The organism is Mumia zhuanghuii (assembly GCF_042681565.1).
In the GTDB taxonomy this organism is placed as follows: Bacteria; Actinomycetota; Actinomycetes; order Propionibacteriales; family Nocardioidaceae; genus Mumia.
In genome coordinates this window covers 1563416-1789469 of the sequence record NZ_JBHUFT010000008.1, presented here as the reverse complement: position 1 = coordinate 1789469, position 226054 = coordinate 1563416, and the positions used below count along the sequence as shown (strand labels likewise).

The 226054-nt window shown below is 70.5% G+C and carries 205 protein-coding genes, 2 tRNA genes, 2 pseudogenes and 1 riboswitch (2 of these 210 cut by a window edge); of the genes and pseudogenes, 82 read left to right on the top strand and 127 right to left on the bottom strand.

The features are described 5' to 3' along the window. Positions 1-199, top strand: the 3' end of a protein-coding gene (locus ACFSDF_RS17055) for a helix-turn-helix transcriptional regulator (protein ID WP_208322357.1). It extends 638 nt beyond the left edge of the window; the window shows 199 of its 837 coding nt (coding positions 639-837); its start codon lies off the left edge, out of view; it ends in the stop codon at positions 197-199. Between the two features lie 7 nt (positions 200-206). Here ACFSDF_RS17055 and trmD read toward each other — a convergent pair whose 3' ends face one another. Genes trmD through rpsP form a run of 4 tightly spaced genes read right to left on the bottom strand, consistent with a single transcriptional unit; the run spans position 207 to position 2164 of the window. Then, on the bottom strand, positions 207-929 hold the full coding sequence (gene trmD, locus ACFSDF_RS17050) for a tRNA (guanosine(37)-N1)-methyltransferase TrmD (RefSeq protein ID WP_243842969.1): 723 nt from the start codon (positions 927-929) through the stop codon (positions 207-209). Then, positions 929-1465 (bottom strand): ribosome maturation factor RimM, encoded by a 537-nt coding sequence (gene rimM, locus ACFSDF_RS17045; RefSeq protein WP_167003585.1) that lies wholly within the window; start codon positions 1463-1465, stop codon positions 929-931. Before rimM ends, trmD begins: the two co-directional genes overlap by 1 nt. A 4-nt stretch (positions 1466-1469) precedes the next feature. Next, entirely contained in the window at positions 1470-1712 is a 243-nt protein-coding gene (locus ACFSDF_RS17040) for an RNA-binding protein (protein WP_167003587.1), read from the bottom strand. Between the two features lie 8 nt (positions 1713-1720). Continuing rightward, positions 1721-2164, bottom strand: coding sequence for a 30S ribosomal protein S16 (rpsP, locus tag ACFSDF_RS17035; protein WP_167003589.1), 444 nt, complete (start codon positions 2162-2164; stop codon positions 1721-1723). A 183-nt stretch (positions 2165-2347) separates the two neighbouring features. Between rpsP and ACFSDF_RS17030 the strand changes: the two genes are divergently transcribed. After that, complete coding sequence (locus tag ACFSDF_RS17030) at positions 2348-2791, top strand: HIT family protein (RefSeq protein WP_167003591.1); 444 nt, start codon at positions 2348-2350, stop codon at positions 2789-2791. A gap of 17 nt (positions 2792-2808) precedes the next feature. On the opposite strand, the gene ACFSDF_RS17025 is transcribed toward ACFSDF_RS17030, so the two are convergent. The 8 genes from ACFSDF_RS17025 to ACFSDF_RS16990 all read right to left on the bottom strand — a co-directional run bounded on the left by ACFSDF_RS17025 (position 2809) and on the right by ACFSDF_RS16990 (position 11446). Then, complete coding sequence (locus ACFSDF_RS17025; RefSeq protein ID WP_167003593.1) at positions 2809-4725, bottom strand: ABC transporter ATP-binding protein; 1917 nt, start codon at positions 4723-4725, stop codon at positions 2809-2811. Beyond that, positions 4722-6455 carry an ABC transporter ATP-binding protein gene (locus ACFSDF_RS17020; protein ID WP_377158423.1) on the bottom strand — a complete coding sequence of 578 codons (1734 nt, stop codon included), beginning with the start codon at positions 6453-6455 and terminating at the stop codon, positions 4722-4724. The genes ACFSDF_RS17025 and ACFSDF_RS17020 overlap by 4 nt, the downstream gene beginning before the upstream one ends. An 88-nt stretch (positions 6456-6543) precedes the next feature. Beyond that, the gene (locus ACFSDF_RS17015; RefSeq protein ID WP_167003597.1) at positions 6544-7938 is read right to left on the bottom strand and encodes a GntT/GntP/DsdX family permease; all 1395 of its coding nucleotides are present in this window, start codon (positions 7936-7938) and stop codon (positions 6544-6546) included. Continuing rightward, complete coding sequence (locus ACFSDF_RS17010) at positions 7935-8465, bottom strand: gluconokinase (protein WP_167003599.1); 531 nt, start codon at positions 8463-8465, stop codon at positions 7935-7937. Before ACFSDF_RS17010 ends, ACFSDF_RS17015 begins: the two co-directional genes overlap by 4 nt. A gap of 72 nt (positions 8466-8537) precedes the next feature. Continuing rightward, on the bottom strand, positions 8538-9395 hold the full coding sequence (locus ACFSDF_RS17005; protein WP_167003601.1) for an HpcH/HpaI aldolase/citrate lyase family protein: 858 nt from the start codon (positions 9393-9395) through the stop codon (positions 8538-8540). Between the two features lie 87 nt (positions 9396-9482). After that, a complete protein-coding gene (locus ACFSDF_RS17000) occupies positions 9483-10292 on the bottom strand; it encodes an IclR family transcriptional regulator (protein ID WP_377158420.1) in 810 nt (269 codons plus the stop codon). 141 nt (positions 10293-10433) lie between these two features. Beyond that, positions 10434-11132 (bottom strand): alpha/beta fold hydrolase, encoded by a 699-nt coding sequence (locus ACFSDF_RS16995; RefSeq protein ID WP_167250413.1) that lies wholly within the window; start codon positions 11130-11132, stop codon positions 10434-10436. Next, the gene (locus ACFSDF_RS16990) at positions 11129-11446 is read right to left on the bottom strand and encodes an antibiotic biosynthesis monooxygenase family protein (protein ID WP_167003607.1); all 318 of its coding nucleotides are present in this window, start codon (positions 11444-11446) and stop codon (positions 11129-11131) included. The genes ACFSDF_RS16995 and ACFSDF_RS16990 overlap by 4 nt, the downstream gene beginning before the upstream one ends. Before the next feature lie 53 nt (positions 11447-11499). Here ACFSDF_RS16990 and ACFSDF_RS16985 point away from each other — a divergent pair, with 53 nt between their 5' ends. Continuing rightward, positions 11500-12330 (top strand): hypothetical protein, encoded by an 831-nt coding sequence (locus tag ACFSDF_RS16985; protein ID WP_167003609.1) that lies wholly within the window; start codon positions 11500-11502, stop codon positions 12328-12330. After that, on the top strand, positions 12327-13190 hold the full coding sequence (locus tag ACFSDF_RS16980) for an NAD-dependent epimerase/dehydratase family protein (RefSeq protein ID WP_167003610.1): 864 nt from the start codon (positions 12327-12329) through the stop codon (positions 13188-13190). Before ACFSDF_RS16985 ends, ACFSDF_RS16980 begins: the two co-directional genes overlap by 4 nt. A gap of 135 nt (positions 13191-13325) precedes the next feature. On the opposite strand, the gene ACFSDF_RS16975 is transcribed toward ACFSDF_RS16980, so the two are convergent. From ACFSDF_RS16975 to ACFSDF_RS16940, 10 genes and pseudogenes are all read right to left on the bottom strand, one after another. Beyond that, the gene (locus ACFSDF_RS16975; protein WP_377158416.1) at positions 13326-14513 is read right to left on the bottom strand and encodes an LPXTG cell wall anchor domain-containing protein; all 1188 of its coding nucleotides are present in this window, start codon (positions 14511-14513) and stop codon (positions 13326-13328) included. A 32-nt stretch (positions 14514-14545) separates the two neighbouring features. Continuing rightward, the gene (locus ACFSDF_RS16970; RefSeq protein WP_377158414.1) at positions 14546-15190 is read right to left on the bottom strand and encodes a neocarzinostatin apoprotein domain-containing protein; all 645 of its coding nucleotides are present in this window, start codon (positions 15188-15190) and stop codon (positions 14546-14548) included. Positions 15191-15243: 53 nt separating this feature from the next. Next, positions 15244-15399, bottom strand: coding sequence for an ABC transporter ATP-binding protein C-terminal domain-containing protein (locus ACFSDF_RS20370; protein WP_417568542.1), 156 nt, complete (start codon positions 15397-15399; stop codon positions 15244-15246). Positions 15400-15546: 147 nt separating this feature from the next. Continuing rightward, positions 15547-16083 (bottom strand): annotated as a pseudogene (locus ACFSDF_RS20365) (ABC transporter ATP-binding protein); the annotation flags it as partial. Positions 16084-16341: 258 nt separating this feature from the next. Beyond that, positions 16342-18069: pseudogene (locus ACFSDF_RS20360) on the bottom strand (ABC transporter permease); the annotation flags it as partial. 32 nt (positions 18070-18101) lie between these two features. Further along, on the bottom strand, positions 18102-18779 hold the full coding sequence (locus tag ACFSDF_RS16960) for an ABC transporter ATP-binding protein (protein WP_167250409.1): 678 nt from the start codon (positions 18777-18779) through the stop codon (positions 18102-18104). A gap of 79 nt (positions 18780-18858) precedes the next feature. Beyond that, a complete protein-coding gene (locus ACFSDF_RS16955) occupies positions 18859-20178 on the bottom strand; it encodes an ABC transporter substrate-binding protein (protein WP_167250407.1) in 1320 nt (439 codons plus the stop codon). A gap of 89 nt (positions 20179-20267) precedes the next feature. After that, positions 20268-21560, bottom strand: coding sequence for a hypothetical protein (locus ACFSDF_RS16950; protein ID WP_377158409.1), 1293 nt, complete (start codon positions 21558-21560; stop codon positions 20268-20270). Continuing rightward, complete coding sequence (locus ACFSDF_RS16945; protein WP_377158407.1) at positions 21557-22579, bottom strand: WxL protein peptidoglycan domain-containing protein; 1023 nt, start codon at positions 22577-22579, stop codon at positions 21557-21559. The genes ACFSDF_RS16950 and ACFSDF_RS16945 overlap by 4 nt, the downstream gene beginning before the upstream one ends. Positions 22580-22698: 119 nt before the next feature. After that, complete coding sequence (locus ACFSDF_RS16940; protein ID WP_167003625.1) at positions 22699-24426, bottom strand: autotransporter outer membrane beta-barrel domain-containing protein; 1728 nt, start codon at positions 24424-24426, stop codon at positions 22699-22701. A gap of 150 nt (positions 24427-24576) precedes the next feature. Here ACFSDF_RS16940 and ACFSDF_RS16935 point away from each other — a divergent pair, with 150 nt between their 5' ends. After that, positions 24577-25242 carry a class E sortase gene (locus ACFSDF_RS16935; protein ID WP_377158405.1) on the top strand — a complete coding sequence of 222 codons (666 nt, stop codon included), beginning with the start codon at positions 24577-24579 and terminating at the stop codon, positions 25240-25242. A 1-nt stretch (position 25243) separates the two neighbouring features. Next, a complete protein-coding gene (locus ACFSDF_RS16930) occupies positions 25244-25426 on the top strand; it encodes a hypothetical protein (protein WP_167003629.1) in 183 nt (60 codons plus the stop codon). Positions 25427-25601: 175 nt separating this feature from the next. Here the strand turns inward: ACFSDF_RS16930 and ACFSDF_RS16925 are convergent, their stop codons facing one another. The 14 genes from ACFSDF_RS16925 to ACFSDF_RS16860 form a co-directional block, all read right to left on the bottom strand. Then, the gene (locus ACFSDF_RS16925) at positions 25602-26348 is read right to left on the bottom strand and encodes a maleate cis-trans isomerase family protein (protein WP_377158403.1); all 747 of its coding nucleotides are present in this window, start codon (positions 26346-26348) and stop codon (positions 25602-25604) included. Continuing rightward, the gene (locus ACFSDF_RS16920) at positions 26345-27022 is read right to left on the bottom strand and encodes a hypothetical protein (RefSeq protein WP_167003633.1); all 678 of its coding nucleotides are present in this window, start codon (positions 27020-27022) and stop codon (positions 26345-26347) included. The genes ACFSDF_RS16925 and ACFSDF_RS16920 overlap by 4 nt, the downstream gene beginning before the upstream one ends. Then, positions 27022-27840, bottom strand: coding sequence for an SDR family NAD(P)-dependent oxidoreductase (locus tag ACFSDF_RS16915; RefSeq protein WP_167003635.1), 819 nt, complete (start codon positions 27838-27840; stop codon positions 27022-27024). Before ACFSDF_RS16915 ends, ACFSDF_RS16920 begins: the two co-directional genes overlap by 1 nt. After that, on the bottom strand, positions 27837-28814 hold the full coding sequence (locus tag ACFSDF_RS16910; protein ID WP_167003637.1) for a calponin homology domain-containing protein: 978 nt from the start codon (positions 28812-28814) through the stop codon (positions 27837-27839). The genes ACFSDF_RS16915 and ACFSDF_RS16910 overlap by 4 nt, the downstream gene beginning before the upstream one ends. After that, on the bottom strand, positions 28811-29590 hold the full coding sequence (locus ACFSDF_RS16905; RefSeq protein WP_208322358.1) for a hypothetical protein: 780 nt from the start codon (positions 29588-29590) through the stop codon (positions 28811-28813). The genes ACFSDF_RS16910 and ACFSDF_RS16905 overlap by 4 nt, the downstream gene beginning before the upstream one ends. Then, positions 29587-30813 carry an aromatic ring-hydroxylating dioxygenase subunit alpha gene (locus tag ACFSDF_RS16900; RefSeq protein ID WP_167003639.1) on the bottom strand — a complete coding sequence of 409 codons (1227 nt, stop codon included), beginning with the start codon at positions 30811-30813 and terminating at the stop codon, positions 29587-29589. Before ACFSDF_RS16900 ends, ACFSDF_RS16905 begins: the two co-directional genes overlap by 4 nt. 13 nt (positions 30814-30826) lie before the next feature. Beyond that, a complete protein-coding gene (locus ACFSDF_RS16895) occupies positions 30827-31840 on the bottom strand; it encodes an alpha/beta hydrolase (protein ID WP_167250397.1) in 1014 nt (337 codons plus the stop codon). Further along, positions 31837-32661 (bottom strand): oxidoreductase, encoded by an 825-nt coding sequence (locus ACFSDF_RS16890; RefSeq protein WP_167003643.1) that lies wholly within the window; start codon positions 32659-32661, stop codon positions 31837-31839. The genes ACFSDF_RS16895 and ACFSDF_RS16890 overlap by 4 nt, the downstream gene beginning before the upstream one ends. 160 nt (positions 32662-32821) lie before the next feature. Continuing rightward, complete coding sequence (locus ACFSDF_RS16885) at positions 32822-34276, bottom strand: aldehyde dehydrogenase family protein (protein WP_208322359.1); 1455 nt, start codon at positions 34274-34276, stop codon at positions 32822-32824. After that, positions 34273-35466: an FAD-dependent oxidoreductase gene (locus ACFSDF_RS16880; protein ID WP_377158398.1), complete on the bottom strand. Its 1194-nt coding sequence runs from the start codon at positions 35464-35466 to the stop codon at positions 34273-34275. Before ACFSDF_RS16880 ends, ACFSDF_RS16885 begins: the two co-directional genes overlap by 4 nt. After that, on the bottom strand, positions 35463-36362 hold the full coding sequence (locus ACFSDF_RS16875; protein WP_167003647.1) for an isocitrate lyase/PEP mutase family protein: 900 nt from the start codon (positions 36360-36362) through the stop codon (positions 35463-35465). The genes ACFSDF_RS16880 and ACFSDF_RS16875 overlap by 4 nt, the downstream gene beginning before the upstream one ends. Continuing rightward, entirely contained in the window at positions 36359-37864 is a 1506-nt protein-coding gene (locus ACFSDF_RS16870; RefSeq protein ID WP_167003649.1) for an aldehyde dehydrogenase family protein, read from the bottom strand. The genes ACFSDF_RS16875 and ACFSDF_RS16870 overlap by 4 nt, the downstream gene beginning before the upstream one ends. Then, positions 37861-39168: an acyl-CoA dehydrogenase family protein gene (locus ACFSDF_RS16865; RefSeq protein WP_167003651.1), complete on the bottom strand. Its 1308-nt coding sequence runs from the start codon at positions 39166-39168 to the stop codon at positions 37861-37863. The genes ACFSDF_RS16870 and ACFSDF_RS16865 overlap by 4 nt, the downstream gene beginning before the upstream one ends. A 6-nt stretch (positions 39169-39174) precedes the next feature. Next, on the bottom strand, positions 39175-40497 hold the full coding sequence (locus tag ACFSDF_RS16860) for a flavin reductase (protein ID WP_208322360.1): 1323 nt from the start codon (positions 40495-40497) through the stop codon (positions 39175-39177). Between the two features lie 143 nt (positions 40498-40640). Between ACFSDF_RS16860 and ACFSDF_RS16855 the strand changes: the two genes are divergently transcribed. Then, a complete protein-coding gene (locus tag ACFSDF_RS16855) occupies positions 40641-41348 on the top strand; it encodes a GntR family transcriptional regulator (protein WP_377158395.1) in 708 nt (235 codons plus the stop codon). Positions 41349-41358: 10 nt separating this feature from the next. On the opposite strand, the gene ACFSDF_RS16850 is transcribed toward ACFSDF_RS16855, so the two are convergent. Continuing rightward, a complete protein-coding gene (locus ACFSDF_RS16850; protein WP_167003657.1) occupies positions 41359-43017 on the bottom strand; it encodes a carbon-nitrogen hydrolase family protein in 1659 nt (552 codons plus the stop codon). Between the two features lie 90 nt (positions 43018-43107). Here ACFSDF_RS16850 and ACFSDF_RS16845 point away from each other — a divergent pair, with 90 nt between their 5' ends. Then, positions 43108-44514, top strand: coding sequence for an MFS transporter (locus tag ACFSDF_RS16845; RefSeq protein WP_377158393.1), 1407 nt, complete (start codon positions 43108-43110; stop codon positions 44512-44514). A gap of 74 nt (positions 44515-44588) precedes the next feature. Here the strand turns inward: ACFSDF_RS16845 and ACFSDF_RS16840 are convergent, their stop codons facing one another. The 3 genes from ACFSDF_RS16840 to ACFSDF_RS16830 are packed head-to-tail and all read right to left on the bottom strand — an operon-like array spanning position 44589 to position 47052. After that, a complete protein-coding gene (locus ACFSDF_RS16840) occupies positions 44589-45182 on the bottom strand; it encodes a cupin domain-containing protein (protein WP_377158391.1) in 594 nt (197 codons plus the stop codon). Further along, on the bottom strand, positions 45179-45844 hold the full coding sequence (locus ACFSDF_RS16835; RefSeq protein WP_377158389.1) for an isochorismatase family protein: 666 nt from the start codon (positions 45842-45844) through the stop codon (positions 45179-45181). The genes ACFSDF_RS16840 and ACFSDF_RS16835 overlap by 4 nt, the downstream gene beginning before the upstream one ends. Continuing rightward, the gene (locus tag ACFSDF_RS16830; protein ID WP_377158387.1) at positions 45844-47052 is read right to left on the bottom strand and encodes a CaiB/BaiF CoA transferase family protein; all 1209 of its coding nucleotides are present in this window, start codon (positions 47050-47052) and stop codon (positions 45844-45846) included. The genes ACFSDF_RS16835 and ACFSDF_RS16830 overlap by 1 nt, the downstream gene beginning before the upstream one ends. A gap of 59 nt (positions 47053-47111) precedes the next feature. Here ACFSDF_RS16830 and ACFSDF_RS16825 point away from each other — a divergent pair, with 59 nt between their 5' ends. Beyond that, on the top strand, positions 47112-48026 hold the full coding sequence (locus ACFSDF_RS16825; RefSeq protein WP_377158385.1) for a hydroxymethylglutaryl-CoA lyase: 915 nt from the start codon (positions 47112-47114) through the stop codon (positions 48024-48026). Between the two features lie 113 nt (positions 48027-48139). Here the strand turns inward: ACFSDF_RS16825 and ffh are convergent, their stop codons facing one another. The 4 genes from ffh to ACFSDF_RS16805 all read right to left on the bottom strand — a co-directional run bounded on the left by ffh (position 48140) and on the right by ACFSDF_RS16805 (position 53780). Further along, positions 48140-49699, bottom strand: a complete 1560-nt coding sequence (gene ffh / locus ACFSDF_RS16820) for a signal recognition particle protein (protein WP_377158383.1) — start codon at positions 49697-49699, stop codon at positions 48140-48142. 111 nt (positions 49700-49810) lie between these two features. Then, on the bottom strand, positions 49811-52063 hold the full coding sequence (locus tag ACFSDF_RS16815; protein WP_279587741.1) for a [protein-PII] uridylyltransferase: 2253 nt from the start codon (positions 52061-52063) through the stop codon (positions 49811-49813). After that, positions 52060-52398, bottom strand: a complete 339-nt coding sequence (locus ACFSDF_RS16810; RefSeq protein ID WP_149770640.1) for a P-II family nitrogen regulator — start codon at positions 52396-52398, stop codon at positions 52060-52062. The genes ACFSDF_RS16815 and ACFSDF_RS16810 overlap by 4 nt, the downstream gene beginning before the upstream one ends. Continuing rightward, on the bottom strand, positions 52395-53780 hold the full coding sequence (locus tag ACFSDF_RS16805) for an ammonium transporter (protein WP_167003670.1): 1386 nt from the start codon (positions 53778-53780) through the stop codon (positions 52395-52397). The genes ACFSDF_RS16810 and ACFSDF_RS16805 overlap by 4 nt, the downstream gene beginning before the upstream one ends. Positions 53781-54006: 226 nt before the next feature. Here ACFSDF_RS16805 and ACFSDF_RS16800 point away from each other — a divergent pair, with 226 nt between their 5' ends. After that, on the top strand, positions 54007-55890 hold the full coding sequence (locus ACFSDF_RS16800; RefSeq protein ID WP_167003672.1) for a penicillin-binding transpeptidase domain-containing protein: 1884 nt from the start codon (positions 54007-54009) through the stop codon (positions 55888-55890). Positions 55891-55991: 101 nt separating this feature from the next. Here the strand turns inward: ACFSDF_RS16800 and ftsY are convergent, their stop codons facing one another. The 5 genes from ftsY to ACFSDF_RS16775 are packed head-to-tail and all read right to left on the bottom strand — an operon-like array spanning position 55992 to position 62971. Continuing rightward, positions 55992-57206 (bottom strand): signal recognition particle-docking protein FtsY, encoded by a 1215-nt coding sequence (ftsY, locus tag ACFSDF_RS16795; RefSeq protein WP_243842971.1) that lies wholly within the window; start codon positions 57204-57206, stop codon positions 55992-55994. After that, positions 57199-58827 (bottom strand): thiol reductant ABC exporter subunit CydC, encoded by a 1629-nt coding sequence (gene cydC / locus ACFSDF_RS16790; protein WP_167003676.1) that lies wholly within the window; start codon positions 58825-58827, stop codon positions 57199-57201. The genes ftsY and cydC overlap by 8 nt, the downstream gene beginning before the upstream one ends. Beyond that, the gene (gene cydD / locus ACFSDF_RS16785; protein ID WP_377158380.1) at positions 58824-60470 is read right to left on the bottom strand and encodes a thiol reductant ABC exporter subunit CydD; all 1647 of its coding nucleotides are present in this window, start codon (positions 60468-60470) and stop codon (positions 58824-58826) included. Before cydD ends, cydC begins: the two co-directional genes overlap by 4 nt. 50 nt (positions 60471-60520) lie before the next feature. Next, positions 60521-61543 carry a cytochrome d ubiquinol oxidase subunit II gene (gene cydB / locus ACFSDF_RS16780; protein WP_167003679.1) on the bottom strand — a complete coding sequence of 341 codons (1023 nt, stop codon included), beginning with the start codon at positions 61541-61543 and terminating at the stop codon, positions 60521-60523. 15 nt (positions 61544-61558) lie between these two features. Continuing rightward, positions 61559-62971, bottom strand: a complete 1413-nt coding sequence (locus ACFSDF_RS16775) for a cytochrome ubiquinol oxidase subunit I (RefSeq protein WP_167003681.1) — start codon at positions 62969-62971, stop codon at positions 61559-61561. Between the two features lie 178 nt (positions 62972-63149). Between ACFSDF_RS16775 and ACFSDF_RS16770 the strand changes: the two genes are divergently transcribed. Further along, a complete protein-coding gene (locus ACFSDF_RS16770) occupies positions 63150-63575 on the top strand; it encodes a BlaI/MecI/CopY family transcriptional regulator (RefSeq protein ID WP_167003684.1) in 426 nt (141 codons plus the stop codon). Beyond that, complete coding sequence (locus tag ACFSDF_RS16765; protein ID WP_167003686.1) at positions 63572-64468, top strand: M56 family metallopeptidase; 897 nt, start codon at positions 63572-63574, stop codon at positions 64466-64468. Before ACFSDF_RS16770 ends, ACFSDF_RS16765 begins: the two co-directional genes overlap by 4 nt. Here ACFSDF_RS16765 and ACFSDF_RS16760 read toward each other — a convergent pair. Together ACFSDF_RS16760 and ACFSDF_RS16755 are read right to left on the bottom strand one after the other, a co-directional pair. Beyond that, entirely contained in the window at positions 64419-64703 is a 285-nt protein-coding gene (locus ACFSDF_RS16760) for a hypothetical protein (protein ID WP_167003688.1), read from the bottom strand. The two genes, ACFSDF_RS16765 and ACFSDF_RS16760, sit on opposite strands and share 50 nt — an antisense overlap. Before the next feature lie 62 nt (positions 64704-64765). Beyond that, a complete protein-coding gene (locus ACFSDF_RS16755) occupies positions 64766-65212 on the bottom strand; it encodes an aromatic ring-opening dioxygenase LigA (protein WP_167003690.1) in 447 nt (148 codons plus the stop codon). Between the two features lie 132 nt (positions 65213-65344). On the opposite strand from ACFSDF_RS16755, the gene ACFSDF_RS16750 reads away from it, so the two are divergent. The 3 genes from ACFSDF_RS16750 to ACFSDF_RS16740 are packed head-to-tail and all read left to right on the top strand — an operon-like array spanning position 65345 to position 68486. Then, positions 65345-65917, top strand: coding sequence for an RNA polymerase sigma factor (locus tag ACFSDF_RS16750; protein WP_208322361.1), 573 nt, complete (start codon positions 65345-65347; stop codon positions 65915-65917). After that, entirely contained in the window at positions 65910-67934 is a 2025-nt protein-coding gene (locus ACFSDF_RS16745; protein ID WP_167003691.1) for a beta-propeller domain-containing protein, read from the top strand. Before ACFSDF_RS16750 ends, ACFSDF_RS16745 begins: the two co-directional genes overlap by 8 nt. Before the next feature lie 27 nt (positions 67935-67961). After that, the gene (locus ACFSDF_RS16740; protein ID WP_167003693.1) at positions 67962-68486 is read left to right on the top strand and encodes a GNAT family N-acetyltransferase; all 525 of its coding nucleotides are present in this window, start codon (positions 67962-67964) and stop codon (positions 68484-68486) included. 68 nt (positions 68487-68554) lie between these two features. Here the strand turns inward: ACFSDF_RS16740 and ACFSDF_RS16735 are convergent, their stop codons facing one another. The 3 genes from ACFSDF_RS16735 to ACFSDF_RS16725 form a co-directional block, all read right to left on the bottom strand. Continuing rightward, the gene (locus ACFSDF_RS16735; protein WP_208322362.1) at positions 68555-68986 is read right to left on the bottom strand and encodes an acyl-CoA thioesterase; all 432 of its coding nucleotides are present in this window, start codon (positions 68984-68986) and stop codon (positions 68555-68557) included. 152 nt (positions 68987-69138) lie between these two features. Next, positions 69139-72696, bottom strand: a complete 3558-nt coding sequence (gene smc / locus ACFSDF_RS16730; protein ID WP_167003695.1) for a chromosome segregation protein SMC — start codon at positions 72694-72696, stop codon at positions 69139-69141. A gap of 163 nt (positions 72697-72859) precedes the next feature. Continuing rightward, entirely contained in the window at positions 72860-73057 is a 198-nt protein-coding gene (locus ACFSDF_RS16725; protein ID WP_167003697.1) for a hypothetical protein, read from the bottom strand. 266 nt (positions 73058-73323) lie between these two features. Here ACFSDF_RS16725 and ACFSDF_RS16720 point away from each other — a divergent pair, with 266 nt between their 5' ends. From ACFSDF_RS16720 to nagB, 7 genes are all read left to right on the top strand, one after another. Then, entirely contained in the window at positions 73324-74496 is a 1173-nt protein-coding gene (locus ACFSDF_RS16720) for an ROK family transcriptional regulator (RefSeq protein WP_243842972.1), read from the top strand. 98 nt (positions 74497-74594) lie between these two features. Beyond that, the gene (locus ACFSDF_RS16715; RefSeq protein WP_167003699.1) at positions 74595-75842 is read left to right on the top strand and encodes an extracellular solute-binding protein; all 1248 of its coding nucleotides are present in this window, start codon (positions 74595-74597) and stop codon (positions 75840-75842) included. Between the two features lie 111 nt (positions 75843-75953). Then, positions 75954-76904 (top strand): carbohydrate ABC transporter permease, encoded by a 951-nt coding sequence (locus ACFSDF_RS16710; protein WP_167004927.1) that lies wholly within the window; start codon positions 75954-75956, stop codon positions 76902-76904. Then, on the top strand, positions 76901-77767 hold the full coding sequence (locus tag ACFSDF_RS16705; RefSeq protein WP_167003701.1) for a carbohydrate ABC transporter permease: 867 nt from the start codon (positions 76901-76903) through the stop codon (positions 77765-77767). Before ACFSDF_RS16710 ends, ACFSDF_RS16705 begins: the two co-directional genes overlap by 4 nt. Then, complete coding sequence (locus ACFSDF_RS16700; RefSeq protein WP_377158373.1) at positions 77764-79251, top strand: glycoside hydrolase family 3 N-terminal domain-containing protein; 1488 nt, start codon at positions 77764-77766, stop codon at positions 79249-79251. The genes ACFSDF_RS16705 and ACFSDF_RS16700 overlap by 4 nt, the downstream gene beginning before the upstream one ends. Then, positions 79248-80210: an ROK family protein gene (locus ACFSDF_RS16695; protein WP_167003705.1), complete on the top strand. Its 963-nt coding sequence runs from the start codon at positions 79248-79250 to the stop codon at positions 80208-80210. The genes ACFSDF_RS16700 and ACFSDF_RS16695 overlap by 4 nt, the downstream gene beginning before the upstream one ends. Next, a complete protein-coding gene (nagB, locus tag ACFSDF_RS16690; RefSeq protein ID WP_167250359.1) occupies positions 80198-80977 on the top strand; it encodes a glucosamine-6-phosphate deaminase in 780 nt (259 codons plus the stop codon). Before ACFSDF_RS16695 ends, nagB begins: the two co-directional genes overlap by 13 nt. A 94-nt stretch (positions 80978-81071) precedes the next feature. Here nagB and ACFSDF_RS16685 read toward each other — a convergent pair whose 3' ends face one another. Next, complete coding sequence (locus ACFSDF_RS16685) at positions 81072-82145, bottom strand: ABC transporter ATP-binding protein (protein WP_167003709.1); 1074 nt, start codon at positions 82143-82145, stop codon at positions 81072-81074. 174 nt (positions 82146-82319) lie between these two features. Here ACFSDF_RS16685 and ACFSDF_RS16680 point away from each other — a divergent pair, with 174 nt between their 5' ends. From ACFSDF_RS16680 to ACFSDF_RS16670, 3 genes are read left to right on the top strand one after another with little or no spacing between them, the layout of a single operon-like run. After that, complete coding sequence (locus ACFSDF_RS16680; protein WP_377158370.1) at positions 82320-82811, top strand: PH domain-containing protein; 492 nt, start codon at positions 82320-82322, stop codon at positions 82809-82811. Continuing rightward, the gene (locus tag ACFSDF_RS16675; RefSeq protein WP_167003714.1) at positions 82795-84210 is read left to right on the top strand and encodes a PH domain-containing protein; all 1416 of its coding nucleotides are present in this window, start codon (positions 82795-82797) and stop codon (positions 84208-84210) included. Before ACFSDF_RS16680 ends, ACFSDF_RS16675 begins: the two co-directional genes overlap by 17 nt. A gap of 27 nt (positions 84211-84237) precedes the next feature. Next, positions 84238-85443, top strand: a complete 1206-nt coding sequence (locus ACFSDF_RS16670; protein ID WP_167003716.1) for a metal-dependent hydrolase family protein — start codon at positions 84238-84240, stop codon at positions 85441-85443. 1 nt (position 85444) lies between these two features. Here the strand turns inward: ACFSDF_RS16670 and dusB are convergent, their stop codons facing one another. From dusB to ACFSDF_RS16640, 6 genes are all read right to left on the bottom strand, one after another. Continuing rightward, positions 85445-86587: a tRNA dihydrouridine synthase DusB gene (gene dusB, locus ACFSDF_RS16665; RefSeq protein WP_377158367.1), complete on the bottom strand. Its 1143-nt coding sequence runs from the start codon at positions 86585-86587 to the stop codon at positions 85445-85447. 78 nt (positions 86588-86665) lie between these two features. Then, positions 86666-87877 carry a pyridoxal phosphate-dependent aminotransferase gene (locus tag ACFSDF_RS16660; protein WP_167003720.1) on the bottom strand — a complete coding sequence of 404 codons (1212 nt, stop codon included), beginning with the start codon at positions 87875-87877 and terminating at the stop codon, positions 86666-86668. Between the two features lie 22 nt (positions 87878-87899). Continuing rightward, positions 87900-88502 carry a hypothetical protein gene (locus ACFSDF_RS16655; protein ID WP_167003722.1) on the bottom strand — a complete coding sequence of 201 codons (603 nt, stop codon included), beginning with the start codon at positions 88500-88502 and terminating at the stop codon, positions 87900-87902. Beyond that, entirely contained in the window at positions 88499-89887 is a 1389-nt protein-coding gene (locus ACFSDF_RS16650; RefSeq protein ID WP_243842973.1) for a glycine--tRNA ligase, read from the bottom strand. Before ACFSDF_RS16650 ends, ACFSDF_RS16655 begins: the two co-directional genes overlap by 4 nt. Positions 89888-90083: 196 nt before the next feature. Then, entirely contained in the window at positions 90084-91076 is a 993-nt protein-coding gene (locus ACFSDF_RS16645) for an aldo/keto reductase (RefSeq protein ID WP_167003724.1), read from the bottom strand. Between the two features lie 39 nt (positions 91077-91115). Beyond that, a complete protein-coding gene (locus ACFSDF_RS16640) occupies positions 91116-91430 on the bottom strand; it encodes an antibiotic biosynthesis monooxygenase family protein (RefSeq protein WP_167003726.1) in 315 nt (104 codons plus the stop codon). 47 nt (positions 91431-91477) lie between these two features. On the opposite strand from ACFSDF_RS16640, the gene ACFSDF_RS16635 reads away from it, so the two are divergent. The 8 genes from ACFSDF_RS16635 to ACFSDF_RS16600 all read left to right on the top strand — a co-directional run bounded on the left by ACFSDF_RS16635 (position 91478) and on the right by ACFSDF_RS16600 (position 98663). Then, on the top strand, positions 91478-91741 hold the full coding sequence (locus ACFSDF_RS16635; protein WP_167003727.1) for a hypothetical protein: 264 nt from the start codon (positions 91478-91480) through the stop codon (positions 91739-91741). Positions 91742-91841: 100 nt separating this feature from the next. Continuing rightward, positions 91842-92819, top strand: a complete 978-nt coding sequence (locus ACFSDF_RS16630) for a metal ABC transporter substrate-binding protein (protein ID WP_167003729.1) — start codon at positions 91842-91844, stop codon at positions 92817-92819. Further along, entirely contained in the window at positions 92816-93601 is a 786-nt protein-coding gene (locus ACFSDF_RS16625) for a metal ABC transporter ATP-binding protein (RefSeq protein WP_167003731.1), read from the top strand. Before ACFSDF_RS16630 ends, ACFSDF_RS16625 begins: the two co-directional genes overlap by 4 nt. Next, positions 93589-94452, top strand: coding sequence for a metal ABC transporter permease (locus tag ACFSDF_RS16620; protein ID WP_243842974.1), 864 nt, complete (start codon positions 93589-93591; stop codon positions 94450-94452). The genes ACFSDF_RS16625 and ACFSDF_RS16620 overlap by 13 nt, the downstream gene beginning before the upstream one ends. Continuing rightward, positions 94449-94841, top strand: a complete 393-nt coding sequence (locus ACFSDF_RS16615; protein ID WP_167003733.1) for a Fur family transcriptional regulator — start codon at positions 94449-94451, stop codon at positions 94839-94841. Before ACFSDF_RS16620 ends, ACFSDF_RS16615 begins: the two co-directional genes overlap by 4 nt. Next, entirely contained in the window at positions 94838-95713 is an 876-nt protein-coding gene (locus tag ACFSDF_RS16610; protein ID WP_167003735.1) for a 3-methyladenine DNA glycosylase, read from the top strand. Before ACFSDF_RS16615 ends, ACFSDF_RS16610 begins: the two co-directional genes overlap by 4 nt. Before the next feature lie 337 nt (positions 95714-96050). Further along, a complete protein-coding gene (locus ACFSDF_RS16605; RefSeq protein WP_243843009.1) occupies positions 96051-97226 on the top strand; it encodes an ROK family transcriptional regulator in 1176 nt (391 codons plus the stop codon). Positions 97227-97364: 138 nt separating this feature from the next. Continuing rightward, complete coding sequence (locus ACFSDF_RS16600) at positions 97365-98663, top strand: C39 family peptidase (protein WP_167003739.1); 1299 nt, start codon at positions 97365-97367, stop codon at positions 98661-98663. Positions 98664-98750: 87 nt separating this feature from the next. On the opposite strand, the gene cimA is transcribed toward ACFSDF_RS16600, so the two are convergent. Next, entirely contained in the window at positions 98751-100355 is a 1605-nt protein-coding gene (gene cimA / locus ACFSDF_RS16595; RefSeq protein WP_167003741.1) for a citramalate synthase, read from the bottom strand. A 183-nt stretch (positions 100356-100538) separates the two neighbouring features. On the opposite strand from cimA, the gene ACFSDF_RS16590 reads away from it, so the two are divergent. The 3 genes from ACFSDF_RS16590 (at position 100539) to ACFSDF_RS16580 (ending at position 105082) form a co-directional block, all read left to right on the top strand. Then, on the top strand, positions 100539-101621 hold the full coding sequence (locus ACFSDF_RS16590; RefSeq protein WP_167003743.1) for an NADP-dependent oxidoreductase: 1083 nt from the start codon (positions 100539-100541) through the stop codon (positions 101619-101621). Then, entirely contained in the window at positions 101618-102307 is a 690-nt protein-coding gene (locus ACFSDF_RS16585) for a hypothetical protein (protein ID WP_167003745.1), read from the top strand. Before ACFSDF_RS16590 ends, ACFSDF_RS16585 begins: the two co-directional genes overlap by 4 nt. 129 nt (positions 102308-102436) lie before the next feature. Next, positions 102437-105082 carry a beta-glucosidase gene (locus ACFSDF_RS16580; protein WP_167003747.1) on the top strand — a complete coding sequence of 882 codons (2646 nt, stop codon included), beginning with the start codon at positions 102437-102439 and terminating at the stop codon, positions 105080-105082. A 50-nt stretch (positions 105083-105132) separates the two neighbouring features. Here ACFSDF_RS16580 and ACFSDF_RS16575 read toward each other — a convergent pair whose 3' ends face one another. The 3 genes from ACFSDF_RS16575 to ACFSDF_RS16565 form a co-directional block, all read right to left on the bottom strand. Continuing rightward, positions 105133-106233, bottom strand: coding sequence for a branched-chain amino acid aminotransferase (locus ACFSDF_RS16575; RefSeq protein WP_167003748.1), 1101 nt, complete (start codon positions 106231-106233; stop codon positions 105133-105135). A 50-nt stretch (positions 106234-106283) separates the two neighbouring features. Further along, a complete protein-coding gene (locus ACFSDF_RS16570) occupies positions 106284-107348 on the bottom strand; it encodes a 3-isopropylmalate dehydrogenase (protein ID WP_167003750.1) in 1065 nt (354 codons plus the stop codon). A gap of 70 nt (positions 107349-107418) precedes the next feature. After that, complete coding sequence (locus ACFSDF_RS16565) at positions 107419-107571, bottom strand: hypothetical protein (protein WP_167003752.1); 153 nt, start codon at positions 107569-107571, stop codon at positions 107419-107421. 316 nt (positions 107572-107887) lie between these two features. Between ACFSDF_RS16565 and ACFSDF_RS16560 the strand changes: the two genes are divergently transcribed. Further along, a complete protein-coding gene (locus ACFSDF_RS16560; protein ID WP_167003754.1) occupies positions 107888-108451 on the top strand; it encodes an O-methyltransferase in 564 nt (187 codons plus the stop codon). Between the two features lie 10 nt (positions 108452-108461). Here ACFSDF_RS16560 and yczE read toward each other — a convergent pair whose 3' ends face one another. After that, positions 108462-109130 carry a membrane protein YczE gene (gene yczE, locus ACFSDF_RS16555; RefSeq protein WP_167003756.1) on the bottom strand — a complete coding sequence of 223 codons (669 nt, stop codon included), beginning with the start codon at positions 109128-109130 and terminating at the stop codon, positions 108462-108464. A gap of 62 nt (positions 109131-109192) precedes the next feature. Between yczE and yczR the strand changes: the two genes are divergently transcribed. Genes yczR through ACFSDF_RS16540 form a run of 3 tightly spaced genes read left to right on the top strand, consistent with a single transcriptional unit; the run spans position 109193 to position 112323 of the window. Next, a complete protein-coding gene (gene yczR, locus ACFSDF_RS16550) occupies positions 109193-110632 on the top strand; it encodes a MocR-like transcription factor YczR (RefSeq protein ID WP_167003758.1) in 1440 nt (479 codons plus the stop codon). 42 nt (positions 110633-110674) lie between these two features. Beyond that, positions 110675-111241: an RNA polymerase sigma factor gene (locus ACFSDF_RS16545; RefSeq protein WP_167003760.1), complete on the top strand. Its 567-nt coding sequence runs from the start codon at positions 110675-110677 to the stop codon at positions 111239-111241. Beyond that, entirely contained in the window at positions 111238-112323 is a 1086-nt protein-coding gene (locus tag ACFSDF_RS16540; protein ID WP_167003762.1) for a hypothetical protein, read from the top strand. Before ACFSDF_RS16545 ends, ACFSDF_RS16540 begins: the two co-directional genes overlap by 4 nt. A gap of 21 nt (positions 112324-112344) precedes the next feature. Here ACFSDF_RS16540 and ACFSDF_RS16535 read toward each other — a convergent pair whose 3' ends face one another. The 8 genes from ACFSDF_RS16535 to ilvD form a co-directional block, all read right to left on the bottom strand. Further along, positions 112345-113013: a TenA family protein gene (locus ACFSDF_RS16535; protein ID WP_167003764.1), complete on the bottom strand. Its 669-nt coding sequence runs from the start codon at positions 113011-113013 to the stop codon at positions 112345-112347. Continuing rightward, on the bottom strand, positions 113010-113813 hold the full coding sequence (thiD, locus tag ACFSDF_RS16530; RefSeq protein ID WP_243842975.1) for a bifunctional hydroxymethylpyrimidine kinase/phosphomethylpyrimidine kinase: 804 nt from the start codon (positions 113811-113813) through the stop codon (positions 113010-113012). Before thiD ends, ACFSDF_RS16535 begins: the two co-directional genes overlap by 4 nt. Further along, entirely contained in the window at positions 113810-114475 is a 666-nt protein-coding gene (thiE, locus tag ACFSDF_RS16525; protein ID WP_167003766.1) for a thiamine phosphate synthase, read from the bottom strand. The genes thiD and thiE overlap by 4 nt, the downstream gene beginning before the upstream one ends. Further along, positions 114475-115266 (bottom strand): hydroxyethylthiazole kinase, encoded by a 792-nt coding sequence (gene thiM / locus ACFSDF_RS16520; RefSeq protein WP_167003768.1) that lies wholly within the window; start codon positions 115264-115266, stop codon positions 114475-114477. The genes thiE and thiM overlap by 1 nt, the downstream gene beginning before the upstream one ends. Beyond that, positions 115255-115346: riboswitch (TPP riboswitch) on the bottom strand. (Overlaps the previous gene by 12 nt.) 303 nt (positions 115347-115649) lie before the next feature. Beyond that, complete coding sequence (gene ilvC, locus ACFSDF_RS16515) at positions 115650-116678, bottom strand: ketol-acid reductoisomerase (RefSeq protein WP_167003770.1); 1029 nt, start codon at positions 116676-116678, stop codon at positions 115650-115652. Between the two features lie 85 nt (positions 116679-116763). Beyond that, the gene (ilvN, locus tag ACFSDF_RS16510) at positions 116764-117300 is read right to left on the bottom strand and encodes an acetolactate synthase small subunit (RefSeq protein WP_167003773.1); all 537 of its coding nucleotides are present in this window, start codon (positions 117298-117300) and stop codon (positions 116764-116766) included. A gap of 4 nt (positions 117301-117304) precedes the next feature. Continuing rightward, positions 117305-119059 (bottom strand): acetolactate synthase large subunit, encoded by a 1755-nt coding sequence (locus ACFSDF_RS16505; protein WP_243842976.1) that lies wholly within the window; start codon positions 119057-119059, stop codon positions 117305-117307. Positions 119060-119451: 392 nt separating this feature from the next. After that, positions 119452-121140 carry a dihydroxy-acid dehydratase gene (ilvD, locus tag ACFSDF_RS16500; protein WP_167003776.1) on the bottom strand — a complete coding sequence of 563 codons (1689 nt, stop codon included), beginning with the start codon at positions 121138-121140 and terminating at the stop codon, positions 119452-119454. A gap of 138 nt (positions 121141-121278) precedes the next feature. On the opposite strand from ilvD, the gene ACFSDF_RS16495 reads away from it, so the two are divergent. Beyond that, positions 121279-121695 carry a DUF4234 domain-containing protein gene (locus ACFSDF_RS16495; protein WP_208322363.1) on the top strand — a complete coding sequence of 139 codons (417 nt, stop codon included), beginning with the start codon at positions 121279-121281 and terminating at the stop codon, positions 121693-121695. Positions 121696-121759: 64 nt separating this feature from the next. Here the strand turns inward: ACFSDF_RS16495 and ACFSDF_RS16490 are convergent, their stop codons facing one another. The 3 genes from ACFSDF_RS16490 to ACFSDF_RS16480 form a co-directional block, all read right to left on the bottom strand. Continuing rightward, complete coding sequence (locus ACFSDF_RS16490; protein ID WP_208322364.1) at positions 121760-122323, bottom strand: hypothetical protein; 564 nt, start codon at positions 122321-122323, stop codon at positions 121760-121762. 13 nt (positions 122324-122336) lie between these two features. Continuing rightward, on the bottom strand, positions 122337-122942 hold the full coding sequence (locus ACFSDF_RS16485) for a hypothetical protein (RefSeq protein WP_167003778.1): 606 nt from the start codon (positions 122940-122942) through the stop codon (positions 122337-122339). A 101-nt stretch (positions 122943-123043) separates the two neighbouring features. Beyond that, positions 123044-124129, bottom strand: a complete 1086-nt coding sequence (locus ACFSDF_RS16480; protein ID WP_167003779.1) for a sialidase family protein — start codon at positions 124127-124129, stop codon at positions 123044-123046. A gap of 52 nt (positions 124130-124181) precedes the next feature. Between ACFSDF_RS16480 and ACFSDF_RS16475 the strand changes: the two genes are divergently transcribed. Genes ACFSDF_RS16475 through ACFSDF_RS16465 form a run of 3 tightly spaced genes read left to right on the top strand, consistent with a single transcriptional unit; the run spans position 124182 to position 126579 of the window. Further along, positions 124182-124757, top strand: coding sequence for a PadR family transcriptional regulator (locus ACFSDF_RS16475; protein ID WP_167003781.1), 576 nt, complete (start codon positions 124182-124184; stop codon positions 124755-124757). Between the two features lie 39 nt (positions 124758-124796). Beyond that, positions 124797-125696, top strand: coding sequence for an ATP-grasp domain-containing protein (locus ACFSDF_RS16470; protein WP_182397095.1), 900 nt, complete (start codon positions 124797-124799; stop codon positions 125694-125696). A 25-nt stretch (positions 125697-125721) separates the two neighbouring features. Continuing rightward, complete coding sequence (locus ACFSDF_RS16465; protein ID WP_167003783.1) at positions 125722-126579, top strand: oxygenase MpaB family protein; 858 nt, start codon at positions 125722-125724, stop codon at positions 126577-126579. A gap of 37 nt (positions 126580-126616) precedes the next feature. Here ACFSDF_RS16465 and ACFSDF_RS16460 read toward each other — a convergent pair whose 3' ends face one another. After that, entirely contained in the window at positions 126617-127534 is a 918-nt protein-coding gene (locus ACFSDF_RS16460) for a 2-hydroxyacid dehydrogenase (RefSeq protein ID WP_167003786.1), read from the bottom strand. Positions 127535-127648: 114 nt separating this feature from the next. Between ACFSDF_RS16460 and ACFSDF_RS16455 the strand changes: the two genes are divergently transcribed. Then, entirely contained in the window at positions 127649-128512 is an 864-nt protein-coding gene (locus ACFSDF_RS16455; RefSeq protein ID WP_167003788.1) for an alpha/beta fold hydrolase, read from the top strand. A gap of 136 nt (positions 128513-128648) precedes the next feature. On the opposite strand, the gene gatB is transcribed toward ACFSDF_RS16455, so the two are convergent. From gatB to ACFSDF_RS16435, 4 genes are all read right to left on the bottom strand, one after another. Further along, positions 128649-130163 (bottom strand): Asp-tRNA(Asn)/Glu-tRNA(Gln) amidotransferase subunit GatB, encoded by a 1515-nt coding sequence (gatB, locus tag ACFSDF_RS16450; protein WP_377158351.1) that lies wholly within the window; start codon positions 130161-130163, stop codon positions 128649-128651. Beyond that, positions 130160-131698, bottom strand: coding sequence for an Asp-tRNA(Asn)/Glu-tRNA(Gln) amidotransferase subunit GatA (gene gatA / locus ACFSDF_RS16445; protein WP_377158349.1), 1539 nt, complete (start codon positions 131696-131698; stop codon positions 130160-130162). The genes gatB and gatA overlap by 4 nt, the downstream gene beginning before the upstream one ends. Beyond that, a complete protein-coding gene (gatC, locus tag ACFSDF_RS16440; RefSeq protein WP_167003794.1) occupies positions 131695-131997 on the bottom strand; it encodes an Asp-tRNA(Asn)/Glu-tRNA(Gln) amidotransferase subunit GatC in 303 nt (100 codons plus the stop codon). The genes gatA and gatC overlap by 4 nt, the downstream gene beginning before the upstream one ends. A gap of 77 nt (positions 131998-132074) precedes the next feature. Beyond that, positions 132075-133244: a hypothetical protein gene (locus ACFSDF_RS16435; RefSeq protein ID WP_167250307.1), complete on the bottom strand. Its 1170-nt coding sequence runs from the start codon at positions 133242-133244 to the stop codon at positions 132075-132077. Between the two features lie 195 nt (positions 133245-133439). Here ACFSDF_RS16435 and ACFSDF_RS16430 point away from each other — a divergent pair, with 195 nt between their 5' ends. Then, positions 133440-134429 (top strand): Ig-like domain repeat protein, encoded by a 990-nt coding sequence (locus ACFSDF_RS16430; protein ID WP_167250305.1) that lies wholly within the window; start codon positions 133440-133442, stop codon positions 134427-134429. A gap of 27 nt (positions 134430-134456) precedes the next feature. On the opposite strand, the gene ligA is transcribed toward ACFSDF_RS16430, so the two are convergent. Next, a complete protein-coding gene (gene ligA, locus ACFSDF_RS16425) occupies positions 134457-136622 on the bottom strand; it encodes an NAD-dependent DNA ligase LigA (RefSeq protein WP_182397096.1) in 2166 nt (721 codons plus the stop codon). Positions 136623-136687: 65 nt separating this feature from the next. Between ligA and ACFSDF_RS16420 the strand changes: the two genes are divergently transcribed. After that, on the top strand, positions 136688-137323 hold the full coding sequence (locus ACFSDF_RS16420) for a class I SAM-dependent methyltransferase (RefSeq protein WP_167250303.1): 636 nt from the start codon (positions 136688-136690) through the stop codon (positions 137321-137323). Here the strand turns inward: ACFSDF_RS16420 and ACFSDF_RS16415 are convergent. From ACFSDF_RS16415 to ACFSDF_RS16400, 4 genes are all read right to left on the bottom strand, one after another. Then, complete coding sequence (locus ACFSDF_RS16415) at positions 137310-139667, bottom strand: Ig-like domain repeat protein (RefSeq protein ID WP_377158345.1); 2358 nt, start codon at positions 139665-139667, stop codon at positions 137310-137312. The genes ACFSDF_RS16420 and ACFSDF_RS16415 overlap by 14 nt on opposite strands. 73 nt (positions 139668-139740) lie before the next feature. Next, the gene (locus ACFSDF_RS16410) at positions 139741-140697 is read right to left on the bottom strand and encodes a uroporphyrinogen decarboxylase/cobalamine-independent methonine synthase family protein (RefSeq protein ID WP_377158343.1); all 957 of its coding nucleotides are present in this window, start codon (positions 140695-140697) and stop codon (positions 139741-139743) included. Between the two features lie 38 nt (positions 140698-140735). Beyond that, positions 140736-141854 carry a tRNA 2-thiouridine(34) synthase MnmA gene (gene mnmA / locus ACFSDF_RS16405; RefSeq protein WP_377158341.1) on the bottom strand — a complete coding sequence of 373 codons (1119 nt, stop codon included), beginning with the start codon at positions 141852-141854 and terminating at the stop codon, positions 140736-140738. Then, positions 141854-143062: a cysteine desulfurase family protein gene (locus ACFSDF_RS16400; protein ID WP_377158339.1), complete on the bottom strand. Its 1209-nt coding sequence runs from the start codon at positions 143060-143062 to the stop codon at positions 141854-141856. The genes mnmA and ACFSDF_RS16400 overlap by 1 nt, the downstream gene beginning before the upstream one ends. Before the next feature lie 64 nt (positions 143063-143126). Here ACFSDF_RS16400 and ACFSDF_RS16395 point away from each other — a divergent pair, with 64 nt between their 5' ends. The 3 genes from ACFSDF_RS16395 to ACFSDF_RS16385 are packed head-to-tail and all read left to right on the top strand — an operon-like array spanning position 143127 to position 145265. Then, a complete protein-coding gene (locus ACFSDF_RS16395; RefSeq protein ID WP_377158337.1) occupies positions 143127-143549 on the top strand; it encodes a hypothetical protein in 423 nt (140 codons plus the stop codon). A 1-nt stretch (position 143550) separates the two neighbouring features. Further along, a complete protein-coding gene (locus tag ACFSDF_RS16390; RefSeq protein ID WP_167003813.1) occupies positions 143551-144390 on the top strand; it encodes an aldo/keto reductase in 840 nt (279 codons plus the stop codon). 2 nt (positions 144391-144392) lie between these two features. Beyond that, the gene (locus ACFSDF_RS16385) at positions 144393-145265 is read left to right on the top strand and encodes an LLM class F420-dependent oxidoreductase (RefSeq protein WP_377158335.1); all 873 of its coding nucleotides are present in this window, start codon (positions 144393-144395) and stop codon (positions 145263-145265) included. Positions 145266-145285: 20 nt separating this feature from the next. On the opposite strand, the gene ACFSDF_RS16380 is transcribed toward ACFSDF_RS16385, so the two are convergent. From ACFSDF_RS16380 to ACFSDF_RS16340, 9 genes are all read right to left on the bottom strand, one after another. Next, on the bottom strand, positions 145286-146236 hold the full coding sequence (locus ACFSDF_RS16380) for an SDR family oxidoreductase (RefSeq protein ID WP_167003817.1): 951 nt from the start codon (positions 146234-146236) through the stop codon (positions 145286-145288). Then, the gene (locus ACFSDF_RS16375; protein WP_167003819.1) at positions 146233-147180 is read right to left on the bottom strand and encodes a bile acid:sodium symporter family protein; all 948 of its coding nucleotides are present in this window, start codon (positions 147178-147180) and stop codon (positions 146233-146235) included. The genes ACFSDF_RS16380 and ACFSDF_RS16375 overlap by 4 nt, the downstream gene beginning before the upstream one ends. Further along, the gene (locus ACFSDF_RS16370; protein WP_377158333.1) at positions 147177-148544 is read right to left on the bottom strand and encodes a flavin-containing monooxygenase; all 1368 of its coding nucleotides are present in this window, start codon (positions 148542-148544) and stop codon (positions 147177-147179) included. Before ACFSDF_RS16370 ends, ACFSDF_RS16375 begins: the two co-directional genes overlap by 4 nt. Before the next feature lie 122 nt (positions 148545-148666). Next, positions 148667-152104 carry an error-prone DNA polymerase gene (locus ACFSDF_RS16365; RefSeq protein WP_377158331.1) on the bottom strand — a complete coding sequence of 1146 codons (3438 nt, stop codon included), beginning with the start codon at positions 152102-152104 and terminating at the stop codon, positions 148667-148669. A gap of 83 nt (positions 152105-152187) precedes the next feature. Then, positions 152188-153735 (bottom strand): Y-family DNA polymerase, encoded by a 1548-nt coding sequence (locus ACFSDF_RS16360; RefSeq protein ID WP_167003825.1) that lies wholly within the window; start codon positions 153733-153735, stop codon positions 152188-152190. After that, on the bottom strand, positions 153735-154427 hold the full coding sequence (locus ACFSDF_RS16355) for a hypothetical protein (protein ID WP_167003827.1): 693 nt from the start codon (positions 154425-154427) through the stop codon (positions 153735-153737). Before ACFSDF_RS16355 ends, ACFSDF_RS16360 begins: the two co-directional genes overlap by 1 nt. Positions 154428-154482: 55 nt before the next feature. Continuing rightward, on the bottom strand, positions 154483-155730 hold the full coding sequence (locus ACFSDF_RS16350) for a sugar ABC transporter permease (RefSeq protein ID WP_167003828.1): 1248 nt from the start codon (positions 155728-155730) through the stop codon (positions 154483-154485). A 5-nt stretch (positions 155731-155735) separates the two neighbouring features. Continuing rightward, complete coding sequence (locus tag ACFSDF_RS16345; RefSeq protein WP_167003830.1) at positions 155736-156533, bottom strand: ATP-binding cassette domain-containing protein; 798 nt, start codon at positions 156531-156533, stop codon at positions 155736-155738. Between the two features lie 91 nt (positions 156534-156624). Beyond that, complete coding sequence (locus ACFSDF_RS16340; RefSeq protein ID WP_167003832.1) at positions 156625-157695, bottom strand: substrate-binding domain-containing protein; 1071 nt, start codon at positions 157693-157695, stop codon at positions 156625-156627. A gap of 161 nt (positions 157696-157856) precedes the next feature. Here ACFSDF_RS16340 and ACFSDF_RS16335 point away from each other — a divergent pair, with 161 nt between their 5' ends. From ACFSDF_RS16335 to ACFSDF_RS16315, 5 genes are all read left to right on the top strand, one after another. Next, entirely contained in the window at positions 157857-158645 is a 789-nt protein-coding gene (locus ACFSDF_RS16335) for a DeoR/GlpR family DNA-binding transcription regulator (protein WP_167003834.1), read from the top strand. A gap of 119 nt (positions 158646-158764) precedes the next feature. Then, the gene (locus tag ACFSDF_RS16330; protein ID WP_377158327.1) at positions 158765-159814 is read left to right on the top strand and encodes a 2-hydroxyacid dehydrogenase; all 1050 of its coding nucleotides are present in this window, start codon (positions 158765-158767) and stop codon (positions 159812-159814) included. Beyond that, on the top strand, positions 159811-161277 hold the full coding sequence (locus ACFSDF_RS16325; protein WP_377158325.1) for an FGGY family carbohydrate kinase: 1467 nt from the start codon (positions 159811-159813) through the stop codon (positions 161275-161277). Before ACFSDF_RS16330 ends, ACFSDF_RS16325 begins: the two co-directional genes overlap by 4 nt. Next, on the top strand, positions 161274-162755 hold the full coding sequence (locus tag ACFSDF_RS16320) for an FGGY-family carbohydrate kinase (RefSeq protein WP_208322367.1): 1482 nt from the start codon (positions 161274-161276) through the stop codon (positions 162753-162755). Before ACFSDF_RS16325 ends, ACFSDF_RS16320 begins: the two co-directional genes overlap by 4 nt. Next, on the top strand, positions 162752-163354 hold the full coding sequence (locus tag ACFSDF_RS16315; protein WP_377158323.1) for a histidine phosphatase family protein: 603 nt from the start codon (positions 162752-162754) through the stop codon (positions 163352-163354). Before ACFSDF_RS16320 ends, ACFSDF_RS16315 begins: the two co-directional genes overlap by 4 nt. A 70-nt stretch (positions 163355-163424) precedes the next feature. On the opposite strand, the gene ACFSDF_RS16310 is transcribed toward ACFSDF_RS16315, so the two are convergent. From ACFSDF_RS16310 to ACFSDF_RS16285, 6 genes are all read right to left on the bottom strand, one after another. Beyond that, entirely contained in the window at positions 163425-165131 is a 1707-nt protein-coding gene (locus ACFSDF_RS16310; protein WP_167003843.1) for a dipeptide ABC transporter ATP-binding protein, read from the bottom strand. Then, positions 165128-166102, bottom strand: a complete 975-nt coding sequence (locus tag ACFSDF_RS16305) for an ABC transporter permease (RefSeq protein WP_167003846.1) — start codon at positions 166100-166102, stop codon at positions 165128-165130. The genes ACFSDF_RS16310 and ACFSDF_RS16305 overlap by 4 nt, the downstream gene beginning before the upstream one ends. Beyond that, positions 166095-167021, bottom strand: coding sequence for an ABC transporter permease (locus tag ACFSDF_RS16300; RefSeq protein WP_167003849.1), 927 nt, complete (start codon positions 167019-167021; stop codon positions 166095-166097). Before ACFSDF_RS16300 ends, ACFSDF_RS16305 begins: the two co-directional genes overlap by 8 nt. A gap of 155 nt (positions 167022-167176) precedes the next feature. After that, positions 167177-168769 carry a peptide ABC transporter substrate-binding protein gene (locus ACFSDF_RS16295; protein WP_377158320.1) on the bottom strand — a complete coding sequence of 531 codons (1593 nt, stop codon included), beginning with the start codon at positions 168767-168769 and terminating at the stop codon, positions 167177-167179. Between the two features lie 291 nt (positions 168770-169060). Beyond that, positions 169061-170017 carry an electron transfer flavoprotein subunit alpha/FixB family protein gene (locus ACFSDF_RS16290; RefSeq protein ID WP_167003854.1) on the bottom strand — a complete coding sequence of 319 codons (957 nt, stop codon included), beginning with the start codon at positions 170015-170017 and terminating at the stop codon, positions 169061-169063. Between the two features lie 13 nt (positions 170018-170030). Further along, positions 170031-170735, bottom strand: a complete 705-nt coding sequence (locus ACFSDF_RS16285; protein ID WP_243842977.1) for an electron transfer flavoprotein subunit beta/FixA family protein — start codon at positions 170733-170735, stop codon at positions 170031-170033. A gap of 345 nt (positions 170736-171080) precedes the next feature. Here ACFSDF_RS16285 and ACFSDF_RS16280 point away from each other — a divergent pair, with 345 nt between their 5' ends. The 5 genes from ACFSDF_RS16280 to ACFSDF_RS16260 all read left to right on the top strand — a co-directional run bounded on the left by ACFSDF_RS16280 (position 171081) and on the right by ACFSDF_RS16260 (position 174737). After that, positions 171081-172124, top strand: coding sequence for an AI-2E family transporter (locus tag ACFSDF_RS16280; RefSeq protein WP_167003859.1), 1044 nt, complete (start codon positions 171081-171083; stop codon positions 172122-172124). A 25-nt stretch (positions 172125-172149) separates the two neighbouring features. Further along, positions 172150-172629: a DUF6069 family protein gene (locus tag ACFSDF_RS16275; protein ID WP_167003862.1), complete on the top strand. Its 480-nt coding sequence runs from the start codon at positions 172150-172152 to the stop codon at positions 172627-172629. Positions 172630-172657: 28 nt separating this feature from the next. Beyond that, on the top strand, positions 172658-173410 hold the full coding sequence (locus ACFSDF_RS16270) for a class I SAM-dependent methyltransferase (protein WP_243845081.1): 753 nt from the start codon (positions 172658-172660) through the stop codon (positions 173408-173410). An 89-nt stretch (positions 173411-173499) separates the two neighbouring features. Then, the gene (locus tag ACFSDF_RS16265; protein ID WP_167003864.1) at positions 173500-174129 is read left to right on the top strand and encodes a ClpP family protease; all 630 of its coding nucleotides are present in this window, start codon (positions 173500-173502) and stop codon (positions 174127-174129) included. Beyond that, positions 174126-174737 carry a ClpP family protease gene (locus ACFSDF_RS16260; protein ID WP_167250279.1) on the top strand — a complete coding sequence of 204 codons (612 nt, stop codon included), beginning with the start codon at positions 174126-174128 and terminating at the stop codon, positions 174735-174737. The genes ACFSDF_RS16265 and ACFSDF_RS16260 overlap by 4 nt, the downstream gene beginning before the upstream one ends. A gap of 10 nt (positions 174738-174747) precedes the next feature. Here ACFSDF_RS16260 and ACFSDF_RS16255 read toward each other — a convergent pair whose 3' ends face one another. The 4 genes from ACFSDF_RS16255 to ACFSDF_RS16240 all read right to left on the bottom strand — a co-directional run bounded on the left by ACFSDF_RS16255 (position 174748) and on the right by ACFSDF_RS16240 (position 177652). Beyond that, positions 174748-175083, bottom strand: coding sequence for a helix-turn-helix domain-containing protein (locus ACFSDF_RS16255; RefSeq protein WP_377158316.1), 336 nt, complete (start codon positions 175081-175083; stop codon positions 174748-174750). 128 nt (positions 175084-175211) lie between these two features. After that, the gene (locus ACFSDF_RS16250) at positions 175212-175895 is read right to left on the bottom strand and encodes an acyltransferase (RefSeq protein ID WP_377158314.1); all 684 of its coding nucleotides are present in this window, start codon (positions 175893-175895) and stop codon (positions 175212-175214) included. Beyond that, entirely contained in the window at positions 175896-176867 is a 972-nt protein-coding gene (locus tag ACFSDF_RS16245; protein ID WP_377158312.1) for a class I SAM-dependent methyltransferase, read from the bottom strand. Between the two features lie 5 nt (positions 176868-176872). After that, entirely contained in the window at positions 176873-177652 is a 780-nt protein-coding gene (locus tag ACFSDF_RS16240) for an enoyl-CoA hydratase/isomerase family protein (RefSeq protein ID WP_377158310.1), read from the bottom strand. A 131-nt stretch (positions 177653-177783) separates the two neighbouring features. Between ACFSDF_RS16240 and glgX the strand changes: the two genes are divergently transcribed. After that, complete coding sequence (gene glgX, locus ACFSDF_RS16235) at positions 177784-179754, top strand: glycogen debranching protein GlgX (protein ID WP_377158308.1); 1971 nt, start codon at positions 177784-177786, stop codon at positions 179752-179754. An 18-nt stretch (positions 179755-179772) separates the two neighbouring features. Here the strand turns inward: glgX and ACFSDF_RS16230 are convergent, their stop codons facing one another. Next, positions 179773-180756 carry a hypothetical protein gene (locus ACFSDF_RS16230; RefSeq protein ID WP_377158306.1) on the bottom strand — a complete coding sequence of 328 codons (984 nt, stop codon included), beginning with the start codon at positions 180754-180756 and terminating at the stop codon, positions 179773-179775. A 156-nt stretch (positions 180757-180912) separates the two neighbouring features. On the opposite strand from ACFSDF_RS16230, the gene ACFSDF_RS16225 reads away from it, so the two are divergent. Further along, positions 180913-182832: an alpha-1,4-glucan--maltose-1-phosphate maltosyltransferase gene (locus tag ACFSDF_RS16225; RefSeq protein ID WP_377158304.1), complete on the top strand. Its 1920-nt coding sequence runs from the start codon at positions 180913-180915 to the stop codon at positions 182830-182832. Between the two features lie 126 nt (positions 182833-182958). Here ACFSDF_RS16225 and ACFSDF_RS16220 read toward each other — a convergent pair whose 3' ends face one another. Continuing rightward, positions 182959-183480 (bottom strand): hypothetical protein, encoded by a 522-nt coding sequence (locus tag ACFSDF_RS16220; RefSeq protein ID WP_167003884.1) that lies wholly within the window; start codon positions 183478-183480, stop codon positions 182959-182961. Between ACFSDF_RS16220 and treS the strand changes: the two genes are divergently transcribed. The 4 genes from treS (at position 183479) to ACFSDF_RS16200 (ending at position 189664) form a co-directional block, all read left to right on the top strand. Then, on the top strand, positions 183479-185263 hold the full coding sequence (gene treS, locus ACFSDF_RS16215) for a maltose alpha-D-glucosyltransferase (RefSeq protein WP_208322369.1): 1785 nt from the start codon (positions 183479-183481) through the stop codon (positions 185261-185263). The genes ACFSDF_RS16220 and treS overlap by 2 nt on opposite strands. Continuing rightward, on the top strand, positions 185260-186726 hold the full coding sequence (locus ACFSDF_RS16210; protein WP_377158301.1) for a maltokinase N-terminal cap-like domain-containing protein: 1467 nt from the start codon (positions 185260-185262) through the stop codon (positions 186724-186726). The genes treS and ACFSDF_RS16210 overlap by 4 nt, the downstream gene beginning before the upstream one ends. A 297-nt stretch (positions 186727-187023) precedes the next feature. Then, positions 187024-188844 carry a 1,4-alpha-glucan branching protein GlgB gene (gene glgB / locus ACFSDF_RS16205; RefSeq protein WP_377158299.1) on the top strand — a complete coding sequence of 607 codons (1821 nt, stop codon included), beginning with the start codon at positions 187024-187026 and terminating at the stop codon, positions 188842-188844. After that, positions 188837-189664 (top strand): NUDIX hydrolase, encoded by an 828-nt coding sequence (locus ACFSDF_RS16200; RefSeq protein ID WP_279587732.1) that lies wholly within the window; start codon positions 188837-188839, stop codon positions 189662-189664. Before glgB ends, ACFSDF_RS16200 begins: the two co-directional genes overlap by 8 nt. A gap of 3 nt (positions 189665-189667) precedes the next feature. Here ACFSDF_RS16200 and ACFSDF_RS16195 read toward each other — a convergent pair whose 3' ends face one another. From ACFSDF_RS16195 to ACFSDF_RS16180, 4 genes are all read right to left on the bottom strand, one after another. Then, complete coding sequence (locus tag ACFSDF_RS16195; RefSeq protein ID WP_167003894.1) at positions 189668-190684, bottom strand: DUF8094 domain-containing protein; 1017 nt, start codon at positions 190682-190684, stop codon at positions 189668-189670. After that, complete coding sequence (locus tag ACFSDF_RS16190; protein WP_167003896.1) at positions 190681-191535, bottom strand: hypothetical protein; 855 nt, start codon at positions 191533-191535, stop codon at positions 190681-190683. Before ACFSDF_RS16190 ends, ACFSDF_RS16195 begins: the two co-directional genes overlap by 4 nt. Before the next feature lie 76 nt (positions 191536-191611). Beyond that, positions 191612-192526 carry a tetratricopeptide repeat protein gene (locus tag ACFSDF_RS16185; RefSeq protein ID WP_377158296.1) on the bottom strand — a complete coding sequence of 305 codons (915 nt, stop codon included), beginning with the start codon at positions 192524-192526 and terminating at the stop codon, positions 191612-191614. Between the two features lie 37 nt (positions 192527-192563). Then, positions 192564-192878: a hypothetical protein gene (locus tag ACFSDF_RS16180; RefSeq protein WP_167003902.1), complete on the bottom strand. Its 315-nt coding sequence runs from the start codon at positions 192876-192878 to the stop codon at positions 192564-192566. 45 nt (positions 192879-192923) lie between these two features. Here ACFSDF_RS16180 and ACFSDF_RS16175 point away from each other — a divergent pair, with 45 nt between their 5' ends. Both ACFSDF_RS16175 and ACFSDF_RS16170 read left to right on the top strand, forming a co-directional pair. Next, positions 192924-194339 (top strand): amidase, encoded by a 1416-nt coding sequence (locus ACFSDF_RS16175; RefSeq protein WP_377158294.1) that lies wholly within the window; start codon positions 192924-192926, stop codon positions 194337-194339. Positions 194340-194349: 10 nt separating this feature from the next. Then, the gene (locus tag ACFSDF_RS16170) at positions 194350-195456 is read left to right on the top strand and encodes a mechanosensitive ion channel family protein (protein WP_377158292.1); all 1107 of its coding nucleotides are present in this window, start codon (positions 194350-194352) and stop codon (positions 195454-195456) included. Positions 195457-195459: 3 nt separating this feature from the next. On the opposite strand, the gene ACFSDF_RS16165 is transcribed toward ACFSDF_RS16170, so the two are convergent. Beyond that, positions 195460-195867, bottom strand: coding sequence for a globin (locus ACFSDF_RS16165; protein WP_167250261.1), 408 nt, complete (start codon positions 195865-195867; stop codon positions 195460-195462). A 21-nt stretch (positions 195868-195888) separates the two neighbouring features. Continuing rightward, positions 195889-196638, bottom strand: coding sequence for an acyl-CoA thioesterase (locus ACFSDF_RS16160; protein WP_377158290.1), 750 nt, complete (start codon positions 196636-196638; stop codon positions 195889-195891). 139 nt (positions 196639-196777) lie between these two features. Between ACFSDF_RS16160 and fabG the strand changes: the two genes are divergently transcribed. Genes fabG through ACFSDF_RS16145 form a run of 3 tightly spaced genes read left to right on the top strand, consistent with a single transcriptional unit; the run spans position 196778 to position 199803 of the window. Beyond that, complete coding sequence (fabG, locus tag ACFSDF_RS16155) at positions 196778-197533, top strand: 3-oxoacyl-ACP reductase FabG (protein ID WP_167003917.1); 756 nt, start codon at positions 196778-196780, stop codon at positions 197531-197533. 2 nt (positions 197534-197535) lie between these two features. Then, on the top strand, positions 197536-198564 hold the full coding sequence (locus ACFSDF_RS16150) for a phosphotransferase family protein (RefSeq protein WP_208322372.1): 1029 nt from the start codon (positions 197536-197538) through the stop codon (positions 198562-198564). Between the two features lie 30 nt (positions 198565-198594). Further along, complete coding sequence (locus ACFSDF_RS16145; RefSeq protein ID WP_377158287.1) at positions 198595-199803, top strand: acyl-CoA dehydrogenase family protein; 1209 nt, start codon at positions 198595-198597, stop codon at positions 199801-199803. A 105-nt stretch (positions 199804-199908) separates the two neighbouring features. Here ACFSDF_RS16145 and ACFSDF_RS16140 read toward each other — a convergent pair whose 3' ends face one another. The 4 genes from ACFSDF_RS16140 to ACFSDF_RS16125 form a co-directional block, all read right to left on the bottom strand. Further along, positions 199909-200691, bottom strand: a complete 783-nt coding sequence (locus ACFSDF_RS16140; RefSeq protein WP_167003923.1) for an SDR family oxidoreductase — start codon at positions 200689-200691, stop codon at positions 199909-199911. Between the two features lies 1 nt (position 200692). After that, complete coding sequence (locus tag ACFSDF_RS16135) at positions 200693-201460, bottom strand: SDR family oxidoreductase (RefSeq protein ID WP_167003926.1); 768 nt, start codon at positions 201458-201460, stop codon at positions 200693-200695. After that, positions 201457-202680, bottom strand: a complete 1224-nt coding sequence (locus tag ACFSDF_RS16130; RefSeq protein WP_167250255.1) for an acetyl-CoA C-acetyltransferase — start codon at positions 202678-202680, stop codon at positions 201457-201459. The genes ACFSDF_RS16135 and ACFSDF_RS16130 overlap by 4 nt, the downstream gene beginning before the upstream one ends. Positions 202681-202762: 82 nt before the next feature. After that, positions 202763-203908 (bottom strand): acyl-CoA dehydrogenase family protein, encoded by a 1146-nt coding sequence (locus ACFSDF_RS16125; RefSeq protein WP_167250253.1) that lies wholly within the window; start codon positions 203906-203908, stop codon positions 202763-202765. Positions 203909-204016: 108 nt separating this feature from the next. On the opposite strand from ACFSDF_RS16125, the gene ACFSDF_RS16120 reads away from it, so the two are divergent. Then, on the top strand, positions 204017-204598 hold the full coding sequence (locus ACFSDF_RS16120; protein WP_167003935.1) for a TetR/AcrR family transcriptional regulator: 582 nt from the start codon (positions 204017-204019) through the stop codon (positions 204596-204598). 105 nt (positions 204599-204703) lie between these two features. Here ACFSDF_RS16120 and ACFSDF_RS16115 read toward each other — a convergent pair whose 3' ends face one another. Further along, positions 204704-205240, bottom strand: a complete 537-nt coding sequence (locus ACFSDF_RS16115) for a YceI family protein (protein ID WP_182397098.1) — start codon at positions 205238-205240, stop codon at positions 204704-204706. 146 nt (positions 205241-205386) lie between these two features. Here ACFSDF_RS16115 and ACFSDF_RS16110 point away from each other — a divergent pair, with 146 nt between their 5' ends. The 3 genes from ACFSDF_RS16110 (at position 205387) to ACFSDF_RS16100 (ending at position 213018) form a co-directional block, all read left to right on the top strand. Then, positions 205387-205872 carry a MarR family winged helix-turn-helix transcriptional regulator gene (locus tag ACFSDF_RS16110; RefSeq protein WP_167003938.1) on the top strand — a complete coding sequence of 162 codons (486 nt, stop codon included), beginning with the start codon at positions 205387-205389 and terminating at the stop codon, positions 205870-205872. 226 nt (positions 205873-206098) lie between these two features. Continuing rightward, complete coding sequence (locus tag ACFSDF_RS16105) at positions 206099-209233, top strand: family 78 glycoside hydrolase catalytic domain (protein ID WP_377158282.1); 3135 nt, start codon at positions 206099-206101, stop codon at positions 209231-209233. Then, positions 209230-213018, top strand: a complete 3789-nt coding sequence (locus tag ACFSDF_RS16100; RefSeq protein WP_377158280.1) for a glycosylhydrolase-like jelly roll fold domain-containing protein — start codon at positions 209230-209232, stop codon at positions 213016-213018. The genes ACFSDF_RS16105 and ACFSDF_RS16100 overlap by 4 nt, the downstream gene beginning before the upstream one ends. A 76-nt stretch (positions 213019-213094) precedes the next feature. Here the strand turns inward: ACFSDF_RS16100 and ettA are convergent, their stop codons facing one another. From ettA to ACFSDF_RS16075, 5 genes are all read right to left on the bottom strand, one after another. After that, positions 213095-214777, bottom strand: a complete 1683-nt coding sequence (gene ettA, locus ACFSDF_RS16095) for an energy-dependent translational throttle protein EttA (protein WP_167250247.1) — start codon at positions 214775-214777, stop codon at positions 213095-213097. Positions 214778-214860: 83 nt separating this feature from the next. Continuing rightward, complete coding sequence (locus ACFSDF_RS16090) at positions 214861-215331, bottom strand: single-stranded DNA-binding protein (RefSeq protein ID WP_167003949.1); 471 nt, start codon at positions 215329-215331, stop codon at positions 214861-214863. 112 nt (positions 215332-215443) lie between these two features. Continuing rightward, positions 215444-217069, bottom strand: coding sequence for a GTPase (locus ACFSDF_RS16085; protein WP_167003952.1), 1626 nt, complete (start codon positions 217067-217069; stop codon positions 215444-215446). Between the two features lies 1 nt (position 217070). Beyond that, positions 217071-218789 (bottom strand): dynamin family protein, encoded by a 1719-nt coding sequence (locus ACFSDF_RS16080; protein ID WP_255490659.1) that lies wholly within the window; start codon positions 218787-218789, stop codon positions 217071-217073. Positions 218790-218894: 105 nt separating this feature from the next. After that, complete coding sequence (locus ACFSDF_RS16075) at positions 218895-220286, bottom strand: PrsW family intramembrane metalloprotease (protein WP_167250245.1); 1392 nt, start codon at positions 220284-220286, stop codon at positions 218895-218897. A 56-nt stretch (positions 220287-220342) separates the two neighbouring features. Between ACFSDF_RS16075 and ACFSDF_RS16070 the strand changes: the two genes are divergently transcribed. Beyond that, positions 220343-220416, top strand: a tRNA-Arg gene (locus tag ACFSDF_RS16070). Position 220417: 1 nt separating this feature from the next. Here the strand turns inward: ACFSDF_RS16070 and ACFSDF_RS16065 are convergent. Next, positions 220418-220864, bottom strand: a complete 447-nt coding sequence (locus ACFSDF_RS16065; protein WP_167003957.1) for an OsmC family peroxiredoxin — start codon at positions 220862-220864, stop codon at positions 220418-220420. A 106-nt stretch (positions 220865-220970) separates the two neighbouring features. Then, complete coding sequence (locus ACFSDF_RS16060) at positions 220971-221774, bottom strand: DsbA family protein (protein ID WP_377158276.1); 804 nt, start codon at positions 221772-221774, stop codon at positions 220971-220973. Between the two features lie 116 nt (positions 221775-221890). On the opposite strand from ACFSDF_RS16060, the gene orn reads away from it, so the two are divergent. Next, positions 221891-222517, top strand: a complete 627-nt coding sequence (orn, locus tag ACFSDF_RS16055; protein ID WP_220471274.1) for an oligoribonuclease — start codon at positions 221891-221893, stop codon at positions 222515-222517. A gap of 76 nt (positions 222518-222593) precedes the next feature. Further along, positions 222594-222671 (top strand) — tRNA-His (locus ACFSDF_RS16050). Positions 222672-222682: 11 nt separating this feature from the next. Here ACFSDF_RS16050 and ACFSDF_RS16045 read toward each other — a convergent pair. Continuing rightward, complete coding sequence (locus tag ACFSDF_RS16045) at positions 222683-223033, bottom strand: winged helix-turn-helix transcriptional regulator (protein ID WP_279587864.1); 351 nt, start codon at positions 223031-223033, stop codon at positions 222683-222685. A gap of 159 nt (positions 223034-223192) precedes the next feature. On the opposite strand from ACFSDF_RS16045, the gene ACFSDF_RS16040 reads away from it, so the two are divergent. From ACFSDF_RS16040 to ACFSDF_RS16025, 4 genes are all read left to right on the top strand, one after another. After that, on the top strand, positions 223193-224086 hold the full coding sequence (locus tag ACFSDF_RS16040; protein WP_167003965.1) for an SDR family NAD(P)-dependent oxidoreductase: 894 nt from the start codon (positions 223193-223195) through the stop codon (positions 224084-224086). Between the two features lie 85 nt (positions 224087-224171). Further along, positions 224172-225305 (top strand): ABC transporter permease, encoded by a 1134-nt coding sequence (locus ACFSDF_RS16035; RefSeq protein WP_167003967.1) that lies wholly within the window; start codon positions 224172-224174, stop codon positions 225303-225305. After that, positions 225302-225985 (top strand): ABC transporter ATP-binding protein, encoded by a 684-nt coding sequence (locus ACFSDF_RS16030; protein WP_167003969.1) that lies wholly within the window; start codon positions 225302-225304, stop codon positions 225983-225985. The genes ACFSDF_RS16035 and ACFSDF_RS16030 overlap by 4 nt, the downstream gene beginning before the upstream one ends. Before the next feature lie 13 nt (positions 225986-225998). Further along, on the top strand, positions 225999-226054 hold the start of the coding sequence (locus ACFSDF_RS16025; RefSeq protein ID WP_377158272.1) for a TetR/AcrR family transcriptional regulator. 580 nt of this gene lie beyond the right edge of the window; 56 of the gene's 636 nt are visible here — the first part of the coding sequence; it begins with the start codon at positions 225999-226001; its stop codon lies beyond the right edge, outside the window.

Genomic DNA, 226054 nt, shown 5'->3' with positions numbered 1-226054 from the left:
GTCGATCGGGCGCAGCCTCGGCATCTCCGCACGGACGGTGCACAAGCACCTCGAGAACGTCTACCGCAAGCTCGGGGTCAGCGACCGTGTCGCTGCCGTGACCTCCGCGCACCGCCGCGGCCTGGTGCTGCCGCACGGCGAGGCCTCGAGCGACAGGAGCCGGCTCGATCCGGCGGACGATCTCCCCGCGCCACGCTGAGGTGCGCTCAGGCGTCGGTGTCGGGCGCGAGCAGGTCGGGGCGACGCACGGCAGTGCGCAAGAGCGCCTGCTCCTTGCGCCACGCGGCGATCCGCCCGTGGTCTCCGGACAGGAGGATCTCGGGCACCTCGTGGTCACGCCAGCGCGCCGGCTTCGTGTAGACCGGGTACTCGAGGAGCCCGTCCGAGCCGTGCGACTCCTCGGTGAGCGACTCGGGGTTGCCCATGAACCCCGGCAGCAGGCGGATGACGGCCTCGATCATCGCGAGCGCGGCCACCTCTCCCCCGTTGAGCACGAAGTCGCCGAGCGAGACCTCCTCGACGCGCATCCGCTCAGAAGCCCAGTCGATGACCCGTTGGTCGATCCCCTCGTAGCGCCCGCACGCGAAGGCGAGCCACGGCTCCTGAGCCAGGCGCCCCGCGTCGGCCTGCTTGAACGGAGCGCCGGACGGGCTGGGCACGAGCAGCACGGGACCGTCGACACCGACGGAGTCGCGCCCGGCGGCGAGCACCGCGTCGAGCGCCTCGCCCCAAGGCTCGGGGCGCATCACCATACCGGCGCCACCGCCGTACGGGGTGTCGTCGACGGTGCGGTGCCGGTCGTGGGTGTGGTCACGCAAGTCGCGGACGTGCAGGTCGAGGAGCCCGCGCTGTCGCGCCTTGCCCGGGAGCGACAGGTCGAGCGGCGCGAGGTAGTCGGGGAAGATCGTGAGGACGTCGATGCGCATCATCAAGGTCCGGCGTCCTCGGACAGCTCGGGATCGAGCAGTCCCTCGACCGGCGCGACGTGGATCACGCCGGCCGCGAGGTCGACGCTCGTGACGAGTGCCGCGACGAACGGGACGAGCACCTCGACACCGTCGGAGCGCTCAACGGCGAGCATGTCCTGAGCCGGGAGGTGCAGGACGTCGCGGACGACGCCGCGGTCGGCTCCCCCGCTCTGCACGCGGAGGTCGACCAGCTGGTGGTCGTAGAACTCCTCCGGGTCCTCCGGGCGCTCGGTCACGTCGACGTCGACGACGACCTGCGCGCCGCGGAGCTTCTCTGCGGCCGTACGGTCGAGGAGCTCGTCGAAGGTGACGAGGAGACGACCCTGGTGCGGGCGGATGGCGCGAATGCGCATCGTACGGGCGGCGTCCGCCTTCGGACGCACCACGACCGACGAGCCCGGGGCGAATCGCCTCTCGGGCTCGTCGGTCGTCAGGTCGATGCTGACCTCACCGCGGATGCCGTGCGCACGGCCGATGCGGCCGACGACGATCTCCACGACGTCAGCGACGCCGGTCGACGTCGACGAAGTCGATCCGGGCGCCGCCCTTGCCGGCGATGGCGCCGGCGATGGTCCGGATCGCGGTGGCCGTACGGCCGTGGCGTCCGATCACCTTGCCGAGGTCCTCGGGGTGCACCCGGACCTCGAACAGCAGACCGCGTCGCAGCTGCTTGGGTGTGACGTCCACGTCGTCCGGGTGGTCGACGATGCCGCCGACCAGGTGCTCGATGACTTCGGCGACCATCACAGGACTCAGGCCTCCGAGGGCGCTGCCTCGGCAGGCTCGGCCGCATCGTCGGCCTTGGCGGCCTTCTTGGCCGGAGCCTTCTTGGTGACGGCCTCGGTGGCGGGCGCGTTGTGCACGGCCTTGAGCGCCTCGTTGAAGAGCTCGGCCTTGTCACGCTTGGGCTCGGCGACCTTGACGGTCGACTCGGCCTGCTCGCCCTTCGACCGCTGGAGGTCGCCGGTCAGCTTGAGGAGCGCGGCGACCGCCTCGCTCGGCTGCGCGCCGACCGAGAGCCAGTGCTGAGCACGCTCGGAGTCGATCTTGATGATCGACGGGTCGGCCTTGGGGTTGTACGTACCGATCTCCTCGATCACACGACCGTCGCGCTTGGTGCGCGAGTCGGCGACGACGACACGGTAGAACGGGGTGCGGATCTTGCCCATCCGCTTCAGGCGAATCTTGACGGCCACGGGTGTGGTGTCTCCTCAATGAACGTGGTGTGGTGATCCAGCGGGCACCGTGTGGGGAACGGGCCGCCTGACCGCGGATCCGGACGCGACCGAATGAGAGGGTTCGTTCGCGAGACGGAATCGACTCACTATTGTGCCAGAACGCTGGTCGACGCTCCAACTCCGTACGGCAGACTGCTCTTTATGAGCACGCTCTTCTCGAAGATTATCGCCGGTGAGATCCCGGGCAGGTTCGTGTGGGCCGACGACGAGGTGGTCGCATTCTTGAGCATCGGGCCGATCCGGCCCGGCCACACGCTCGTCGTCCCGCGCGACGAGGTCGACCACTGGATCGACGCCGACGACGCGCTGCTCTCGCGCCTGACGGCCGTTGCGAAGCGGATCGGCGCCGCCCAGCAGGCCGAGTGGGAGAGCCCGCGGGTCGGCACGATGATCGCCGGGTTCGAGGTCCCGCACCTGCACGTGCACGTGTGGCCCGTGTGGGGGCTGGACGACTTCAGCTTCGCCGCCGTAGACCCGGACCCGTCGCCCGAGTCGCTGGAGGAGGCGGCCGAGCGGCTCCGCAACCGGCTCGTCGCCCTCGGCCACGGTGACCACGTGCCGGACGACGTCTCCTCCGCCGGCTGACGCAGCGCCTCGCCCACCTAGATCTCCGCGCCGGCGAACTGCGCCTGGTAGAGCCGCGCGTAGGCACCGTCGGCCGCGATCAGCTCGTCGTGGGTGCCTTGCTCGACGATCCGCCCTTGCTCCATGACGACGATGCGGCTCGCGTCGCGGATCGTCGACAGACGGTGCGCGATGACGAAGCTCGTACGCCCGGAGCGCAGCTGCTCCATGGCCTGCTGCACCAGCGCCTCGGTGCGGGTGTCGACCGAGCTCGTGGCCTCGTCCAGCACGAGGATCGACGGGTCCGCGAGGAACGCGCGCGCGATCGTGAGCAGCTGGCGCTGCCCGGCGCTGAGGTTGCCGCCATCGTCGTCGATCACGGTGTCGTAGCCGTCGGGCAGCGTACGGACGAAGTGGTCGACGTACGCCGCCTGCGCCGCCGCCACGATCCTCTCCTCCGACGCGCCGTCGGCTCCGTACGCGATGTTCTCGCGGATCGTGCCATGGAACACCCACGCGTCCTGCAGCACGACGCCGAAGTTGTCGCGCAGCACGTCGCGGTCCATCGCCCGGACGTCGACGCCGTCGAGGGTGATGCGCCCGCCGTCGACGTCGTAGAAGCGCAGCGCGAGGTTCGTCAGCGTCGTCTTGCCCGCACCCGTCGGACCGACGATCGCCACGGTCTGCCCAGGCTCGGCGACGAGGTCCAGGTGCTCGATCAGGGGCGTCTCGGGGTCGTACGAGAACGACACGTCCTCGAACGCGACCCGCCCGCGGACGATCGTGGGCGCGAGGGCGTCCGGCGGGTCGGGGACCTCCTCGGCCTCGTCGAGCAGGTCGAAGACCCGCTCCGCGGAGGCGACCCCGGACTGGAGGAGGTTGATCATCGACGCGACCTGGGTCAGCGGCTGGGTGAACTGGCGGGAGTACTGGATGAAGGCCTGCACGTCACCGACGCTGATCGAGCCCGATCCGACCCGTACGGCACCGATGACGGCGACCGCCACGTAGTTGATGTTCGAGACGAACATCATCACCGGCTGGATGATCCCGGAGACGAACTGCGCCCGGAAGCCCGCGTCGTACACCCGCTCGTTGGCGGCCGCGAACTCCGCACGTGCCTGCTCCTGGCGCCCGAAGACCTTGACGACCTCGTGCCCGGTGAAGTTCTCTTCGATGTGGCCGTTGAGCTGGCCGGTCGCCGCCCACTGGGCGACGAACTGCGGTTGCGAGCGCTTCGCGACCGCTCCTGTCACGACGACCGCGATCGGGATCGTCACCAGCGCGATCAAGGTGAGCAGCGGTGAGATCGTCACCATCATCACCAGGACGCCGATCACGGTCAGGAGCGAGACGAGGAGCTGGCTGATCGTCTGCTGGAGCGACTGCGCGATGTTGTCCAGGTCGTTGGTGACCCTCGAGAGGATCTCGCCTCGGGAGCGCGAGTCGAAGTAGGACAGCGGGAGCCGGCCGATCTTGTCCTCGACCTCGCCCCGCATGCCGGCGACGGTCCGCTGGACGAGCCGGGTCGTCATCACGCCCTGGACGTACATGAACAGCGACGAGAGGACATAGATCACGAGCACCGCGACGAGCACCGACCCGAGCGCGTCGAAGTCGATGCCCTGACCGGGCTGCAGGTCCATCGCCTGGACCATGTCGGCGACCCGGTCGTCCCCCTGGGCACGGAGCCCGGCGACGACCTCCTCCTTGGACGCGCCCTCAGGCAGACCGCTGGCGATGTAGCCGTCGAAGACGATGTCGGTGGCGTGTCCGAGGATCCGCGGACCGATCACGCTCAGCGCGACGCCGATGACACCGAGGACGAGGATCGCCGCCGTGCTCACCCGGTCGCGCAGCAGCGTCCGCATCAGCCGCTTCGCGGAGGTGCCGAAGGACTTCGCCCGCTGCGGGGCCTGCATGCCGAGGGCCGGGCCCGGGCCACGCGCGCTCATGCCGCCTCCTGCTCGGTCAGCTGGGACAGGACGATCTCGCGGTACGTCTCGCACGAGTCCATCAGCGCGGAGTGGGTGCCGGTTCCGACGACCCGCCCCTCGTCCAGGACCACGATCCGGTCGGCGTCGCGGATGGTGCTCACGCGCTGCGCGACGACGATCACGGCCGCGTCGGCGGTGACCGTACGGAGCGCGCGTCTCAGCGCCGCGTCCGTCGCGAAGTCGAGGGCCGAGAACGAGTCGTCGAAGAGATAGACGAGCGGGCGGCTCACGATCGCTCGCGCGATGGCCAGACGCTGGCGTTGTCCGCCGGACACGTTGGTGCCTCCCTGGGCGATCGGTGCGTCGAGCCCCTCCGGCATCGCCTCGACGAAGTCGCGGGCCTGCGCGATCTCGAGGGCCTCCCAGAGCTGCTCGTCGGTGGCGTGAGGGTCACCCATGCGAAGGTTGGTCGCGACGGTGCCGGTGAAGAGGAACGCCTTCTGCGGGATCAGGCCCATCGCGCCCCACACCTGCGGGAGGCTGCGGTCACGGACGTCGACCCCGTCGAGGAGCACCTGACCCCCCGTGGCATCGAAGAGCCGGGGTATGAGGTTGAGCAGCGTCGTCTTGCCGCTGCCCGTCGACCCGATGATCGCCGTCGTCTCCCCCGGCTGAGCCGTCAGGTCGACCTCGCAGAGCACCGGCTCCTCGGCCTCGGGATAGCTGAAGCTCACACCGACGAGGTCAACGCGTCCCCGGCTCACAGGTGCGGTGTCGGCCCCGGGCGCGCTGAGCACGCTCGGCTCGGTGTCCAGCACCTCGTGGATACGGTCGGCCGAGACCTCCGCGCGCGGCAGCATCACGAACATGAAGGTCGCCATCATCACCGACATCAGGATCTGGATGAGGTAGGTCAGGTACGCCGTCAACGTGCCGACCTCGAGCGTGCCGTCGGCCACCCGGTGCCCGCCGAACCACAGGACGGCCACGCTGGAGGCGTTCATGACGAGCATGACGGTCGGGAACATCAGCGACATCCACTGCCCGGCCTTGATCGCGACGTCGCGGTACTCGTGGTTGGCGGCCTCGAAGCGGTTGCGCTCGTACTGGCCCTTCACGAACGCCCGGATCACCTGGATGCCCATGATCTGCTCGCGCAGCACTCGGTTGATGACGTCGATCTTGTCCTGCATCTGGCGGAAGTACGGGCGCATCCGGGAGATGATGAAGCCGACGGACAGGACCAGCACCGGGATCACGACGGCGATCAGCCACGACAGCCCGACGTCCTGGCGCAGGGCCATCACGATGCCTCCGACACACATGATCGGCGCCGCCACCAGCAGCACGAACACCATGAAGGCGACCATCTGGATCTGCTGGACGTCGTTGGTGCTGCGCGTGATCAGCGTCGGCGCGCCGAACCGCGCGACCTCCTGCGAGGCGAACGTCTCGACCTTGGTGAAGACCGCCGCGCGCAGGTCGCGCCCGAAGGCCATCGCCGTACGGGCGCCGTAGTAGACGGCGATGATCGTGCACACCATCTGCACGACCGTGACCAGCAGCATCACGCCGCCGATCCGGAGGATGTAGCCGGTGTCACCGTTGACGATGCCCTCGTCGATGATGTCGGCGTTGAGTCCGGGGAGGTAGAGGTTGGCGAGCGTCGCGACGAGCTGGAAGACCATCACCAGCGCGATCGGGAGGCGGTACGGACGCAGATAGGTCCGTGCGAGGGTCCACAGCACGCGATGACGTTACCCCCGGCGTGGTTGCCCTTCACACCGAATTGATGGACTGTCCGCTCCCGGCGAACACGGGGCCGCTGCGGCGGTGTCAGATCACCAGGTGCATGAGCAGCACGAAGATCAGCCCGGAGACCGACAGCACCGTCTCCATCAACGACCACGACTTGATGGTCTGGCCGACCGACATGCCGAAGTACTCCTTGATGAGCCAGAATCCCGCGTCGTTGACGTGGGAGAAGAACACCGATCCCGCTCCGATCGCGAGCACCAGCAGTGACACCTCACCCTGCGGCATCCCCTCGGCCAGGGGCACCATGATCCCCGCCGCGGTGATCGTCGCGACCGTCGCGGATCCGGTTGCCAGGCGGATCAGGACCGCGACGAGCCACGCCACCAGGACCACCGAGACGCCGGAGTCGGTCACGAAGTCGGCGATGACCTCGCCGATGCCGGTGTCGATCAGCACCTGCTTGAACCCGCCGCCCGCACCGACGATGAGGATGATCCCGGCGATCGGTGGGAGCGACGTGCCGATGCTCGTGCTGAGGTCCTCCCGGTCCATGCCCGACCCGACCCCGAGGGTGAAGATCGCGACGATCACCGCGATCAGCAGCGCGATGAGCGGCTCACCGACGAAGTCCATGAAGGCGTACGGCACCCCCTCCTCGTCGAGCACGAGGTCGGCCACGGCCTTGGCCATCATGAGGACGACGGGCAGGAGCACTGTCGCGAGCGTGATCCCGAACGACGGCCGCCGTCCCTCGGTGTCGCGTGTCGCCTCGAACGCCGCCGAGTCGGCGTGGACGTCCACCCACTGCGAGGCGAACCGGGTGAAAAGCGGGCCCGCGACGATGATCGTCGGGATCGCGACGAGGATTCCGAGTCCGAGGGTGATGCCGACGTCGGCGTTCAGGACGTCGATCGCCGCGAGCGGCCCCGGGTGCGGAGGGACGAAGCCGTGCATCGCCGAGAGGCCGGCGAGGGTGGGTAGGCCGACCGCGATCAGGGAGAGCCCGGAGCGCTTCGCCACCAGGTAGATCACCGGCATCAGCAGCACGAGGCCGATCTCGAAGAACATGGGGAGACCGATGAGCGCGCCGATCGCCGCCATCGCCCACGGGAGCATCCGGGTGCTGGAGCGCCCGACGATGGTGTCGACGATCTGGTCGGCTCCTCCGGAGTCGGCGAGGAGCTTGCCAAACATCGCACCGAGCGCGATGAGCACGCCGACACCGGCCACCGTCGCGCCGACACCGGCGGTGAAGCTCTCGAGCGTGTCCTTCATCGGCATGGTGGCGACGGCGCCGACGGTGAGGGAGCCAAGCGTCAGGGCGAGGAACGGGTGGACCTTCAGCCAGACGATGAGGACGACGATGAGCGCGATGCCGATCAGCGCCGCCGTCACGAGCTGGGCGGTTCCGGCGGCAGGCGTGATCGCCTCCTGCGTACCGAGGAGCCCGAAGAGCCCGCCCGGGCCGCTCATCGCGACCCCTCCTGCTCGTCCACGAGCTCGGTCCGCGCGAGGAACTCGTCGACGATCTCGGCAGGGGTGGGTGTGATGTCGAGGAGCTCGCCGTTCTCGTCCGGCTCGAGCTGCTCGAGGGTGTCTTCCTGGGACTGCAGCAGCGACACCGGCATGAAGTGGTCACGGTGCTCCATGCGCTGCCGGATGAGGTCGTGGTCACCGGCGAGATGGAGGAAGACGATCCGCGGCGCGGCGGCGACGAGTACGTCACGATAGACGCGCCGCAGCGCCGAGCAGCTCACCACTCCCCCGGACTCGTCGTGGGCTGCGAGCCACTCGCCGATCGCCGCCAGCCACGGCCAGCGGTCTTCGTCGGTCAGGGGCGTCCCCGCGGACATCTTCGCGATGTTCGCCTCGGAGTGGAAGGCGTCCCCGTCCTCGTACGGAACGTCGAACCGTTCGGCCAGCTCGTGCCCGATCTCCGACTTGCCGACACCGGAGATCCCCATCACCACCGCGAGCGGCGGCAAGGTCGTTCGACTCATCGGCCCACCTCCTGCGGCGAGCCTGGCACGGCCTGGGCGCACGCGCTGCCCGAACGTGCGGGTGTCGGAAGGTCAGCGCGCCAGAGCGATGACGCTCCGCGCGCGGCGTACGACGGCTTCGTCGACCATCCGCCCGTCCGGCCCGACGACGACGCCGCGGCCCTCGGCGACGGCCTGGTCGAAGAGCGCGACGAGCGCGCGCGCCTGGCCGAGCGACTCCTCGGACGGGGTGAAGACGTCGTTGGCCACGCCGACCTGCGCAGGGTGGATGCAGGCACGCCCGACGTAGCCGCGGCGAGCGAGAGCGCGCGTCGTCTCGGCGAATCGCTCGAGGTCGCGGAAGTCGGTGGAGACCGGCGCGACCGGCGCACTGATGCCTGCGGCAGCGCTGACGAGGACGACCTGGCTGCGGATGGCCGCCCAGTCAGCGTCGTCGGTCCCTTCGCCGAATCCCAGGTCGGCGGCGAGATCAGCCTCTCCGACCTGCAGGCGTACGACCCGAGGAGCCGCGGCGATGGTGCGTGCCTCCAGGACCGCCGACGCCGACTCCAGCAGCGGGACGACACCGATCGATCCCGCATCGAGCCCTTCGCGAGCCTCCGCCTTGCCGAGCACGTCGTCGATCGCGTCCAGATCGGAGCGCGCCTCGGTCTTGGCGACCATGACGCCGCGCAGTCCAGCGGCGACGACCGCGGAGACATCGTCGAGCCCGACCGGTCCGGGGTTGACACGGACCCACACCTCGACGCCGCCGGCGTCACCGTCCAGGGCCTTCAACCACTCGGCGACCGCCGCTCGTGCCGTGTCCTTGGCCGACCACGGGACCGCATCCTCGAGATCGACGATCACCGCGTCCGCCCCCCTGCCCAGCACCTTCGCGAGCTTGTCGGGGGCGTTGCCGGGGACGTACAGGTACGAACGAGCGATCACGAGCGTGCTCCCAATCTGGAACGGCGTTTCACTGAACGCTAGCGGGACCCTCGCGACTCCGTCAACGCGAGGAGCACCGCCCTCACGTCAGCCCGTCCAGCCGAATCGGCGCGAGAGCGTCGTCGTCGTCTCGAGGAGCGCCTCGCGGCACTCGTCGAGCGTGCGGGCGAACCGTTCGGCCGGCCCACAGACGCTGACGACGGCGACCGGGAGACCGTCGTGGCCGAGCACGGGAGCGGCGACGGAAGCGGCGCCGTCCATACGCTCCCCGGACGACTGCGCCCAACCCTGGGCGCGGACGACGGCGAGATCCTCGCGCAGCGCGTCGGCGCCGACGACAGTGCTCCGGGTCAAGGCGTCGAGCGTCCCGCGTTCGAGGTAGGCGTTGACGTCCTCCTCAGGGAGGAACGCGAGGAAGGCGCGCGAGGAGGCCCCTGCATGCAGCGGGTACGGCTCACCGAGCGTCACCGCCATGATGACCTCCCGGTCGGGCGTCACCTGGTCGACGTAGATACGGGTGTGCTCCCCGAGGAGCACCGACAAGGTCGCGGTCTCGTCGGTGCGTGCCGAGAGCTCTTCGAGGTGCGGGCGAGCGGCCGCCCGTACGTCGCTCCGGTCGAGGTAGGCGAGCCCCAGCCGCATCACGGCCACGCCCAACGAGTAGCGCCGGGAGTGCTCGTCGAAGGCGACGAGGTCACGGCCGCGCAACGATGCCAGGACACGGTGCACCGCGGCCTTGGAGAGCCCCAGCGCGTCGGCGATCTCGGTGACACCGAGATCGGGGCCGGGAGCCTCTGCGAACAGAAGGAGCACGTCGGCCGCGCGCTCGACGGTGGCGATGGTGGCGCTGCCGCCGTCGGCGGACTCGTCGGCCACCGGTCTGGTCCTCGGGGACACGGATTCTCCTCTACGTCAACGACGCCGGGTGGAGTGCGCATCCGCCCGCGCGGCCACCTCCGACCCAGCCCAACGAGCCCATTGTCTCGGACGAGGAGGATCGCGATCACCCGTGCTGCACCCGAAGGCCCCGAATCTCGGTCAGACGGGACGCGCCGCCGCGTTCAGGAGCAGGTCGGCGACGAGAGCCGGCACGGTGAGCGGGGCGTCGTGGCCGGCGTCGAGCACGTCGTACGGGACGCCACGCGCGTCGAGGCGATCGCGCGTGGTCTGCGACGGATATCCCGACGGCGTGCTGGCACAGAACGCGTACGTCACGGGAACCTTGTGGGTCTCGGCCACCGCGAGGACGTCCAAGGACGGCGCGAAGGGCGTCGGCGTCAGGCGCTGCGCCAGCCACGCGGCGGTGACGGCGTCGAGGTCCCCGGACACCTGCGGGGCCCGCGCGGGGACGAGCGTCTCGCGCGGCGGCAGCGCGACGCCGGGCGGCGGGGGCGTGAGGTCGACGGCACGCTCGCCCGGATCGGGCACACCCGCGTCGAGGTAGACGACATGGCGCAGGCGGTGAGGGATGCGGTCGGCGAGCGCCCTGACGACGACACCGCCCTGGCTGTGACCCACGAGGACGACGTCGTCCATGTCCTCCAGGTCGACGAGCGCGGCAAGCTCGTCGACCCAGTCGTCGAGACCGGTTACGCCCGCCGCGCCCGAGACCCGCTCCCCCGCTCCGGTCAGGCTCGGGGCGTACACGTCGTGTCCGGCGGCGATCAGGTGCGGACGGACCCGCCGCCACGACCAGCCGCCACGGAACGCGCCATGGACGAGCAGGAAGGTGGTCACCGCGGGTCCGGCTCGTCGAGCACGACCTCGAGGTACTCGCGGGGGTAGGACTCGTACGGCCGGAGGTGCTCGTACATCGCCTCGGTGTGCGCGACGTAGTCCGGGTGGCGGGTGCACTCCTCGTACGCCTCGACCGTGTCGAAGAAGCGCAGGTGGGTGAAGTGGGTGGGGTCCTCGACCCCGCGGGCCAGGCGGCGACCCCGGAAGCCGGGGTGGTCGCAGAAGAACCGTCCGAACTCCCCCGAGAGTGAGATGTAGGCCTGGGCGTGCTCCTCGCCGGGCTTGGTCCACGCCTGGCTGACGACGACGATCATGCGCGCTCCCAAGGGGTCTCGACTCGTAGATCATATATCATTATGCTTCCGTCATGACAAGCAGTGCTCAGACCAAGACCATCCCGGAGTTCCTCGCCGAGGCACCCGACGTCGACAGCCGCGAGCTGTGGCAGGCGTTCTGGGACATCCTCACCGCGGCCAAGGACAAGATCACCGCGGAGCTGCCGGTGCAGCCCCACGCCAACAGCGAGGGGCTCGCCGCCTGGAGCACCCCCGACGACTCGTACGAGGGGTCGCTCAACACCTACGCCGGGGACGCCGACAACGGCGCGGAGTGGCTCGTGCACTCGTGGATCGGCAACCGCAAGGCGTCGATCCTCGACATGAACCTCCAGGTGTGGCTCGGCCCCCACATCGACGTCCCGCACCTCATCATCGTGTTCGGGACAATCCCCAACATCTTCCACTTCAGCGACCTCGTGCCCCGCCGCGACCTCGCCACGGACGTCGACTACCTCGGGCGCTACTACGAGCCCGAGAACGCCTCCTGGCTCGCGCTGCGCGGCGACAACCGCTTCACGTGGTCGGTGAGCCACGGGACCTACATGCGGGCGTTCCTCTCCCCCGTCGGCAACTCCTACGTCGCCGACCGCACCGACGACGTGGTCGAGACCCTCCGCGAGGCCGTCGAGCAGCGCGTCGACACCTGGCTCGAGTCGGTCCGCAACGCCCAGCCCGTGCCGGTCGAGGAGCGCGCCGCGCTGCGCGAGCGCGACCACCTGCTGCGGACGTACGGCTACACCCTCGACCCGATGAACGAGCTCTCCAAGAAGTTCCTCGGGGCCGAACGCGTCGACGAGCTCGTCTCCGTACGGGCGGGCCTCGACCAGATCCGTGCGAGCCGGACGGAGGGCGACAAGTGAGGATCCTCGTCATCGGCGCCGGCCTCGTCGGCGCATCAGCGGCCACCACCCTCCGCGAGCGCGGCCATCACGTCACGGTGACCACGACCACGCCCGGACGGGTCGACGACCTGAAGGCGCGCTTCGACGACGTGGCCGTGCTGCGCGGCGCTGACCGCGACGCCGTCCACGCACGCGTAGCCGACGCGGACGCGGTCGTCGTGACTGCGGGCCCCGTCGCCGCGCACTCGATGACGCCCGAGGACCGCGCCAAGAGCTATCACGAGGTCCTCGTCGCGACTGCGGAGAGCGTCACGAGCGCCCCCGGCTCGGCCCACCTCGTCGCACTGTCAGCACTGTCGGTGTATGGCGACGCCAGCAACCACCTCGCCGCGGTCGACGAGGACTCGCCTGTGACCGACTCGGACGATCCCAGCCCGAACCGCTTCCTGGCCATGGAGGACGTCTACCGTACGGCCGCAGGTGAGCGTTCGACGATCTACCGATGCGGTGACGTCTTCGGAGCGGACGATCCGCCGATCGACGAGAAGATCGCGATGGCACACAAGTTCCTCGGCGGGTCGGTGCCGTTCTGCGGCGATGCGCTCCTCTACCGGCTCGCCGTCGAAGACGCCGCCGACGCGATCGTCCACGCGGTCGAGACGCAGATCGTCGGGACGTACAACCTCACGCACCCCGATCTGCCTCCCACCAACGCCGAGCTCTTCGACACGATCAGCGCGGCACAGGACCTCCCGCCGCTGGTCTACCGTGCCGAGATCGCTGCACCGGCCGTCCCGATCTCGGTCGACCGCCTGCGCGACGCCGGATTCGTCGCCTCCCGCTCGTACGTCGCGCACCCGTTGCTCGCGACGCGGTGACAAAGACGAAGGTCCCGACGTTCTCACCCTCTGCTGGCGAGATTGTCGGGACCTTCGTCGTACAGAGCGAGCTCCCTGACGGTGACAGGTACGCAGGGAGCCCGCCGTCCATGGGGGCCGGGCGGCGTTGCCGGTTCAGCCGCTCGTCGGGGTGCTCCGGCGCGAGGGGAACCAGACGATGCCTGCGGCCCCGAGCAGGATCAGCGCGCTGGCGGCGAGGCCGATCACCGGGAGCGAGTTCGTGCCGCCGGTCTTGGGCAGGGTGTCGCCCGACGGCGTGTCGTCCCCGCCACCTCCGCCATCGTCCTCCGGCGGCTCGCTGCTGACGCCGAGCTTGGACAGCGCTCCGTTGCCGGTGCACTCCGCGCCGATCCCCGCAGACGGGAAGTTGAACATGAACGCTTTGGCCGTGACGTCGAGCTCGTCGCCGGACGCCTTGACCGAACCCTTGAGCGTCGGGACCGCGACCTCTGCCTTCGGTGCGGCATTGACCGTGCTGGTCGCCTTGAGGGTTGTCGCCGTACCCCCGACAGACAGGTCAACCGTGAAGTCCATCGAACCGTCGATCGGCACGGGCGCGATGCCGGGCAGCTTGCTCATGGTCGCCTGGAGCGTGACCGGATCGCCCGCAGCCGCGCGGTAGCCGGAGACGGACATCTTGGCGTTGTAGTCGAACTTCGAGCCGAGCGAGAGGGTGCACGCGAACTTCACGGTGCCCTCGGCGGGCTTGCCAGGGTTGCCTGCGGGCGGCGTGGTCTCTGCCGTTGTCGGCGGCGCCGTCGCCGGCGGCGCCGTCGCCGGCGGCGTCGTCGGCGGCGGCGTCGTCGGCGCACTTCCGTCACCGACAGTCAGTGTCGACAGCTTCTGCTCACCGGCACAGGGACCCGCCATCTGCAGGACCGGGAAGTCGAACTTGAACGCCTTCACGGTGACGGCGAGCTCCGCCTTGTCCGACGTCGTCACACCCTCGAGGTCAGGCAACGGGATGGGCGCCCGTGCCGCTGCTGTCACCTTGGCGCCGCCCTTGAGGACGACCTCCTTGCCGTCGACGTCGAGCGTGAGCGTGGTATCCATCTGATAGTTGTTCAGCGGCGCCGGAGACACTCCGGGCAAGTCACTCATGGTCGCGCGAAGCGTCACCGGGCCGCCCACCGAGGCTCGGTAGCCAGCGACCGAGATGTCACTGACGTACTGGAACTCGGGGAACGTCGACAGCTTGCACGTGAACGTCGTCTTGCCGGTCGCCGGCACGCCCTCGGCCGCTGCGGCCGGGCTCGACACCAGGGCGAGCGAACCGACCGTGAGCCCAAGGGCCGCGGCCACGCGCCCGACGATGCCAAGTCGACCCGGGGCCCTCATGCGCTGATCCCGTGACGCCGACGCGGGAGCACGAGCAGCACGCCCAGACCACCCATGAGCAGCACGCCCGCGCCCATCAGAAGCACGGGAAGGCTGTCGGTGCCGCCAGTCTTGGGCAGCGCGTTCGCGTCATCGCTCTCGGGAACGGTCGGAGCGGGGGTGGTCGCGGGGGTGTCGTCCGACGTCTGCGTGTTCTCCGATGCGGCGGCGCCGAACGTCAGCTTGACCGACACGGTGTTGGCGGCAACCACGTCGGCAGGACTAGACGTCGGAAGCGGGGCGGCGGCGACGACGCACGTCTCCTTGGCGCAGTCGATGGATCCGAACTTCTCGGCCAGCGTGATCGTCACGTCCGCGATGGCACCGTTGGCGTCGGCGTTGCGGAAGGTCGCACCACCCTTGAGGTTGCAGTCGGAGGGCCCCTTCTGGACCTCCTTGCACTGTCCGACGGCAATGTTCTTGAGGTTGGGCGCGAAGCCGGACGCCTTGACGGTGACCTTCTGCCCGTCCTTCAGGCCCGAGCTGGAACCCATGTCGAGCGACGGCGCTGCCGTCGCAGCGGGTGCGCCGACGAGCATCACGAGGCCGAGCGCGGCTGCAGCAGCCACCGCCCGGAAGAGAGTCGAGATCCTGGGGGTCATGGCATTCGTTCTCCGAGTCGTGGGATCGGGCGGACGGGTCGTGGGTCGGTGGGTCATGGCGTCCCCGCAGGGAACGGCGCCACGCTGGCGAGCTGAGGGCCTGACCGCGCGATTGCGGCATGGTCGGAGCCGAGATAGGAGCTGACGACGTCCGGATGTGTCCGGACCTCGTCGGGCGTGCCTTCGGCGATGAGCCGGCCGAGGTTCATGGCGACCATCCGGTCGCACAGGCGTGCAAGCAGCGGCAGGTCGTGCTCGATGATGACCATCGCCGTGCCCAGCTCGCGGCGGATGTCGAGCAAGAGGTCACCCAAGGCGTCGCACTCGTTCTGAGCGATGCCCGCCGACGGCTCGTCGAGGAGCAGGACGCGTGGCTCGAGCGCGAGCAGACACGTCAGCTCCACGACCCGCCGCGTGCCGGTGGACAGCTCAGAGATCGTGCGACCAGCGAACGGACCGAGGCCCATCCGGTCGATCAGCTCGTCGGCACGGCGCGCCTTCATCCGATCGGGAAGCGGCGTCCCGAGCGTCGCGGCGAGCAGGCTGCTCGGTGCGGTCCGCTCCCCCGCCACCATCACGGTCTCTCGAACGGTCATGGTCGGGAACAGCGCGGCGTCCTGGAACGAGCGCACGAGTCCTTCGTTCGCGCGACGCTCGGGTGTCGCCCGCGTCATGTCGTGGCCGCCGAAGTGGACGATACCGGTGTCGGGCTTGGTGAACCCGGCGACGATCTCGAACAACGTGGTCTTGCCGGCACCGTTGGGTCCGATGACCCCCACGATCTCGCCCGGCCTGACGGCCAGGTCGACATGGTCCACCGCGACCACACCACCGAAGTGGCGACTGACGTCGTTGACGACCAGCAGCGGCGCGGCGTCGGGACCCGCCTCCATATCCTCGGTGTCGATCGCGAACAGACCGTCCAACGCCGCCGAGCGTTGCAGCGGCGAGCGTTGCGTGACGTCGGGCTCGGCGCGCGCGACCAGGGGATCGATCCCGGCTCGTCTGGCGAGCCGGTCGTACCAGCGGTCACGCAACCGCATCGCCACTCCGCCGAGTCCGTCGGGCAGCAGGACGACGACCAGCAGCCATCCGATCGCAAGCAGGGCCTGTCCGGGGATCCCGAGCGCCACCATGCCCGGGAGCCCGACGATGATCAGCGCACCGACCATCGGACCTGCGACCAGCCCCAGACCGCCGACGACGGTGAGGGCCACGACGTCGATGCTCGCCGATGCTGGGAACGAGTTGACCGTGAGCGTCGTCTGCCCGTGGCCGATGACGACGCCGCCGAGCCCGGCGAGAGCGCCCGAGACGGCGTACAGCTGGAGCTTGCGCAGCGTCCGGGGGACCGTGAAGGCTCGTGCGGCGTCCTCGTTGTCGCGCAGCGCCTGCAGGGAGCGCCCGAAGCCGCCGCGCCACAGGTTCGCCGAGACGAAGATGCCGATCGCGAGCATGAGCAGTGCAAACAGGTAGTAGTCGCGGGCGAGCTCCATCGAGTAGCCCCACCACGACGGCTTTGCCGGCGACACGCCGTCGCCGAGGAAGATGTCGAGCCGCAGCACCCATGCCGTCGTGGCGAGCGCGAACGCGAGCGTCGACACGGCGAGCGCCAGCCCTTTCAGGCGCAGTGCCGGGATGCCGACGAGCGCGGAGACGAGGGCAGCAGCGAGCACGCCGCCGATCGTGCCGAGGACGAAGCTCCCCCAGCTATCGACCAAGTGCACCGACACCGCCGCGGCGATGCCCGCGTACGCGAACTGGCCGAGCGAGAGCTGGCCTGCGACGCCGGTGATGAGTCCGACGCTCAGACCGACGAGCGCAAAACCCGCGACGGTGGTGAGGACGGACGCGGTCTCGTTGCTGACGACATAAGCGAGTGCGACGGCGATCGTCGCGCAGCCTCCGACGAGGAAGTACGGCGCGAGACGAATCCCCCGCACGGTGAGGTACTCCGCGGGCACCGGCGGGGCACCGACACGTCGCCAGCCGCCCCGATCGGTGTCGGCGCGCCCGAGGGTCGGCTGGCGCAGGAGCGCGACGACAATGACGATGCCCAGCACGACGGGGACCAGCCCGCGCGTGTCTGGGTTCGACAGCAGGACCTGCTCGAGGACCCCGATGCCGATGGAAGCCACGAACGCGATGGGGATCGACGTCATGCGCGCGATCACGGCGCCGGCGAGGCCCTTGAGCAGGAGGTCGGGCCCGAGGGTGTCGATCGACTGCCCGGCCGTCGTCGGAGTCACGAGGATTGCGGACAGCGCCGCGATGCCGCCGGCGATCGCCCATGCGTACGACGCCATCCGCGGGGCGCGGATGCCCTCGAGTGCTGCAGTGTCCGCGTCGTCGGCGGCCGCGCGGATGGCCATCCCCTGGCGCATCCGGTGCAGGAACAGCGAGAGACCGACGAGGACCGCGGGTGCCAGCAGCACCATCGCGACGTGGGCGGAGGTCACCGGGAGATTGCCGATCGTGAACGACGGCAGCAGCGGCGGCATCGGGAACGTGAAGCCGCTGACCCCGTCGCTGTTGAGCAGCAGCGCCATGATGAGGATGAACTGCGAGAGGCCGAGCGTCGCGATCATCCCGATGAGACTCGGGCGGCCGGCGAGCCGACGCACCACACCGACCTCGATGCCCGCGCCCAGCAGGGCGGCGACGGCGATGGCGACCGGGAACGCGACGTAGTAGGGGGCGCCCCAGTCGACGACGAGCAGGCCGAGCACGGAGGCGCCGAACGCACCGATCGAGCCGTGCGCGAAGTTGACGAAGCGGCTCGAGCGGTAGACGAGCACGAGGCCGACGGCCAGCAGCCCGTACGTGAGTCCGGTGAAGACACCGATGAGGATCCGGTCGATACCGAGCTCGAAGCCCATCACGCCGAGCGCGAGAGTGGTGTCCGGGGCGTTCACTGGGCCACCGCCACGTGGCCGCCGAGCATGAGCTCGCGCACCCGGTCAGGGTCGGCGCTCAGCTCTGCCGCCGTCTCGGTCGCGACGATCTGACCCTTCTCCATGAAGTACGCGCGGTCGACCAGCGAGAGCGCGACGTTGACCGACTGCTCGACGAGCAGCACGGCCGTGCCGCGCGCGTTGAGGCGCCGGACGAGCTCGAGAAGTCCTCCGACGACGACCGGGGCGAGCCCGAGCGAGAACTCGTCGACGACGAGGATGCGCGGGTCCTGGACGATCGCCTTGGAGAGCGCCAGCATCTGCCGCTCACCACCGGAGAGCGTGGACGCGGGTTGATCCTGGCGGGCCCGCAACCGCGGGAACACTGCGAGCGCAGCGTCGACCGCCTCGTCGGCCCACGCCCTGTCCTCGATCGTGTAGGCGTGCATGCGGAGGTTCTCGGTGACGGTCAACGAGCTGAATGTGGCCTGACCGACGACCTGGCCGAGGCCGCGCGCGATCCGCTCGCGGGTCGGCGCGGTGGTGACGTCGACGCCGCCGATCTGAACGCTGCCCGCATCCGGCTTGAGGAGCCCCGCCAGCACCTTGAGCATCGTGCTCTTGCCGACACCGTTCGGGCCGAGGAGCGCGACCATCTCGCCCTCCTCGACGACCAGGCCAGCGTCGAAGAGCACCTGGACCTGACCGTACGAGCACTGGATCCCCTCGCACGCGAGTGCAGGAGCTCCGGGGCGCGGCGCGTACGAGGTGACGCTACGACGTCGGGAAATCAACGTCGCCCCCTTCGTAGACGAAGCAGTGGCAGTCGTTGTCGAACCGCAGCACCCGGTAGGCACCCGACGCAGCGTGACGTCCGGTTCCGGTGAAGCCCGTAGCCGGGACGAACGCCGAGCCGAGCTTCTCCACCGCGGCGCCCCACGCGGCTGCGTTGAGGTTGTCGGTGAGGTCGGTGGCACCAGCCTGAAGCAGGAGCGCGGCGTCGCAGTACGGGAGGGCGACTCGCGCTGCTTCCCGCGAGGGGAACGTGATCCCGGCCTTCGAGTAGATGTCGATGCACTTCTTCTCGGCATCGGTGCCGGGGAACGGCAGCTGCGCGTCGGCGACCTCCTGTGCGGGGGCGAAGCCGACGCCGACCATGCCCTTGAGGACCTCGGGCGGCACGGTGTCAGGGTTGTTGACGAAGAACGTCGGGTTGTCGAAGGTGGAGATCGCGTAGCGGGCCTTGAAGTTCTGCGCACTGGCGACGGTGGCGAAGATCGACGCGAGCCGGGCGCCCCCGAGGAACATCACCCGGTCGATCCCTGCGCTGCGGAAGGTCACCGCGCCCTGGTCGTTGCCTTGGAACAGGCTGCCCTGGTCAGTGGTGTCGACCCACGCGACTTCGGGCCTGACACCGGCCTCCTCGATCATCGGGAGGGCGATCTCTTCCATCGTGGCGCGGTTGATCGGGTTGTCCGCTGCCACGACGCCGACCTTCTTGCGCCCCTTGAAGAAGCCCTGATCCTTGAGGGTCGTGATGTATGCGCGGACGAACCCGTCGTACGAGGGATAGCTCGGCGACCACAGGTACGGCGAGAGCTCCTTGTAGGTGGCGTCGTCGGTGGCGACGAGCGTGGCGTCGAGCACCAAGGTCTTGCGCTGGGCGTAGCAGGGACGCGCGTTGCTCTGGAACTGGCCGGTAAGCACGACAGCGAAGGCCTGGTCGTCCTGCGTGATCTTGTTGCAGAGCTGCTCCTCGGCGGCCGGCGAGTCGGCCTGCGCGTCGTACATCCGGAAGACCGCGTCGAGCTGACGCCCGCCCACTCCCCCGTTGTCGTTGACCCACTTCTCGAGGGCCTCGACCTGCTTCTTGGGATCGCCTGCGTTGGCCGTCTTGAAGCCCGTGAGCTCCTGGACTCCGGCGAGATCGACCCCGACGAAGACGACCTTGACAGCGTCACCGGTGACACCGGGCCCGACTCCCTCGGCGGACGCCGACGTGCCGCCGTCGCCGACCACCGCGCCCGGCATCACGCTGCCACAGCCGACGAGGGCGAGCGCGAAGCAGGCAAGCGCCGCGCTCGCGCGGATCACCAACGATCGATCCGCGCTGCCTGCTGTGTCCTTCTGATGCCGCATTCGCCCTCCAGTCCGCTCACGATTGGCGGCTAGAATATACGATATTAGTTCGCCTGGGAAGATTGTTTGCCGTCTCGTCGGGTCAGCCAGGCGTCCACCGCGTCCACGTCGACGACGGCATCGGCCGAGACGGGGCCCGAGGAGTCCGAAACGCCCTCCGGCGCTTCCGTCGTGGGGTGGCGGCGACGCAGCCATGCATCGAGCGCGAGCAGGTCGACCACGGCCGCTCCCGCCCCGTTCGTGCCCGCCCCCACGTCCTGGACGAGGCTCCCCTCGGCCAGAGCGGGATCGCGCAACAGCGCCTGCAGGTCCTGACTCTCGAGGCGCCCGTCGAGCTGCTTGATGAGGCGCGACTTCCCGACGGCCTTCGGGCTCACGAGGAAGCCGCCGAGCGCGTCGACATAGACGACGTCGGGGAGCCCGTACGGTCGGCTCGTCAGCGCCGCCGCCGTCTCCGCAGGCACCCGGCCGGCACGGCGCCGTCGCACGTCCCTCGCCTGTACGAGCACGCCCAGGCCGAGGAGAACGGCCGCGAAGACGGTCAGCGCCACGAGACCCCACGGGTACGCCCCCCAGGTCGTCTCGAAGGTCGTCCCAAGGTCGCCCTCGCCGATCGAGCCCACGACGTGGTAGGTGCCGAACGCCGCGAACGGGAGCTCCACGTTCATCTCGATGCGGCCGCTCTGGAGCGGCTCGATCGTCAGGTCGCGGCCCACACCGATCGACGGCTCGGTCAGCTCCGACTGGCCCACGCCGATCTTGATCGGAGGGTTCACCGCCGGGGCGGTGCCCCGGTTCTCGATCGTCACGACGAGCTTGCGGGCCGGGGCGGCGCCGAAGAAGCCCCAGAAGCCACCGCTCCCCTCGAGCCGGATGTCCTTCACGTGCAGGTTCGGCAGCGGGAGCACGGGCGTCGGCGGTGTGCCGACGGGGTGCCCGTCGATCACGATCGGCGTGTCGACGGCGAGCGCCGGACCGGTGTACGAGGCGAGGCGCACGACGCACGGGCACGGCCGCGGCGGGTTGCCGACGACCATGTCGATGTCGACGTCGCCATCCACGTTCGCCACGCCGAGCACGGCGGTGGTCTGGTCGCACGCGGCCGACCCGCCGATCGCCAGGTCGCCGCACACGACGGCCTGGACCTGCGTCATCGCCGGCCAGCCGGAGCCCTTGACCTTCACCCGCTCGGCATACGCGGCGGTGCCCGGTGTGACCGTCGCCGTGAGGCCGGTGGCGGGCTCGTCCTCGGCGAGGGCGGGGGTCCATGCACCACCCGACACCCCGAGCATCACGAGGAGGGAGAAGAGGACCGCCAGATTGCGCGCCGCCCTCACCGGCCGGTCGCGATCGTCAGCTTCGGTGCGGTCGCGACGGCCTCGAAGGCGCGCCGTCGTTCGGCACGTCGCCTCAGCCACCACCACGTCGAACCTGCGATGAGCAGGAGCAGGATCAGGACGAGCGGCCACGGGACGATCCACACCGTCGTCGACGCCACGTCTCGCACGCCCTCCGGCGTCGCGAGCGTGACGTCGACGGACACACGGTCGGCCCACCCGACACCGGACACGTCCGCGCGCAGCTTTGCCGTCTGCCCCGGGAGCAGGTCGACGACCGCGGCGGTCTCGACCTCGTCGAGCTCACGACCCGCGACGCCGGAGAGCCTGATCACGCTCTCCGGAGACAACCGAAGGTTGCCGGTGTTCTCGACCGTGTACGACACACTGCCCTTTCCAGATCCTGACCAGGGGAAGAACCCACGGTCGTGCTCGAGACGTACGTCGCTGACTTTCAGCGCGGGGGTCGTCGGACCGCTCACGCGCAGATAGAGCCGGGCCGCGACCGCACGCTTAATGCCCACGTCGATGCCGCCGGACTCGGTCGTCCCCTCGACGGCACCGTTGAGCGCGACGATCCCGCCCACGTGGTCGCCCGGCGTCGCGTTCTCGGGGATCTGGACCGTGATGGGCACATCGACCTGCGTACGGCGGGCGACCTTCACCTGTTGGACAGGGAGCTTGGTCCAGGCACCGACGTCGACCTGCGGACGCTCAAGGGTCCGAAGCGCGAAGAAGCCGCCCTGCTCGGTGTTGTAGCCGTCGGCTCCGTAGAGCGTGAAGGTGAGCGGGCGGTTGGTGTAGTTGCGGATGCGCACCTTGTCGGTGAGCGTCGTGCCGGGAGCGCCCTCGAGCACGAAGTAGCTCCGAGGCGTCGGTGACGACTCGGAGCCGGGCGTGGGAGTGACCGACCAAGCACCGTTGTCAGCGGCGTGCGCGGACGACGGCAGAAGGGCCATCGCCACGGCAAGCACGACGAAGGCGATCAGGGCGCGCACGTGGCGCATCACTCGAGTCATCGGTCGGCAACTCCTGGCCGGTGGGACGTGGTGGTCCGGGTGGGCGCCGCTGAAGCGGTGCCCACCCGGACCTGTACTACGTGGTGCGTGTCATGACAGATGACGTGTCGAGAGCAGGCTCACGACAGCGTCAGCGTGAGGAGGCCGGAGTAGTTACCGGCAGCCTGGCTGGAACCGACCTCGAGCGAGAGCCCGGCGTCGGCGACGGCGTCGCCTCCGCTGGTCCCGTTCGCGCCGAGGCCGGACGTCGCCACCGCGCAGAGCGGCAGGTCGGTCGAAGCATCGGCGAACGAGCCCGCTGCACCCGCGACGACGGTGTCGTCGCTGTTGGCCTGGGGCGCACAGGTGGGCGTCCAGGACAGGGCGGTCGGGGCGATGGTGAAGTTGCCACCGGCCGGCTTCGCGGGACCGTTGAGGCCCGAGAAGCGACCGACGAGCGACCAGCCGAGCGTGCCGCCGCGGTAGTCCTTCACCGTGACGTTCTGAAGGTCGCCGGTCGAGGTCTGGTCCGTGCCGTCGAGCGTGACGCCCGACATCAGGACCTTGCCCGCGTCCTTCGACATCTTCAGGTCGCCGGCCACGACGGTCAGCTCGACCGTCTCGAGCAGCGCACAGCTGCCCGTGGCCGCAGATCCCTGCTTCGCCGTGCAGGTGTCACCCGAGAAGGTGAAGGCCTGCGAGCCGAAGAGGGCCACCGGCGGAGGGCCGGCCGCGTGGATACGGCTCGCGCCGATGAACGCGGTCCCTGCATCGTTCACGATGAACGAGGCCGAGATGTTGCCTGCGGAGTCGGCGGTCGTCGAGACCGTCGCATCCGACGAAGCCGGCGGCGGGAACGGCGGGCCGTTCTTGTAGCCACCGACCGTCACCGGCTGGTTCGGATCCCAGTTGCTGCCGGTCACCGTGACCACCGTGCCGGCGCCACCGCCGACGACGTTGGTCGAGACGGTCACGTCACCGAGGATGGTGATCGGAGTCAAGCTCGTCTCACCACCCGAGGTGACCTTGATCGAGCGCGATCCCGTGGTCGGGGTCGCCCCGACCGCGATCGTGCCCGAGCCCGAGCCGTCGCCAGCGATCGTGACGCTCGACGACGTGGCGTCGCAGCTCGTCCCGCTGACGTTGCACAGCTCGACCGTGCCCGTCCCGGCCGCCGAGAAGTTCGTGACGCCGAAGCTGATCACGTCGTTCTTGCGCGCCGCGTTGGTCACCACCTGGTTGGTGATGCCGCTGACGGTGGCCGTCGGCCCCACCGCTGAGAAACTCGCGGTGATGTTGGTGTCGACCGGAGTGGTCGCCGGGTTGACCCCGCCGGCCACGCCCGTGCTCTGACCGTTGCAGTTGACGCGGGTCAGGAACGTCGGGATGTCGTAGATCACCTTGCGGAGCTTGACGGTGTTGGCGCCAGCACCCGTGATCGTAAACGTCCCGGTGATGGTGTCACCGGGGATCACAGCACCGCCACCGGCCGAGAACGCCTTCGTGATCGCAGGGAGGGAGACCCCGTTGACCGAGAAGTAGTAGTACGCCGTGCCACTGGCAGGCGGTCCACCGTTCTTCGGACCCTTGTCGAATACGAGCGAGAAGTTGCGTGTGCTGCCGACGGTGGTGCCCCCACTGGTGGTGAGGTTGTAGTCGGCAGCGCCATCACTCCACGGAGCAAGTGACGACGACGTGTTGCTCGCTGGCGTGGTGTCCTCGATGTCAGCTCCACTCGGTGGTGAGTAGACCCAGCATCCACCGGTGGGCGCGACCGCAGCAGCGGTCCCGGCTCCGAGGACGACTGCTGTCGTCGCAAGCATGCTGGCTCCAGCCAGCAGGGCGACGACGCGATTCTTCGATCTCATCTACCCGCTCTCCTTCTTCGGGTAGGGGGTCCCGAGAGACCCGACCTCAGTCGCAGTCCTGTCCACTGCATTGCACACATCCGGAGTGCAAGTAGGGATAGGCTGATTCACAGAGACGATATTGTCAATGATATATCCGAGAGGATTTTGATGAACCGGTCCGGCAACGTCGTGAGGACGCTCGCCCGAACCGCCGCGGAGACTCTGGTCACCGGCGGCGTCGTCGTGCTGCTCTTCGCCGTCTACCTGGTCTTCTGGAGCGACGTCCAGACAGCCGCCGCGCAGGTCGATCTGCGCGACGACTTCAAACAGCAGGCGGCTGCCGTCCCCGCCACCTCCAAGGCGGCGCCGACCGCGCCCGTACGACCGTCCGCCGGCGCCGGCGTCGCGGTCATGCAGATCCCCCGGCTCGGCGACGACTGGTCGTGGGTCGTGGTGGAAGGCGTGTCCGACGAGCAGCTCGCGCGCGGTCCCGGACGGTTCCCCGACACCGCCCTGCCCGGCCAGGTCGGCAACTTCGGCGTCGCCGGTCACCGGGCGACGCACGGCGAACCGTTCGCCCACATCGACCGCGTCCGCAAGGGCGACAAGATCTTTGTGGAGGCCGTCGGCTCGACCTACACCTACGTCGTCGACCGCACGGAGATCGTGGCACCGACCGCGGTCGGCGTCCTGTATCCGGTGCCCGACAAGCCGAACGCGACGCCACGCAAGGCACGGATCACGATCGTGACGTGCAATCCGCGCTGGGGATCCAGCGAGCGCTTGATCGTCCACGGCCGCCTGATCGAGACCCGCTCCGGAACGGAGGCATGACATGTACGCAGCACTCTGGCGCGTCCTGCCAGGACCGAGCGCCGTCAAGGCCCTGCTCGCCCTCACGCTCTTCGTCACGCTCGTCGCCATCTTGTTCCTCTGGGCCTTCCCTGCGGTGCAGCCGATGCTGCCGTTCGACCAGATCACGCTCGAGTCCGAGCCGACCTCGTCCGCCGCACCGTAACCTCCTGACTGGAACGCTGTCCCGCGTTTGGCACCTCTTGCCCGCGGACGTGATGCGGATGTGACCAGGCGTCACCCGCACGAGGATGCCCCCCGAGCCGCATGGCTCGGGGGGCATCCTCGCGTGGAACACCGTGCGAGGCCGGGCCGGGGGAACTCCGGCCCCACACGGAGGATCAGTGGTCGCGCAGCAGCGACCCGTAGCCGTGGATCTTGTCCTCGATGCCGTTCTCGCGCAGCGCCATCCACCACGTGGCGGCGTTGATGGCGACGACCGGCTTGCCCAGCCAGCGCTCGGCCTCGTCCGCGAGCTCGGTCATGCAGAGGTTGGTGCCGCACTGGACGATCGCGTCGACGTCGGGCTCGTCGACCTCGAGGATCGCCTCACGCAGCGTCTGCTCGCTCACGTGGGCGATCGCGACCGCGCTCTCGCAGCTGAGGCCCTTGATCTTGCCGACCTCGAAGCCGAGCTCGGTGAAGAACTTGCGGACGTTCTCGTCGCCGATCGGGGTATACGGCGTGACGATGCCGATCTTCTTGGCACCGAACAGCTGCAGCGCACGCTCGCAGGCCTCGGCACCCGTCGCGACACCGAGGCCACCGGAGAGGTCCTTGATCTGCTGGACGAACTGGCGGTTGCCTTCGACGCCGTCCCAGAAGGTCTCGGCGCTCATGCCCATGACCATGTAGTCGGGCTCCATCGTCATGATGCCCTCGACGCAGTCGGCCATCGCGGCGCGGATCTGCACGAGGAGGTTCTGCATGCCCTCGTCGTCGGCGATCCGGCCGTCGCGGATCAGGATCCGGCCGTAGTGGGAGGTGACGCCAGGAACCCGCATCGAGTCGAACTCCGGCTGGACGATCGTGTTGGTGCTCGGGGCGATCACCCCGAACTTGCGGCGGTAGCCGAGGCGGTCGGTCATGAGAGGGAGGCTCCTTCGGAGACGGAGGGACGCTCGGCGTGCGGGAGACGCCTGCTGAGCCGGAGCGCACCGATGAGGAAGCAGAGCTGGACACCGGTGTTGGTGAGCTGCTCGATCCATTGCAGCGCCTCGGTCTGATGAGGCCGAGCCGCCAGCGGAGGGAGCACGAGCGTGCCGACGAGATAGAAGAGGAACAACCAGCGGCCGAGCTGGTCACCGTGACGAGCGGCGAGCGCCGAGGCCATCGCCCCGACCGCAACCGCAGCGAGCGCCGCGATGGCGAGCATCGGGGTGAGGTTGCGCGCAGCTCCGGAGATGCACGCGCCGACGAACGGCACCAGGGCGAACGGCGCCCACGACACGACCTTGCCGACGTACACGCTCGCCAGGGCCCACGCGAGCGCGGAGAAGCCGATCGCGAGGCATGGGAACAGCATCTGCTCGAGGAACGGGATCTCGATGCACGGTCCGGCGACGAGCAGCTTCCAGACCGCCTTGCCGAGGCCACCGGCGGTGACGACGAGGCCGCCGAGCAGCGCTCCCACCCGTACGGCGGGGATCGACTTGCCCAGCGCTTGGGCGAGGACAACGAGACCGGCGCCAGCGAGCACGACGGGCGTGAAGTCCTGGATCGCAAGAGCCAGACCGTACTCGGTGCAGGGATCGATTGCCATCAGGCCTCCTCGCGCTCGGTCGGGGTGAAGATGTCGCGCTTGCGGAAGCCCGCGGTCATGAAGCGCCCCATCGCCTTCGACCGGGTCAGCCAGGCCACCCTGGCACCGTTCTTGCTGGCCGCAAGGACGCGGTCGGCGAGCCACGGCGTGACGGTCTCGACCCGGTCGCCGAGGATGTTGAAAATCTTGCGAGCCTTCTCGAACGCCTCAGGCTGCCCGTCGTAGTCGTCGACGAGGAGGTCGGTCGCGACGATGCCCGGGGAGAGGTAGCCGACGCGGACGTCGGTGTTCTTGGACTCCTTGACCAGCGCCGCGGTGAGATAGGTGACCGCGCGCTTGCTCGCGCCGTAGATCGCCATCCCGGGTTGGAGCTGCCCGTCGGAGCCGAAGCCCTCCATGTTCCAGATCCATCCGCCGCCCGGCTGCGCACTCAGGCCCGCCAGCGCGACGGTGCAACCGTTGATCGCACCGACGAGGTTGGTACGGACGACGGTGTCGGTGACGTCCGCCGAGATCTCCGGGAGCGGACGACGCGGCGCCGAGACGCCGGCGTTGTTAATCCACACGTCCACGCGACCGAACGTCTGCGACGCGTGGTCCCACAGCTTCTGCAGGGACTCACGGTCGGTGACGTCGGCAGGGATGCCGCTGATGCGGTCGCCACCGCGTGGCGCAAGCTCGGCGAGGGCGGCGTCGACCGCGGCCGAGGACCGTCCGCACACGACGACACGGCACCCTCGGTCGAGGAGCTGGCCGGCGAGCCCGAGGCCGATGCCCCGGGTCCCACCGGTCACGACGACGACCCTGGACTCCGTCACGCCGGCTCCCAGGTGAGCAGGCCGTGAAGGAAGTGGGTGGTGCGCTCGCCCGAGAACAGCTGCCAGACGACCGACAGGTCACGCGTCTGGGAGTCGAGAAGGAACTCGCGTCCGCGGATCTTCTCGACACCGCGCGCGTCGGGTCCCATGAGGTGCTGGGTGGTGAACAGCGCACGGCCGTACGAGACGGCGTTGCCGAAGACGTCGCCCTCGTACTGGGTGCGGGCACCGTCGCGGTAGCGCTCGAAGGTGTACGAACGGTCGAGCGCGCCGCTCCAGGTGACGCGCTGGCGGGTCCGCAGGAGCGAGAGGGGCTCGTGCTCGATCTGCACCTGGGTCTGGCCGAGCGTCTTCTGGGTAGCCGCGTCCTCGACCGAGAGCGACCCGGTCCAGGTGCCCTTCTCCTTGGTGGGAAGCACCTGAGGCGTCGGGCCGCGCTGGGTCTCGGCCGCGATCCACTCGTCGACGAACGCCTGCGTCTCGGGGTTCGTGTCGTGGTCGAGCGTCCGCTTGTAGACGCCGTTGAAGACCGCGCAGACCGCCCAGCCGTCGTGCAGGACCGACGAGTAGACCTGCGTCACGCCGTCGGGGAGCACCTGGTTCCAGGTGCGCAGGTCGGCCTGCCAGCCCGGCGAGTAGTAGTTGGCCTCGACGAAGAACCCGTACGGCTGGCCGGTCCCGTAGAAGTCCGGACCGCAGTAGACACGATTCTCGTCGGAGTCGACGATGCGGAAGTCGAAGTCGGCGCCGAGCTGGAACCGGTTGCGCAGCGGGCCGGCGCCTTCGAGGGTCGGACGCATCCAGTAGCGCGCCACGCCGTCCTCGATGACGCTCGCACGTGCGATGCGCTCGAAGCCCACGTGGTTGCCCTCGGGGTCGAACAGCGCGGGACGGCCGTGCCACTCCCCCTCGATGCGCTGCTGCCACGCGCTCGTGTCGACCGACTCCTGGTCGGTCTCGCTGGTCGCCGTCACTTGCGCACCTCGTTGTCGAGCAAGTGCGCCCGGACGTCCTCGGCGGCGTCGTCACCGATGAGGCGAGCGACCTGCGCCCAGACCTTGTCGACCTCGGGGCTGAAGATGAGCGCCCGGTTGCGGGCGTCACGTGCCGGAAGGTCGGTGTCGGCCACGTCGGCCAGCACCTCGGCGGGCACCGACGCGTCGAGCAGACCGAACCAGTGCTCGAGGTAGGTCGTGACGGCGCTCTCGATGGAGACGAACGCGTCCGCGTCGGCGCGGTGCACGAGCATCCACGGCGACATCATGGCGTTCTGGCGAGGACCGATCGCGGCCTTGGTCAAGCCTTCCCAGGTCTCGACTTCCTCGTACGTCTCTGTCAGCGGCTCGTGCGCCCAGTCGAGGTAGGCCAGGTGCGTGCCCAGGTCGGCCCGCGGGATGAGATCGAGGTGGAACGCGTAGGTGCCCTGGCCCTTGACCGAGTCGAGCGTGAAGTGCGGGATCGGCAGTCCGTCACGAGCGAACGCGAACACCATGTGGCTGTCCAGACCGATCATGTCGACCGCGAGGCCCACGTACACGACCTTGCCGATCGGGTTGGAGTCGTCGGTCGGGACGAAGACGCGAACGTCACCCACGGGGTCCGGCGTCATCGGCGACGTGAGCGTACGGAACGCGGAACCGTCGTCGGCGGTCACCTCGACCAAGCCACGCTCGGCGACGATGCGCTCCCATGCGCGCTCGCACAAGCCGCGCGGAAGGCTCACAGACGCCTCGGACTCGGTGGTGCTCATGCGGGGACCTCTTCTTCACGCGTCGTCGTCTTGGTGCTGTCGGTGCGCGGGACGTCCCCGCGCTCTTCGCGCTCGACCCGCTTGCCGAGCAGCTCCTTGCTGCGGACCTCCTTGAAGTTCCACGCCGAAGCCAGCTCGGGGACCTCCTTGCGGGTCGGCGACGGGATCACGCGCGCCTCGACCCGGGCAGGGCCCTCGCCGACGATCGTGTTGCCCTCGACCGACCAGCCCTTGTCGATGAGCTCCTGACGGCGGCGGCGGTAGAGCACGGCGTTGTAGTCGCTCTTGACGTGCAGTTCTGCCGACAGGTCGAACGGGAGGAGCTCGGGGCGCACCCCGTTGACGACGGCCTCGTCCTCGTACAGCACCTTGAACACGCGGCGGCGCGCGTCACGGTCGGCCCACTTGCCCTTGAAGAACGTCCGCAGCGCGACGAACTTGACGAGTGTGGTCTCCTCGTCGATCGGGATGTTGACGTCGAAGATCTTGAGCTTGCCCATCGGGGTGTCGACCTCGAGCAGGATCATGTTGGGCAGCCACCAGGTGGTGGAGACCGGCACCTGCGGACGCTTCATGAGGTCCTTGGTCTTGTTGGGGTTGAGCATGCCCCAGATGCCCTTGGAGTTCGGCGGGTTGAGCTTGACCGACACCTTGCAGTGCCACTCCGACTCCTCGATCTCGAACTCGGGGACCTCCGGCTTCTCCTTGTTGCCGAAGACGCCGCCGTGCACGAACGGCGTGTGCGCGACGTCGACGCCGTTCTCGAGGATGCGCTCGTAGTTGGACTTCCAGAGGAACGAACCGGTGACCGCACGGTAGGTCTCGGTGTCGTCGATGGCCGACCAGTCGGGCAGCGGCGGGCGCTCGGCCTCGGGCAGGTCGCCCATGTAGATCCAGATGAAGCGGTGCTTCTCCTGGACCGGGTAGGCGTCGATGCGCGCCTTGCGCGGGATGCCCTTGCCGGGGTGCGCGGGGATCTTGCGCACGGACCCGTCGGGCTCGTACTCCCAGCCGTGGTACGGACAGACGATGCAGTCGTCCTTGACCTCGCCGCCCGACAGCGCCGCACCACGGTGCACACACAGGTCGGACATGGCGACGACGCTGTTGTCGCTCGACTTGCGGTAGATGACGAGCTGCTGTCCGAGAAGCTTGACCTTCTTCGGGGTCCCGGCGGGGAGATCCTCGCTGAACTCGACGGCGTACCAGAAATTCTTGAACATCGCGGGTCTCCTCCTAGCGTCGCCGAATCTCGGCGATCTCCGAGCGGGGCTGCTCCGCCAGCAGCTCCAGTGCGTTCTTGGCCTCGACATCCCCGCGCACGGTCGCGCGGAGGAACGAGGTGACGGTGGTGGCGAGCGCGTCGCGCTGGGCGGCGGCGTCACCGGTGGACGGGTCTTCGAGGAAACCGCGTGCCGTGGTGGGGTCTTCGGGGTGGATCGCGAGCATGTGCGTCGCGTCCGCGAGGTGGACGAGCCAGGCCTCGGTCGTCGACGGGAGCGCCCGCTCCCACGTCGCCGTGATCGGGTCGTGAGCGGGAGCGTCCGGGTCCTCGCCGTACCGGATGGCGCTGGCGGCGACCACACCGTCCGCCGTGCCGGCCAGCAGCATGACCGGTGCCTCGACCGGCGCCGGCAGCAGGGTGCTCGGCGGGTGCCCGAGCATCTGCGAGGCCTTCGTGTGGGCACCGTACGTCGCGACGGCGCGCACCTCGGGGAACCACTGTGGGCTCGCCGACTGCAGGGCCACGGTGCCGCCGGCCGAGTGACCGAACAGCGCGACGGCGCCGGTGTCGAGGAGCCCCGCGAGCGGGCCGGACTCCCCCAGCGCCGTGACGGCGCCGAGCACCGGACGCAACGCCTGGGTCGTCGGCCCGCTGCCGTAGGTGTCCGGGCCGACGGTGCCGAGGTCGACACCGGGCGTCAGCCCGTACTCGCCCACGCTGTGCTCACTGGGAGGAAAGAGCTCCCCCACCCAGTCGTACGTGACCGCGACGAAGCCGGCCTCGACCAGCCGCACGGCCAACCACGCGTAGGCGTCGGCGCAGACGTTGACGCCCGAGAGGATCACGGCCAGCGGGTACGGGGCACCCGCCGGGTCCGCCGCGAGACGGCCGCTCATCCGCTCGGCCGTCGTCGTCGCGGGCAGCGCCGGGTAGCGCACCGTGACGTGCGCCGTGTCGTACGGAGCCTCGGCTCCCGGGATGCGGACGGCCGTGCGGAGCGCGCGGGCGAGGACGGGGTCGTTCATCGTGCCGAGTGAACCTCGTGCTCGTGAGCGCGCGGCAGCGTGCGGTCGCCGCCCCAGAGCGCACGGACGAGGCGCTGCGTCGTCTCGGCGCCAAAGTAACGGTCGCCCATCACGTTGGCGGGGTCACGCTCGGCGATGTTGCGGCGGATCGCCTCATCGTCGGCCGCCAGTGCGGCGCGCTCGGCGACCGGAACGGCCTCCGCGGCGTCGACCCACCCGAGCCAGCGGTCGAGGTGCTCCTCAGCGACCTCGGTCACGAGCTTGGTCATTTCCTCGCCGGCGGGCGCCATGTGGCAGAACGCGGTCGGCGAGAGGCCGGCGCGCACGAAGGCCGAACGGCTGACGAACGGCTCGAGGAAGCTCTCGTTCTGGAGCTGCTCCCAGCGAGCGTTGACAGGCTCGTAGTAGCGGTCGAACGAGTCGGTGTCGGTCACGAGATAGCTGCGCGGCACCGAGTCGAGGAAGAACCAGCCCTGCGGGAAGCAGCCGAGCGCCATGCCGAAGTGCGGGACCTTGACCTGCGGACCGAGCCAGATCGTCAGGTGGACGTTGCAGAACCCGGCGGTCGCGTTCTCCATGTGGGAGTGGACCATCCAGTCGATCTCGGGGCCGGCGTACGTGCGGACGCGGCCCTTGGCGCCGGTGTCACCGCCGAAGTCCTCGAGCGCCTCGGACGACGGGTCGCGCTCGAGCTCGAACCGCTCAGCGACCCGGTCTTTGAGACGCTCGACGAGGGCCAACCAGGTCGCGAAGGTCTCGCTGACGTCGGTCGGGCCCGACTCGTCGAGGTGCTCCTGCACGTACTTCAGACTCTGGCTCACGGGGGCTCCTTACGTGTCGTGCGACGTGATTCACGTTACGTTGAGACTATATATGATCTATACCCTGGACGGACAGAGTTCGGGAAGAGAATCTTGACCCGACCGGCGGCCCGCTCGGCGCTGATGTCCGGAGACGTAACCGAATCTTGATGACGTGCTATCAGGACGGATACGCGGTCGCGCCGAGCCCCTCGCCGCCCGCCCTGAAGGCCGCAGGCGCATGGACGACACAGGTCTGCACGTGCTCCAAGATCCCCTCGTCGCCGTACTCCCTCCCCCATCCGGACCGCTTGACGCCCCCGAACGGCGCCCGCAACGACATGCCCGTCCGGTTGTGCGTGTTGACGAAGGTGAAGCCCGCGTCGAGCCGCGCGGCCAGGTCGAAGGCGCGCTGCTCGTCGACCGACCACACCGACGCACCGAGTCCCAACTCGCCGGCGTTGGCGCGCGCGACGACCTCTTCCTCGGCGTCGAACGCGAGGATCGGCAGGGTCGGACCGAACTGCTCGGTCGCGACGACGTCGTCCGAGTCCGACGCACCCAGAACGAGGGTCGGCAGAACGTAGTAGCCCTCGTCGAGCCGCGCCTCGGGGTCGATGGTCCCGATCGGGACGACCTCCGCGCCCGCCGCCGCTGCGGAGTCGACCAGTGCCCGTACGCGCTCGGCCGAGGCCGCGCTCACGACCGGCCCCATCGTCACGCCGGGGGTCAACGGGTCGCCGACGCGCAGGATCCGGTCGGCCGCGGCACGCAGGGCCGTGACTACCTCGTCGTAGCGCGACCGGTGGACGTACAGGCGCTTGATCGCCATGCAGACCTGCCCGCTGGTCGCGAACGCGGCCATCAGCAGGCGCTCCGCGATGGACTCGTCCAGCTCGACGTCCGCGAGCAGGATCGCCGGGTCGTTGCCGCCGAGCTCCAGCAGCGACGGTGTCAGCGCCCCGGCGGCCGTACGGGCGAGTGCACGCCCCGCGACGTCGCCGCCGGTGAAGGCGACCCGGTCGACACCGCGGTGCCCGACCAGTGCGGTCGCGGTCTCGGCATCGCCGTGGACGACCTGGAGCAGGCCGGAAGGCAGGACGGCTGACATCGTGGCGACGACCTTCTCGACCGCGAACGGCGCGAGCGGTGACGGCTTCACGACGACGGCGTTGCCCGCGACCAGCGCCGGAGCGACCTTGAGCATGGCGAGGATCACGGGGGCGTTCCAGGGCGTGACGGCAGCGACGACCCCGTACGGCCGGTGGCGCAGCACGAGCCGTCCCTGGGCGTCGTCGATCTCGCTGTCGACGAGCAACGTCTCAGCGCGCGCGGCGACCCAGCGCAGCACGGTGACGGCGAAGCCCGCCTCGCCCCGACAGTCGGCCAGCGGCTTCCCGGTCTCGCGCGCCATCAGCGCGGCGACGTCGTCGAGCACCGGATCGAGCAGGTCGGCGGCTGCCCGCAGCGCCGCTGACCGCGAGGCCACCGGCTGGTCGCGCCACGTCGCCTGCGCCGCACGGGCACGCCCGACGGCGCGGTCGACTGCCGCCGGATCGTCGAACACGACCTCCCCCACCACCTCGCTCGTACGGGCGGGGTTCTCGCGGCGCGAGCCGGTGGCCGCGATCGTCACAGCGCGTCGCCCGCCGGCTCGAGCGGCCGCAGCGAGTCGATCATCGAGGTCCGGCGCAGGTATGCCCGCGCTGCCACCGGGTCCGCGGCGAGCGCGCGCAGCTCGGCGTGGTGCGCGGCGCGCGCGGAGGGGTCCTGCTCGCGCAGCTGCTTCCAGTTGTCGTGCGTGACCTTACGGACGTAGGACAGTGCGACGTCCCGGCGACCGGCGAGCACCACGTCGAGCGCGTCGAGGTCGGCCTCCCCCGCGAGCAGCGCCACCAGCGCGCGAGCGGTGAGCACCGCGTCGTGGATGCCGCTGTTCATGCCCATCCCGCCGAGCGGGTTGTTGACGTGCGCCGCGTCGCCCACGAGCACGACCCGGCCGGTACGGAAGCGCTCGGCGACCCGCTGGTGGACGAGGTAGAGCGAGGAGTGGAGCAGCTCCCACGGGCGGCCGAGGTCGGCGACGCCGCGCAGGCGCTCCTGGACGCGCGCGTCGGCGACCTCGGCGTCGGCCGGGCTGTCGGGGTCGGTCGGGAACAGGATGCGCCAGTGCTCCGGGGTCCGCAGCAGCACCAGCCACTCGGTCGGGTCGAAGACGTAGTTGACGTCGGCGATGCCGGGGAGCACGGCCGCCAGATCCTCGGTGGTCGAGACGACGAGGAAGCGCTCCGGGTAGGTGATGCCCTCGAACTCCGCACCGGTGCTCTTGCGCACGACCGAGCTCGCGCCGTCGGCACCGACCACCCAGTTGGCGGTCCAGGAACGTCCGCTGGCACTGGTGACGGTGACCCGGTCGTCAGCCTGCGTGACCGACGTCGCCGGCTCACCGAACTCGACCGTGCACCCGTCGTGCTGCCGGAGTCGCTCCAGCAGGATCGGCGTGAGCTTGCTCTGCTCGCACTGCACCCGGAACGGGTACGGGGTGTCGTCGGCGAGGATGCCGAGGTCCAGCTCGGCGACGGGGCCGTCCTGGCGGTCGCGGTACTGGAAGGCCTGGGAGACGATGCCGTGCTCCCGCAGCGCGTCGAGCACGCCGAGGTCGGCGAGCATCTCCAGCGTCGGCGGGTGGTAGGTGCTCGCCCGCGACTCCGCGGACAGTGACTCCCCCGCCTCCAGCACGGTCACCGCGTGACCGGCCTGCGCCAGCACGAGCGCCGTGGTGAGTCCGACGGGCCCCGCTCCCACGACCAGGATGTCGTTCGTCATCGTGCTGCCTCCTCGGCGTACGCCGCTTCCAGGACGAGCTGGTCTCCCAGCCCGACGAGCTCGGTCAGGTCGTCCCACGCCATCCGTGGGACGGCACCGGCATGGCCGGTGCGGGCGATCGCCGCGTACGTGTCGGCTGCCGCTCGGGCAGCAGCCAGCAGTGCGGAGACCGGGTGGATCACGAGGCGTACGCCGAGCTCGGCGAGGGTCCCGTCATCGGGATGGCCCGCATCGGGACCCTCGATCGCGCCGGCCGCCTCAGAACGATTCATCACCAGGGGCACCTCGCCGCCGAGCGCCGCCGAGACCTCGCGCAGCTCAGACAGGCCTGCGCCCTCGACGAACACGGCGTCGGCACCCGCCGCGACGAACGCGTGGGCCCGCGCGACGACGGCGTCGAGACCGTCGACCGAGAGCGCGTCCGTACGGGCGACGATCACGACGTCGGTGCCCGCCTCGACCGCGGCACGGACCCGGCCCGCCGCCTCGGCAAGCCCGACGACAGCCTTGCCGGTCATGTGACCGCACCGCTTGGGGGCGACCTGGTCCTCCAGGTGCAGCCCTGCGATGCCGGCCGCCGCGTACGCGCGCGTCGTGTGCCGCGCTTGCAACGCGTTGCCGTAGCCGGTGTCGGCATCGGCGAGCAGCGGGACGTCGTCCAGTGCCGGGACGACCTCACGGGCACGCGCGGCGATCTGGCTGCCGTGCACGAAGCCGAGGTCCGGCAGGCCGAGGCCGACCGCCGACGCGACCGCGCCCGAGAGACAGGTGGCGCGTGCGCCGGAGACCACCGCGAGCCGCGCGGTCACCGCGTCGTACACGCCGGGCAGGTGGACGACCTCGTCACCGGCGAGCAGGGTACGGAGGGTGGCGGCGGGAGAGGTGGCGCCGGTCATCGCCCGTGCAGCGCGAAGCTGCCCTCGACCCCGACGACCCGGGCGTTGGTGAAGCATCGGATCGTCTCCACCGTGCCCTCCTCGCCGAGCCCCGACAGGCCCCACGCCGGCCGCGGCGTCATGAGGTGCAGGCTCATGATCGTCGAGCCGTTCACCTTGACCTCGCCGGCACGCACGCGGCGGGCGAGCGCGAGCGCCCGGTCGGTGTCGGTGCCGACCACGTATCCCTCAAGCCCGTACGACGTGCCGTTGGCGAGCGCGAGGGCCTCGTCCTCGGTCGCGTAGGTGTGCACGGTCGCGATCGGGCCGAAGATCTCCTCCGCGGCAGCCGCGACCGGCACGCCGGTCACCAGTGCGGGCGCCAGGTAGTTGCCCGTGTCGGGGACGGGCGTCGCGCGGTGGACAGTGCCGCCGGCGGTGCCCAGCGCCTCGAGCGCCGACTCCAGGCGGGCCCGGTGGACCGAGTGGACGATCGGGCCGAGATCTGATGCCTCGTCCAGCGGGTCCCCCGCGGTGAGAGCGGTCAGCCGCTCGAGCGCCAGCTCGACGACCTCGTCGGCCATCGCCTCGGGCACGATCAAGCGTCCGAGCGCGCGGCACCACTGGCCGTTGAGGGTGGTCAGCAGGTCGACGGCAGCGTGCGCGGCCGCCTCAGGATCGGCGTCGGGCATCACGACGAGCGGGTTGTTGCCGCCGAGCTCCAGCTGGAGCGCGGCCAGCTTCTCGGCGCACGCGGCGGCGACCGCACGTCCTCCGACAGCGCCACCGGTGAACGACACGGCGCGGATGCGCGGGTCGGTGACGACCGTTCCGCCCACGGACGGTCCACCCTGGAGGAGCTGGAAGACCCCACCGTCGACCCCGGCTTCGGCCAGGACCTCAGCGACCGTAGTGCCGAGCAGCGTCGTCGCGTACGGGGCGTACTCGCTGGGCTTGAGGATCGTGGGGCAGCCTGCGGCGAGCGCGCTCGCGACCTTGTGCGCGGCCATCGGCGCGGGCGCGTTCCACGGGACCAGGCAGATCGCGGGCCCGACCGGCAGGCGCAGCACCTCGACGGCCTGACCGTTCGCGCCCGTCACCGGCGCATCGACCAGGGTCCCCGACCGCAGCATCTCGGCGGCGAGGCGGAAGGCGCCCGGGACGATCATGCCGACGATGGAGGTCTGACGGACCGGGACGCCGGTCGCGAACGCCTCCAGCGCCGCCAGTTCGGACTGGCGGGCCTCGAGCGCGACCGCCACGGCGTCGAGGAGGGCGGCCCGCTCGTCCGGCGACGTCGACGACCACGTCTCGCTGGTGTGGGCCGCGTCGGCAGCGGCCAGGGCCCGCTCCACGGAGTCCGGTGCGCTCTCGACGGCGTGCCCCAGCGACTCTCCGGTCGACGGATCCTCGAGGACGAGGTCGAGGGTGCCGGTCGCGGGAGCGACCTCACCCGCGACCACCTCGACCAGGGCTGGCAGCGTCACCGCGGCGATCGCCCCACCGTGCGCCGTACTCGTCATCCTTGTCCCGCCTTCGCCTTCGCGTCCACCGCGTCGGGCGTGGTCAGGCCGATCCACGACTCGTCGCTGACGAGCAGCTGAGCCAGGTCGAGGCGACCCCGCTCGGCGGGGAACGCCTGGACCAGACCCATCGCGGTGTCACGCACGGCGCGGCCGATGACGTTGTCCATCAACGCACCGGACGTTCCACACATCTTCAACGATCCGACCGCCACGGCAAAGGCCTTCTCGCAAACCGACCCCTTGGCGAGCTTCCAGTTCTTGACGACCTCGGGCTTGGGCAGGATCGGCGGGTCGCTCGACTCGAGCTCGACCTGGTAGCGCAGCCACAGGTGCATGTCGGTCAGGTCGTGCTGGGCCTCACCGATCAGCACCTGGTGCATCGGCGAGGACGCGATCGGCTTGCCGGTGTCGGCGAACTTGGCCTTCATGGTCCGCTCGAAGGCGTAGTCCCAGGCACCCTTCGCGATGCCGGCATAGATCGCCGCGATCGCGATCTGGTTGCCGACCCACGACCCGCGCGACATCGACGTCGCCCGGGCGAAGCCCGCCGGCACCGCCAGCGCGTGGTCGGCGGGGACGAAGCAGTCCTCCATCACGAGCCCGAAGTTGTCCGAGGCCCGCATGCCGAGACCGCTCCACTCCTGCCGGGGGCGGATGCCCTCGGAGTCGCGGGCGACGAGGAACAGCGAGATGCCGTCGATGCCGTCGATGTCGGCACGGCGCGCGGTGACGAGGTAGAAGTCGGCGGTGCCGGAGAGGCAGCCGAACGACTTCTCGCCGTTGAGGAGCCAGCCGCCCTCGACCGGCGTGGCCGTCGTCGAGATGAGGACGTTGGCGTTGCTCGCCTTGGCGGCCTCGCTCGCGAAGTTGGCGAGGCAGCGCTCCTCGGTGCCCATGAGGTGGAGGACACGCTCGGCGAACGCACGGACCTCGTCCGCCTCGTCGTCGGTGTAGAGCCCGGCCTCGAGCGCAGCGAGCGGCAGCAGCCCGCGCGACGATGCCGAGCAGTGGAAGAAGTACGCGAGCGCGGTCGAACCGCAGACCGTCCCGAGCGCGTACGTGGTGGCGACGAGGTCACGGAGGCCCCCGCCGAGGCCGCCGTACTCCTTCGGGACGACAAGACCGAGCAGCCCGGCCTCGGCGAGGAGCTTGACGTGGCCCTCGGGGAACGCGCCACGGGCGTCGGCCTCCTGGGCGGCGTCACGGATGGCGGGGAGGATCGCCTCGACCCGGGCAGCGCGCTCGCGCTCCTCGGGGCTGAGGTCGGTCAAGAGGTGTTCGGCGGTCAGCATGGCCGTCATCAGCTCCTACAGGGAAGGCATTGGGGTGGGATGGGAGGTGCTCGCGGGCGAACCGTGCGGGGACGGCGGGGCCGAGGAGCCGGGCGGGTGTTCTCGGAGGCGGCGCGCGAGGCGGTCCAGTGCCACGGCGTCCGCGGGGGTGGTGACGTCGAGGGTCCCGAGCAGGCGCACGAGGTCCTCGGTTGCGACGGCGCCGTCGAGGCCGCCGAGCGTGGTGTCGAAGTGGTGGACTCCCGACTTCAGCGCCGTGAGCACGTTGACCAGGCCGAGCCGGTCCTTGTCACGCAGCCGGAGGCGGAGCGGGACGGGCCGGGCGAGGCCGACGGCGTCCTGCAGGAGGGCCCGCACCTGAAGCGGCGTCGCCGAGCCGGAGGTGTCGTCGAGGCAGATCTCGGTGGCGCCCGAGTGCGCGAGCACGTCGATCGCCGCGAGCGCCGACTCGCTGCCGGCCACGGCGAACGCGTCGTCGAGGATCACGACGCGGCCCGTCGCGGCGTCATCGCCCGCGAGCTCCCGGGCGAGCACGGCGGCACGCTCGACCGAGCGGGGGTCGTGGCCGTCGGCCCTGACCTCGAGGACCGAGATGCCCCGGTCGATTGCCCGACGCGCCTGCGCCGCGGACTCCACGAGCGCGCTTCGGTGAGCGGCATCCGCGCTGTCGACCGCTGCGCCGCTCCCCCACGGGAAGGTCTCAAGAGACGCGCCGGCCGTCAGGTCGGCGACACGCACGCGGATGCCCGAGCGGCGGACGTGGCGGGCTGTCCGGTGGACCGAGTCGCCGACCTCGCCGCGTGCCGCCAACGAGGTGACGAGACCGCTGTCGGCGAGTGTCGCGACGTCGGGGAGGACGTCGGCGAACTGGCCCCATCCGCGGGAATGGAAGAGCAGAGGTGCCGTACGACGGGCGGCGTGGCCCGCGAGCACCTCCCCGACGAAGATCGTGTGGTCTCCGCCCGGATAGGCGTGAAGGACCCGGCAGTCGAGCCAGCCGAGGGCTGAGTCGAGCAACGGGACCCCGGTAGCAGCTGTGGACCACGTCTCGCCGTCGAAACGGTCGGCAACCTCACCGGCCATCCCGGCGAAGCGGCGCGCCACCTCGGCCTGGTCCTTCGCGAGGACGCTGATCCCAAAGACACCGCTGGACTCGACCAGGCCGTGGCTGTAGAGCCGCCGGTCCAGACAGATCGAGACCAACGGCGGATCGAGACTCACGCTGGAGAACGAGCTCGCTGTCATGCCGTGCCGCACACCGTCGACGACGGTAGTGACGATGGTGACGCCGCTGGGCCACTGGGCCAGCACGTCGCGGAACGTCGAAGCCTCGACCACTGATCCACCTCCTTCAAGGTGGTAGAGAATATACAATATCAACTTGGGGTTGTGCCACGTGTTCATCGCTAAGAACGACCTGGCCTGCGAGAATCTATGATGTAGACGCACACGCGTCATCTGACTCATAGAGGAGCACCCGCATGGCACGACGTAGCCGATCCGACCGCACCGCCCGGCCGATCGCCCACGTGTCACTCGTCGACCGCGTGACCAGCGAACTCCGCGCGTCGATCCTCACCGGCGAGATCCAGCCCGGTTCATCGGTCTCCATCGTCGAGCTCTGCGAGCTGTACGACGTGAGCCACATCCCCGTACGCGAGGCGCTTCGTCGTCTCGAGAGCGAGGGCGTCGTGAGCCTGCGCCCGGGCCGGTCGGCGCTCGTCGCCGCCCTGAGCACGGAGGACCTCGCCGACATCTACCGCCTTCGGCGCCTCATCGAGGGCGACCTCGCAGCCAAGGCCGCCCGTCAGATGACGGACGAGCTGGTCACCGAGGCCGAACAGGCGCTCGACGAGTACGTCGCGATCGAGCGTGAGCCGGCCGCCCTCGCCGCGGCGCACCACGCCTTCCACGCCACGTTGCTCTCCGGCGTCATGGGCACCGCCGACAAGAACGTCCTCGAGCTGCTGTGGCACTCGGCCGACCGCTACCTGCACCTCCTGATGGAGGATCTCGACCACGCACCCGAGACCAAGGAGCACCGCATCGACGAGCACCGCGAGCTGCTCGAGCTCGCCCGCGCGCGCAAGTCGGCGGCGTTCAAGAAGGCGTGGATCGCCCACCTCGACGGCAGCGAGCGCTCCCTGATGGCCGCGCTCGGCAACCGCGCGGTCGCCGACTCCGCCTGAGCGGCACCACCTAGGGCTTCACGAGCGCGTCGGCGATCGCCCACGGGCGGCCGTCGACGACGTCGGTCCCGCGTGAGACGAAACGGTTGGACGCCTGCTCCGGGCTGAGCGCGGCGGCGGTGACGGACCCTTCCGACATGACCGGCTGGGGCCGGCTGATGACGCCGTCGAACTGCCAGCTCCCGCTCCAGAGGGTGAAGTCCGACGACAGCGGGACGAGCATCCCGGCCCCGAACGGACCGGGCCTGGAGGCGACGGCAAGGTTGAGGCGGTTCTCCGCCGACCGCTCGAGCAGCAGCAGGTCGAGGTCGTGCGCGGCCGCGGTGGTGAACGGCACGGCGACGACGTCAGCGTCCTGCAGCGAGGCGAGGCGGAACGTCTCTGGGTGCAGAGCGTCATCGCCCACGACGAGGGCGAGGCGGCCCCACGGGAGGTCGATCACCTCCAGCGCCTCGCCGAGGCGGGTCACCCACTCTGCGTGGCGGGCACTTGAGTGGAGCTGCGGCTGGCGGAGGACGACGCCGCGAGCGTCCATGGCGAGGCCGACGTGCTGGTCCCCGTCTCGTACCGTCGTCACGAGCGTCGCGGTGGTGTCGGCGAGCACAGCACGGAGGGCATCGGGATCGAAGCGCGGCGTCACCTCGTCCGTCACGATCCCACCAGGCCAGGCCGCGAGCTCGGGGAGGACGACGAGCTGCGCTCCCCCCTCGACGGCCTCGCGCACGAGGGCGACCACGTCGTCCCCGTCGGCCGGGCAGATCACGGCCGTCAGCAGGGACGCGGAGCCGGCGGGAGCACGGCGTCCGTGCGGCGGCGCGACGATCGGGCCGTACAGATCCGGGCGCCGCACCGCTAGGACGTCGGTGCCGTCCGGGCGCCGCTTGTCGTCGGCCGCCGAGACGTCGATGTCGGCGATCACGACCGCCTCGCCGGCGAGGGGGCCGCGTGCGACGACGGTCCCGTCGGGCGCGACGATCTGGCTCTCCCCCGCGCCGTGGAGACGCTCGACCGGGACTCCGACCGCCTGCGCGACGGTGTTGATGCTGTGCTCGGGGACGAGCGGTCCGACCTTGTTGGCCGCCACCACCCAGACGCGGTTCTCGACCGCGCGTACGGGGACGTGGAGCGAGGCCTCGTCGAGCGCGAACGAGTTGAGGCTGTTGAGCAGCAGCTGCGCGCCGCCGACCGCCAGCAGACGAGGCGTCTCGTTGATCACGCCGTCCATGCACGAGTAGAGGCCGAGACGGCCCAGCGGCGTCTCGACGACCGGCGAGGCCTCGGTCGCGGGATCGAGGTGATCACGCTCGCTGCCCATGAGGACCTGCTTGTCGCTCGTCGCCAGGACCTCGCCGTCGGGGCCGATGAGGATGTTGCTCCCCGTCGTGCGGCCGTCCTCGCGGGCGAGCGTGCAGTTCACGAGCAGGTGGATCCGGTGCTTCGCGGCCGTGGCAGCGAGCGTACGGACGAAGTCGCCGTCGAGGGTCTGGGCCATGCGGCGGGCGTGCTCGCGATCGGCGTACCAGGAGACGTGGTTGCCGAACTCCGGCAGAACGACCAGCTGGGCCCCTTGTCCGGCCGCGTCCTCGACGAGGCGGACCGCGGAGGCGAGGTTGGCCGCGACGTCCTCGCTGGCAGCGAGCTGGACGGCGGCGACGCGTACGACAGTCATGGGCGAAACCATATATCCTTCTACGATTCTCCCCTAGAGTTTCTCAGAGACGTTCCCCGACGCTGCTCTGCCCGATGACAGGAGCCGGATGTGAGCAACCAGCCGACCGACGATCGCCCACCTGAGCAGGAGGAGACTGCCGCGGCGGCCACTGCTCTGGGCACGGTACCCCTGACGGCCTTCGTCGGTCGCCCTCCGATGGACGTCGACCTGGCACGCCCGGCGCCGTTCGGCTGGTGGGCGGCCATCGTGATCGCGCTCGTCGCGTTCATCGACCGGATCGAGGTCAACCTGATCGCCGGCGCCCTCCCGGCCATCCAGGAGGAGTTCGGCTTCAGCGACACCTGGGCCGGCGCCATCCCGACCGCTGCGTCGCTCGCCGCGGTCGTCCTGCTCCTGCCGGCCGGTCGGCTCGCCGACAAGGGGCGGCGGACCTGGATCGTCGCGCTCGTGGTGCTCACCTGGGCGCTGTTCTCGGTGGCCAGCGGTCTCGCGACGACGTTCGCGATGTTCTTCGTCATCCGCATCCTTCTCGGCGCTGCCGGACAGCTCTACAACCCCCCGGCGTCGAGCCTCCTCGCCGACTACTTCCCGGGCAGCACCCGCGGCAAGGCGTTCGGACTCGAGCGTGCGGGCTACTACATGGGCCTGCCGGTCGGCGTCGCTCTCGGTGGTGCCGTGGCCGAGGCGCTCGACTGGCGCGCGGTGTTCTTCATCGTGGCGATCCCCGGCGTGCTCGTGGCCGCGCTCGTCCTCACGGTGCGCGAGCCGGTCCGTGGGATCGGCGACCGGATCGACCGCCTCCGGGGCATGGGCGACACCGAGCCCACGACCGAAGGGGCCGCGTCGGCTGCACCGACGTCGATGTTCGCCGAAGCTCGCGCGGTCCTCCAGATCACCTCGCTGCGCGGCATCACCCTCAGCCTGGCGCTGCTCTACCTCGGGCTCGGCGGGCTCTTCTACTGGCTCCCCACGCTGCTGGAGCGGACCGAGGACATGGCGTACGACACGGCGGCAGGCGTCGCGGGCGGTGTCGGCGGTGTCGGCATCGTGATCGGCATCATCCTCGGCAGCCGGATCGGCGACCGCGGCCACGGCGTGAAGCCCGGCTGGCGGATCCGGGTCAGCCTCTGGTTCCTCCTCGTCGGCGCGCTCTCGATCACCGGCGTCGTGGTCCTCCCCGGAGTCGCGCTGCGCATCGGCCTCGTCGCCCTCGCGTGTGTCGGCTTCGCCGGGGCCATCCCGAACCTCACGGCCGCGTCCGCCGACGTCGTTCCCGCCTCGCGCCGAGGGCTCGGGTTCGCCGCCGTGCAGTTCCTGCTGTCGCTCGGTGGCGCGCTCGGACCGTTCCTCATCGGCGTGGTCTCCGACGCGACCGGCTCCATCAACATCGCGTTCCTCGCGCTGGTGCCGCCGCTGTTCGCCAGCGTGCTGATCCTGCGGTGGGCCGCGGTCACGTACGACGACGACGCGCGCAAGGCACTCGCAGGCGGCTGACCCGTCGGCGCGCCAGCGTCCAAACGCCTGCGCGGCATGGACGCTGGCGCACCGATCACAGGGTCCGAGGGGCGTCAGGCCCAGTGGCGTATGACGACCGGGCCGTCGTACGCAGGCGCGGCATCCCCGGCCGGAACGTGCGCCCAGCGGCGCTCCGCCGTCCAGTAGAGGTCGACGTCCGCCGCGAAGGTGCTGATCTCGGCGCCGTCGAGCACCTCGACCGAGCCCGGGAGGGCACCGCCGGCAGGTCGTACCGCACCCGGCGCCACCGTGTGCACGCCGAGCGTGCCGGCATCGTCGGCCGGCCCCTCAGCCCAGCCGCCGGGCGCACCGCTGAACCACACCAGCGCCCGCGTCTCGACCTGCGTACCGGTCTGCGAACGAGTCGCCCGCGGCTCCACGACGAGCAGCGATCCCGGGCGGCACGTCTCGCCACTCATCGACAGCGCCCCCTCGAGGACGAGCATCTCCTCGCCCGCGGGCTGGTGTCCCGTCATCGCCCGCTTCCACCCCTCGGGGAAGCGGACGAGGACGGTACGGGAGGTGGCGTCGGCCGACGCGCGGAGCATCACCATCTCCGCCTTCTGCTCGGCGCCGGCGGGGGCGAAGCTCGTCCACTCCAGCGCCTCGTCGTACAGGTCCTTCTCGGTCACAGCCTGCTCGGTCACGGCATGGCTCCTTCTCGGGGGTCGGGGGTCGGTGTCGGGGTACGGAGGTAGGTGACCGCGTCTGCGAGAGGCACGACGTCGGCGTACTTCGCGTCGAGGTCGAAGAGGTTGTGCGCGTGCACCTGCACGTCGCGGTCGCCACAGGCCTCGTCGACGACGATCGGGCGGAACCCGTGCTGCAGCGCGTCGGTCGCGGTCGCACGGACGCACCCGCTGGTCGAGAAGCCGACGACGAGCACCGTGTCGACCCCCCAGAAGCGCAGCGTCGACGCGAGAGACGTGCCGAAGAACGCCGAGGCGTACTGCTTGGTGATCACGATCTCGCCGGGCAGCGGAGCGGGCGATTCGGGGAACTCCGCCCATGGCGAGCCGGGCTCGAACGCGGCGAGCGCGGGGACCTTGCGGCGGAAGTGGCCGCCGTCGACCCCGTCGGTCGTGAGCCGCACCTCGGTGAAGACCACCGGGACGTCGTGCGCCCTCGCGATCTCCACGAGCTGCGCGCTGGCCGCACGGGCGCTCTCGAACCGGCCGCCGGTGTCGCTCAGCGGCGAAGCCGGGTCGAGGTAGGCCGTGACGACGTCGACGACGACGACCGCCGGGCGGGCACCGAAGCCGACGCGCCCGAGGAACCCCGCTGCGGCGTAGTCGTCGCCGCGGTCCATCAGATCACCCCGGCCTCGGCAAGCGCCGTACGCTCGTCCGCGGCGATGCCGAGGAGGTCTCCGTACACCTCGTCGTTGTGCTGGCCGAGCGTCGGCCCCGTCCACCGGACGCTGCCGGGCGTGCCCGACAGCCGCGGGACGACGTTGGGCATCGCGAGGGTGCCGAAGGTCGGGTCGGGCACGCGGACGATCGCCTCACGAGCCGCGTAGTGCGGATCCTCGAGCATGTCGGCGGCGCGGAAGATCCGCCCGGCGGGGACGCCGGAGTCGTGCAGGAGGACGAGGAGCTCCTCGGCGTCGTGCTTCGCCGTCCACGCGGCGATCCGCTGGTCGAGCTCCTCCTGCCGGGCGCCACGAGCGCCGTGCGTCGCGTACTCGGGCAGCTCGGCGAGCTCCGGCTCCCCCATCGCCGCGGCGAGCCGCGTGAAGACGGTGTCCTGGTTGGCCGCGATGAGGATCGTGTGCCCATCGGCGGTCGGATAGACGTTGCTCGGCGCGACATTCGGCAGGATCGGGCCGGTCCGCTCGCGCTGGTAGCCGGCGACGTCCCACTCGGTGACCAGGCTCTCGGTCATCGCGAGGACGGCCTCGTAGATCGCGCTGTCGACGACCTGCCCCTCCCCCGTCCGTTCGCGGTGAAGCAGGGCGGCAAGCGTGCCGACCGTCGCATGGGTGGCGGCGAGGGAGTCGCCGATCGACAGGCCGGTCCGCGACGGCGGACGGTCCGGCTCACCGGTGATGTAGCGCAGGCCGCCCATGGCCTCGCCGATGGAGCCGTAGCCGGCGCGCTCGGAGTATGGCCCGGTCTGCCCGTACCCGCTGACGCGGACGAGCACGATGCCGGGGTTGCGCTCCTTGAGACGGTCGTAGCCGAGGTTCCAGCGCTCGAGCGTGCCGGGCCGGAAGTTCTCGACGACGACGTCGGCGTGCTCGACGAGGCGGAGGAACAGCTCCTGGCCCTCCGGACGGCGCAGGTCGAGGGTCACCGAGCGCTTGTTGCGCGCCACGATGGGCCACCACAGCGAGTGGCCGTGGGGCTTCTCACGGCCCCACTGCCGCATCGGGTCGCCCACACCGGGGGCCTCGACCTTGACGACGTCGGCGCCGAGGTCTCCCATCAGCTGACCGGCGAAGGGTCCGGCCAGGAGCTGGCCGGCTTCGATGACACGTACCCCGGCGAGGGCGCCAGGAGTCTGCTCGGTAGACATGGATCAGATCGTATATCAGATAGACTCGCCGCTCCCAGCCTTCCCCAGGAGGACGCACTATGACATCCCGCCACGCCGCAGCGATCGAGATCGTGGAGGTCGCTCCGCGCGACGGGCTCCAGAACGAGGCCCGCATCCTCCCGACGCCGGTCAAGGCCGAGCTCGTACGGCGCAGCCTCGACGCCGGCGTACGGCGCATCGAGGTGACAGCCTTCGCCCGGCCCGACCGCGTGCCGCAGATGGCCGATGCCGAGGCGCTCATGGCGCTGGTGCGCGACGACCCACGGCTGAGCGCGATCGGGCTGGTGCTCAACCGGCGCGGGCTCGACCGTGCGATCGCCGCCGGGTGTGACGAGGTCACGGTGGTCGTCGTCGCCTCAGAGGGGCTGGCCGTCCGCAACCAGGGCGTCGGCACGTACGACCAGGTGGCGGCCTGGCACGCCATCGCCCCGGTGGCACGCGGGGCCGGGCTGCGTACGTCGGTAATCCTGGCGGCGGCCTTCGGGTGCCCGTTCGACGGGGAGGTTCCGTCGGGGCGAGTGCTCGACGTCGCGAAGGCCGTCCTTGACGACGCGCCCGACGAGCTGGCGATCGCCGACACGATCGGCGTCGGCGTGCCCGGCCAGGTCGTCGATCTCGTCTCGGGACTTGCCGATCTCGCGCCGGACCTGCCGCTGCGCGCGCACTTCCACAACACGCGTAACACCGGCTACGCGAACGCGATCGCCGCCGTGCAGTCCGGCGTGAGCGTGCTCGACGCGTCAGCCGGCGGCATCGGCGGCTGCCCGTTCGCCCCTGGCGCGACAGGCAACATCGCGACGGAGGACCTGCTCTACCTGCTGCACCGCAGCGGCTACGAGACGGGCGTCGATCCCGAGCAGGTCGCGCGTACGGGGACGTGGGTCTCGGACCAGCTCGGCCTCGCGCAGGCGCCCGCACAACTCGGTCGGGCCGGGTGGTTCTCCGCGTCCTGACCAGCTCGCCGTCCGCGTCGTGAAAGCAACCTGACGTTTTCGCGATCGCGAGAACGTCAGGTTGCTTTCACCACGGGCACGGGTACGTACGGGGGGGCGGAGCGGCGTGCGGCCTAGAAAAGGTCGCGGAGCTCCTTGGGGATCTCGATGTCGCCGTCGGCCTGCGGCTTGCCGCCGAAGCCGAACGCGGACGCACCGTCCGCTGCCGGCTTCGCGACCTCACCCTGCGCCGCGGCCGCCCGCTTGGCAGGGTTGCCGGAGATGCGACGTCCCTTGCCCTTGCCCTTCTTGGCCTGCTGGCGGGCTCCGGCGCGCTTGCCGCCCATGCCGGGCATCCCCGGCATGCCCGGCATCCCGGGGATGCCGCCGCCCTTGGCCATCTGCTGCATCATCTTGCGCGCCTCGAAGAAGCGGTCGACGAGCTGGTTGACGTCGCTGACCTGCGTACCGGAGCCGCGGGAGATGCGGGCGCGGCGCGAGCCGTCGATGACCTTCGGGTTCTGACGCTCGGCCGGGGTCATCGAGTAGATGATCGCCTGAATGCGGTCGATCTCGCGCTCGTCGAAGTTCGCGAGCTGGTCCTTCATCTGAGCGGCGCCAGGCAGCATGCCGAGGATCTTGCTCAGCGAGCCCATCTTGCGGACGGCCTGCATCTGCTGGAGGAAGTCCTCCAGAGTGAAGTCGCCGGTCTTGCCGGCCAGCTTCTCGGCGGTCTTCTGCGCCTGCTCGACGTCGAACGCCTTCTCGGCCTGCTCGATCAGCGTCATCATGTCGCCGAGGTCGAGGATGCGCGAGGCCATCCGGTCGGGGTGGAAGATGTCGAAGTCGGTGAGCTTCTCACCGTTGGAGGCGAACATCACCGGACGGCCGGTCATCTCCGCGATCGACAAGGCCGCACCACCGCGGGCGTCGCCGTCCAGCTTCGACAGCACGACGCCGGTGAAGTCGACTCCCTGGAGGAAAGCCTCTGCCGTACGGACGGCGTCCTGACCGATCATCGCATCCACGACGAAGAGGACCTCGTCGGGATCGGTGGCGTCGCGGATATCCGACGCCTGCTTCATCAGCTCTTCGTCGATGCCGAGGCGACCGGCGGTGTCGATGACGACGACGTCGTGGAGCGTCTTGCGCGCCTCGTCGAGCGCGCCCTTCGCGACCTGGACGGGATCACCGACGCCGTTGCCCGGCTGCGGGGCATAGACGTCGACGCCGGCGCGCTCGCCGACGACCTGGAGCTGGTTGACCGCGTTGGGCCGCTGGAGGTCGGCCGCGACGAGCATCGGCGAGTGGCCCTGGTTCTTGAGGAACAGGCCGAGCTTGCCGGCGAGCGTCGTCTTGCCCGCGCCCTGGAGGCCCGCGAGCATGATGACGGTCGGCGGGTTCTTGGCCAGGCGCAGGCGACGCGTCTCACCGCCGAGGATCTTGACGAGCTCGTCGTTGACGATCTTGATGACCTGCTGGGCCGGGTTGAGGGCCTGGCTGACCTCTTCGCCGCGGGCACGCTCCTTGACCCGGGCGACGAACTCCTTGACCACGGGCAGGGCAACGTCGGCCTCGAGCAGCGCGACGCGGATCTCCCGGGCGGTGGCATCGATGTCGGCCTCGGACAGCTTGCCCTTGCCGCGCAGGTTGCGGAAGGTGGTCTGGAGGCGGTTCTGGAGTGTGTCGAACAAGACAGCCGTTCCTCAGGTGTCGTGACGGGTCCCGCGGGTCGCGGCACGTGCGTTCAAGCCTAGCCGCTCGCCTGTAGCCCGGACCCCGCAGGCGTCTTTCGTACGACCTCGTCAGAGCGGGAGCGCACGGATCCGCTCGGCCAGCTCGGCCGCTTCGGGCTCGCGCAGGGCGGAGCCGCCCGGCGCCACGACGTAGAACACGTCGCGCGCCTGCGGACCGAACGTCGACAGGTGCGCCGACCGGATCGCATGCCCGGCCTCGGCGATCGCACGGGCGACCGCCCACACGAGACCCCGGCGGTCCTGCGCGCGTACCTCCAGCACGGTCGCCGAGGTCGAGGAGCCCGCGTGGACGACCACCTGGGGCGGGATCGCCGCCGAGGCCTCCCCCAGCCCGATCCGCTGCTCGAGGGACAGTTCGCCCGCCAGCACCTGACGGACCCGTCGGGTCAGCCGCGCCGGATCGACGGCGGCGTCGGTGACCTCCCAGATGCTGGTGGTCAGCCCATCCCGCTCGACCAGGCGCGCCGACCGGATCTGCTGTCCCGCCACGCTGAGCGCGCCCGCGAGGTCGGCCAGGAGCCCGATCCGGTCGCCGGCGGTGATCTGGACGAGCGAGCCGTCGTGGTGCGGGCGCACCTCCACGGTGAACGGCTCGCCGCGTGGCGCGTCCGGCAGGGGCACGGCCGCCGGCCAGCCCTCGTACGAGGGGTCCGCGAGCGCACCCGAACCGCCGAGCACCGTACGGGCCTTGGCGACCAGGCCACGGATCAGGCCGGCGCGCCAGGCCGACCACGCGGCGGGGCTGGTCGCGCGTGCGTCGGACTCGGTGAGTGCCGCCAGCAGGTCGAGGTGCGCGACATCGCCCACCCGCTGGGCCACGTTGGCGGCGGTGTCGGGGTCTTCGATGTCTCGGCGGGTGGCGAGAGTCGGCAGCAGGAGGTGCTGGCGTACGAGCGCACCGATAGTCGCAGCGTCGGCGGGCTCGAACCCCCACCGCAGGACGATCTGCTCGGCGATCGGCGCGCCGACCTCGCTGTGGTCGCCCTCGCGGCCCTTGCCGATGTCGTGCAGCAGCGCAGCGGTGCAGAGCAGGTCGGGACGTGCGACATCGCGTATGAGCTCGCTGGCGACGACACAGGCCTCCACCGAGTGTCGGTCGATGGTGAAGCGGTGCACCGGTGAGGACGAGCCCCGCAGGCGGATCGGCGTCCACTCGGGGAGCCACCGGTCGACGAGACCCGCGAGGTCGATCTCTTCCCAGACCTGCACCAGCCCACGCCCGGCCGTCAGGGTCTCGACCAGGAGGCGATGCGCCTCTGGCGACCACGGCTCGGGCGGAGGCGGCACGCTCGCCAGCCGTCTGGCCGACGCCGCCGACAACGCCACGCCGCGGCGCGCCGACTCGGCGACCGCACGCAGCGCGACCAACGGGTCCTCGGCAGGATCAGGCGCGCCGGTCAGCACGATCTCGCCGCCGGCGAGCGCGACGCCCGGGGCGATCGGGTCGAGGCGGGGCCCGGGAGCGGATCTCGTACGCGGGCCGTCGGCGAAGACGGCGTCGAGACGGCGCCACGTGGTGGTCGTGAGGTGCGCGGTACGACGGCCGAGGTCACGGACGTGCAGGTCGAGCTGGTCGGGCGCGTACCCCATGGCCGCAGCGACCTCGGGGACCAGCTCGGGGGTCAGCCGGTCCGTCGGGCGTCCTGCAACCTCGTGCAGCACGTCGCGGACGTCGAGCATCGCCGCGCGCAGTGCCTCCAGCTCGCGGTGCGGGACGTCCACGAGCCAGCTCGCGACCAGCGCCCGCATCGTCGTCCCGTCGCGCAGCCCCCCGCCGGACTCTTTGAGGTCCATGATCGCCGACTGCGCGAGCCAGCCGACGCGCGCGACGCGCTCGTGGGTGGCGCGCTGCAGCTCGGGCAACCGCGTCCTGGCCGTACGTCGCCAGGCGGCGAGGACCTCCGACCGCAGGGCGACGACTGCGGCGGAGTCGCCGGCGACGGCGCGGGCATCGAGCATGCCGAGCGCCGCGCGGTAGTCGACGGCGGCCGTGCTCAGCATCTCCTCGGTGCTGCGGACCGCGTGGTCGAGGGCCACGCCGTCGTCCCAGAGGGGATACCAGACCTGCTCGGCCACCTGGGCGACTCGCGCCGCAGGGACGTCCGTACGGTGCACGAGCACCACGTCGACGTCGGAGAACGGGGACATCTCGCCGCGTCCGTACCCGCCCACCGCGACGAGCGCAAGGCCGCGCCGGCCTGCCTCGGGCAGATCGGACACGGCCTTGGTGAAGCAGTCGCGCAGGCGCCGGTCCAGGTCATCAGCCCGGGACCGGCGCCGTGCGCTGAGCTCCTCGGTCAGAGCGCCGCCTCGTCCTTCTCGCCGGTGCGGACCCGGACCACGGACTCGACGGGGACGACCCAGACCTTGCCATCACCGATCTTGCCGGTCGCGGCGGCCTTGACGACCACGTCGACGACGTCCTTGACGTCCTCGTCCTCGGTCACGATCTCGACCCGGATCTTGGGGACCAGCGAGACGTCGTACTCGGCGCCGCGGTAGACCTCGGTGTGGCCCTTCTGGCGGCCGTAGCCGCTGGCCTCGGTGACGGTCATGCCGGTGATGCCGAAAGTCTCGAGGGCCTCGCGGACCTCTTCCCACTTGTGCGGCTTGATCACCGCGGTGACGAGCTTCATGCCTTGGCTCCTTCAGGGGTGTGGGTCAGCGTAGCGGCGACCGACGGGCGGGCCACACCGGAGGCGGGCGCGAGGTCGTAGGCCGACTCGCCGTGCTCGGAGAGGTCGATGCCCTCCACCTCGTCCTCCTCGGCGACGCGCCAGCCCATGACCGCCTTGATGGCCAGGCCGATGATCAGGGTGAAGACCCCCGACCAGACCATCGCGAAGAGCGCGATCGAGACCTGGACCACGAACAGCTTGATGCCGTCGCCATAGAACAGCCCGCCGTTGACGGCGAGGAGGCCGATGCCCAGAGTGCCGATGAGACCACCGACAAGGTGGACACCGACGACGTCGAGCGAGTCGTCGTAGCCGAACGTGAACTTCAGGCCGACCGCCAGGGCGCAGGCCGCGCCAGCGACGAGGCCGAGGATGATCGCGCCGATCGGGCTGAGCGCGCCGCACGCAGGGGTGATCGCGACGAGACCGGCGACGATGCCCGAAGCGGCACCCAGCGAGGTGGCCTTGCCGTCGCGGATCTTCTCGACGACGAGCCAGCCGATGATCGCGGCAGAGGCAGCAACGGCGGTGTTGATCCAGACCAGCCCGACCTCGCCGGTGAACGCGGTGGCATAGGCGATCGAGTTCTCGATGAAGCCCTCGGCACCGCTGGAGATCGGCTCCGTGCCGGTGGCGTCGACGTACGAGCCGACGTTGAACCCGAACCAGCCGAACCACAGGAGGCCAGCGCCGAGCATCGTCAGGGGGAGGTTGCCCGGACGGGTCGGCTCCTTGCCGAAGCCCTTGCGCTTGCCGATCAGCAGGACGAGGATCAGCGCGGCGATACCGGCGTTGATGTGGACGACCGTACCGCCGGCATAGTCGATCGGAGCGACCGTCGCGGCCTCGTCGGCGCCCGAGCCGGTCGTCCCGAAGATCATCGCGGCGAGGCCGTCGGCGCTGCCGGAGAGGAATCCGCCGCCCCAGACCATGTGCGCCAGCGGGAAGTAGGCGAGCGTGACCCACAGCGGCAGGAAGACCAGCCACGAGGAGAACTTCACACGCTCGGCCAGCGCGCCGCTGATCAGCGCCGCGGTCAGCACCGCGAACGTCAGCTGGAAGGCGACGCTGATGTAGCCGATGCCCTCGACGCCGTCGAGCCCGAACAGCTCGAACGGGTTGGCGAAGAAGCCGCCGACGTCCTCCGAGCCGTACGACATCGACCAGCCCCACAGGACGTAGACGACGCCGACGACGCCCAGAGCGCTGAACGACATCATCATCATGTTGAGGACTGACTTGGTCCGCGTCATTCCGCCGTAGAAGAGCGCCAGGGCCGGCGTCATCATGAGAACGAGCGACGCGGAGGTCAGGATCCAGGCTGCGTGGCCGGTGTCCATGGAACCTCCAGGGTGAGAACTTGCGACAGTGCCGGCGCTCGAACGGCTGTGTCCGGGGACGGCTTCGTTGACGATCAGGTTCGCTGCGGTTCGTTTCGGGTTGAGCGACTGTCTGTTTCGCTCAAGTGACACTTCCCCCGGTTGTGTTACGTCGGCGTTTCCGAGTTGCCGACGCGCGCCGCCCGTGCGTTCTCGCTCCGAACCTCGGTCGGGTAAGGATGGGGGCATGCCGTTCACCTCCGTACGCCGTCTCGCCTCCGGTGCCGTCGTCGCGATGGTCGCCGCGGGCACCCTCGCCGCCTGCAGCGGTCCCTCCGCCGACCCCGAGGCCGAGCGCCTCGCCGAGGGGCTCTCCGCACTCGACCTCGCCAAGGTCCCGATCGACGATCCGCAGGCCTCAGAGGCGCTCGCGACCATCACCCGCGGCATGGACGAGCTCAAGCCGACCGTCTCGGTGGAGAGCGTCGAGGAGGACGACGACCGCGCGACCGTCACGCTGTCGTACCGCTGGACGCTCGGCCCCGAGGCGACCTGGTCGTACGAGACCGAGGCGGCGATGACCCGCAAGGACGACTCCTGGACGGTCGCGTGGGACCCCACGCTGGTGGCGCCGGACCTCGCCGACGGACAGCGGCTGCGCATCCGTACCGTCATGCCCGAGCGCGGCGACATCATGGGAGGCGAGGGCACGGCGCTGGTCACGGAACGTTCCGTCCTGCGCGTCGGTCTCGACAAGGCAGCCGTCGAGCCCGCCCGCCACGACAGCTCGGCCCGGGCGATCGCGCGGCTCGTCGAGATCGACCCCGCCGCATTCGCGAAGAGGGTGTCCCAGTCCGGTCCGAAGGCCTTCGTCGAAGCGCTCGTCGTCCGTACGGAGCAGGCGCCGCCGCTCGGCGCCGTCGAGGCGATCCAGGGCGGCGCGGTGATCACCGACACGCTGCCGCTGGCGCCGTCGCGGACGTTCGCTGCCGGGGTCCTCGGGTCGGTCGGCGACGCCACGAAGGAGCTGGTCGACGAGAGCAAGGGGCGGCTTCGCTCCGGGGACGTGACGGGCCTGTCGGGCCTCCAGCGCCGGTACGACGAGACGCTGCGAGGGCGCAACGGCTACGTCGTGGACGTCGTCAGCGACTCCGCCGAGGACCCCGCGAACCCGTCCCCGGAGATGAAGGACACACCAGTCTTCGAGCAGGAGCCGGTCCCCGGCAAGCCGCTGCGTACGACGCTCGACCTCCGGATGCAGGAGCTCGGCGAACGCGTCCTCGCCGGCACGAAGCCGCCCAGCGCGCTCGTCGCGATCCGCCCGTCCGACGGTGCGGTGCTCGCTGCGGCGACCGGGCCTGGCGCCGACGGGCAGGCGATCGCGACGACCGGACAGTACGCGCCGGGGTCGACGTTCAAGATCGTGACCGCGCTGGCTGCGCTGCGTGCGGGCGTGACGCCGCAGACGACGACACCATGCCCTGCGACGACGGTCGTGGACGGCAAGTCGTTCAAGAACTACGACGACTACCCGGCGAGCGCGCTGGGGCGGGTCCCGTTCGCCGAGGCGTTCGCGCAGTCGTGCAACACCGCGATGATCGGGCTGCGCGGCAAGGTCGCCCAGTCCGATCTCGCCTCGGCGGCAGCGTCGCTGGGGATGGGGGTTGACCAGGATCTCGGGTTCCCCTCGTACTTCGGATCGGTGCCTTCGCAAGCTCCCGAGACCGAGCATGCGGCGTCGATGATCGGTCAGGGCAAGGTGCTCGCGTCGCCGTTCACGATGGCGACCGTGTCCGCGTCCGTCGCGGCGGGCCGTACGGTCGTCCCGGTGCTTCTTCCGGAGGTCACGCCGCCGAAGGCCGACTCCACGCTGACGGCCGCCGAGGGGCGCGCGCTGCAGGCGCTGATGCGGCGCGTGGTCACGAACGGCAGCGGGCGCGGGCTCGCGAGCCTCGGGGGCGAGGTCGGCGCCAAGACGGGCACGGCCGAGTACGGCTCGCCGGTGAAGACCCACACGTGGATGGTCGGGACGGACGGCGACCTCGCGGTGGCGGTGTTCGTGGAGACCGGCGAGTCCGGCTCGCAGACCGCGGGCCCGCTCCTCAAGCGCTTCCTCGCCGGCACCCCCTGACCGCGGGTCAGTCTCTGCCCGCCGCGGGTCAGTCTCTGCGGTCGCCGGGTCGGTTTCTGGCCGCAGGCTGACCCGGCGGGGGCAGAAACCGACCCGGGAGGTTAGGAGAGGAGGGCGTCCACGAACTCCTCGGGCTCGAACGGTGCAAGGTCGTCGGCGCCCTCTCCGAGCCCGACGAGCTTGACCGGGACGCCGAGCTCGCGCTGGACGGCGATCACGATGCCGCCCTTGGCCGTCCCGTCGAGCTTGGTCAGCACGATGCCGGTCACGTCCACGACCTCGGCGAACACGCGCGCCTGGGTCAGACCGTTCTGGCCGGTGGTCGCATCGATGACCAGCAGCACCTCGGTGACCGGAGCCTGCTTCTCGATGACGCGCTTGACCTTGCCGAGCTCGTCCATCAGGCCCGTCTTGGTGTGCAGGCGACCAGCAGTGTCGACGACGACGGTGTCGTAGCCGCCCTCCTTGCCGGTCTTGACCGCGTCGAACGCGATCGACGCGGGGTCGCCGCCCTCAGGGCCACGGACGGTCGGCACGCCCACGCGCTCGCCCCAGGTCTGGAGCTGGTCGGCCGCCGCGGCGCGGAACGTGTCGGCGGCGCCGAGCAGGACCGTGTCGCCATCCGCGACCAGCACGCGCGCGAGGCGCCCGACGGTCGTGGTCTTGCCGGTGCCGTTGACGCCGACGACGAGCACGACGCCCGGCGTCCCGTCGGCACCCTTCGCGGCGACCGCACGATCGTACGAGGGGTCGACCAGCGCCACGAGCTCCTCGCGGAGGATCGACTTGGCCCGCTCGGGATCCGCGACGCCCTCGACCTTGATGCGGGTCCGCAGCCGTTCGACGAGCTCCTGGGTCGGAGCGACGCCGACGTCGGCGGCGAGGAGGGTGTCCTCGATCTCCTCCCAGGTGTCCTCGTCGAGCCGGTCCCGACCCAGGAGCGCGAGCAGACCGCGACCGAGCGACGACTGCGAGCGCGACAGGCGCTCGCGCAGGCGGACGAGACGGCCGGCCGTGGGCGCAGGCTGCTCGAGCTCCGGCGCGGTCGGTGCCCCCTCGGTGGCGACTGCGCTTGGCTCGTTGTCGGAGTCCGACTCGTCGATCTCCCCCGGCTCGGGCAGCAACGGCTCGAGTCCGTCGCCGGTCGGCGCCGGCTCGTGCTCGGGGTGCTCGCGGAGGTCGTCGAGGCGCCGGTCGACCGTGTCGGCGGGCGGCAAGGCCTTGCCGCGGGAGCCGACTACGAAGGCGGCGATACCGCCGATCAGGAGGACAGCGATGACCAAACCGATGAAGAGGTACTGCGTGGTGTCAGACACGGTCAACGATCCTAGTCGCCGCTCCGAGGCGTACGACGTGCGACGCGGCCGCGAGGGCTCGCTCGTCATGGCTGACCAGCAGGATCGACCGGTACGGGGCGAGGGCGACGAGGTCGCGCAGCAGCGCCTCGGCGGTCGCGGCGTCGAGGTGCTCGGTCGGCTCGTCAAGCACGAGGACACGGTGGTCCCCGAGCAGGAGCCGGGCCAGTCCGAGCCGCTGCCGCTCTCCGCCGGACAGCCGGTTGCCGTTCTCGCCGGCCTCGGTGTCGAGCCCGTCGGGCAGCCCGGCCACGAACAACCCGAGCCCCGCCGCGTCGAGTGCCGCACGCAAGGTCGCGTCGTCGGCGTCGGGATCGGCGATCCGCAAGTTCTCGCGGATAGTCGTGTCGAAGACGTGCTCGTCCTGGCGCAGGGTCGCGACGACCCGGCGGACCTGCTCGCCGGTGAGCGTGTCGATCGGCGTGCCTCCGAGCGTGATCGTGCCGGCGCGCGGCGCGGCGAGGCGCAGCAGGACCGCGGCGAGCGTCGACTTGCCGGACCCGCTCGGACCCGCGACGGCAACCACGGCGCCCTCTGGCAGGTCGAGGTCGAGGCCCCGTACGAGGTCCGGCGCGTCGCCCCAGCCGAGCGCGACGTCACGCAGGTGCAGGTCGAAGCCGACGGGATCCGCAGCCGGGTCGACGGGATCCACGACATCCTCGGGAGCCGAGACGAGCTCGTCGACCCGGCGTCGCGACGCGGCCGAGCGGAGGTCCTGCTGCTCGATGCCGCTCAGGCCCTCCAGCGGCTCGGCCAGCGCCACGGGGGCGAGGACGACCACCGCGAGGAGCACCGGCGAGAGGGCCCCGTCGGCGACCGCGGCGACACCGATCCACGCGATCGCGCAGGTCGCGGCACCGAGGCACACCCGGACGAGGAGAACCCCGAACCCGTCGAGGAAGGCGGTACGACGCTCGGTGGACGCGAGACGATCCCCCGTACGGACGACCTCGTCGCGTGCCTGGTCCGCGGCGCCGTACGCGACCAGGTCGCTCGCGGAGCGTACGATCTGCGAGACCTCGGCGGCGAGCGCACCCCGGAGGTCCGCGGTGGCCGCGTTGGTCTGGTCGCCGCCGAGGCGTACGGCCACGAGAACCCCGCACCACGCGACGAGAACCGCCGCCGCGAGGATCGCGCCGCCCAGCGGGAACACCGCGAGCACGAGCCCGACGACCACGGCTGCGGACAGGGCAGTGACGACCCGCGGGATCGCGACGCGCACGATCCGGTCCTGGAGGGCCTCGACGTCGGAGACGATGCGGCTGATGCGCTCGCCGCGCCGTCCGGCTGCCAGCGTCGACGGCGAGAGGCGCTCGAGCCCCTCGTAGACCGCGAGCCGGATCTGCGTCCCGATCCTCAGCGCCCCGTCATGGGTAAACAGCCGCTCGACGTAGCGCAGCGCCGCGCGGGCGACGCCGAAGGCGCGCACCGCCACGATCGCGAGCATGAGGTAGAGAACCGGAGGATGCTGTGCCGCCCGCGAGATCAGCCAGGCCGACACGAGCAGCAGCCCGATCGAGGCCAGGCTGGCGAGCAGGCCGAAGAATCCTCCGAGGACGAGACGGCGTCGTGCGGTCGTCATGCGGTCACCCCCGTCGGTGCGGTGAGGGCGATGACGGTGTCGGCGTCCGCGACCAGCGCAGAGCGGTGCGCGACCACCACGACGGTGACCAGTGCGTCGCGCAGGCTGCGCCGGACCTCCCGCTCGGTGGCCGCGTCCAGACCCGCCGTCGGTTCGTCGAGGAGCATCACGGCCGCTCCCCCACGCCGTACGCGCAGCAGCGCACGTGCGACGGCGAGCCTGCGCCGCTCACCCGCGGAGAGGTTGGCACCGGCCTCGTGGACCTCGCGCCAGGGGTGCAGGTCGGGCGCGCCGGCGTCGCGCAGCGCTCGGGTCACGTCGTCGTCGGACGCGTCGGGTGCGCCCAGGCGGACGTTCGCCGCGATCGTGCCCTCGAGGACCCCCGGCACCTGGGGGACCCACGCGATGCGGGTCCGCCAAGAAGCGAGGTCGAGGTCGGCCAGGTCGTACGACGTCCCGTCCGCGGCACGGATGGTGACGCGGCCGGCGGTGGGCGCGACGAACCCCATGAGCACGTCGACGAGCGTGCTCTTGCCGCAGCCCGACGGGCCGGTCAGTGCGGTGACCCGACCCGGCTCGATGGTCAGCGTCGTCGGAGGGAGCGCGGGGATGCTGCGTCCCTCGTACGAGACGGTCACGCCGTCGACGGCGATCGTGGCGCCGGTGAGGTCGGGGGCAGGGTGGTCTCGATACGCGGGTGCTCGACCACCAGCCTCACCGTCGAGGATCTCGTACACGTCGTCAGCGACCGACTGTCCCTCGGCGGAGTCGTGGAAGTGCGAGCCGACCTGCCGCAGGGGCAAGTACGCGTCCGGGGCGAGCACGAGCACGAACAGGCCCGTCATCAGGGACATGTGGCCCTCGACGATCCGCAGCCCGATCGAGACGGCGACCAGCGCCACCGAGATCGTCGCCACCAGCTCGAGGACGAACGACGACAGGAACGCCAGCCGCAGCGCCCCCATCGTCTCCTCACGGTTGCGCTCCCCCACTTCGGCGATGCCCTTGGTCTGGTTGCGCGAGCGGCCGAACACCTTGAGCACGACCAGTCCGTCGAGGACGTCCGAGAAGTGGTGGCCGAGCCGGACCATCGCGCGCCACCTCCGCTCCGTACGGTCGCGCGTCATATAGCCGACGAGCACCATGAACAGGACGGTCAGCGGCAGGGTCACCGCGATCGTGACGCCCGACAGCGGATCGGCCACGAATGCCGCGACGATCACGACCGCCGGCACGGTCAGCGCCAGTGCGAGCGCCGGCAAGTAGCGGGCGAAGTAGGTGTCGAGCTTGTCGAGTCCCGGCCCGAGCAGGGTCACGACATGGCTCGACTCCGGGCGTGGCCCCCGCCGAGGCGCGCCGTCGAGCAGGCTCGCGACCACCTCGTCACGCAGCTGCGTCTTCACCCGGACGGCGGCGCGGGCGGAGACCACCTCGTGGATCCACCCGAGCCCCGCCCGCGCCAGCACGGCCACCGCGAGGGCGACCACCGCGGCCGTGACGGCGGGGACGAGGCCCGAGCCCTCGAACCCGTCCGACACGATCCGCGCGATCAACCAGGACTGGGCGACCACCAGGGCGGCCATGACGGTCGCGAGGGCGACGCTGGTGACCAGGTACGACCGCACCGCACGCGAGCGACGCACCAGGCGTGGGTCCAGCGGGCGGGTCGACCCAGCTTGTACGGCCGTACTGCTCATGCCGGCGTGTGCTCCGCCGGCACGTCCGCCGCGATGGACTCCACGCTGATCCGCTTGCGGAACACCCAGTAGCTCCAGGCCTGGTATCCGATGACGATCGGCAGGAAGATCACGGCGACCCAGCTCATGATCTCGAGCGTCTTGTCGGTCGAGGCCGCGTTCTCGGTCGTGAGGCTGTACGCCGGATCGAGCGTCGAGGGCATCACGTCGGGGAACAGCGCCACGAACAGGGCGGTGACAGCGAGACCGATCGCGGCCATCGTGCCGACGAACGCCCAGCCGTCGCGACGAGCCCAGGCAGCGACGAGCCCACCGACGAAGGCGAGCGCGGCGAGGCCAGACAGCGCCCACACCCAGACGTCGTCGTGGTCGAGGCACGTCCACAGCAGGAAGGCGACCGCGAGCACCGCGGCGACCAGACCGACCTTGAGCGAGGCGTCGCGCGCCCGCTCGTGGATGATGCCGCGTGTCTTGAGCGCGAGGAAGTTCGCTCCGTGGGTCAGGAACAGGGTCAGCGTGACCGCCCCGGCCAGCAGTGCGTACGGGTTGAGCAGGTCGAAGAAAGTGCCGACGTAGTTCTTGTCGGCGTCGATCTCCACGCCACGCACGATGTTGCCGAACGCCACTCCCCACAGCAGGGCGGGGACGAATGAGCCGAAGATGATCGCGGCGTCCCAGCGCTGCTTCCAGGCCGCGTCCTCGCGCTGGTGGCGGTACTCGAAGGCCACGCCACGCACGATCAGCGCGACCAGGATCAGAAGCAGCGGGAGGTAGAACCCGCTGAACAACGTCGCATACCACTCCGGGAACGCGGCGAAGATGCTGGCGCCGGCGACGATCAACCAGACCTCGTTGCCGTCCCAGAGCGGGCTGATCGTGTTGATCATCGTGCGGCGTTCGCGGTCGTCGCGGCCCAGGAAGGGCAGCAGCATGCCGACGCCGAAGTCGAATCCCTCGAGTACGAAGTACCCGACGAAGAGGAACGCGACGACGCAGAACCAAACGGTGGTGAGCTCCATGATTCCTCTCCCTTCCTAGTAGGCGAACGCCATCGGCTTGTCGTCGGGCTGCTTGCCGGTCTCGTTGTCAGGATCGACCTCCGGCAGCCCCTTCTTGATCGCCGACAGCAGCAGCTTGACCTCGACGACCGCCAACGCTCCGTACAGCAGGGTGAAGACGATCAGGGACGTGAGCACGGTGCCGGCCCCGACGTTCGGCGAGACACCGGCCTCGGTCCGCATCAACCCGAACACGATCCAGGGCTGACGACCCATCTCGGTGAAGATCCAGCCGAAGGAGTTCGCGAACAGCGGGAGCAGCGTCGCCGCGACGGCGAGCCAGATCGGCCATCGCCGGTCGCTGCGGGGGACGCGGCCCTTGCGCGTGACCCAGAGCATCCAGGCGCCGATCGCCATCGCGAGCGCGCCACAGGTGATCATCAGCCGGAACGACCAGTACGTGACGGGGATGTACGGCTTGTAGTTGCCGGGCCCGTACGTCTCCTCGTACTCCGCCTGCAGGTTGTTGATCCCCTGGACCTCACCGTTCCACGTGCCGGTGGCGAGGTACGACAGGAGGTGCGGGACCTCGAGCTGGTAGAAGGGCTTGTCACCGTCGAGCGAGCCGACCGTGAGGATCGAGAACGGCGCTGGTTGCTTGGTCTCGTACAGCGCCTCGGCCGCGGCCATCTTCATCGGCTGGACCTCGGTCATGACCTTGCCCTGGATGTCGCCGGTGACGACGGTGCCGAGCCCGGCGACGAGCAGGGTCACGGCGCCCAGACGAAGGGTGGAGCGGAACGCGTCCGCATCGACGGGCTTGCGTCGGATCAGCCACCACATCGAGACCGCGGCCATGAGGCCGCCGGCCACCATGAAGGCGCCGAACAGCGTGTGCGGCAGCGTGATGAGGACAACCTTGTTGGTCAGGACCTCGGTGAAGCTCTCCAGCTCCGCACGTCCGCGCTCGGCGTTGAACGTGTAGCCCACCGGGTTCTGCATGAAGGAGTTCGCCGCGAGGATGAAGTACGCAGAGAGAGCGGTGCCGATCGCCGCGATCCACATGCAGGCGTTGTGCACCGCGGGTGAGAGCTTGTCCCATCCGAAGATCCAGAGGCCAAGGAAGGTCGACTCGAGGAAGAAGGCCAGCAGGCCCTCGACTGCGAGCGGCGCACCGAAGATGTCACCGACGAAACGTGAGTAGTCGGACCAGTTCATGCCGAACTGGAACTCCTGCACGAGGCCGGTGACGATCCCCATCGCGAAGTTGATCAGGAACACCTTCCCGAAGAACTTCGTGAGTCTCAGCCATTTCTCGTTGCGCGTCCTTACCCAGGCCAGCTCCAGGCCTGCGACGAGGAACGAGAGCCCGATCGTGATCGGGACGAAGAAGAAGTGGTAGACGGTCGTGATGCCGAACTGCCACCGCGCCAACTCGAGGGCTTCCATGTCTCTCCCATGGCTCGAACTTCAGGTCACGCTAGTACCAGCGGCCCGGCCCGGCGACCCAGAAGATCCAGTCCCGCGAGGTCGATGACGACACGCTGTAGGAAAAACCTACTACGCTGCGTCGTAGATCAGTACGTGGGGTACGACACGGTGTCGTAGCAGCCCGTACACTCAACTCGTGGCACGACTTGGCGAGCTCGAACGCGAGGTGATGGACCTCCTCTGGGACGCGGACGACCCGCTGACCGGACGTGAGGTCCTCGATCTCCTGACCCCCAGCCGCGACCTCGCCTATACGACGGTCACCACGGTCCTCGACCGGCTCGCCCGCAAGGGGGTCGTCGCACGCCGCCGCGAGGGCCGCGCCTTCACGTACGCACCGCAGGTCGGCCGTGACGAGCTCACCGTGACGCTCATGCACGAGGTGCTCGCGTCGGCCGGCGAAGACCGTACGGCAGCGCTCGTCTACTTCGCCGAGACGGCCAGCGACGACGACGCCCAGGCGCTGCGCGCCGCGCTCGCCCGCATCGAGGCGAAGAACCCGCCGGTCGAGCCTCCGCCGGTCGAGCCTGTCCCGCCGGTCGAGCCTGTCGAGACCCCATGACCACCCCGCTCCTGCTGGGCCTGATCGGGCTCGCGCTCGCCCAGCCCGTGCCCGCCGTCCTGGCGCGGATGGAGTGGCCCTATCGCGCCCCGCGTGCCGCCGTCGTCCTCTGGCAGGCCCTGGCGCTCGCCGCGATCCTCGCCGTCGTCGGCGCCGGCCTGTCGGCGTCGTTGTGGCTGGTCGTGCACGAAGGCGCCCCGAACCCCGAGCCGGGTGCCTGGCGGGTCGCGCTGCACGTCGCATTCCTCGCACTCACGCTGGTCGTGGTGTTCCGTACGGCCTGGTCGATGGTGTCGGTCACCCTCGAGGTGCGTGCCGTACGACGGCGCCACCGGACCCTGGTGGACCTCGTCGCGAGCCGTGACGCGTCACGACGCTCCGTGCGCATCCTCGACACCAGCGAGCCCTTCGCCTACTGCCTCCCGGGCATGGACGCCCGCGTGGTCCTCTCGCGCGGCACCGTCGCCTCGCTGGATCCGTCCGAGCTCGACGCGGTGCTCGCCCACGAGCGCGCGCACCTGCGCGCACGTCACGACCTCGTGCTCGACGCCTTCACCGCGCTGCACCGCGCGTTCCCGCGCGTCCTGCGCAGCGAGGCCGCGCTGGCCTCGACCCGGGTCCTCGTGGAGCTGCTGGCCGACGACCATGCGCGACGCGCGAGCGGCACCACTCCCTTGGCGCGCGCGCTGGTCAAGATCGGCACGCGGCCGGCACCTGCCGGGGCCCTCGGCGCCACGACCACCCTCGTCCGTCGCATCGAGCGGCTGGAGGAGGAGCGGCCGGGCCGCCGAGAGGCGGTCGCCTGCTACGTGATGGCCGCGGTCGTCGTCGTCGGACCGACGGTCAGTCTCGCGGTGCCGTGGATGAGCTCAGCCTGGGCAACGTTGAGCTGACGTCGCCCTCGTGGCCGGCGTCGGGGTGGTGACCGATCTGCGCCCACTCCGCGATCGCCGTGAGCATCCGGTCGAGCGCCGCCGATCCCGGCACCCGCGCAGGCACCACCCGCCCCCGGTACGGATAGGCGAGCACCGCCGCCAACAACACGGCGGCGATGACGATGAGCAGCATGACGGGCACGATGACGACTGCCGACGACATGTAGCGCAGACCCCCCGGGATCGGTCTCAAACGGACTGCATCAGGCTCTCACACAGATCGTCTAGAGGCCGATCCAGGCGCGATGACCTTGGTCACTCCCGCGTGGATCCATCGGGCACGGGACCACCTGCCCGCGGGTCCGCACGGCTGCTCACGTCGCGGATCCCGAGCCCGATGAGGATGAAGATCACTCCCATCGCGGCCGCCATCGCCGCGACGCCGAAGGCGACGACGGAGGTGAACAGCGACGCCTGCAAGAACGCCGACGTCATCGCCGTCTCCCGCAGCGGGTCCTCCTGGTCGAGCTCAGCGTACGTCTTCCCGTCGGTCGACTCGAGCGTGTGCTTGTCGATGACCTTGGCCTGACAGTAGGCGCTGATCGGCCCTCGTACGGGGTCTCCCGCCGCGCAGTCGGCGTCATCGGCGACCGTGATCTTCTGGTCGGACAGGGTGGTGGAGACCATCACCCAGGTGACGATCGCCGCGACGATCATGATGGCGCCCAGCACGATCGAGGCGATGGAAGCGGTCTTGCGCATGGTGATCCTTTCGGCGGAACGGCGATGCGAGCGTGACCCCCTGCATATCGGGCCCGGATGACGCACGCAACAGGGACATGCGAAACCTTGACGCCGTCTGTAACTCTCCACGACGATCCGGACACTCACTTCATGACCGGCCGACCGGAGGAGGCGCCCGTGGACGACGTCGAGCGGCACGACATGCTCGAGGCGTGGTTCCACGCGTACGCCGACCGTGTGCTCGCGTACCTGATGCACCGGACCGACCCGGAGACGGCGCAGGACGTGATGCAGGAGGTGTTCGTGATCGCCTTCAAGAAGGCCGATGTCGTCCCGGAGCCCGCGCTCGGGTGGTTGTTCGGGACCGCGCGACGGGTGCTCGCCAACCATCGCCGCTCGTCTCGGCGGCGTGATCGGCTGACCGAGCGGATCGCCGTCGAGGCCGCGGTGTCCGCAGGCGCGTCGGGCGACGACATGGGCACTACCGACCGCCTCGCCCGCGCATTCAGCGCGCTCTCCCCCGCGGACCAGGAGGTCCTCTCGCTCAGCGCCTGGTACGACCTTGACGCCGATGAGGCGTCACGGGCGCTCGGGTGCTCGCGGGCGACCTACCGCGTACGCCTCCATCGTGCCCGGCGTCGGCTCGCCGAGCGGCTCGACGCGTCGGATCAGGCCGAGCGCCGGACCGACCCGAGCACACGGGCGGGAGCGACCCATGACTGACGACGACCTCGACCGCAGGCTCCGCGCGCTGCGTCCCCCGACTCCCGCTGACGACGGGTGGGCGGAGTCCGGTGCAGGTGAACGCCTGCTCGCTCGTGTCCGCGCAGCCACCGCTGTCTCCGCTTCGAGGGGCCACGCACCTCGCGCACACCGGCTGCGATTCGGCCTCGCCGCCGTCGCGGTGGCGGCCGTCGCCACCGTCGCTGTCTCGCTTCCGGGAGGCGTGGACGCTCCGCCACCGCGCAGCCCAGGTGGCGATGTCGCGTTCGCCGGCGCCCGCCCTGTCGCGCACACGCTGTCGGCCAGCGACAGCTGCGACGCCCTGCTCGCCGACCTGCGCGCGCACGCGGTGAAGAACGTCGACGCGTACGACCCGTTCTCGCTCTACGTAATGCCGGTAGCCGCACTGGAGAAGACGTCCGGAGACCTCGGGGCCAGCGCCAAGGGCACACCCGCGCACTCGACCACCAACAACCAGGAGGTCGGCGTCGACGAGCCCGACGTCGTCAAGACCGACGGCGCGCGCCTCGTCTCGATCACCGGCGGCGTCCTGCGCATCACCGACGTGGAGTCCCGTACGGTCGTCGGCACGCTCAACCTCACAGCCTATGCAGGTGCGGAGTCGGCCTCGCTCCTCGTGGACGGCGACCGCGCGCTCGTCACCTTGGGCGCGTCCGGCTCGGTCGCCTTGGGCCCGGCGGTCGAGAGCAGGTTCGCCGCTCCAGGCCCGCCGAGCAGCCTGTTCGTCCTTGTCGACCTCTCCGGCAAGGCGCCTCGCGTGCTGTCGATGCTGCGCCCCGACGGCGGCCTGGTCGACGCCCGCCTCGTCGACGGGCGCGTGCGTCTCGTGGTACGCAGCGCGGCCGACATCACCCTCCCGACGCTCCGACAGAGCGAGCAGAGCGATGCGACCCGCCGCGACGTGCTCGCGAAGGCGCCGCTCGATGCCTGGCTGCCCTCGTACGAGGTGACCACGGGCGGTGAGTCGACCACGACGACCGTGCCGTGCACCAGCGTCGTCCGGCCCCCCGACTACACGGGTGCGAGCCTGGTCACCGTCTACACGGTCGACCTCGGCGCAGACTCCTTCGGCGACCTCTCCCCCGTCACGCTCACCGCCGACGGCGCCACGGCGTACGCGAGTCCCACGAGCCTCTATCTCACGAGCTCCGACACGGCTCCGGCCGCCGGCAGCACCGAGATCCACCGCTTCGACCTCGCGCGGGCCGGCAAGCCGCTCTATCTCGGGTCCGGCAAGGTCGCCGGGCAGGTGCTCGACTCGTACTCGCTGTCGGAGTACGACGGCACGTTGCGGGTGGTCACGACCAGCGGCAGCTCCGAGCGGTCGCGGGCGACGTCGGTGTCCGCCCTCGACGCCGACACGCTCGCCGCCCGCGGCAGTGTCGGCGGGCTCGGCAAGGGTGAGGACGTGTACGGCGTGCGGTTCGTGGGCCCGTACGCCTACCTCGTGACGTTCCGTCAGATCGACCCGCTCTACGTCGTCGACCTCAGCGACCCCGCCCGGCCGGTCGCCTCCGGCGAGCTCAAGATCACCGGCTACTCCGACTATCTCCACGTCGTCGGCGACGGCCGCCTGCTCGGGGTCGGCATGGACGCGACCCGACGAGGCCGCACCACCGGCGCCCAGGTCTCGTTGTTCGACGTCGCCGAGCCGACGCGACCCGCGCTGCTGAGCCGGCTGCTCCACAGGCACAAGGACTCCTCCGACGTCGCCGATCCGCATGCGTTCCTCTGGTGGGAGGCCACGCGGACGGCCTTCGTCCCGCTGCGTGACTGGACCGGCGACGGACGCACGGAGATCCTCGCCGTGCGCGTGGACGGCGACTCCCTGCGAGAGCTCGGCACGCTCTCGCACCAGGAGGGGGCGAACCCATACGACGGCGGCATCCGCCGCGCGCTCGTCATCGGCGACACGGTCTGGACGCTCTCCGACGGTGGTCTGCAGCTCAACGCGGTCGACGACCTCACGCGGGAGGGGCGGATCTCGTTCGACTGAGGCGCCGGACGCACGTACGCTCTGCCGGTGCCTCTCCCCCGCGCCTGCATCGTCCACCTCGCGCCCGAAACGATCAGCGCGCTGGCCGACGGCGACCTCGACGCCGCCAACGCCACCTCACCCGTGCCGCTGACTGAGCCGTTCGTCAGCGAGACGTTCCGCGCCGTCTGGCGGATGCGCGCACGCCAGGTCGTCGACGACCCCGCCAGCGCGGAGTGGGTCACCGGCGTGATCTGGGACGAGGACGCCGAGGTCGCGGTCGGGAGGGCAGGATTCCACGGGCCTCCCGACACCGACGGCATGGTGGAGATCGGGTACGAGGTCGACCCTTCGTACCGGCGCCGTGGCTTTGCCCGTGCGGCCCTCACCGCACTGATCGCCCGCGCCGACGCTGACCCGACAGTGGCGGTCGTCCGGGTGACGATCGCCCCGGACAACACGCCGTCGCGTGACCTCGCGCTGCCGTTCGGATTCGTCCACGTGGGCGAGCAGTGGGACAAGGAGGACGGGCTCGAGCTCGTGTACGAACGGCCCGCACGGCCTCAGGCCTAGGTGCGCGGTGTCTCCCCGGTCGACCGCGCTCTCGGCAGCGCCTTCGTCGGCAGCCGCCTGCGCCCCGCTCAGCCCCGTACGAGAGGGGTGACCGCGTCGCGGATCGCCTCCGGGACCGGGGTGACCGTGCGGTCCTCGCGGGTGACGTAGACGTGGACGAAACGGCCGATCGCGGCCGGCTCGGGCGACTCCCCCTGGAACAGCCCGATCTCGTACACGATCGAGGAGCTGCCCAGCCTCGTGACCGCCAGCCCGACCTCGACGTCCTCGGGGAAGCCGAGCTCGCGCTTGAACTGGCAGCCGGTCTCGACGACGAGCCCGATCGCGTCGAGGCGGCGGATGTCGGTGCCGGTGGCGTCGATGAGGTAACCGTTCACCGCGGTGTCGAAGTAGGAGTAGTAGGTCACGTTGTTCACGTGGCCGTACACGTCCTCGTCGGACCACCGCGTCGTGAGGCGGCGCAGCACCGGGAAATCGTCACGCGTGGGGAGGACAGTCACGCGCCGGACGATACCGGGCGAGGCTACGACAAGCGCACACCCCGCCGCCAGGTTTCGACAAGCTCAACCAACGAACTCCCCCGCCGGTCGAGCCTGTCGAGACCACGACAAGCTCAACCCACGAACACCCCGCTGGTCGAGCCTGTCGAGACCTACGCCGGCTCGGCCTCGCGCATCCGCTGGCTGATCACCGCGGACACCCCGTCGCCGCGCATCGAGACCCCGTACAGCGCGTCAGCGACCTCCATCGTGCGCTTCTGGTGCGTGATCACGATGAGCTGGCTGTTCTCGCGCAGCTCCTCGTAGATCTCCAGCAGGCGCCCGAGGTTGGTGTCGTCGAGCGCCGCCTCGACCTCGTCGAGGATGTAGAACGGGCTCGGCCGCGCCTTGAACAACGCCACCAAGAACGCCACGGCGACCAGCGACCGCTCTCCACCGGACAGCAGCGACAACCGCTTGACCTTCTTGCCCGGCGGCCGGGCCTCGACCTCGATGCCAGTGGTGAGCATCGACGACGGGTCGGTGAGGATCAAACGGCCCTCGCCTCCGGGGAACAGCCGCGAGAAGACGCCCTCGAACTCCCTGCTCACGTCCTCCCAGGCACTCGTGAACACCTGCTCGACGCGCCGGTCGACCTCGGTGACGATCTCGAGGAGGTCCTTGCGGGTCTTGCGCAGGTCCTCCAGCTGCTCGGACAGGAACTTGTGCCGCTCCTCCAGCGCCGAGAACTCCTCAAGCGCGAGCGGGTTGACCTTGCCGAGCAGCGCGAGCGACTTCTCGGCGGCACGCAGCCGCTTCTCCTGCTCGGCACGGACGTACGGGACGGGCTCGGGGTCGGGATCGTCCTCGGCAGCGTCGACGGGACGTGGCACGGGGACGAGGGCCTCGGGACCGTACTCCGTGACGAGCGAGTCCGGCTCGATCCCGATCTCCTCGAGCGCTCGCGTCTCGAGCGCCTCGATCCGCAGGCGCTGCTCGGCGCGGGCGACCTCGTCGCGGTGCACCGAGTCGGTGAGACGCGCGAGCTCGACGGACAGGTCACGCAGGCGGCGCCGTACGTCGGCGAGCTTCTGCTCACGCTCCGCGCGCGCCGCCGTGATCGCGTCGCGCGCCGTCTTGGCGGCGGCCAGCGACACCGCGAGGTGCTCCAGGACGACCTGCGTCGCCTCGCCCACCGCACGCGCGGCGACACCTTCGCGGCGCATCCGCTCACGACGGACGCGGTCACGCTCGCGCGCGGCACGCTCCTCGGCGGCACGACGACGCAGACCTGCGGCACGGCCGGAGATCGCGCGGGCACGCTCCTCGCTCGTGCGTAGGGCCAGGCGAGCCTCGGTCTCGGCCGCGCGGCGCTGCTTGGCCGTCTCCGCGAGCTGTTCGCGCGGCTCCGTGTCCGGCTCGTCCTCCGGCGCGTTCTCGGCTTCGGTCAGCCGCTGCTCGAGCGCCTCCAGCCCGGAGGACGCGTCGTCGCGGGCCTTCTGAGCGTTCGTGATCGCGGCCGCGAGGCGGGTGGCCTCGTCGCGGGCCGCCTTCACGGTCGAGCCGAGCTGGGCGAGCTTCTCGGTGAGGGCGTTGGCCTTGGCCTCGGACTCGCGCCGCTTGGCCATGGCCACGTCGAGGCGCTGCTTAGCCTCGTCGCGCTGGCCCTTCAGACGGACGACCTCGGCGTCCAGCTCCGTACGGCGCCCAGCGACGTCACGGAGGCCTTCGGCCGCCTGGTCGACCGCGGCTTGCACCTCGATCAGGCTCGGGATGTCCTGTGAACCGCCGGCCACGTAGTGGCTGCCGACCACGTCACCCTCGCGAGTCACCGCGGTGACGGTCGGCTCTCGGTCGACGACGTCGCGGGCCGTCGCCAGGTCGTCGACGACCACGACCCGGTCGAGGAGGCGGCCGAGCGAGGCGAGCACGCCGTGCGGCGCCTCCACCACGTCGAGCGCGTACGTGGCCGCGTCGGGCAGCGCCGGCCAGCCGGCGCGGTCGGTCGCAGGCGCGGATCCGACGACCAGCCCGGCGCGACCGTCCTCCGTCGCCTTGAGCGACTCCACCGCGGACAGCGCGGTGACCAAGGAGTCGACGGCCACTGCGTCGGCGGCCGGTCCGAGCGCCGCGGCGACCGCAGCCTCGTACCCGGCCTGGACGGTGACGACGGCGGCGACCGAGCCGAGCACGCCACCGAGGCGCTCGGACGCACCGAGCACCGCCCCCGCGCCGTCCTTGCGCGACAGGCCCATCTCGAGAGCCTCTTTTCGGGCCTCGAGCCCGGCGCGCTCCCGGTCGGCGACGTGAACCGCGTCGGTGGTCTTGGCGAGGCGGTCGGAGGCGTCGGCGAGCGCGGCCTCAGCGCCGTCAATCTCGGCGGTGAGCCCGGTCTCTCCGGAGTCGAGCCCGGCGACCTGGGTCTCGGCGACGGTGAACTCGTGCTGAGCGCGCTCGGCACGCTTCTCGGCGAGGTCGCGGCTCTCCTCCAGCCGGCCGATCTCCTCCTCGGCGGCGAGCACCCGCGTACGGAGGGTGTTGACCTGCCCCGTGAGGCGCGCCAGCCCCTCGCGGCGGTCGGACGCGGCGCGGACGAGGTCGGCGATGCGCCGCTCCTCAGCCTGGTACGCCGCCTCGGCCGCCTTGCGTACGGTGATGGCGTCCTCGAGCCCCTTCTCGGCGGCGCCGACCTCCTCGGAGATGGCCTTCTCCTGGGCCTCGAAGCGGCCGGCCTCCTCCTCGAGCTCCTCCGGGTCACGCCCGCGCCGTTCGTCGGCCGGCATCGCCGCGGCGTTGCGCACCCGCTCTGCGGCCAGGCTCGCCGTGCCCTGGAGGCGATCGCGCAGGTTGTTGAGCCCGTACCACGTGTCCTGCGCCGCCTGCATCCGCGGCGCATCCTCGCGCAGCGCGTCCTCGAGCGCCGCCTCCTCGGTCCGCATCTGGGCGACGGAGCCCTCGACGGCGGTCCTCTTGAGCCGCAGCGCCTCCTCGTCGGCGAGCTCGGACTGCAGCTGATCACGCGCTCGAAGGACGTCGTCGGCAAGCAGACGGGCACGCGCGTCACGGACGTCGGCCTGGACGACGGCGGCCCTGCGGGCGACCTCCGCCTGGCGGCCGAGCGGCTTGAGCTGGCGTCGGATCTCGGCGAGGAGGTCCTGGAGGCGCGTGAGGTTGCCCTCGGTCGCGTCGAGCTTGCGGAGCGCCTTCTCTTTGCGCTTACGGTGCTTGAGGACGCCGGCGGCCTCCTCGACGAAGCCGCGGCGCTCCTCCGGCGACGCGCGCAGGACGGAGTCGAGCTGGCCCTGGCCGACGATGACGTGCATCTCGCGGCCGATGCCCGAGTCGCTCAGGAGCTCTTGGACGTCGAGGAGGCGGCACGGGTTGCCGTTGATCGCGTAGTCGGAACCGCCGTTGCGGAACATGGTCCGCGAGATCGTCACCTCGGCGTAGTCGATCGGCAGAGCGCCGTCGCCGTTGTCGATGGTGAGGACCACCTCGGCACGCCCGAGCGGGGCTCGGGCGGAGGTGCCGGCGAAGATGACGTCCTCCATCTTGCCGCCGCGCAGGGACTTGGCTCCCTGCTCGCCCATCACCCATGCAAGGGCGTCGACGACGTTGGACTTGCCCGAGCCGTTGGGTCCGACGACACAGGTGATGCCGGGCTCGAGCTGGAGGTGGGTGGCGGACGCGAAGGACTTGAACCCACGCAGCGTCAGGCTCTTGAGATGCAAGCCATGCTCCTTCGCACGACGACGGTCGGACGGCGCTGAAGTGCAGCCGGTCGGCTACGGGCAGCGGGGAAGGATGCCGTCCTCAGAGTAGGTGACCGACGGGGGTGGTCCGTCGCGCCACGCCCGGGCAGCGCGACAGGAGACGCGCACCGGGAACCGCGGATCAGGAGCGGGCGGGCTCGAGAAGATCGGCGGTCGAGAGGTCCACGGGACCGAGGTCGGAGCCGGCGACCAGCTCGTCGTTCTCGTGCTTGAGCCGGATCACCTCGGCCTCGAGATCGGCGATGCGGCGTCGGAGCTGCGCCTCGCGGGCCTGGTGAACGTTCGGCGTCGCCACGTAGCCGAGGAGAGCCTTGGCCATCGGAATCCTTCGCATCGGGAGTGAGCAGGTGGCGCACGCGCCGATCCGCGAGAAGCGAGCCGGGACGGCGGACTACGCCGTCTCCCAGTGTCGCACCTGGTGACGTACCCGGTCAATGTGGCCCCGGCGACGTCACCCCCCAGACCGGCGCCGTGGACACCGAGCGACCGACGGCCGGTGCGGGGCGCGCGAGCCGAGGCGAGGCGAAGATAACGAAATGCCCACGACGCTTGACCGAAGGTTTGTTAGTAGGCTGAACTAACAACGTGATCGAGCGGACCACCCTCCCCGGCGAAGCCCGGACGATGCCTCCCCTGCGGCAGCGTCCAGCCCGCCGCGCGACCGACAAGGTGCTGCCCGCCGACACCCGGCGGCACCACCTCTCGCTGCTCCTGCAGTGCCTCGCAGACGAGGGGTCGCTCAGTCGCGCCGACCTCGCGCGCGCCACGTCCCTGACCCGCGTCACCGTCTCCGACCTGGTCACCGAGCTCCTTGCCGACGGTCTCGTCGCCGAGCTCGGCACCAAGCCCGGTGCTCGTCCCGGCAAGCCTGCAACCCTGCTCGGTCTCGTCTCCGACGCGGTGCTCATCGCCGCGCTCGACCTCTCCGACGACACGATCCTCCGCGGCGCGCTCATGGATCTCGAAGGTCAGATCGTCGCGCGAGACAGCGCCGCGCTCGGTGACGCCCGGGGCGAGGACGCCGTCGACCTCGTCGTCGCGCTGGTCCGCTCCCTCGTCGACGCTTCCCCGCGTCCCGTCCTGGGAGTCGGCATCGGCACCCCCGGCGTCGTCGACCACCGAGGCGTCGTCCGTCAGGCCCCCAACCTCGGCTGGTACGAGCTCCCGCTCGCCGAGATCGTCAGCGACCGCGTCGGCCTGCCGGTGTCGATCGCGAACGACGCGAACATCGCCGCCCTCGCCGAGTGCACCTTCGGCGCCGGCAACGCCGACGGACTCCTGCTCGTCGCCATCGGCCTCGGCGTCGGTGGCGGCATCCTCATGGACGGCGCGATGCTCGGCGGCCCGCTGCTGTCGGCCGGCGAGGTCGGCCACGTGGTCGTCGAGCCCGGCGGCACCCCGTGCGCCTGCGGCAACCGCGGCTGCCTCGAGACGGTGCTCGCGATCCCTCGCCTCCGTGACCGCCTCGCCGACGCGGCGCCCAACGCCGCCGACGCGGAGCTGCGCACGGTCGGCACGACGCTGGGGACCGTCCTCGCTCCCATCGTCACCACCCTCGGCATCACCGATGTCGTGCTCTACGGCCCCGTCGAGCTGCTGGACGGCCCCCTCCTGGAGGCAGTCCGCGCTGCGGTGGTCGAACGGAGCATGCCGGTCGTCGCCGAGAACCTTGACGTGCGGATGGCCTCGCTCGCGCGGGACGTCGTCCTCACGGGTGCAGCGGCTCAGGTCCGCTTCGCCCAGCTAGGGGTGGTCTGACACCGGATCCGTCGCCACGCGATCGCACTCCTGTGTCGTCACCCACCCCTCACCAGATGGCCGGCCGCGGCCCTCTCACCCCCCGAAGGAACGAAACAATGAAGAATCTGACTCGACTGGCGGCGCTGGGTGTGGCTTCCGCACTCGCCCTCACCGCCTGTGGCTCCGACTCCGGCGACGACTCCGCGTCGGGCACCCAGGTCGTCAAGCTCTGGCTCGCCGGCGAGACCGACACGCCCGAGGACCTGACCAAGTGGCTCGAGAAGGAGTACGAGGCCCAGAACGAGGGCACCGACCTCAAGATCGAGCGCATCGACTGGGGCCAGCTGATCCCGCGACTGCAGACCGCACTGAGCGACGAGAACCAGACGCCCGACGTCTTCGAGGTCGGCAACACGCAGGCGGCGACCTTCACATCGGTCGGCGCGTTCACCGACCTCACCGACAAGGTGAGCGACCTCGGCGACACCATCGCGCCGGAGAGCTTCGTCGAGGCCGGCTCGTACGACGGCAAGCAGTTCGCCCTTCCTTACTACTGGGGCTCGCGCTACGTCTTCTACAGCAAGAAGGCCTTCGCCGACGCCGGCATCACGCCGCCGAAGACTCTCGCCGAGTTCAACAAGGCCGCGGTCACGCTCAAGGCCAAGGGCGGCAAGGACTACTCGGGCTTCTGGGTTCCCGGCCAGGACTGGCGCAACGGCATCTCGTGGCTGTTCGCCAACGGTGGCGACATCGCCGCCCAGGAGGGTGACAGCTGGGTCGGCAAGCTCTCCTCCCCCGAGAGCGTCAAGGGCCTCGAGGAGTGGAAGAACCTCTCCGACAACGCCAGCGCCGCCCCGAAGGACGGGCTCGACGCCGAGGCGTGGGTTCCGTACAACAACGGCGAGGCCGCGATGTTCATGGCGCCGGGTTGGGCACGCTGGAGCGTCCCCGAGGAGATGGCCACCGACCTGGGCGGCTTCGCACTGCCGGGCACTGACGGCAACGCCGCGCCGGTGTTCGCGGGCGGCTCCAACATCGGCATCTCGGCCAAGTCCAAGAAGCAGGACGAGGCGTACGCGCTGCTGAAGCTCATCTACAGCGACGAGTACCAGACGATGCTCGCCGAGAACGGTCTCGGCCCGGCGAACCCGGAGTTCACGGCCAAGATGGGTGACGACGAGTTCGCTCAGGCGTCGATCGCGGCTGCCTCGAACTCCAAGCTGACCCCGACTTCCCCGCACTGGACCGAGGTCGAGACGACGCAGGTGATGGAGGAGTTCTTCGGCAAGCTCGCCGGCGGCGAGGACGTCGCGAAGACCGCCAAGGAGTACGACGCGAAGCTCGAGGCCATCCTCAACAAGTAGGCCCTCGGGACTCGTCCCGTACGTACGACCAGGTACGGGGCCCGTCGCGACTCCCCCGCCGCGACGGGCCCCGTACCCCTTCACCACGACAGGCAGACCATGGCTCAGGCGATGACCTACGACGCGCCCCCGACGGAGACTGAGGCGGATCCCCCGCCGCTGCGGAACCGGCGGCGGCGCCCCGCTCCGTACCTCCTGCTCGTCCCTGCGCTGCTCACGCTGGCCCTCGGTCTCGGCTACCCGCTGGTCCGCCAGATCCTCATGTCGTTCCAGGAGTTCGGCCTGGCCCAGCAGTTCGGCACCGCAGAACCGGGCTGGATCGGACTCGACAACTACGTCCACGTCCTCACCGACAAGACGACGTGGCTCGTCATCGCCCGCTCGGTGGCCTTCTGCTTCGCCGCGGCCTCCCTGACGATGGTGATCGGGATGGCGCTCGCGCTGCTGATGCGCCAGGTGTCCACGGCCGCCCGCATCATCTTGCAGGTCTCGCTGCTCGCCGCGTGGGCGAGCCCGCTGATCGCCAGCCTGACGGTGTGGAACTGGCTGTTCGACACCCGCTACGGCGTCGTCAACTGGCTGCTGGTGAAGGTCGGGTTCGCCTCGTTCGACGGCTACTCGTGGCTCGCGAACCCGTGGACCTTCTTCCTCGTCGCCGGCGTGATCGTGGTCTGGATGAGCGTGCCGTTCGTGGCGTTCAGCTTGTACGCGGCGCTGACGCAGGTGCCCGAGGAGACGCTCGAGGCGTCGCAGCTCGACGGCGCCTCGCGGACCCAGCGGTTCCGCTTCATCGTCCTGCCGACGATCCGCCCGGTGCTCTCGATCGTGATGCTGCTGCAAATCGTGTGGGACCTGCGCCTGTTCGCGCAGATCAAGTACCTCCAAGGCGCGGGCGGCACGGTGAGCGAGACGAACCTGCTCGGCACCTACCTCTATCAGCTCGGCGTCGCGCAGAGCGAGTACGGCATGGCCTCTGCCGTGGCGATGCTCATGCTGCTTCTGACACTCGTCCTGACGTTCGGCTACGTCCGTTCGTTGCTGCGTGAGGAGCGCGCGTCATGACCGCACCCGCTACCCCGACACTCCGCCGTCGCCGTCCTCGCAAGGGCCGCAGGCTCTCCAGCGCCGTCGCGATCCTGGTCGCGGCCGTGTGGGCGTTCCCCGTCTACTGGATGGTCAACAGCTCGTTCCAGAGCAGCAGCCGTCTACGGGCTCCCGACCCGGCGTGGCTCCCGTTCAACGACGAGGCGAGCACGGACGCGTACGGGCGCGTGGTCGACGCGTCGTTCTGGCACTCGATGCAGCTCAGCCTCACCGTCACGGTCCTCGCGGTCGTCGCAGGCCTGGCGTTCGCGTTCCTCGCGGCGCTGGCGATCTCGCGCTTCCGCATCCGCGGCAAGGGCGCGTTCATCATCGTCATCCTCGTCGTGCAGATGATCCCTGCGGAGGCGCTGTTCATCTCGCAGTACAAGATGCTGTCCGGCTGGGGCCTGTTCAACACGGTCGCCGGGCTCACGCTGCTCTACCTCGCGATGATCCTGCCGTTCACGGTGTGGATGCTGCGCGGGTTCGTCGCCGGCGTACCGGCCGAGCTCGAGGAGGCGGCGATGGTGGACGGCTGCAGCCGCTTCCGTGCGTTCTTCACGATCACGTTCCCGCTGCTGGCGCCCGGTCTGGTCGCCTCGGGCGTGTACGGATTCCTCCAGTGCTGGAACGAGATCACTCTCGCGACCGTCGTCATGGACCCGTCCAACCGTACGATCCCACTGTGGCTGCAGGGCATGACGACGGTCTCCAACCAGGCAATCGACTGGCCAGCAGTGATGGCCGGTGCCACACTCGTCGCCGTGCCGGTGATCGGGCTGTTCATGTTCGTCCAGAACAAGATGACCAGCGGCATGGTCTCCGGGGCGGTCAAGGGATGAGCCCCGACGCCGCCGTGCGCCGCGCCGCGCATCGGGTGGTTCTCGGCGCCTTCGAGGGCCCCGACGTCCCAGCCTGGCTGCCCGGGCTGGTCGAGGACGGGTTGGGCGGGATCTGCCTGTACGGCAACAACCTGACCGCCGACCCGGCCGACGCGCTCACCCTCGCCCGCGAGGTCAGCGCCCTCTCCCCTGCTCTGACCCTCGCGCTGGACGAGGAGGGCGGCGACGTCACGCGCCTGCACTACGCCACTGGCAGCCCGTACCCGGGCAACGCCGTGCTCGGCCGGTACGACGACACCGCCACCACCGACGCCGTGGCCGCGGCGATCGGCGCCACGCTGAAGAGCGCCGGCATCTGGCTCAACCTCGCCCCCGACGCGGACATCAACTCCAACCCGCGCAACCCCGTCATCGGCACGCGCAGCTTCGGTGACACCCCGGATCTCGTCGCGCGGCACACCGCCGCGTGGGTCGGCGGGCTCCAGGAGCAGGGCGTCGCGGCGTGCGTCAAACACTTCCCCGGCCACGGCGACACCGAGGCTGACTCGCACCTCGCGCTCCCCCGGGTCGACGCCGACCTGGAGACGCTGCGCGCACGCGAGCTCGTGCCGTTCGTCGCGGCGATCGAGGCTGGTGCCGCCACGATCATGACCTCGCACATCGTGCTGCCGGCCCTCGACGCAGACCGCCCCGCGACTCTGAGCCACGCGATCCTCACGGGGCTGCTGCGCGACGAACTCGGCTTCGACGGCGTGATCGTCACCGACGCGCTCGACATGGCAGGAGCGAGCGCGACGATCGGCATCCCTGCCGCGGCGGTCGCCTCGCTCGCCGCGGGAGCCGACCTGCTGTGCATCGGCCCGTCGCTGAGAGGCCGCGGACCTGACGACGTACGGGACGTCGTCGCCGCGATCGTCGCCGCGGTGGCGTCCGGCGACCTGTCCGCCGCGCGGCTGCACGACGCTGCCGCCCGTGTCGACGCCCTCGCCGCCTCGTACGGGACCGACGTCGTCCCCGCAGATCCCGCCGTCGTCGACCGCGGGCTGACGCTCGGCGGTACGGCGGCTGCTGCCGTCCTCGACGAGATCGGTACCTTTCGTCCCGGCACGCCGCTGGTCGTCCGGCTCGAGACCGGCGCCAACATGGCCGTCGGCGGCGCTGCCTGGGGAGACCTGGGGATCGACGCGACGACGCTCGTGCCGGGTGCGGACGGCGGCCTCGACGTCGCGGAGGTCGCCTCGTACGACGGGCCGGTCATCGTGGTGGCTCGCTCAGCCGCCGCCGACGACCGCGCGTGGACCTGGCTGCGCTCCCTCGTGGAGCAGCGACCCGACACTCTCGTCGTCGAGCTCGGGTGGCCCTCACCCGAGGTCATGACACTCCCCCGCGTCGTCCGCGGGTGGGGTGCATCGGCGACGGTGTCACGGGTCGTGGGTACGGCGATCGCGTCCGCGCTCGCCGAGTCGACCGGAGAGGAACGATGACCGCCGTCAGGATCGGGCTCGACATCGGCGGCACCAAGGTCCACGGGATCGCCGCAGACGTGACGCGCCCCGGAGAGGTCCTCGCCGACGTGCGGATGCCGACCGTCGTCGGCCCTGCGGGTGTCGTCGCGACCTCGCTGGAGGTCGTGAAGCACCTCGTCGAGGCGCTTCCGGCTGGGACGACGCTGGCCGCCGTCGGTGCCGGCATCCCGGGGGCGGTCGACGCTGCCGGCGTCCTCACCAACGCGGTCAACCTCGACATCGATGCAGCATTTGACCTGCGCGGCGCCCTGACGAGCGCGCTGTCGGTGCCGGTCACGGTGAACAACGACGTCAACGCCGCCGCCCGCGGGGTCGCCACGTGGCTCTCCGAGCAGGGGCAGCCTGATGACGTTGCACTCATCTCGGTCGGCACCGGGCTCGCTGCCGGCTTCGTGCTGGACGGGCGCCTGCGCCGCGGAGCGTACGGGGTGGTCGGCGAGGTCGGGCACCTCTCCGTCGTGGAAGACGGGCCCCGGTGCACGTGCGGGCAGCACGGATGCCTCGAGCTGTACGCGTCGGGCCGCGGGCTCGCCCGCCAGTGGCCGTACGGCGGTCCCGGCCCGCAGCCGGCTGCGCTGTTCGACGCCGCCGACGCGGGAGACGAGCGCGCGCTCGCGATCCGTGACTCGTTCGTGCACTGGCTCAGTGAGGCGATCCGCATCGTCACCCTGAGCGTCGACCCCGCGCACGTCGTCCTCGCCGGTGGCGTGATGCGGCTCGGCGCACGGGTCATGGAACCGTTGTTCGCCCAGCTCGACGCCACCGAGGGCGTGTCGCCGTTCGTCGCGAGCCTGCGGCTGCGCGACCGGACGACCGCGCTGCCGCAGGCCTACCCTGCCGCCGCGCTCGGGGCTGCCGAGCTGGCCGCGCCCGAGGGTGCGTCCGACGAGGAAGGACTGTCGTCGTGGAGGTCGTGATCTGCGCGTCCGCCGAGGAGATCGGCCAGCACGTCGCGGACGTGTACGAGGCTGTGCTTCGCGGCCCCGCGCCCGTGCTCGGGCTGGCGACCGGCTCCTCGCCGCTGGCCGCCTACCAGGAGATGATCCGGCGGCACCGCGAGCACGGGCTGTCGTTTGCGCACGCGACGGCGTTCCTGCTCGACGAGTACGTCGGACTGCCTGCGTCGCACCCGGAGTCGTACGCCGCGGTGATCCGGCGGGAGCTGACCGAGCACGTCGACCTCTACCCGGCGCAGGTGCACTCTCCGCACGGCGAGGCATCCGACCTTGCTGCCGAGTGCTCCCGCTACGACGCGGCGATCGCGGCCTCGGGCGGCATCGACGTGCAGCTGCTCGGGATCGGGACCGACGGTCACATCGGGTTCAACGAACCCATGTCGTCGCTGGCGTCACGCACCCGGCCCAAAACGCTGACGGAGCAGACCCGCCAGGACAACGCGCGCTTCTTCGCCTCCGTCGACGAGGTGCCGACCCATGTACTGACCCAGGGCCTCGGCACCATCCGCGAGGCGCGCCACCTCGTGCTGGTCGCGACCGGCGAGGGCAAGGCCGACGCGATTGCGGCCGCGGTCGAGGGGCCGTTGTCGGCGCGCTGCCCCGCGTCGATCCTCCAGTGGCACCCGCACGCGACCGTGTTCGTGGACGACGCGGCGGCGTCGCGCCTGGACTTCGCGGACTACTACCGGCACACGTTCGCGCGCAAGCCCGCCTGGCAGGGCTTCTGAGGGTCCCGTCCCGTCCGCGATTCGGGCAGTTCTCCACCGAACCCGGTCGCAGGTTCGGTGGAGAACCGCCCGAATCGGGGACGGGACCTCGGCCTCAGCCGAGACGGAGCCCGGTCTCCTTCGAGAAGACGTGCACGCGCTCGGGATCGGCGGTGAGGTTGACGACCTCGCCGATCTGCGGAGGCGTACGCCAGTTGACGCGCGAGACGAGGGTCTGGTCGTTCTCCCCGTGCTTGGTGTGGCCATACGCGAACGCGTCGGAACCCAGCTCCTCGACCACGTCGACCACGGTCGCGATGCCGCGGTCGCCGAGCGTCATGTCCTCCGGGCGGACGCCGAGCGTGACCACCGGGGAGTCTGTCTGCGCGAGCACCTCGCGTGCCACCGGCACCACGGTGTCGCCGACCTTCACGCCACCCGCGGTCACGGGCACGTCGAAGAGGTTCATCGCCGGCGAGCCGAGGAAGCCCGCCACAAAGACGTTGTTCGGCTTGTCGTACGTGGCGCGCGGCGTGTCGATCTGCTGGAGCACGCCGTCCTTCATCACCGCGACGCGGTCACCCAGCGTCATCGCCTCGACCTGGTCGTGCGTGACGTAGACCGTCGTCGTCCCGAGCCGGCGCTGCAGCTGCGCGATCTGGGCGCGGGTCTGGACGCGGAGCTTGGCGTCGAGGTTCGACAGCGGCTCGTCCATGAGGAAGACCTGCGGCGAGCGGACGATAGCGCGGCCCATCGCGACGCGCTGGCGCTGCCCACCGGACAGGGCCTTCGGCTTGCGCGCGAGGTACTCGGTGAGGCCCAGCATCTCGGCCGCCTCCGCGACACGCTGCTTGATCTCCGCCTTCGGGGTGCCGGCGATCTTGAGCGCGAACCCCATGTTCTCGGCGACCGACATGTGCGGGTAGAGCGCGTAGTTCTGGAAGACCATCGCGATGTCGCGCGACTTCGGTGCGAGGTCTGTGACGTCGCGGTCGCCGATGAGGATGCGGCCGGCGTCGACCTCCTCGAGCCCCGCGAGCATCCGCAGCGAGGTGGACTTGCCGCAGCCCGACGGGCCGACGAGGACGAGGAACTCCCCGTCCGCGACCTCGAGCTCGAGCTCGTCGACGGCCGGGCGGTCCTGGCCCGGGAAGATACGGGTCGCCTTCTGGAAGGTGACAGATGCCATGACTGATACATCCCTTCAGCGGCAGGAACGTGCCGCACGATCCGAGTGAAGTGGAGACGACCCGGGTCCGGGTCTGCGCCTATTGTTGCCGAGGAGGACTTATCCGTCCATGGCGTGTGCGGAATCGTGACCGACCCGCACAAGGCTCGGCCGCCGCACGGGTAGTGTCGGCGCGTGGACTCCCTCTTCGACCCGCCTGCAGGTGCGTGGCAGCCGGTCTCGGTCAAGCTCCGTACGCTCCACCGGCTGATGCTCGTCCTCTGGATCACGATCCCCGCCGTGATCGCGTGCGTCGCCGTCGCCCTGCTCCTCCAGTGGTGGTGGCTCGTGGCGCTCATCGCGGTCGCCGCCGTCGCCGGGATCGTCTGGGGTTGGCTCTGGGCGGCACGCAACCAGGCCGCGTGGGGGTTCGCCGAGAACGCCGAGGACCTGTGGGTACGCCACGGTGTCGCGTGGCGGCGGATCGTCGCCGTCCCGTACGGGCGGGTCCAGTACGTCGATGTGACTGCCGGCCCGATCGAGCGCTCCTACGGCATCGCGAAGGTCTCGCTGCACACGGCGTCGTCCCACACCTCGGCGGTGATCCCCGGGGTGACCGCCGACGACGCCGTCCGTCTGCGCGACCGCCTCACCGAGCTGGGCAAGACCCGTGGCTCCGGAATCTGAGCCGCAGGCCGCCCCGTTCGAGCAGCCGCCGGCGGCACAAGGGCAGCGTACGCACCCGGCGAGTGCGTTCGTCCGGGTCTGGATCTGGGTCGCCGCGGGCCTGTTCGCCTTCGGCCGCGACGTCCTCGAGGGCGGCGGCGACCGCAGCCTGCTCTCGGTCCTGTGGGTCGGCCTGGCGCTCGTCGGCGTGGCGGCGCTGCTCGGGGTCGTGTTCGGCTACCTCTCGTGGCGCTTCACCCGCTACTTCATCGACGGCCGTGAGATCCGCATCGAGAGCGGCATCCTGACGCGCAAGTCACGGCGTGCCCCGTACGAGCGCATCCAGTCGGTCGACATCGCCGAGCCCTTCGCCGCCCGGATCTTCCGCCTGTGCGAGCTGCGCATCGAGCTCGCGGGCGGTGACGACTCGCGGCTCTCCCTGCAGTACCTGCGCCACAGCGACGCCGACCGCCTGCGTCACCTCCTGCTCCAGCGCGCATACGAGGCGGGCTCGCAGGCCGTCGGTGCTCCCGCGCCGAGCCAGGCAGCCGAGGGCGAGCCGGGCCAGCCCGACGGCGGCGTCGCGGTGCAAGGATTGCACGTCGATCTCTCACCTCCGATCCTCATCGTCCGCCCGGTGCGGCTGGTGGTGGCGACCCTGCTGTCGGCGGAGTTCCTCACGCCCGCGGCGTTCATGCTCGTCCTGCTCGTCGTCGGCCTCGTGTTCCCCGGGTTCGTGATCGTCGGCCTGCTGCCGTTCCTGTTCTGGGCCGGGCAGGTGATCATGTCGCGCGTGATCGCCCAGTGGGATTTCACGCTGCGACGCGCACCCACCGGGCTCCACGTGACGCGCGGCCTGCTGTCGCGGATCTCGCAGACGATCCCGTACGACCGGGTGCAGGCCGTCGTCGTGCACCAGGCCGCGCTGTGGCGCCCGCTGCACCTCGAGCGCGCCGACGTCACCGTGGCCGGTGCGTCACGCGACACCGACGGCGGAGGCAGCAGCGCGACGCTCGTTCCCGTGGCGACGCCGCAGGAGGTCCGGATGGTGCTGGGCGAGCTGTTCGCCGACGTCGATCCCGAGACGGTCCCGCGGGCTCGCGCTCCGAGACGCTCGCGGCTGTTCGCGCCGATCGGGTGGCGCTTCCGGTCCGCAGGGTCCGACGCGCACGCGTTCGTCGCCGACCGCGGGTGGGTGACGCACCGTACGGACGTCGTCCCGCACGCCAAGACGCAGTCCGTCGTGATCACCCAGGGTCCGCTCCAGCGGTGGCGCGGCGTCGCCGACCTGACCGTGCACACGCCGGACGGCCCGGTCGAGGCGATGGGGCGCTCCCTGGCCTCGGCGGACGTACGCGGGCTGGCCGAGAAGCAGCTGGCCCTGGCGCGCGAGGCACGCGAGGCTCTCGGGGAGAGCTGACGGCCGCCGCCGGTATCGTGCTGCGGTATGAGCGGCAGCCTGGTCCTGCGCAACGGTCGCTTCCGCGATCCCGAGAGCGGCTCGGTCGTCGAGGGCGACCTCCTCGTCGAGAGGGGTGTCATCGAAGAGATCGGGAGCGTCGGGGCGACCGAGGCACCGGCGCTCGACCTCGGCGGAGCCACGGTCGTGCCCGGGTTCTTGGACGCCCACTTCCACGCGTTCAGCACGTGCATGGGTGGGCTCGAGCTCGAACGCCGCGCGCTGAGCTTCGTCGCGATCAATGCGACGAGACGCCTCGGTGCGGCCCTCGCACGCGGGTTCACCACGGTCCGCGACGTGGCCGGCGGTGACGCCGGCCTCGCGCAGGCGCTCGATCAGCAGCTGGTCGCCGCTCCTCGCTACCTTTACAGCGGGCCGGCGCTCAGTCAGACCGGCGGTCACGGCGACCCCCGTCCGGCGGACCTCGACGTGTGCTTCCACGAGGGCCACATGAACGAGATCGTGGACGGGGTCGACGACCTCCGCCGCGCCGTCCGGCGGCGTTTCCAGCAGGGTGCCCACGTCATCAAGATCATGACGTCGGGCGGCGTCGTGTCACCGGTCGACCCGATCCGTATCCCCCAGTACTCGGCGGAGGAGATCGCCGCGGTCGTAGACGAGGCGACCCGTCGCGGCAGCTACGTCGCCGCGCACTCTTACTCGAGCGAGGCCGTCATCCACTCGGTCACCCACGGCGTCCGCTCGATCGAGCACGGCAACCTCATCGACTCCGCCGCGGCACGGACGATGGCCGAGCACGGCGCCTATCTCGTTCCGACCCTGGTCGCGTACGACTCCATGGCCCGACGCGCCGACGAGGTCGGGCTGTCGCCCGTGGGTCGCGCCAAGAACGCCGAGGTGCTCGGCTCGGGCAAGGACGCCATCACGCTGGCCACCGAGGCTGGTGTCCCGGTCGGGTTCGGCAGCGACCTGATGGGCGACCTCGAGAACGACCAGCTGCGCGGTCTGCAGCTGCAGGCCGAGGTGCAGACGCCCGAGGCCCTGCTGCGCTCGCTCACAACGGTCAACGCCGCGCTGTTCCGGCGGCCGGAGCTCGGTCGGCTCGCGGTGGGCTCGCCGGCGGACCTCGTCGCCCTGGCCGCCGACCCGATGGACGACGTCGAAGTGCTGTGGGACGAGTCGCGTCCGCGGACCGTCGTACGGGCCGGTGTCCCGGTGGGCCTCTCCGCCTAGCTCAACCGCCGGAGGTGGCGTCCTCGGCCGCGGCATCGATGCGGCTGACCTCGCGCGAGGTCAACCACCCGTCCGGCAGCGCGACGCGCTTGGGGTTGCCCTGACGGCCGCGTGGCTTGCCGAGCTCACCGATCGGGTACGGCTCGTTGTGATCAAGGTCGGCCAGCAGCGCGTCCAGGTCGGCCAGCGAGCTGATCGTCGCCAGCGCGTGTCGCATCTGCCCACCGGCACGGAAGCCCTTGAGGTACCACGCGACGTGCTTGCGGAACTCGATGCAGCCCCGCTCCTCCCCCATGTCCGCCGCGAGCAGCTCGGCATGCCGGCGCATCCAGGCGGCCACCTCACCGAGGCTCGGCATCGCCGTCTCCTGCTCACCGGCGAACGCGGCCGCCAGGTCGCGGAACAGCCACGGGCGCCCCAGGCAGCCGCGTCCGACCACGACGCCGTCGGCGCCGGTCTGCTCGATCATCGCGAGGGCGTCGGAGGCTTCCCAGATGTCGCCGTTGCCGAGGACGGGGATGTCGACGGCCTGCTTGAGGGTCGCGATCGCATCCCAGTCGGCCTGACCGGAGTAGTGCTGCGCCGCCGTACGCCCGTGCAGCGCGATCGCGGCACACCCCGCGTCCTGCGCGATGCGCCCTGCATCGAGGTACGTGAGGTGGTCGTCGTCGATGCCCTTGCGGGTCTTCATCGTGACCGGGACCCCGTACGGGCTCGCCGCGCGCACCGCCTCGGTGAGGATCTCGCCGAGCAGCGTCGCCTTCCACGGCAGCGCCGCTCCCCCGCCCTTGCGGGTCACCTTCGGGACGGGACAGCCGAAGTTGAGATCGACGTGGCCGACGCCGTGCTCCTCGCAGAGGATCTGCACCGCCTTGCCGATGTAGACGGGGTCGATCCCGTACAGCTGCACCGACCGCACCGTCTCGGCCTCGGCGAAGCTGAGCATCCGCAGGCTGATCGGGTCGCCCTCGACGATCCCGCGCGACGTGATCATCTCGCAGACGTAGAGCCCGGCGCCCTGCTCGGCGCACAGCTGCCGGAACGCCGCGTTGGTGACGCCTGCCATCGGCGCGAGCACGACCGGCGTCGCGACCTCGAGGGTGCCGAGGCGCAGCGGCGGGCGTACGGGGGCGGTGGTGGGCATGGCGTCCATTCTCCCAGGCGCGTGCAACCGCGCGCACAGGCGCCGCGTCGGGGCGTGGCGAGGGCGGCGGCGCGGGACTCAGGCGGCGTACGTCTCCAGGAACGTCGCGATGCGGCCGATCGCGTCCTCGAGGTCCTCCACGCGCGGCAGCGTGACGAGGCGGAAGTGGTCCGGGGTCGGCCAGTTAAAGCCCGTCCCCTGCACGATGAGCAGCTTCTGCTCCCGCAGCAGCTCGTACGCGAACTTCTCGTCGTCGACGATCGGATAGACCTCGGGGTCGAGCCTCGGGAACATGTACAGCGCTCCCTTCGGCTTCACGCAGGTCACCCCCGGGATCGCCGTGAGCAGCTCGTACGCGCGGTTGCGCTGCTCGAGCAGCCGACCGCCCGGCAGCAGCAGGTCGTTGATCGACTGCCGTCCCCCGAGCGCCGTCGCGATCGCGTACTGCGAGGGGACGTTGGGGCACAGCCGCATGTTCGCGAGCATGTTGAGGCCCTCGACGTACGAGCGCGCGTGGTGCTTGGGGCCCGACAGGATCATCCAGCCGCTACGGAAGCCCGCGACCCGGTAGGCCTTGGAGAGGCCGTTGAACGTCACGCACAGGAGGTCCTCGGCGAGCGAGGCCACGCAGGTGTGCTCGGCGTCGTCGTACAGGATCTTGTCGTAGATCTCGTCGGCGTAGACGATCAAGTTGTTCTCGCGCGCCACCTGCACGAGGTCGCGCAGCACCTCGGGCGAGTACACCGCGCCCGTCGGGTTGTTGGGGTTGATGATGACGATCGCCTTCGTCCGGTCGGTGACCTTGGCGCGGACGTCGTCGATGTCGGGGTTCCAGTCGGAAGCCTCGTCGCAGCGGTAGTGCACCGCCGTGCCTCCCGCGAGGCTGACCGCAGCCGTCCACAGCGGGTAGTCCGGCATCGGCACGAGCACCTCGTCGCCGTCGTCGAGCAGCGCCTGCATCGCCATGACGATGAGCTCGGAGACGCCGTTGCCGAGATAGACGTCGTCGACGTCGATGCCGGGCACGCGCTCCTCGTAGTGCTGCACGACCGCGCGGCGCGCCGGCAGCAGCCCCTGCGAGTCGCTGTAGCCCTGGGCCTGGTGGAGGTTGGCGATGATGTCGACGAGGATCTCGTCGGGAGCCTCGAAGCCAAACGGTGCCGGGTTGCCGATGTTGAGCTTGAGGATGCGGTGGCCCTCGTCCTCGAGACGCCTGGCCTCTTCCAGCACCGGACCCCTGATGTCGTACAGGACGTCCGCCAGCTTCGTCGACTGCATCACCTCACGCATGCACCAAGCATGCCAGCGTGACTCAGCTCACGGGCCAGGAGACCGGCTTCGAGAGGTCGTCGGTCCGCAGCTGCACGGAGCTCAGCGTGGCGCCCTGTGGGACGAGCAGCACGAAGCACGCCTTCGCGGTCGCGCCTGCGTCGAACGTCTTCGGCAAAGCACCACCGGGGCAGCGTGTGAACGGCTCCCCCGCGAACGTCGTCGGCGGGAAGAACGTCTTCGTCGAGTCGAACCCGTACACGGGGACCGCCGCGCCGCCGAGCGGGTCGGGGCCGTCGTTACGGAGGTCCAGCGACACGTAGTAGGGCGTTGAGGCCGCGGACGCGGGATCGAGGACGTAGCCCGAGAGGTCGCTCGCCTTGCCCGGCTTCACCGAGGCGACCGTCACAGTGAGCGCACTGGCCGCCTCACCCACCGGATAGCCGACCGTCGCCGGCTTGCCGACCGCGACCTCGGTGCCGGCCTCGGTCAGCGTCACGCCCTCCGGGACGTCGACGGCCGACGTGCCCTCGGACGCGCCCTTCGCAGGCTCCTCGTCGCCGCCGCTGCACCCACCGAGCACGAGTGCCGTCGCACCGGCCAGCGCGACGAACGCCGCGCGCCGGCCCGTACGAGGCGCCCTCATGCGCCGATCAGACGCGTGGCGAGGTAGGCCGTGACCTGGTCAAGGGCCACCCGCTCCTGCGTCATCGTGTCGCGCTCGCGGATCGTCACCGCGTTGTCGTCGAGGGTGTCGAAGTCGACCGTGATGCAGAACGGCGTGCCGATCTCGTCCTGACGGCGGTAGCGGCGGCCGATCGCACCGGCGTCGTCGAAGTCGACGTTCCACGACTGGCGCAGCTCGGCGGCCAGGTCGCGCGCGGCCGGGCTGAGGCGCTCGTTGCGCGACAGCGGAAGCACCGCGGCCTTGATCGGCGCCAAGCGCGGGTCGAGCGCGAGCACCGTGCGCTTGTCGACGCCGCCCTTGGCGTTGGGGGCCTCGTCCTCGCGGTAGGCGTCGACGAGGAACGCCATCAGCGAACGGTTGACGCCGGCTGCGGGCTCGATGACGTACGGGGTCCAGCGCTCGCCGAGCTCCTGGTCGAAGTACGTGAGGTCGTTGCCCGAGTGCTTGGAGTGCGTGCCGAGGTCGAAGTCGGTGCGGTTGGCGACGCCCTCGAGCTCACCCCACTCCGAGCCGGCGAAGCGGAACCGGTACTCGATGTCGACGGTGCGCTTGGAGTAGTGCGAGAGCTTCTCCTGCGGGTGCTCGTACAGACGCAGGTTGTCGGCGGACACACCGAGGTCGGTGTACCAGCGCATGCGCTCGTCGATCCAGTACTGGTGCCACTCCTCGTCGGTGCCGGGCTTGACGAAGAACTCCATCTCCATCTGCTCGAACTCACGGGTGCGGAAGATGAAGTTGCCGGGCGTGATCTCGTTGCGGAAGGACTTGCCCATCTGCGCGATGCCGAACGGCGGCTTCTTGCGCGCGGCGGCCATCACGAGCGCGAAGTTGACGAAGATGCCCTGAGCGGTCTCCGGGCGGAGGTAGTGCATGCCCTCCTCGGAGTCGACCGGGCCGAGGAAGGTCTTGAGCAGGCCAGAGAACTGGCGCGGCTCGGTCCACTGGCCACGCGTGCCGCAGTGCGGGCAGACGACGTCGGACATCGCGACGTCGTCGGGATCGGCGATGCCCTTCTTCTCCGCGTACGCCTCCTGGAGGTGGTCCTGGCGGAAGCGCTTGTGGCAGTGCTGGCACTCGATCAGCGGGTCGGTGAACACGTCGACGTGGCCGGAGGCCTCCCACACCTTGCGGGGCAGGATCACCGAGGAGTCGAGGCCGACGACGTCGTCACGGCGCTGCACCATCGCACGCCACCACTGGCGCTTGATGTTCTCCTTGAGCTCGACGCCCAGCGGACCGTAGTCCCAGGCGGAGCGGGTGCCTCCGTAGATCTCACCGCTGGGGAAGACGAACCCCCGGCGCTTCGAGAGGCTGACGACGTTGTCGATGACGGAGGCAGGCACGAGAGAACTCGCTTTCCGGCTGGGTGTCGGCGGGCATCGGCGGCGCGCCGTGGCGTGCCGCGCCCGAGTGGGTCGGTCCAGGCTACCGGACGCCCTCGGGGGGCAGAGTGACCCCGCGGTTTCGACCCCCGCTGGTCGAGACCCCCCGATGGTCGAGCCTGTCGAGACCCCCCGCTGGTCGAGCCTGTCGAGACCCCTACTCCCGCCCCGCCGACACCCACGTCGGATCAGCCGACCGACCGCCGACGACCGCAGCGGACACCTCGTCCAGCGTCGCCATCGTGTCGGCATCGAGCCGTACGGCCAGCGCGCCGAGGTTCTCATCGACCCGCTCAGCCCTGCGCGTGCCGGGGATCGGCACGACGGGCAGGCCCCACCGCTCTGCCTGCGCGTGGACCCACGCCAACGCCACCTGCGCCGGCGTCGCGCCCATCTCGCCCGCCACCCGGCGTACGGTCTCGACCACGACCTGGTTGGCGTCGAGGTTGCTGGCGTCGAAGCGCGGGAAGGTCCGGCGCATGTCACCCTCGGGGATCGTTGTCCCGACCGAGCCGGCGAGGAAGCCCCGCCCCAGCGGCGAGTACGGGACGAAGCCGACCCCGAGCTCGGCGGCGGCGGGCACGACGTGACGCTCGACGTCGCGACTCCAGATCGACCACTCGCTCTGCACGGCCGCGATCGGGTGCACGGCGTGCGCGCGACGCAGCTCGTCGGCCGTGACCTCCGAGACTCCGAGGTGGCGGACCTTGCCCTCCGCGACGAGCTCGGCCATCGCGCCGACCGTCTCCTCGATCTCGACCTGGGTGTCGATCCGGTGGAGGTAGTACAGGTCGATCACGTCGGTGTCGAGCCGCCGCAGCGACTCCTCGGCGCACTCGCGGACATACGGGGCGTCACCACGCGCGGCACGCTCGCCGACGCGGATGTTGCCGGCGACCCCGAACTTCGTCGCGACCTGCACCTGGCCCGGGCGGCTCGCGAGTAGCCGGCCGACGAGCTCCTCGTTGGTCCCGTTGCCGTACACGTTCGCCGTGTCGACGAACGTGACCCCGACGTCGACGGCGTGCTCCAGCGTCGCGAGGGCGCTCTCGGGGTCGGTTCCGCCGTACACCGTCGTCAGCGCCATCGCGCCGAAACCTTGCGGGCTGGTGCGCAGCCCGTCTCCCAGGATGATGTCGTTCACGCTCATACCGACACCCAAGATGTGACGCCGCTCACCTATTCCCTCTCAACGGCGCGTCGTCGGGTCGTCGTCGACGACATCCTCGTACGCATCGGTGTAGGCGCTCGGCTCCTCCAACGCGTGGGCGTACGGCCGCGCGGCCGCGACTTTGACGTCGTACGAGGACAGCGCACGGCGGTAGGCGCCGACGTTCTCCCACCGGGTGGTGAGCGTCCACAGGGTCGGGTCGTCCAGGTTGCGTCCGGCGAAGCCGTGGACGTAGCCGGGACGAGCGGCGAGCGCGTCGACCACGGCGCGGAGCTCGGCGGCGAAGGTGTCGGCTCGCTCGGAAGGGGCGCGGAAACGCGTGATGACCAGCACGCGCGCAGCCTAGTGGCGCCCCGGGCCCGTACGGCAGGATGGCGGCCATGAGCGATCCGTACGAGCGCATGCTGACGTCTCGCGGCGCGCGCGTCGCCGTCCCGGTCGTGGCGGCCGTGCTGCTCATCACCGGCTTGGCTGCCACGCCGCGGATCGGCATCCCCGCGCTGCTCGTCCTCGTCGCCTTCGTGGGTTGGATGGCATACCGGTCCCCCGACCCGACGTCCGGCCTCGCGCGACTCCGCCTCCTCGTGGTCGGCATCCTCGTCGCCGTGGCCGTCGGGCGCTTCCTCACCGCCGTGCTGGGCTGAGACCGGTCTGTCAGGGGTGATGGCCAGCTCGGCGATCACGATGAGCCATGCCACGGGCAACTGGTTTGAGAATGATTCCCAAATGCAATAATCTGCCGTCATGCCTCGCCCCTCCTCGCTGCGTCGGACTCGGCGCCGCCCCCTGGCCGTGCTCGCCGTCGCCCCGCTCGCCCTCGTCCTCGCGGCCTGCGGCTCCGACGGCGGCGGCTCCGGCGACGCGGTGCGCGTGACCGCTGCGGCGTACCCGTTCGCGTACGCGGCGGAGCGGATCGGGGGCACGATGGTGGACGTGGACAACCTGACCAGCCCCGGCGTCGAGCCTCACGACGCCGAGCTGACTCCACGCCAGCTCGGCGAGATCCGCGACTCCGACCTCGTCGTCTATCTCGACGACTTCCAGCCGCAGGTCAACGACGCGATCGACCAGGCCGAGCTCGACGCCGACGCGCTCCTCGACGTCGCCGACGTGGTCGACCTGCTCGACGCCTCCGACGACGGCCACACGCACATCGAGGGCGAGGAGCCCGGCCACGCCGAGGAGGACCACGACCACAGCGCCACCGACCCGCACGTGTGGCTCGACCCGAAGCGCATGGCGGCGATCGCCGACGCCGTGGCCGACCGCCTCGCCGAGATCGACCCGGACAACGCCGAGGCCTACCGCGAGAACGCCGACGCGTTCGACGCCGAGCTGACCGCGCTCGACACGGACTTTCGTACCGGCCTCGCGCAGTGCGAGACGCGCACGTTCGTCACCAGCCACGCCGCGTTCGGCTATCTCGCCGACGCGTACGACCTCGAGCAGATTGCGATCGCAGGGATCGAGCCCAACACCGAGCCGTCGACCCAGCAGCTCGCCGAGATCATCGAGCTCGTGAAGTCCGAGGGCATCACGACCGTGTTCACCGAGGAGCTCACGAGCCCCCGTACGGCCGACACGATCGCCCGCGAAGCCGGCGTCGCGACCGCAGTCCTCTCCCCGATCGAGGGGCTGAGCGACGCGACCGAAGACGAGACCTACCTCTCGCTCATGCGGCAGAACCTCGCCGCTCTCCAGAAGGCGAGCCGCTGCTCATGACCGACGCTGCACCACTGGCGGTCCACGACCTCCACGTCTCCCTCGCCGGACGCGAGGTGGTCCGCGGAGTGTCGCTGACCGTCGAGCCCGGAGAGTTCGTCGTGCTCCTGGGGAGCAACGGCTCGGGCAAGACGACGCTGATGCGGGCGGCGATGGGCGTGATCCCGGTCGCCGCCGGCGAGGTGCGGTTGTTCGGGACGCCGCTGCGCCGGTTCCGCCAGCACCAGCGCATCGGCTATGTCCCGCAGCGCTCCACTGCTGCCGCCGGCGTGCCGTCGACGGTGCACGAGGTCGTGATGAGCGGCCGTCTCTCGCGCCGACCGGTCGTGGGCCTCGCCTCGCGAGACGACAAGGCCGCCGTCGCCGAGGCCCTCGCGCTCGTCGACCTCGTCGAGTACGCCGGGTCGCCCGCGGCCGAGCTGTCGGGCGGCCAGCAGCAGCGGGTCATGATCGCGCGCGGTCTCGCATCGCGCCCCGACCTGCTCGTGCTGGACGAGCCGACCGCGGGCGTCGACGCACGCAGCCAGGTCGCGCTCGCGGACCTCTTTGCCCGCCTGCTCGGCGAAGGCCGCGCGATCTTCATGGTCGCCCACGAGCTCGGCCCGTTCGAGCCGATGATCGACCGCGCCGTGGTGCTGCGCGACGGACGCGTCGCCTATGACGGCCCGTGCTCGGGCGGCAACCTCGCCGCCGAGGCCGAGCCCCACAACCAGCACCACCCCCACCTCGTGCTCCCTACGCACCACGTGGGCATCGAGGAGTCAGGAGCGTGGCCGACGTGAACGAGATCCTCTCGTACGACTTCATGCAGATGGCGCTGCTCGCTGCGCTGATCACCGGACTGACCGCACCCGCCATCGGGACGTACCTGGTCCAGCGCCGTCTCGCCCTGCTCGGCGACGGCATCGGCCACATCGCCCTCACCGGGGTCGCGGCTGGACTGCTCACCAACACGCAGCCGCTCGTGACCGCCGTGATCGTGAGCATCCTCGGCGCCGTCGCGATCGAGCTCATGCGTACGTACGGCCGCACCAGCGGCGACGTCGCGCTGGCGCTGCTCTTCTACGGCGGGATCGCCGGTGGCGTCATGCTCACGAACCTCGCCGGCGGCTCGGCGGCGACGCTCAACAGATATCTGTTCGGCTCGATCACGACCATCGACAGCACCGACCTCACGATCGTGGTGGTCCTGGGTGCGGTGGTGATGCTGCTGTCCGCGGGCCTGTCGCCGCAGCTGTTCGCCGTGTGCCAGGACGAGGAGCACGCCCGGGTGTCCGGCGTGCCGGTACGGGCGTACGCGCTACTCATCGCCGTGCTCGCGGCCGTCACCGTCACGGTCTCGATGCGCACCGTCGGCCTGCTGCTCGTCTCGGCGCTGATGGTCGTCCCGGTCGCGGCGGCGCAGCAGGTCACCCGCAGCTTCCGTGGCACGTTCGTCCTGGCGATGGTGATCGGCACCTTCGCCGCCGTCGCCGGCGTGCTCGGCAGCTACCAGATCAACACGCAACCGGGCCCGACGATCGTCATCGTGGCGCTCGCGGTGTTCCTCGCGGTGGCGCCTCTCGGCCATCTCGTACGCTCGCACCGACGGCGCGAGACGCCCGTCCCGGTGCCCGTGGAGGAGGCAGCATGACCGAGACCCCCGTCCGTACGACCCGCCAGCGCCGTGCGGTGGCCGCGGTGATGGACGACCTCGACGGCTTCGCGAGCGCCCGCGAGATCCACGACGCGCTGCGCGACCGCGGCGAGTCGGTCGGGCTGTCGACGGTCTACCGCAACCTCCAGGCCCTCGCCGACGCCGACGAGGTCGACCAGCTGCGCAGCGACGACGGCGAGACGCTCTATCGCCGCTGCCGTACCGACCACCACCATCACCACCTCGTGTGCCGCGAGTGCGGACGCACCGCGGAGGTCCAGGGCCCGGCGCTGGAGAGGTGGGTCGAGCAGGTCGGCGCTGAGCACGGCTTCGGCCAGATGTCGCACACCCTCGAGATCTTCGGGACCTGTGACCGGTGTGGATGATCCTCGACGAGGCCGACTGGCGGGCGCGGGCCGACGCGCATCGCGAGCGCGCCGTGCCGTACGTCGCGGGCCGGCTGGCGCGTCGTGGTCGCGGTGAGAAGCATCCGGTCGACGACTTCCTGTTCGAGTACTACGGCTACAAGCCCGCGCGCCTGACTCGCTGGCATCCCGGCGTGGGGGTGCTGCTCGGGGGCGACGCCTCGGAGTACGCGGCGCTCGGGTCGTACCGCACCGTCGACCTCCCCGACGGCCGTACGGCCGTGGGGGCGGACGTGAGCCGCCTCGCGGGCCGCCGCGAGGGCATGGAGTGGATCCGCGGCCTGCTCGCGATGACGGCCGGGCGCACGGCGCGGCTGGACTGCTTCGGGCTGCACGAGTGGGCGATGGTCTATCGGCAGACGCCCCACGAGGTGCGCCACGTGGCATGGCCGCTGCGTCTCGGAGCGGACGGCACCGACGCCGTCGTCGAGTCGCACCAGCTGCGCTGCAGCCACGTTGACGCGTTCCGGTTCTTCACGCCCGACGCGGTGCCGCGCAATGCGCTCGCGCCGAGCCGCGAGACGCAGCGTGCGCTCGAGCAGCCCGGCTGCCTGCACGCCAACATGGACCTCTACAAGTGGGCGATGAAGCTCGTCCCGTACGGCGACTCCGACCTGCTGCTCGACTGCTTCGCGCTGGCCCGCGACGTGCGCGAGCTCGACATGCGCGCGGCGCCGTACGACCTCGCCGCGCTGGGCTACGAGCCCGTACGGATCGAGACGGCGGAGGGCAAGGCCGAGTACGTCCGCCTGCAGCGCGAGCACGCCGAGTGCGCCGCCGCCCTGCGCGTGCGACTCCTCGCGGACTACGACCGCGTCCTGGCCGCCGCCTGACCCCACCCCGCAACGTCATACGAACGGTGGGTCCCGACCCTCAATTCGTATGACGTCCGGGTGGCACCCGCTGACCCCGAGACCGGGCGGGTGGAGAGCCGCCGTCTGCCCTCCACCCGCTCCGTCACCGCCCACGATGCCTGCTCGTACGGGGGTGGCGGAGGGTTGCGCTCACCGTGATCTCAACGCGACACGCGCCTTCTCGGCGTCCGAGACACCTGCACACGACCCTCGTGTCCGGATAAGGTCCTTCTTGTCACCTAACTTTATGCACTTAGTAGTACGTCTTGAAACGGATGCCTTGTCACCCGGGGAGAAGCGAGGGCACGTGAACACCATGACGCAGGACAGCTCAACCGCTGGGCTCGTGCTCCGCACCGTGCTCCACCACGGCGTCGCCTTCCGCGACCAGATCGCTGAGTCCACGGGTCTCAGCGCGGCCACGATCGGCCGTCAGGTCACCTCGCTCGTCCGCCGCGGCCTGCTACGCGAGCGACCCGACTGCACTCGCTCCGGGCACGTCGGTCGCCCGAGCGTCCCCGTCGAGGTCGATGACCGCCTGCTCGCCGCCGGCGCCGTCCACATCGGGCGCCTCGTCACGACCGTCGCGCTCACCGACCTGCGCGGCCACGTGCTCGGCGTCGCCCACCTCCCGACCCGCGGAGGCGACGCCGACCTGGTCAAGGCCGCCGCCCGCCGTCTGATCGGACTGCACGCCGGGATCGGCGGCCGTACGCTCATCACCGCCGCGGTCGTCGCACCGTGGGAAGCTCTCGACCGCTCCCCCGCCGTCGCCGGTCGGACGCTGCGCGACACCACCACACTCCCCACCTCGACCGCCGACCACGTCGCCGCTGTCGCCGCCGCCGACCTCCTCTTCTCCCCCGAGCACGCACACGGGACGTCAACGTACGTCTATGCACGCGAGACCGTCGGCGTCGCGACCGTCCACGACGGGGTCATCCCCTCCAGTGGACGCCGTACGGGCAGCGTCACGCACCTCCCGACGACCTCCGACGCCCCGTGCCCCTGCGGCGCACGGGGCTGCCTCGGCGCCACCGTCGCCACGATCGGCCCGCGGGCTGCGGCCGCCGGTATCGTCGAACGGCCCGACGTCGAGCTGGTCCATGCCGCCGCGCTCGCCGGGGACGTCGACGCGCACGAGCTCCTCATCGACCGCGCCGACCACCTCGGCCGCGCGGTCGCGATCATCCGCGACCTCCTCGACCCCGACCGCGTCGTCCTCGCCGGCCAGGCCTTCACCGCATACCCGGCCGCCGCGTCGGTCGTGCTCGACGCGTTCCGCCGCACGACGGGGCTCGGGCCCGTGCCGATCACGCTGTCGCGGTTCGGCGCCGAGGTCCAGGCAGCAGCAGCCGGGGCGATCGCGCTCGGCCCGGTCTACCGCGACCCGCACGCCGCGCTCGACCGGCACTCGCGACTGGTCCAGCGCACCCGCAACACGCGGCGGTCGCGTTCGGCGTCGACGGTGGTGCGGCTGCAGCCCGCCTGAGAATGCGGCGAGATACGTTCCTCATCTGACGGCACCGACCCCCATCACACCTCCCCGCACCTCTAGCGGAGAGGGCGGTTTCCCTGCCACTCTGGTCGCGCGACAGGATCCTCGCCTTCACGACCCTGAGGAGCGGCCATGTTCCGCAAGACATCGATCGGTATCGCAAGTCTCGCCACCCTGCTCACCCTGACGGCCCCGGCGACCGCCGCGCCGTCATCGGCGCCCGCTGTCGAGCCCGCCACGACCCAGATCACCACCGAGCACTGGGACGGGATCGCCGACTTCCGCGAGGGCAGCTGGGACGGCGTACGCCCCGGCGCCGGCGGGAGCCTGGTCGTCTCGCCCCGTACGACCCAGACCACCACCTACGCCGACCCGCACGGCGACGGCGTCGCCCGGACGTACGAGTACGGCACCTGGACGTCACCCGTCATGACTCCCGGCTACGCGATCGACGAGTCGATCACCTCCTGGAATGCGATCACGCCGACCGGCACCTTCGTCGAGACCACGTTCCGCGGCCAGCGCCCGGATGGCACGTGGACGAAGTGGTACGTCCTGGGGCGCTGGGCCTCGGGCGACGACTTCGAGGGCGGCGACATCCACCGCACCTCGCTCAACGGCCAGGGTGACACCGACGCCACCGTCTACACCGACACGTTCTCGGCACGTACCGGCAAGGAGCCCGTCGCCTACCAGACCCGGGTGACGCTCCTGCGTCCCGAGGGCAGCCACGCGACACCGCGGCTCAACGGCGTCACGACGATGACCAACGAGCTGCTCGGTGGCGACGACGGCGTCACCAGCGACTTCACGCTCGGCCGGCACGTCGAGCTCGACGTGCCGCGGTTCTCGCAGAACATCCACAAGGGCGAGTACCCGGAGTTCGGGGGCGGCGGCCAGGTCTGGTGCTCCCCGACCTCCACGACGATGGTGCAGTACTACTGGGGCAAGAAGCACCAGGTCCCGCGCCACGAGCTGCGCGACATCGTCGCCCCCAACGGCGACCCGCAGGTCGACTACGCGGCGATGATGACGTGGGACTACACGTACGAGGGCGCCGGCAACTGGCCCTTCAACGCCGCGTACGCCCATACGTTCGGCCTTGACACGTTCGTGACGCGGCTGCGGTCGCTCGCGGAGGCCGAGCGGCTCGTTGCCGCCGGGATCCCGGTCATCACGTCACTCTCGTGGGACCTCGACGAGATGCCCGAGGCGGGCTACGAGACCGACGGCCACCTCATGGTCATCATCGGGTTCACCGCCGACGGCGACCCGATCCTCAACGACCCTGCGTCGAACAGCAACGAGGCGGTCCGCAACGTCTACACCCGCGAGAACTTCGAGAAGGTGTGGCAGGACTCGACCGACGGCGTCTCGTACCTGTATCACCCGTCCCACGTGAAGCTCCCCCGCGGCGCCACCAACTGGTGACCTGCTGACGTACGACCCGACAAAAGGACCCGACGCTTCACCCCGGATCTGGGGGTGAAACGTCGGGTCCTTTTGTCGGGTCGTACGTCAGGTCAGGACGCGGCGCAGCCCGTACGTGAACGCGTCGAGCAGCGCCTCCCACGACGCCTCGACGATGTTGTGACCGACGCCGACCGTGGTCCACGTGTCGGTGCCGTCGGTGGTGCCGATGAGCACGCGGATGCCGGCGTCCGTACCGCCGGCCTCGTCGAGGATGCGCACGCGGTAGTCGTTCAGTCCGAACGACGCGACGTCGGGGAACGCCCGCTCGATCGCCTGCCGCAGTGCGTGGTCGAGCGCGGAGACCGGTCCGTTGCCCTCCCCCGTCACGACGTAGCGCTGCCCGCCGGCCACGATCTTGACGGTCGCCTCGGACGGCGCCTCCTCACCGGCGGCGTGGTGCGACTCGGTGATGACCCGCCACGACTCGACGTCGAAGTACGAAGGACGCGCACCCTCAACCATCTCCGCGAGCAGCAGCTCGAACGAGGCGTCGGCCGCCTCGAACGTGTAGCCGGCCTGCTCGCGGACCTTGACGACGTCGGTGACGCGCGAGAGCGTCTCGGTGTCTCCGCTGAGGTCGAAGCCGAGCTCCTTGCCCTTGAGCTCGATCGTCGCCCGCCCGGCCATCTCCGAGACGAGCAGCCGCATGTCGTTGCCGACAAGCTCGGGATCGATGTGCTGGTAGAGGTCGGGGTCGACCCGGATCGCGCTCGCGTGCAGGCCCGCCTTGTGCGCGAACGCAGAGACGCCCGTGTACGGCTGGCGCGCCGCGGGCGGGTAGTTCGTGACCTCCGCGATCGCGTGGCCGATCCGGCTCGCCTCGCGCAGCGCGCCCGCCGGGACGACCTTCTGGCCCAGCTTGAGCTCGAGGTTGGCGACGCAGGTGATGAGGTCGGCATTGCCGGTCCGTTCGCCGTACCCGTTGACGCACCCCTGCAGGTGCGTCGCACCCGCGGCGACCGCGGCGAGCGAGTTGGCGACCGCGCACCCGGTGTCGTTGTGCGCGTGGATGCCGAGCCGCGCGCCGGTCGACGCCGCCACATCACCGACGATCTCGCCGACCCAGTGCGGGAGCATGCCTCCGTTGGTGTCGCACAGCACGACGACCTCCGCGCCCGCCTCCGCGGCCGTACGGACGACCTCCAGCGCGTACGCACGGTTCTGGCGATAGCCGTCGAAGAAGTGCTCGCAGTCGAGGAAGACCCGCTGCCCGTGCGCCCGCAGGTGCGTGACTGTGTCGTGGACCATTGCGAGGTTCTCCTCGAGCGACGTCCGCAGGGCCAGCTCGACGTGTCGGTCGTGACTCTTGGCCACGAGCGTCACCACCGACGCGCCGGACTCTCTCAGCGCGCCGACCAGCGGGTCGTCCGCGGCGGCCACGCCCGCGCGCCGGGTCGCGCCGAACGCCGCCAGGGTCGCGTGCTGCAGTGTCAGCTCCGTACGGGCACGCGCGAAGAAGTCCGTGTCCTTGGGATTGGAGCCCGGCCAGCCGCCCTCGATGTAGCCGACGCCGAGCGCGTCGAGGTGGCGAGCGATCACGAGCTTGTCGGCGACGGAGAGGTTGAGTCCCTCCTGCTGAGCGCCGTCACGCAGCGTCGTGTCGTACACGTGGAAGGTCGGGTCCGCCTCGGTGCGGGTCGGCTCGGTCATCTCGTTCTCCTGCTCGGGTCCGTGTCCGGTGTCTCCTCCCGAGTGGGCAGGTGCGCCCGCCCATAAAAAATGCCCCTCGGAGTACGAGAGGCTGCGCGTCGGACCTGGGAGGTAGGTCAGACGCGCTGTCTAATGAAGAGGCCGGTCACACGAGGCATGAAGCCACTCTAGACTGGCCGGACCATGACTTCCACCACAACCCCTGAGTCCGAGTCCAACCTCACTGTGAGGCTCGCGAGCCGACCGCACGGCGAACCGACGGCCGAGAACTTCGCGCTCGCTCTGGAGTCGACGCCCTCGCCTGGCGAGAACGAGGTGCTCCTGCGGACGATCTACCTCTCCCTCGACCCGTACATGCGGGGCCGAATGTCCGAGGCCGAGTCGTACGCCGAACCCGTCCCGGTCGGCGGCGTGATGGAAGGCGGGACGGTCTGCGAGGTCATCGCCTCGAAGACTGACATGGTCGACGTTGGCGACATCGTCCTCGCCCACACCGGATGGCAGCAGTACGCTGTCGCGTCCGACAAGGCCGTCCGGAGGCTCGACCCGACCCGTGCGCCGATCTCGACCGCTCTCGGCGTGCTCGGGATGCCCGGCTTCACTGCGTACGCGGGGCTGCTGCTGATCGGCGCACCGAGACCATCAGAGACGGTCGTCGTCGCGGCGGCCGCAGGTCCGGTCGGTTCGGCGGTTGGCCAGATCGCGCAGCTCAAGGGCGCTCGCGCCGTCGGCATCGCCGGCGGCCCCGAGAAGGTCGCGTACGTCAAGAACGAGCTGGGCTTCGAGGTGGCGCTCGACCACACCGCCCCCGACTTCGTCGACAGCCTCGCCGCAGCGACACCCGAAGGCATCGACGTCTACTTCGAGAACGTCGGCGGCAAGGTGTTCGACGCGGTGCTTCCCCGCATGAACGAGTTCGGGCGCATCCCCGTGTGCGGTCTGGTCTCGCAGTACAACGCGACCTCGCTGCCCGACGGCCCCGACCGTGTCCCGATGCTGATGAGCCGCATCCTGACCAAGAGCCTGACAGTGCGTGGCTTCATCCAGCGCGAGTTCGTGCGGGCGCACTACCGCGACTTCCTCGAAGACGTGCGCGGCTGGCTGGCCGACGGCAAGATCCGCTACCGCGAGGACGTGGTCGAGGGCCTCGAGAACGCCCCGGCCGCGTTCCTCGGCATGCTGCGCGGCGAGAACTTCGGCAAGCTCGTGGTCCAGGTCGGCGACGACCCCACGACGCCTCCTCCCGCCACGACGGCGTCCTCGTGAGCCGACCCGTGTCCGTGCCGGGGACGGTGTCTGCGCTCTACGTCGTGCTCACCGACGAGCCGCTGGAGTCCGACCTCGCTGATCCCCCGGTCCCGCCCCCGAGCCTGCTGCTCGCGCGCGGGTCGAGCCCGAAAGCCGTGCGCTTCGCCGAGTCGCTCCCGTACGCGACCGCGGTCACGGGCGAGTCGGCACCGGGTGACGCGCTCGAGACGCAACGGCGTACGCAGGCGGCCGCCCGCGCACTCGCCGCCGAGCACGTCGGCGTCGTGATCGACTCGGCGGTGCCCAGGCTGCTCTCGACGGCGCCGCACCCCGACGTCGTCCGCGCCAGCGACTGGTTCGTCCTCGAGCACCCGTCCGACGAGGTGTCGACGACGCACGGCCTCGCGCGGTTCGGACTGCCCGAGCTCGTCGTCTCGGGCATCGAGGCCGGGCGGCTTCCGATGTACGACGCGGTGCTCACCGGCATCGCGCAGCGGATGGTCGAGGAGTGGCCCGACAACGACCCCGTCGGACCGGCGACGATCACGCTCCGCGACGTGGCGAGAGGGTACGGCGACGCCTCGGCCGGCGGGGACGATCCGACCCTGGCGCGCAGTGTCGACGTCACCTTGACGTACGACCCTGACGACGACCTGCTGGTCGTCGCCCTGCACGACGACCCGGCGACCGCCCTCTTCGCCTAGCCCTCGTCGAGCCGGGCTCAGCGTTCACCACGCCGAGACTTCTCCTCCACTCGATGCCGTTTGTGTCCGTTTTGTCCGGGTACGGCGCGCAGGAACCGTGCTCTCGGGTTCCTCAGGAGGAGACATGCCATGAACAGAGCCAAGCTCCGCGGCGCCGCACTCGTCGTCGCGGCAACCACGACCGTCGCACTGGCCTCCACCGGCGCCGCCGCCCCACCGGGTGACGGCGCCGGTGGCGCTCAACGCGAACACTCGTACCGAATCACCGACTGGGACGACTCCCCTGAGGTCGAGCAGCGGGTCGAGGAGATCCTGGCCCAGATGACGACCGAGGAGAAGGCCGACCTCGCGACCGGCGAGCTCAACAACAACTACGGCTTCTTCAACAACGCCATCGCCCGCCTCGACATCCCGGCCTCGACGATGGCGGACGGCCCGCTCGGCGTCCGCATCGCCGACCCGGCCATCGACCGCAGCTCGACCCAGCTCCCCTCGGGCACCGCGCTCGCCGCGACCTTCGACGACGACCTCGCCGAGGAGTGGGGCTCCCTGCTCGGCCAGGAGGCCTTCGACAGCGGACACAACTTCTCGCTCGCGCCATCAGCGGACATCGCCCGTACCCCGTTGTGGGGTCGTGGCTTCGAGGGATTCGGCGAGGACCCGCTGCTCGTCGGCAACCTCGCCGCATCCGTGGTTGCTGGCATCCAGTCGCATCCCGTCGTCGCGACCGCCAAGCACCCGTTCGCCTACAACCAGGAGACGGACCGCTTCAACGTGAACGCCGTGGTCGACGAGCGCGCGCTCCAGGAGATCTATGTGCGCCCGTTCGGGATCGTCCAGCGCGACGGCAAGCCCGGCGCGATGATGTGCTCGTTCAACAAGCTCAACGGCACGTACTCGTGCGAGAACGACGCAATGACGACGATCCTGCAGCAGCAGCTCGGCTTCCGCGGGTTCATCATGAGCGACTACAACGCGACGCCCAGCACCGTGCAGGCCGCCAACGCCGGCCTCGACCAGGAGCAGCCCGGAGACCAGGGCCCGGGCAGCGCCAACTTCGGCGAACGGCTCGTCGCCGCCGTCGCAGCTGGTGAGGTGTCGATGGAACGCCTCGACGACATGGCGCGACGGATCCTGCGCCCGATGATCGGGTTAGGGCTCTTCGACGATCGCCCCGTCGTGACCGAGTGGGACAAGGAGCGCAACAGCGACTTTGCTCGCAAGGTCGCCGCCGAGGGCACGGTCCTGCTGAAGAACCGCGGCGAGGCGCTGCCTCTGACCCGCCGCTCGCGGTCGATCGCCGTCATCGGACCTGACGCGGACAACACGTCGGCACAGGGCGGCGGCTCGTCCCAGATCTCCATGCCGACCGCCTCGGTCAGCCCGCTCGAGGGCATCGAGAACCGGGCGGGATCTGGCGTCGACGTCTCGTACGCAGCAGGGACCGACGGCATCTCCGAAGGAGACCTGTTGCCCGGTCCGGCACCCGTCCCGTCGTCCGTGCTGACACCCGAGGACGGCAGCGGTACGGGGCTGAGCGCCACGTACTGGAGCAACACGACGTTCTCCGGTGCACCACACCTCGTCCAGGATGATCCGAACGCGAACATCAACTTCGGGTTCCAGAACTTCCCGGGGTTCAACGCCGCCTCTCCGAAGATCCCGACGTCACGAGGTGACTTCGGGCTGACCGGCGACCTGTCGGTGCAGTGGCGCGGGACGTTCACCGCGCCGACCGACGGGTTCTACACGCTCGGGCTCACCGCCCGCGGCGATGCGACGCTCACCATCGAAGGCGAGGAGGTCGTCGACCGGAGCGGTGACCTCGGGACGTCCGGCGAGCGGATCTTCTTCGAGGCGGGCGAGCCGCACGCGGTCGCGATCGACTACGCCGCACCGGCGCTCAACAGCTACCAGGGCGGCCAGCTCCGGTTCTGGTGGACCCACGCGGACACGATCACCAGCCCGGCGATGCAGGAGGCGGTCGACACTGCGGACGACGCCGACACGGCCGTCGTGGTGGTGCGCAACTACGAGACCGAGGGCGTCGACCGACCGAACCTCGGCCTCCCGAAGGAGCAGGAGCAGCTGATCCGCAAGGTCGCCGCCGTCAACCCGCGCACGATCGTCGTGATCACGACGGGCTCTCCGACGACCGTCGCGTCCTGGCAGCGCGGGGTCCGGGGCATCCTTCAGGCCTGGTACCCGGGGCAGGAGCAGGGCAACGCGATCGCCGACGTGCTCTTCGGCGACGTCAACCCGTCCGGCCGCCTGCCGGTCACCGTGCCACGCAACGAAGATCAGGTCCCGACGCCCAACGAGGGCACCGAGGTGTACGACGAGGGCATCTTCGTCGGCTACCGGGGATTTCTCGAGAACCGGGTCGAGCCCTCGTACGCGTTCGGGTACGGGCTGTCGTACACACAGTTCCGCTTCTCACGAGCGCAGGTCGTCAAGGGCAACCGCGGCGGCAAGAAGGTGTCGGTGCGCGTCCGCGTCACCAACACCGGCAACCGCCGCGGCACCGCCGTGCCGCAGGTGTACGTCGGGCGCCTGCCCGGCGTCGAGTCGCCGCCGCGACAGCTCGCCGGGTACGAGCGCGTGACACTCGCGCCCCGTCGCTCCAAGACGATCACGATCAAGGTGCCGAAGGAGTCCCTGTCGTACTGGGACGAGGACACCCACGGCTGGGTGACGCCTGAGGGCAACACCGCCGTGTACGTCGGGTCGTCGTCGGCAGACAACCGAAGGATCGGAAAGGTCCGCGTGCGCTGAGCGACCACGTGGGGCGTCGCGCTACGCCGCGGCGCCCCACGCCAGCGCGATCAGACGACGCGGTGCATCCAGTCGTGGGTGTCGGGCGTACGGCCGTACTGCAGGTCGATGAGCGCCTCGCGGATCGCCATCGTGACCTTGCCGCCGTCGCCCTCGCTGCTCACGACCTCGCCACCGTCCCAGCGCAGCGCGCCGACCGGCGTGACGACCGCAGCAGTCCCGCACGCGAACACCTCGGTCACACGCCCGCTCGAGACACCGTCGATCCACTCGTCGATGCTGAAGCGGCGGTGCTCGACGGTGTGGCCGAGGTCGGCCGCGATGGTGCCGAGCGCGTCACGCGTGATGCCCTCGAGGATGGAGTCGCTCGCCGGCGTCACGATGGTGCCGTCGTCGTGGACGAAATAGAGGTTCATCCCGCCGAGCTCCTCGATGTAGGTGTGCTGCTCGGAGTCGAGGAACACCACCTGGTCGCAGCCGTGCTCGGCCGCGATCTGCTGAGGAAGCAGGCTCGACGCGTAGTTGCCGCCGCACTTCGCCGCACCCGTGCCGCCGGCGCCCGCGCGGGCGTACTCGCGCGAGAGCCAGATGTTGACAGGCTTGACGCCGCCGGCGAAGTAGGCACCGGCGGGCGAGGCGATCACGCAGTACGTGACGTGCTTGCTCGGCCGCACACCGAGAAACGCCTCGGAGGCGAACATGAACGGGCGCAGGTAGAGGCTTGTCTCTCCCCCGGTCGGGACCCACGCGCGGTCGGCCTGGACGAGGGCGTCGATCGAGCCGACGAACCAGTCGACGGGCAGCTCGGGGAGCGCGAGGCGGTGCGCGGAGCGCTGGAACCGCTCGGCGTTGGCGTCCGGACGGAACGTCCAGACCGAGCCGTCGGCGTGCGCGTACGCCTTGAGGCCCTCGAAGATCTCCTGCGCGTAGTGCAGGACGGCAGTCGCCGGATCGAGCTGCAGCGGGCCGTACGGCTTGACCGTCGGAGCGGCCCATCCGGTCTCGGGCGTCCACTCGGCGGTGAACATGTGATCGGTGAAGTGCAGCCCGAACCCGGGGTTGGCAAGGATCTCGGCGCGACGCTGCTCAGGCACGGGCGAAGGCGTCGGCTCCAGCGCGTACGAGAACGTGGCGTCGGCGGAGGTGGTCATGATTGGCACGGTACTTGACCTAACGGTGCGGTGACGAGAGGGGATGTGGGTCACACCCCTGATACGTCACCGGCCACGCGCGCCGCGATGGCCTCCCCCACCTCCTTGGTGCTGCGCTTGCCCGTACGAGCGCTGATGTCGGCGGCGATCGCACGGTCGATCTGCGCGGCGGCCTCGGGAAGCCCGAGGTGGTCGAGCAGCAGTGCGACGGAGCCGATCGCGGCCGTCGGGTCGGCGATGCCCTGCCCGGCGATGTCGGGCGCGGAGCCGTGGACCGGCTCGAACATGCTCGGTGCCGTACGGCTGGGGTTGATGTTGCCGCTCGCCGCAAGGCCGATGCCACCGGAGATGGCGCCGGCGAGGTCGGTGAGGATGTCGCCGAACAGGTTGTCGGTGACGATCACGTCGAAGCGCGCCGGGTCGGTGACGAAGAAGATCGTCGCGGCGTCGACGTGGAGGTAGTCCACGGTGACCTCGGGGAATTCCGGGGCGACGGCGTCGACGATGCGCGACCAGAGGCTTCCGGAGTGGACGAGGACGTTGGTCTTGTGGACCAGCGTGAGCTTCTTGCGACGGGCCTGCGCACGGGCGAAGGCGTCGCGGACGACACGCTCGACCCCGAAGGCGGTGTTGAGGCTGACCTCGGTCGCCACCTCGTGAGGCGTGTCGGCCCGGAGCCGGCCGCCGTTGCCGACGTACGGGCCCTCGGTGCCCTCGCGGACCACGACGAAGTCGACGTCGCCGGGGTTGCGGAGCGGGGAATCGACCTGTGAGTGCGTCTTCGTGGGACGGAGGTTCACGTAGTGGTCGAGCTCGAAGCGAAGACGGAGGAGCAGGTTGCGCTCCAGGAGTCCGGCGGGCAGTCGGGGATCGCCCGGCTTGCCACCGATCGCGCCGAGAAGGATCGCGTCGTGGCTGCGGATCTCGGCCAGCGTCGCGTCAGGCAGGACCTCTCCCGTGTCGAGGTAGTGCTCGGCACCGAGCACGTACGTCGTCTGCGCGAACGTCACGTCGTGGGCGCGCGCGACCTCGTCGAGGACGCGGGTCGCCTCGGAGACGACCTCGGGGCCGATCCCGTCTCCGGGGATCACGGCCAGGGAGAAGCTGCGTGTCATGTCTCGTACTCTACTCACACGGGTCCCAGCATCTGATACTGGGATCTCACCATCTGGTCAGGCCGGGCGGTCAGTTGTCGTCCGGTCGCGGCCCGCCGTTGTCGCGCAGGTCGAGCGCGGTCTGGACGGGGTTGCGCGGACCTTCGTCGCGCCCCTCGTCGTTCCAGGCACTCTCGGACCAGTGACGGCTCGGGCCCCACTCTGAGTACTGCATCTCGTACATCGGTCTCTCCTGTTCGGGATAGGCGTGCGTTCGCCTGAAAGGAAGCGGCGGCCGAAAGGCAGAAGAACCGATTCCCCGAATGGGAGGAGGTCAAGAGTGGTGCTGCGGGATCCTCGCTGCGGGTAGTCGGCCAACGCCAAGCACCGCGGCGAGGTGTCGGCCTAAGTGGCCCCGCCGCGGCAAATGAGGAATACGACCTGTGTCCGCATGATGCCGACGACTTTAAGCGGGCTCTCGCGATCACGCCACCAGTTCTGGCAATGATCTCGATGACTGAGACTCTTGTCCGGCCTCTGACATGTGAAAGACTCGTCATGTGAGCGCCCCCACCGAAGTACCTCTCCTCGTCGCGCGCGCCCTCGATCTCTCGAGGCGCAAGGGCTTCATCACGGCCACGCGCAACGAGACCGGCCGACTGCTGGCAGCGCTCGCCGCGTCCCGTACGGGCACCCTCGCCGAGCTCGGCACAGGCTGCGGCGTCGGATCGGCCTGGCTGTCGAGCGGCGTCGCGAAGGGCTCCCACATCGTCAGCGCCGAGCTCGACCCCACGCTCGCCGAGGCCGTCCAGGACCTGTTCTCCGACACGCCGGCGATCGAGGTGACCTCAGGCGACTGGAGCTCCCTCGAGCAGCACGCGCCGTTCTCGCTGCTGTTCGTCGATGTCCGCGACGTCAAGCGCAGTGTCGACGTCGTCGCCGACCTGATGGAGCCGGGCGGGATCGTCGTGCTCGATGACTTCACTCCGTCGTTCACCTGGCCCCCGATCTACGAGGGCCGCGTCGACGTCGTGCGCGAGCAGTGGCTGACCGACGAGCGCTTCATCTCCGTCGAGGTCATGGTCGCCGAGGACGCCTCGGTCATCCTCGCGACCCGCATCTGAGACATTCGGGTCAAGCGGGCTCGGGCGCGATCTCCGGCTCACGCATCTGCACCTGGACGAGCGGCAGGAACGCCTGGACGAGCGGGCCGATCGCGAGCGCATAGAGCACGGTGCCCACCCCGACGGTCCCGCCGAGCACCCAGCCGAGAGCGAGCACGGCGATCTCGACCGACGTCCGCATCAGCCGCACGCTGTACCCCGTACGACGGACGAGTCCCAAAAAGAGTCCGTCGCGGGGCCCGGGACCGAGGTGCGCGCCGATGTAGAGCGCGCCGGCGAGACCGTTGAGCACGACGCCGGCGACCAGCATCACGGCACGAAGCCCGAGAGAGTCCGGCTGCTCGAGGAGCCACAGGCCCTGGTCGACGGCGACGCCGATGAGGATCACGTTGAGGATCGTGCCGACGCCCGGCCATTGCCGCAGAGGGATCCACAGCAGCAAGACGAGGGCGCCGACGAGGATGGTGATCTGGCCGAAGGTGAGCGGCAGATAGCGTGTCAGCCCTTCGTGGAAGACGTCCCACGGGTCCAGGCCGAGGCCCGCCTCGATCATCAGCGACATCGACCAGCCATAGAGCATCAGTCCGAACACCAGCTGCGGGAGCCTCCGTCCGAGACCGCCCGAGCGGAGCTGTTCGAGCGGTGAGGCGGAGATCGGGGTGTAAGGAGCGCGGGCCATAGCGCCATCATGAGGCTTGACTGGACTACCTTTCGATAGCCAATCGTGGCAGATTGGCCTACATGGCCACCGCCAATCTCTCCGCCAGCCGCTTGCACGCGCTGCTCGACCTTGCTCCAGAGGACCCTCCGGGCTATCGCGAGCTGGCCGACCTCGTCCGGCTCCTCGTCCTGGACGGACGCATCCCTGCCGGGACCCGCCTGCCGAGCGAGCGTGAGCTCACCGCCGCACTCCCCGTCAGCCGCACGACGGTCACCCGCGCGTACGGGGTTCTGCGCGAGGCCGGGCTGCTGGTCTCGCGCCGCGGCTCGGGAAGCGTCGTCGCCCTCCCCCGCGGCACCCGCCCTCCGTACATGCCTCCCGCCGGTTCGAGCATGGTCGGCTGGACGATCGCCGCCGGCCAGGCCGCCCCGGGAGTCGGGCTGGCGTACGGGCGCGCGCTGGAGCAGCTCCCGGAGTACCTCGCGCAGACCGGGTACGAGACGGTCGGCGTGCCGGTGCTGCGCGAGCTGGTCGCGCAGCGCTATGCCGAGCGCGGGCTGCCGACCGATCCCGACCAGATCCTCATCACCTCCGGCGCACAGTCGGCGCTCAACCTCGTCGCCCGTACCCTCGCCACGCGGGGCGACCGGGTCGCGGTGGAGAGCCCGACCTACCCCAACGCGATCGACTCGTTGCGCCGGAGTGGCCTGCGCGTCGTCGGGGTCCCGCACGACGGCCACCGGCTCGACCTCGATGCGCTGGCGGCAGCCGTACGGGCGGCTCCGGTCGCCTGGGCGTACCTGATCCCCGACTTCCAGAACCCGACCGGCGCCCTCATGGACGACGTCACGCGTCACGAGGTGGCATCGATCCTGCGTCGCTCGACGACCACGCCGATCGTCGACGAGACCATGGCCGAGCTCGCCCTTGACGTCGACGAGCGTGCGATGCCGGTCCCGCTAGCCGCGCACCATCCCGGCGCGATCACCCTCGGGTCCGCGAGCAAGACGTTCTGGGGAGGGCTGCGCATCGGGTGGATCCGCGCACCGCATGCGGTCGTCCCACGACTCGTCGCGGCGCGCGAGACGTTCGACATCGGGACGCCGGTGCTCGAGCAGCTGGCGGTCGCCGAGCTGCTGCGCGTCCGCGAGGAGCTGCTCGACGGCCGGCGCGAACGGCTCCGCGCACGGCGCGAGGAGCTCACCGCGGCGCTGCGCGAGCGCCTTCCGGACTGGGGGCTCAACTCCCCCGTCGGTGGCCTGTCGCTGTGGATCCGCCTGCCCTCGCGTGCGTCGAGCCGCCTCGCGGTCGCTGCGGAAGCGCATGACCTGCTGCTCACTGCGGGGCCACGGTTCTTCCCCGACGGGGGCGGCGAGACCTCGCTGCGGCTCCCGTACGCCCGCACCGCCGAGCACCTCGCGGACGCCGTCGACCGCCTCGCGCTCGCGTGGGAGACGGTGCTCGCTGGCCGCGCGACACCGACGGCACCGCCTCGCCGCCGCCCCGCGCTGACGGCGTAGTCGGTGTCACGATCGGCTATGCGCCGGACATGAAGTGACGTGATGAACCCCGACCCGGCTCGCGAGGAGCGCTTTCGCGAGCTCTACGCCGCCCACTTCGACGCGCTCCTCGCGTACGCCGTACGCCGCACGCGTCACCCTGACGATGCTGCCGACCTCGTCGCGGAGACGTTCCTCGTCGCCTGGCGGCGCATGGACACGATGCCGGCCGGGGAGGACAGCCGCCTGTGGCTGTACGTGGTCGCCCGCCACGTCCGCTCCAACGCCGAACGCAGCGGGCGGCGCCGCGAGCGCCTCGGCGAGCGACTGCGTCAGCAGCTGACGGACGCGTTCACTCCCGACCCTGCCAACCATGTCACCGAGCGCGCAGCCGTACGCGCTGCCCTGCAACGACTGGCAGCAGGCGACCGCGAGCTCCTGATGCTGTCGGCATGGGAGGGTCTCGAGCCCCGCGAGATCGCCCACGTCCTCGACATCAGCCCCACCGCCGTACGGACCCGTCTGTCGCGCGCCCGCCGAAGGCTCCGCGATGCCCTCGGTGACGCCGACCCCGTTGCCGGACACGAGATGAGCATCCGCACCGTACCCAGTCCCGAGGAGGGATCATGAACGACAACGACTTCGACCTCGACCGTCTGCTGGGCGCCGCCGACCCGTACGTCGACACCGCGCTGCTTGATCTGCACGGAGCCGACCGCGCGCTCCTGGAGGAGATCGTGACCGCCGATCCGCAGCAGTCACAACGGTCACAGCGATCCCGGCGGCTGCCGCTGGCGGGGGTGGTCGCGACTGCCGCCGTCCTCACCGCCGCCCTGGTGGTCCCCGCCTGGGTGGGCTCGGGCGGCGATCCGGAGACGACACCGGCCGCACCTCCGAGTTCCTCCGAGCCGCCCGTGGTCACGGCCCCCGTCACCTACGCTGCTGCCGTCGTGGAGGTCGCCCGCCGCCAGCCGCGCCTGCTGATCGGCGAGCCCGGCTGGAAAGCGGCCCACGTCTACGGGTTCCGCGCCGACGAGGGCACGATCGTCTTCGCGAACGGCGAGCGCGAGCTCGACATGACGTGGTACCCCGCCGACAGTTACGACGGCTACTACGAGGATCGGCTCGACGTCTCCGAGCCGACGCCGTTCTCGATCGACGGGCAGGAAGGCAGTGAGTTCCGGTACTCGTCCAAGGACATCGCCGTGATGCTCCGACCGTCCGGCGGCACGTTCTCCGAGATCCGCACGGGCATCGCCGGGTGGAAGGACCGTGCAGAGATCGCCGCGGTCCTGCGCACCATACGAGCAGTCTCGGTCGAGGAGTGGCTCGCGGCGATGCCGCCCGAGATCGTCACACCCGACAAGGCGTCAAAGGTGGTCGGCGAGCTCCTCACCGGGGTGCCCATCCCGCCGGGTCTCGACCGTGCGGCGCTCGACGACCTCGGCACGAACGACCGCTACCAGCTCAGCGCCCAGGTGCTCGAGCCGGTCGTGTGCGGCTGGGTCCGCGAGCTCCAGCGCGCCGAAGAGGCCGGAGACGCTCCTGCGAGGAAGGTCGCGGCCGACGCGCTGGCGAGCGGGCGCGACTGGCCGCTCCTCGCGCCGATGGACGCCGAGGGCGAGTACGCCGACGGGGTGCGGGCGGTGGCCGACGCCGTCGCAGAGGGCGTCCAGACGATCAAGATCCGCGAGATGTCCGGCTGTCAGTGAAGGCTCGCGGGCGCGGGGAGGTCAGGCCGTCGGCCAGGTCTCTCCGCGCCAGGAGGCGTCCCAGAACATCCACTCGAACCGCGTCGCCCGGGCGTACGCGGCAAGCATCTCCGTACGGCGCTCGGGCGTCGCCGCCTCTGCGAGGCGATCGGTCCACCCCTCTGCACGTGTGACGGCGGCGTCGAAGGCGGGGTCGGAGTAGGTGTCGATCCAAGCGCGGTACGGATGCGCCGGATCGGTCGCCTGCGCAGCGATCGCGCGCCCCACCTCCAGATAGACGCGGAAGCAGGGCAGCACTCCCGCAAGCCCGACCTCGACCGGCGCGTACGCGGCATCCGCGAGCAGCGTGCCGGCATACGCCCGACAGGTCGGCGTCGGCTCAGCGGCGTCCGGGCCGTCAGGATCGAGTCCGCGGGGCACGAGGAACTCCTCATGCATCAGCCGCTCTGCCTCGACCGCCTCGGCAGCCGCATGTGCGAGCCCCGCCGACAGCGCCGGATCGCCCGCACGCGCCGCCAGCATCGCGAGCGTGCTGCCGTATGACGTCAAGTAGTGGGCGTCGTCGAGCAGATAGCGCGCGAACACGTCCTCCGGCAGCGTGCCGTCCGCCAGTCCCGCGACGAACGGGTGCGCGAGGATCGCGTCGTACCAGCCGGCGACGTGCTTCCACGCCTCGTCGGAGAACGTCATCCGCGTGTCCTCCACAGGTGGTCGATCGGGCCGTGACCGTGCCCGACGGAGTGCGTCTCACCGCTGCGCAGCGCACCGGTGAGATAGTCCTTGGCCATCGCGACGGCGTCCCGCAACGGCATCCCGAGCGCGAGCCCGGAGGCGATCGCCGACGACAACGAGCACCCGGTGCCGTGCGTGTTCGGGGTGTCGATGCGCGGCGCCGCGTACGACCGCACACCCTCGGCGTCAGCCAGCACGTCCACGCTCTCGGCGCCGCCGAGGTGGCCGCCCTTGACCAGCACCGCCGCGGCGCCTCTCTCCCGCAGGGCGAGCGCCGCCGCCCCGAGGCCAGCGACGTCGGCCGCCTCCTCAGCTCCCACGAGCACCGCCGCCTCGGGCACGTTGGGCGTGACGACCGCGACCAGCGGCAGGAGTGTCGTCCGGATCGCGTCGATCGTGTCGACGGGGACCAGCCGGTCACCCGAAGTCGCCACCATCACCGGGTCGAGCACGACCGGCAGGTCAGCGGTACGGAGCACCTCCGCCACCGCAACGACCACGTCGGCGGTCCCGAGCATGCCGATCTTGATCGCGCCCACCTCGAGGTCGTCGAGGACCGCCCGGACCTGGTCTGCCACGAAGTCCGGCGGCACGGCGTGGATGCCGGTGACGCCACGGGTGTTCTGGACGGTCAGCGCCGTCAACGCCGCGGCCCCGTACACGCCCAGGGCGGACGCGGTCTTGAGGTCGGCCTGGATGCCCGCACCCCCCGACGGGTCGGAGCCGGCGATCGACAGCATGACGGGCACGGTGCTCACAGCTGGGCCTCCGGGCGGGCGGCGAGGGCGGTGTCGACGATGTCGCGCAGCGTACGGGCGGCTGCGCGCGGAGCGGGCGCCGCGCAGATCGCGGAGACGACGCAGATGCCGTCGGCGCCGGCGTCGATGACCGACGCGGCGTTCGACGCGGAGATGCCGCCGATCGCGACGAGCGGCAGGTCGGAGGGTACGAGGTCGCGCAGGCGGCGTACGCCGTCGAGTCCCCACGGCGCCGTCGTGTCGGTCTTCGTCGGCGTCGGCCACACCGGGCTCACCGCGAGATAGCTGCACGCGGCGAGAGCCTCCTCGTCGTCGAGCTGCTCGACGCGGTGCAGCGACCACCCGACCACGACGTCGTCGCCGAGCACCTCCCGCACTCGGGCGGGGTGGAGGTCGTCCGGGCCCACGTGGAGACCGGCACCAGGGACAGCACGCGCCGCCGAGAGGTCGTCGTTGAGGACGAACGACGCCCGGGCACCGACCCGCTCGGCGATCCGTGCCGCGAGTCGGACGCGGTCGTCGGTCGTCGCTGCCTTGTCGCGGAGCTGGACGGTCGTCACTCCTCCGTCGACCGCGTCAGCGACGACGTCGACGAGGTCAGCGCGGCCAGGCACCGCCCCGGTGACGAGATAGAGACGGACGTCTCCAGCCGGGCCGACCATCAGCGCGCGACGACCTCGGCGACCGCGTCGGACGACAGCGTGGACAGCGCGTCCAGCAGCCGCCAGCGCAGCGAGCCGGGCCCCTCGGCGAGCGGCGCGGCCTGCTCGACCGCGGCCGTCAGGATCGCCAGCGCACTCGCCGACGCCTCGAACGCGTCGTCGTGCACCGCGCACGCCGCACCAACCAGGGCGCTCGCCGAGCACCCGAGCGCCGTGATCATCGGCGCCCTCGCGTCGCCGCCGCGGATCTCGGCCGTACGGGTGCCGTCGGTGACGATGTCGACGGCGCCGGTCATCGCGACCACGGTCTCGAGCTTGGAGGCCAGCGCCTCGGCGTCCGTACGCACGTCGGCGGTGTCGGCATCAGCGTCGACCCCGCGCCCGGCGCCCGTCGATGTCGCGATCGCGAGGATCTCGCTCGCGTTGCCCCGGATCACGGTCGGCCGGTGCTCGATCAGGGCGGCGACGGACTCGCGCCGGTAGGCGGTGGCACCGACCGCGACCGGGTCGAGGATCCAGGGCTTGCCGGAGGCCGAGGCAACCTCGACCGCGGCGAGCATGCCGTCGACCCATGGCGGGGAGAGCGTGCCGATGTTGGCGACGACGGCCTGGGCGATGCCGGCGAACTCACCGGCCTCGCGGGCGTCATGGACCATCGCCGGCGACGCGCCTGCGGCGTTCAGCAGGTTCGCGGCGATGTCCATCGACACATAGTTCGTGATGACCTGCACCAGCGGGCCCTGCGCCCGGAGCTGGTCGTGGACGTGGGCAGCAGTACGTGGATCGAGCATCAGGCTCCCTCTCGCCGGTATGACCCGGATCAGGTTCGGCGGGTGTGTTCTCAGCCCTTCGGGCACCCCGGCCTTGCAACTGCTGGCGACGATAACAGAACGTGCCCGAGACCCTTCCGCGACGCCGCCTCGACCGCTAGCGTGCGGGCAACCCACCCGACTCCTTCCCCCGAGGGGTATGCATGGCTCCCGCCCGTCGCGTCCGCCGCGCGTGGCGCCGCGGAGGGGTGCGCGAGGTCTACCTCGCGTCCCGCCGTTGGCTCGCCCGCCTCATCTATCCAGGAGACATCCCTCCGCCCCGCCAACGACGACGGCGGTGAGCCAGGTCCCACGCCGGTGATGCGCGTGGGACCGGACTCACCGCCGGTCGGAACGTACGAGGGTCAGCGCGCTGCGGTGCCCTCGGTGTAGTCGTCGTCGGCGCTCTTGACCCACGACATGAGCTTGCGCAGCTCGCGGCCTGTGGCCTCGATCGGGTGCTGCTCGCCCTCGGCACGGAGCTTCTTGAACTCCGGCGCACCGGCGTCCTGGTCGGCGATGAAGCGCTCGGCGAACGCGCCGTTCTTGATGTCGTCCAGGACGGCCTTCATGTTGTCCTTGACACGCGCGTCGACGACCCGCGGGCCCGACACGTAGTCGCCGTACTCGGCGGTGTCGGAGACCGACCAACGCTGCTTGGCGATGCCGCCCTCGTACATGAGGTCGACGATCAGCTTCAGCTCGTGGAGGCACTCGAAGTAGGCGACCTCCGGCTGGTAGCCAGCCTCGGTCAGCGTCTCGAAGCCCGCCTGGACCAGCGCGGACACGCCGCCGCAGAGGACGGCCTGCTCGCCGAAGAGATCGGTCTCGGTCTCCTCGGTGAAGGTCGTCTTGATGCCGCCGGCGCGCAGGCCGCCGATCGCCTTGGCGTACGAGAGGACCAGCGGCCAGGCGTTGCCGGTCGCGTCCTGCTCGACGGCGACGAGCACGGGGACACCGCGACCCTCGACGTACTCGCGGCGGACCAGGTGACCGGGGCCCTTCGGCGCGATCATGCCGACGTCGACACCGGCCGGCGGCTTCACGTAGCCGTAGCGGATGTTGAAGCCGTGGCCGAAGATCAGCGCGTCGCCGTCGTTGAGGTTCGGCTCGATGGCCTCGGCATACAGCGAGCGCTGGGCCGGGTCTGGTGCGAGGACGACGATGACGTCGGCCTCGGCGACGGCCTCGGCGGGCGTGAGGACACGCAGGCCCTCGGCCTCGGCCTTGGCGCGGCTCTTCGATCCCTCGGGCAGGCCGACGCGGACGTCGACGCCGGAGTCGCGCAGCGACAGCGCGTGGGCGTGGCCCTGGCTGCCGTAGCCGAGGACGGCCACGCTGCGGCCTTGGATCACGCCCAGGTCGGCGTCGTCATCGTAGAACAGCTCAGGCACGGGGTAACTCCTTCTTGGTGGTGCCGAGTGACACCTGTCGGTGCCGGTGGTTGAGTCAGGTGCGGCCGTGGGTACGACCGTACGCTCAGGCGGTCTGGCTGGACCCGCCGGGGACAGCGCGCAGAGTGCGGTCGGTGATCGACCGCCCGCCGCGGCCGATCGCGACCCGCCCGGACTGGGCGATCTCGCGGATGCCGAACGGCTCGAGCACCCTCAGCATCGCTGAGAGCTTGCCCGGGTCGCCCGTCGCTTCGATGGTGACGGCGTCGACCGCCACGTCGACGACCTTCGCCCGGAACAGCTGGACGGTCTCGAGGACCTGCCCGCGGGTCTGGCCGTCGGCGCGGACCTTGATCAGCATCAGCTCGCGCTCGACCGCCACGGACGGCTCGAGCTCGACGATCTTGAGCACGTTCACGAGCTTGTTGAGCTGCTTGGTGACCTGCTCGAGCGGCAGCTCGTCGACGTTCACGACGATCGTCATGCGCGAGATCTCGGGGATCTCGGTCTGCCCGACCGCGAGCGACTCGATGTTGAAGCCGCGACGCATGAACAGGCTCGCGACGCGGGCGAGGACACCGGGGGTGTTCTCGACCAGGACTGACAGGGTGTGCTTGCTCATCAGGTCAGAGCTCCTCGTCGCCGAAGTCGGGCGCCATGTCGCGCGCGATCTGGATCAGGTCGTTGCTGACGCCGGCCGGAACCATCGGCCACACCATCGCGTCGCGGTGGACCACGAAGTCGATGACGACGGGCACGTCGGTGATCGACATCGCCTTCGCGATCACGTCGTCGAGGTCGTCGGGGCTCTCGCAGCGCAGACCCACGCACCCGTACGCGTCGGCGAGCTTGACGAAGTCGGGGATCCGGGCGGCGTCCGGGCCGGTCTGCAGGTCGGTGTTGGAGTAGCGGCCCTCATAGAAGAGGGTCTGCCACTGCCGCACCATGCCGAGCGACGAGTTGTTGATGATCGCGACCTTGATCGGGATGCCCTCGAGCGCGCAGGTGGCAAGCTCCTGGTTGGTCATCTGGAAGCACCCGTCGCCGTCGATCGCCCACACGACCTCGCCCGGTCGAGCGACCTGGGCACCCATCGCCGCGGGGACGGAGAAACCCATGGTGCCCATGCCGCCGGAGTTGATCCAGCGGGCGGGACGCTCGTGGCCGATGAAGTTGGCGGCCCACATCTGGTGCTGGCCGACGCCGGCGGTGTACGTGGCGTCCGGGCCGGCGATCTCGCCGATGCGCTGGATCACCCGCTGCGGCGACATCGAGCCGTCGGTGGGCTCGTCGTACCCCAGCGGCCAGCGCTGCGCCACGTCCTGCATGTGCGCGCTCCACGCGGAGTAGTCGGCAGGCTTCTCGGCGTACTCGGCCTGCAGCGCGACCACGAGGTCGGCAATGACCTCGCGGGCGTCGCCGACGATCGGCACGTCCGCCGTGCGGTTCTTGGAGATCTCGGCAGGGTCGATGTCGGCGTGGATGACCTTGGCGTCCGGGGCGAACGACGCGAGCTCACCGGTCACGCGGTCGTCGAAGCGCGCGCCGAGCGAGATCAGCAGGTCGCTCTTCTGGAGCGCGCCGACGGCCGCCACCGTGCCGTGCATGCCCGGCATGCCGAGGTGCAGCGGGTGGCTGTCGGGGAACACGCCGCGCGCCATCAAGGTGGTGACCACGGGGATGCCGGTCATCTCGGCGAGCACCTTGAGCTCGGTGGACGCGTTGGCCTTGACGACGCCGCCACCCACGTACAGGACGGGGCGCTGTGCCTCGGCGATCAGTCGCGCCGCCTCGCGCACCTGCTTGCCGTGCGGCTTGGTCGTCGGGCGGTATCCCGGCAGCTGGACCTCGGTCGGCCACGTGAAGGTCGTCAGCGCCTGGAGGGCGTCCTTGGAGATGTCCACGAGGACCGGCCCGGGGCGTCCGGTCGAGGCGATGTGGAACGCCTCGGCGACCGCGCGCGGGATCTCGGCCGGGTCGGTCACGAGGAAGCTGTGCTTGGTGATCGGCATCGTGATGCCGCGGATGTCGGCCTCCTGGAAGGCGTCCGTCCCGATCGCGCGGCTCGGGACCTGACCGGTGACGGCGACGATCGGCACAGAGTCCATGTAGGCGTCGGCGATGGCGGTGACGAGGTTCGTCGCGCCCGGTCCGGAGGTCGCCATGCAGACGCCGACGCGGCCGCTGGCGACGGCATAGCCTTGGGCTGCGTGGCCCGCACCCTGCTCGTGACGTACGAGGATGTGGCGGATCTTCTCGGAGTCCATCAACGGGTCGTACGCCGGAAGGATCGCCCCTCCCGGGATACCGAAGACGACCTCGACCCCGGCGTGCTCCAACGCCCGGACGAGACTTTGAGCCCCGGTGATCTGCTCGCTCATCGCTGTCCCTTCATGCCGACCGGCTCGGCGCCGGTACATCGGGTCGGGCGGGTGCCCTCGTGCGGCTGACTGCTTGCTCGTGATGCCGTCTTCTCGACAAGGCTGCGCTTGGCAAGAAAAAACCCCTCGGCCCGCATGGGCATTCGAGGGGTGACGCGGGACCGGGAGGCCGGTCGCGCGTCAGTGACGTACGAGAAGGAGGTTGCGCACGAGTCAAGAGTGCGCGAACCGTCCGAAAGGGTCAAGCCAGGCTCCAGCCCGTCTCGCATCATGAGATCGCCGTCCCACATCGCGGCGCGTCCACGCCAGTCCCCCGGAACGACGATGCATTCCGACCACGGACAGGTCGGAACGCATCGTCGTGCAGCAGGGTCGTATGGGGGTCGTACGCGTCAGCCGAGGACGGCGCCGTCGGCCGCGGAGCCCACGAGCTTGGCGTACTTCGCGAGCACCCCGCGCGGCGGGACGACGGGGAGCTTCGGGGTCCAGCCCACCTTGCGGCGCTCGAGCTCGTCGGGGTCGATCTCGACGTCGAGGCGGCGGTTGGCCACGTCGAGCGTGATCGGGTCGCCGTCCGTGACGAACGCGATCGGCCCCCCGTCGACGGCTTCGGGGGCGACGTGCCCGACGCACAGACCGGTGGTGCCACCGGAGAAGCGCCCGTCGGTGAGGAGCAGGACGTCCTTGCCGAGACCGGCACCCTTGATCGCACCGGTGATCGCGAGCATCTCGCGCATGCCGGGGCCGCCCTTGGGGCCCTCGTACCGGATGACGACGACGTCGCCCGCGGCCACGGTGCCGTCGGCGAGCGCGGCCATCGCGGCCTTCTCACCGTCGAACACGCGGGCGGTGCCGGTGAACACGGACTCGTCGAAGCCCGCGCTCTTGACGACCGCACCCTCCGGCGCGAGCGTGCCCTCGAGGATCGTGAGGCCACCGGTGGCGTGGATCGGGTTGTCGAGCTTGCGGATGACGTCACCGTCGACGGAAGTGGTGACGAGCTCGGCGAGGTTCTCGGCCATCGTCTTGCCGGTGACGGTGAGGGTGTCGCCGTTCATGAGCCCGGCGTCGAGCAGCGCCTTCATGATCACGGGGATGCCGCCGACCTTGTCGACGTCGTTCATCACGTAGCGGCCGAACGGCTTGAGGTCGCCCAGGTGCGGGACCTTCTCGCCGATGCGGACGAAGTCTTCGAGCGTCAGGTCGACCTCGGCCTCACGCGCGATCGCGAGGAGGTGCAGCACCGCGTTGGTCGAGCCACCGAGCGCCATGACGACGGCGATCGCGTTCTCGAAGGCGGGCTTGGTCATGATCTGGCGCGCCGTGATGCCCTGGCGGAGCAGGTTGACGACGGCCTCGCCGGAGCGGCGGGCGAACCCGTCGCGCCGGCTGTCCACGGCCGGCGGCGCGGCCGATCCCGGGAGGGACATGCCGAGGGCTTCGGCGACCGACGCCATCGTGTTGGCGGTGTACATGCCACCGCAGGCACCCTCGCCCGGACAGATCGCCCGCTCGATGCGGTCGACCTCGTCGCGCGAGATGAGGCCCTTGAGGCACGCGCCGACGGCCTCGAAGGCGTCGATGATCGTGACGTCCTTGCCGTCGACCTGCCCCGGCATCGTCGAGCCCGCGTACAGGAACACGCTGGACAGGTCGAGGCGTGCCGCCGCCATGAGCATGCCCGGCAGGCTCTTGTCGCAGCCGGCCAGCAGCACCGAGCCGTCGAGCCGCTCGGCCATCATCACGGTCTCGACCGAGTCGGCGATGACCTCGCGCGACACGAGCGAGTAGTGCATGCCCTCGTGGCCCATCGAGATGCCGTCGGAGACCGAGATCGTGCCGAACTCCAGCGGATAGCCGCCGGCCGCGTGCACGCCGTTCTTCACCGCGTCCGAGAGCCGGTCGAGGGAGAGGTTGCAGGGCGTGATCTCGTTCCAGCTGGACGCGACGCCGATCTGGGGCTTCTCCCAGTCTTCGTCTCCCATGCCGACGGCTCGGAGCATGCCGCGCGACGCGGCGCTCTCCAGTCCGTCGGTCACGTCACGGCTGCGCGGCTTGATGTCGGGGGTCTCGGAGGCCATGCCCGCAAGATTACGACCGCCGCGCACCCCACGGCGCCGCGGGACCGCTCCGCGAGAACCATTCGTACGAAAACCTTCCCCAGCGACCTCCCCAACCGCTACGGTCCGTCCGACCCCGCACTTCAATGAAGGACGATCGTGAACGACACCCCCACCCAGAACGCTCCCGCACCCCCGACAGCTGCCCCCGTCGGCACCCCGACCGGCAAGATCCGCTCCACCGGCGTCTGCATCCTGCTGACGATCGTCACCCTCGGTATCTACACGTGGGTGTGGTGGTTCAAGACCCACAGCGAGATGAAGCGGCACAGCGGCGTCGGCGTCGGCGGCGGCGTCGCGCTCCTGCTCGCGCTGTTCGTCCCGTTCGTCCTGGCCTTCGTCACCTCGAGTGAGGTGGGCGGCCTGTACGAGCGCCGCGGCGAGCGCAAGCCCGTCGGAGGCGCGACCGGCCTCTGGTACTTCCCGGGCAGCTTCATCATCGTCGGCCCGATCGTGTGGTTCGTGAAGACCAACGGCGCGCTCAACGCCTACTGGCGCTCGCTCGGCACGGTCTGACGCACAGACTCTGAGCGCTCGGGCCCGGCGCCTCCCTCCGGAGGCGCCGGGCTGGCGTCTTCGCTCAGCGCACGCCCACGACGTACGGGGCGAAGGCGACGTACACGCATGCCACAGCCCAGATCACGCTCACCATCGTCCCGATGATGAAGCGCTCGGCGGCGCCCGAGTGCGGCGTCCCACCGGTCTCCTGCGCCCGCAGTTCGGGATAGCGGCCGAGGCCCTTCACGGCGAGCACGATCGCCACCCCCTCGGGCCAGCGCGCGGCGAGCGCCCCAAACACCGCGAGGCGCTCGAGCGCGCCGATCCACGCGCCGCCGCGCAGGACGTCCGCGGCGGCCTTGACCGTGGCGCCCTCGCCGACCGCCGGCCGCGCGGAGTCGATGACCTCGAACGCCGCGGTCGTGACGACCGCTCCCCCGCAGACGGCGAGCACGAGCGCGAACAGCACCATCACGTCGTGCCGCGAGCCGGTGACCGGATCCTCGAAGATCGTCGCCACCACCGCGAGGGCGAGGGCGACGGCCAGACCAGCGCCCGTCACCACCCGCACCGTCGTCGTACGGGCGAACGCCCATCCGACCAGGCCGACCGCGGCTGCGGCGATCACGATCACGTACGCGGTCATCGGGGGTCCGTCCTCATCGGCTCGCCTTCTGCTCGGGGTCGCTCGCGGCCAGCAGGTGCGCGGCGAGCGTACGGCCCCGGCGCTCTTCGGTCCACCCCGCGACCGCGAGCCGGCGGCTCATCGCCTGGGCGGAGATGCCGAGCGCGGACGCGGCGTCGCGCTGGGTGAGGTCGCCCGACGCCATGGCGTCGACCGCTTCCCAGCCCGCCTCGCTGCGGCGACCCAGCAGGCTCGCGAGCAGCCACAGCGCGGCCTCGGCATCGTCGGCGGGCTCGGCGTCCTCGGCACGGACCGCGACCGGCTGCGGCTCGGACTTGGCGCGCTCGACGGCCGTACGGGCACGCACGTACGCGGGGCCGCGGCCCGCTCGGGTCGTCTCGGGGAGCGGTCCCTCGACCTCGCCGACACCGACGCCGATCCACCACCGGCCGTCGCGCAGCGCGTGGGCGATGATCCGGACGACGTCCTCCGGATCATCGAGCAGGCCTTGGACCTCGTCGCCCGCCGTACGTTCGAAGGCCCGCACGGGTTGAGCGACCGACTCGAGGCCGTCCAGGAGCTCGGGCACGGCGTCGTGGCCGCGGCGACTGTCGCGCTGGTCGAGCGTCATCACATACATGACGTGACCCCCTCGTCAATGGCTAGACATTGATCGTGATGAATCAAGCATGCGCGCTTGATCGTACGAAATCAAGCCTTAGCCATTGACCGTGCGGTCGTTCAGAGCAGCGCAGCGCGAACGCTCATCACGTCCGGCAGGTGAGCCGCCACCTCCCGCCACGACTCCCCCTCGTCCTCGCTCGCGTAGACCGAGCCGTCGCGCGCGCCGAGATAGAGCCCCGCAGACAGGCCGTTCGAAGGCCCGTCGTCGGCGCTGAACGCGTCGCGCATCACCGCGGCGTACGAGGTGTCGGGGAGCCCCTTGCCGAGCTCGCGCCACGTCGTGCCCGCGTCGTCGGAGCGCCACACGCGCGGCGCCCCACCCGGCGGCATGCGATCGGAGTCGGCCACCAGCGGGAACACGTACACGGTCTCAGGGCGCCCCGGGTGCACGACGATCGGGAAGCCGAAGTCGCTCGGCAGCCCGTCCGCGATCGACGTCCACGAGTCGCCGCCGTCGTCCGAGCGATAGACCCCGTGGTGGTTCTGCGCGAAGAGCACGTCCGGCCGCGCGGGGTGCATCGCGACCTTGTGGACGCACTGGCCGAACTCCGGCCACGGGTCGGGGAGGAAGTAGGCCTTGATGCCCGTGTTGTACGGCGACCACGACGCGCCGCCGTCCTCGGTGCGATAGACACCGCCCGTCGACATCGCGACCGTGACCCGCTCGGGATCGGTCGGGTCGGGCACGATCGTGTGGATCGCCTGGCCCCCGAACCCCGCACCCCACTCCGGGCGGTGCGGGTGGTCCCACAGGCCCTGCACGAGCGAGAACGTCTCGCCGCGGTCGGTCGACCGGAACAGCGCGGACGGCTGCGTCCCCGCCCAAACCTCGTCCGGCTGCGAGCCCGGCGTCAGCTGCCACACCTGCTCGAGCGCAGTGTCGGTCCCCTCGGGGAAGCGGATGCCGCCGCCGTTCGTCTCCGACCAGGTCGCCCCGAGGTCGTCGGACCAGCTCACTTGCGGGCCCCAGTGCTCGCTCATCGTGCCGACCAGCAGCCGAGGCTTGTCGCCACGGGTGTCGATGCACGTCGCGTAGACCGCGGTCATCGGGAAGAGCGGCCCCTCGAGCTCCCACGAGACCCGGTCACCCGACCGGCCGATCCACAGGCCCTTGCGCGTCCCGATCAGCAGCACCGCATCCATCGCGCCCTCCTCGTACGATATTCCTAATTGGAATACTCGCTACGCTAAGGACATGGCGGCAGACCTGTCAACGACCTCGTACGCACTCCTCGGCCTGCTCGCGCTCGATCCCGACGACGACCCCGAGGGCCTGACCGGGTACGAGCTCAAGCAGCGCTGCGACCAGACCATGCGCTACTACTGGGTCTCCCCCGCGACCAGCCAGGTCTACACCGAGCTCGCGCGCCTCGCCCGGCTCGGCCTCGTGGACGCCACGGACGCGGGCAACGTGCGCCGGAGCACCCGCCGGTACGCGTTGAACACCGCTGGTCGCGAGCGCCTGCTCACCTGGCTCACGACCAGCGAGCCCGACTTCCCGGTGCTCAAGCACCCGGTCGCCCTGCGCCTGATGTTCGGCCACATGGTCGGACCCGAGCAGGTCGAGCAGTGGCTCTCCACCTACATCGCGCAGCTCGAGGAGCGGACCGCCGACCTGCGGGCAGTGCGCGAGATGCTCGGCGACGACCCCCGGCGGCGCTCTCCGGCACGCGTCGCGGAGTGGGGACTGGCCTACTTCGCGAGCGAGTCCGCCATCTCCCACGACCTTCGCAAGCAGGTGGCCGACGGCGACGGGGGGGCCGTCACGTAGCGTCAGACCCGCCCCTGCAGTCCCGTACGAAGGAACACCGTGGCCCTCATCGCCCTGGCCAGCGCCGCCTCCACGACCGACGATCCCGAGATCAAGCTGCTGAGCGAAGCGCTCGGCGCCCTCGGCCACGAGGTCAGCGTCGAGGTCTGGGACGACCCGGACGTCGACTGGCACCGCTACGCGTTGACGGTCGTACGGACCACCTGGGACTACACGCCCCGCCGCGACGAGTTCCTCACCTGGGCACGTCAGGTGCCACGCCTGCGCAACCGCGCCGACGTCCTCACCTGGAACACCCACAAGACCTATCTGCGCGACCTCGCCGTCCACGGCTGCCCCGTCATCCCGACGGCGTGGGACGTGACGGACGAGGAGGCCCTCGTCGGACACGCGACCGCGCTCGGGATCGCCGTCGACGGTGTCGAATGGGTCGTGAAGCCGGCGGTGTCCGCGGGCTCGGCCGACACCGCGCGCTGGGCGGACCCCGCCGATGCGCTCGAGCACAGCCGCGCCCTCGTCGGGGCCGGACGGACGTCGATGCTCCAGCCGTACGTCGCCTCCGTCGACACCGAGGGCGAGACCGCGGTGCTGTTCGCTGGCGGCGAGTACTCGCACGCGGTCGTCAAGGGGGCGATGCTCGCTCCTGGCGAGGGCGTGCGCGAGGTCCGCGACGCCCGTGAGCGGATCACGCCGACGACGGCGACGACCGACCAGCTCCGCGTCGCGGCCGAGGCCCTGCGGGCGGCTCGCAAGTCGCTCGGCGGGGGCATCGACCTGCTGTACGCCCGGGTCGATCTCGTCACCGGGCCCGACGGCAAGCCTCAGGTCATCGAGCTCGAGCTGACCGAGCCGGCGCTCTTCCTGCCATACGTCGACGGCGCAGCGGAGACCTTCGCGCGCGCGGTCACGGTGTCGGTGGCCTCGATGGGCCGGGTCTGACAGCGAGCACCCGTAGGCTGGCTCCATGGGTGTCCGAGAGGTGCTCGCCGAGGCGGTCTTCGCCAGGATCGCCGGCGACGACGGCGAGGGACGGCGCGCCCGGATCCACGGTGCAGAAGGGCCGCGCCGCTTCGGCCCCGACGACCCGATCTGGACCGTCCACGGGGACGCGTCGATGTTCGTCGGCGGGATCCGCGCGCTGCTCCTCCAGTCGCTGCACCCGCTCGCGATGGCCGCCGTCGACCAGCACTCCGGCTATCGCGGCGACCCCTGGGGCCGGCTGCAGCGGACGAGCGGCTTCCTCGCGGAGACGACGTTCGGCACGCTCGAGACGTCCGAGCGGGCGGTGCGCATCGTCCGCGCGATCCACGGGCGGGTCCACGGCACCGCGCCGGACGGGCGTCCGTACGCCGCCGACGACCCGCACCTCCTGACCTGGGTGCACGTCGCGGAGGTCGACAGCTTTTTGCGTGCGCACGACCGGTACGGGGCGCGCCGCCTGACCTCCGCGGAGCGCGACACCTACCTCGCGCAGGCCGCGGAGGTCGCGTACGCGCTCGGCGCCGATGACCCACCGACCGACACCGAGGGACTGCGGGAGCGGATCGAGGCGTACCGGCCCGAGCTCGCCTCGACGCCCGCGGCCAGGGAGGCGGCGCGGTTCATCCTGCTGACCCCGCCCGTGCCGTGGTCATTGCGCGCCGGCTATACCGCGCTCGGCGCCGCAGCGGTCGGCCTGCTGCCGGTGTGGGCGCGTGCGCCGCTGCGCCTCCCGTGGCTCCCGATCACGGAGGCGACCGCGTTCCGCGTCGCCGGCGGCGCGGCGACGAGCACGATCCGCTGGGCGATGCGGCCGCCCGAGCTACCGTCGCCGGTCGACTAGCCCGAGCCGCTCGGCGAGGACGTATCGAGACCACCCGTCAGCGCGGCCGCGCCACCGGGTTGAGCAGCTCCTCGCCCGCCGCCAGCCGCCGTACCTGCTCACGCACCAGCGCCAGGACGCGCGGGCGCATGGCCGTCGTCCCTCCGGCGACGTGGGGGCTGATGAGGACGCCGGGCGCAGCCCAGAGCGGGTGACCAGCAGGGAGCGGCTCCGGATCGGTGACGTCGAGGGCCGCGCGCAGGCGCCCGGTCTCGAGCTCGGCCAGGAGCGCATCGGTGTCGACGACCGGACCGCGGGCGATGTTGACCAGCAGCGCGCCGTCCTTCATCGCGGCGAGGAACCCGGCGTCGGCGAGGTGACGCGTCTGGTCGGTCAGTGGCGTCAGCAGGACGACCACATCGGCGTGCGGGAGCAATTCAGGCAGCTCGGTGGTCGCGTGGACGCCGTCGCGGGGGTGGCGGGCGACCCGGACGACCTCGACCTCGAAGCCCGCGAGCCGACGCTCGAGCGCCTGGCCGATGCTGCCGTACCCGACGATCATGACGGTCTTGTCGGCGAGCGCGTCCCACCACCGGTACGCCAGCCAGCGCTGCTCGTCCTGCGCACGGACGAACGCAGGGATGCCGCGCAGCGCGGCGATGATGAGCCCGACACCGAGCTCGGCCGTCGCCGCGTCGTGGACGCCGCGAGCGTTGCACAGCGTCACCCCGGCGGGGATCTGGGCGGCGATGCCGTCCGTACCGGCGGACTGCGCCTGGACCACCTCGAGGCGCGGCATCCGGCTGATCGTCGCGCGCAGGTCGGCCGACAGCACGTACGGGAGCACCCACATCGTCACGTCGGCGAGCACGTCGTCGGGCGGCAGGTCGGCGGTCGCGCCGGAGTACGAGACGACGTCGACGCCGGGCGGGACCTCGAAGGCGTCGGCGGGGAACGGAGACAGGACGAGCGGCATGGTGGACACCCTAGAGCCGGCGTACTGACACCAAAACTGTGACAGCGGTGATGTAACGTCGGAGCGGTGGGCGCGCAGGGTTCAGCGGAACAGGCACGGGAGCAGAGACAGGTCGTGCACCGGGACGTCCTCAGCGACGACGGCACCCGCATCCGCGCGTGGACCAATCGCGCCGAAGGACCGACCGTGCTGCTCTGCAACGGCCTCGGCACCAGCCCGTACGCCTGGCCGGCGCTGCTCGATCCGGGCTGCGGCGTCCGCGTGGTGTCGTGGTACCACCGCGGGATCGGCGGGTCCGAGCGTCCGCGTGACCGCTCCCGCGTCGACATCGACGCGCACCTCGAAGACGCGCACGCGGTGATGCGCGCGTTCGCGATCGACCACGCGACGGTGGTGGGCTGGTCGATCGGGGTCAATCTCGCGTTCGAGCTCGCCGTGCGATGGCCGGAGCGCGTCGATGCCGTGCTCGGGGTGGCGGGCGTGCCCGGCGACACGTTCGCGACCATGCTCGGCCCGGCACGCCTCCCGAGACCCGTCGCCCGTGCGACCACCGTCTCGGCTGCGCGGCTGGTCCAGGTCGCCGGGGCGGCGCTCAACCCGCTCACGCAGCGGCTGCACCGCGTCCCGTACCTCTTCGACGCCGCCCGCTACACCGGGCTGATGCTCCCTCGTGCCGAGCCCGCAGCGGCGGCCGAAACGCTCAAGGCGTTCTTCGAGCTCGACTGGCGCTGGTACATGCACCTCGCCCTGCACCTGGCGCGGCACGAACGCGTGAGTCTGTCGAAGGTCACCCAGCCGACGACGCTGGTCGGGGCCCGCTGGGACGTCTTCGCTGGAGCGCGCCAGATGCGCAGCGCGGCGGCGCGCATCACCGGCGCCCGGTACGTCGAGCTCGACGCCTCGCACTTCGTCGCGCTCGAGCACCCCGATGCCGTGCACGCCGAACTCCTCGCGCTCCTCCGCCGGGTCACTCCCTAGCGCCCCCGGGTCACTCCCTAGCACCGCGGGGTCACTGAGTCGCGCCGCCGGGTCACGGACCCGCGGGCCGCAGAAACCGACCCGCGGGCCGCAGAAACCGACCCGGGGGCCGCAGGGACCGACCCGGGGCGAGGGGTTAGGCGAGCTTCTCGAGGATCAGCTCGCGCACGCGCCCGGCGTCGGCCTGGCCGCGCATCTCCTTCATGACCGCGCCAATCAGCGCACCCGCAGCGGCGACCTTGCCGTCGCGGATCTTGGCAGCGACGTCCGGGTTGGCCTCGACCGCGCGATCGACCGCGGCGGCGAGCGCACCGTCGTCCGACACGACCTCGAGCCCTCGCGCGGCGACGATCTCCTCGGGCGTCCCTTCACCGGCCACGAGCCCGTCGAAGACCTGACGCGCCAGCTTGTCGTTGATGCGCTTGGCATCGACGAGCGCCTGCACCTCCGCGACCTGTACGGGGGTGACGCCCAGCTCGTCGATCGGCGCGCCCGTGTCGTTCGCACGACGTGCGAGCTCGCCGAGCCACCACTTGCGGGCCGACGTCGGCGTGGCGCCAGCGGCGACCGTCGCCTCGATGAGGTCGAGTGCACCCGCGCCCACGACGTCACGCATCTCGAGATCGGAGTAGCCCCACTCGCCCTGCAGCCGCGCGCGGCGCTCGGCGGGCGGCTCGGGCAAAGTCGCCCGCAGCTCCTCGACCCACGCCTCGGACGGCGCGACCGGGACCAGGTCGGGCTCGGGGAAGTAGCGGTAGTCCTCAGCGTCCGACTTCTCGCGACCCGAGGTCGTCACGCCGGTGTCCTCGTGCCAGTGGCGCGTCTCCTGGACGATCTTCTGGCCCGCGTCGAGGATGCCCGCGTGACGCTCGACCTCGTAGCGGACCGCCCGCTCGACCGAACGCAGCGAGTTGACGTTCTTGGTCTCGGACCGCGTGCCGAACACGTCGGCGTCCTTGCGCATCAGCGACAGGTTGACGTCGCAGCGCATCGAGCCCTGCTCCATGCGCGCGTCGGAGACGTCGAGCGCCTTGACCAGCTCGCGCAGCGAGGCGACGTACGCCCGAGCGACCTGCGGCGCGTACTTCCCTGCACCGACGATCGGCTTCGTGACGACCTCGATCAGCGGGATGCCCGCACGGTTGTAGTCGACCAGCGAGTAGTCGGCGCCGTGGATGCGGCCGGTCGCACCGCCGACGTGCAGCGACTTGCCGGTGTCCTCCTCCATGTGCGCACGCTCGATGTCGACGCGGAAGACCTGCGGCCCCTCGTCGGTCTCGATCGTCACGTCGGTCCAGCCCTCGAAGCAGATCGGCTCGTCGTACTGCGAGGTCTGGAAGTTCTTCGGCATGTCCGGATAGAAGTAGTTCTTGCGCGCGAAGCGCGACCACGGCGCGATCGAGCAGTTGAGCGCGAGGCCGATCCGGATCGCCGACTCGACGGCCTTGCCGTTGACGACAGGCAGCGCGCCCGGCAGACCCAGGCAGGTCGGGCAGACCTGTGTGTTGGGCTCCGCGCCGAACACCGTCGAGCAGCCGCAGAACATCTTGGACGCGGTGTTGAGCTCGACGTGCACCTCGAGCCCCATCACGGGGTCGTACGTCTCGAGCGCCTGGTCGAACGGGACCAGCTCGGTACGGGTGGCGGTCATCGGGTCTCCTCCTTCGAGGACACGGTCTCGGAGGTCGCAGCCAGCTCGGGCGCACGGCTCAGCAGCGGCGCTCCCCACTGCTCGAGCAGCATCCGCTCGAGGGCGGCGCCGACGTTGTAGAGACGGTCGTCGGCCATCGCCGGAGCGAGCACTTGGAGACCGACGGGCAGTCCGTCCTCGTCGGTCACACCGACCGGGAGCGACAGGCCGGGGATGCCGGCGAGGTTGGCCGGGATCGTGGCGACGTCCTGCAGGTACATCGACATCGGGTCGTCGAGCTTGCTCCCGAGCGGGAACGCCGTCGTCGGCGTCGTCGGCGAGACAAGCACGTCCACCTGCTCGAAGGCGCGAGCGAAATCCTGCGCGATGAGCGTACGGACCTTCTGGGCGGAGCCGTAGTAGGCGTCGTAGTAGCCGCTCGACAGCGCGTATGTGCCGATGATGATGCGGCGCTTCACCTCGTCACCGAAGCCGGCCTCGCGGGTCGCCGCCATCACCTGCTCGGCGCTCGGCGCGGCCACGCCCTGCGGGTTGATCCGCAGGCCGTATCGCATCGCGTCGAACTTGGCGAGGTTGCTGGACGCCTCCGCCGGGAGGATCAGGTAGTACGTCGACAGCGCGTACGTGAAGCTCGGGCACGAGACCTCGACGATCTCGGCGCCGGCCTTCGTCAGCAGCGCGATCGCCTCGTCGAACCGGGCGCGTACGCCGGGCTGGTAACCCTCGCCGCCGAGCTCGCGGACGATCCCGATCCGCAGACCCGAGACGTCAGCGCGGCGGGCCGCCTCGATGACGGGCGGGACGGGGGCGTCGATGCTGGTCGAGTCGAGCGGGTCGTGGCCGCCGATCAGGTCGTGCAGCAGCGCCGCGTCGAGCACGGTACGGGTGACCGGGCCCGCCTGGTCCAGCGACGAGGCCAGCGCGATCAGGCCGTAGCGCGACACGCCTCCGTACGTCGGCTTCACACCGACTGTGCCGGTGACGGCGGCGGGCTGACGGATCGAGCCGCCGGTGTCGGTGCCGATCGCGAGCGGAGCCTCGTACGCTCCGACAGCGGCGGCCGAGCCACCTCCGGAACCACCGGGGATGCGGTCGCGGTCCCAGGGGTTGCGGGTCGGTCCGTACGCGGAGTGCTCGGTGGACGACCCCATCGCGAACTCGTCCATGTTGGTCTTGCCGAGGATCGGCAGGCCCGCGGCGCGGATCCGGCGGGTGAGGAACGCGTCGTACGGCGGCACCCAGCCCTCGAGGATCTTGGAGCCCGCGGTGGTCGCGATGCCCTCGGTGGCGACGACGTCCTTGACGGCGATCGGCACACCGGCAAGCGGGTGGAGCTGTTCTCCCGCGGCACGGCGGGCGTCGACGTCACGCGCGGTCGCGAGCGCGCCCTCGGCGTCGAGCGCGAGGAAGGCGTTGAGGTCGCCGTCGACGGCGGCGATGCGGTCGAGGTGGTCCTGGGTGACCTCGGCGGACGAGACCTCACCCGCGGCCAGCTTGCCGGCGATCTCGGCGGCGCTCAGGCGGATGGTGCTCATGCTTCCTCCCCGAGGATCCGCGGCACCGCGAAGCGCTGCTGCTCGACTGCGGGAGCAGCGGCGAGCGCCTGCTCCGGGGTGAGGCCCGGCGTGACGACGTCGTCGCGGAACACGTTGGACAGCGGCACGGCGTGGGAGGTCGGCGGGACGTCGACGTCGGCCACCTCCGCAACCTGGGCGACCGACTCCAGGATGACCGTCAGCTCCGGGGTGAGCCGGTCGAGCTCGGCGTCGGTGAGGTCGATGCGCGCGAGGTTCGCCAGGTGGGCGACGTCAGCGCGCGAGATCCCGTCGGACAACGGAGAGTCCCTTCGAGCGTGGGTGGGGATTACCGATCCATCCTAGGGCGTCGGCCCTTGCCCTCGTCCTCGCACGGTCACCGGACCTGACGCACCGACGCCATCATGCTCGCGTCCGCACCTGTCGAATAGATCGCGAGCTCGAGCGAGTACCCCGCGAAGTCGCCTTCCTGACGTTCCGCGGCGGCGGCAACCCACGAGGACCCGGCCTCGTCGCTGAGACCGAGCCCGACCAGCTCGAGACCGAGGGCGGCGCGGGCCTGCTTCTCGTCGAGCGGGGTGTCGTACGTCGCGCCGCGGACCGACAGGTTCCAGCTGGTCGACGTCTCGTGATCCATCCCGAGGACGTGGACGGACGTGCGGCCGTCGTCCTTCTCGCACGAGATCGACTCCGCGTCGTCCTTCTTGCAGGTGAACCCCTTGGCCGCCAGCGTCGGAGCCAGCGTGGCGGTGGTCCCGGGCGACGGCCCGGCGCCCGGGATCGCCTCGGCACCCTCGGAGCGGATCTGGAAGCCGTCACCGTACGCGGTGAAGGTGGCGGCGGTGCCGAGGTCGTCGGGACCGAGGTCGGTGTCTGCCGCGGCAGCGGCGGTCAGCTCGTCGCCCAATCCGTCGAAGAGCGTCTCGCCGACGGCCTGCGCCGCGACCGCGGTGACCGCCGCGGGATCCGTGACGAGGTAGGCCGCGAGGTCCACGTTCGTGACGACGCCATCCGCGAGGTCGACACGAAGCGTCGCGCGCTGCGGGTCCTCGCCGGCAACGAAGGAGTGGCAACGCACGAGAGCGCCGGCCACCGTCGTGTAGCAGGACCAGCCTTCCTGCGCCTCCAGAGCGGCCGTCAGGTCACCGACAGCCCTCTCCGTCATCGGTTCGCCCCCTCCATCGGACCCACCAGCCTGACGCGAAGCCGACGAAACAGGCTCGGTCGAGTCCGAGTTCGGGTCCGAGCTCTTGTCGATGACGCTGACCCCGACCACGACCGCGGCGACGATCAGGGCGAGCGCGACCGCTGCTCCCACGACGAGGAGGACGAGGTTGCGTCGCCGGTTGCTGCCCCCGTTGCCGCCGTCGGGCGACGGTGGGACCCACTGCGGGGCGCCGTACGGGGACTGCTGCGGGTAGCCGCCGGGACCCTGCGGACTCCAGTGCTGCGGCGTCGGGGGAACCTGGGGAGGTGGCGGCCCCCAGCCCTGCGGAGGAGGCCCGTACGGCGGGACGGGCGGTTGCGGGCCGTTCGGGTGCGACATCGGTCCTCCGGGGAAGGGTGGCGCTCCATTGTGGACAGTCGGTGGTCGCGCGCCGCACCCGGGATCGCCAGGGCGAGGTCACGACTTCGGCCGCCCACGACGCGTGACAAACCGTGCAACCCAGCAGTAACCTCACGTTCGCATGCGCCACGGGGCGCCCCCGCCCCCGGCGCCATCGTCTTGGGAGGGACAGACATGCGTAGGCCCGTCGTCGCCGCACTGGCGACCGCCGCACTCGTCACCGCCGGACTCGCAGGCGCACCCGCCGCGAATGCCGGCAGCCAGGTCGTCCTGCCGATCACCGGCACGACGTCGCTCGCCAACCCGCTCGCCGGTGGCGCCGTCCTCGATATGCCCGCTGGAGCAAAGCTCACCGGCGACTTCGACTTGTTGCGTGACCCGTTGCTCGTCGGCGACATGGTGATCCCGCCGATCACGGCAAAGGTGCGCGCCCTCGGCATCCCCGTCCTGGGCGACACGACCTCGACCGTCGTGCTGGAGCCGGTCGGCAAGACCGAGGCACGGGCCGGCGAGGGCGGCATCGTGACCGCAAAGACCAGCTTCCGGATCGCGCTGCCGGAGGTCCGGAGCGACCTGCCGCTCGCCGACAAGCTCAACCTCGGCGGCCCCGACTGCAAGACGGACGTCATCACGACCACGCTCACGAGCACCGAGCCGCTCAGCCTGACCGAGGCCTTCCCGATGAAGGCCACGTTCACCATCCCCGAGATCACGGGGTGTCCGAAGGTTCTCACGATCCCGCTGAGCAACTGGGCGCTCAACACGCTGATGGGCGGTGAGGGCAACACCCTCGACCTCATGGTCGGCCCGATCACCACCGTCCCCGGCCAGAACCCGGCCCCCGCCCCCGCCCCCGCCCCGAAGCCGGTCGCCGTCACCAAGTCGGCGTCGACGGTGAAGGCGACCGCCAAGAAGATCGCGTACGGCAAGGCCGGCAAGGTCAAGGTCGCCGTCCGCTCGTCTCGCAAGGCGTCCGGCACGGTCCGCGTCTACAAGGGCAAGAAACTGCTTGCCACCAAGCGGCTCGCCAACGGCAAGGCGACCGTCACGCTGCGCAAGAAGGCGCTGAAGGCCGGCAAGCACCGGCTGCGCGTCGTCTATGCGGGCAGCTCCACCGTCCGCGGGTCCAACGGCAAGGTCGTCGTCCGCGTCGTCAAGCGCTGACCCTCGAGACGCTGCGGGCGCCTGGCCTCAGGCGTCCGCAGCGTCGCCGTCCGCAGCGTCGTCGTCCACCGCTGGCGGCCCGTCACGCAGCAGATCGACGAACCCCTCCTCGTCGAGGATCGTCAGCCCCAGCTCCTCGGCCTTGGCCGCCTTGGAGCCCGCTGCCTCTCCGACCACCACGAAGCTCGTCTTCTTGGAGACCGACCCGGCGGACTTGCCACCGCGCGCCAGGATCGCCTCCTTGGCCTCGTCCCGGGTGAATCCCTGGAGCGAGCCCGTGACGACGATCGTCATGCCTTCGAGCGTCCGGGTGATCGACTCGTCCCGCTCGTCGGCCATGCGCACGCCGGCGGCCGCCCACTGCTCGACGATCTCGCAGTGCCACGGAACCGTGAACCACTCCGCCACCGAGGCGGCGATCGTCGGGCCGACCCCGTCGACGGCGGCGAGCGTCTCGGCGTCGGCCGCGCGGATCGCGTCGATGCTGCCGAGCTCGGCGGCCAGCGCGCGAGCGGCGGTCGGCCCGACATGGCGGATCGACAGCGCGACGATCACCCGCCACAGGGGCTGCTGCTTGGCGTTGCCGAGGTTGTCGAGGAACCTGCGCCCGTTGGCCGACAGCACACGATCGTCCGCACCGGCCTCCTTCTCAGCCTTCTTGGCGGCGCGGGTGAACAGCGGGACGCGCAGCAGGTCGGCCTCGTCGAGCGCGAACAGCCGCCCCTCGTCCTCGAGCACCTCTGCGTCGAGCAGGGCGCTCGCGGCCTCATAGCCCAGCACCTCGATGTCGAGCGCACCCCGGCTGCCGACGTGGAACAACCGCTCGCGGAGCTGGGCCGGGCAGTGGCGCGTGTTGGGGCACCGCAGGTCGGCGTCGCCCTCCTTGGCGGGTGCGAGGTCAGTCCCGCAGGACGGGCAGGTCGTCGGCATCACCCACGGCTCGGCGTCGTCCGGACGCAGCGCGAGGACGGGCCCGACGATCTCCGGGATCACGTCACCGGCCTTGCGCAGGACGACGGTGTCGCCGGGGCGGACGTTCTTGCGGGCCACCTCGGACGCGTTGTGCAGCGTCGCCATCTCGACGGTCGAGCCGGACACGAACACCGGCACCATCACGCCGTACGGGGTGACCCGACCCGTCCGGCCGACGTTGACGCGGATCTCAAGGAGCGTCGTGTTGACCTCCTCGGGCGGGTACTTGTAGGCGATCGCCCACCGCGGCGCCCGCGAGGTCGAGCCGAGCGCGCGCTGGAGTGCGATCTGGTCGACCTTGATGACGATGCCGTCGATGTCGTGCTCGACGTCGTGGCGGTGCTCGCCGTAGTAGCTGATGAACTCCTCGACCTCGCCCATCGTCGGGAGGACCTTCATCCGGTCGCTGGTCGGCAGCCCCCAGGCGGCCAGCGCGGCGTACGCCTCGGACTGCCGCTCGGGGACGTAGCCCTCGCGGTCGCCGATGCCGTGGCAGACCATCCGCAGCGGGCGCGTCGCGGTGACACGCGGGTCCTTCTGGCGCAGCGACCCCGCGGCGGCGTTGCGGGGGTTGGAGAACGGGGTGTTGCCGGCTTCGCTCCAGGCGGTGTTGAACTCCTCGAACGCCTGCGTCGGGAAGAAGATCTCACCGCGCACCTCGAGCAGCGCGGGCACCGGGTGGTCGTCAGAGGGTGTCAGCCGGTGTGGGATGCCCTCGATCGTGCGGACGTTCGCCGTGACGTCCTCGCCGACCGTGCCGTCGCCGCGTGTCGCCGCTCGTACGAGGCGACCCTGCTCGTACGTCAGGTTGATCGCGAGTCCGTCGACCTTGAGCTCGACCAGGAAGTCGCTCTCGGTCCCCGCCTCCTTCTCGACGCGCGCGCCCCAGGCGGCGAGCTCCTCGAACGAGAAGCAGTTGTCGAGGCTCTCCATGCGGCGGCGGTGGCGCACGGCCGAGAACGCCTCGGAGACCGTTCCTCCGACGGTCTGCGTCGGTGAGTCCGGGGTCCGCAGCTGGGGGAACTCGTCCTCGATCTCGCGCAGCTCGACCATGTGGCGGTCGTACTCGGCGTCGGAGATCGTCGGGGTGTCGTCGACGAAGTAGCGGGTGCGTGCCTGCTCGATGGTCTCGCTCAGCTCGGCATGGCGCGCCCGCGCGGCGGCCTCGTCGGGCGGGCTCTCGATGGGCTGATCCGTATCGGGTTCATCCAAGCTGGGCACGGGCGACAATCTACCCCTGGACACCGACACGGGTCCGAGGAGAATGGGGGCCGAAGGAGGCGCCCATGGGCTGGTATCGCGAGCACGTGGTCCCCCGCATCGTCGACGTCGCGTGCGGCACGAAGAACACCGACCCCTCCCGCGAGCGCGCGTGCACGGGACTGTCGGGCGACGTGGTCGAGATCGGGTTCGGGAGCGGCCTCAACACCCGCTTCTACCCACCCTCCGTACGCTCGGTCGCCGCCGTCGAGCCGGCTGACCTCGCGTGGCGGCTGGCGCAGCCACGCGTCCAGGCGTCCACGGTCCCGATCCGGCGGGTCGGGCTCGACGGCCAGGCGCTGCCGCTGGCGGACGACTCGTTCGACGCCGCGCTGAGCACGTGGACGATGTGCACGATCCCGGATCTCGACGCCGCCCTCGCCGAGCTGCGGCGCGTCCTACGTCCCGGTGGCACGCTCCACTTCGTCGAGCACGGCCTCGCCCCGGACGAGTCCGTACGCCGCTGGCAGCACCGCCTCGAGCCGGTCCAGAAGCGGGTCGCCGGCGGCTGTCACCTCACGCGCGAGATCGTCGACAGCATCACCGACGCCGGGTTCGAGGTCGCGGAGGTCGACAGCTTCTATGAGGAGGGCGCGCCGAAGTTCTTCGCAGCGCTCTCGGTCGGCGTCGCCGTCAACCCTCCCGCCGTCACCGCACCTTGAGCGTGAGCGTCTTGGACCGGTACGGGAGGACGTAGCCGTTCGGGTCGATCTGCACCCGGAGCTTCTGGGTGCCCTTGCGCGAGGTCGGGATGCGGATCGTGACCTTGTTGTTGAGCTTCTTGGTCATCTTGGCCGAGCGCAGCACCTTGCCACCCCGATAGACCGAGACCCGTCCGGTGATGCGCGAGTAGCCCGGCGCCGTCGCTTTCACCCGGAGGACGACCTTCTTGCCGCGCTTGACCTTCTTGGCGCTGAGCTTGCGGGAGACCTTGAGCTTGGCCTTGTGGATCGTCGCCGCCTTCGAGATCGTCGGCGCCGCGTGAAGGTTGGCGGACCCTCCGTACGAGACCGTCACCGTACGGCGCTTGGTGCGGTTCGCGGGCAGACGCACGTCGGCGTAGCCGCCGGACAGCGCCTTCTGGCCCACGACCCTGCCGCCCTCGCGGACGACGACGGTCCCGGTGGGATGCTGGCCGTTGGCGGCCGCACGCACGCGCAGCACCGGCTGAGCCCGCCAGCGCGGCACGCCCACGTACGAGGCCGAGAGGGCGCTGCGTCCCTTCGCCACCGCAAGGGTCGCCGCGCTCGTCGCCGACGACGGCGCGATCGCGTAGTGGCCGTCGTACCGGGCGACGAGGCGGTGCGTCCCGGCGGCGAGGTCTCGGCGCAGCCTCACCGTGGCGGTGGAGAAGTCTCCCGTCGACGACATCGCCACGGTCGCCCGTCCCATGACCGTCGAGCCGGACAGGATCGTCACCGTTCCGCGCGGCTTGACGTTGGCCCCGTTCACCGTGACGCGCGCCGTCACCTGGTCGCCCGAGGTGACCGAGGTCTTGTCGTACGTCGCCGACGTGGTCGTCGCCGCGCGGACCACGGAGACGACGAACGTCCCGCTCTGCCCCCAGGCGACCGCGGCGTCGCCGCTGTAGAGCACGGCCAGGCGGCGCGCGCCGGCGTACATCAGCTTCGGCAGCTTGATCGACGCCTTGCCGGCCGCGTCGAGGGTGGCCTCGCCGAGCACGTCGCCACGCTGGGTGTCGAAGATCTGGACCGAGCCCGTCGGGACCCGGCCGGCGGCGGTGACCCCGACGGCGACGTCCGTGCGGTTGCCGCCGACGGTGTAGGTCGTCGGGACCGCCGAGGCGGTGATCGTCGGCTTGAGCCCGGAGTTCTTCATGACGGCGTTGACCCTGGTGCGGATCGTGCCCATCTTGGCGTAGAGGTTGCGCCCGGGGCAGGCCGTCTGGCCGACGTCGCGGTGGCCGACGATCTTGGGCTTGACGACCTTCTTGCCCCTGTTGGTCGTGAACGTCCGGGTGCCGGTCGGGACGACGTGGTTGAGCGAGAACTTCCAGGCGATGACGCGCGAGACGGTCTCGACGACCGCCGACGAGGCAGCGGCCGACTCGAAGTTGCCGAGGACCGAGACGCCGAAGGTCGTGGTGTTGTTGTTGAGCGCGTGTGCACCCACCACGTTGCGGGTCAGACCGCCCCAGCGGCCCTCCCACGCCCGGCCCCACTTGTCGACGACGACGTTGTAGCCGATGTCACGCCACTTCAGCGCCTTCACGTGGTAGGCGTAGATCGCCCGGATGACCGAGGGCACCTCGGCCTGCGTATAGGAGTTGGAGCCGGCTGTGTGGTGGACGACCGCACCCTGCACCTTGCCGTAGTCGGGCGCGGACTTGTCGCGGATCCGCTCGTCGGCACCCCACGTCGCGCGCGAGCGGATGGTCGGCATCGGCGTCGCGGCCTCCGCAGCGGCGAGCGGCTTCGCCTCCTTGGTGGTCGTGCTGCCGAGGTCGAGGAGATCGACCTGGACGTCCGCAGGGGCGTCGCCGTCGGACGTGGCGACCTTCACCTGGACGGCGTCCGACGGGCCGACGATCAGCGGGGCGGTGCCGGCGCGGGCCTTCGCGGCCTCGCGGGTGCCCGGGTCAGGGCCGTCGTCGGAGACGTCGTCCAGCCTGTACCAGTCGGTCCAGCCCGACTCCTCGCGCGTCCGGACGTACGTGAGGACCTCTCCCTCGACCGAGCCCGTGTCCCAGGTGACACCGGCGACGCGGAACTCATCGGTCGGCAGCTTCGGGGTGTCGACGGCGGTCGCGACCTCACGGGTGGGATCAGGCGCGGGCGTCCCGTCCTGGGCAAGCGCACCCTCGACCGGTGGCTCGGTGCTCGGTCCCTGCGCGCCGTCGACCGCGTACGAGGCGAGCGTGTGGCGATGCGGATCCGGTGTCGTGCCGACCACCACCGTCTCGCTCCACGAGATCACCGGGATCGCGACGAGCCCTGCCACCGCCAGTGGCAGCACGGCGAACGCAGTCTTGATCCGAGACGTCATAGGGGGCCCCCAAGCCAGTGTGTTCCTCCAGGCAGGGTACGTGAGGCGCGCCGCTCCGCGACTCGGAACGGCGTCAGAGGTGTGCCGCGTCCGCGAGCACCTTCAAGATACGTCGTGCCTGGTCAGGAGGGCTTCCGGCCAGCCCGCAAATGGGCGTGAGCACCGCCCTGGGGATCACGTCGGCGTCACCGAAACCCAGGGCGGCGAAGAACGCGTCGGCCGTACGGCGCAGCGCGCTCGGATCGAGATGCGTGTCGGGAATACCCGGCCAGAGGTCCACGCCCGTCTCGAAGACGGCGGCGAACGCGTCGTACGACCGAGGCGCCACGAGCCGGAGGTCGAACGAGACCGCCTCGAAGCCCGCCCCGCTCAGGAGGGTGACCGGGATGTCGGAGGCACAGCTGTGCACGACCGGACGGCCTCCTGCGCCGCGGATCTCGCGGACGACCTCGCGAAGTGCGGCGTCAGCCTCCGGCTCGTGGATGCGGCGGTGCCGACCGATCCCGCTGGCGGTGGGGATCTGCCCGTCGAGGACGGCCCGTACGCCCGGCTCGTCGACCTGGACGACGACCGAGGCGCCGGCGACCCGTCGCCCCACCTCGAGGACGTGGGCGCCGATGCCGGAGGCCAACGACTGGGCGAGCTCGCGGCGCGCACCGTGGTCGGCGAGGACGCGGTCGCCGCGCGGTCGCTCCATCGTGGCAGCGAGGGTCCACGGGCCAGGGACCTGGACCTTGAGGTCGCCCTCGTACCCCTGCAGCTCCTCCTCGAGGACGTCGAGGTCCTGCGCGAGCAGCGACCGTGCCCGGCGCTGGTCGTGCCCCGGGTTGTCGGTAAGCCGCCACCCTGCGGGCTGGAGGTCGGCGCCGATCCCATCGAGCAGGGCCGCGCCGCGCCCGATCATGCCCGCACCGTCGCCGCGTGCAGGGAGCTCGGGCAGGAAGGGGAGGTCGGGGCACGTCTCGGCGACGAACCGCACGACACCCCGGAAGTCCTCCCCCGGCATCGATCCGACACCGGTGGCTCTCATGCGTGCTCCTTGTTGTTGTCGCGCGAATGCCCCACCGGTCACCGCTCGGTTGCGGAAGCGGTGGCGTCGGCGCGGGTCGTCGCGGCGATGGTCGCGGACCCGACGACGCGCGTGCCGTCGTACAGGACAGCCGCCTGGCCGGGTGCGATCCCGTACGCGGGGTCGTGAAGGGTGAGGTGGACGCGATCGCCGTCGTCGCGGCGTTCGACGCGTACGGTCGCGCGGTGCTCGTCGCCGTGCGCGCGCAGCTGGACCGTGCAGTCGACCTCGCCCTCGGGCGGCGTGCCGCACCACAGCGGCCGGATCCCCTCGATCACCCCGACCACGAGGTGCTCGCGCGGACCGACCGTCACGGTGCCGGAGACCGGCTCGATGTCGAGGACGAAGCGCGGCCTGCCGTCGGCGGCGGGGTGCCCGAGCCGCAGCCCGCGGCGCTGCCCGATCGTGTAGGCGAAGGCGCCGTCGTGCGCGCGCAGGACCTCGCCGGCCTCGTCGACGATCACGCCCGGCTTCGTGCCGAGCTTGTCGTGGAGCCACCCGGGGGTGTCACCGTCGGCGACGAAGCAGATGTCGTGGCTGTCGGGCTTGTGGGCCACCTGGAGCCCGCGACGCTCGGCCTCACGGCGTACCTCGTCCTTGGTGTCGGTGCCCAGCGGGAAGAGCGAGTGCGCGAGCTGGTCGGCAGTGAGCACGCCGAGCACGTACGACTGGTCCTTGGCGTGGTCGGCAGCGCGGTGCATCGCGACCACGCCGTCGGCCCCGGTCTCGAGCCGCGCATAGTGCCCGGTGACGACGGCGTCGAACCCGAGCGCGAGCGCCCGGTCGAGGACGGCGGCGAACTTGATCTTCTCGTTGCAGCGCAGGCACGGGTTGGGCGTACGGCCGGCGGTGTACTCGGCAACGAAGTCCTCGACGACCTCGTCGTGGAACTCGTCGCTCATGTCCCACACGTAGAACGGGATGCCGATGACGTCGGCGGCGCGGCGGGCGTCGTTGCTGTCCTCGATCGAGCAGCAGCCGCGGGCGCCGGTCCGGTAGGACTTCGGGTTGCGCGAGAGGGCGAGGTGGACGCCGGTCACGTCGTGGCCCGCGTCCTTGGCGCGCGCGGCGGCGACGGCGGAGTCGACCCCGCCGGACATCGCGGCGATGACGCGCATCAGGCCCTCGCCCCGACCCGGGCGGCGGCACGCGCCCGCTCGTACACACCGGGGAGGGCGGTGAGCAGGCGGTCGACGTCCGCCTCGGTGCTGGTGTGGCCGAGGCTGAAGCGCAGCGAGCCGCGGGCCGCGAGCTCGTCCATGCCCATGGCGAGAAGGACGTGGCTGGCCTGAGGGACACCCGCAGAGCAGGCCGACCCCGTCGAGCACTCGATGCCCTGGGCGTCGAGCAGCATGAGCAAGGAGTCGCCCTCGGCTCCCGGGAACGTCACGTGGGCGACGTGCGGGAGCCGGTGCTCAGGCCCCGCCTCGGGGTCCCCGTTGACGACCGCCTCCGGGATCGCCGTACGGAGCCCGTCGACCAGGTGCATACGCAGGGTCTCGAGGCGCGCCGCCTCTTCGTCGCGACGGCCGACGGCGAGGTCGAGGGCGGCCGCAAACGCGGCGATCGCGGCGGTGTTGAGCGTGCCGGAGCGCAGGTCGCGCTCCTGCCCGCCGCCGTGCAGCAGAGGGACGGCGTCGAGCTCACGGCGGACGATGAGCGCGCCGACCCCGGTCGGCCCGCCGAGCTTGTGAGACGAGACCGTCATCGCGTCGAGGCCGCTGGCGGCGAAGTCGACCGGCAGGTGCCCGATCGCCTGGACGGCGTCGCTGTGGACGGGGATGCCGTAGTCGGAAGCGAGGGCGACGATGTCGGCGATCGGCTGAACCGTCCCGACCTCGTTGTTGGCCCACATGCAGCTGACGAGCGCGACGTCGGCGGGATCGCGCTCGAGCTGCGCGCGGAAGGCGTCGACGTCGAGGCGGCACCGCCCGTCGACCACCGCGAGGTCGGCGACGGCGCCCTCGTCCTTGGCGAGCCAGGTCAGCGGGTCGAGCAGCGCGTGGTGCTCGACGGCCGAGGCGATGACACGGCGACGGGCGGGATCGGCACTGCGTCGCGACCAGTACAGGCCCTTGACGGCGAGGTTGTCGGCCTCCGTGCCGCCGGACATGAAGACGACCTCGCTCGGACGGGCCCCGATCCGGTGCGCGATCAGCTCGCGGGCCTCCTCGACCGTACGCCGGGCGGCGCGTCCGGAGCCGTGCAACGACGAGGGGTTGCCGCCCTGGAGCATCGTCGCGTTCATTGCCGCGATCGCCTCGGGAACCATCGGCGTGGTGGCCGCGTGGTCGAGGTACGTGATCGGAGTCGGCACGGAAGTCATGACGAATCCAGACTAGTCGCCCACCTGTCGTGTGCGTACGGCCGCCGGGTGCGAGGGTGGGCAGATGAAGCACCTCCCCACCGGGCGGATGCGCCGGCACGAGGACCACGCGGACATCGTCTACACCCGGATCCTCCCGGCAGCGCCCACCGACGCATGGGACCAGGCGATGTCCCCTCCCCCGTTCGGCGACGAGGAGGCGACCGTTCTGACGACCGACCGTCCCGAACATGCGACGGTCCGCATCGGCGACGGCGGGCCGGTGATGGACGTCTATCTGCGCGAGCGCGACGACGGTGCGACCGACATGCAGCTGGTGCTCCACGACGTCGATGCTGCGATGCTCGGTGAGCGCGGGCCTCGCGGGGACTACCTGCTCGACCGGCTGGTCGCCCGCATGGCCGACGAGGTCGAGCCCGCTTGGGACTCCTACTACCCTGCGGGTCGGGCGTACTACGAGACGCTCGCCGCCAGCGACGAGGAGTGAGATGAGCACGACGTTCGACATCGACGGTGTGGGCACGGTCAACCGGCTCGGCTTCGGAGCCATGCGCATCACCGGCCCCGGAATCTGGGGAGAGCCCGCCGACCGTGAGGTCGCCCGGACGGTCGTACGGCGCGCCGTCGAGCTCGGCGTCGACTTCATCGACACCGCCGACTCGTACGGGCCGTTTGTGAGCGAGGAGATCATCGCCGAGGCGCTGGCGCCGTACGCCCCGGGCGTGGTCGTGGCGACCAAGGCCGGCCTCGTACGGACTGGTCCGGACGAGTGGTGGCCCGTGGGCCGCCGCGAGTACCTCCAGCAGCAGGTCGAGATGAGCCTGCGCCGCCTGCGCACCGACGTCATCGACCTGTTCCAGCTGCACCGGATCGACACGAAGACGCCGCGCGCGGAGCAGTTCGAGACCCTCGCCCAGCTGCGCGAGGACGGCAAGGTGCGGGCCGTCGGGCTGTCGCAGGTCACCGTGGCCGACATCGAGGAGGCGCGGTCGTACGTCCCGGTGGTGACGGTCCAGAACCGCTACAACCTGGTCGACCGCTCGTCGGCGGACGTGCTCGACTACTGCACCGAGCACGGCATCGGCTTCATCCCGTGGGCACCGGTCGACGCCGGCGACCTCGCCTCGCCGGACGGGCCGGTCGATCAGGCGGCGAAGGCGTACGACGCCACGCCCGCACAGGTGGCGCTGGCGTGGCTGCTGCAGACCTCGCCGGTGATGCTGCCGATCCCGGGGACGGGGTCGGTCGCGCACCTGGAGGAGAACCTGGCGGCCGCTGAGCTCGTCCTCGACGCGGCGACCGTGGCCGAGCTCGACGCGGCGGCCTAGGCATGGACGTCTCGCTGCACCTCCCGCGCTTCGACGTCCCGGGAGGTGCAGCGGCGATCGCGCCGACGTACGCCGAGGTGGGCGCGATCGCGGACGGCGGCGGTCTGCGGGCGCTGTCGGTGATGGACCACTACTTCCAGATGGAGCACTACGCCGGCGGTGCGCCCGACCCGATGCTCGAGGCGTACACGACCCTCGCGTTCCTCGCGGCGCGGACGGAGCGCGTGGGGTTGCAGGTGCTCGTCACCGGTGTCCCGTACCGCCACCCCGGGCTCCTCGCGAAGATCGTCGCGTCGCTCGACGTCCTCAGCGGAGGCCGGGCGGGTCTCGGCATCGGCGCGGGCTGGTACGAGCGCGAGCAGCGTGGGCTCGGCGTGCCCGTGTGGCCGGCGGGCGAGCGGCTGGCGCGGCTCGAGGAGACGCTGCAGATCGTGGTGCAGATGTTCGGCGACGACGACGGGCCGTACGAGGGTCGCTACTACAGGCTCGCTGAGACGCTGTGCTCCCCGAAGCCGCTCGGGCCCGTGCCCGTGATGGTCGGCGGAGGCGGCGAGCGCAAGACGCTGCGGCTGGCGGCGCAGTACGGGGACGCGTGCAACCTGTTTGCGCAGCCGGGGTACGGGACCGACGGCGTCGCGCACAAGCTCGCCGTCCTGCGCGAGCACTGCGACGCGGTCGGGCGACCGTACGAGGAGATCCGCAAGACGATCCTCTGGAACGGGCCGGTGCCGTTCGACGGTGCGTTCACCGACACCCTCGCCTCGTACGCGGAGGTCGGCTTCGACGAGGTGTTCGTGATGCCGCTGGAGCCGGACCTGGTCGCGTTCGCGCGCGGGGTCGTCGAGCACGTCGTGGAGCCCGCGGCCGGGTTGTAGGCGTTGGCCCGGGGCCCTCGTCAGAGCCCTTGCGCGATCCTCCACGCGTCGAACGCCTGCGCTGAGGTGTGCTCGGGGGTGTACCCGAACACCGTCTTGAGCCGCGTGTTGTCGAGGACGGGCCGGTACTGGAGGAACGTCGTCTGCTCCGGGCCGTACTGCGTGAGCCGCAACGGCTTCGCGACGGCGAGCGCCCCGCGCAGCGCGACCTCCGGGATCGCGAGCGTGCCGCGCCCGAGCCGTGACGCGATCTCGTCGATCGTCAGCGCTCCGTCACCCGCGACGTTGAACGTGCCCGTCACGTCTGCGGTCACGGCGCGGACGACGATCGCGGTGAGGTCGGTGTCCCACACGAACACGAACGGCGAGTCGGACCCGGCGATCTTGAGCAGCCGCTTCTTGCGGAACAGGTCGGTGATCTGGTTGTCGACCCGCTCCCCCAGGATCGTGCCGATCCGCAGGACCGTCTGCTCGAGCGCGGGGTGGTCTCGCCTGGCCTCGGCGAGCAGCTCCTCGACGAGCCGCTTGTGACGGCTGTACGCGAAGGCGTCGTTGCCTCGTACGGGCTGGTCCTCGGTGATCCAGGCGGGGTTGTCGGCGTGGTAGCCGTAGGCGGCGCCGCTGGAGGACACGACGACGCGCCGTACCCCGTGTGCCACCGCGGCGTCCAGGACGTGGCGGCTGCCCTCGACGTCGACGCGGTACGCGACGTCGTCCGTCATGCCCGGCGGCGGGTTCACGATGGAGGCGAGGTGGACGATCGTGTCGATCTCGTGCTCGGCAACGGCGTCGGAGACGGCCGCGGCGTCGGTGACGTCGAGGTGCGCGTACGTGACGCCGTCGACGCGCTCGTGTGGGTCGCGGACGTCGCCGCTCACGACCAGCGCGACTCCGGGGTCGGCCGCGAGGCCGGGGACGACGGACGAGCCGAGGAAGCCGGAGCCGCCGGTCACCAGGACACGTCGGCTCATGCCGGGACCCCCTTCTTGTCGGCGCGCACAGGCCTTCGCGCCCAGAGGGTCGCGACGACGAGTCCCGCGATGATGTCCCAGATCCCCCACCAGGCAGCGACCAGCGCCATGCCGCCGAGCCCGTCAAAGAACTCGAAGACGAGCAGCAGCCCGAGCCCGGCGTTGCGGATGCCGACCTCGAACGTCATCGCGCGGGTGCTCCGGTCGGACAGACGGGCCCCGCGTGCGATGCCGTACCCGAGCGCCATCGCGAGCGCGTCGTGCAGGAACACCGCGAGGACGACGACCCCGATGTAGTCGACGAAGACGTCCCAGTTGCTGGAGATCCCGACCAGGATGATCGCGCCGAGCGCCAGGAACGCGACCTTGCTGACGATGCCATGGGCACGGGCGGCGACCTTCGGCCAGAGCCGGGCGATCGTGATGCCGAGGACGAACGGCAGGCCGATCACGAGGAGGACCTCGCTGAGCATGTCCCACGGGCTCACCTCGATGTCGGCGAGGAAGTCCTGGCCCGTCGGATGGAGCCCGCCCCAGAACGCGAAGTTCAGTGGCATGAGAAAGATCGCCAGCACGTTGCCGACCGACGTCATCGCGACGGACAGGGCGACGTCGCCGCGGGCGCGGTGGGTGAGGATGTTCGAGACGTTGCCCGGCGGGCAGCACGCCACGAGGATCATGCCGAGCGCGACCGAGCCGCGGACGTTGAGCATCAGCGTGAGGACGAACGTGATCGCGGGCAGCAGGAGGAACTGCCCGGCGATCGCGACCCCCATCGCCACCGGCTTGCGGGCGGCCGCGCGGAAGTCCTCGAGTCGGGTGTCGAGCGCGATGCCGAAGAGGATCGTGCCGATGACGATCTTGAGCAGCGTGAGGGACGACTCGTTGAACGAGATGCTGATCGCGTCGACGTCGGCGGCCGAGAGGAGGGCGAGGTCGGTCATGCGAGCTCCTCGATCGCGGCGCGGACCGCCGTACGGTAGGCGTCTTTGTTGACGTAGTACGACATGCGCTCCAGGCCGAGGTAGCGGTAGCCGCCCGACAGGTCCGGGAGCGGGCCACGGGTCTTGGCCTCGAAAGCCGCGGCCTGGGCGGGACGGTGCTGCTTGGCGTCGAGGTACGACGCGATGAGCTCGGCCTGCTCGTACCGGCCCTGCCAGCCGAGGCCGGACGCCTCGACCATGCCCATGACGAACAGGCCTTCGGCGGCCGGCGTGAAGATGTTGAGGTAGAGCTGCGGCGACCAACCGTTCCAGCGCAGGAGTGCGAGATCGACGAAGGGGTAGTGCAGCCGGTAGCCGGTGGCGAGGACGATCACGTCGTAGTCGTGGGTGGTCCCGTCCGCGAACGTCACGGTGGCTTCGTCCACGTGGTCGACGTCGGGCTTGATGCTGAGGTCGCCGTGGCCGAGGTGGTGGAGGATCAGCGAGTTCACGATCGGGTGGGACTCGTAGATCTTGTAGTCGGGCTTCGGGAAGCCGAGCTTGACCGGGTCGCCGGTGAAGAGCTTGAGCACGCGGGTGTCGATCGCCTGCTTGATCCGCGGCGGGAGCGGCTTGCCCTGGTTGAGCGTGTCGGCGGGCTTGCCGAACAGATACTTCGGGACGAAGTAGTAGCCGCGCCGCACGCTCATGTCGACCGACTCGGCGTGGTGGACTGCGTCGACGGCGATGTCGCATCCGGAGTTGCCCGCGCCGATGATGAGCACGCGCTTGCCGGCGAAGACGGTGGCCTTCTTGTAGGCGCTGGTGTGGACGATCTCGCCGTCGAAGTGGCCCTTGAGCTGCGGCACGTTCGGCTCCGACAGCGTGCCGTTGGCGAGGACGACACCAGCGACGCGGTCCTCGCCTGTTCCCTCGCCGGTCGAGCCTGTCGAGACCCGCCCTCCCCCGCCGGTCGAGCCTGTCGAGACCCACGACACCACCCACCCCCCGTCCGGATGCGGCTCGACCCGCGTCACCTCCGTACCGAAGCGGTAGCGCTCGCGCAGGCCGAACCGGTCGGCGTACTCGTGGAAGTAGCGCTTGAGCTCGCGGTGGCTCGGGTAGTCGGCGACGTCGTCACGCATCGGGTGCTCGGCGAACTGCGTGGTCGTCTTGGACGAGATGAGGTGCGCCGACTCGTACACCGTGCTGTGCGGTCCGTTGATGTCCCACAGTCCGCCGACGCCGTCCCCCATCTCGTACCCGAGGACGTCGAAGCCGCGCTTCGTCAGGGCGCGGGTGGCCGCGAGACCCGACGGCCCGGCGCCGATGACGGCGTACGGAAGGGCCGGCACGGCATCGCCGTCCGATGTGATCTTGGACACGCGCCTCAGTGTGCCAGACGGTTTGCGGGCCCCCGGCCGCATCCCAGGAGATCCTCCGGTCACGCCGCCTTCCGCTCACGGTGACCGGAATATCGCAGTCGCGCGTGCGACCACCGCGCGTCTCAGTGGAAGTCGCGCGACGTCGTTCGCATCGTGATCGGCAGCCGCTCCAGCCGGTCGGCGTGCAGGTTGGTCGCGCCGTCGCGCCGCTCGACGATCCCGCGGACGACCAGCGCGCTGGAGTCGCGGGCGATCCGCCGGTAGCGCGCCCACAGGCCCGCCGTACAGATCACGTTGAGCATCCCCGTCTCGTCTTCGAGGTTGAGGAACGTCACCCCTCCCGCGGTCGCCGGCCGCTGCCGGTGCGTGACCAGGCCCCCGACCTCGACACGCGAGCCCGGCTCCACCCCCGCGAGGTCTGCCACCCGCAGCACCCCTCGTACGCGCATCGCCTCGCGCACGTGGTCCATCGGGTGGCTGTCCGGCGCGATCGCCGTCGCCCACAGGTCGGCCATCGTGATCTCGGCGTCGCTCATGCCCGGCAGCATCGGCGCCCCGCTGAGCACCGTCGTCCCCTCGAGCTGGCCGGGACTCTCCTGAGCGGCGGGCCCCGCGGACCACAGCGCCTCGCGACGCGACAGCCCGAACCCCTCGAACGCCCCCGCGGTCGCCAGCGCCTCGACCTGGGCGGCGCTCAACGCGACACGGCGGGTGAGATCGGTCATCGAGGCGTACGGTCCGCCGCGGACGCGTTCGGCGACGATCCGCATCGCGGCGTCCTCGCCCACCGAGGTGACTCCGGCGAGCCCGAGCCGTACGACGAACCGCCCGTCGCGGCGGTGCCACGTGTGGTCGAACGGGACGCTCGCGTCAAACTCCCCGACCGGCGGCTGGTCCTGGACGAGGCACGCGTCGTGCCCGGCAGAGTGACTCGCGGGTGAAGCCTCGAGGTCGACTCCGGCGCCGGACAGGTTCACGTCGGGCCGCAGCACCTCCACCCCGTGGTGCCGCGCGTCCGCGACCAGGCTCGCCGGCGAGTAGAACCCCATCGGCTGCGCCCGCAGCAGCCCCGCGAGGAACGCGCCCGGATAGTGCAGCCGCAGCCACGTGCTCGCGTACACCAGCAGCGCGAAGCTGATCGAGTGCGACTCGGCGAACCCGAAGCTCGCGAACGCCTCGATCCGCAGGTAGATCTCGTCGGCGAGGTCGCCGGTGATGCCGTGCGCGGCCATGCCCGCGTACAGCTTGGCGCGGAGCCGCTCGATCTTCTCCACGCCGCGCTTCGACCCCATCGCGCGACGCAGCAGATCGGCGTCGTCGCCGGTGCAGCCGCCGATCTGCATCGCGATCTGCATGAGCTGCTCCTGGAACAGCGGGACGCCGAGGGTACGACGCAGCACAGGCTCGAGCGCCGGGTGGAGGTAGGTAATCGGCTCCTGCCCCGTACGCCGCCGGATGAACGGGTGCACCGCGCCACCCTGGATCGGGCCCGGTCGGATCAGCGCGATCTCGCACACCAGGTCATAGAACTCGCGCGGCTTCAGCCGGGGCAGCGTCCCGATCTGCGCCCGGCTCTCCACCTGGAACACCCCCACCGAATCTCCGCGGCAGAGCTGGTCGTAGACGCCCTTCTCCTCCTTCGGGATCGACGCCAGGCTCCACTGCTCGCCGATGTGCTCGGCCACGATGTCGAAGGTGTGCTGGATCGCGCCGAGCATCCCGAGCCCAAGCAGGTCGAACTTGACCAGCCCCATCCACGCGCAGTCGTCCTTGTCCCACTGCAGGACGGTGCGGTTCTCCATGCGCGCGTGCTCGATCGGGCACACCTCCCCCACCGGCCGGTCGGTGAGCACCATGCCGCCGGAGTGGATGCCGAGGTGTCGCGGCGCCTTGAGGAGCTCCTCGGCCAGGTCGAGCACCGGCTCCGGCACGTCCTCGGTGGCCTCGTCGCGCGGCAGGCTGCTCCAGCGGTCGATCTGCTTGGACCACGCGTCCTGCTGCCCCTGGGAGTAGCCGAGCGCCTTGGCCATGTCGCGGACGGCGGACTTCGGCCGGTACGAGATGACGTTGGCGACCTGCGCGGCGTTGTGACGTCCGTACTGGGCGTACACCCACTGGATCACCTCCTCGCGCCGGTCGGAGTCGAAGTCCACGTCGATGTCGGGCTCCTCCTCGCGGCTCGCGGACAGGAACCGCTCGAACGGCAGGTCGAACTTCACGGAGTCGACCGCGGTGATCCCCAGGGCGTAGCAGACCGCGGAGTTCGCCGCGGAGCCTCGGCCCTGGCAGAGGATCCCGCGGCCCTTCGCGAACGCAACGATGTCGTGGACGATCAGGAAGTAGCCCGGGAAGTCGAGCTCCTCGATCACCGCGAGCTCAGCCTCGAGCCGCTCGTACGTGCTGGGCGGCGCGTCCGCGTACAGCTCCGCCGCCCCCTTCCGTACGAGCGCGCGCAGCCACGACATCGGTGTGTGACCGGCGGGGACCTTCTGCTTCGGCAGTCGCGGCTTGGCCCGCCGCAGCTCGAACGCGAGGTCGGCGGCGATGTCGACGGTCCGCTCCACCGCCCCGGGATAGCGGGCGAACAGGCGCGCCATCTCGGCCCCGGAGCGCAGGTACGGGGGCCCGGCCGCGGGCAGCCAACCGTCCATCGCGTCTAGGCTGCGGCGCGCACGCACGGCAGCGACCGCCCCCGCGAGCCTGCGATCGGCCGGCGTCGCCGCGTGGACGTTGCCGGTCGCCACGGTGGGCAGCCCCAGGCGGTTCGCGACCGCTGCGAGCGCGTCGTTGCGGACCGAGTCGTACGGGTCGCCGTGATCAGTGAGCTCGACGAGGACCTGGTCGCCGCCGAACAGGTCGAGCAGCGCGCGGACCGCCTTCTCCGCCGCCACGTCGTCGACCTCCGCGCCGGACGGGCCCACGAGCGCCTGGCGTACGGCGCCCTTGCGGCACCCGGTCAGCACCATCGCGTGCCGGCCGAGGCGGTCGGCGAGATCGTCGAGGTCGTACGACGGTCGCCCCTTCTCGCCACCGGCCAGGTGCGCAGCGGTGAGTGCGCCGGCGAGCCGGTGATAGCCCTCCTGGCCACGCGCGAGCACCAGCAGGTGCGTGCCCTCAGGGTCGGCGCTGGCCTGCCGAGGGCTCGTCAGCCGGGCGCCGTCGGGCGCCAGCGACAGCTCCGCCCCGAACACCGTCGGCAGGCCGTGCATCGCGGCCGCCTCCGCCATCCGCACCACCCCGTAGAACCCGTCGTGGTCGGTCAGTGCCAACCCGGCCAGCCGCAGCCTCACCGCCTCCTCGACCAGCGCCTCGGGACTGCTCGCGCCGTCCAGGAAGCTGAAGTCGGAGTGGGCGTGCAGCTCCGCGTACGGGACGTACGGCTCGTCGGGCACGGGCGCGTCGACCGCGTCGGAAGGCTCGTACGGGGCTCGCTTGCGCGAGAACGCCGGCCCGTCCCCGCCGTCGGGGACGTCGAAGTCGCTCGACTCCTCGGGCAGCAGCCGACCCGACAACCGTCGCTCGAGCTCCGACCACGGCATGTCCGGGTTGTTGAACCCCATCAGCCGATCACCTCCTCCCTGACGTCATACGTTCTGCGGGTCGGGACCCCCGTTCCGTATGACGTCCCGGCCCGTCCGGGCGGTCAGTCGTACCGCGCCTCGACGCACCAGGTGCCGTCGCTGACCCGCAGCAGCCACGCGCTGCCGTCGACGCCGACCACCTGGAACCGCGCCGCCCGCACCGCCTGGTCGGCGTCCCACCAGCGCTCGTCGACCGGCCACGGCCCGGCCCATGCGGCGACAGGCTGCAGTCCCTGCGCCGGTCGACCCTCCACGCCGAACCGTGCCGGCGCCGCCGTCACCATCCCCCGCGCGCTCACCGTGACCTGCTGGCCCGAGGCCCCGACCACCTGCGCCGGGCGCGGCGGGTCGTACACGGTCGCCGGAGCCGGAGCGGGCAGGCTGCCCGGCCACGGCGGGCTCGCCGACCGGTCAGCCGTGAGCGGGTCACCCCAGGGCACCAGCGTCTGCCGGTCCGCTGGGCCCCGTCCGCCCCCGACCACCGCCGACAGCACCGCCTCCCGGCCGAGCATGCTCTGCACCTTTGAGGCAGCCCGGTGGACCCGCGCGTCGGCGCCGCTCCCCCACAGGCCCTCGGCATGGTCGGTGACCGGGGCGACGTCGGCGGGGACGAACCTCACCGCGCTCACCGGTGCGGCCACTGCCGACACGGCCCCTGCCTGCAGCTGCCAGCGCACCCGGTCGACGAGATCGCCGGCGTCGAACCATCGCGGGTGCAGCCATTGCCGCTCGGAGGTCTCACCGCGTTCGGTGTGCACCTCGATCCAGACGCTGGTGCACACCATCTGCCGCGCGGCGACCGCGGACACGAACGTCTCGGCCGTACGACGCACGCTGAAGGCGACCGCCTCCGCGTCCTCGAGCGGCGGCTCGAACGTCACCTCGCGCTCCAGGTCCGAGGGCGGGCGCCGCCCCGCGAAGGGACGGTCGTCTACCCCCCGGGCGAGCCGGTGGGCGAGCGTCCCGTCGTCGCCGAAGCGGGTGCGCACGTCGGTCTGCGGCAGCGCCGCGAACGCGCCGAGCGTGCGCAGCCCGAGACGCTGCAGCAGACTCACCAGGTCGGGCCGGTCGAGCACCCCCACCGGCAGGTCGCGCAGGAACGCGCCCGCCTCCCCCGGCGGGACGACCACGCTGCCTTGCGGGAGCGCCTGCCGCGCAGCCTGCTCGGCGGCGAACACCGCGTCGGCGACGCCGAACCGCACGTCGTCGACACCGAGCTCGACGAGCCGCTCCGCCAGCACCGCCGCCGCGTGCTCCTCGCCGCCGAAGTAGCGACCCGGCCCCGTCACCCGTACGGCGCACGTCCCCGGGCGCAGCGGCTGCACACCCGGCGCGATCTCCTCCACGGCGGCCAGTACCGGCTCGAAGGCACGGACGTCCAGGCCGGGGTCGTAGTCGAGCGTCACGAGCTCGGGACAGCGGGCCTGCGCGTCACGCATCCGCTGACCGCGCCGCACCCCGTCGGCACGGGCCGAGGCGGAGCACGCCCTCACCTCGCCGTGCTCGAACAACGCGATCGGCGCACCACGGGGCAGGTCGACACCTGCCCCGGTGTGCGTCACCGCCCGCACTGGCCAGTCCGGGCACCACAGCACGAGAGTGCGCGACATCAGCTCGCCACCTCGAGTCGGCCGGGACGACGCCAGGTGTCGTCCGCCGGGAGCGTGACGACGGGGACGTCCGGCAGGGCCGCAGCGTCCAGCCACAGCTGCGTCCGGTGGGGGCGACCCCAGCGTCCGGTCGCCGAGACGGTGACGCGGCGACGCCGCAGGTGGCCGTGGCCACCGCCCATGCCCGTCCAGCTGCTCTCGCTGACCTCCAGCCGGCCCTGCGGACGCGGCCACGCCCCCGGCCCCGTCGCGAGCACGACGAGGGTGGTCTGGTGCTGACGGAGCCTGGCCGCGACCCGCTGCGCCTCGCCATCCCGTACGGCCGTGGGCGGGCGCAGGAGGATCGCGTCGGTCACGTCGACCAGCGCCCCGACGACGTGGGGCCAGTGCTCACCGGGGGTCGGGACGAGGATCGTCCGCTCCAGCGCCACCCCGAGCGCGGCGGCCGCCTCGGCTCCCAGCTCAGGGACACCGACGACCGCGCACCACGCCCCGGCGGTCGAGGGCCCCGCCAGGAGCGCGGTGGAGAGGCTGAGCGACGCGCTCACCTCGTACGTCGCCCCGCGGAGCACACCGCCAGGGACGACCTGGCTCAGCGCAGGCAGCGTGGGCAAGCGATCGCGTACGGGCGCCGTGCCCTCCATCGCGCGGACCCGCGCGGCGAGCTGGTCGAGAACTGCTGCACCCGTCACTCCTCCATGTTCGAACACATGTTCGAAGGAGTCAAACGGGCGTCCACCTCGGGAGCTAGCCTCTCCCGTGCGAGGTACGGCTCTGGCGCGACAGCGAGTCGACCATCACCGCGAGCACGAGCACCGCACCGGTGACCATGAACCGCAGCGACGAGCTCAGGTTGAGCAGGATCAGGCCGCTCGAGATCGACTGGATCACAAGGATGCCCAGCAGGGCCGAGAACGCCGACCCACGCCCGCCGAACAGGCTCGTGCCGCCGATCACCGCGGCGGCGATCGCATTGAGGTTGACGTCGCCGGTGCCGCTGCTCTGCGAGGCGGCGGCGATCCGGCCCGCCGCCAGCAGGCCGCCGACTGCGGCCAGCGTCGAGCAGATCACGAACACCGACGTGTAGATCCGGCGCACGTTGATGCCAGCACGCCGGGCCGCCTCGACGCTGCCGCCGACGGCGAAGACGTGCCGGCCCCAGCTGGTGCGAGTGAGGGCGTAGTGCATCACCAGGACCAGCGAGACAAAGAACACGAACATCCAGCCGACGCCGCGCGACTGGTTGAGATACCAGACGGCGAAGAGCAGAGCGACCAGCAGAACACCGGCCTGGACCGCCATCACCTGGACCGACTTCGCGACCAGCCCGCGCCGGTGCCGCTCGCGGGCCAGCAGCCACTGGGAGACGAGGAATCCGCCGCACGCCACGACGACGAGCACGTACGACAGCCAGGCCGGCACGAACGACAGCTGACCGAACTGCACCAGCCACGAGTCGTACGGGAGGTTGATCGTGCCCGACGGACCGAGCACGAACAGCTGGAGTCCGAGGAACCCGAGCAGGCCGCCGAGCGTGATGACGAACGACGGGACGCCGAACCGGTTGAAGACCTGGCCATAGACCCAGCCGATCGCGACACCGACCGCCACCGCACCGACCACGGCGAAGACGAGCGGCCAGCCCTCCTTCACGAACAGGGTCGCGAAGACGGCCGCCGCCAGTCCGCTCACCGAACCGACCGAAAGGTCGATCTGACCGACCAGCAGCACGCAGACGATGCCGAGCGAGATGACCCCGACCGCCGCGGACTGCAGAAGCAGGTTCACCAGGTTGGCCGAGGACAGGAAATTGGAGTTCAGCGACTGGAAGATCACCGCAATGATGAGCAGCCCGGCGAGCACCGGGAAGGCTCCGAGGTCACCGCTGCGGATGCGGCCCCACGTGCCGGTGAGGAGTCCGCGCAGATCCTGCTGCTCGCGGACGGCTTCATCCTCGAGCTCGCGTGCGATGGTTGTCGCGCTGGGTTCGTTCACGCTGCTCACTCCTGCACGTCGTGGTTCGAAGGGGTCGAGGTCGACGCGGCGGCGATCCGGCGAGAGGCCGCGTTGTCGGTGGCGCCGGTGATCGCAGCGACGATGTCCTCCTGGGACACGTCGGCGACGGCGAACGTGCCGTTGTTGCGACCGAGCCGCAGCACCGAGACCCGGTCTGCCACGGCACGCACGTCGGCCATGTTGTGGCTGATCATGATGACCGCCAGGCCGTTCTCGCGGAGTCGCTCGACGAGGTTGAGGACCTCCGCGGTCTGCTCGACGCCGAGCGCGGCGGTCGGCTCGTCGAGGATGATCAGCTTGGGGTCGCGCAGCAGGGATCGCGCGATCGCGACGGTCTGGCGCTGACCGCCCGACAAGGATGCGATCGGGATGCGGACCGACGGGATCTTCGCCGACAGCTGCCGCAGCAGCTCCCAGGACCGGACCTCCATCTCGACCTCGTTGAGACGGGGGCCGCGGATCTCGCTGCCGAGGAAGAGGTTGCTGACGACGTCGAGGTTGTCGCAGAGGGCGAGGTCCTGGAAGACCGTCGCGATCCCGAGGTTGAGGGCGGCGTCCGGGCCGGGGATGGACACCTCGTCACCGAGGAACTCGATCGTCCCGGAGTCGGGAGCGTGCACGCCGGCGAGCGTCTTGACGAGTGTCGACTTGCCGGCACCGTTGTCGCCGACGAGCGCGAGCACCTCACCGGCCGACACCTCGAGGTCGACGTCGGTGAGAGCCGCCACCGCACCGAAGCTCTTGGACACACCCCGGAGCTGGATCACCGGTCGTGAAGACATCTGAGGTCCCTTCCTCTTCTCGTCCTGCGGGTTCATCTCAACCGCCACGGCTCGGCCTCCACGAGAGCGTGGAGGCCGAGCCATGAGGGTGCTACTTGATCGTCAGCTTCGCGCACGCCGCCGCGTACTCGGCCGTGCAGATCTGCTCCGCGGTGTAGATGCCGCCGTCGAAGATGACCTCCTTGACGTTCTCCTGCGTCACGACCGTCGGCTCGAACAGCTGCGACGGTGTGTCGAAGAGATCGGTCGTCGCCTTGGGCTCCTCGCCCTCCATCAGCGCGACGGCCACCTCGGCCGCGGCGTCGGCCACGGTCTTGATCGGCTTGGAGATCGTGTTGAACTGGTCGCCGGCGATGACGCGCTGGATCGCGGCCACCTCGGCGTCGTTGCCGGTCACCGGAGGCAGCGGCGTGAGGCCGGCCGCCTTGAGCGCGGCGATGCTGCCGCTGGCGGTGCCGTCGTTGGCGGCGACGACGCCGGCGATCTGGTCGCGGTACTTCGTGATCTGGCCGCTCACCCAGTCCTGAGCCTTCTGGGGATCCCAGTCAGGGGTGTCGAAGGACGCGAGCACCTTGGTGTCGCCGACGCCTTCCTCGGCGCCCTGCTTGATGAGCCCGGCCGCGCGGTCGGTCGGCGATCCGTTGACCATCAGGACACCGCCGGTCGCGCCGGTGCTCTTGAGGTGCTCGACCAGTGACTCAGCGATCGAGCGGCCGATGGCCTCGTTGTCGAACGAGACATAGAAGTCGGCCGGCACGTCGGTGACCGGGCGGTCGTACGTGACGATCGGGATCTCGGCGCCCTGCGCCTGCGTCACCATCGACGCCGCGGCCTTGGAGTCGACGGGGTCGAGCACGATGACCTTCACGCCCTGGGCGATCATCGACTCGACCTGCTGCTGCTGCTTCGCGGGGTCGGAGTCCGCGTTCTGGTAGAGGACCTCGCAGTCGGCGCAGAGCTCGGCGACCTTCTCCTTGAACAGCGGCGAGTCCTGCTCCTCGTAGCGGGTCGACGCGCGGTCCGGCATGAGGAAGGCGATCTGGCCGCCCGCGTCGCCGCCGCCGGAGCCGCCGTCGTCGTCGGACCCGCAGGCCGTGAGGCCCAGGGCCGCGAGAACCGCGGCGCCGCTCAGTGCGGCGATCCGCACGGGAAAGTTCTTCATGGAAGCTCCTTCGAGTCGCCGACCTGATCGGCCTCGTCCGTGGATGATGGAGAGGGCTGTGATGGCTCTCACATCAGTGGCCGGGATCGTAACATCACGTACGTTATACCTGTCAATAATCGTGATAAGTCACGACCCCCGGCATCGAACGAGGAGAAGCGATGACCGAGCAGAAGACGTCCCGCCCGTCACGGACGCAGCGGCAGCGTCAGATCATCGACACCGTCCTGACGTCGGGGTTCGCGAGCATCAGCCAGCTCGTGGAGATGACAGGCGTGAGCATCATGACGGTCCATCGCGATGTGGACGACCTGGCGTCCCGGGGCCTGGTCAGGAAGCTCCACGGAGGCGTCTCTGCGCTGCCGACGAGCGTCTTCGAGTCGAGCTCGGACTTCCGCCTGCAGCGCAACGCCGAGGCCAAGGCGGCGCTGGCTCGGACGGCCATGGAGTTCGTCGAGCCAGGGATGTCGGTCCTCCTCGACGACTCCACCACCGTGCTCGCCCTCGCAGGTCTGCTCCCCCAGTCCGCGCCGCTGACCGTCCTGACGAACTACCGCCTGGCCATGGAGACGCTGCGCGAGGAGCCGGACGTCCAGCTCATCGCGATCGGCGGCCAGTACTCCCGCACGCACGACTCCTTCATCGGCCCTCCGAGCGACACGGGCCTGGACGCGTACGCCGTCGACATCGTGTTCCAGTCGACGTCGACGGTCGACGAGACCACCGCATACCACCAGGAGCAGGACGTCGTGGTGATGAAGCGGGTGATGCTGCGGGCGGGAACCCGCAAGGTCCTCATGATCGACGGCACGAAGACGGGGCGTACGAGCCTCCACCGGTTCGTGGCGCTCTCGGAGTTCACCGACGTCATCGTCACCGACGACGCCTCGCCGGCCGTCCTGCAGGCCATGCGTGACCAGACCCGCGTGCACATCGCCGCGATTGGCTGACGGCCGCCCCGCCGGGGCTACGACAACGTCACTATCAGTTTGAGATCTTTAACAGCCAACATGTTATGGTGCGCGACGTACGTCACAAGAGCTCCGGGGTGCCGGAGAAGGAGAAGCCGATGACACGCATCCTCGCTGCCGGAGACCACTTCGTCCTCCCCGAGATGTTCGCGGAGGCGATCGCAGCCCGGGTCGACGGTGACGTGGAGGTCACGCCCCTCGCGCTCCCGTGGCCGATCGAGCCCTTCGGGCCTGTCGACGGTGTGATCGAGGCCAGCGGCACGGCGGCGGACGTGATCGCCGCACTCGGCGACGCCGAGATCGCGGTGACGCAGATGGGGCCCTTCACGGCGGAGGTCTTCCGCGCGTGCCCCGACCTCCGGTTCGTCGGCGTGTGCCGCGGAGGCCCGGTGAACGTCGACCTCGCGGCGGCGACCGAGGCAGGCGTTGTCGTCTCCTTCGCACCCGGACGCAACGCGCCCGCTGCGGCGGAGTTCGCCGTCGGGATGATCCTCGCCGCGATGCGGCGTCTCACCAGTGCCGACGCCGAGCTCCACGACGGCATCTGGCGCGGCGACTACTACACCTACGACAACGCTGGCACCGAGCTCGGCGACTCGACGGTCGGGCTGGTCGGCTTCGGCGCGATCAGCCGCATCGTCGCCCGGATCCTCCGCGCGTTCGGCGCCGACGTCCTCGCGTACGACCCCTATGTGGACGCCGCCGACAGCGAATGCGTCGAGCTGGTCGCGCTCGACGACCTGATGCGCCGGTCCGATGTCGTCAGCCTCCACGCCCGTCTCACCGAGGAGACGCGTCACCTGATCGACCGCCGGCGCCTCGAGCTGCTCCCCCACGGCGCGGTGCTCGTCAACACCGCCCGCGGCGGACTGCTCGACTACGCGCCGCTGCCCGAGATGCTCGAGTCCGGGCGCCTCGGCGCGCTGGCGCTCGACGTGTACGACATCGAGCCCCCGCCGGCCGACTGGCCGCTGCTCAGCAGCCCACGCGTCGTGCTGTCGCCGCACCTGGCCGGGGCGACCCGTCAGACCGCGTTGCGCGCGGCCGCGATCACGGCCGACGAGACCGCCCGCTTCCTTCGTGGTGAGCCGTGCCTGCACGTCGCCAACCCCGAGGTGCTCGAGCGGCTGGAGAGCGGGCGCTCGTGATCGTCGGGGTCGACGTCGGGACCACCGTCACCAAGGCCGCGCTGATCGGCCCGGACGGGCGCGCCGTACGCTCGGCCGCTGCCCCCTCCCAGCTCGTACGCCGCGGTGTCGAGGTGGAGCAGGATCTCGAAGACGTCCTGCGGACGGTCGCCGCGGTCGTTCGCGAGGTCTGCACCGGCCTCGACGTCGCCGTGGAGGCGATCGCCCTCACCGGACAGGGGGACGGGCTGTGGCTGCGCGACGCGGACGGCCACGCCGTACGCCCGCCGATCTCGTGGCAGGACGGGCGCGCGTCGTCGATGGTCGAGCAGTGGCGTGCCGACGGCGACCCGAACGGCGTCATGGCGCAGGTGTTCGCACTCACCGGGTCAGGGCTCTTCCCCGGATCACACGCGGCCCTGCTGGCGTACCTCGACACCCACGAGCCCGAGTCGCTGCGGCGGGCCGCGGTCGCGGGCTACTGCATCGACGCCGTCCTCCAACGCCTCACCGGCACAATCTCGGTCGACGCCTCCGACGCCTCGCTGCCCTTCCTCGACGTCCGCAGCCGGACCTACGTGGATGACGCGCTCGCGCTGTGCGGCGTCGGGCAGTGGCGTCACCTCCTCGCCGAGCCCGCTGCCCCGCAGACCGTGTTCGCGCTCGACGGCCACGGCGCTGCCCTCCTCGGCCTCCCCGTCGGCACCCCGGTCACCGCCGGCCCGTACGACCTCCAGGCCTGCGGCTTCGGCTCGGGCACCGTTGCCGAGCACGACGCGACGATGGTCGTCGGCACCACGCTCGCGTGCCAGGTGTTGACGACCGACGCGAAAGTACGGCCGGGGGACGACCCCGCCGGCATGTGGCTCTGCACGCCTGACCCGGCGACGTACCTGCACGTCATGCCGTCCATGGTCGGCACCGCGGGGGTCGACTGGGCGTTGCGCACGCTCGGCCTCGAGGTCACCGCGCTCGACGGCCTGCTCGACGGCAGCTCGCCCGGCGCCGGCGGCGTGCGCGCCCTCCCCTACCTGTCCGGCGCCGGCGAGCGTGCGCCCTTCGTCGACCCTCGGGCGCGCGGACGGCTCGACGGCATGACGCTGTCGACGACGCCGGCCGATCTCGTCCGCGCCGTGTGCGAGTCCGTCGCGTACGCCGCACGGCACTGCTTCGACCGGCTGGGGCTCTCCGGCGAGGTCGCTGCGTGCGGCGGTGGTACGCGGTCGCAGGCCTGGCTGCAGATCTTCGCCGACGTCCTCGGCACCGACGTCCACGTCCCCCGCGAACCCCTCGTCGGCGCCCGAGGTGCCGCGCTCGTCGCCTGGGAGGCGCTCGGCGTCGAGGTCGACATCGAGGCGTGGCGCGCCGACCGCGACGTGGTCAGGCCCTCGGCCGCGGCCGAGCAGTACGACGCCGGCTACCGCCGCTACCTCGACGACCTCACCGCCGCACGCGGATCCTGGGGCACCGGAGCGACGGCGTGACCGGGCCGCTGTGGGTCGGACTCGACCTGGGGACGCAGAGTGCGAAGGCGGTGGCCGTCGACGAGACCGGCACCGTGCACGCGTCTGCGCAGGCCCCGATCACCGGGACGCGTGACGGCGTCCGGCACGAGCAGCAGGTCGCCGACTGGGTCTCCGCCGCCCGTACGGTGCTCGGCCACCTCGCGCGCGACCTCGGGACCGCGGTCGACCAGATCGCCGGCGTCGCCCTCGACGGCACGTCCGGCACGCTCGCCGTGCTCGATTCGACGGGCCGCGCGACCGGGCCGGGGATCATGTACGACGACGGCCGCGCCGCTGCCCTCGCCGACGAGGTCGTCGCAGCCGGCCAGACGCTGTGGACCCGGCTCGGCTACCGCATGCAGCCCTCCTGGGCTCTCCCCAAGATCGTGTGGCTCGCCCGCCAGGGTCTGCCGCCCGGGGCGCGGATCGTCTACCAGACCGACGCGGTGATCTCCGCCATGACGGGGACGCCGGTCGCGACCGACTGGAGCAACGCCCTCAAGAGCGGCTTTGACCTGCTCTCCCTGGAGTGGCCCGCCGACGTCCTCACCCGCCTCGGTGTCGACCCCGACGTGCTCCCTGACGTGGTCACTCCCGGCAGCGTGCTGGGTGTCACCTCCGCAGCGTGGGCCGAGCAGACCGGCATCCCCGCCGCGACGCCCGTGGTCGCCGGCACGACCGACGGCTGCGCGGCACAGCTCGGCGCGGGCGCGCTCGCGATCGGCGACTGGCACAGCGTGATCGGGACGACGCTGGTCCTCAAGGGGGCGAGCGCGAGCCCCGTGCACGACGCGGCCGGCGCGGTCTACTCGCACCGCGGCCCCGAGCCCGGCACGTGGTTGCCAGGCGGTGCCTCGAGCATCGGCGCGGGCGCCCTGTCGACGTTGCTCACGGCCGCTCCGAGCACGCACGAGGCTGAGGCGCGCCGACTTTGGGACAGCGGCGCGGCGTTCCCCCTCGTCTATCCGCTGACCGGCACCGGCGAACGCTTCCCGTTCGTCCGCCCCGACGCTGCCGGGTTCGCGATCGTCGACGCCCGGGTCAGGCCGCTGTCCGCTCTCGCCGGCGTCGACGAGGCCGCGGTCTTCCTCGGGACGATGGTCGGGGTCGCGTCGGTCGAGCGGCTGTGCTTCGACATCCTCGACCAGCGCGGGGCCCAGACGGACGGACGCCTGAGCACCTCCGGCGGCGGGAGCCGCAGTCCGCTCTGGAACGCCCTGCGCGCAGCCGCGCTCGACCGCCCGCTCTCCCTGCTCACCTCGGCGGAGCCGGCCACAGGGATGGCCGTCCTCGCCCGTTGGGGTGTCGGAGGAGGAGGAGAATCGCTCAGCGCCGTCGCTCGCGCCACCAACCCGGTTGCAGCCGTCGTCGAACCGCGCGTCGAGGATGTGCACAGGATGGACGAGGCCTACGCGACGTTGACAGGTGTGTTCGAGGCGAAGGGATGGTTGACGTGACCGAGCTGGTGCTCGTACGGCACGGCGAGACGATGTGGCACGCCGAGAACCGGTACGCAGGGGTCTCTGACGTCGGGCTCACCGCCCGCGGCTCGGCGCAGGCGGACCACCTCGGCCGCTGGGCCGCTGCCCACCCCGTCGATGCCGTCGTCTCGTCGACCCTGTCCCGCGCACGGCTCACCGCGCAACCGGCGGCCGACACCCTCGGTGTGCCGCTGCAGACCGACCCGCGGCTGCGCGAGGTCGACTTCGGTGCAGGTGAAGGGCTGACCCGTACGGAGATGGCCGAGCGCTTCCCCGAGGCGCTGGCGGCTTTCCTCGCCGCACCTGCCCGGCACCCGCTGCCATCCGGCGAGGCCGGCACCGCCGCGATCAACCGGGCGCGCCCCGCGCTCGACGCCCTCGTCACGGACCATCCGGACGGCAAGGTCCTCGTGGTCATGCACTCCACGCTCCTGCGGCTCGTCCTCTGCGACCTGCTGGGGATCGACCCTGACCGCTACCGCACGGTGATGCCCTCGGTGACCAACGGCGCGCTCACGACGTTGCGCACCGATGGCACCTCGTACGCGCTGCTCGGGTTCAACGTCCCTGTCTGACGCCGCGTGAACGACGACGCCGCCGTGTCCCTCGCGAGAGACACGGCGGCGTCGTCGTTCACTGCTGCGGTCAGGCCGAGGTCAGCAGGTCCCGGCCGGGGATCGCGTCGAGCAGCTTGCGCGTGTACTGCTCGCGCGGGCTGTCGAACACCTCAGTCACGCTGGCCGCCTCGACGACCTTGCCGTCCTGCATCACCAGGACGTCGTCGGCGATCTGGCGGACCACTGCGAGGTCGTGGGTAATGAAGAGGTAGCTCAGGCCCATCTCCGCCTGAAGCTGGTTGAGCAGCTCCAGGATCTGGGCCTGCACCAGCACGTCGAGAGCGGAGACCGCCTCGTCAAGCACGACGACCTCCGGCTCGAGCGCCAGCGCACGCGCGATCGCGACACGCTGCCGCTGTCCGCCGGACAGCTCGTTGGGGTAGCGGCTCATCACCGAGGTCGGCAGCGACACCTTCTCGAGCAGGTCGCGGACCTTCGCCTCGCGCTCCTGCGACGAGCCGATCCCGTGTGTGGCCAGCGGCTCCTCGATGGACTTGAAGATGGTGTACATCGGGTCGAGGGAGGCGTACGGGTTCTGGAAGACCGGCTGCATCTGGCGCCGCAGCGCCATCAGGCGCTTGCCCTTCAGCTGCGCGGTGTCGTACCCGTCGAACGTGACGGTGCCCTCTGTCAGCTCGAGCAGGCCGAGCACCATCCGCGCCACCGTCGACTTGCCCGAGCCGGACTCGCCCACGATCGCGGTGGTGGTGCCCCGACGCAGCCGGAAGCTGACGTCGTCGACGGCGCGAAGCTCGGTCTTGCGCCACGGACGGTCGCCCGGGAGCATGAACACCTTCGTGAGGTTCTCGACGACGATGATGTCGTCCTCACCCTTGCCGACCACGCCCTCGGCGGTGGCGATCTCGGCCGCGATCTCGCCAGCCGTCTGCAGTGCCTGCTGGCGCACCTCCTCGCGTGCCTCGACGGAGCTCAGCCGCTGCGAAGCGATCGACGGCGCCGACGACACGAGACGACGCGTGTACGGGTGCTCGGGATTCTTGAGGATCTCCAACGCCGGGCCGGACTCCACGACGCGGCCCCTGTACATGACGACGATGTGGTCGGCACGCTCTGCCGCCAGACCGAGGTCGTGCGTGATCAGCAGCACCGCGGTGCCGAGCTCGTCGGTCAGGCCGTCGAGGTGGTCCAGGATCTGCTTCTGGACGGTCACGTCGAGCGCAGAGGTCGGCTCGTCGGCGATGAGAAGCTTCGGACGTGCGGCCAGACCCATCGCGATCAGCGCCCGCTGACGCATGCCGCCGGAGAACTCGTGCGGGTACTGGCGGGCCCGCCGCTCCACGTCGTTGAGACCCGCCTCGGCGAGCAGCTCGTGCACGCGTCGGTCGGCGTCCTTGCCCTTGGCGACGTCGTTGGCGATCAGGGCTTCCTTGATCTGCGTCCCGACCCGCCAGAGTGGGTTGAGGTTCGACATCGGGTCCTGAGGAACGAGACCGATCTGGTCGCCGCGCAGGGCCTGGAAGTCCTTCTTGCCCGAGTGCGCGATTTCCTTGCCGTCGAACAGGATCTCGCCGCCGGTGACCTTGCCGGTGCCCGGGAGCAGACCGATGATCGCGTGCGCGGTGGTCGACTTGCCCGAGCCCGACTCACCGACGATGGCGACGGTCTGGCCTGGGTAGACGGTCAGGTTGGCACCCTGCACTGCAGGGACGGCCTTCTTGTCGGAGAAGAAGGCGACGTCGAGGTCGCGGACCTCGAGGAGGGGCTGCTGACTCATCGCTTCTTCGCCTTCGGGTCGAGGGCATCACGGACGGCGTCACCGAGCAGGATGAAGCTCAGCACGGTGAGCGCGAGCGCGGCAGCCGGGACGAACATGACGCCGAGCCGGGTGCCGGAGCGGACGAGCCGCTGGGCCTCTGCGATGTCATTGCCCCAGGAGACCACCGAGAACGGCAGGCCCAGCCCGAGGAACGACAGCGTCGCCTCGGCGACGATGAAGATGCCGAGTGACACGGTCGCGGTCACGATCACTGGGGAGATCGCGTTCGGGACGATGTGGCGCCACAGGTTGCGGGTGTTGCTCGCCCCGATCGCCCGGGCCGCATCGACGAACTCATAGTTCCTGACCTCGATGACCGAGCCACGCATGATGCGTGCGATCTGCGGCCAGCCGAACAGCGCCAGCGTGAGGACGACCGCGGAGATGCCGCCCCAGAACTGCCGCTCAGGGAACCAGTTGTTGATCGCCGAGAGGCAGACGATGGCAGCCAGGATCAGCGGGATCGCGAAGAAGATATCGCTCACGCGCGAGATGATCGCGTCGGCCCAGCTTCCCTTGAACCCGGCGATGGCACCCGTCAGGGCACCGAGCAGGACCACGAGAAGCGTGGTGAGGACGCCGACGGCGACCGAGGCGCGCGCTCCGTACAAGGTGCGGGACCACACGTCGCAGCCCTGGAAGTTGAAGCCGAACGGATGTCCGGGCTCGGCCGGGTCGAGGCTGCGGCCCGGCTCGCAGAAGCGCGGGTCGGCGTTGGTGAACAGTCCGGGGAAGGCGATGACGACGGCGAGGATGGTGAGCAGCACGGCGGACGCGATGAACATCGGGTTCTTGCGCAGCTGCTTCCAGGCCTCACCCCACTGGCTGGAGGGCGCCTCGTCGACCTGGAGGGAGTCGACCGCGGCCAGCGGTGTCTCCTCGATCGGGGCCACATAGCGCTCCTGCCCCGGGAGCGTGGGCTTAGGCATAACGGATCCTTGGGTCGAGGAAGGCGTACAGCAGGTCGACGACCAGTGCCGCCAGGACGTACACGAGGACCATGATCGTCACGACGGAGACGATCGTCGGCGTCTCGCCACGGATGACCGCCTGGTAGGCGAGGTTGCCGACGCCGGGGATGTTGAAGATGCCCTCGGTCACGATCGCACCCGCCATCAAGGCGCCGATGTCGACGCCGAGGAAGGTCACGACCGGGATCAGCGAGTTGCGGAGGACGTGGCGCCGGACGACGGTGCCTTCGGAGAGCCCTTTGGCACGAGCCGTGCGCACATGGTCGGCACTGAGGTTGCCGGCGACCGACGTTCTCGTCAGTCTCAGCACGTACGCGAAGGAGACCAGTCCGAGCACGAAGGCTGGTAGCAACAGGTTGTAGAACGACGTGTTGCTGCCGACTGTCGGTGGGAACCACTCCAGCTTGACGCCGAAGATGAGCTGAAGCACGAAGCCGAAGACGAAGATCGGGACGGCGATCACCACCAGCGAGACGACGAGCATCGTCGAGTCGAACAGCTTGCCCTTGCGGAGGCCCGCGATCGTGCCGGCGACGATGCCCAGAACGGCCTCGATCACGAGGGCCATCAGGGCGAGCTTGATGGTGACCGGGAAGGCGTCGGCCACGAGATCGATGACCGGGCGACCAGTGAACGACTGTCCGAAGTCACCGGTGACGGCGCCCTTGAGGAAGAGGAACCACTGGACGAGGAACGGCTCGTCGAGGTTGTACTGCTCCCTGACCTGGTTCATCGTGGCTTCGGAGACGGGCTTGTCACCGAACAGTGCACGGACCGGGTCGCCTGGGCGAAGGAAGACGAGCGCGTAGATGAGCAGCGTCGACCCGAGGATCACGGGGATCGTCTGCAAGATTCGCCGCGCGGCATACCACCACATCAGTGGCCTCCTACGGGATGGGCTCTCCTACGAGGAGAGATATGGTTTCAGGGGCCCGTCGGCGCCGGTAGGCACCGGGAGCCCGCGCACGGCCACGCGGGGGGCAGCTGGTGAGCCGACCCCCGCGTGCCCCGCATGCGGTGGTGTGGGACCTACTACTTCGTGATGTTCTGGTAGACCGGCACGTTCTGCCAGTTGAACTTCACGTTCTTGACACCCTTGGCAGCAGCGCCAGTGGCGTCGGTGTACCACATCGACAGACCCGGCAGGTCCTCCATGAGGATGGCCTGCGCGTCGACGAACGCCTTGTAGCGATCCTCGTCGGTCTCAGCGCCCGCCGCCTTAGCGATCAGGGCGTCGAACTCCGGGTTGGAGTAGCCGGCGTCGTTCGAGGCCGCCCCGGTGCCATAGATCGGGCCGAGGTAGTTCGAGATCGACGGGTAGTCCGGCTGCCAACCGGCGCGGAACAGGGCCCCGGTCTTGTTGTTGTCACGGTCGTCGAGGAACTCGTCGAACGTGGCGTAGTACTTCGGCTCGGCCTTGATGCCCAGGGTGTTCTTGATCTGGTTGGCCATCGCGTCGATCGACGCCTTGTTGCCGGCACCATCAGTGTTGGAGGCGATCAGCAGCTTCTTGTCGCCCCACGGCTCGATGGCCTCAGCCTCGGCCCAGCGCTTCTTGGCCTCGTCGGCGTTGAACTCGAGAACCTCGTTGCCGGGGATCTCGTCGGTCCAGCCCGGCATCGGCGGCGCGCTGAAGTCGAGCGCCGGGGTGCGGGTGCCGAAGAACAGCTTCTCGGTGAGCTCCTCGCGGTTCAGTGCCATCGAGACGGCCTGACGGCGGAGCTTGCCGGCCTCACCGGTGAAACCGGGGAGGTCGACCGGGAACTGGAACGAACCGTTGACCGAGCCCGGCGCGGTGACGGCCTGGACCGTGTCGTCGTCGCCGAAGGTCTGCAGCGCGCTGTCCGGAACGGTGTCCAGGACGTCGAGGTTGCCGGCCTGCAGGTCGGTGTAAGCAGCCTCAGTGTCGGTGTAGACCACGAAGGTCACGCCACCGTTCTGAGCCTTGCGGAGACCGTCGTACTCCTCGTTCGGGACGAGACGGAGCTCCTTGTTGTGCTCCCAGGCCTCGAGCTTGTACGGGCCGTTGGCGATCGGGTTCTCACCGTAGGCCTTCATGTCGGCGTAGGCCGACTCAGGCAGCGGGTAGTAGGCCGAGTAGCCGAGGCGCAGCGGGAAGTCCGACTCCGCCTGGTTGAGCTCGATGGTGAAGGTCTTGTCGTTGATGACCTTCAGACCCGACATCGTCTTGACGGTCGGGTTCTCCTCCTGAACAGCCTCGTAACCCGCGATCGGGTAGTAGAAGTAGGAGGCGTTCTGCGCGTTCGTGCTCAGGGCGCCGTAGTTCCAGGCGTCAACGAAGGAGGTCGCGGTGACGGGGGTGCCGTCGCTGAACTTCCAGTCCTTGAGCTTGACGGTCCAGAGCTTGTTGTCGTCGGAGGTGATCGACTCCGCGACCTCCATCTCCTGCGAGCCGTCTTCCTTGTAGGTGATCAGGCCTGCATAGAGCATGTCGATGACGTTGCCGCCGCCGACCTCGTTGGTGGCCTGCGGAACCAGCGGGTTCTGAGGCTCGGTCGTACGAGCGGTGATGACGGACGTGGTCGAATCGCTCGACTCGTCGTCATCTCCCCCGCCGCCGCCGCACGCGGACACCGTAAGTCCGATCGCAGCGAGCAGCGCCACGCCTCCGAGGCGAGTACGCCGGGAGAGTCGCATTGGAATCCTCCTGAATGTGTTGGGAACGCGCAGAAAAACTTCCGCACACCCATGGTTACTCCGGATCATCAACCAGAACAGGTCAGGGGCCGGACACTTACCGAAGTGTTACAACCACCAGGCCCCCTGATCGTGACAGCATTTTTATCAGACCAGCCCAAAGCGCCCTTCGAGGGGCCCGTCCGGGCGCACGCAAGACCGCCACGCCTCGCTGCTGCGGGACGTGGCGGCCTGCGTGTGTCGTACGACGTAAGGGGGTCAGCCCTTGCGCTTGTTGATCTCGTCGGTTGCCTGCGGCAGGACCTCCTTGAGGTCGCCGACGACGCCGAAGTCGACCAGCTCGAAGATGGGCGCCTCCTCGTCCTTGTTGACGGCGACGATCGTCTTGGAGGTCTGCATGCCGGCGCGGTGCTGGATCGCACCGGAGATGCCGTTGGCGACGTACAGCTGCGGCGAGACCGTCTTGCCGGTCTGACCGACCTGGAAGCTGTGCGGGTACCAGCCGGAGTCGACCGCGGCACGCGAGGCGCCAACGGCCGCACCGAGGGAGTCGGCGAACGCCTCGACCTGCGAGAAGTCACCGCCGGTGCCACGACCGCCGGAGACGACGATCGCGGCCTCGGTCAGCTCCGGGCGGCCGGTGGCCTCGCGGGGCTTGGAGTCGGTGATCTTGGCCGCCTTGGCCGCATCGGAGACCGTCACCGAGACGGGCTCGAGCGCGCCGGCCGCCGGGGACTCTTCCGGGGTGGCAGAGTTGGGCTTGACGGTCACGATCGGGGTGCCCTTGGTGATGGTCGCCTCGACGGTGAAGTTGCCGGCGAAGACCGACTGCGTCGTCTCGACACCCTCGCCACCAGCACGCACGTCGACGACGTCGGTGAGCAGCCCTGAGCCGGTCTTGATCGCCAGACGACCGGCGATCTCCTTGCCCTCGGCCGAGCTGCCGATCAGCACCGCACCAGGCTGCTTGTCGGCGACGAGCTGGGCCAGCGCCTCCGCCTTGGGAACGACCAGGTACTCGGTCAGCTCCGGTGCGTCCAGCACGTACACCTTCTCGGCGCCGTACTGCGCCAGGTACGCCTGAGCGGCGTCGGCACCGGAGCCGATGAACACCGCCGACGGGGTGCCGAGGCGGCGGGCGAGCGTCAGGAGCTCGCCGGTGGTCTTGCGAACTGCACCGTCGACGTGGTCGACGAGAACGAGAATCTCACTCATCTGTGGCTGCTCCTCACACGAACTTCTTCGAGGCGAGGAACGCGGCGAGCTTGACGCCACCGTCTCCCTCGTCGGTGACGATCTCGCCGGCGCTGCGCGGCGGACGCGGTGCGAAGGACAGCACCTTCGTCCCGGCCGCATCCAGGCCGACCTCGGACGGGTCGATGCCCAGGTCGGACAGCGTCAGGTCCTCGACCGGCTTCTTCTTGGCCGCCATGATGCCCTTGAACGACGGGTAGCGCGGCTCACCGGACTGGTCGGTGACCGACACGACCGCAGGCGCGGTGGCGGTGATCGTCTCGGTCGCGACGTCGCCGTCACGGCGCACGGTCACGGTCGAGCCGTCCACGGTGATCTGCGAGCCATAAGTGACCGCAGGCAGACCCAGACGCTCAGCGACCATGGTCGGGACGACACCCATCGTGCCGTCGGTCGAGCTCATGCCGAAGAAGACGAGGTCGTACTCCAACGTGCCCAGCGCCTTGGCCAGGACCAGCGACGTCGCGACGGCATCAGAGCCGGCGATGTCGTCGTCCTCGACGTGGACACCCTTGTCAGCGCCCATCTGCAGCGCCTTGCGGACCGCGTCGGCAGCATCGGCGGGGCCGACGGTCAGCACCGTCACCTCGCCATCGCTCTCCTCTGCAGCAAGCAGAGCCTGCTCGACGGCGTACTCGTCGAGCTCCGACAGCAGACCGTCGACGCCTTCGCGATCCACGGTGTTGTCCGACGAGTCAAAGGACCGGTCCGCCGTAGCGTCCGGTACGTACTTCACACAGACGACGATGTTCATGGCCTTCTCGGCCCCTCCTGTGGAGTCGACTTCGTACACGGCGCTCGCACGGGACGCGCGTCGCGGCAGCCGTGGGCGACTGCGGTGCGGAGCCGTGAGACGTCTCCACAACCCTGATGTTACCGACAGGTAACCATCTTGACGAGGTCGTCACGGGTGGCATGGGTCACACGGCGAACCGCACACCCACGGCGCTCCCACGTCGGTGGCTCTTTACGCCGAGGGCCTTTTGAGAGGTCGAGCGCGTGACACGCTGCGACACTGAACCACATGACCGAGCCTAGGGCACGCCTGCGGACGCTCACCATCCTGGTCGGGTCTGCGGCGTTCGTGGTGATCGTCGCCGGCGTGATGAGCATCAACGGGATCGTCGGCCCGACCTTCCTCGCGATCTGTCTCACGGTCACGGTGCACCCGCTCCGCCACGTCTTCGACCGGATGGGCATGCCGTCCTGGACCGGCACGGTCGCCTGCGTCGTCGCCGTCTACGCGATCCTCCTGCTGCTCGCGGGGTCGCTGGTGCTCGCCGGTGCGCGGTTCGGCCAGCTCCTCACCGCGTACGAGGACGAGTTCCAGCGATGGCTCGTCGACGTCAAGAGCCTGCTCAACGACTGGGGCGTCCAGCAGAGCGACCTCGACCAGATCTTCAAACACCTCGACATCCGCTCGCTCGCCCCGTACGTCGCCGAGGTCGTCTCCAGCGCCACCACGGTCACCGGCAACCTGCTCCTCATCTTGATCCTGCTGCTCTTCATGGCGCTGGACGGCTCGGTGATCCCCCGGCTTGCGCGCCGGGTCCCCGAGCGTCACCGCGCCACCGTCGACGCGCTCGCCGACTTCGCGACGGGCACGCGCCGCTATTTCGTGGTCGCGACCGTGTTCGGGCTCGTCGTCGCGGTGGCTGACGTGATCCTGCTGTACGCGCTCGGTGTCCCGGAGCCGTGGCTGTGGGGCGTGCTCTCGCTCATCACCGGCTACATCCCCAACATCGGGTTCATCCTGGGCCTGATCCCGCCCGCCATGCTCGCGCTGTTCGACTCCGGATGGCAGACGGCAGTGTGGGTGATCGTCGGCTACTGCGTCATCAACTTCGTGATCCAGTCGGTCTTCCAGCCCAAGATCGTCGGCAACTCCGTCGGCCTCTCGGCGACAGTGAGCATGCTGTCGCTGATCTTCTGGACGCTGGTCCTCGGGGCGTGGGGGGCGATCCTGGCCATCCCGGCCACGCTGCTCGTCAAGAAGCTCCTCGTCGACAGCGATCCCGACGCCCGCTGGATATCGCCCATCATCGCCGGCCGGGAACCGGTACCGTGACGGCCACCCCGAGCGAGGAGGCACGATGTCCTACCAGCAACCGCCCGCAGGTCAGCCCGAGCCCGGCACCCCGAGCGGCTTGTCCGTCGACGCGGGCAAGCTGTGGGCCGGAGGGGTCGCGACAGCCGTGGTCGCCGCGCTCGCCGCTGCCGTCGGCCTGCTCGTCTGCCGCGGCGTGTTCGACATCGCCGTGCTGGTGCCGAGCGGCGGCGGTCGCTGGGACGTCACCTCGACACTGCCGTACGCGTTCCTCGCCGCCGGTGCCGCGCTCCTCGCCACGGGCCTCATGCACCTGCTGCTCCTGACGACCCCGCGTCCGCGCCTCTTCTTCGGCTGGATCGTGGCGCTGATCGCCGTGATCATCGGCGTCCTCCCGTTCACGGTCGATATCCCGCTCGAGGAGCAGGTCGCCAGCGCCGCGGTGGGGGTCCTCATCACGGTCATCATCGGCTCGCTGGTCTCTGGCACCGCCCAGCGCGCGGTCCGCAACGCCCCGCGCGCCTGAGGTCGCACCGCGGCCGTACGCTGCGGGCGTGAGTAGCAAGGGCGCAGGCGGCGACGACACGAAGCCGCAGATGGTGATCACCGGCGAGCGGACGGTGCCCGGCATCTGGCACGAGAACTACTGGTTCCGCCGGCACGAGGTCGTGTACGAGGCGCTGCGCGACGTCGTCCGCGGTCGCGCGGCGCTCGAGGCCGGGTGCGGCGAGGGGTACGGGGCGGACCTGCTGAGCCACGTGGCGGGATCGCTCGTCGCGCTCGACTACGACGCGTACGCGACCGGCCACGTCCGCGCCGCGTACCCGCAGGTCCCGGTCGTCCGCGGCAACCTCGTCGCCCTCCCGTACGCTGACGCGTCGTTCGACGTCGTGGTCAGCCTGCAGACGATCGAGCACCTCTGGGACCAGGACGCGTTCGTCGCCGAGTGCGTCCGCGTGCTGCGGCCGGGCGGCACGCTGGTCGTCAGCACGCCCAACACGCTCACGTTCCCGCCGGGGAACATCTACCACCCCAAGGAGCTCGAGCCCGACGAGCTGCGTGACCTCGTCGCCGCCCACGCACGCGTCGAGTCGCTGGCCGGACTGCACCACGGTCCGCGGCTCGCGGCCTGGGAGGACACGAACGGCTCGCTCGTCGACGCGCAGATCGCGGGGCCGTACGACCAGTGGCCCGCGGCGGTCGCGCAGCTCGTACGGTCGGTGTCGACAGGCGACTTCGTCCTGCGGACGGGCGACGACGCCGACCTCGCCGCGTCGCTCGACCTCGTGGTCACCGCTCAGGTCTGACTGCGCTGCTCTAACCGCGCTGCTCTGGGCAGATCTGCCGCCGGCTGATCGGCTGGATCCTGGTGGACGCGCCGCGCCACGGTGGAGGCATGGCACACGACACCGCACCCCACCTCTTCGACACGGTCAGTCGTCAACAGCTGCTCGGCCGGCGGATCCTCGTGCTCGACGGCGTCCTCGACGACGACAACGGCACCCTCCTCACCACCCAGCTCCTGTCCTTGGCCGCCGACGACCCCGGCGCCGACATCGCGCTGTGGATCCACTCCCCCGGCGGCTCGGTGCCGTCGATGCTCGCGCTGCGTGATGTCGTACGGCTCATCCCCTGCGACGTGTCGACGCTCGCCCTCGGCCTCGCCTGCAGCGCCGGGCAGTTCCTGCTGTCGGCCGGGACGCCCGGCAAGCGGTACGCCCTCCCCCACGCACGGATCCTCATGCATCAGGGTTCGGCGGGGATCGGCGGCAGCGCGGTCGAGATCGAGGTCCAGGCCGACGACCTCCGCCACACCCGCGACACCGTGCTCGGCTTGATCGCCGCAGACACAGGCCAGCCGTTCGAGCGGATCTTCGAGGACTCGCTGCACGACCGCTGGTACACCGCCGTCGAGGCGCAGGCGTACGGGTTCGTCGACCACGTCGTCAGCGCGTTCGACGACGTGATGCCGAAGCGGCGCCGCGGCGTGGGGATCGGGGCGGCCCAGATGGGAGGCGTGCGATGAGCACGTACACGATCCCGAACGTCATCGCGAACCATCCGCGTGGTGAGCGCGTCATGGACGTCTACTCGCACCTGCTCACCGAGCGCATCGTCTATCTCGGGACGGCCATCGACGCCGGCGTCGCCAACGCGCTGATCGCCCAGCTGCTGCACCTCGAGGCGGACAACCCCGACGGCGAGATCAACCTCTACGTCAACTGCGAGGGCGGCGATGAGACAGCGATGCTCGCGATCTACGACACGATGCAGCACGTCCGCTCGCCCGTCGCGACGTTCTGTGTGGGTCAGGCGATCGCCGCCGGCGCGGTCCTCGTCGCCGGTGGCGAGCCGGGCCGTCGGGCGGCGCTGCCCCACGCGCGGTTCGTGCTGCACCAGCCCGCGGCGCGGGGTCAGGGGACGATCCCCGACCTGATCCTCCAGGCGGACGAGGTGGTGCGGGTGCGCAACGAGATGGAGGCGATCTTGTCGACCCATACCGGCCAGAGCGTCGACACGTTGCGGCACGACACGGACCGCGACCGGGTGTTCTCCGCTGCGGCGGCACGGGCGTACGGGCTCGTCGACGCGGTCATGGCGCCGCGAGCGGTGCTCGGCGGCGAGGTGCGGTGACGCCGCGGCGTCAGACGGCGAGGGCGAGCGGCCCGCGCGGAACCGACGTCGACGCCGTACGGCGCAGCTCGCCGCTGACGTGCTCGGTCAGGTCGAGCAGGGTCAGGTCGAGAGCGCCCGAGACCGCGGCGAGGATCTCGCTCGACGGCTCCTTGCGGCCGCGCTCGACCTCCGACAGGTACTGAGGGGAGATGCCGGCCACGGCGGCGGTGTCCGCGAGGCGCTGGCCACGGGCCAGGCGTGCCTCTCGCAGGCGCCGTCCGACGACCTCGCGCCACAGCGGCTCGGGCTCGGGCGGCGCGAGCGGCGCAACGCGCCGAGGGCCGAGGCGTACGACGTCTCCCATGGCCCGAGGCTAGGCCAGGCCGCCCGGCCGTCGCCAGGCATTCTGCTCTCGGCAGAGCGACTCCAGTCCGACGGTGCATCCGTGGTCCCGAGGCGACGTCAGGCGCTGCACGCCCGCGGCCGTACGCGTCAGCTGCCGCGGGCCTCGCGCTGCTCCTCGGCGACCTCGGCGGTGTAGCGCTGGATCTCCGCCCACTCCGCCAGGTCGTCGCGGCGGCTCTTGACGACGCGACCGGGCAGCCCGGCGACGATCGCGAAGTCCGGGTACTCGCCCCGCGCCACGGTGTGCGCGGCGAGCACGACGCCGCGCCCCGTCCGCGTGCCGCGCAGCACGCTCGCCTTCACGCCGATCCACGAGTCCGGCCCGATCCGCACCGGAGAGACCACGAGCCCCTGGTCCTTGATCGGCTTCGCGAGGTCGAGCGTCACATGGTCGAAGTCGCAGATGTACGTCCAGTCCGAGATGATCGTCGCCGCCCCGATCTCGATGTCGAGGTGCGCGTTGATCGTGTTGTCGGACCCCATGACGACCTTGTCGCCGAGGCGCAGCGTGCCGTTGTGGGCGCGCAGCGCCGTACGGTCGCCGAGGTGGACGAACCTGCCGAGCACCACCCGCCCGTACGGGGGCTTGGTCTCGATCTCGACCCCGCGTCCGAGGAAGACGAACCCCTCGGTGATGACGTCGGGATGGCGTCGCTTGAACCGCCAGAACCGCCAGTAGCGCACCAGGTGGTAGTGCGACCACGCACGGTGACGCCGTACCCACCGCAGGGAGTCCACGGTGAGGAAGCGGGCCTGGCGGGGAGCGCTCATCTACGGCTTGGTCGCCGAGACCGACACGTTGTAGTAGAGACCCTTGGGCACGACGGGGCTGAGCGCCTTGTCGAGCGCGGAGAGTCGCAGCCACGACTTGTAGGCGAACATGCGCCACCGCAGGCCGAGCTTCTCCTCCGGCACCGCCGCCTCGAACGTACGGACCGGCCAGCCGAACCAGGACGCGGTCAGCTCCTCGGTCGCCGTACGGACGTTGACGCCGCCGGCGCGCAGCACCGTACGCTCCAGGTCGGCCGGCGCGAACGTGTGCAGGTCGACGACGGCCTCCAGCGCCGCCGCGCGCGACGACTCGTCGAGCTCCTCGGCGGGACGCGACCACTCGCGCAGCGGGCCGAGCTTGGTGGCGTGGGTCGTGGCCCACCAGGTCAGCCGCGACAGGCGCCGCGCCATGAAGTCGCCGCGGGTGGTCGGCTCCCCGCAGATCACCACGCGGCCGCCGGGACGCAGCACGCGCAGCATCTCGCGGAAGGCCTTCTCGACGTCAGGGATGTGATGGATGACGGCGTGGCCGATGACCAGGTCGAACGAGTCGTCGGGGAACGGCAGCTCCTCGGCATCAGCCGCCTGGCCGTCGAGCGAGAAGCCGAGGCCGTCCGCGTTGCGCTTGGCGACCTCGACCATGCCGGGCGAGATGTCGGTGACCGTGCCCTTGTCGATGACGCCGGCGAGCATGAGGTTGAGCGTGAAGAAGCCCGTACCGGCGCCGATCTCCAGGCTGCGCCCGTACGGCCAGCCGCTCTCGCCGGCGACGGCGGTGAAGCGGTCGCGTGCGTAGTCGATGCAGCGCTCGTCGAAGGAGATCGACCACTTCTCGTCGTACGTCTGGGCTTCCCAGTCGTGGTAGAGCACCTGGGCGAGCTTGGTGTCGGACCAGGCGGCCTCGACCTCGTCCGCGCTCGCGTGCGGGTTGGGCGCGGCAGGCGTGCCGGGGGTGGTGGTGTCGGTGCTCACGGGTACTACTTCCCCTCGAAGGTGGCCTTGCCGGGCCCGTTCTCGACGAACGAGCGCATGCCGGTCGCCTGGTCCTCGGTCGCGAACAGCGCCGCAAAGAGGTGGCGCTCGATCTCGAGGCCGGTCACGAGGTCGACCTCGAGCCCACGGTCCACGGCCTCCTTGATGCCGCGCAGTGCGAGCGAGGCGGCGCCGACGAACTGGCGGGCCCACTCGAGCGCCTCCTCGTACACCGACTCGGCCGGCACGATCCGGTCGACGAGCCCGATCGCGAGCGCCTCGGTGGCGTCGACCTGGCGGCCGGTGAACATGAGGTCCTTCGCCTTGGCCGGGCCCACGAGCCGCGACAGGCGCTGCGTGCCGCCCGCGCCGGGGATGATGCCGAGGAGGATCTCGGGCTGGCCGAGCTTGGCGTTGTCGGCCGCGAAGCGGACGTCGGTGCACAGCGCGAGCTCGCAGCCGCCACCGAGCGCGTAGCCGGTGATCGCCGAGACGGTCGGCTTCGGGATCGCGGCGACGGCGTTGAGGGAGGCCTGCAGCGCCTGGGCGCGGACGTTCATCGCGGGGAACGAGAGATCGGCCATCTCCTTGATGTCCGCCCCGGCCGCGAAGACCCGCTCGCCTCCGTACACGACCACCGCGGCGACGTCGTCACGCGCGGTCGCCTCCTCGGCGCACTCGCGCAGCTCGTCCTGGAGCTGGGCGCTGATCGCGTTCATCTTGGGTCGGTCGAGACGGATCGTGCCGACGCCGTCGGTCACCTCGAGCCTGACGAGCTCACCCATGCGCGCTGCCTTCCGTGTGGCGTGTCGTGACAGTCCTGCTGTCGACGTCGTGGCTACCGAGGGTAGCGAACCCTGTACGCGCCGGACCGGGCGCGTACGGCCGGAGGGCTGGGGTGCCCGATGATGGGGGCATGGCCGAGGCATGGGCGTACGAGCGCCACCCGAGTGCGACGGGGAGCCCGCACCCCCTCGGCGCCCGCCGGGTCGTCTCGGGCGTGAACTTCGCGATCCACGCCCCACGCGCACGCCAGGTCGTCCTCGATCTGCCCGGCATCGGGACGTACGAGGTTGAGTCGCGTACGGGCTCGGTGTGGCACGTCGAGGTGCTCGGGGTCGGTCCGGGGCAGGAGTACGCGTTCGTCGTCGACGGGGTCCAGGTGCTCGACCCGTACGCGCTGCACGTCACCGGTGGGCTCGACGGCAACACCTCGCGCCTGCGTGCGTACGTCGCCGACACCGCCTTCGACTGGGGCGCCGATGTCGCGCCGCGGATCCCGTGGGACCGGACGGTCCTGTACGAGGCGCACGTGCGGGGGCTGACCATGCGGCATCCCGACGTGCCCGAGGAGCTGCGGGGGACGTACGCCGGGTTGGCGCACCCGGCGGTGCTCGACCACCTCGTCGCGCTCGGCGTGACGACCGTCGAGCTGATGCCGTTGCACCACTTCGTCACCGAGCCGACCGTCGCCGAGCGCGGGCTCGTCAACTATTGGGGCTACAACTCCGTCGCGTTCCTCGCGCCGCACGCTCCGTACGCCGCCGGCGGCGATCCTGTGCGTGAGTTCAAGGAGATGGTGCGGGCGCTGCACGCGCGCGGGCTCGAGGTCGTGCTCGACGTCGTCTACAACCACACCGGCGAGAGCGGAGCGGGCGGGCCGCGCATCCACCTGCGGGTGCTTGACGACACCGGCTACTACCGGCACGCGCAGGGGCACTATTTCGACGTCACCGGCTGCGGCAACACGGTGCGCGCCGACGCGGCGCCGGCGGCGGCGCTGATCGTGGAGTCGCTGCGCTACTGGGTGCGCGAGATGCACGTCGACGGGTTCCGGTTCGACCTCGCGTCGGCGCTCGCGCGGGTCGGGCGCGGACGCGTCGACGTCGAGCAGTCGCTGATCGCGACGATCGGGCGCGACCCGGTGCTGCGCGGGGTCAAGCTGATCGCCGAGCCGTGGGACGCGAGCATGGACGGCTACCTCGTCGGCGGCTACCCGCACGGGTGGGCCGAGTGGAACGACCGGTTCCGCGACGACGTGCGCGACTTCTGGCGGGGGCCTGCGCACGGCGGCGCCGGCGGGGTCGCCGGGATCGCCCGACGGCTGGCCGGGTCGTCGCAGGAGTTCGAGCCGAGCGGGCGTCCGCCGCAGGCGTCGGTGAGCTTCGTGACGGCCCACGACGGGTTCACGCTGCGCGACCTCGTCTCGTACGACGAGAAGCACAACGAGGCCAACGGCGAGGACAACCGCGACGGGCACGCCGACAACCGCTCCTGGAACTGCGGGGCCGAGGGCGAGACGGACGACGTCGGCGTGCTCGCCCTGCGCCGACGCCAGGCCGCGAACCTCGTCGCCACCACGCTGCTCGCCGCAGGGGTGCCGATGCTGCGCGCCGGCGACGAGCACGGGCAGACGCAGCACGGCAACAACAACGCGTACTGCCACGACAGCGCGCTCACCTGGGTGCCGTGGATCCCGGACGTGGGGTGGGAGCACCTGCGCGGCGTCGTCGGCCGACTCACCGCGCTGCGGGCGGCGCACCCCGTGCTGCGGACGACGCGGTTCTTCACCGGGGAGGTGGCGGCGCAGACGGGGCGGCAGGACGTGCGCTGGCTGCACCCCGACGGGCGGGACTGGGAGGAGCACGACTGGCACGACGGCGCGCTTCGTACGCTCGGGATGGCGCTGGACGGCGGTCCGGACGATCGCTGCGCGGTGCTGCTGCTCAACGGGGGCGACTCCACGGTGTCGTGGCAGCTCCCGGAGGCGCCGTGGCCGGCCTCGTACGAGGTCGCGCTCGACACCGCCGACCTCGAGCGCAGCGGCGCCGTGGCGCACACGTTGCCGGTCGCCTCACACTCCCTCGTCCTCCTCCTCGGCGCCTGACGCGCCCCTTCCGTAACGTCATACGTTCTGAGGGTCCGAACCCGCAGAACGTATGACGTCCGGAGGGATCCATCCGCCGGCGACGAGCGCCTCGGCGATCTGCGCGAAGAAGGCGTCCGACGCGACGCGCAGGCCGAGCAACGGGAGCCGGAGCACCGTCGCGATGCGCAGCGTCACCGCGTTGTGGCGCAGCGCGTCGTTGACGAGGTTCTGTGCGAACGCGTGGTGGATGCCATCGATCTCGACGACGACCGCGAACGCCTCCCAAATGACGTCCAGGTAGATCCTGCCGTCGCGTCCCCGCCGTACGACCTGTCGATCCGGCTCGGGCAGACCGCGCCGGCGCGCCATCCCGGCGAAGTCGAGCTCGCCGAGCGACTGCGCCCCACCGATGAGGTCCAGCACGATCATCTCCACGAAGCGTCGACGGCGGTCGCGTCGCACGTCGAGCAGGGCGAGCCCGATCCGTTTGGCGGTCGTGAGCCGCTGCTGGACGACCATCGCGAGCAGCGTCGCCGCCTCCCGATCCGTGCGGGCCCACAACGCTCCCCGTACGGCGGCGATCCAGGGCCAGACGCGCGGGATTCCGGCGCCGACGCGGTCGGACGGACGCAGCCGCCTCGTCTGCCGGATGTCGATCCCCGCGATCTTCACGACCCGCGCGCCACGTGGCACCGACACCCGTACGGCGGGGATCGTGAAGCCCGTGAGACCGGCGGCGACGAGGGCGCTGACCCCGTCGAGGACACCGCGTGCTCCGGCCTCGATGACCGCGTGCCACAACATCGCGTCGCCCGCGAGGTCACCGGTGTGGACGGCGATGGTCTGACGCCCGTGCAGCCTCCACCGCTCTGCCCTCAGCTCTGCCCCGACCTCCCAACGGCTGAGCCCCGTCCCGTACAGCTGTCGGCGTGACAGAACCCCGTCCTGTGTCTGCGCCTCGCGCCGTACCCGGCGGCGCCGCGCGCGCCGTGCCTCGTCCCTCGTCATCTGCTTGTGCATGCCTTGAGCGTGTGTCCGCCAAGTCCGTACGGAGCTCGTCTGCGTCACCACCTGTGGACGAGCCCGGGACGTCATACGAATCGGTGGTCCCCACCCACAGGACGTATGACGTCCGGGCGAGAGGGGCGGCGACCGGGGTCGGATAGCGTGGCGCGCATGCTGCGGATCCCGGTGATGGACGTGTGCCCGGTCGTCGAGAACGGGACGTACGCCGCGAAGGCCACGGTCGGTGAGCCCTTCCCGATCCGGGCGCGGATCTTCCGTGAGGGCCATGACGAGCTCGGCGCCGGAGTCGTGCTCACCGGCCCCGACGGCAAGGACCGACCGCGCCTTGCGCTCCCCCACCTCGACAACGACCACCACGAGCTGTGGGTGACGCTCGACGCGGTCGGCCCCTGGTCGTACCGGATCGAGACCTGGTCCGACCCGTACGGCACGTGGCTGCACGACGCGCCGATCAAGGTCGCCGCCGACGTCGACACCGAGCTGATGCCGGTCGAGGGCGCCGTGCTGCTCGAACGCGCGGCCAAGGCGCTCCCCCGCGGCCGGACCGCCGAGCGCGCAACGCTGCGGGCGGCCGCGAAGGTCTTGCGCGACAATCGCCGCTCCCCCTCCGAGCGTCTCGAGGCCGCGACGACGCCCGAGGTCCTCGACGTGATGAGCCGCTTCCCGGTGCGCGACCTGCTCGGCAGCACGCGGTCGTACCCGCTGTTCGCGGACCGGGAGCGGGCGCTGGCCGGCGCATGGTACGAGCTGTTCCCCCGCTCGTACGGAGGGCTGCGCGGCGCGATCGGCGAGCTCGACCGCGTGGCGGCGATGGGGTTCGACGTCGTCTACCTGCCGCCCGTCCACCCGATCGGGCGCGTCAACCGCAAGGGGCGCAACAACTCCCTCGTGGCCGAGCCCGGCGACCCCGGCTCCCCGTGGGCGATCGGCGCCGCGGAGGGCGGGCACGACGCAGTGCATCCCGACCTCGGCACGCTCGACGACCTCGACGCGTTCGTGGCCGCAACCCGCGAGCGGGGCATGGAGGTGGCGCTCGATCTCGCGCTGCAGTGCGCACCCGACCACCCGTGGGTCGCCGCCCACCCGGAATGGTTCACGCACCGCGCCGACGGCACGATCGCGTACGCGGAGAACCCGCCGAAGAAGTACCAGGACATCTATCCGCTCAACTTCGACACCGACCCCGATGGCCTGTACGAGGCCGTCCTCGGCGTCGTCCGCCACTGGATGGCGCACGGCATCCGGATCTTCCGCGTCGACAACCCGCACACGAAGCCGGTGCCGTTCTGGGAGCGGCTTCTCGCCGAGGTACGGCGTACGGACCCCGACGTCGTCTTCCTCGCCGAGGCGTTCACGCGCCCCGCGATGATGCGGGCGCTTGGGATGGTCGGGTTCCACCAGTCGTACACGTACTTCACCTGGCGCGAGACCAAGGACGAGCTCGCCGCCTATCTGGAGGAGGTGTCGGGCCGCAAGGCTGCGGTGATGCGGCCGGCGTTCTGGGTGAACACCCCGGACATCCTCCCGGTGCACCTGCAGTCCGGCGATCCGGCGATGTTCCGGCTGCGGGCGGTGCTGGCGGCGACGGGAGCGCCGACGTGGGGTGTCTACTCGGGCTTCGAGCTGCTCGAGCACACGCCGCTGCGGCCGGGGTCGGAGGAGTGCCTCGACTCGGAGAAGTACGAGATCAAGCACCGCGACTTCGACGCGCCACACTCGCTGGCGCCGTTCATCGCACGGCTCAACGAGATCCGCCGCGAGCACCCAGCGCTGCGTCAGCTCCACCGGCTGCGCGTGCACGAGACGGAGTCGGACCACGTCCTGTGCTTCTCGCGGCGGTACGTCGGCGACGACCGCGACGACGTCGTCATCGTCGTCGCGAACCTCGAGCCGCCGGTGACGCACGAGACGACGGTGCACCTCGACCTGCCGGCGCTCGGGATCGGATGGGGTGAGCGGTTCGCCGTACGGGACGAGCTGACCGGGGACGTGTTCGAGTGGGGCGAGGACGACTACGTGAAGCTCGGCGGCGACTCCCCCGTCGCGCACGTGCTGACCGTGCTGCGCTGAGCCACGCGCCAGGCCCCCTACGAGGCTCCGGTTCTGTGCACGGAGCGACGGGCATACGCGGCGCCCGGTGTACTTATCTGACGCCTGGTGACGGCAGCGGGGTCTCGATACGAGCCGTTCCTCGCCCTACTCGACCAGCGAGGTGCGGCGGATCGTGTCGATGTAGTCGAACGCGTCCGCGAGCCGCATCGTGGTCCGGCGGCGCAGCAGCTTGAGCGCGCGCCAGCGGCCGAGCCGGAGGCCGAGCAGCTCCCGCAGGTCGTCCGCGAGCGCCTCGTCGATCTCGTCGTGAGCGAGGTCGCGCGCATCGGCGTACGCCTGCGCAATGAGCCGCCGCTCGACCGCGTCCGACCACTCCTCGACACGCGCCTTCGCCTGGAGCAGCGACATGTCCGTGCTCGCGTGCAAGAGCCGGATCGCCTCCATCTTGCGCCCGGTCTGGAGCAGGCGCGTGATCTCCGAACGCGTCACGTCGTCGACCGGACGGTTGCCACGGGTGTCGAGCTGAGCCTGCTTGAGCTCCGGCGCGATCGGCGTGAGGCGCCGTCCGGTGACCGGCTCGGGTGGTTCGCGGCGGCTCGACCACCAGACCAGGACACCGCCGAGGGCGATCCCGCAGAGCAGGGCGGCGAACGCGGCCAGAAGCATGCGCACCAGCCTAGTGCCGTACAGGCGCCCGACCCGGGAGGCGGGCAGGACGCTGGGGGTTAGGGTGGCGCGCATGAACGCCCCCGCCCCCGCGCCGGTGACTCCCCCAGACCGGCGGGACGACGACCCGCTGTGGTTCCAGCGCGCCGTCTTCTACGAGGTCCTCGTCCGCTCCTTCCACGACTCGACCGGTGACGGGATCGGCGATCTCGCCGGGGTGACGAGCAAGCTCGACTATCTGTCGTGGCTGGGCGTGGACTGCCTGTGGCTTCCCCCGTTCTTCCCGTCGCCGCTGCGCGACGGCGGCTACGACGTCGCCGACTACACGTCCGTCTCCCCCGAGCTCGGCACGGTCGACGACTTCAAGGTGCTGCTCGACGCCGCTCACGCGCGCGGCATCCGCATCATCATCGATGTCGTCATGAACCACACGTCCGACGCGCATCCGTGGTTCCAGGCGTCGCGGACCGACCCCGAGGGTCCGTACGGGGACTTCTACGTCTGGCACGACACCGGCGAGGCGTACGCCGACACCCGCATCATCTTCGTCGACACCGAGGCGTCCAACTGGACGTACGACCCGGTACGCGGCCAGTACTACTGGCACCGCTTCTACGGCCACCAGCCCGACCTCAACTTCGAGAACCCCGCCGTCCACGACGCGATGATCGACGCGCTGCGGTTCTGGCTGGACCTGGGCGTCGACGGCTTCCGGCTCGACGCCGTCCCGTACCTGTACGAGGAGGAGGGCACCAGCTGCGAGAACCTTCCCCGGACGCACGACTTCCTCAAGAAGGTCCGCCGCTATGTCGACGACCACTACCCCGGACGTGTGCTGCTCGCCGAGGCGAACCAGTGGCCCTCCGAGGTCGTCGACTACTTCGGCGACCCCGCCGTCGGCGGCGACGAGTGCCACATGTGCTTCCACTTCCCCGTGATGCCGCGCCTGTTCATGGGCGTACGGAGGGAGTCGCGCTACCCGATCAGCGAGATCATGGAGCAGACGCCCGACATCCCCGCGGGGTGCCAGTGGGGCATCTTCCTTCGCAACCACGACGAGCTCACCCTCGAGATGGTGACCGACGAGGATCGCGACTACATGTGGCGTGAGTACGCCACCGACCCGCGGATGAAGGCCAACATCGGCATCCGGCGGCGCCTCGCACCGCTGCTCGACAACGACACCAACCGCATGGAGCTGTTCACGGCGTTGCTGCTGAGCCTGCCGGGCTCGCCGGTGCTCTACTACGGCGACGAGATCGGCATGGGCGACAACATCTGGCTCGGCGACCGCGACGGCGTCCGTACGCCGATGCAGTGGACGCCCGACCGCAACGCCGGCTTCTCGGTGGCGACCCCCGGCAAGCTCGGGCTGCCCGTGATCATGGACCCGGTCTTCGGCTACCAGGCTGTCAACGTCGAGGCGCAGCAGGAGAACACCTCCTCGCTGCTGCACTGGACGCGCCGCATGATCCACATCCGCAAGCAGCACCGCGCGTTCGGCGTCGGGACGTTCCGCGACCTCGGCGGCTCCAACCCGTCCGTGCTGTCGTTCGTCCGCGAGCACGACGGCGACGTGATGCTGTGCGTCAACAACCTGTCGCGCTTCCCGCAGCCGGTCGAGCTCGACCTGCACGCGTACGACGGGATCCAGCCGGTCGAGATGTTCGGCGGCGTCGAGTTCCCGGCGATCGGCGAGCTGCCGTACCTGCTGACCCTCGCGGGCCACGGCTTCTACTGGTTCCGCCTGGGCCGTACGGTCGACAGCGAGGGGGCCCGATGAGCAGCGAGCGCAGTGTCCACGGCCGGAGTGAGGTTCTCGACTACCTGGTCCGCCAGCGGTGGTTCGCCGGCGAGGGCGAGGGGTGGGAGCTGGCAGCGATCGAGCCGCGCGGATGGCTCCAGCGGCCCAGCACGGGTCTCGGGGTGCGCTTCGAGCTCGTGACCGTACGCGGGCCCGGCGGCACGCAGACCTACAACATGCCGCTGGCCTACCGCCACGAGCCGGTCGAGGCCAACGCGTACGGGCTCGTCGGCGCGTACGCGCCCGGCCACGGCGAGCTGGCCGACGAGCTGTTCGTGTACGACGCGCTGCACGACTCCGAGGCACGGCAGGTGCTCGTACGGGGCTTCTTCGCGGACACGCCCGACGACACGACGTACCTCTCGCTGCTCCCGGCCGGCGACGACGGCGAGCCGGTGATCGGGACCGGGTCGGAGTCGGTGCTGCTGGTGGTCGAGCAGTCCAACACGTCGATGGTGATCGACGAGACCGCGCTGCTGAAGGTGTTCCGCAAGGTCGTCGCCGGCCGCAACCCCGACGTGGAGGTGCACGACGCGCTCGCGGGCCCCGGCGACGAGGCCATCGCCACGCTGTGGGGCGCGATCAGCACGACGTCGTCCGGCACGACGGCGCCGGTCGGGACCTCGTATGACCTGGCGATGCTGCAGCGCTTCCTCCGCACGGCGAGCAACGGCTGGGACAGCGCGCGGGCGAGCGTACGGGACCTCCTGGCCGAGCCCGAGCTCGCGCCCGAGGATGCGGGGGGCGACTTCGCGGCGGAGTCCGAGCGGCTGGGCGAGACCGTACGACTCGTCCACGCGCTGATGGCGCAGCGCCTCGCGACGGCCACCTGGGACGAGGGCGGGCTCACCGCCCTCGCTGACAGGCTCGATGCGCGACTCGCGGATCTCCTCACCCGCATGCCGGACCTCGACAGGTACGCCGACGTGGCGCGTGCCCGCTACGACCGGCTCCGCTCGGCCTCCGGGCCCGTGCTCGCACAGCGCGTCCACGGTGACCTGCACCTCGGTCAGACGCTGCGGACGACCATGGGCTGGAAGCTCGTCGACTTCGAGGGTGAGCCCACAGCGACACTGGCCGCCCGCGTGGCGCTCGACTCCGCGTGGCGCGACGTCGCAGGGATGCTGCGCTCGTTCGATTACGCGGCGCACTCCTACCTCGTCCAGACCGGCGGCGGCGAGGGTGACCAGGTGACGCGGGCGCAGGCATGGGTCGCGCGCAACCGGGCGGCGTTCCTGCGCGGGTACGGGGTCTCGACAGGCTCGACCAGCGAACAACCGCCGGTCGAGACCGCGGCCACCCCGCCGGTCGAGCCTGTCGAGACCCTGCTCGATGCGTACGAGGTGGACAAGGCCCTCTACGAGTACGTGTACGAGCGCGACCACCGCCCCGACTGGGCCGCGATCCCGCGCGCCGCTCTAGAACGGATGCGGGGTCGCTGAAAGACCGCCCTCGCGGCACCGCGCCAGCGGCAGACTGGCGACTGGGCAGACCCCCTGCTCGACTCGAGGAGGATGCGATGCCGGGAGACGAGCCGCAGCCGAAGCCGACCACCCCTGGTCGCCCTGTCCGCCACGATCCGCGCCCGGCCCCGACGGCTCCCGAACCCCCTCCGGCGCCGGCTCCCCCGCCGCCCCCGTCCCGCGGCCCGCGGCCGGGCCCTCTCTGACCCGGACGGGCGGCGCGCGAGGGCTGAAGCCGCTCACGGGCAGCCGTGCGCCCGTGAAAGACTCCACCGCATGACGCGAGACCTGTGGCGCGACCTCGGTGCTCATGTCCGTGACGACGGCGTGACCTTCGCCGTGTGGGCGCCGCACGCCCAGGATGTGCAGGTCCTCGGCGACTTCAACGGCTGGGACGGCGCCGGCCACGGCCTCGCTCGCGACGCCGACGGAGTCTGGCGCGGCCGCGTCGACGGCATCGGCGACGGCGCGCTCTACAAGTACGCGGTCCACGGAGCCGACGGTGTGTGGCGCCAGAAGGCCGACCCGTTCGAGGCGTGGGCCGAGGTCCCGCCGGCCAACGCCTCGCGCGTCTTCACCTCGCGGCACGAGTGGAGCGACGACGCGTGGATGAGCACCCGCCCCGCCCGCCGCCCGTGGGCTGAGCCGATGAGCGTGTACGAGGTGCACCTCGGCTCGTGGCGGCGCGGCCTCTCGTACGCCGAGCTGGCAACCACGCTCGTCCCGTACGTCGCCGAGCGCGGCTTCACCCACGTCGAGCTGATGCCCGTGATGGAGCACCCGTTCGGCGGCTCGTGGGGCTACCAGGTGACGGGCTACTACGCGCCGACGTCCCGCTTCGGCGATCCCGACGACTTCCGGGCGCTCGTCGACGCCTTCCACACCGCGGGCATCGGCGTGATCCTCGACTGGGTCCCCGCGCACTTCCCGCGCGACGAGTGGGCGCTCGGCCGCTTTGACGGCACGGCTCTGTACGAGCATCCCGACCCACGCCGCGGCGAGCACCCCGACTGGGGGACGTACGTCTTCGACCTCACCAAGCCCGAGGTCCGCGAGTTCCTGCTGGGCAACGCGTTCTGGTGGCTCGAAGAGTTCCACGTCGACGGGCTGCGCGTGGACGCCGTCGCGTCGATGCTCTACCTCGACTACTCGCGCGGGCCCGGCGACTGGGTCCCCAACCTGCACGGCGGCAACATCGACCTCGACGCCGTCTCGTTCTTCCAGGAGCTCAACGCCTCCTGCTACGGACGGTTCCCCGGGATCGCGATGATCGCCGAGGAGTCGACCGCCTACGACGGCGTCACGCGCGACGTGGCCCACGGCGGGCTCGGCTTCGGGTTCAAGTGGGACCTCGGCTGGATGCACGACACGCTCGGCTACCTCGCGACCGACCCGCTCTTCCGCGGCCAGGACCACCACCGCTTGACGTTCGCGACGATGTACCACCACGCCGAGAACTTCGTCCTCCCGCTGTCCCACGACGAGGTGGTTCACGGCAAGGGCTCGCTGCTGACCAAGATGGCCGGCGACGACGCACAGCAGTTCGCGTCGCTGCGCGCGCTGCTCGCCTACCAGTGGTCGTACCCCGGCAAGCAGCTCCTCTTCATGGGCGGCGAGATCGCGCAGGAGCGCGAGTGGTCCGACGAGCGTTCGCTCGACTGGGACCTCCTCGACACCGATGCGCACGACGCCACCGCGCACGCCGGCGTGCAGCGGCTGGTGAGTGACCTCAACGCGCGCTACGCGGCGAACCCGGCCTTGTGGTCCGGCGATCACTCCCCCGGCGGGTTCGCATGGCTGGAGGCCGATGACGCGACGCACAACGTCTATGCCTTCGTCCGGCGCGCAGACGGTCGTAGTCTCGTCTGCGTGGCGAACATGTCCGGAGCGACCTGGGACTCCTACCGTGTCGGGCTGCCCACACCCGGCCCGTGGGACGTCGTGATGTGCACCGACGATGCCGCGTACGGAGGGGCGAGCACCGATCCCGTACGCACGCTGGTGGCCGATGAGCAGCCCTGGCACGGCCAGCAGCACTCGGCGATGCTCACCCTCCCGGCCCTCTCGGTCACCTGGCTGGAGCGGGCCGATGGCTGACCTCACGCTCCACCCCGACGGCGACAGCCTCGAGATCCACGAGGGCGACGCCGTCCTCGGCACGATCACGGTGCACCGCGACGATGCGCGCACCGCGACCCTCTCGTGGGACCTCGGCAGCACAGAGGAGCCGCGGCGGTCGCAGGCCGTCAACCTCGCTGTCACGTACGTGCTCGAGGAGCTCGGCGCGACGCGCGTCCAGACCTTGATCGACGAGGACGCCGTCGGTGACCGCCGCGCGGCGGCGCGCGCGGGCATGCGCCGCGACGGGATGCTGCGGCACGTCGAAGGACCCGACCAGGAGCTGCTGTCGCGGCTCGCCGACGACCCACACCCGCAGACGCGGGAGGGGTTCGTCGCGATGCTCAACGCCGCCCTGCCCAAGAAGCGCGCGATCGCACAGGCGCTCGTCTGCGACCAGGACGGGCGGGTGCTGCTGTGCGAGCTCACCTACAAGCGCGAGTGGGACCTGCCCGGCGGTGTCGTCGACCCCGGCGAGTCTCCCGCCGACGCGGTCGTGCGCGAGCTGCGCGAGGAGCTCGGCGTCGACGCACGCGTCAGGGGCCTTCGTACGGTCAACTGGCTCCCACCGTGGAGCGCGTGGGACGACGCGGTGCTGTTCGTCTTCGACGTCGAGGCCTGGGGTCCCGAGACCCCGCTGGTCCTGCAGCCGACCGAGATCGCCGCCGTCCACTGGTGCGACCGCGACCTCGTCCGCGAGCGCGCGACAGGGGCGACGATTGAGCTGCTCGACAGCCTCGACGACGACCCTGCCGACGCCTACCGCGAAGCGGGGCACGTGTTCCGCGGGACCGCCTGAGGCTCAGGGCGCGGCGACCGGCCCGGTGTCCTCGGACCCGATCACACCGCCGTACTGCGCGAGCACCCGCGGGAGCCCGACGCCGCCGGTGGGCGGGATGTACATGAGCACCTGGTGGTAGTAGCGCAGGACCCCCGAGCGCGACATCGGGTCGCCGAAATAGGCCTTGTGCTCCGACTCCGCCGGCCACCGTACGGTCGCGCCCGGCGTCAGCACCCACCCGTCCTGCCGCATCAGCGTCCCGAACACGAGCGCGCCGCCGTCCTTGGTCCGCACCGCGTGCTGGACGGGCTGGGAGGCCCACGTGCGCCGGAACGTCGTGCCCGGCTGCGCGAGCCCCGCCGCCTGGGCCCGCATCTGCGAGACGAACGAGTCGGCCGTCACCTCGGTGGAACGGGGCGAGCTCGGGTTGCCCAGCGTCGCGGCGTACGCCATCAGCGCCTGCGACGGCGCGCTCACGAGGCCGTCGGCGTCGTCGGGCCCGACCGTCTGGAGCACGCCGTCGACCGTCTCCGGAACCGGCAGCACCGTGCTGAGCAACGCCTCCGGCGAGGCCGTGAGCTCCCACTGATCGGTCGACGAGGCGCGCTCGAACACCTGGATGCGCCGCACCCCCCGCCCCTCGTCGCGGGCGGTGGCGACGAACCACAGCGGGTACGCGTCGAGCCGCGGCGTGTAGACGTCCTCGATCTCGGCCGGCGCCGTCTCGCGCCCGGTCGACGCGTTGCCGTGCAAGCGCTTCGCCACGTCGATGGCGCCCGTGTCGACCGCGAGCACCGGGCCCGTCTCGACCAGCGCGAGCACCTCGGGATCGAGCGCGGCGAAGGCAGCTCCGCGCGCCTTCTCGTAGTTGTCGTACGTCCGCTGCACCGTCGACGTCTCCGCCGCCAGCTTCGACACATCGGCACTGGTCTTCTCCAGCGGGACCACCCCGCACCCGCCGAGCGAGACGACGAGCAACGCGGCACCGACGGCGACGAGCGACCGCGGCGCGCCCGTACGGGCCGCTCTCTCACTCATCTCGCCACCTCCTTGTCGGTGCCAGGCCCCGGTTTGCCGACCTTGCCCTTCCTCGGCCACCGCGGCTTCGCCCCGCGCTTCTTCGGCGGCGCGGACGGGCGGTCGGCCCTGGTCGCAGGACCCTCCGCCGTGCCCTCCTCGGACAGGAAGTCGTCCCAGGTGTCCGCGTCGGACGGGTCGGTCTCGGGCCAGGGTACGTCCCACTCGTCGTCGACGAAGCCGGATGCTTCGACCGGTGGCGTCCGTCGCCCCACCCCCGGGACCAGCCTCAGCGCGACCAGGCCCAGCAGCGCGGCACCCAGACCCGTCGCGGCCATCCCGACGCCGACGCCGAACGCCCCGGGAACCTCGTACGACGCCGTGACCCGCAGACCTTTCAGGTCGGAGTCGCCGACCGCGAGCACCGCGAGCGACACCGGCTCGTCGGGCAGCGTGAACCGCAGCTCCGCCCCCCCGACACCAGCCGCCTGCATGATCCACCAGTCGAGCGCGGTCGGGGCGGCTCGGAGCTGCGGCTCGCCAGTGGCGACACGGGACTTCAGCGACCACGGCACGCGAAAGCGTGTCACCTCCACCCGCGCGGTCGACGAGACGTAGTCCTCGACGTCGACCGTGTGCCCGAGCCCGAGGAACACCGGCTTGTCGCCCGGGACCTCGACGAGGACGCTCACCTGCGGCCCGTACCGGGCCAGGACCGCGGGCCGCGTCACGACGGCGCGACCGTCGGCCCGCACGTCATGCGGGCCTGTCGTCAGGCGGTCGTCCGGACCCATCGCCACCGCGACGACCGCACCGGCCAGCGCGAGGAGGATTCCGAGCGCGAGCAGCCCGATCCCCGCCACCCGTCGCATGGAGCAAGTATGCCGGGCGCCCGAAGTCTCCGTGCGTTCAGTTCACGCGCGTCGCGGGACGCGGTCGCGAGCGCACTCAGAACAACGCGGTCGCGAGCGCCCGACGGGCCTGGCCGACTCGCGGATCATCATTGCCCACGATCGTGAAGTACTCGACGAGCCGCGCGCGGATGCGCTCGCGGTCGTCACCGGCCGTACGGCGCACCACGTCGATGAGACGCCCGAACGCGTCGTCGACGTGCCCGCCGGACAGGTCGAGGTCAGCGACGAGCAGCTGCGCATCGATATCGTCCGGGTTCTGGGCCGCCGCGTCACGCGCTGCGGACAGCTCGGCACCCTCCGTACGCTGCAGCAGTTTGGCGCCGGCAAGCCGCTCGGCGGCCTCGGTGTCGGCCGGGTTCGTGGCGAGCAGCTTCTCGTACTCGGCGACCGCCTTGGCGTAGTCGCCCTCGGCGTACGCGTCGTCCGCAGCGGCGAAGCGCGGATCGTCCGCAGGCTCCTCCTCGTCAGAGGCCGCCGCGCCACCGACGGGCGCCGCGGTGCCGGTCACGCCGTTGGCCTCGGCGACGCGGAGCAGCTCGTCGAGGTACTGACGGACCTGTGCATCCTCGGCCGTGCCCTGGAACAGCGGCACCGGCTGGCCCTTGACCACCCCGAGCACGAACGGGACGCCCTGCGCCCCGAGCATCTGGGCGATCTGCGGGTTGGCGTCCACGTCGATCTGCGCGAGCAGCATGCGGCCCGCGTACGCGTTGACGGCGTCGGCGAGGACCTGGTTGAACGTGCTGCTTTGAGGCGAGCGCGACGACCACAGGGACAGCACGACCACGTGGTCGACCGAGGCCTGCAGCACCTGCTGGAAGTTCTGTTCGCCGACGTCGAGCACCCACGACGCACCGGCGGGCGCAGGGCCCGCCGCGGAGGCGCCGGCGGGTGCGGCCGGCTTCTTGAGAGCGGACAGGTCGACGGCGCCAGGACGCGAGAAGCTCATCGGCGGGTCTCCTCGGGTGTCGAAGTCATCAGAACGGTCAGTGCCCGGAGGTGAGCTCCGCGCGCTCGGCAGGCGACGTGAGCGCCGCACCGGGCGCCGCGACGTAAGGAAGGTAGCTCGGCGTCGTGCGACGCGCGAGGATGAGGCCGAACAGCGCGAGCACCACAGCGATCGCCAGCGGGATGCCGGCGAAGACGAGCAGGACGTCGAGCGTCGACATCGGGGTCCCCTCCTCCCAGCCGATCGGCACGTCAGCAGCGGCCGGTGTGGCGGCGGCGACGGCGATCAGAGGCGATGCGACGAGAGCACCGGCGACGGCGGAACGGACAGCGGTACGGCTCCGGCTCAGCATGACGGTCATTCTAACCGAGCACCTCACTCCCCTAGTCTCGGCGGTATGCCTTCCGACCCCGACGGCGTTCTCGCGTCCGCACTCGACCTCGCTGCCGCCTACCGGCGGCGCGAGACCGACCCCGTCTCCGTCGTCGACGCGCTCCTCGCACGCATCGAGGCGCTCGACGCGGAGGTCGGCGCCTTCGTCACCGTCACGGCCGACGAGGCGCGGGCGGCGGCCGCCTCCGCCCGGGACGCCCTGCGTGGCCCCAGCGCCGACCTCCTCCCGCCGCTGTTCGGCATCCCCACCGCACTCAAGGACCTCACCCCCACCGCTGGCGTACGGACGACCTTCGGGTCGGCGGCGTTCGCCGACCTCGTCCCCGACGCCGACGGCACAGCGGCCGTGCGGGTCGCTGCCGCCGGCATGATCAGCCTCGGCAAGACCAACACCCCCGAGCTCGGCCTGCCCTGCTACACCGAGCCCGACGTCGCCCCGCCGGCGCGCACCCCGTACGACCTGACCCGAGGTGCGGGCGGTTCGTCCGGGGGCGCAGCCGCCGCTGTCGCGGCCGGCTTGCTCCCGGTCGCGGTCGGGTCGGACGGCGGCGGCTCGATCCGCATCCCCGCCTCGTCCTGCGGCCTCGTCGGCTTCAAGCCGACCCGTGGCCTCGTCCCTGGCACGCCTGAGGAGATCGATGTCTCGGGCCTCGCCGTCCCCGGCCCGCTCGCGATCACCGTCGCCGACGCGGCGGCCCTGCTCGACGTCCTCGCACTCACCGGCGCTCGGCTCAGCGACGCCTGTGAGCGCGCACCGGGGCGCCTGCGGGTGGCACGCTTCGCCGACCCGGTCATCGGCGACCTCCCGCCCGACCCGGAGGTCCTCGACGCGTACGAGGAGATGAGCCGCCTCCTGGTCAAGCTCGGCCACGACGTCGTGGATGTCGCTCCCCCGTTCGGTCCGGAGACCGTCGCTGCCTTCGAGACGGTGTGGTTCGTCGGGGCGGCGTCCGCGCCGGTGCCGCGCGAGCGCGAGGAGCTTCTGCGGCCGCTGACCCGCTGGGAGCGGGAGCGCGGCCGCGCGGCGAGCGGCACGGAGTACGCGGCAGCGCTGCTGGCGATGCGCCAGGCCGAGCAGCGGACCCTCGAGGCGTACGAGGCCTACGACATGGTCCTCACCCCGACGCTCGGGCAGCTCCCGGCGCCGGTCGGCTCGCTGCGCGACGACTCCGACCCTGCGGCGGACTTCGCGGCGCAGAAGGCGTTCACCCCGTACACGTCCGTCTGGAACATCGCTGGCGCTCCGGCCGTCTCGCTCCCGACCGGCTGGAGCACCGAAGGCCTGCCGATCGGGACGATGCTGGCGGCCCATCCAGGCGCCGACGTGCTCCTGATGAGCCTTGCCGCTCAGGTTGAGGACGCCTGCTCGGCGCCGGGCGACCCGTGGAGGCGTCCGCAGACGCTGGTGGGCGCCCGCTAACGTCTTGGGCATGTCCGCTGCCGCCCTCGCCTCCGACAACGAGCTGGTTCCCGAGCTGGTCCCTGAGGGCCTCCTCAGCCAGAACTGCTGGCAGGACCCCGACCACCAGGTGTGCAGCCTGGTCCATCGGTGGACCGACAACGACACCCTCGCCGAGCTCGCCGACCTGCTGCTCGCCAAGCCGATGGCGATCCTGCTGCTGATCCTCGGCGGGGTCGCGGCGCGCTGGCTGATCAACCGCGTGATCGATCGCGTCACCCGCTCGGCGGCCGCGGGCACCGTGCCCGGCGCACGTGCCGCGGAGGCGGTCACCCCCCTGCTGCACGAGCGCCGCGAGCAGCGCGCCAAGAGCATGGGCTCGCTGCTCAAGAACATCGCGACGATCGTGATCTTCACCGTCGTCACGTTCATGGTGATCGCGACGCTCGGCTACAACATCGCGCCGCTGCTGGCGTCCGCCGGCATCCTCGGTGTCGCCCTCGGTTTCGGCGCGCAGAGCCTCGTCAAGGACTTCATCTCGGGCATCTTCATGATCCTCGAGGACCAGTACGGCGTCGGCGACGTCGTCGACCTCGGCGACGCGGTCGGCACCGTCGAGGCGGTGAGCATGCGTGTGACGCGGCTGCGCGACGTCAACGGCACGGTCTGGTACGTCCGCAACGGCGAGATCCTGCGGGTCGGCAACCAGTCCCAGAACTGGGCGCGGACCGTGCTCGACATCCCGGTCGGGTACGACGTGGACCTCAGGCGGGTCCGCGAGGTCCTGCATGAGGTCGCGCACGCGCTGTGGCAGGACCCCGAGTGGAGCGGCGCGATCCTCGAGGAGCCGGAGGTCTGGGGCGTCGAGCGCTGGACCGCCGAGGGTGTCGTCGTCCGCGTCGTGCTCAAGACGGCGCCGCTCAAGCAGTGGGAGGTCGCACGCGAGATGCGCGAGCTCATCAAGGACCGCTTCGACACGCTGCACATCGACATCCCGTACGCCCACGCCGCCGCGTACGGCGCTCCCCCGCAGGTCGCGCCGGAGCCCGAGGAGGACCCGGAGGGCGATGCGCCGGAGGGCGACGGCGGTCCTGCGGCCCAGCCGGAGGACGAGCCCGAGCGCGGGCGACGCCGGTAGGCGCTAGCCGAGGTCCTCGGGCGTGTTGATCATGAACTGCGCCGCGTGGGTCACGTACGCCCAGAACTCGCGGTCGTGCTCGGGCGACAGGGCCACGCGGTCGAGCGCCGCGCGGAAGTGGCGCAGCCAGTGCTCGGACGCCGTCGGGGTGACGGCGAACGGCGCGTGCCGCATGCGCAGACGCGGGTGGCCGCGACGCTCGGAGTAGGTCGTCGGCCCGCCCCAGTACTGGACGAGGAACAGCGTGAACCGCTCCTCAGCCGGGCCGAGGTCCTCCTCCGGATACATCGGCCGGAGCACCGGGTCCTCGGCGACCCCTTCGTAGAAGGCCGCGACGATCGATGCGATCGTGTCGTACCCGCCGATCGCGTCGTAGAAGGTCTGCTGCGGCTCCGCCTGGTCCTGACTCACGCGTCCATTCTCCCGGTCGGCTCAACCGGCGACGACGTGAGGCTCCAGATGAGCGCGTTCGTGAGCGGTGAGCGGGCGGGACCGCTGAGTCTGCGGGTCGAACCCGACCATCACGTTGTGTCCGCTCGCCACGACGACCGGCTCGCCGCCACCGTCCGGCGCCTCGTCGACGAGCTCGGTGAGGATCACGAACGACGAGGTCCCGAGACGGCCGATGCCGGCGTACACCGCGCACGAGGACCGCCGTCCGAAGGGACGGAGGAAGGTGGTCTCACTGCGCCCGACCACCCAGGGCTCGTCGCGGGCCCCGATGGCGTCGGCGTACGCGACCCGGGCCTCCTGGAGGAGCTCGAGCGTCGCGACCTCGTCGACGTACCCGTCGCTGCCGAGGTCGCGCGCCCGTACGGTCACAGGAAGGCGGCCCGTGAGCGACGGATCGGGGCGCACGAGCGGCACTGCGCCGTCGGGTACGAGCGTCGTCCTCCCCCGCGCATAGACGGTGCGGCCGCCGTCCTCGTGACGGTCGGCGATCTCCTGCACCAGCACGCCGTCGGCGTTCGTCGTCGTCTCCACGAGCGCAGGCTCGGGCCGGAAGACGAGCGGAGCGCGGTAGTCGATCTCGAGTGCCAGGACGCGTGCCGGACGCGCACCCTCGGCCTCGGCGGCCGCGAGGCGGGCTTCACGCAGGTAGTCGGCGTACGTGACGTTGTTGACGTGCCCGAACGCGTCCATGTCGGCCCAGCGGAGGTCGCAGGCAAAGAGGTGTCGCACGCATCGATCGTGGCAGAGATGGCGAGGGCGCTCGCGCACCCGGCTCCCCTGTGTCCTTGCTCACGACGAATGCGGTACGTTGCTAAGCGATCGCTTAGCCCGTGGTCGTGAGCACCAGCAGAAGCAACGAGGAGTACGTGTGAGCCAGCAGCGAACTGCCATTGTCACTGGCGCGGCCCGCGGGATCGGTGCCGCCGTCGCCAAGCGACTCGCCGCCGACGGGCACGCCGTCGCGGTGATCGACCTCGACGAGGCCTCCTGCGCCGCGACCGTCGACGCGATCACCGCAGCCGGGGGCAAGGCCCTCGCGGTCGGTGCAGACGTGTCGGACGAGCAGGCGGTCGCCGGCGCCTTCGAGCGCATCGTCGCCGAGCTCGGTGGCCCGACGATCCTCGTCAACAACGCGGGCATCATCCGCGACAACATGCTGTTCAAGATGTCGGTCTCCGACTGGGACTCGGTCATGAACGTGCACCTGCGTGGCGCCTTTCTCATGGCCCGCGCCGCCCAGCAGTTCATGGTCGAGGCCAAGTTCGGACGCATCGTCAACCTCTCGTCGACCTCGGCGCTGGGCAACCGCGGGCAGGCCAACTACTCGGCCGCCAAGGCGGGCATGCAGGGCTTCACCAAGACCCTCGCCATCGAGCTCGGCAAGTTCGGCGTCACCGCCAACGCGATCGCCCCAGGATTCATCGAGACCGAGATGACCGCCGAGACGGCCGCGCGCCTGGGCGTCGATTACGAGGACTTCAAGAAGTTCAGCGCCCAGCAGATCCCGGTCGCCCGCGTCGGACAGCCCGAGGACATCGCGGCGACGGCGTCGTTCCTCACCAGCGAGGAGTCCGGTTTCGTGTCCGGCCAGGTCATCTACGTCGCCGGCGGACCGAGGGACTGACCATGGCCGACCTCCCTGGTCTGGACCTCGACCGGCTGGGCACCTACCTCGACAAGGAGGCGCCCGGCCTCGTCGCGGGCGCGCTCACCGGGGAGGTCATCCCCGGCGGCCGCTCGAACCTCACATACGACGTGACCGACGGCACGACGCACCTCATCGTCCGCCGCCCGCCGCTCGGCCACGTCCTTGCGACCGCCCACGACATGGCGCGCGAGCACACCGTCATCGAGGCGCTCGCGCCGACCGACGTACCGGTCCCCGAGGTCTTCGCGCTGTGCCAGGACACCGAGGTCATCGGCGCGCCGTTCTACGTGATGGGCAAGGCCGAGGGTCGTGCGATGCGACGTGCCGCCGAGCTCGAGGAGCTCGGCGCGGAGCGGACCGCCACCATCGCCGGTCGCCTCATCGACACCCTCGCCGACCTGCACGCCGTCGACCCGGCGTCGGTCGGGCTCAGCGACTTCGGACGCGCCGAGGGCTACCTCGAGCGCCAGGTCCGGCGCTGGACCAAGCAGGCCGAGGCGTCCAAGAGCCGCGAGCTCGCCGGGTACGACGCGCTGCACGACTACCTCGCCGCCCACGTCCCCTCGCACTCCGACGCGGCGATCGTGCATGGCGACTTCCGGCTCGACAACGCCCTCGTGGACACGACGCCGTCCGGCGGCGACCGCATCACGGCCGTCCTCGACTGGGAGATGGCGACGCTCGGCGACCCGCTGTCGGACATCGCGCTGTCGATCGTCTATCAGGAGATGGGACGCACCCCCGGTGCGAGCGCTGTCTCGGACGCCACCCGCGCGTCGGGCTACCCGTCGGTCGACGAGGTGCTCGAGCGCTACTCGACCCGCAGCGGACGCGACGTCTCCTCGATGGGTTTCCACCTCGCACTCGGGTTCTACAAGCTCGCGATCATCACCGAGGGCATCCACTACCGCTACACCCAGGGGCAGACCGTGGGTGAGGGCTTCGACCGGATCGGCGACGTCACCGAGCCGCTGATCGCCCTCGGTCTCGACGCCGCGCACCGCTGATCCTCCCTCCCCCCGCCAGAAGGAGCACCGATGGACTTCGCACTCGACGCCCGTACGGAGGAGCTGCGCGCCACGCTCCTCGCGTTCATGGACGAGCACGTCTATCCCGCCGAGGAGGCCTTTCACGCCGACATCGACGCGAACCCGGAACGCTGGGGTCCGCCGCCGATGATCGAGGGCCTCAAGGAGGAGGCGAAGCGGCAGGGGCTGTGGAACCTCTTCCTTCCTGGCAAGGAGGGTGCAGGCCTCACCAACCTCCAGTACGCCCCGCTGGCCGAGATCACCGGACGCAGCGGCGCGATCGCCCCCGTCGCGCTCAACTGCGCCGCACCCGACACGGGCAACATGGAGGTGCTGCACGACTTCGGCACCGAAGAGCAGAAGAAGCAGTGGCTCGAGCCGCTGCTCACCGGCGAGATCCGGTCGTCGTTCGCGATGACCGAGCCCGACGTCGCCTCGTCGGACGCGACCAACATCGCCACGTCGATCGTGCGCGACGGCGACGACTACGTGATCAACGGGCGCAAGTGGTGGATCACCGGCGCGATGAACCCCGCCGCCAAGATCTTCATCGTCATGGGCAAGACCGACCCGACGGCAGCACGGCACCGCCAGCAGTCGCAGATCCTCGTCCCGCGTGACACCCCGGGTGTGAACGTCAAGCGCGGCATGCACGTGCTCGGCTACGACGACCGCGACCACGGAGGCCACGCCGAGATCGAGTTCACCGACGTCCGCGTGCCGGCATCGAACCTCATCGCCGGCGAGGGCGACGGGTTCGCGATCGCGCAAGCGCGTCTCGGCCCGGGCCGCATCCACCACTGCATGCGCTCGATCGGCATCGCCGAGCGTGCGATCGAGCTCATGTGCAAGCGCGTCAACGAGCGCGTCGCATTCGGCAAGCCGCTGGCCGAACAGGGCGTCATCCGCGACTGGATCGCGGAGTCGCGGGTCAAGGTTGAGCAGCTGCGCCTGCTGACCCTCAAGACGGCCTGGCTGATGGATACCGTCGGCAACAAGGGTGCGCACTCGGAGATCCAGGCGATCAAGATCGCGACCCCCCGTACGGTCGAGTGGATTCTCGACAAGGCGATCCAGGCCCACGGTGCGGGTGGCCTCTCGCAGGACTTCCCGCTCGCCGCGTCGTTCGCGGGCGTCCGTACGCTCCGCTTCGCCGACGGCCCAGACGAGGTCCATAAGAACTCCCTCGCCAAGGCCGAGCTGCGCAAGCACCTCTGACGCTTCCCCCAACGACGCCGGGTCGCTCTTTGGCGACCTCGGGTCGCTGAAAGTGACCCGGAGCTGCCAAAGAGCGACCCGGCATTGCTAGGAAGTGACCCGGCGTCAGAAGTCGGCGCGGAGGTCCTCGATGCGCCGCTGGAGCCGGTTCATGCCGCCGAGCCACCGGTCCGGGTCGGCAGCCTTCGCACGGGCGTAGTCGGCCACCTCCGGGTGCGGCAGGATCAGGAACCGATCGTCCTGCAGCGCGTCGTACACGACCTCGGCTGCTTGCTCCGGCGTGATCGCCGCGTCCTTGAGCGTGACGTCGCCGGCCGGGCCGGTGTCGTCGAGCATCGCCGTACGGACGCCCTGGGGGCAGAGCGCCTGCACGACGACGCCGCGGTGCCGGTACGTGGCCGACAGCCACTCGGCGTGAGCGACGGCGGCGTGCTTGGACAGCGTGTATGGGGCCGAGCCGAGCATCATCAGCAGCCCTGCCGCCGAGGCGGTCGCGACGAACCGCCCCTCCCCTCGCTCGAGCCACTCGGGCAACAGCGCCCGCGCCGCCCGGACGTGGGCCATCACGTTGACCTGCCACGACGCCTCGAAGTCGGCGTCCGACGCCGTCTCCGCGTCGCCGCGCGCGATGCCCGCGTTGGCGAAGTACACGTCGATCGCCCCGAGGTGGGCCCGCGCGGCGTCCACCAGGGCGCGGACGCCCTCCTCGGTGGCGGCGTCACCGGGGACGGCCAGACCGCCGACCTCGTTGGCGACCTGCGCGGCCGCCTCCGGGTCGAGGTCGTTGACGACGACACGCGCACCGGCTGCGTTCAGCCGGTGCGCGATCGCACGTCCGATCCCGTTGCCTCCGCCGGTGACGACGACGCCCGCGCGATCGGGGAGCACGTCAGACTCCGCCGGTGAGCGTGAGCCCGCCGTCGACGACGATGTTCTGGCCGGTGAGCCAGCCGGAGTCGTCCGACAGCAGGAACGCGACCACGGAGGCGATGTCGTCGGGGACGCCGAGACGCTTCATCGGGTACGCCGACGCGACCTCTTCCTCGCGCCCCTCGTACAGCGCCGTGGCGAACTTCGTCTTGACCACCGCCGGTGCGACGGCGTTGACTCGCACCGACGGGCCGAGCTCGACCGCGAGCTCCTCGGTGACGTGGATGAGCATCGCCTTGCTGGCCCCGTAGAACCCGATGCCGGGCGCGGGCTTGATGCCGGCCACCGACGCGAGGTTGACGACGGTGCCGCCGTGCTCGTCCATCCAGGTGTGGAACACCTTCTGGGTCCACGCGAGCGCGCTGAGGACGTTGACGGCGAAGATCTTGTGCGCCGCCGCGAGGTCGATGTCGATCATCCGGCCGTACACAGGGTTGATCCCCGTGTTGTTGACCAGGTGGTCGACGGACCCGAACGCCTCGACCGTCCGTGCGACCGCCTCGTCCTGGTGGTCAGGGTCGTCGCCCTTGCCCGCGACGCCGATCGCGACCTCCGGGCCGCCGAGGTGGACCACGGCCTCCTGGAGCGCCTCGTCGTTGCGGGCCGTGATGCAGACGCGGGCCCCTTCGTCGACGAGGCGCTGGGCGATGCCGAGGCCGATGCCGCGGCTCGCGCCGGTGATGATCGCGGTGCGGCCCTCGAACCGCTTCGCGCCGCCGCCGGTCACGAGAGACGCTCGATGACCATGGCCATGCCCATGCCGCCGCCCACGCACATCGATTCGACACCGAACTGCTTGTCGTGCCACTGCAGCGAGTTGATCAGCGTCGCGGTGATGCGGGCGCCGGTCATGCCGAACGGGTGACCGACGGCGATCGCGCCGCCGTTCACGTTGAGCTTGTCCTCGGGGATGCCGAGCTGCTGCGCGGAGCCGAGCGACTGCACGGCGAACGCCTCGTTGATCTCGAACAGGTCGATGTCGCCGAGCGACATGCCCGCGTGCTTGAGCGCCTGCGGGATCGCCTCGACCGGACCGAGGCCCATGATCTCGGGCGACAGGCCGGTCACGCCGGTCGACACGATGCGTGCGAGCGGGGTCAGGCCGAGGTCCTTGGCCTTCTGGTCGCTCATGATGACGAGCGCGGCCGCGCCGTCGTTGAGCGGGCACGCGTTGCCGGCGGTGACGGTGCCGTCAGGGCGGAAGACCGGCTTGAGCTGCGAAACGGCCTCGTACGTGGTGCCCGCGCGCGGGCCGTCGTCGGCGGTGACCTGCGTGCCGTCGGCGAGCGTGACGGGCGTGATCTCACGCGCCCAGAAGCCCTCGTTGATGCGCTGCTCGGCGAGGTTCTGGCTGCGGACGGCAAAGCGATCCTGCTCCTCGCGGCTCATGCCGAGCACCTGCGCGACGTTCTCCGCGGTCTGGCCCATCGCGATGTAGACGTCAGGGAGGTGGTCGTCCTGGCGCGGGTCGGCCCACTTCTGCCCGCCCTGCGCGAGGGACTCGGTCCGCTGCATGGCGTCGGTGAAGACCGGGTTGGTGATCTGCTGGCCGGGGATCGCGTCGCTGTTGCCCTTGACGAAGCGGCTGACCGTCTCGACGCCGGCGGAGATGTAGGCGTCGCCCTCACCGGCCTTGATCGCGTGGAACGCCATGCGCGTGGTCTGCAGGCTCGACGAGCAGTAGCGCGTCACGGTCGTCCCGGGGAGGAAGTCGTAGCCGAGCAGGACCGACACGACACGGCCCATGTTCATGCCCTGCTCACCGCCGGGCAGACCGCAGCCGAGGATGAGGTCGTTGATGTCACGCGGGTCCAGCTCGGGCACCTTGTCGAGAGCGGCGCGCACCATCTGGGCAGAGAGGTCGTCCGGACGCATGTCCTTGAGCGAGCCCTTGAACGCGCGACCGATGGGCGATCGCGCGGTGGAGACGATGACGGCTTCTGTCATGAGCTTTCCTTCTGGTTCGACGAGCGGACTGGCGGCGAGGTCCCGAGAAAGTGTGGCGTGGTGAGCGGCTGCTCCGACAGGGTCAGAGACCGAGGTCGCGACCGATGAGCTCCTTCATGATCTCGTTGGAGCCGGCCCAGATCTTGGTCACGCGGGCGTCGCGCCAGGCACGGGCGACGCGGTACTCGTTCATGAACCCGTACCCGCCGTGCAGCTGGACGCAGTGGTCCAGCACCTCGTTCTGGACCTGGGAGGTCAGCCACTTCACCTTGGCTGCGTCGATCGCGGTGAGCTCGCGCCGGGTGTGGGCGAGCACGGCCGCATCGACGTACGCCTCCACCGACTCGATCCGGGTGACGAGCTCGGCGAAGAGGAACTTGTTGTGCTGGAAGGACCCGATCGGCTGCGCGAACGCGTGCCGCTCCTTCGCGTACGCGATCGTCTCGAGCAGGATCTGCTTGGCGTGGGCGACGTTGGAGACGGCGCACGTCAGCCGCTCCTGTGGGAGGCGCTCCATCATCGCGATGAAGCCGCGGTCGACCTCGCCGATGACCTGCGCGTCACTGACCCGGACGTCGGAGAAGAACAGCTCGGCAGTGTCAGACTCGCTCTGGCCGACCTTGTCGAGCTTGCGGCCGCGGGTGAAGCCATCCATGCCGGTCTCGACCGCGAAGAGCGTGATGCCCTTGGCGCCCTTCTCGGGGCTCGTACGGGCGGCGACGACCACGAGGTCGGCCGACCAGCCGTTGGTGATGAAGGTCTTGGAGCCGTTGATGACCCACTCGTCGCCGTCGCGCACGGCGGTGGTCTTGAGGGCGGCAAGGTCGGACCCGCCCGACGGCTCGGTCATCGCGATCGCGGTGAGCAGCTCGCCGGTCACGAACCTGGGGAGCCAGCGCTCCTTCTGCTCATCCGTGGTCAGCTCGATGAGGTACGGGGCGACGATGTCGGAGTGGATGCCGGTGCACGACGGCAGCGCGGCGTTGACCTTCGACAGCTCCTCGGCGAGCACCGCGTTGAAGCGGAAGTCCTGCGCGCCGGCCCCGCCGAACGCCTCGGGAACCTCGAGCCCGAGCAGCCCCTGCTTGCCAGCCTCGAGCCAGTACGCACGTGGGAGACCCTTGTTGTCGGCGTACTGCTCGACGTGCGGCAGCACGCTACGCTCGACGAACGCGGCGACGGACGCACGGAACGCCTCGTGGTCCTCGTCGAAGATGGCTCGCTTCATGGGAGTGCCTCCGGGTGACAGGTCGCGATCACCTAGAGTGTACTAAGCGCTCGCTTAGCGTGGAGGAGGGTCCCCACCCTCCGCTGGTTCGTCGTGCAGGAGAGGCCCATGACCGAGGTACCCGCCCGTCAGCGGTTGATGGACGCCGCCGTCGAGGCCTTCGCCGACCGCGGCTTCCACGCCACGACCACCCGCGACATCTCCACGCGGGCCGGCATGAGCCCCGCCGCGCTCTACGTGCACCACGCCTCGAAAGAGGAGCTGCTGTACGAGATCAGCTCGGACGGCCACCGCTCGACGCGTGACATGCTCGCCATCGCCTACGCCTCGACCGCCGACCCGGTCGAGCGCCTGGCCGAGATGCAGTACGAGTTCACCAAGTGGCACGCCGTGCACAGCCGCAAGGCCCGCGTCGTCCAGTACGAGTTCTCAGCACTGTCCCCGGAGCACCGTCGCGAGGTCGCGGGCTACCGGCGCGACATCGAGCGCATCTATCGCGACGCCGTCGCCGAGGGCGTCGACAAGGGGGTCTTCGAGGTCGACGACGTGCCCGGCACCGCGCTGGCGCTGATCTCGATGGCGATCGACCTCGTCCGCTGGTACCAGCCGGACGGACCCCGCACCCCCGACTCCGTCGCACGCCTGTACGCCGAGCTGGCGCTGCGCGCGGTCGGCGCCCGTACGGCCTGACCGGAGGGCTCCACCAGACAGGCGAACGGCCGCCCTGAAGCCGGCGGGACTCCAGGACGGCCGCGTAAGCGTCTCGTACGCGCCGATGTCAGCGCGTCGACGAGGTCACTGGGCGAGGACGGCCTCACCGGTGATGGCGATGCTGATCTTGTCGCCGATCATGACCTTGTCACCCTCGAGCGGGATGTTGAAGTCGATGCCGAAGTCCTTGCGGCTGATCACCGTCGTGGCCTCGACACCCACACGGGTGCCGCCCCACGGGTCCTTGCCCTCGCCGAGGAACTCGACCGCGAGCTCGACCGAGCGCGTCACGTCCTTGATGGTGAGGTCGCCGGTCACGACGAACTCGGTGTCGGACTTCTCGACGACACCGGTCGAGGTGAACGTCATGGTGGGGTGGTTCTCGACTGAGAAGAAGTCGGCCGAACGCAGGTGCGCGTCGCGATCAGGAGTGCCGGTGTTGATCGAGCTCAGGTCGATCGTCGCGGTGGCAGTCGACTCGGTGATCTCGGGCGCGGTGGTGATGCTGCCCTCGAACTTCTCGAACTTGCCACGCACCTTGCTCATGAGGTGGCGGACGGTGAACCCGATCTCCGTGTGCGTGGGATCGAAGTTCCAGGTGCCTGCGGTGATCTGTGCCATGTCGATGTGTGCCCTTCGGGTGTCGTGCGGGATCCTTGTGGTCGAGGTGTCGGCATCCCCGTAAGTTGTTGCGGTTTAAACCAACGAGCCTCACTGTATCCACAACTAATTGAATCCACAACTATTCCCTGGGTACACTTCTGCTCATGACCTCGACCACGCAGGCTTCCCCCGAGACACGCTGGCTCGACGACCGTCAGCAGGCGCTCTGGCGGTCGTTCCTGGGCGGCTCGACGGTGTTCTTCGACCAGCTCGACCGCGATCTGCGACGCGAGCACGACCTCTCGATGCCCGAGTACGAGATCCTCGTCCGCCTCTCCGAGGCCGACGACTGGACGCTCCGGATGGCCGAGGTCGCCGACAAGGTCGCCCACTCCCGGAGCCGCATCACGCACACCGTCGCCCGCCTCGAGCGCGCCGGTCTCGTCGAGCGCCGCTCGTGCGCCTCCGACGGGCGCGGCGTCAACGCCCAGCTCACGGAGGCCGGCATGGAGCGGCTGCGCGAGGCTGCCCACACCCATGTCGGCGGCGTGCGCCGCTACCTCCTCGACAACACGACCGACGAGGAGTTCGCCGTGGTCGGGCGGGTCTTCGAGCGCATCCTCACCGATCTCGGAGGCTCGCGCTTCTAGACACCCTCTTCGACGTACGACCCGACATCAGGACCCGACGTTTCACCCCGCATATGGGGGGCTAACGTCGGGTCCTTTTGTCGGGTCGTACGTCCACCCGGGCGCGTGGCCGAAACCGGACGTGATGGTTGACCTCTGCACACATATGTTGCGAAGGTCACAGTGAAACGATTCAACCGCCCGGCTCTGCTTCGTCTATGCACACGCGCCGAAGGGATCCCGCTCGATGAACACACGTCTGTTCAAGCTCGCGGTCGCACTCACGACCGCCACCTTCCTCCTCCCGCTCGCACCCGCCCAGGCCTCGCCGCCGGGCGAGGTCCGCCCCCACGCCCTCGCGACCGACCACCAGACCCGGCCCCTCGGGGTCGGTGAACGACTCCCTGCCTTCGGATGGCAGCTGACCGCGCACGAGCGCGCGCAGTCGCAGTCCGCGTACCGCGTCCTGGTCGCCTCGAGCCCGGCCCTCCTCGCCCGCGGCAAGGGCGACGTCTGGGACTCGGGCAAGGTCGACTCGTCCGAGTCGCAGCAGGTCCCGTACGGCGGCCCGCAGCTCGAGTCCCGTACGCGCTATCACTGGAAGGTGATGGCATGGGACGTCACCGGCCACGCCGGGCGCTGGAGCTCGCCGACGTGGTTCGAGACCGGCCTCCTGGACGCCTCGGATTGGTCCGCGCAGTGGATCGCGCACGACACCGACCTCCCGCTGCCGACCTCGAACTCGCAGCAGAACTCCCCCGCCGCACTCCGTACGGGCAAGACCCTCGGCCAGTCCGTCACCACGGACCGTCCGTTCGACCGCATCGGCGGAAGCTTCCCGACCTGGGGCACGTCCGACTCAGACTTCACCCTCACCCTGCGCCGCGGCGGGCCCGATGGCGAGGCCGTCGCCGAGCACCGGTTCGTCGACCACGCCGACAACAGCTGGGCCGAGCTCGAGCTCGAGAGCCCCGCGGAGCCCGGCGACTACTACCTCGAGATGTCCCAGCTCGAAGGCCAGGCGGGGTGGTGGAGCCACACCGACGACGTCTTCACCGAGGGCCAGGCCTACGCGGACGACGCACCGGCGACCGGTGACCGGACCATCCGCTGGAACCCGACGACCGAGGCCAAGGCCGAGCTCACCTCGCAGCTCCGTACGATGTTCACCGCGGACAAGCGCGTGAAGTCGGCGCGGCTGTACTCGACGGCGCTCGGCATCTACGACCTCCAGCTCAACGGCCGCGAGGTCTCCGACGACCGTTGGGCCCCGGGCTGGACCGACTACGCCAAGCGCACGCCCTACCAGACCTATGACGTCACGGCGCTGGTGAAGCAGGGCGCGAACGCGCTCGGCGCGCGCCTCTCGACCGGCTGGTACGCCGGCAAGATCGCGATCTACGGCCCGAACCTGTACGGCAAGCTGCCCGGTCTGCTCAGCCAGCTCGAGATCACCTACACCGACGGGACGACTGAGCGCGTCGTCTCCGACACCTCGTGGAAGAGCACCGCCGGCCCGGTCACCCACGCGGACATCCTTGACGGCGAGGAGTACGACGCCCGCCTCGAGACGCCTGGCTGGACCCGCACCGGGTTCGACGACCGCTCCTGGGCCCCGGTCGTCGAGAAGACCGACGTCGAGACCGCACTCGTCGCGCAGTCCGCTCCCCCGGTCACCGTCACGCAGGAGATGCCCGTCCAGAAGATCACCGAGCCGACATCCGGCGCGTACGTCCTCGACCTCGGTCAGAACATGGTCGGCACGGTCGCACTCACCCTGCGTGGCCTCGCCGAAGGACAGAAGGTCCGCCTGCGCTACGGCGAGGAGATCAATCCCGACGGGACGCTCTACACGGAGAACATGCGCAGTGCCCGGGTCATCGACTACTACACGGCCCGCGGCGACCGCGTCGAGACGTACGAGCCCCGCTACACGTTCCACGGCTTCCGCTACGTCGAGATCACCGGGCTGTCCGACAAGCCGAGAAAGCGTGACCTGGTCGGCAAGGTGCTCGGCACCGACGCACCGCTGACCGGTCACTTCGAGACGTCCGACCCGATGCTCAACCAGCTCCAGAGCAACATCGTGTGGTCGCAGCGCGGCAACTTCCTGAGCGTGCCCACCGACTGCCCACAGCGCGACGAGCGGATGGGCTGGACCGGCGACATCAACGTGTTCGCCCCGACGGCCGCGTTCAACATGGACGTCTCCACGTTCCTCGGCGACAAGTGGCTGCAGGACCTGCGAGACGCGCAGCGTCCCGACGGCGCGGTCACGGACGTCGTCCCATACGTGCCTGTGGTCGGCGCCGGCAACGCCGGCTGGGGCGACGCGGCGGTCACCGTGCCGTACACCGTCTGGCAGACGTACGGCGACACCGCCGTGATCGAGGAGAGCTACGCCTCGATGACGGCGTGGATCGACTACCTCGAGAAGAACAGCGACGGCCTCATCCGCCCGGACGCCGGGTACGGCGACTGGCTGAACCTCGACGACAACACGCCGCGCGACCTGATCGGCACCGCGTACTTCGCGCACGTCACCGCACTCCTGTCCCAGATGGCCGACGCGATCGGCAAGGACGCCGACGCCGACCGCTATGCCGATCTGGCCGCCGAGGTGCGGGACGCGTTCATCGAGCGGTACGTCGGTGACGACGGCGCGCTCCCGGGTGACGCCCAGGCCGGCTACGTCCTCGCCCTGTCCTTCGGGCTGGTCCCGGACGCGCTCGTCGACGACGCCGCCGACCGCCTGGTCGCCAACCTGGAGCGGCACGACTGGCACCTGGCGACCGGCTTCCTCGGCACGCCGGACCTGCTCCCGGTGCTCACCAAGACCGGCCACACCGACGTGGCGTACAAGCTGATCAACCAGAAGACCTACCCGTCGTGGGGCTACGAGGTCGAGAACGGCGCCACGACGATCTGGGAGCGCTGGAACTCGATCATGCCTGACGGCAGCTTCGGCGACGTCAGCATGAACTCCTTCAACCACTACGCATACGGCGCGGTCGGCAACTGGATGTACCAGACGATCGGCGGCATCGCGCCCGATCCCGAGCAGCCCGGCTACCGGCACTTCACGGTCGCCCCGCAGCCTGGCGGCGGGCTCGACCACGCCGACGCGCGGTTCGAGTCCGGGTACGGCGAGATCCGCTCGCAGTGGGCGCGCAAGAACGGCCGCCTGACGATGACGGTGACGGTGCCGGTCAACACCACCGCCACCGTCACCATCCCGGGCTCGCGCGTCCGCGCGGTGACCGAGAGCGGCCGGCCCGTCACGAAGGCCGCCGGCGTCAGCGACGTCCGCGTCGAGGGCGACGCCGTCGTCGCCGAGCTGGGCTCTGGCACCTACCGCTTCACCGTGAAGGAGGACGCATGACCCGGCGATCCACGGCCTGGCGCCGTCGCACGCGCACGGCGGCTGCCGCTCTCGCGGTCGTCGCGCTGACCCTCGGGCTGACCAGCGCGTCGAGCGCGACCGACCGCACACCCAGCTCACCCGCCTGGGACGACGCCACCGGTCGTCTCGACCCGGCGGCGTTCGCCGACCCGCCGTCCACGAGTCGGCCGCACGCGTTCTGGTTCTGGAACGGCAAGCTGACCGAGGCCGAGCTCGAGCGCCAGCTCGACGAGATGCAGGACAACGGCGTGGAGGAGTTCTTCATCCACCCGCGCCAGGGCCTCGGCGGCGAGTTCGGCAAGACCGAGAACACGTACTACCTGTCGACCGACTACTTCGACAAGGTCGGCTTCGTCCTCAAGGAGGCCCGCAGCCGCAAGATGAAGGCGTGGTTGTACGACGACCTCAACTGGCCGAGCGGGTTCGCCGGCGGCCGTACGGTCCGTGGTGGCGACGTGGACGGACGCACGATCGAGGCCGATCCGTCGTACGTCCCGTGGTACCTCTCCCCCAGCGCCACCGAGGTGGCCGGTGGGACGACGTACGACGCTGAGGTTCCCGGCCGCAGCGACGGGTCCGACACCCCGCAGCCGGAGCTGGTGGCCACCCTGGCGGCACGCAAGTCCGGCGACGGGGCGTGCGCGACGAACGGTGAGGCGCGCGGAGTCCGCCTCGACGGCGCGTCCACGATCGAGCTGACCGACCAGATCAAGGACGGCCGTCTGACGTGGGAGGCGCCCGCCGGCGACTGGTGCCTCGTGCACCTCGTCCAGCGGCCGCTGGAGAACTACCACCCCGACCTCGAGCCGGACGAGCCGTACGTCGACATGCTCAACCCGGACGTGACCGAGAAGTTCATCGACATCACGCACGAGACGTACTACGAGCGCTTCGGCCGCCACTTCGGGTCGACGATCCCGGGCATCTTCAACGACGAGCCGGGCTTCTACAACAACTTCCCGGACAACCGCGGCGGGCTCGACTCGCGCGGCTCGATCCCGTGGACGCCGGGCTTCCGGGCGTACCTCGCGGACAACGCGGGCTACGACCTGACGCAAGACCTGCTCGGGATCTGGTACGACGCCGGCGCGACCACGACCAAGGCGCGCGTCGACTACTACGACGCTCTCTCCGACCGCTACAACGAGGCGCACACCAAGCCCCTCGCCGACTGGGCGGCCAAGCACGACATCGCGCTGATCTCCAACCCGCTCGTGGAGGAGGACCTCGGCAGCCACAAGCTGATCGAGGGCGGGAGCTGGTTCGAGATGAGCCGGCACTACCAGCTGCCGGGCATGGACCTGATCAGCGGGCTCAACACCTCGGCGATCACGCCGAAGCTGAACTCCTCGGTCGCCCACCTGTTCGACCGCAAGCGCAACCTCGCGGAGACGTTCGGCGCGTTCGGCTGGGACCTCACGATGGAGGAGATGAAGCGGACCGTCGCATGGGAGGCCGCAGGTGGCGTGGACCTCATCGACAACCACGCGTTCTACTACTCGACCGACGGCGAGCGCGCGGCGGAGTCCCCGCCGAGCCAGTTCTTCCAGAACACGTTCTGGCCCCGTTTCTCCCAGTACGCCGAGATGGTGGGCCGGCTCACCGAGCCCGCACGCGGCGCGACGGCCATGAACCCGGTCGGCGTGCTTTATCCGAGCTCGTCGATCATGGCGACGGGGACGCCGTGGGACGTCCGCGGGTTCGCGGGCAATGGTCCCGACCTCGGGCCGGTCGACGACTCGTGGACGGGCACGTCGAACGACCTGCTGCGCGCGCAGCTGGACTTCGACTACCTCGACGAGCTGGCGCTGGCCGGCGACGAGGACCTGGGTGTGGACGTGAAGGTACGCGACGGCGAGCTGGCACTGCACAAGCAGCGCTGGCAGGCGGTGGTCCTCCCCCGTACGACCGTGCTGTCGCTCGAGTCCGTACGGACCCTCGAGCGGCTGGTCGCCGACGGTGGCACCGTGGTCGCCGTCGACGGCCTGGCGACACGCGAGGCGTCCGGCCGTGACGCGGCGCTCCAGCGTCGTCTGACCGCGCTGTTCGGCACCGATCCGGCAGCGCCGGTCGCCTCGACCAAGAAGCACCGTCGCGGCGGGCTCGCGGCCTACCTGCCCGACCGCAGCACACTTGCCGAGGTCGTCAGCGCACGGGTGACACCGGGCGTCACGCTCGACTCCGCACCGGACCTGCGCGTGCGGCATGTGAAGCGCAAGGCCGACGACGCGTTCCTCGTGGTGAACCTGTCCGGGAACGAGGTCCGGACGACGGCACGGTTCGACGTCGCCGGCACGCCCGAGAACTGGGACCCCGAGACCGGGGAAACGCAGGTCGCGCCGGTGTTCCGACGCGACGGCGACCAGACGGTCGTCCCGCTGACGATGGAGCCGTACGAGGCACGGTGGGTCACCTTCCGACCCGGGGCGCACCCGAAGGGGAAGGTCGCGCACCTCACGGCGACCAACGCCCAGGCGGAGGACGTCACGTTCACCAAGGGCACCCTGCGGACGACGCTGGTGGCCGACCGGCCGGGCGAGGTCTATGCCCGTGGCGAGTACCGCGGGCGCGAGTACGGGGCGGTGACGACTGTCGAGGATCCGCTGGAGGCGCTGTCCCTCGGCGGTGACTGGCAGTTCCGGTTCGACCAGGACGGCGCGCAGTCGGTCACGCGTCCGCTCGGGTCCTGGACGGACCTGGACCGCGACTACTCGGGGTCGGGCACCTACACCAAGGCGTTCACGGTGCCTGACGGGTTCCGCGCGGACGACCGACGGCTGCAGCTCGACCTGGGTCGCGTGCGCGAGCTGGCCGAGGTGACGGTCAACGGCCGTACGGCTGGCTCGGTCGACTGGTCGCCGTACACCGTCGACGTCACCGACCTGCTGCGCGACGGCAAGAACGTGATCGAGGTGCGCGTCACCAACGCGTCAGCCAACGCGGTCGACGGGAGCGCCGCGCCGTCCGGCCTGCTCGGACCCGTGGCGCTGCGCCCGCAGAAGGTCGTCGACCTCGCCCTCACCCAGGGCACTCAGGTGACGTCGCTCGACCTCGCTGTCGAGCCTGGCTCGGCATCGGTCATTCCCGGCCGGCCGGCCCGGTTCACCGCGACAGTGAGCGGGATCGCCCCCGACGACCTGACCGCGACGCTGAGCACCGCCGTTCCGGAGGGGTGGACCGTCGACCCCGCGACCGTCGAGATCACTGAGCCGTCGTCCGGCACGCAGGTCCGCACCAGCGTGGACGTGCTCGTCACGCCTCCGTCCGACGCGGACGAAGGCACGGCGCCAGTGACGCTCACGCTGGCGGGTCCGGACGGACGCACCGTCGCACGCACCGTCCACGTCACGGTCGTGCACTCCTTCGCCGCGTGGGAGTTCGAGATCGACGGCGAGACGGAGGGCTGGTCCGCGGCGAACCAGATCGAGGGGCTGGCGGCGTCCGGTGGCGCGCTCCGGTTCTCGTCGACCGGCGGCGACCCGTTCCTCGTGGGACCGCAGGTGTCAGTCCCGCTGGCCGACGGTGCCGTGGTCGAGGTCGAAATGTCGTCGACTGCCGGGGGCGGCGGACAGCTGTTCTGGGCGACGATCGACGGCGGCTTCGCCGAGTCGCGCAGTGGACGGTTCTCCGTCGAGTCGGGCGGGACGAGGACCTACCGGATCGTCATCCCGCGTCAGGACGCCTCGCTGACGCAGCTGCGACTCGATCCGCTCACCGGCACCGGTGACCTCGTGGTCGACGCGATCAGGGTCCTCCCGAGCTGACCCAGGGCGAGGCAGGAACGACGGTGCCTCCCGACCGATGTCTGGTCGGGAGGCACCGTCGTTTCTGAACCGTCCGTCAGTCGCGCGTGAGGCGACGGTAGGTCAGGGCGTGCGGACGCGCTGCGTCCGGCCCGAGGCGCTCGACCTTGTTGGCCTCGTAGTCGGCGAAGTTGCCCTCGTACCAGTACCAGTTGGACTGGTCGTCGGCGTCGCCCTCCCACGCGAGGATGTGGGTCGCCACGCGGTCGAGGAACCACCGGTCGTGGGAGATCACCACGGCACAGCCCGGGAACTCGAGCAGCGCGTCCTCCAAGGACTGCAGGGTCTCGACGTCCAGGTCGTTCGTCGGCTCGTCGAGCAGCAGCAGGTTGCCGCCCATCTTGAGCGTCAGCGCCAGGTTGAGGCGGTTGCGCTCACCACCGGACAGGATGCCGGCGCGCTTCTGCTGGTCGGGGCCCTTGAAGCCGAACGACGCGACGTAGGCGCGGCTGGGCATCTCGAAGTTGGCGACCTTGATGTGGTCGAGCCCGTCGGAGACGACCTCCCAGACGTTCTTGGAGGGGTCGATGCCGCCTCGCGACTGGTCGACGTACGAGATCTTGACCGTGCTGCCAACCGTCAGGCTGCCCGCATCAGGCTCCTCCTCCCCCACGATCATCTTGAACAGCGTGGTCTTGCCGACGCCGTTCGGACCGACGATGCCGACGATGCCGGCGCGCGGGAGCGAGAAGTTGAGGTCGCTGATGAGCGTACGGTCGCCGAACCCCTTGGTCAGGTTCTTCGCGTCGAGGACGACGTCACCCAGGCGCGGGCCCGCCGGGATGTTGATCTCCGACAGGTCGACCGAACGGCGACGCTCGGCCTCCGCGGCCAGTTCCTCGTAGCGCGCCAGACGGGACTTGCTCTTGGCCTGGCGGGCCTTGGGGTTGGAGCGGACCCACTCGAGCTCGCGCTCCAGGATCTTCTGACGCTTGGCGTCCTTCTTGCCCTCGACGACGAGGCGCTGCTGCTTGGTGTCGAGGTAGGTCGAGTAGTTGCCCTCGTACGGGTGGGTCTTGCCGCGGTCGAGCTCGAGGATCCACTGCGCCACGTTGTCAAGGAAGTAGCGATCGTGGGTCACGGCGAGCACGGCACCGGGGTACTTCGCGAGGTGCTGCTCCAGCCACAGCACGCTCTCGGCGTCCAGGTGGTTGGTGGGCTCGTCGAGCAGCAGCAGGTCGGGCTGCTGGAGGAGCAGCTTGCACAGCGCGACGCGGCGACGCTCACCGCCCGAGAGCGGGTCGACGATCGCGTCCGGGGGCGGGCACCGCAGGGCGTCCATGGCCTGCTCGAGCCGCGAGTCGAGGTCCCACGCGTTGGCGTGGTCGAGATCAGTCTGGAGCTCGCCCATCTCGGCCAGCAGGGAGTCGTAGTCGGCATCGGGGCTGGCAAGCTCTTCGCTGATCGCGTTGAACCTGTCGAGCTTGCCCTTGATGTCGGCGACGGCCTCCTCGACGTTCTCGAGGACGGTCTTGCCCTCGGTCAGTGGCGGCTCCTGGAGGAGGATGCCGACGGTCGCGTCGGGGTCCTTGTAGGTGTCGCCGTTGTTCGGCTGCTCCATGCCGGCCATCAGCTTGAGGAGCGTCGACTTGCCGGTGCCGTTCGGGCCGACGACGCCGATCTTGGCGCCGTGCAGGAACGACAACGTCACGTTGTCGAGAACGACCTTGTCGCCCAGCGCCTTGCGGACGTTGTGCAGGGTGAAAACGTAATCAGCCATGGTGGGTCAAGCCTAGGCGCTCGACCACAGCATGCGTGAATCGGACGCCCTGACCGCCCCCTGACCGCCCCCGACCGCCCGCCTCAGACCGCGACGGGCTCCGCACGCGCTCCGGGTGCCGGGGCGGTGTGGCTGCTCTCGAACTCCGCGACCGCCTCACCGTCTGATGACGCCTGCTCCTGCACTGCTGCCGGCTCGTTGCGCGTGAACGTCGACGTGCCGCGGTTGAGGTCGTGGCACACCGCGGTGGCCTCGAGGACATCTCGCTGATGCTGCTCGCGGGTGTCCTTGTCCTCCCAGGTGTGGCTGCGCAGGCGTCCGATCACCACGACCGGATCGCCGGTCTTGAGGGAGGCGGCGACGTTCTGCGCGAGCGTGCGGCTGGCCTTGACGGTGATCCAGACCGTCTCCAGGTCACGCCAGCGGCCCTGCTGGCGGTCGAAGAAGCGCGGGGTGGAACCGACCCTGAACATCGCCCACCCGAAGCCCTTGCTCTCCCGGTAGTCGACCGGGGTGCCGAGGTTGCCGTACACGGTCATCTGGTTGTCGCTCATGACTTCTCCTGCTCGTCGGGGACACACACAGCGTGGGTCCCCAAGAGCCCTGTACGCACGACGTCCGGCCGCCCTGGGGACGGCCGGACGCTGTGGACGTACGAGGAGAAGGTCAGACGTTGCGGCCGAGCGCGGCAGCGATGCCGCGACGAGCCTGCTCGTACGCGGCGAGCTCGTGATCGACAGGCGCGAGCACCCGCTCACGCGTCACCTCGGCGATCGTCGCGCGCAGCCGGTCTTCGGCGCCATGGGCGCGTCGCGAAGCCGAGGACTTCGCGGCGACCGTGGTCACCAGCGCCAAGAGCAGTCCGACGACGAGGCCGCCTCCGGCCAGGTAGGCAGGTAGCCACACCCCTGCCACCGTCGGCGCGGAGGCCGAACCGGTCAGCTCGGCACCGGTGAGCGCGAGCATCCAGAGGAGGCCGGCGATCATGACGGCGAGCGCGGCCCACTGCACCAGCTTGACGAACGACCACCACGTCGGCGTCTTGTCGATGCCCAGCCCCGTACGGGCGATCGCGTCGTCCAGGACGTCGGCGAGGTCGCGGTTGGGGACGACGACGGCACGGCGCATCGACTGCACCCACGACGGCGTGAGCCCGATCGCAGCCTTCTCGGCGACGTCGCGCACAGCGACGTCGACGGCCGGGCGCTGGACCCGCGCGGAGACGCCCTCGGCACCGAGGGCGTGCAACGCGGAACCGGGCCCGGACGACGTGCTCTTGGAGCGGCCGATCATGCGCAGCGGCGGCCAGGTGGTTGCCGAGACCGCGCGCGACACGAGCGACTTCTCGGCGGCGTCAGCGACCGCCGAGACGCCCGCCGCGTCGGCGAGGGTGTCCGCGAGCTGCGCACGGTCGGAGTCGGTCAGACCGAGCGCCGGCGCGTCGCCGCTGATCTGCTCGAACGCCTTGGCGAGGTGCTCGACATCGGCGCCCGTACGAAGGCCAGCAGCCTGCTTGTCGCGGATCCTGCGCACCAGCGCGCGCTTGAAGTCGTCGACGCCGTCGCCGCGCAGGGCAGACACGGCGATGACCGGGACTCCCGCCAGACCGTCCTCGGCGAGGAGTCGGCGGACGTCCTGGAGGGTGCCATCCCACTGCTCCGGCGGGAGCTTGTCGATCTGGTTGAGGACGACCATCGTCACCTCGGCGTGCCGAGCGAGCGGGCGCAGGTAGCGCTCGTGGATGGCGGCGTCGGCGTACTTCTGCGGGTCGAGGACCCACACCAGCACGTCGGCGTACTTCACAAGGCGGTCGACCTCGAGGTGGTGCGCCACCTCGGTCGAGTCGTGGTCAGGGAGGTCCAGGAGGACGAGCCCGTCGAGGTTCGTGTCTTCTGGGACGAGGCCGAGCGGGCTGCCGAGCGACATCTGCTGGCGCTCGGGGATGCCGATCCACTCGAGCAGAGCACGGCCGCCGTCGTTGCCCCAGGCGACCGCCATCGCCCACGACGTCGTCGGACGGCGGACGCCGACCGCAGAGAGCTCGACGCCGGCGACGGCGTTGAACAGCGACGACTTGCCGGAGCCGGTCGCTCCAGCGAGGGCGACGACCGTACGGTCGCTGGCGAGGCGGAGGCGTGCGCTGGCGCGCTGGACGACCGCTGCCCCCTCCGCCACGAGTGCGGGGTCGAGGCGGCCTGCAGATGCTTCCACGGCGCGGGCGAGCCCGTCGACGCGTGCGGCGACGTCACCGCCGGTCGTGCTGAACAGCGGTGCGGGAGGGGTGTCAGTCACGTCAGTCCCAGTCCTCGGGGATCAGGTCGGTGTGCCGCGCGTCCTCTGCTGCGCGTGCAGCGGCTCGAATGCTATCGGCTGCAGCGGGTGCAGCGGCAGTGCGTGCGATCACGTCATAGAACCGCTGCCGCTCATCACGCAGGACGGCGCCCGCCCGGCGGAGAAGGTCTTCCTTGGCGAGCTCGACGAGACGCCGCGCTGTCGCGTCTCCGAACACGTCGAAGAGCAGCTCGCGGGCTATCGCAGCACCGGTGTTCGCCTCGTCCTCGCGGGGGGCGAGCTCGTTGACGACGCAGATGCCGAGGGTCACCGCGGACCCTGCCGTACCCAGCGCGAGGAACCGCGCGGTCATGCGGCGCTCGCCGCCCTCGGCGCGCACGATCTCGGTGCACGCCTCGATCCAGTCGGAGGAGATCCGCTCGGCTCGCGAGCGCAGGGTGCGGGTCGCGCGGTCGAGCTCGCGGCCCGGCCCCTCGATCAGGCCGGAGCCCGCAGGGTTCTGCTCCCATGCCTGGTACGCCCCGTGGGCGCCGGCCTCAGCCTGCTCCAGGAGGAGGAGCTCGACGTTGTGCGCGAGGCTCTCGTGGACCTCGGCGACACGCGCGCGACGGCCGCGGACGCTATCCACGATGCGGTCACGGATCCGGCCGATGCGGTCGTCGGCGCCGCGCAGGAGGTCGCCCGACCCCGCGAAGTCGCGCCAACGCGCGGTCAGCTCGCCATGCATGAGCGTCCCGTCGGAGACGGCCTTGGCGAACGCCGCCTCGGCGCCGGTGTAGGCACGGTCGACGTCCTCGACCAGCGCGCTCAGCACCGCCCCCTGGTCGGCCACGGCGTCGGCGACGTCGAACGCACCGAACACGATCTTGCGCACCGCGCCGTCGAGGGTCTGGGTGACGATCGCGGAGCGGACCTCCGGGTCGGCAGCGAGGTCGTGGAGCCAGTTGAGGATCGGTGCGACCGAGCTCGGGGGCAGCAGCCCGTCGTCGTCGACCTCGGTCTCGAGCACCGTGAACAGGGGCGAGTCCTTGAGGCCGCGCGCAGTCAGCATGCGTGCGAGGTGGCCGCGGACCTCGCCCATCGACGTGTCCGGCGTGCGGTCGAGGACGATGGCCACAGCCGCACTGCGGTCGGCCGCCTCACGCAGGTAGTCCCACGGGACCTGGTCGGCATAACGGGCGGCCGACGTCACGAACAGCCAGAGGTCGGCCGCCGCGAGCAGCTCGGTGGCGAGGCGGCGGTTCTCGGTCTCGATCGAGTCGACGTCGGGCGCGTCGAGGAGCGCGAGACCCTTGGGCACCGTGTGCGCGGCCACGAGCGTCAGCGAGCGGGTGTCATGGGACTGGGTCGTGGCGCGGGCCAGGTCGGGCAAGATCCGGTCGGGCTGGAACCAGTCGGCGTCAGCCGGATTGTGCACCAGCACGGCCGAGCGCGTGGTCGGCCGCAGGACGCCCGACTCGGTGACCCGACGGCCGATCAGCGAGTTGACCAGGGTCGACTTGCCGGCGCCGGTGGAGCCGCCGACGACCGTCAGGAGAGGGGCGTCGAGCTGCACCAGGCGCGGCAGCACGTAGTCGTCGAGCTGTGTCAGCAGCGCCCGCTGAGCCTCACGTCCGTCCGAAGCCCCGGGGATGTCCAGCCCGAGGGCAGCACCGCTCAGCTCGGTGCGCAGCTTGAGCAGCGCAGCGAGCAGAGTCGCAGTGGAGCCATCCGTCGACACTCGAACCTCCGGAGAAGGGGGGGACATGCCCGACCTCAGAGTAATGGAGAGCGGGGCGGATCACGCACCGGTGACCTCGCGGGATGTCCGAGACAGTGTCGGCGGTCACCTGCGGGGCTGCTGCGGGGGCCGACCGCCCGGGGGGTGCTGCCCTGGGGCGTTCGGTGGAATGTCGGGGCTGGACGGGGTGACAGGAGGGGCGGCGTAGGGCGCGCGGGGGCCGTACGGGGTGTTCATCGGGTATGACGACGGCGGCGGGACGGCTCCGTACGGAGGGTTGCCGTAGGCGCTCGGCCGCGCGTACGAGAAGCGCAGGGGCGGCGGCAGGACCACGTACGGGCGGAGCACCCGCATCTCCGAGAGGAACGCGTCGACGCGCTGCGGTGCCTGCGGCTTAGGCATCCGGTCCATGACGCCGGCATAGAGGTAGGCCATCGTGATGGCGTCGCGCTGATAGCGCTTGGTCGCCTTGGCCGAGATCTCGCCGCCGTGGAGCTTGGCGTGCTTGACGGCCTTGCGACGATAGCTGAGCGAGGCGATGTAGGGGATCTCGTCGGCGACCAGCCAGCCGCGCCGGGCGATGTCGGTGAGGGCGCGGACGAGGTAGCGGCCCTGGTCACGCCGCGCGAGGACGGCGAGGACGATCGTGCCGGCCAGCAGCAGCCCGGTGAACCCGTACGCGAGGAGGAAGCCCGTCCCGCCGAGATAGCTGACGCCGCCGTTCCAGATGCCGTGCAGCAGCATGCTCCCGAGGAGACCTGCAGCCCAGATCAGGCCACGCACCGCCGTGGAGCGCTGACGCACCGACAGTCCGACGGCGATGCCGAACGCGGCGGTGAACATCGGGTGGGCGAACGGGCTCATGATGCCGCGGAGCACGAACGTCACCGTCGTCGCCGCCGGGCCGTCGACGCCCGTCTCGTCGATGCCGCCATAGGCGCCTGCGTAGTAGACGACGTTCTCGACGAAGGCGAAGCCGAGGCCGACCAAGCCGGCCAGGACGAGCCCGTCCACGAGACCGTCGATGACACGGCGCATCCGCAGGAACGTGAGAACGAGGAACAGGCACTTCGCCGGCTCCTCGGTGACCGGCGCGATGAACGTCGCGAGCGCCGAGTCGGACAGGTCGAAGGTGTTCGAGATCAGGATCTGGGCCAGCAGCGCGATCGCGACCGAGACCACGCCGCCCCACACGACGGCAGCGAGCTTGTAGTGCCACGGCTCCGGCTCGTACCGGTCGAGCCAGAAGAAGCAGCCGAGCATCGCCGGCAGCGGCAGCACTGCGTAGAGGAGGCTCAGACCGCTGCCCGCGGCGTCCCCGCTGGTGATCGCGAAGAAGCAGACCCCTACGACGCCGATCGCGGCTGTGACGAACATCAGCACCATCAGCAGTGTGTGGCCGCGCTGCCACATGGGGTCGCGCAGCCGCGGCAGCGGCCCGGGCGGGACCGGCGCTGACGGAGAGTGCGGCGCGGATGCCGCCCACGGCTGGGACACACGAGAACCCTAGCGGCGTACGCAGACCAGTCCTGCGCCGCTAGGGTTGCCTGTGGGCGCCCGTAGCTCAGTTGGATAGAGCGGCGGCCTTCTAATCCGCGGGTCGGGGGTTCGAGTCCCTCCGGGCGCGCTCAGCTCTCCAGGACGGCGTCGAGGACGATCTCCGGCACCGAAGCCAGGGCCTTGCTGACCGGGCAGGCCTTCTTGGTCTCCTCGGCGACCTCTGCGAACTGCTCGGCGGTGAGCCCGTCGACCTTCGCGCGGACGGTGAGGACGATCTTCGAGATCAGCAGGCCGCCGTTGTCGCGATCGGGCCGCACGGTGACATCAGCCCGTACGGACGCCGACTGCGGCGTCCCCCCGGCGTTGGCGAGCCCGCCGGACAGCGCCATCGCGTAGCACGAGGCGTGCGCGGCCGCGATGAGCTCCTCAGGGCTGGTGCTCCCCTCGGCCTCGTCGGCGATGCGGCGAGGGAAGGACACGTCGAACGTGCCCGTCCCCGAGCTGTCGAGGGTGACGCGGCCCGTGCCGTCCTGCAGCCCTCCGGTCCACTGCGTCGTCGCGGTACGTGTCGCCATGGTGTCGCTCCCGTCGTCGTGTGCTCGAACCTCCACCGTAGAGACGTGAGGCCCCGTACGCATCATGCGTACGGGGCCTCGCGGGTGTCTCGGCAGGTCAGACGGGTCAGCCGGCCTTGGCTTCCTCGATGGCGGCCAGGACTTCCTCGGTGCCAGGGACGCCCGGGGTGCCGTCCGGACCCTCGGGCCCGTTCACGGTGGTGCCGTTGACCCAGACGGTCGGGGTGCCCGAGAGCTTGTTGCCTTCGGAGTCGGGCTGGTCGAACGCCTTCTCGGTCTGCTCTTCGGTCCAGTCACGGAACGGGCGACCCGTGATGCAGTCGGTCGCCGCCTTGCTCGCGCCCGCCTCCTCGGCGAGGTCGCGGAACTCCTTGTCGCTGAGCGAACCGCCCTGAGGCTGGTTGGCGAAGAGCAGCTTGGCGTAGTCGCGGAAGACCTTCGCGCCGTCCTCCTCGAACACGCACATCGCCGCGGCCATCGCGTCGTTGGAGAACTCGTTGAGGAAGGCGACCGGGCGGTACTCGACGTCGATCGCGCCGGCGGCAACCTGCTGGTCAAGGACCTGACCGGTGGTCTCCTCGAACGACTTGCAGTGCGGGCACGCGAAGTCCTCGAAGATCGTGACCTTGACCGGGTCCTCGGCCGCCGTACCGCCCAGGTCGGTCGCGGTGAGATTCACGCCGCCGGTGTCGGTGATGCCGTCCGGGGTGCGGGTCGGAGAGTCGGCGGAGTTGTCGACCGCCGCCTTCACTGCGAAGCCGGCGCCGGCGATCACGACCAGCACCACCGCGACGATCGCCACGGTGATGAGGTTGCGGCGCCGCTTCGCCTGGCGCTCGCGGTCCTTGCGCATCTGCTCCGCGCGCTCACGACGGGCGCGCTTGTCATCCTTGCTGGCCACCTGGGTCATCCATCCTTCGCGTACGGACACGTGTCGCCGGGACAACGTACGAGCCGGTGCTCGCGTTCCCTTGCGACCGCGACCAGGCTACCGGTCAGAGTCAACGGCTAAGGTGGTTGGTCGTGATGGATAGGCTTGTATGGATCGACTGTGAGATGACAGGGCTCGACCTCGAGCACGACGCGCTGATCGAGGTGGCAGCGATCGTGACCGACTTCGAGCTCAACCCGGTCGCTGAGGGCGTCGACGTCGTGATCAAGCCGCCGCGTGAGGCGCTCGATCAGATGAACGACGTCGTGACGCAGATGCACACCAGCTCCGGGCTCCTGGACGAGCTCGACGCCGGTCTGGCGCTCGCCGACGCGGAGCAGGTCGTTCTCGACTACATCAAGCAGCACGTCCCCGACGCGGGCAAGGCTCCGCTCGCGGGCAACTCGGTCGGCACCGACCGCGCGTTCCTGCTGCGGGACATGCCCGAGCTCGAGGGCTACCTTCACTACCGCGTGGTCGACGTCTCGTCGATCAAGGAGCTGTCGCGTCGCTGGTATCCGCGGGTCTACTTCAACTCCCCCGCCAAGACCGGCAACCACCGCGCGCTCGCCGACATCCTCGAGAGCATCGAGGAGCTGCGCTACTACCGCGCGGCCGTCTTCGTGCCGCCGCCCGGGCCCGACAGCGACACCGCCAAGGCGCTCGCCGCGGAGCACTCCGGCGCACTGCGCGGCAGCGACTCCTCAGACGACGCTTCGTAGGGACCCGGATTTCGAGCCGTCAGGACTGACCCGCTACACTCGTGCACGCCGCACACGGTGATGCCGTGTCGCGCGCGGTGGGTGTAGCTCAGTTGGTAGAGCACCGGCTTGTGGTGCCGGTGGTCGCGGGTTCAAGTCCCGTCATCCACCCCCAAAGACGCCAGGTCAGGACATCGTTCCCGGCCTGGCGTCCTTCGTTTGCGCCAGCGGGCGACGTCGCGCCGCGGCGATCTCAGCCCCGTTCGCGACCGCCCAGTCCGCCAGGGCGGAGAGCGGCTCGAGCAGCGACCTCCCCAGCGGCGTGAGGGTGTACTCGACGCTTGGCGGCACGGTCGGGAACACCTCTCGACCGACCAGGCCGTCCTCCTCCAGAGCGCGCAAGGTGCGGGTCAGCATCCGCTGGCTGATGCTGTCGATCTCGCGGTGGAGCTCGTTGTACCGGTGCGCACGCCGTCCGAGGAGCACGAGCACCAGGAGCGTCCACTTGTCACCGATCCGACGGATCACGTCGGTCACGGGACATCGTTCGTACTCATCCGCAGGGACCGGCCCGGGCAAGGGCGTGTCGACAAGGGTAGGCACATCCGCGTGCGTACCGGACATTCAACTGCCTCCTTCCGCACTCGCCGAAGGTTCTCGATGCTAGTGGCAACCACCGTCGAGTCGAGGAGGAACATGAGCCCGGAAGCCGTCACCCCGAGGGGCGACAGGACACCGCGGACGGTCGTCGTGAGCGGAGGGACGGACGGGATGGGGCGCGCCCTCGCCCTCGGCAGGGCCGCCCGTGGAGACACGGTCGTCGTCCTCGGCAGCAACAGGGAGAAGGGAGAGCGCGTTCTGGAAGAGGCCGCTCGGCTCGATGGCACAGGGGCGCTCGAGTTCGAGCGGGTCGACCTGTCCAGCATCGACGACACCCGTGCGGCTGTTCGGCGGATCGCGGCTCGTCACGAGGCTGTCGACGCCCTCACCCTGTTCGCCAACCGCCAGGCTCCGAGGCGGACAGTCACCGCGGACGGCCTCGAGCAGGTGTTCGCCGTGTACTACCTCAGCCGCTACCTGCTCAGCTACGAGCTCAGTCCCCTGCTGCGCCGGAGCCGGACGCCGGTCATCGTCAACGTCGCCGGCGTCGGTATGACGAAGGGGCGCCTGCACTGGGACGATCTCCAGCTCGAGGGCGAGGGCGAGTACGGCATGGTGGCCGCACAGCTGCAGGCTGCACGTGCGAACGACCTCCTCGGGGTGATGTTCGCCGCAGAGCCGGACAACCCGGTTCCGTACGTCCTCTATCACCCGGGGTTCACCAAGAGCGGCGACCTCACCCCGCTGCGACCGGCGCTCAGGGTGACGTTGCGGGCACTCGCCGCCCTGGCGGCACGCCCCGTCGAGAGGGCAGTCGCTCCCCTCCACCGGTTCATCGAGGAGCCGCCGCGCGCACCGCTCAGCGCGATCGACCGCGAGACGTCACTGCCGCTCAGCCTGAGGACACTCGACCCGCATGGCGCGGACCGGCTCGCCGCGGCCACCCGTGCGATCCTCGCGGCCCACGAGGGAACCGTCTCATCGGCGTAGGGCCACCACCCTCACGTATGTTCCCAACATCCCGTCGATATGTTGTCGACATGGTGTCGGCTAATTCTCGCATGAGGACGTGATGATGTTTCTCGCCATTCGTGAGCTCGTGTTCGCTCGAGGGCGGTTCGCCCTCATGGGATCCGTGGTGGCCCTGATCGCCATCCTCATGGTGCTGCTGTCGGGCCTGTCGGTCGGACTGGTCAACGACGGCGTCTCGGGACTCAAGAAGGTCCCGGTGACCTCGTTCGCGTTCCAGCAGGACGTCGCCAAGGACTCGGCGTTCTCGCGCAGCGTCGTGTCGTCGGAGGCTGTCGAGGCGTGGGCCGACCGTCCGGGCGTCGAGGACGCGGCGCCCTTCGGCAACACCCTGGTGAACGCGCGCGCCGACAACGGCACCGAGGTCGACCTCGCCCTCTTCGGTGTCGAGACCGACTCCTTCCTCGCCCCCTCCCCCGCGACCGGCGCCCCGCTCGGCGACGAGGCGGACGGGATCGTGATCAGCGAGACCGCCGCCGACGAGGGCATCGCGCTCGGCGACGTCGTCCGCATCGAGCCCACCGGGACGGCCCTCACGGTCGTCGGGATCCTCGACGGCCAGCACACGTACGGGCACGTGGACGTGGCGTACGTGCCGCTGACCACGTGGCAGGAGGTCCGCGCCGGCGTACGGACGGGAGACCCCGTACCGGCGCACGTGCACGACGAGTTCACCGCCGTCGCGGTACGGGCCGCTGACGGCGACGACGTGGATCTCGCTGCGGGAGACGAAGCCGCGTCGACGACCTCGATGACCCTCGAGGAGTCGTTCGGAGCCTCGCCCGGGTACACCGCCGAGACGTCGACCCTCCAGCTGATCCAGGTCTTCCTCTATGCCATCTCCGCGCTGGTCGTCGGCGCGTTCTTCACCGTGCTCGTCATCCAGCGCCGTCAGGAGATCGCGGTGATGCGGGCGATGGGAGCGAGCACCGGCTATCTTCTGCGCGACAGCCTGCTGCAGTCCCTGATCCTCCTGATCGTCTCGGCCGGGGTCGGCGTCGGGATAGGCCTCGCCGGTGGCGCCGCCCTCGCCTCCACGCCCATGCCGTTCGCCCTGGAGGCGGGTCCGATCGCCGCCGCCACCGCACTCCTCATCGCCCTCGGTGTCGTCGGAGCCGCCGTCGCGGTCGTCCGCGTCACCCGGGTCGACCCGCTGACCGCACTCGGAGGCAACCGATGACCCCCGCACTCGCGCTCACCGACGTCACGCTCGTCCACGGCGACGGCGAGGACACCGTCACGGCGTTGGACGCCGTCAGCCTGCGTGTCGCGCCCGGAGAGCTCGTCGCGATCGTCGGGCCGTCCGGATCCGGCAAGTCGAGCCTGCTCGCCGTCGCCGGCGCCCTGACCACCCCGACCTCCGGCGAGGTTCGCGTCGGCGAGGTCGACCTCGCGACGGCCTCACGCCGCGAGCTGGCGCGGATCCGGCGGGAGCGGCTCGCCTTCGTCTTCCAGAGCGGCAACCTTGTCCCCGCGCTCACCGCGATCGACCAGATCCGGCTTCCCCTCACGTTCGGCAAGGTCTCCGAGCCACGCGACCCGTACGACCTGCTGGCCGAGGTCGGGATGGAGCACAAGGCGCGCCGTCGGCCCCACCAGCTCTCGGGCGGGGAACGGCAGCGCGTCGGGATCGCCCGTGCCCTGGTGACCCGCCCGCGACTGCTCCTCGTCGACGAGCCCACAGCTGCGCTGGATCGCCAACGCAGCCAGGACATCGTGTCGTTGCTCGCTCGCGAGACGCACGAGCACGGTGTCGCCACCGTGATGGTGACGCACGACCACGACGTGCTGCACCACTGCGACCGGGTCTACGAGATGATCGACGGACGACTCGGCGTCCCTGCTGCGTCGCCCGACTGACCCAGGAGGACCCGTGCCCCGCATCCAGGCGCCCACGGTGGTCGAGCACCGCCGTCGCCAGGAGCGGGC

What these genes read in the sequence shown, in the direction of transcription:
- trmD (WP_243842969.1), bottom strand. Translation starts at nt 929, where the DNA reads ATGATGCGCATCGACGTCCTCACGATCTTCCCCGACTACCTCGCGCCG.
- ACFSDF_RS17040 (WP_167003587.1), bottom strand. Translation starts at nt 1,712, where the DNA reads ATGGTCGCCGAAGTCATCGAGCACCTGGTCGGCGGCATCGTCGACCAC.
- ACFSDF_RS17030 (WP_167003591.1), top strand. Translation starts at nt 2,348, where the DNA reads ATGAGCACGCTCTTCTCGAAGATTATCGCCGGTGAGATCCCGGGCAGG.
- ACFSDF_RS17025 (WP_167003593.1), bottom strand. Translation starts at nt 4,725, where the DNA reads ATGAGCGCGCGTGGCCCGGGCCCGGCCCTCGGCATGCAGGCCCCGCAG.
- ACFSDF_RS17015 (WP_167003597.1), bottom strand. Translation starts at nt 7,938, where the DNA reads ATGAGCGGCCCGGGCGGGCTCTTCGGGCTCCTCGGTACGCAGGAGGCG.
- ACFSDF_RS17010 (WP_167003599.1), bottom strand. Translation starts at nt 8,465, where the DNA reads ATGAGTCGAACGACCTTGCCGCCGCTCGCGGTGGTGATGGGGATCTCC.
- ACFSDF_RS16990 (WP_167003607.1), bottom strand. Translation starts at nt 11,446, where the DNA reads ATGATCGTCGTCGTCAGCCAGGCGTGGACCAAGCCCGGCGAGGAGCAC.
- ACFSDF_RS16985 (WP_167003609.1), top strand. Translation starts at nt 11,500, where the DNA reads ATGACAAGCAGTGCTCAGACCAAGACCATCCCGGAGTTCCTCGCCGAG.
- ACFSDF_RS16970 (WP_377158414.1), bottom strand. Translation starts at nt 15,190, where the DNA reads ATGACCCCCAGGATCTCGACTCTCTTCCGGGCGGTGGCTGCTGCAGCC.
- ACFSDF_RS20370 (WP_417568542.1), bottom strand. Translation starts at nt 15,399, where the DNA reads ATGAACCTCGGCCGGCTCATCGCCGAAGGCACGCCCGACGAGGTCCGG.
- ACFSDF_RS16945 (WP_377158407.1), bottom strand. Translation starts at nt 22,579, where the DNA reads ATGACTCGAGTGATGCGCCACGTGCGCGCCCTGATCGCCTTCGTCGTG.
- ACFSDF_RS16940 (WP_167003625.1), bottom strand. Translation starts at nt 24,426, where the DNA reads ATGAGATCGAAGAATCGCGTCGTCGCCCTGCTGGCTGGAGCCAGCATG.
- ACFSDF_RS16935 (WP_377158405.1), top strand. Translation starts at nt 24,577, where the DNA reads ATGAACCGGTCCGGCAACGTCGTGAGGACGCTCGCCCGAACCGCCGCG.
- ACFSDF_RS16930 (WP_167003629.1), top strand. Translation starts at nt 25,244, where the DNA reads ATGTACGCAGCACTCTGGCGCGTCCTGCCAGGACCGAGCGCCGTCAAG.
- ACFSDF_RS16925 (WP_377158403.1), bottom strand. Translation starts at nt 26,348, where the DNA reads ATGACCGACCGCCTCGGCTACCGCCGCAAGTTCGGGGTGATCGCCCCG.
- ACFSDF_RS16920 (WP_167003633.1), bottom strand. Translation starts at nt 27,022, where the DNA reads ATGGCAATCGATCCCTGCACCGAGTACGGTCTGGCTCTTGCGATCCAG.
- ACFSDF_RS16905 (WP_208322358.1), bottom strand. Translation starts at nt 29,590, where the DNA reads ATGAGCACCACCGAGTCCGAGGCGTCTGTGAGCCTTCCGCGCGGCTTG.
- ACFSDF_RS16900 (WP_167003639.1), bottom strand. Translation starts at nt 30,813, where the DNA reads ATGTTCAAGAATTTCTGGTACGCCGTCGAGTTCAGCGAGGATCTCCCC.
- ACFSDF_RS16895 (WP_167250397.1), bottom strand. Translation starts at nt 31,840, where the DNA reads ATGAACGACCCCGTCCTCGCCCGCGCGCTCCGCACGGCCGTCCGCATC.
- ACFSDF_RS16880 (WP_377158398.1), bottom strand. Translation starts at nt 35,466, where the DNA reads ATGACGAACGACATCCTGGTCGTGGGAGCGGGGCCCGTCGGACTCACC.
- ACFSDF_RS16875 (WP_167003647.1), bottom strand. Translation starts at nt 36,362, where the DNA reads ATGACCGGCGCCACCTCTCCCGCCGCCACCCTCCGTACCCTGCTCGCC.
- ACFSDF_RS16870 (WP_167003649.1), bottom strand. Translation starts at nt 37,864, where the DNA reads ATGACGAGTACGGCGCACGGTGGGGCGATCGCCGCGGTGACGCTGCCA.
- ACFSDF_RS16865 (WP_167003651.1), bottom strand. Translation starts at nt 39,168, where the DNA reads ATGACGGCCATGCTGACCGCCGAACACCTCTTGACCGACCTCAGCCCC.
- ACFSDF_RS16855 (WP_377158395.1), top strand. Translation starts at nt 40,641, where the DNA reads ATGGCACGACGTAGCCGATCCGACCGCACCGCCCGGCCGATCGCCCAC.
- ACFSDF_RS16850 (WP_167003657.1), bottom strand. Translation starts at nt 43,017, where the DNA reads ATGACTGTCGTACGCGTCGCCGCCGTCCAGCTCGCTGCCAGCGAGGAC.
- ACFSDF_RS16835 (WP_377158389.1), bottom strand. Translation starts at nt 45,844, where the DNA reads ATGGACCGCGGCGACGACTACGCCGCAGCGGGGTTCCTCGGGCGCGTC.
- ACFSDF_RS16830 (WP_377158387.1), bottom strand. Translation starts at nt 47,052, where the DNA reads ATGTCTACCGAGCAGACTCCTGGCGCCCTCGCCGGGGTACGTGTCATC.
- ACFSDF_RS16825 (WP_377158385.1), top strand. Translation starts at nt 47,112, where the DNA reads ATGACATCCCGCCACGCCGCAGCGATCGAGATCGTGGAGGTCGCTCCG.
- ACFSDF_RS16810 (WP_149770640.1), bottom strand. Translation starts at nt 52,398, where the DNA reads ATGAAGCTCGTCACCGCGGTGATCAAGCCGCACAAGTGGGAAGAGGTC.
- ACFSDF_RS16805 (WP_167003670.1), bottom strand. Translation starts at nt 53,780, where the DNA reads ATGGACACCGGCCACGCAGCCTGGATCCTGACCTCCGCGTCGCTCGTT.
- ACFSDF_RS16800 (WP_167003672.1), top strand. Translation starts at nt 54,007, where the DNA reads ATGCCGTTCACCTCCGTACGCCGTCTCGCCTCCGGTGCCGTCGTCGCG.
- cydC (WP_167003676.1), bottom strand. Translation starts at nt 58,827, where the DNA reads ATGACGACCGCACGACGCCGTCTCGTCCTCGGAGGATTCTTCGGCCTG.
- cydB (WP_167003679.1), bottom strand. Translation starts at nt 61,543, where the DNA reads ATGGAGCTCACCACCGTTTGGTTCTGCGTCGTCGCGTTCCTCTTCGTC.
- ACFSDF_RS16775 (WP_167003681.1), bottom strand. Translation starts at nt 62,971, where the DNA reads ATGGAAGCCCTCGAGTTGGCGCGGTGGCAGTTCGGCATCACGACCGTC.
- ACFSDF_RS16765 (WP_167003686.1), top strand. Translation starts at nt 63,572, where the DNA reads ATGACCACCCCGCTCCTGCTGGGCCTGATCGGGCTCGCGCTCGCCCAG.
- ACFSDF_RS16755 (WP_167003690.1), bottom strand. Translation starts at nt 65,212, where the DNA reads ATGCGCAAGACCGCTTCCATCGCCTCGATCGTGCTGGGCGCCATCATG.
- ACFSDF_RS16750 (WP_208322361.1), top strand. Translation starts at nt 65,345, where the DNA reads ATGACCGGCCGACCGGAGGAGGCGCCCGTGGACGACGTCGAGCGGCAC.
- ACFSDF_RS16745 (WP_167003691.1), top strand. Translation starts at nt 65,910, where the DNA reads ATGACTGACGACGACCTCGACCGCAGGCTCCGCGCGCTGCGTCCCCCG.
- ACFSDF_RS16725 (WP_167003697.1), bottom strand. Translation starts at nt 73,057, where the DNA reads ATGGCCAAGGCTCTCCTCGGCTACGTGGCGACGCCGAACGTTCACCAG.
- ACFSDF_RS16715 (WP_167003699.1), top strand. Translation starts at nt 74,595, where the DNA reads ATGAAGAATCTGACTCGACTGGCGGCGCTGGGTGTGGCTTCCGCACTC.
- ACFSDF_RS16710 (WP_167004927.1), top strand. Translation starts at nt 75,954, where the DNA reads ATGACCTACGACGCGCCCCCGACGGAGACTGAGGCGGATCCCCCGCCG.
- ACFSDF_RS16705 (WP_167003701.1), top strand. Translation starts at nt 76,901, where the DNA reads ATGACCGCACCCGCTACCCCGACACTCCGCCGTCGCCGTCCTCGCAAG.
- ACFSDF_RS16700 (WP_377158373.1), top strand. Translation starts at nt 77,764, where the DNA reads ATGAGCCCCGACGCCGCCGTGCGCCGCGCCGCGCATCGGGTGGTTCTC.
- ACFSDF_RS16695 (WP_167003705.1), top strand. Translation starts at nt 79,248, where the DNA reads ATGACCGCCGTCAGGATCGGGCTCGACATCGGCGGCACCAAGGTCCAC.
- ACFSDF_RS16685 (WP_167003709.1), bottom strand. Translation starts at nt 82,145, where the DNA reads ATGGCATCTGTCACCTTCCAGAAGGCGACCCGTATCTTCCCGGGCCAG.
- ACFSDF_RS16670 (WP_167003716.1), top strand. Translation starts at nt 84,238, where the DNA reads ATGAGCGGCAGCCTGGTCCTGCGCAACGGTCGCTTCCGCGATCCCGAG.
- dusB (WP_377158367.1), bottom strand. Translation starts at nt 86,587, where the DNA reads ATGCCCACCACCGCCCCCGTACGCCCGCCGCTGCGCCTCGGCACCCTC.
- ACFSDF_RS16660 (WP_167003720.1), bottom strand. Translation starts at nt 87,877, where the DNA reads ATGCGTGAGGTGATGCAGTCGACGAAGCTGGCGGACGTCCTGTACGAC.
- ACFSDF_RS16655 (WP_167003722.1), bottom strand. Translation starts at nt 88,502, where the DNA reads ATGAGGGCGCCTCGTACGGGCCGGCGCGCGGCGTTCGTCGCGCTGGCC.
- ACFSDF_RS16645 (WP_167003724.1), bottom strand. Translation starts at nt 91,076, where the DNA reads ATGAGCGTGAACGACATCATCCTGGGAGACGGGCTGCGCACCAGCCCG.
- ACFSDF_RS16635 (WP_167003727.1), top strand. Translation starts at nt 91,478, where the DNA reads ATGAGCGATCCGTACGAGCGCATGCTGACGTCTCGCGGCGCGCGCGTC.
- ACFSDF_RS16630 (WP_167003729.1), top strand. Translation starts at nt 91,842, where the DNA reads ATGCCTCGCCCCTCCTCGCTGCGTCGGACTCGGCGCCGCCCCCTGGCC.
- ACFSDF_RS16625 (WP_167003731.1), top strand. Translation starts at nt 92,816, where the DNA reads ATGACCGACGCTGCACCACTGGCGGTCCACGACCTCCACGTCTCCCTC.
- ACFSDF_RS16615 (WP_167003733.1), top strand. Translation starts at nt 94,449, where the DNA reads ATGACCGAGACCCCCGTCCGTACGACCCGCCAGCGCCGTGCGGTGGCC.
- ACFSDF_RS16610 (WP_167003735.1), top strand. Translation starts at nt 94,838, where the DNA reads ATGATCCTCGACGAGGCCGACTGGCGGGCGCGGGCCGACGCGCATCGC.
- ACFSDF_RS16605 (WP_243843009.1), top strand. Translation starts at nt 96,051, where the DNA reads ATGACGCAGGACAGCTCAACCGCTGGGCTCGTGCTCCGCACCGTGCTC.
- ACFSDF_RS16600 (WP_167003739.1), top strand. Translation starts at nt 97,365, where the DNA reads ATGTTCCGCAAGACATCGATCGGTATCGCAAGTCTCGCCACCCTGCTC.
- cimA (WP_167003741.1), bottom strand. Translation starts at nt 100,355, where the DNA reads ATGACCGAGCCGACCCGCACCGAGGCGGACCCGACCTTCCACGTGTAC.
- ACFSDF_RS16590 (WP_167003743.1), top strand. Translation starts at nt 100,539, where the DNA reads ATGACTTCCACCACAACCCCTGAGTCCGAGTCCAACCTCACTGTGAGG.
- ACFSDF_RS16580 (WP_167003747.1), top strand. Translation starts at nt 102,437, where the DNA reads ATGAACAGAGCCAAGCTCCGCGGCGCCGCACTCGTCGTCGCGGCAACC.
- ACFSDF_RS16575 (WP_167003748.1), bottom strand. Translation starts at nt 106,233, where the DNA reads ATGACCACCTCCGCCGACGCCACGTTCTCGTACGCGCTGGAGCCGACG.
- ACFSDF_RS16570 (WP_167003750.1), bottom strand. Translation starts at nt 107,348, where the DNA reads ATGACACGCAGCTTCTCCCTGGCCGTGATCCCCGGAGACGGGATCGGC.
- ACFSDF_RS16565 (WP_167003752.1), bottom strand. Translation starts at nt 107,571, where the DNA reads ATGTACGAGATGCAGTACTCAGAGTGGGGCCCGAGCCGTCACTGGTCC.
- yczE (WP_167003756.1), bottom strand. Translation starts at nt 109,130, where the DNA reads ATGGCCCGCGCTCCTTACACCCCGATCTCCGCCTCACCGCTCGAACAG.
- yczR (WP_167003758.1), top strand. Translation starts at nt 109,193, where the DNA reads ATGGCCACCGCCAATCTCTCCGCCAGCCGCTTGCACGCGCTGCTCGAC.
- ACFSDF_RS16545 (WP_167003760.1), top strand. Translation starts at nt 110,675, where the DNA reads ATGAACCCCGACCCGGCTCGCGAGGAGCGCTTTCGCGAGCTCTACGCC.
- ACFSDF_RS16540 (WP_167003762.1), top strand. Translation starts at nt 111,238, where the DNA reads ATGAACGACAACGACTTCGACCTCGACCGTCTGCTGGGCGCCGCCGAC.
- ACFSDF_RS16535 (WP_167003764.1), bottom strand. Translation starts at nt 113,013, where the DNA reads ATGACGTTCTCCGACGAGGCGTGGAAGCACGTCGCCGGCTGGTACGAC.
- thiE (WP_167003766.1), bottom strand. Translation starts at nt 114,475, where the DNA reads ATGGTCGGCCCGGCTGGAGACGTCCGTCTCTATCTCGTCACCGGGGCG.
- thiM (WP_167003768.1), bottom strand. Translation starts at nt 115,266, where the DNA reads ATGCTCGATCCACGTACTGCTGCCCACGTCCACGACCAGCTCCGGGCG.
- ilvN (WP_167003773.1), bottom strand. Translation starts at nt 117,300, where the DNA reads ATGAGCAAGCACACCCTGTCAGTCCTGGTCGAGAACACCCCCGGTGTC.
- ACFSDF_RS16505 (WP_243842976.1), bottom strand. Translation starts at nt 119,059, where the DNA reads ATGAGCGAGCAGATCACCGGGGCTCAAAGTCTCGTCCGGGCGTTGGAG.
- ilvD (WP_167003776.1), bottom strand. Translation starts at nt 121,140, where the DNA reads ATGGCCTCCGAGACCCCCGACATCAAGCCGCGCAGCCGTGACGTGACC.
- ACFSDF_RS16490 (WP_208322364.1), bottom strand. Translation starts at nt 122,323, where the DNA reads ATGACCGCGTACGTGATCGTGATCGCCGCAGCCGCGGTCGGCCTGGTC.
- ACFSDF_RS16485 (WP_167003778.1), bottom strand. Translation starts at nt 122,942, where the DNA reads ATGTATGTGATGACGCTCGACCAGCGCGACAGTCGCCGCGGCCACGAC.
- ACFSDF_RS16480 (WP_167003779.1), bottom strand. Translation starts at nt 124,129, where the DNA reads ATGGATGCGGTGCTGCTGATCGGGACGCGCAAGGGCCTGTGGATCGGC.
- ACFSDF_RS16475 (WP_167003781.1), top strand. Translation starts at nt 124,182, where the DNA reads ATGGCGGCAGACCTGTCAACGACCTCGTACGCACTCCTCGGCCTGCTC.
- ACFSDF_RS16465 (WP_167003783.1), top strand. Translation starts at nt 125,722, where the DNA reads ATGGGTGTCCGAGAGGTGCTCGCCGAGGCGGTCTTCGCCAGGATCGCC.
- ACFSDF_RS16460 (WP_167003786.1), bottom strand. Translation starts at nt 127,534, where the DNA reads ATGCCGCTCGTCCTGTCTCCGTTCCCCGCCGACGCCTTCGAGGTCCCG.
- gatB (WP_377158351.1), bottom strand. Translation starts at nt 130,163, where the DNA reads ATGACCGCCACCCGTACCGAGCTGGTCCCGTTCGACCAGGCGCTCGAG.
- gatA (WP_377158349.1), bottom strand. Translation starts at nt 131,698, where the DNA reads ATGAGCACCATCCGCCTGAGCGCCGCCGAGATCGCCGGCAAGCTGGCC.
- ACFSDF_RS16435 (WP_167250307.1), bottom strand. Translation starts at nt 133,244, where the DNA reads ATGTCGCACCCGAACGGCCCGCAACCGCCCGTCCCGCCGTACGGGCCT.
- ACFSDF_RS16430 (WP_167250305.1), top strand. Translation starts at nt 133,440, where the DNA reads ATGCGTAGGCCCGTCGTCGCCGCACTGGCGACCGCCGCACTCGTCACC.
- ACFSDF_RS16420 (WP_167250303.1), top strand. Translation starts at nt 136,688, where the DNA reads ATGGGCTGGTATCGCGAGCACGTGGTCCCCCGCATCGTCGACGTCGCG.
- ACFSDF_RS16415 (WP_377158345.1), bottom strand. Translation starts at nt 139,667, where the DNA reads ATGACGTCTCGGATCAAGACTGCGTTCGCCGTGCTGCCACTGGCGGTG.
- ACFSDF_RS16410 (WP_377158343.1), bottom strand. Translation starts at nt 140,697, where the DNA reads ATGAGAGCCACCGGTGTCGGATCGATGCCGGGGGAGGACTTCCGGGGT.
- mnmA (WP_377158341.1), bottom strand. Translation starts at nt 141,854, where the DNA reads ATGCGCGTCATCGCCGCGATGTCCGGCGGGGTCGACTCCGCCGTCGCC.
- ACFSDF_RS16400 (WP_377158339.1), bottom strand. Translation starts at nt 143,062, where the DNA reads ATGACTTCCGTGCCGACTCCGATCACGTACCTCGACCACGCGGCCACC.
- ACFSDF_RS16395 (WP_377158337.1), top strand. Translation starts at nt 143,127, where the DNA reads ATGAAGCACCTCCCCACCGGGCGGATGCGCCGGCACGAGGACCACGCG.
- ACFSDF_RS16390 (WP_167003813.1), top strand. Translation starts at nt 143,551, where the DNA reads ATGAGCACGACGTTCGACATCGACGGTGTGGGCACGGTCAACCGGCTC.
- ACFSDF_RS16385 (WP_377158335.1), top strand. Translation starts at nt 144,393, where the DNA reads ATGGACGTCTCGCTGCACCTCCCGCGCTTCGACGTCCCGGGAGGTGCA.
- ACFSDF_RS16380 (WP_167003817.1), bottom strand. Translation starts at nt 146,236, where the DNA reads ATGAGCCGACGTGTCCTGGTGACCGGCGGCTCCGGCTTCCTCGGCTCG.
- ACFSDF_RS16375 (WP_167003819.1), bottom strand. Translation starts at nt 147,180, where the DNA reads ATGACCGACCTCGCCCTCCTCTCGGCCGCCGACGTCGACGCGATCAGC.
- ACFSDF_RS16365 (WP_377158331.1), bottom strand. Translation starts at nt 152,104, where the DNA reads ATGGGGTTCAACAACCCGGACATGCCGTGGTCGGAGCTCGAGCGACGG.
- ACFSDF_RS16360 (WP_167003825.1), bottom strand. Translation starts at nt 153,735, where the DNA reads ATGTCGCGCACTCTCGTGCTGTGGTGCCCGGACTGGCCAGTGCGGGCG.
- ACFSDF_RS16345 (WP_167003830.1), bottom strand. Translation starts at nt 156,533, where the DNA reads ATGTCTTCACGACCGGTGATCCAGCTCCGGGGTGTGTCCAAGAGCTTC.
- ACFSDF_RS16340 (WP_167003832.1), bottom strand. Translation starts at nt 157,695, where the DNA reads ATGAAGAACTTTCCCGTGCGGATCGCCGCACTGAGCGGCGCCGCGGTT.
- ACFSDF_RS16335 (WP_167003834.1), top strand. Translation starts at nt 157,857, where the DNA reads ATGACCGAGCAGAAGACGTCCCGCCCGTCACGGACGCAGCGGCAGCGT.
- ACFSDF_RS16330 (WP_377158327.1), top strand. Translation starts at nt 158,765, where the DNA reads ATGACACGCATCCTCGCTGCCGGAGACCACTTCGTCCTCCCCGAGATG.
- ACFSDF_RS16310 (WP_167003843.1), bottom strand. Translation starts at nt 165,131, where the DNA reads ATGAGTCAGCAGCCCCTCCTCGAGGTCCGCGACCTCGACGTCGCCTTC.
- ACFSDF_RS16305 (WP_167003846.1), bottom strand. Translation starts at nt 166,102, where the DNA reads ATGCCTAAGCCCACGCTCCCGGGGCAGGAGCGCTATGTGGCCCCGATC.
- ACFSDF_RS16300 (WP_167003849.1), bottom strand. Translation starts at nt 167,021, where the DNA reads ATGTGGTGGTATGCCGCGCGGCGAATCTTGCAGACGATCCCCGTGATC.
- ACFSDF_RS16290 (WP_167003854.1), bottom strand. Translation starts at nt 170,017, where the DNA reads ATGAGTGAGATTCTCGTTCTCGTCGACCACGTCGACGGTGCAGTTCGC.
- ACFSDF_RS16280 (WP_167003859.1), top strand. Translation starts at nt 171,081, where the DNA reads ATGACCGAGCCTAGGGCACGCCTGCGGACGCTCACCATCCTGGTCGGG.
- ACFSDF_RS16275 (WP_167003862.1), top strand. Translation starts at nt 172,150, where the DNA reads ATGTCCTACCAGCAACCGCCCGCAGGTCAGCCCGAGCCCGGCACCCCG.
- ACFSDF_RS16265 (WP_167003864.1), top strand. Translation starts at nt 173,500, where the DNA reads ATGGCACACGACACCGCACCCCACCTCTTCGACACGGTCAGTCGTCAA.
- ACFSDF_RS16260 (WP_167250279.1), top strand. Translation starts at nt 174,126, where the DNA reads ATGAGCACGTACACGATCCCGAACGTCATCGCGAACCATCCGCGTGGT.
- ACFSDF_RS16255 (WP_377158316.1), bottom strand. Translation starts at nt 175,083, where the DNA reads ATGGGAGACGTCGTACGCCTCGGCCCTCGGCGCGTTGCGCCGCTCGCG.
- ACFSDF_RS16250 (WP_377158314.1), bottom strand. Translation starts at nt 175,895, where the DNA reads ATGAGCGCTCCCCGCCAGGCCCGCTTCCTCACCGTGGACTCCCTGCGG.
- ACFSDF_RS16240 (WP_377158310.1), bottom strand. Translation starts at nt 177,652, where the DNA reads ATGGGTGAGCTCGTCAGGCTCGAGGTGACCGACGGCGTCGGCACGATC.
- glgX (WP_377158308.1), top strand. Translation starts at nt 177,784, where the DNA reads ATGGCCGAGGCATGGGCGTACGAGCGCCACCCGAGTGCGACGGGGAGC.
- ACFSDF_RS16230 (WP_377158306.1), bottom strand. Translation starts at nt 180,756, where the DNA reads ATGCACAAGCAGATGACGAGGGACGAGGCACGGCGCGCGCGGCGCCGC.
- ACFSDF_RS16225 (WP_377158304.1), top strand. Translation starts at nt 180,913, where the DNA reads ATGCTGCGGATCCCGGTGATGGACGTGTGCCCGGTCGTCGAGAACGGG.
- treS (WP_208322369.1), top strand. Translation starts at nt 183,479, where the DNA reads ATGCGCACCAGCCTAGTGCCGTACAGGCGCCCGACCCGGGAGGCGGGC.
- ACFSDF_RS16220 (WP_167003884.1), bottom strand. Translation starts at nt 183,480, where the DNA reads ATGCTTCTGGCCGCGTTCGCCGCCCTGCTCTGCGGGATCGCCCTCGGC.
- ACFSDF_RS16210 (WP_377158301.1), top strand. Translation starts at nt 185,260, where the DNA reads ATGAGCAGCGAGCGCAGTGTCCACGGCCGGAGTGAGGTTCTCGACTAC.
- glgB (WP_377158299.1), top strand. Translation starts at nt 187,024, where the DNA reads ATGACGCGAGACCTGTGGCGCGACCTCGGTGCTCATGTCCGTGACGAC.
- ACFSDF_RS16200 (WP_279587732.1), top strand. Translation starts at nt 188,837, where the DNA reads ATGGCTGACCTCACGCTCCACCCCGACGGCGACAGCCTCGAGATCCAC.
- ACFSDF_RS16195 (WP_167003894.1), bottom strand. Translation starts at nt 190,684, where the DNA reads ATGAGTGAGAGAGCGGCCCGTACGGGCGCGCCGCGGTCGCTCGTCGCC.
- ACFSDF_RS16190 (WP_167003896.1), bottom strand. Translation starts at nt 191,535, where the DNA reads ATGCGACGGGTGGCGGGGATCGGGCTGCTCGCGCTCGGAATCCTCCTC.
- ACFSDF_RS16185 (WP_377158296.1), bottom strand. Translation starts at nt 192,526, where the DNA reads ATGAGCTTCTCGCGTCCTGGCGCCGTCGACCTGTCCGCTCTCAAGAAG.
- ACFSDF_RS16180 (WP_167003902.1), bottom strand. Translation starts at nt 192,878, where the DNA reads ATGCTGAGCCGGAGCCGTACCGCTGTCCGTTCCGCCGTCGCCGGTGCT.
- ACFSDF_RS16175 (WP_377158294.1), top strand. Translation starts at nt 192,924, where the DNA reads ATGCCTTCCGACCCCGACGGCGTTCTCGCGTCCGCACTCGACCTCGCT.
- ACFSDF_RS16170 (WP_377158292.1), top strand. Translation starts at nt 194,350, where the DNA reads ATGTCCGCTGCCGCCCTCGCCTCCGACAACGAGCTGGTTCCCGAGCTG.
- ACFSDF_RS16150 (WP_208322372.1), top strand. Translation starts at nt 197,536, where the DNA reads ATGGCCGACCTCCCTGGTCTGGACCTCGACCGGCTGGGCACCTACCTC.
- ACFSDF_RS16145 (WP_377158287.1), top strand. Translation starts at nt 198,595, where the DNA reads ATGGACTTCGCACTCGACGCCCGTACGGAGGAGCTGCGCGCCACGCTC.
- ACFSDF_RS16130 (WP_167250255.1), bottom strand. Translation starts at nt 202,680, where the DNA reads ATGACAGAAGCCGTCATCGTCTCCACCGCGCGATCGCCCATCGGTCGC.
- ACFSDF_RS16125 (WP_167250253.1), bottom strand. Translation starts at nt 203,908, where the DNA reads ATGAAGCGAGCCATCTTCGACGAGGACCACGAGGCGTTCCGTGCGTCC.
- ACFSDF_RS16120 (WP_167003935.1), top strand. Translation starts at nt 204,017, where the DNA reads ATGACCGAGGTACCCGCCCGTCAGCGGTTGATGGACGCCGCCGTCGAG.
- ACFSDF_RS16115 (WP_182397098.1), bottom strand. Translation starts at nt 205,240, where the DNA reads ATGGCACAGATCACCGCAGGCACCTGGAACTTCGATCCCACGCACACG.
- ACFSDF_RS16110 (WP_167003938.1), top strand. Translation starts at nt 205,387, where the DNA reads ATGACCTCGACCACGCAGGCTTCCCCCGAGACACGCTGGCTCGACGAC.
- ACFSDF_RS16105 (WP_377158282.1), top strand. Translation starts at nt 206,099, where the DNA reads ATGAACACACGTCTGTTCAAGCTCGCGGTCGCACTCACGACCGCCACC.
- ACFSDF_RS16100 (WP_377158280.1), top strand. Translation starts at nt 209,230, where the DNA reads ATGACCCGGCGATCCACGGCCTGGCGCCGTCGCACGCGCACGGCGGCT.
- ettA (WP_167250247.1), bottom strand. Translation starts at nt 214,777, where the DNA reads ATGGCTGATTACGTTTTCACCCTGCACAACGTCCGCAAGGCGCTGGGC.
- ACFSDF_RS16090 (WP_167003949.1), bottom strand. Translation starts at nt 215,331, where the DNA reads ATGAGCGACAACCAGATGACCGTGTACGGCAACCTCGGCACCCCGGTC.
- ACFSDF_RS16065 (WP_167003957.1), bottom strand. Translation starts at nt 220,864, where the DNA reads ATGGCGACACGTACCGCGACGACGCAGTGGACCGGAGGGCTGCAGGAC.
- ACFSDF_RS16060 (WP_377158276.1), bottom strand. Translation starts at nt 221,774, where the DNA reads ATGACCCAGGTGGCCAGCAAGGATGACAAGCGCGCCCGTCGTGAGCGC.
- orn (WP_220471274.1), top strand. Translation starts at nt 221,891, where the DNA reads ATGGATAGGCTTGTATGGATCGACTGTGAGATGACAGGGCTCGACCTC.
- ACFSDF_RS16040 (WP_167003965.1), top strand. Translation starts at nt 223,193, where the DNA reads ATGAGCCCGGAAGCCGTCACCCCGAGGGGCGACAGGACACCGCGGACG.
- ACFSDF_RS16035 (WP_167003967.1), top strand. Translation starts at nt 224,172, where the DNA reads ATGTTTCTCGCCATTCGTGAGCTCGTGTTCGCTCGAGGGCGGTTCGCC.
- ACFSDF_RS16030 (WP_167003969.1), top strand. Translation starts at nt 225,302, where the DNA reads ATGACCCCCGCACTCGCGCTCACCGACGTCACGCTCGTCCACGGCGAC.